The sequence below is a fragment of the Mesorhizobium sp. Ca11 genome, from assembly GCF_020165275.1.
In the GTDB taxonomy this organism is placed as follows: Bacteria; Pseudomonadota; Alphaproteobacteria; order Rhizobiales; family Rhizobiaceae; genus Mesorhizobium.
In genome coordinates, this window is record NZ_JAIUHU010000006.1 from 55,892 (window position 1) to 280,691 (window position 224,800).

Consider the following 224,800-nt stretch of genomic DNA (forward strand, 5'->3'; position numbering starts at 1 on the left):
CCGTGCTGATCTATGACGGCCTGTCGGCGATCGAACGCTACGCCGCGCGGCGTATGGGACAGGGGGCGGAGTAGCTGGTTGGTCGGCAATACCCGGCGTCATTTCAATCGATCTAATTCGAAGCCTGCGCCGACACAGCTATTGGCACCATCGTCTTTTGGGCGAAAGCCGGGCAAAAACCGAACAATATCTTGACGTTCCAAGCCCTGTTTCGCATACACCCCAGCCAAGGGGTGGATTCCGCATGCGGCATCCATCTCCGTTCCAACGGCCCAGGGAGGGGTTCTTTTGGGCCATCAATCGAGGAAAATCCGGCAATGACCATCATTACCGCCGTCATCGCCTGCGGCCTGCTGTCAGTTCTGTACGCCATCTGGGCGACACGTTCGGTCCTTGCGTCCGATCAGGGCAATCAGCGCATGCAGGAAATCTCCGCCGCCATCCGCGAAGGCGCCCAGGCTTACCTGGCGCGCCAGTACACGACCATCGCGATCGTCGGGATCGTCGTTCTCCTGCTTGCCTGGTGGCTGCTTTCGATCACCGCCGCCATCGGCTTCCTGATCGGCGCGGTGCTCTCGGGCGCCGCCGGTTTCATCGGCATGCATGTCTCGGTGCGCGCCAATGTGCGAACCGCGCAAGCCGCTTCGAACAGCCTTGCCGCCGGCCTCGACATCGCCTTCAAGTCGGGCGCCATCACCGGCATGCTGGTAGCGGGCCTGGCGCTGCTTGGCGTCTCGATCTACTACTTCATCCTGACCGGCCCGATGGGCCTGCAGCCGAACGACCGCGTCGTCATCGACTCACTCGTCGCCCTCGGCTTCGGCGCCTCGCTGATCTCGATCTTTGCCCGTCTCGGCGGCGGCATCTTCACCAAGGGCGCCGACGTCGGCGGCGATCTCGTCGGCAAGGTCGAGGCCGGTATCCCCGAAGACGATCCGCGCAACCCGGCCACCATCGCCGACAATGTCGGCGACAATGTCGGCGACTGCGCCGGCATGGCCGCCGATCTGTTCGAGACCTATGCGGTGACCGTCGTCGCCACCATGGTGCTCGCCGCCATCTTCTTCGGCGGTACCGCGATGCTGGGGGCCGCGATGCTCTATCCGCTGGCCATCTGCGGCGCCTGCATCCTGACCTCGATCGTCGGCACCTTCTTCGTCAAGCTGGGTTCCAACGGCTCGATCATGGGCGCGCTCTATAAGGGCCTGATCGTCACCGGCCTGCTGTCGATCGTCGGCCTCGCCGCCGCTACATCGGCCACGCTCGGCTGGGGCGAGGTCGGCACGGTCGCCGGCATCGTCATCACCGGCAAGAACCTGTTCATCTGCGGCCTGATCGGCTTGGCTGTGACCGGCTTGATTGTCGTGATCACGGAATACTACACCGGCACCAACAAGCGTCCGGTGAACTCGATCGCTCAGGCGTCGGTGACCGGCCACGGCACCAACGTCATCCAGGGCCTCGCGGTCTCGCTGGAATCGACGGCGCTGCCGGCCATCGTCATCGTCGGCGGCATCATCGCCACCTATCAGCTCGGCGGCCTTTTCGGCACAGCGATCGCGGTCACCACCATGCTCGGGCTGGCCGGCATGATTGTGGCGCTCGACGCTTTCGGCCCGGTCACCGACAATGCCGGCGGCATTGCCGAAATGGCCGGCCTGCCGAAGGAAGTGCGCCACTCGACCGATGCGCTCGACGCCGTCGGCAACACCACCAAGGCCGTGACCAAGGGCTATGCCATCGGCTCGGCCGGCCTCGGCGCGCTGGTGCTGTTCGCCGCCTACTCGAATGATCTCAGGTTCTTTGCCGCCAATGGCGATAAGTACCCCTACTTCCAGGGCATGGGCGAGATCTCGTTCGATCTCTCCAACCCGTATGTCGTCGCCGGCCTCATCTTCGGCGGCCTGATTCCCTATCTGTTCGGCGGTATCGCGATGACCGCGGTCGGTCGCGCCGCCGGCTCGATCGTCGAGGAAGTGCGCAAGCAGTTCCGCGAGGACAAGGGCATCATGGCCGGCACCTCGAAGCCGAACTATGCGCGCGCCGTCGACATCCTGACCAGGGCGGCGATCCGGGAAATGATCATTCCGTCGCTGCTCCCGGTGCTGGCGCCGCTCGTCGTCTATTTCGGCGTGCTCCTGATCTCGGGCTCGAAGGCCTCGGCCTTTGCGGCGCTCGGCGCCTCGCTGCTCGGCGTCATCGTCAACGGTCTCTTCGTTGCCATCTCGATGACCTCCGGCGGCGGCGCCTGGGACAACGCCAAGAAGTCGTTCGAGGACGGATTCACCGACAAGGACGGCGTCAAGCACCTGAAGGGTTCGGAAGCGCACAAGGCCTCGGTCACCGGCGACACCGTCGGCGATCCCTACAAGGACACCGCCGGCCCGGCCGTCAACCCGGCGATCAAGATCACCAACATCGTCGCGCTGCTTCTGCTTGCCGTGCTTGCGCACGGCTGATTGCGGCTATTCCAGGACAAAGCCCGCGGGAGCGATCCCGCGGGCTTTGTGTTTCGGCATGACATCATACATTCCGGGGCACTCAACCGGCTTCCGGCCTTTCGCCGTCACGGCGATAGCGGGCCAGCAACGCGTTGGCGTCTGGTTCTCGTTCGGGCATCGGCGGCAAGCCGCGTGTCCGGCGCAACATGGCAATGAACGCGCCGCGGCGATATTGGCGACGGAAGGACCGCGCCCGCGGATGTATGCCAAACATGGCCAGAAGCCTGCGTTTGAGATAGCGGGAGCGCTTGAGGGGGGCAGGCTCCTCGGCGTTGCCGAGAATCCTGACCCGCAACGCGTCTGGAGCATCCATCGCGTCCATCAGTTCTTCCTGTTCCCGCGCCGTATCTCGCGCGTAGCTGCCTTCGCGCTTGCCCGAATGCAGCATGAGCACGGTTAGATGGGGCATTGTCGCAATCACCGCACCCTTGCGCCAGGCACGGAACAGCCATTCCTGGGAACTCTCGCAAACGCACTGGCTGGCCGGGCGCCATGGCCCAAGCCTTGGCAGCGACGCGCGCCGGATCATTTGCGCGGAACCGAATCCGACAGTGGTAACTGGGTCATAGAAGCCGTCCCGGCCCATCCCGAGGATCATATGCCTGGAGCCTTTGCTCGCGGACGACTCGATGACTGCACCTCGGGCGATCACCACATCGGCACCGGTGGCGTCGATCCAGCCGCACATGGACGCCAGATGGTCGGGAAACCACAGATCGTCATGGTTCAAGATGGCGATGAAGCGGCCGCGGGCCCGGGCAAAGCCGATATTGTTCGGACCCGACTGCTCGCCGAAGTTCACGGGAAGATCGATATAGCAGATGCGGGCGTCTTCGAATGCAGCGACCGTGGCCGCGGTGTCAGGGCGGCACGCGTCGCCGATGACCATGGCCTCCCAGTCCTGCAGGGTCTGACCAATGAGGCTCTTCAGGGCTTGATGCAGCACCGCCGGACGATTGTGCGTCGCTATCACGATCGAGACCAGCGGTTCGATCGGTCCGATTGGCGCGCCTTGACCGGCCTGTTCCACACTACACCAGCTTGTAGGGGATTTGTTCCGTATCGGGCGGCAGGCGCCAATGGTCGGGCGCGTCATAGGCGTAAGCCTTGTCGACGAGGTTGAGCAGCAACGCTGTCTCCGGTCCGAGGGTCACGACACCGTGCCAGACGCCAGGCGGAATGGTAACGATTGCCGGTCGCAGGGCGCCGGCGATCTTGTGCCAGACCGTGCCGAAGCTGGGCGAGGCCTTGCGCCCGTCGAAAAGCGATATCCGCACGCTGCCGGCGCAGCAGAACAGGCGGTCGAGGGTCGCCGCATGTGCGTGCCAGCCCGTCACTGCGCCCGGATACATGGTGCGCTGGAACACTTGCCCGACCGGCGATTGATCGAGAGCCCATTCCTCGCGAAAGATCTCGGTCAGGTAGCCGTTGGAAGTCGCGACGGGTCTGATTTCCTTGAATGTGACGCCCTCGATCGGCGGCGCATCGACGGCAAGCCAGTCCGGCGTCACCGTCTGTTGGTCAGGCGTGCCGGTCGCCATCCAGCCCTGCGGTACGGTACGATCGTTGTTGCTCATATCCAGCCCCCCGGAAATCGCCAAAGCGTCATACGTGGCTATACGGGTATAGGCAAGCGCAGTCGGACGGTCGCCGGCAGGCGACGAAAGGCCGTCGATCGAAGTCTTTCGTTCAGTCAGGTTGCCGTGCGAGCGAACTCAGGGCGTACCGCCGCTACCGCCGCCGGGAATGCCAGGCGCCAGCTTGCTGGCGCCGCTGATGACCTGGCTCAGGAAGTTCTGGTCCTTGCCGCCGGTCGGCGTCGTCCGCGAGATGAAGTCGAAGACCTTGCCGTCCTTGAGACCGTAATTGGCGATCTGGGTGACGCGGCCGTCAGCGCCGAAATAGACTGCCAGCACGTGCTGGTCGATGATGCGCGGGTTGTCGAAGGCGACGTAGCGCTTGCGCGTTTGCGAGATGTAGTAGAAGGCCTCGTTGTCGAAGGTCGCCGTCGTCGACGGCGTGCCCAGCGCCAGAAGCACCTGCTCGCGGCTCGATCCGACCGGCACCGAATCGATTGCCTGCTGGTCGATGACGTAGCCTTTCGTCAGCGTCTCGCTCGGATGGAGATCTCCGAACATCTTGGACGAATTGCAGGCGGAAAGCGCTGACACCATTACCAGCAGCGAAGCCGCGCCCACCGGGGCGGGCGCAAAGAACGACTTGAATTTCAGCGCACCCAACAACAAATCTCCATCACATCCCCGCAACTTGCGCTGGGCCGCAAAACCGGTAAACCAGCTTGCATGCCGATGCAACAAGGCCAAATCAAACAACAGGTCCCCGGGAGACCGCCCTCAATGTTCCAGCGCCTTTTTGGCCGCGAACGCAATGCCAACCGCGCTATCACCGACGCGCTCTACGCACAAATCGTGGCGGCGGCGCGGCAAACGGTGTTTTATTCCGACTGGAATGTGCCGGATACGCCGCTCGGCCGCTTCGAGATGCTGTCGCTGCACATGTATCTCGTCCAGCACCGGCTGCATGGCGAACAAGGCGTTGCCGCCGAGGTCGCGCAAGTGCTGATCGACGAGTTCTTCCTCGATGTCGAGCATTCGCTGCGCGAACTTGGCATTGGCGATGTCGGCGTGCCCAAACGCATGAAGAGGCTGGCAAAGATGTTTTACGGCCGTACGGCTGCCTATGACGAGGCGCTCAAGGAAGACGATCGGGTGGCGCTTGCGGCGGCGCTCGCCCGCAACGTCAGGCCGGACTCCGGCCCCTGGCCGCAGGCGCCGCTGCTGGCGGACTATGTCTGCGAGGCCTCGCACAAGCTTGCCGCCCAGCCGACCGAATCGATCGCTGCCGGCACCGCCGCGTTCCCGGCGGCGGGGGCAGCGTGAAGGAGGCCGGCATGAAAGACGCCGAACTGCGCAGCCCGGTATCCTTCGTCGCCAATGTCGCGCGCCTGCCGCAAAAGGGCTTGCCTGTCCTTGTCGAGGCCGATGAGCGCCAGCGCGAGGCGCTTGCCGCCGACTATGATTTGCTTTCGGTCGAGAGCTATCGCGCCGAACTGCTTGTGGTTCCCTGGAAGCGCAATGGCGTCAAGGTCACCGGTCGCGTCGCGGCCGACATCACGCAAGCCTGCATCGTCACCCTGGATCCGGTCGCGGCGCATATCGACGAGCCCGTCGAGGCGCTGTTTCTGCCCGAGCAGTCGAAGCTTGGGCGCGAAGGTTTCGAAGGCAGCGGCGAGATCGTCCTCGACGCCGACGGACCGGACAGTCCGGAGACATTTTCCGGCGACACCATCGATGTCGGCGGGCTGGCGGAACAGTTTTTCGGTCTGGCTATCGACCCTTATCCGCGCAAGTCGGGAGCCTCGCTCGACGTTGCCGGCGACGATCAGACCGAGGAAAGCGAATTCCAGAAAAAGCTGCGTTCGCTGCTTGGGAAATCCTGAGGGTGGTCCGGATTTTGGAAAAGTTGGTTGTGCGCAGGCACAAAACCGTTATTTTCGCCGAACCTTCGCGAGGCCCCTTACCTCGGCAGGCGTCCGCCGCAAGCCAGGCAAACCGTGAGAAAAGCACTACGTGATCAGGATTTCCATCGATGCCATGGGCGGCGATCACGGACCGAGCGTGGTCATCCCGGCGCTGATGACCGTCGCCATCCGCCGCCCTGACATCCGCTTCGTCGTCTATGGCCGCGAGGACGTGGTGCGCCCAGAGCTCGCCAAGTTCCCGAAACTCGCCGAGATATGCGAGTTCGTCCATTGCGAGATCGCCGTGCGCATGGATGACAAGCCGAGCCAGGCGCTTCGCCACGGCCGCTGGAAGTCGTCGATGTGGAAGGCCGTCGAAGCGGTCAAGAACGGCGGCGCGCAGGCCTGCGTCTCGGCCGGCAACACCGGCGCGCTGATGGCGATGTCGAAATTCTGCCTGCGCACGATGGCCACCATCGACCGCCCGGCGATCGCGGCGCTCTGGCCGACGACACGCGGCGAAAGCGTGGTGCTCGATGTCGGCGCCACCATCGGCGCGGATGCGCACCAGCTTATCGATTTCGCCATTCTGGGTACCGGCATGGCGCGCTCGGTGTTTGGCGTCGAGCGGCCGAGCGTCGGCCTGCTCAATGTCGGCGTCGAGGAGATCAAGGGCCAGGAAGAGGTCAAGGAAGCCGGCCGCATGTTGCGCGAGGCCAACATGGCCTCGATGAATTATCGCGGCTTCGTCGAGGGCGACGATATCGGCAAGGGCACGGTCGACGTGGTGGTCACCGAGGGCTTCGCCGGCAACATCGCGCTCAAGACCGCCGAGGGCACTGCAAGGCAGATCGCCGGCTATCTGCGCGCCGCCATGAGCCGCACGCTCATGGCCAAGATCGGCTACGTCTTCGCCAAGGGCGCCTTCGACAGGCTGCGCGAGAAAATGGATGTCGGTCGCTCCAATGGTGGCGTCTTCCTGGGGTTGAACGGCATCGTCGTGAAGAGCCATGGCGGCGCCGATTCGGACGGATTCGCGGCCGCCATCGAGCTCGGCTACGATATGGTACGCAACAATCTGCTTGACCGGATCGAGGCCGACCTCGATCTGTTCCATGCGCGCAACCCGACCGCGCAGGCAAACAGGAAGTCCGGCGTCGCCGACGCCGAGGAATAGGAAAGAGCCTTGATCAGATCAGTCGTGCGCGGCAACGGTGCCGCGCTGCCCCGCCGCATCATGAAGAATGCCGACTTCGAAGGCATGGTCGAGACCTCCGACGAGTGGATCGTCCAGCGCACCGGCATTCGCCAGCGCCACGTCGCCGCCGACGACGAGACGACTGCCTCGCTTGGCGAGGATGCGGCGCGGGCCGCGCTCGACAGCGCCGGCATGACGCCCGCCGATATCGATCTCATCATCCTGGCGACCTCGACGCCCAACAACACGTTCCCGGCGACGGCTGTCGAAATCCAGAACCGGCTCGGCATGCATCACGGCTTTGCCTTCGACATGCAGGCCGTGTGCTCTGGCTTCGTTTACGCCGTTGCCACTGCCGATCTCTATATCCGCGGCGGCCTGGCCAAACGCGTCCTGGTGATCGGCTCAGAGACATTCTCGCGCATCCTCGACTGGAGCGACCGCTCGACCTGTGTGCTGTTCGGCGACGGCGCCGGCGCGCTGGTTCTCGAAGCGGAAGACGGAGCCGGCGCGATCACCGATCGCGGCGTGCTGGCCGCAAGTCTGCGCTCCGACGGCGTGCACAAGGACAAGCTCTTCGTCGACGGGGGTCCTTCGACCACGGGAACGGTCGGCCATCTGAGGATGGAAGGCCGTGAAGTGTTCAAGCATGCCGTCGGCATGATCACCGACGTCATCGAAGCGACCTTCAGCGAGGCCGGCATAACGGCCGAGGACCTCGACTGGTTCGTGCCGCATCAGGCCAATAAACGGATTATTGACGCTTCCGCCAAGAAGCTCGGGATTGCCGAGCAGAAAGTGGTGGTCACCGTCGATTTACACGGTAACACCTCGGCTGCTTCGGTGCCGCTCGCTTTGTCGGTGGCCGTCGCCGACGGTCGCATCAAGAAGGGCGACCTGGTTCTTCTCGAGGCGATGGGTGGAGGCTTCACCTGGGGCGCGGTGTTGCTCCGCTGGTAAGTGCCGAACTCGCCGGTTCGGTCCTTGACCTTGCCGGATCAATTACTTAGGCTCAGCCTTTGCCTGTATCGATTTACGTTTTTGCGAGCAGATGGGACGGTCGCATGGGGGGAAAGACACTTACGCGTGCCGACCTTGCTGAAGCCGTTTACCGGAAGGTTGGTTTGTCGCGAACGGAATCGGCGGAACTCGTCGAGGCTGTGCTGGACGAAATCTGCGAAGCCATCGTTCGCGGTGAGACGGTCAAGCTGTCGTCCTTCGCCACCTTCCATGTCCGCTCCAAGAACGAGCGCATCGGCCGCAATCCCAAGACGGGCGAGGAAGTGCCGATCTTGCCGCGCCGGGTGATGACGTTCAAGTCCTCGAACGTGCTCAAGAACCGGATCCTGCGTTCGCATCAGAACAGCAAGGGCAAGGGCGGCAAGTAGTTTGCTGGCGAATGCGGTTGAAAACCGCCGGCGGTTTTGAAGCTGGGCTTGAATATCGTTTCATAAATCGCTGAAATAAGGCGCGATTCGGCACCATGCCAGGATCGTGGTCCAGTGTGGAGGATTGGCCCATGGACAAAAGCCCCGATGCTTTCCGCACCATCAGCGAAGTCGCGGAAGATCTTGACCTGCCGCAGCACGTGCTGCGTTTCTGGGAGACCCGCTTCACCCAGATCAAGCCGATGAAGCGTGGCGGCGGCCGGCGCTACTACCGGCCGCAAGACGTCGAGCTCATCAAGGGCATCCGGCATATGCTCTACGATCAGGGCTATACGATCAAAGGCGTGCAGAAGCTGTTGCGCGAGAACGGCAACCATTTCCTGGTCGCCATCGGCAATGGCGACATGGCCGCGGTGGAGGCCATCGCCCAGCGCCGCCAGGCCGAGCAGGTGCCGCTGACGGCGGCCGCGCAGCCGCGCGGCGAAGAGGACGCGCTGGTCGGCCAGCCGAAGGTGAAGCCCAGCCGCCGTTTCTTCGGCTTGGGCAAGAGCGACGACGAAGGTCCGGTTCAACCCGACACGTCGAAATTGTCGCGTGACAATCGCGCCTTGCTACAGGAGGCGCTGTTCGACTTGCTGGAATGCAAGCGCCTGCTCGACCAGGTTCGTTGAACGGTCATCTTCGACTTGACGGTGCTCGGTCGGTCGGCCGGAACGGGCTCTTCGTCCGTGCGTTAGGCCTTCTCGAAGAGAAGGACAACAAGCATGGCATCGTTTTCGACCCTCTCCGACGTTGATATCGACAAGCAGGTCGCGGCACTTTCGCGACAACTGCACGACCTGAAGAAGGTTTTGGCCAGGCGCGGCGACGCCTATTACGAGGATGGCCGCGAGGCGGCGTCCGACTATTATTCGCAACTTGCCGATCGCCTCCACGAGGCGCTTCCGACAATAAGGCGCAGCGGCAGGGCGATCGAGCGCACGGCGCGCGATCATCCGGCGACGGCCGCCGCCGTCGGGCTGGTCGTGGTCGGACTGCTTGCCGGCCTTTTGATCGGCCGGCGCTGATCGATCGAGGGGATATAAACAGAAATGGCTGCCGTTCTCGACGGCCGCCATTTCCGTGCCGCTACAGGTGATCAGTTCGCAAGCTTGAGCCGCGTCTTCGGGTCGACCTTCATGACCTGGCTGCACTTGCCGTAGACGGTGCCGTTCTTGTCGGTGGCATCAGTATAGGTGCCTTTGCAATCCAGCTGCAGCACCAGGCAAGAACCATGGCCTTTACAGACCGCGCCGCCGTCGCCGGTCGGATGCGTGCCCGCAAAGCCGGAGCCGAGACCGAGCCGAAAGCCGAGACGACGAGAGCCGCGGCCAGGGTGATACGCTTGAAGTTGGTCATTTGAGCATTTCCTTCCATTGGTTTTGGGATCGCCGTCCTGGCGTCCCGTTGGGTTGAGGAGCACCTCGCGGTGCCCATGACCGCTTGGTGCTGCGGCCAATGGAAAGGTTCATATGATGCGCGAGTTTTTTCATTTGACCGGCGATATCGGCGAATTGGGAAAGCCGGGCGCGGCTCTCCTCGGCGCGCGCCACGCATCCGGCGCGCGGCACCCGACACGGAGGCGGCTCACTCCGCGATGCCGCCGCCTCAGATAGGCCGAGTGTTCAAGCGGCCAAAGCTGTTCGAGCTGCTCGCTGCCTCCTCACATCGGCGGCGCGATGCCGTGATTCCCGACAACGACCCGGTTCGCGACCAGCTTGCCGTCGCCGCCACGCTCGGCATTGACGAACACTGCGATGCCCGGCGTGAGATCTGCCGGCGTGGCGGTGGCGAATGTCACGATCGGTGTCGTCTGCGGGATAGCGATCTGCTTCTTCTGGCCGTTGTCATAGGTGAGCGTGACGGTGCGGCCGTCGATCTCGCTGACATCGGCGACAGTGCCGTTGGTCATGCGGCTGTTGGGCCGCAGATCCCAGTCGCGATCGCCTTCTCCGGTACCCTTCAGAGCAGCCGGAAAGATCACGACTTCCAGCGCGCCGCTGCCGCCGTCGGCCTTGGAAATCGAGGCGATGCCAAGAAAGTCGCCCTGCTTGATATCGGCTGCCGACGCCTTGGCAACGCCCGAAATCTTCCATCCGTTGGCGAGCGTGATCGCATTGGTTTTGCCATCGCGATCCTTCACCGTCAGCGTCGACCCGGCAACGCCGACGACAGTGCCTCGAACACGTATGGCATCCGCGGCCCACGCTTGCGTCGCGCCGATGACGCTTGAGACTGTGCCGAGCACAATTGCGACCGATTTCAAATTCATGGCATCCGATCCTTCCGAGAAACGCCCGGCGTCGGTCTGTCTGCCGCCGGCGACGGCAAGCTAACGAATCGAGACGTCGAAAATGCCGGCGGATCCGGCCGCGGACCTTCAAAAGAACTTGATTGAGCGCTGCGCGACCTTACATGTACGCAGCCCGAGGCATCAGCCGAAACGCAGCTTCACGAACGCGTGACGCCGCATGGGTGCTCTTGGCAAATCATTTGTTAACGAGCATTCTCCCGCCCGTCTCAGGCAACACCACATTTCATCCGACCCTGTTTCATCTCAAGGAGTTGCCATGCCCAACACCGTACGAAACGCTGTTTCCAACGACATTATTGCCGCGTCCGGCCTCAACCCGTTCAAAGCCGCGCGCGAAACCAGGGGATACACGATCGAGGAACTCTCTTTGACCTGCGGCCTCGCCGTGGGCGAGATCGTCGACATCGAGGACGGCAAGGATGCCGACCCCGCCAAGCTTCGGCGCATCGCTTCCGCCCTGCAGGTGCCGGAAGAGGAATTGATCAGAGTGCCGGCCGCCGAGAACCGGCCCACGCAGCAATAGGATGCAAGCAAGCGTCCATGTGAAAGCCCGCCAAGGCATGCCTGGCGGGCTTTTTGATGCATGTCGCCCAACTATGCGCTGCGGTTTTGGGGAAACGGCATGCGTCAAGACAAGGATGCGCAACGCACGGCCGTGGCTCTTGTCAATGACCGCGCCGCCATGCGATTCGCCAGCCGGTGTTCGACAGGTCTGACGAGGGGTCGCCATGAGTTTGGAATCGGTTCGCGCCTTTTTTGCCGAGCATGCGCCCGATATCGAAGTCATCGTCACCGAGGCAAGTTCGGCCACCGTCGCGCTTGCCGCCGAAGCCCATGGCGTCATGCCGGCGCAGATCGCCAAGACGATCTGCCTGCGCGTGGGCGACGAGGCCATGCTGGTCGTGACCAGCGGCATCGCCAGGCTCGACAACCGCAAATTCAAGGACAGCATGGGCGGCAAGCCGCGCATGCTGGGCGGCGAGGAGGTGCTGGCAATCACCAGCCATCCGCCTGGCGGCGTCTGCCCGTTCGGCCTGCCGTCGCCGCTACCCGTCTATTGCGATCTGTCGCTCAAGGCCTTCGACGAAGTCGTTCCCGCAGCCGGCGCCACCAATGCCGCGGTGCGCATCACACCGCAGCGCATGGCCTATCTGGTCGGCGCCGTATGGGTCGACGTTTGCCAGTAGCAATTGCCGCCTAGATATCCCGTCATGGTTCGTCGCGGGCCGTAGCGCGGCTTTGACCGACATTCGGCGCGGCCCGCTCGCTCCATTTGTTTTGGTATAGGCATCCGCGCCTTTCGCCGTCGCGCGTCAACCGACTCGAAAAGCGTCGAGGATGGTCAAAGATTTGGACATTAGTCTTGACAGAAATACAGATGTTCAATACCCGTCAAGCGATCAAACAGCATGCGATGTGGGAGGAATAAGCGGCATGGCTTCCAATATTTCGTTGACGGGCCTTGCCCGTGACCTCGAGGAGCGCGCCAAGTCCGGCAAGCCCATTCGCATCGGCCTGATCGGCTCGGGCGAAATGGGCACCGACATCGTCACCCGCGTCGCCCACATGTCCGGCATCGAGATCGGCGCCATTTCCGAACTTAACCTGCCGGCCGCCGGCAAGGCCGTCGATATCGCCTTCCAGGAAACCGGCCATGCGCGCGAGGTTTCGAGCGCATCGGCCATGACGTCGGCCATGGAGGCCGGCAAGATCGCCGTCACCAACGATTCCAGCCTCGTCATCGGCAACGACCTCATCGACGTCGTCATCGATGCGACCGGCGTTCCGGCCGTCGGCGCCGAGATCGGCCTGCGCGCCATGGAGCATGGCAAGCATCTGGTGATGATGAATGTCGAGGCCGACGTCACCATAGGCGCCTATCTCAAGAGCGAAGCCGACCGCCTCGGCGTCACCTACTCGCTGGGCGCCGGCGACGAGCCGTCTTCATGCATGGAGCTGATCGAGTTCGTCTCCGCCATGGGCCACCCGATCGTTGCCGCCGGCAAGGGCAAGAACAATCCGCTCAACATCGACGCCACGCCTCCGGACTATGAGGAGGAGGCGAAGCGCCGGCACATGAACGTGCGCATGCTGGTCGAATTCGTCGACGGTTCGAAGACCATGGTCGAGATGGCGGCGATCGCCAATGCGACCGGGCTGGTGCCCGACAAGCCCGGCATGCACGGTCCGGCGGCGACGCTCGGCGAATTGTCGAAGGTGCTGGTGCCCGAGAAGGACGGCGGCGTGCTGTCGAAGGTTGGCGTCGTCGACTATTCGATCGGCAAGGGTGTGGCGCCCGGCGTCTTCGTCGTCGCCGACATGTCGCATCCGCGCATCTCGGAGCGCATGGAAGACCTGAAGATGGGCAAGGGTCCGTATTTCACCTTCCATCGTCCCTATCACCTCACCTCGCTGGAAGTGCCGCTTACCTGCGCCCGTGTCGTGCTTTATGGCAAGGCCGACATGGTTCCGCTGGCCAAGCCCGTGGCCGAAGTCTGCGCCGTTGCCAAGAAGGATCTGAAGCCCGGCGACAAGCTCGATGCCATCGGCGAATATTGCTACCGCGCCTGGATCATGACGGCTCCGGAAGCCCATGCGGCGCGCGCCGTTCCCTGCGGCCTGCTGCAGGGCGGCTCCGTGACTGCACCCATCAAGAAGGGCGAGCTCATCACCTATGCCAACGCGGCGCCCGCGCCGGGCTCGAAGATCGCCGAGCTGCGTGCCCGCCAGGACAAGCTCGTTTACGGCGCCGTGGAGGCGTGATCATGGCTGGAGCCAGCAAAGCCGCCGTCGTGGATAGCCGGGCCAACCTGCCTTTCGTCTATCGCCAGTACAGTCCGGAGCAGCTGAGGGAGGTGCTTCACAAGATGTACCTCATCCGCCGCTTCGAAGAGGGCGCGGAAGAGTGCTACACGCGAGGCCTCATCCACGGCACCATGCACCTGTCGATCGGCCAGGAAGCCAGCGCCATGGGCATCTGCATGCCGCTCGCTGCGGACGATCAGATCACCTCGACGCATCGCGGCCATGGCCATTGCATCGCCAAGGGCGCCGAAGTCAGCCGCATGTTCGCGGAGTTCTTCGGCAAGACCACCGGCTACTGCAAGGGCCGCGGCGGCTCCATGCATATCGCCGATGTCGCCAAGGGCAATCTCGGTGCCAACGGCATCGTTGCCGGCGGCATCCCGATTGCGGTGGGCGCCGCGCTCTCGTCCAAGATGATGAAGACCGGCAAGGTCGTGGTTTCCTTCTTCGGCGACGGCGCCAACAATGAGGGCGCCTTCCACGAGGCGCTGAACATGGCGGCGGTCTGGAAGCTGCCGGTGATCTTCGTGTGCGAGAACAACGGCTACGGCATGTCGACCTCGACGGCGCGCTCGACAGCGGTCAAGAACATCGCCGAGCGCGCGGCCGCCTATTCGATGCCGGGCGTCATCGTCAACGGCAATATCTTCTCCGAGGTCGCCGAGGCGTCCTTCAAGGCCGTGGAGCGGGCGCGGGCCGGCGAGGGGCCGACGCTGATCGAATCCAAGACCTACCGTCATCGCGGCCATTCCAAGAGCGACCGCAACCGTTACCGCACCAAGGAAGAGATCGAGGATTGGATGGCGAACCGCGATCCGATCACGCTCTTCGAGACGGAACTCCGCGATTTCGGCTTCATCGACGACCAGGGCATCCAGACGATCCGCGACGTGGTCGCCAACGAGATCGCCGACGGCATCGAGTTTGCCAAGGCGAGCCCGACGCCGGAGATCGCCACCTTGCAGAATTATGTTTACACGGAGCAAGCGTGATGGATGCCACGCTGCGTGAACTGAGCTACGCCCAGGCGATCCAGGAAGCCATGGCGATCGCCATGGACATGGACGAACGTGTCTTCCTGATGGGCGAGGATATCGGTGTCTATGGCGGCGCCTTCCAGGTGACCGGCGACCTCGTCGAGCGCTACGGCACCGAGCGGGTTATAGACACGCCGATCTCCGAACTGGGCGGCGCCGGCGTCGCGGTGGGCGCGGCCGTCACCGGCATGCGGCCGATCTTCGAATTCCAGTTCTCGGATTTCGCCACGCTCGGCATGGAGCAGATCGTCAACCAGGCGGCCAAGATGCGCTTCATGCTCGGCGGCGAGGTTTCGGTTCCCGTGGTGATGCGTTTCCCGGCGGGCTCGGGCACGGGTGCCGCCGCGCAGCACAGCCAGAGCTTAGAGGCCTGGCTCGGCCATGTGCCCGGCCTCAAGGTCATCCAGCCGGCGACGCCGCACGACGCCAAGGGCATGCTGCTTGCCGCGGTCGCCGATCCGGACCCGGTCATGATCTTCGAGCACAAGCTGCTCTACAAGATGAAGGGCCATGTGCCGGAAGGCCACTACACCGTGCCGATCGGCAAGGCCGAGATCCGCCGCGAAGGCCGCGACCTCACCATCGTCGCTACATCGATCATGGTGCAGAAGGCGCTCGACGCCGCGGCTGTGCTTGAAGGCGAGGGCATCGACATCGAAGTGGTCGATCTGCGCACGATCCGCCCGATCGACAGGCGGACCGTGATCGACAGCGTGAAGAAGACCTCGCGGTTGCTCTGCGTCTACGAAGCGGTGAAAACGCTCGGCATCGGCGCGGAAGTGAGCGCGCTCGTCGCCGAAAGCGAGGCGTTCGACTATCTCGATGCGCCGATCGTGCGCCTTGGCGGCGCCGAGACGCCGATCCCCTACAATCCGGATCTGGAAAAGGCGACGGTGCCGCAAGTTCCCGACATCATCGCCGCCGCGCGCGACCTCGTGAAAGGGGTCCGCTGAGCGATGCCGACCGAAGTCATTCTTCCCAAGGTCGACATGGACATGGCGACCGGACAGATCTCGCGCTGGTTCGCCGAGGAGGGCTCGCACGTCAAGAAAGGCGACGTGCTTTTCGAAATCGAGACCGACAAGGCAGCGATGGAGATCGATGCGCCGGCCAGCGGCACGCTGCGCAACGTCACCGGCAAGGAGCGCGTCGACATTCCGGTCGGCGAGCCCGTCGCCTGGATTTACGCCGATGACGAGGTCTATGAATCAGGAACGACGCCGCAGAACAGGGCGCCAATCTCCCCCCTAGTGGGGGAGATGTCGGCGAAGCCGGCAGAGGGGGGCGCTGTCCCGCCAACGTCTCGTTCCTTCGCGCCCCCCTCTACCCTGCCGGGCATCCCCCCCACGGGGGGGGAGATCGGCCAATCGCAAGGCGAGCGCGCAACGCCGCTGGCGCGCCGCTTGGCTCGCGAAGCCGGTCTTAAGATAGCCGAAATACAAGGCAGCGGTCCGCGCGGCCGCGTCGTGCGCGCCGACGTCGAAGCCGCAGTCGCCGCGAAAGCCGCGGCCACCCCTGGTCAGCCAGCCACCGAGATTCCGGTCGAAATCCCGTCCGCTCCGGCCGCAGCCAAGCCGATCTCGGACGACCAGGTGCTGAAGCTGTTCGCCGAAGGCTCCTGCGAGCTCGTGCCGCATGACAATATGCGCAAGACCATCGCGCGTCGCCTGGTCGAAGCGAAGTCCACCATCCCGCATTTCTATTTGACGCTCGATTGCGAGCTCGATGCGCTGCTTGCGCTGCGCACGCAGCTCAATGCCGCAGCCCCGATGCGGAAGACCGAGAAGGGCGAGGCGCCAGCCTACAAGCTCTCGGTCAACGACATGGTGATCAAGACCATGGCGATGGCGCTGATGGCGGTGCCGGATGCCAACGCCTCCTGGACGGAGAACGCCATGGTCAAGCACAAGCACGCCGATATCGGCGTCGCCGTGTCGATTCCCGGCGGCCTGATCACGCCGATCATCCGGCATGCCGACGAAAAGACGCTGTCGGTCATCTCCAACGAGATGAAGGACCTGGCCAGCCGCGCCAGGAGCCGCAAGCTGAAGCCGGAAGAATATCAGGGCGGCACGACGGCGGTATCCAATCTCGGCATGTTCGGCGTCAAGGACTTTGCCGCCGTCATCAACCCGCCGCATGCGACGATCCTGGCAATCGGCGCCGGCGAGGAGCGGGCGGTGGTCAAGAAGGGCGAGATCAAGATAGCCACCGTGATGTCGGTGACCTTGTCGACCGATCACCGCGCCGTCGACGGCGCGCTTGGCGCGGAACTCCTCGGCGCCTTCAAGCGCTTGATCGAAAACCCGATGGGCATGCTGGTGTAAGCCAATCCCTGCAGGGCCTTGATCCGGCTTGCTTACGCCACAGGCCCTCCGATCACCGACTTGTCAGGCCGGCAGCTACCGCAAATCCCTGCCGGCGCTTGAAGCCGCCGTCATTTCGTTCCACATCGGGCGCAATGAACGGCAAGATGCGGGAATGGTTTCGGAATTGGCGGTGGGCCCTGGCCGCATCGCTATTCCTGCATGCCTTGATCGCAGCATTCTTGTTCTTTGGTCTGCCGAGACCCGATCAACAGCCGGATCACCAGGAACAGCCGGTCAATGTCGCGATCGTGCCGCCGCCCGAGCAGCCCAAGCCGAAGCCCGCTCCAAAGCCGCCGGAGCCGAAGCCTGAAAAGAAGGCTGAAAAGCCGCCCGAGCAAGCCGTGCAAAAGCCACCGCCGCAGCCGCCGAAACCCGACGACATTCCGGTTCTGAAGCGCGTTTTCCAATATGGCGAGAAGGATACCGGCCCGGAGAAATCTCCCGACGGCGGCAGCGCGCCGGCCAACGCCCCGTCGCCGCCCAAGGATGAACCCGCGAAGCCGCCCGTCTCATCGCAACCCGCGCCCAACCAGCCGGCTCCGCCTGCAACGCCCGAGCAGCAGGCGGACACCAACGAGGCTCAAGAGAAGCCGGTAACCACCGCGCCGGACGAAAAACCCGCGCAAAGCGAGGAGAAGCAGGCAACCGAGGACACTGACAAACAGCAGCCGCAAACCGCCGAAAAGCAAGCTGCCGAAACGCCAAAGCCGTTGACGGCCGAGGCCGGCGACAAGCCTGCGCCAGCCGAAAAGGCAAAGCCCAAGCCTTCCAAAGCTATGAAGTTCAAATCCGCAAGAGCTTTGAGAGCGCCAAGGGGAAACCCGGGAAGCTCAAGCCCCGCCGACAGCGAGGTCGCGGGATCGCCGATCTATTCCGGCCTTCCGGGCGTCAGAAAGCTTTACTCGCCAGGTGCGACCGGCAACGCGTTTGCCACAAGCTCGATGGAGAACGTGCCGCGCGATCAGCGCGTTGCCAATCTTTGCGCCAATGTTCTGAACCAGGAATTGCAGAGTGCCGATTACTCGCCCAAATGGCTGCCGACCATTCCCCTGAAGCAGGGCAATGTTCTTAACCCTCCGCAGGCTGCCTTCAGCACGACAACCCAGTGGTATGATCTGAGCTTCCGCTGCGAGGTCGACGCCGATGCAACGAGGGTCCTGTCCTTCAACTTCCGCGTGGGGGGATTGGTCCCGCCTGGGGAGTGGACGCGGCGTCGCTTCCCAAGTCTCCGCTAGTTCAGGCCGGGACACCAAGCCCGGCCAACTGCCGGCTGACGTCGTGCCAGTCGGCGCAGACGAAATCCGCGCCTGCGGCCTTCAGCCGGGCGCCGTGCTCGGGATAGGTATGCCCGCCGCCGGTATAGCCGATCGCGATCATGCCGGCCGCAACCGCGCCCTGGACGCCAAAAGGCGAATCTTCGACCACGATGCAGTCGGCGGGTTTCGCGCCCATTTTCTCGGCGGCGTAGAGGAAGATGTCGGGCGCCGGCTTGCCGTTCTTGACCATCGAGGAGGAAAAGATCGCCTCGCCAAAGAAGCGCGACAGTCCGGTCACCGACAGGCTGTGGTTGATGCGTTCGACCGAAGATGACGAGGCGACGCAGCGGTCGCCGGCAAGCGCGCTCAGGAACGGCAGGATCCCCGGTGTCGGCTTCAGCTCCTCCGAAAAGAGCAGCTTGGTCTCGGCCCAGATGTCGCCGTCGGCGGTGGGCGGGAACTGATGGCCGGTCAGTTCCTTGATTTTGACGATGATGTCGGCCTGCTTCATGCCGATGCATTGCGCGATGATGCCGCCATGGACGCCGGGCATGCCATGCTTCTCGTAGACGCGCTCATAGGCCTTGGCGGCCAGCGGTTCGCTGTCGACGAGAACGCCGTCGCAATCGAAAATCAGTCTAGGTTGCGCCACGCGCTTCTCCCGGCCTCTGTGCCAATAAGCACATCGCTATCGATAAAAAGTCAGATGTTCAATAGTGAGGCGGATGCATCTCCTGCGCATCAAAGCTGACGCAGCGCCTCGCTGGCCGGCGTGGATCCAAGCGCGCGCTGCATAGCCTGGCGCGACTGCGCACGATCGGGTGTGATCCAGTTGGGCTCGGCGCCGAGGAAGCGGTCGAGGAAGGCCACGGCATAGGCGGGCATTTCCGTCGCGTTCTCACGGTAGGACCACCAAGTGCGCAGGTCGTCGGCGCATTTGTCGATGCTGGGCGCCGTGCCGAACTCCTGCTCGTGCACAGCCAGAATCGCCGACACGCAGTAGTTGGTATAGAGAAATCCCTCCGGCCAGAAGCGCACGATTTCCGCCGTGCCAGCATTGGCTTCGGTCTCGATCATTTCGGTGAGTCCTGAGATCTCCCGCGCCGGCGCCTGCCGGATCAGCTCGCGCAGCACCAGCCCGGCGGCGAACACGATGAAGTCCGCGCGGTCGACAGCTGCGAATCGCTTCTGCGCTTCCATGACGTCGATCCAGTCGAGAAAGGCGCGTGTCAGCTTGGCCTCGTCGATCTCGAAACGAACGCCGAACGTTTCCGACACCACCTTCGCGCTGCTGCGGAATGTGGCGCGAAACCAGCGCAGCTGCCGCAGCCGGTGACGAAGGTCCGGCATAAGCGCCAGTTCGTGCCTGAAAGGCAGATCCATGTCTCTGATCCCGTTTGACGACAGGCTAGCACAGGCGCTGCCGTTGCCGAAATCGGTCAGCCGCCTGTGGAGCGTTACGGCGGCTAATATAATACATGTTGACATTCTAGGAAACAAATGTTCTCACTTTCGGGTCATCTCGCCTCCGTCCAATATGTGCCGGAGGAAGAGAATCGGGAGGAAACCGAAATGGCGATCTGGCAGTGGGCACTGCTTCTGCTGTTTGTTGTCTGGGCGCTGCAATCACTGGGCGTCTGGCTGCAGATGCGGCATTATGCGGACGTCTTCAAAGGCGTCACCGGAGAGTTCAAGGACGGCTTTGTCGGAGCCGGCAATTTCCGCGGCCGGCTCGCCAAGGGCACCATCGCGCTCGTCGTCGTGACGCCGGACCTCATCGTGCGCCGCATGATGGTCATGAGCGGCCGTTCGGTGCTCACCAAGTTCAAGCGACATGAAGAATTCGAGGGGATTCCCCTCGATCGACTCCGGTCCAACCCTGCGATCATGGGGGAGGGGGAACCCGGTGTGGCCGAGGCCGTGAAACGGGCGATCGAGCAGATCGACCGCGCACGGTCGGAGCCGGGGAAGAAGCCGGGCCTGTCCGGTTTGAACGTAGCAAGGGCTTAAGCGACGCCGGCAGCCGGCTGGGAATGACCGGCGGGGGTCATAAGGAGGAGAAATGTCTGTAATTTCGTTATTGGCGCAGCATGCCGATCTGGCGGTGCACAACCTGCATATCGCAGGCACCATGGTCTCGGATGCTGCCTGGCACGGCAAGCTCGGCGTCGAGCATGCTACCGACCATCTCGTGGTCCTGGCGCAGGCGACGACCGACAATGCGCCCGTCACCGCCGATCAGCTCAAGGAACAGCTGAAGAATGTGCAGCAGGAAGAGCAGCTCGGCTGGCTGACCGCCATCGGCAAATATTTCATCGGCATCTTCCAGAAGGGCGGCGAAGTGTTCGCCGGCTTCGTCACCGGCATCATCCCGACGCTGGTCGTGCTGATGACCGCCTTCTACGCCATCACCGAACTGGTCGGCGAGGAGCGCGTCCACGGCCTGGCGCGCGGCGCCGGCCGTATCGCGCTGACCCGCTACACCGTGCTGCCGGTCCTGTCGGTGTTCTTCCTCACCAACCCGATGGCCTACACTTTCGGCTCCTTCCTCGAAGAAAAGCACAAGCCTGCCTTCTACGACGCGGCGGTGTCCTACGTGCATCCGCCACTCGGCCTGTTCCCGCATATCAACCCCGGCGAATATTTCGTCTGGGGCGGCATGCTGGTCGCGCTGCTCGATCTCGAGAAGCGGGGCGTCATCGCCAACGGCTATCACGTCAAGGTGGCCATCTGGTACGCCATCGTCGGCCTCGTCGTCATCCTGCTCAAGGGCATCCTGACCGAACGCATCACGGCCATCATGGCACGCCGCCAGGGCGTCGAGCTCTAAGGGCGGGAGGACACCATGGCCAAGACATACAAGGCAGTAAAGATCTCGAGGGGCTCCACCGGGTGGGGCGGGCCTCTGGTCATCGAGCCGACCGAACAGCGCAACAAGGTCGTGTCGGTAACCGGCGGCGGCATTCATCCGGTGGCGCAGCTTATCGCCGATATGACTGGCGCCGAAGCGGTCGACGGCTTCAAGTCGCCGCCGATCGAAAGCGAGATGGCGGTCGTCGTCGTCGACTGCGGCGGCACCGCGCGCTGCGGCGTCTATCCGCGCAAGCGTATCCCGACCGTCAACCTGACGCCGGTCGGCCAGGCGGGTCCGCTCGCCCAGTTCATCACGGAAGACATCTACGTTTCGGGCGTGAAGCCGGCCAACGTCACAATGGCGGACGGATCCGAGGCGGTCACCACTGCGGGGGGAGCAGCATCGATGAGTTCAAGCAACAACACCACTGCCAGGGCGGCCGAGCCGCTGCCGAGCGAAGGCGGGCTTATCGGCCTGATCAGCTCGATCGGCCGCGTCATGGGCCGTGTCGTCGGCATCTTCTTCAACTCCGGCCGCCGCACCATCGATCAGGTTATCCGCAACGTGCTGCCCTTCATGGCCTTCGTGACCATGCTGATCGGCCTGATCCTCTACACCGGCATCGGCGACGTGCTGGCACAGCCGATGGGACCCTTGGCCAACAACATCGTCGGCCTGCTGGTCATCTCGGCCATCTGCGGCCTGCCGTTCCTGTCGCCCATCCTTGGCCCAGGCGCGGTCATCGCCCAGGTCATCGGCGTCGCCATCATCGGGCCGCAGATCGCCAACGGCACCATCTCGCCCGCAATGGCTTTGCCGGCGTTGTTTGCCTACAACACCCAAGTGGGCTGCGACTTCGTTCCCGTCGGTCTGGCGCTCGGTGAAGCCAAGCCGAAGACGATCGAGATCGGCGTGCCGGCGGTGCTCATCAGCCGCCAGATCATGGGCCCGGTCTCCGTGCTGATCGCATGGATCGTCTCCCTGATCGTGTTCTAAAAACGCGTAACAACGAGGTTCGCCATATGTCGGTTCTTCTCAAGACACGGGTCACTGCTGTCGGACCCGAAGTGGCGGACCTCGCCGAAGGCGGCGTGGTCATCCTGTTCGCGGATGGCTCGCCTCCTGAACTCGCCGAAGTCTCGGTGCTGCACTTGGCAGAGCAGGGGCCTAGTGACGACGCGCCGCAAAAGGGCGCGTCGATCACGCTCGGACCGGTTTCGGCGACGATAACGGCGGTCGGCTCCACGGCCTGGAGCAAGGTCCGGGAAATGGGTCATGTCGTGATCTCCTTCAACGGAGCATCCGAGGCCGAAAGGCCGGGCGAGGTTTGCGCATCCGAGGTCGACACCGGGGCGCTCGTGGCGGCGCTGACGCCAGGCGCTGTCATCACCATCGCCGCCTGATAATATCCGCGCTGTCTGTCGACGGCGCCCAAGCCTAGAGTAATTGCCATGGAACGCTCGACCATCGTCAGAGTGCACGAAGGTTTGCACGCCCGTCCCGCCACGCGGTTCGTGAAGCTTGCGAAGGGTTTCGAATCCGACGTAGAGCTGGTCAAGGACGGCAAGGCGGTCAGCGCCAAGAGCTCGGTCAAGCTGATGCTCCTGGCTGTCAAGGAGAACCAGGAAGTCACCGTGCGCGCCAACGGCGCCGACGCGATCGAGGCGATTGAGGCGCTGATCGGCTATCTTGAGAACCCGCGCGCCGGCCTCGACGACGAGGGCGAGGCGGGTGATGAGGGCTCGCAAGCCGCAGCCCCGGCGCCCGCTCGTGAGGCCGCGCAGCCTTCTGCCGCAGCGGTGGATGGAACCCCGAAACTTCAAGGCGTCGCCGCAAGCGAGGGCGTGGCGATCGGGCCGGCCTTTGCCCATTTCCCGCCGGAGATCGAGGGACCGGGCAGACGCCTGCCGGCCGATGAGATCGACGGCGAGCTCGAGCGCTTCCGCGGCGCCGTCGCCAGCGTCCAGGCGCGCATGGACCGCACGCTTGCCGAGAACAATCTCTCCGCTGGCGACCGCGGCATCGTCGCCGCTTTGCGCGACATCGCCGCCGACGACAGCCTGACCGGCGAGGCGGAGAAGCTGATCAAGGAAGGCGATGACGCGGTGTCCGCCGTCATCGGCGCGGCGGCCACCATTGCCGCCGATTTCGGCGCGGTCGACGACCACTATCTCAACGCCCGGGCCGACGACGTCCATGCCGTCGGCAGGCAGATCTGCCTGGCGCTGCTCGGCCAGGACGAAGTCAGCCTGGAAACCATCCCGCAGGGCGCGATCCTGATTGCCGACGACATCGGCGCCTGGGATCTGGCGCGCGCGCCGCTGAAGCGCATCGGCGGCGTGGTCTGCGGCCATGGCGGCGCCACCTCGCACATTGCCATCATCGCCCGCTCGCACGGCATCCCGGCGGTGCTCGGTCTGGGCGACAAGGTCAACGAGCTGCGAACCGCCAAAGAGGTTGCGATCGACGGCAGTGCCGGGCATGTGATCGTCGACCCTGACGAGACCGCGCAGGCTGACTTCACCCGGCGCGTCGAGGCTGCCGCGCAGGAGCGCGCCGGGCTGAAAGTGTTCAAAGGCGTGACGCCGACGCGCGCCGACGGCACGGTGATCGAGGTCGCGGCCAATATCGGCTCGCTGGAGGAGATCGAGACGGCGCAGGAAGCAGGTGCCATGGGGGTCGGCCTGTTCCGAACCGAACTGCTCTTCATGCGCCACATGCATCTGCCGTCGGAAGAGATGCAGGCCGAAACCTACAGCGCGCTGGCCAAGGCCTTCGCGCCGCATCCGGTCATCGTGCGCACGCTCGACATCGGCGGCGACAAGCCGATCGCCGGCATCGAATTTCCGGACGAGGAGAATCCCTTCCTCGGCTGGCGCGGCATCCGCATGTGCCTGGACCGCCCCGACATCTTCAAGAAGCAGCTGCGGGCGCTGTTGCGCGCCGCCGTCCACGGTAACATCAAGGTGATGCTGCCGATGGTCTCGGAGATCGCGGAGGTCACGCGCACGCGCGCGCTGGTCGACGAATGCGCGGCTGAATTGAAGGCCGAAGGCGTGCCGCATGCGAGCTTCGACCTCGGCGTGATGATCGAGACGCCAGCCGCCGTGCTGATCGCGCCGGCACTGGCGAAGGAGGTGGCGTTCTTTTCGATCGGCACCAACGACCTGACCCAGTACATCATGGCCGCCGACCGTCTCAATCCGACGGTCGCCAAGCTCAACGACGTCACCAATCCGGCCGTGATGTCGGCGATCGAGCTGACGGCGAAGGCGGGTGTCGCCGCCGGCATCATGGTGGGCATGTGCGGCGAGGCTGCCGGCCGTCCGGACCTGATCCCCACCTTCATCGGGATGGGCCTGACCGAGCTCAGCATGAGCCCGGCCTCGATCCAGCGCGCCAAGAAGACGATCGCGGCCATGGCGGCCGAGCGATAGCGGATGATTCGCGGCGGTTACGTCAGATGCGCGAGCAGGGTGGCGAATATGGGTGTCAGTTCCTGGACGGCATTGGCTTGGACGCAAGCCTGCCGGATGCGATCCTCCCGCACTTGGGCCGCCAGCACTGCGATCTCGAGAATGTCGGGCTCGGGCGTGCCGCCGTCTGCCTTGGTCGCCAGTCCGCAGGCAAGCACCACGGGCGCGAGGCACCTGATGTCGAGTGATCGGTCGCTGGCTATCGCCGGGCCTGGACCGGTCTCGCCAGACTGAACCGGGCGGTGGTTGAGGCATTCGACGAGGAGAGCCGCGCAGGCCGCCGCGACCTGGTCCGTCGATGCCGCGTCCGTCGTCGCGCCGGTCAGGAGGTCCGCGTAGCGCTTGCGCATTGCGACATGCACGGCGGAAAAGCTCGCCTCGTGGACGCGCGGATTGTCGATTCCGTAGCCGGCAAGGACCGTGCGGGTCAGATAATACATGTCGCGCCTGAACTGACGCTCGCCGCCGATCTGCCGGTCTTCATCGCCGTGCGGGAAATAGATCCGCAGGCTTTTGACGGTCGTGCCGTCGACCTTGAGCGGTCGGGAATGCGGTACGAAGGATTCGGCGATCGTCAGCGCCTCGTCGACGGCGCTCGCGGCATGGCCGAGCAGGCTACGGCCCGGGAAAGGAGGCAAATTGCCGGCGAGATCGTGCGCGGGGTCGCCGGCGCTGTCGTGGCGGTTCTGGCGGATGGCGTCGCGCAGCTCCCGAAGCCGGTCCTTCAGGTTGGCGCGGACGTCTTCCGAAATTTGTCGCAGCATCGCCAATTGCCTCGAAATGCTGAAGCCGGTCACGGCTTTGGGCGTCAGCCGCCCTCTCTAGATTGTTCGTCTCGCTTGGTAGATCAATAGGCGATATTTAACCAGCATGCAGAATCGGCGAGGTGTCACCGCCGGGGTTGGAGGGGAAATTGGGCAGGCGACGGCAGGGCGAACCAGAAAACGGCAGGGCGGCGGCCGAGGCATCCGAGCAGGTCGTCAGCGAAAGCCGGACTGACCGCCTCAGGATCCGCGCCGCCTGGATGTATTTCGTCGAACAGATGACGCAAAACGAGATCGCCGACGTGCTGGGCGTCGGCCGCGTTACCATCGTGCGCATGCTGGCGGAGGCGAGGGCGCGCAACGAGGTGAAGATCACCATCGAGAGCGAGCTCCTGGAGATCGTGCGGCTGGAGCGCGCGCTGGAGCGGACCTTTGGCCTGCAGCAGGCGCTGGTGGCGCCGCTCACCGATCCCAATGCCGACCCGATCCCGGCAATCGCCGCCAAGACCGGCATGTTCCTGTCCGACGCGATGAAATCCGGCATGCGGGTCGGCGTCGGCTGGGGCGTGACGCTGTTCAACACCTTGCCCTTCATCAGCGCCAAATCGCTAACCGATTTCAGCGTGATTTCGCTGCTTGGCGGCGTCGGCGTCGCGCGCCGGGTCAACCCGGCCGAGTTCGCCTGGCGCTTCGCCCAGATCTTCCAGGGTGACGGCTATCTGATGCCGACGCCTGCGGTCGTGGACAGCGTCGAGACAAAAATCGCGCTGGTCGAGCGCTGCGGCCTGCAGGAGATTTTTGAGATGGCCGATGCGCTCGACGCCGTGCTGCTCAGCGTCGGCGGGATCGCTTCGGCCACCACCTTCTCGCGCGGCGGCTTCCTGAAGGAAGCGGACCGCGAGGCGCTGCTTGCGCGCGGCGCCGTCGGCGATCTCCTGTTCCATTTCTATGACCGCAATGGCGATCTGGTCGACCATCCCGTCAACAGCCATGTGATGTCGGTGGATGTCGACCGCCTGCGCAAGGCGCCGATCCGCATCCTCACCTCCGGCGGCGCGGAAAAGACCGAGGCGCTGCTCGGCGCCATGAACCTGATTGCGCCGACCATCCTGATCACCGACGAGGAAAGCGCGCGCCGCATGCTCACGGCGCATGGCGCTTGAATCATGCGACGGAAGGGCTCGCTCGCTGCGGAATTGAGGAGCGCAGGTGCTTGCGGGCAGGTTCCTCCACCAGAATGAAAACGACGACCGAGATAACGACCAGCAAAGGCTGGTACAAAAGACTTCCGACCCAATCCCATTCTCCGGTGAACAGCACCGGAATCCACTTTCGCACCGGGATTTGCAGGATGTAGAGGGCATAGCTTGCATTGCCCAGCAGCACGAGCGGCTTGTACGACAGCACGCGTTGGGTCTTGCCGTCATTCACGGCGCATGTCGCAATCAGCGCGACAAAGCCGATCGCCGCGAAACCCCCTGTCGTCACCATGCGTGTCGCGACAAGCGTGGCAACCGTGAACGCCATGGCCAGAATGGCTGCCCGGTCGCTGCGGAAGCGATCGAACGCGCCGGCCCTAAACAGCAGAGCGCAAATGATGCCGGTCATGAATTCGGGCAGCCTCAGCAGCGGGAGAGGCACCAGCTTCATCCAGCCGAACGCAAGGTAGCCGGTCGGTCCGAGACCCGGCAGACACATAACTACGAAAATCAGCACCAAAGCTGCCAGGCTGATCCACAGGACTCCGGTCGTAAGCCTTGAAAGGACGGGAAGCAATAACGGGAACACAAGATAGAAAAAGAACTCGATCGAGAGTGTCCAACCCGGAGGATTCCAGAAGAATCCGAGCATTGTCGTTGGTGCGCCCCAGGCCTGAACAAGGCCAAGTGTCGCCACGGATGCAAGCGGGTGATCCAAAGGCATGCTTGTCAGCGGCAGAGCCACAATAAGGGCAAGGAGATAGATTGGATAAATTCTGGAAAACCTCGCTAAGGCGAACTGACGGACCTCGTACCAGTCAGACATCTTGTCGAAGTAGGAATGGGTTAGGATGAAGCCGGACAGCAGGAAGAAGAACGAGACGCCCAGATAGCCGTTCTGCACAAAATTGGCGATCGGGGGCGGCGCTCCGTCAATGTCTGCCGAATGGAAGGCAAGCACATAGAGAGCGGCGAAAAATCGCAAGCTGGTCAGCTGTGTGAGGCTCGATCCCGCTGAAGAAGGCTTCGGTTTCATACAGAGTGCCGTTGCTGTAAGCGCGAAGCGGTGCTCAGAACTGTCGATACTGCTTCGAATCCTATACGCCGAGCCGCATTAACAAATCCGTTAACGCTCCACGCCGGTGTCAGCGCCCGGCGCCATGGGGAGAACGGAGGCGCTGCTCGGCGCCATGCACGTCACTGCGTCGACGATTCTGATCGCCGATGAAGAAGCGCACCGCATGCCCCACTGGCGGACGGACAACGATCTTCTTGTTCTTCGGCCTCCTGGCCAGATAGATCTTCCGCTCGCGTGACAGCCCCCAAGCTTCTGCCGATAAGTCGCGGAACTACTCTAAAATCAACGAGAAGCTGTTTTTGGACCAAACGGTTGCCCAAGGAGCGGAAGCCTTCGGCTCAACCTAAGAACTTGGGGGGAAGTTCTCTTTCAAATGGTCGGAGTGGCCGGATTCGAACCGACGACCCCTTGACCCCCAGTCAAGTGCGCTACCGGGCTGCGCTACACTCCGGACCGGGTGGCGATGTATCGTGATAAGGCGGTGCGGGTCAACCGAATTCGGTGCCTATCGCGCAGGTGAAATTGCAGGCAGGGATGCAGACCTCGCCAGCCGCAATTCCCGCTGGTGCCGGTACTCCAGCGCGATCGCGCCCCAGACCAGACCCATCAGCAGGTAGAGATGACGCCAGTGGTCGATGTCGATGAAGGTGCCCAGCCCGATATTGCCGAGATAGGCGACATAGGCGCAAAGCAGATAGGGCTGCCACGGCCGGTCGCGCAGAAGGATGCGGAAGCCGGCGCCGATCGTCCATAGCGTCAGCGTCAGGAATGAGACGAAGCCGAGCCAGCCATAATCCATCAGCGCCTTCAGCCAGATGTCGTGCGTGTCCTCGCCATAGATCGTGCCGAAGACCAGTGGGCCGATGCCGAACGGGTGCTCCATCGCCAGCTGGAAGCCGATCGAATAGCGGGCGAAGCGGCCGAGCCGCGCCGAATCGTAGCTCTGCTCAAGCTGCGCGCGCTGCGTGAACATGTCCGACACGCCAGGCAACTGCAGGATGACGATGAGGGCGATGACCAGCAGCGCCGCGGCCGCGATCGTCATCACCACCACGCGAAGCTTGAACTTGCCACTGGCGCTCTGCAGGAATAGGCAGGCGGTGAGCAGCACCGCCGACACGGCGAACATGCCCCAGGCGCCGCGCGAGAACGAGAAGAAGATGCCGGCGGTGATGATGAGCAGCGGCACCGCCAGAAACGGCATCCGCGACACCGGGCCGGTCAAGAGCAGATAGAGCAGATAGGTGCCCGGCAGCACCAGGAACGGCCCGAACACGTTCGGATCCTGGAAGGCACCGGCGGCGCGGTCGTATTTGGTGAACATTTCCGCGCCCGGAAAGGCATGAAAGTAACCGGCGATGCCGAGCAGCGACGTCGCCACCGCCGACAAGACATAGGCGATGAAGATCAGCCGGTAGAGGCTCGGCTGGACCGAGGTCACCGAGGCGAAGAACACCGCGCTGAAGGCCAAAAACAGCGAAACGGCGAGATAGAGCGGCGTGTTGGCCAGGTCGGCCATCTGCGTCATGGCGATCATGCCGCCGATATTCATCGCCACCAGAAGCACCAGCAGGGGCACGATCGCGCGCGAAATTCGAAGGCCGAACAGCGCCCAGACCGCGATCAGCCCTGCCATGTAGATTTCATAGGGCGCCGGCTCGCTGATGACGAAGCCGGAAAGCAGGATGCCGACGCCGATCGCAGCCGATGCGATCAGCGAGATCAGCTTGGCGTTAACCGCCTGCGGCGGCAATTCACTGGCGATGGCGCTCAATAGGCGTTTTCCGTGTTGAGCAGGCGGATCGGCGTCAGGAACAGGATGCGCAGGTCGAACAGCATCGACCAGTTCTCGATGTAATAGAGGTCGTATTCGGTGCGCATGCGGATCTTTTCGTTGGTGTCCATCTCGCCGCGCCATCCGTTGATCTGCGCCCAGCCGGTGACGCCGGGCTTGACCTTGTGGCGGGCGAAGTAGCCGTCCACCACCTCGTTGTAGAGAAGGTTGTGCGACTGCGCGGCGATGGCATGCGGGCGCGGCCCGACCAGCGACAGTGAGCCGAACAGCGAGTTGAAGAACTGCGGCAGCTCGTCGATCGAGGTCTTGCGGATGAAGCGGCCGACGCGGGTGACGCGCGGATCGTTCTTGGTCACCGTCTGCTTGGCGGTCGGATCGGAGCGGTCGGTGAACATCGAACGGAACTTGTAGACCTCGATGATCTCGTTATTGAAGCCGTGCCGCTTCTGCTTGAACAGCACGGGGCCCTTGCTGTCGAGCTTGATGGCGATCGCGGTGACGAGCATCACCGGCGAGAAGACGATGATCCCGATGAGTGAAAAGACGATGTCGAAGGCGCGCTTGGCGACCGAATCCCAGTCGTTGATCGGCTTGTCGAAGATATCGAGCATCGGCACCGAGCCGATATAGGAATAGGCGCGCGGCCGGAACTGCAGCGCGTTGGAATGTGCCGAAAGCCGGATATCGACCGGCAGCACCCAGAGTTTCTTCAGAAGCTGCAAGACGCGCGATTCGGCGGTCAGCGGCAACGACACGATCAGCATGTCGATGCGCGCGATGCGGGCGAATTCGATGAGCTCGGAGATGGTGCCGAGCTTCGGATAGCCGGCGACGATCGGCGGCGAGCGCTTGTCGTTGCGGTCGTCGAAGATGCCGCAGATGCGGATGTCGTTGTAGGGCTGCTTCTCGACCGAGCGGATCAGCTGCTCGGCCGCCTTGCCGCCGCCGACGATGAGTGCGCGGCGCTCCATGCGGCCGTCGCGCGCCCAGCGCCGGATGAGGCTGGACATCACGAGTCTCAGGCCGAAGATCAGCGCGAAGCCGGCTACGAACCAGGTGCCGAACAACAGGCGCGAATAGTCTTCCGACGCCTTGATGGCGAAGGCGGTGAGCGCCATCAGCGCGAAGCTGCCGGCCCAGACCAGCAGCACGCGGCCGAAATTCGCGAGGGGGCGCATCAGCGCCGCAATCTGGTAGCAATCGGTCACGTCGAGCAGCACCACGGCCAGGAACGACGTAGCCGCGATCGCCAACGGATACTGCCAGGCCAGATAGCTGAAGAAGCCGACATAGTAGAAATAGACGCCGAGCCCAGACAGGAACAGCATCGCGAACTCGACCATGCGCAGCACGCCGCTGACCATGATCGGCGACATGGTATCACGCCGGTATTGCGAAGCGACCTGGCGCGCCACATCGTTGATGCCGCCAGGCTTTTCGCCATCGGCGGGAGCATCGTAGTTGCGCACCGCATCCATGGAAAAGCGGTGCGCGGGGTCGATCTCATTCATGGGAACTGTCCGCGAGCTTCGCGCAACTGCATAGCAAAAGAGAGCTAAGAAAGCCTTGAAACAACCGGTGGTTTTGGAGTTGTTGCGGCCCGCGGCCTATTTGTTCAGTGCCGCGAAATAGGCCTTCTCGATATCGGCGGCCATGACATCCGCACCGAATCGGGCCTTCAGCTCATCGGCTTGCGGCATCAGTTTTCGATAGCCGTCAAAATCGCTGAGCGCCGTCCCCATTTTGGCGGCGAGCTGGGATGCGTCGGGGCGGATCAGGGCAGGGGAGCCTTCGCCGAAGATTTCCGGAATGCCGCCGACCGCGGTCGCGATCATCGGCATGCCGCCGGCTAAAGCCTCGAGCACGATATAGGGCATCGCCTCCGCGCGGGACGGCACGACGATCATCTCGGCCTGCGCGAAAGCATCTCTTGCCGGCATGGGCGGCAGGAATCGGACGTGGCTTTTCAGGCCGAGTCGCTCCACTTGCGCGTGGTAGCGCGGCAGGTCGTCGCCGTCGCCGACCATCACGGCGCTTAAGGGGCGTCCGAGCTCGTCGCCGGCCATAGCCAGCGCATCGATGAAGATATCCGGGCCCTTCAGGTCGCGCATCATGCCGATGTACAGAAAATCGGCGGCATTCGCCGCCGCCGTCACCGGTTCGAATTCGGTGGCGCGCAGGCCGTTATAGACAAGCGTGTTGGGTATGGGCGGCTCGCCGACCTTGCGGCGATAGGTGTTGCGCTCGTAGTCGGAAACGAACAGCAGGCAATCGGTGAAGCGCGCCATGAAGCGCTCCAGGCCGAAGAACAGCTTTCCCATCGCCGTCGTTTCGTCATAGTGGAGGGAGCCGCCATGCGGCGAATAGAGGCGGGCAACGCGAAACCTTGATACCCGCAACAGTGAGCCGAACAGCCGGGCATAGGCGCCACCCTTGGCGCCGTGCCCATGCAGCACGTCCGGCCGCAATTCCTGGATGATTCGATAGGTGCGCCAGGCCGAGGCGAGGTCGCCCGGCCCGACATGACGCTGCATCGGCGTGCGATGGATGCCGAGCGCGAGGCTGTCCTTCATCGCCTCGAACAAGCGCTCCTCATAGTCGCCGCCGGTGGTCGAGTCGCAGACGATTCCCACCGCATGGCCGGCGGCGACCTGCGCCTCGGTCAGGTCGCGCACGTGCCGGAAGATTCCTCCGACAGGTGAGCGAAAGCAGTGCACGATCCTGAGGTTCACCGCCACGACGGTTTTTCAGAACAGCCGTTCGCGGACGTAGACGGTGTCGCCGGGCAGGAGTGGATCGGATGTCAGCACCCGCCCGGTCATCACCTTGCCGTTGATATCGCGGGTGATGTCGACGCTCTCCTGATTGGCGCGCGGCGTGAAGCCGCCGGCAATGGCGACCGCCTTTTGCACGGTGAGTCCCGGCACGTAGGAATACTGCCCGGCAGCGCCCACTTCGCCCATGACGAAGATCGGCCGGTAGCGGTCGATTTCGACCGAAACGTCGGGATCGCGCAGATAGCCTTGGCGCAGCTTGTCGGCGATCGCCTTTTCCAACTGCTGCGCGGTGTGGCCGCGCGCCGGCACCGCGCCGACCAGCGGAAAGGACAGATAGCCGGACTGGTCGACGCTGTAGGTGTTGGTCAACCCGTCCTGCTCGAACACCGTGACACGGACGCGGTCGCCGGCGCCGAGTCGGTAGGGCTGATCGAGCACTTCATGAAAGGCGGCGGGTGTCGGGCGGTAGCTCGAGCAGCCGGTGAGCAGCGACAGGGCAAGCAAAGCGCGAAAGAGGGAAGCAGTGCTTTTCATGACCGGCCAGGAACCTTCATCGCTCTTGCCGCAAGCCGCGGCACAACCCCAGGAAAGTGCGACCGTTATCATCCTGTTAGGGTTAATGGGCGGTAAAGGAGCGCGGTCCGGGAGAGCGGAGATCGGTAAAAAGCCCAATTGTTCTATTGCTTTCGAGCAATCTTCTTTGAGTGCCCTCTAATAAGCATTCATTCTGATCTTAACGGGTGAGTTACCATAGTTCTTTACGGTCCAGCTTCGACTCAAAGCTCGGAGCAGGATGCATGTCCGTTCAGTCAGCGGCCGCAGACGTCGATGTCGATCTGAGACAGCTCTTCGCCAGCCTGGCGAGGAACTGGCTGCGCATTGTTTTTGTCACGCTTTTGGTCACCGGGCTGGCCTTCGCCTTCGCCTGGCTCGCGACGCCCTATTATAAGGCGACAGCCAAGCTGGAGATCGGCTCGCGCGAATCGGAATACACGCGGCCACCGGGCACCAACGACGACGATAAGCCGATTCTCGACGAGCAGGGCGTGGCCACCCAGGTCCAGATCATTTCCTCGCCCGACATCCTCAAGCAGGTGGCGACCAAGCTCAACCTGGACAAGTTGCCGGAGTTCGACGAAACGCTGAAAATGTCGTCGCTCGGGCGTGTGCTTGTGCTCGTCGGCTTGAAAAGCGATCCCTTCGATATCCCGCCGGACGAGCGTGTGCTGAACGCCATGCACGACAAGCTCAATGTTTACGCCGTTGAAAAGACGCGCGCGATCGCGATCGAGTTCGCCTCGAAGGATCCCAAGCTTGCCGCAGCGGTCGCGAATGGCATTGCCGAGGCCTATATCGCCTCGAAGAGTGACGCCAAGCTCGAATCGAACGCCGCCGCGACCAACTTTCTGGCGCCGGAAATCGCCGATCTGCAGAATCGCGTGAGGGATGCCGAGGCCAAGGTCGCCGCGTTCCGCGCCCAGTCCGACCTGCTGATGGGCGGCAACAATTCGGTGCTTCCGACTCAGCAGCTCTCTGAGCTGTCGAGCGAATTGTCGCGTGTGCGCGCCAGCCGCGCCGCCGCCGAGGCGAGTGCCGAGAGCGTGCGCCGGGCGCTGCGGAATGGCGGTTCGCTGGATAGCGTGCCGGAGGTCCTGTCTTCCGAGTTGATCCAGCGCCTGCGCGAGCGCCAAGTGGAGCTGCGGGCCAATATCGCCGATCTTTCCACAACCCTGCTGGACAACCATCCGCGCATCCGGGCGCTGAAGTCGCAGCTTGCCGACCTCGACGGCCAGATTCGCAACGAGGCGCAAAAGATCATCCGGGGGTTGTCGGCTCAGGCTCAGACGGCGAAGGCCCGCGAGGATCAGCTGATCGCGGACGTCAACACCTTGAAGGCCGCGTCAGCGCGCGCTGGCGAGCAGCAGGTGCAGCTGGATGCCTTGCAGCGCGACGCGAACGTTCAGCGCCAACAGCTTGAATCCTATATGGCCAGTTACAATGCGGTAGCCTCGCGCAAGGATCGCAGATACTCGCCTGTGGCGGCGAGCCTGATCGCGCAGGCCCAAGTGCCGTCGCAACCTTATTTTCCGAAGATCGGGCCGATCACCGGGGCCGCCGCGGCCGCTTCGCTGCTGCTGATGGCGATCGGCACGCTGCTTGGCGAGCTGTTCTCGGGCCGTGCCATGCGTCCGGCCGCCGGCGCCCGTTTCACCGATATCGAGCAGGTGGCGATGCCCGCTGCGCGCACCGAGCCGGTTGTAGCCGAAATCGAGGACGACCACAGTTCTTTCGCATCCTATGAGACGTCCACGGCCAGCGAGCGACGTCCGGAGAGACAGCCGCCGATCGCGCAGAATGAGACATTTGAAGCCGACACCGTTGCGGCAGAGCAACCAATGCCCGAGCCGGAACCCAAGCCGGGTCCGTCCAGGCTCGGCGAGATAGATGTCGACAGGGCTGCCGAGAAGCTGATCGGTTCCGGCGCCGCGCGCGCGATCTTCGTATCGCCGGAAGGCGACGAGGCGGCCGCCTCCGCCGTGCTCGTGGCGCGTGAAGTATCCGACGCCGGCCTGCGCGTGCTGCTGCTTGACCTCACAGCATCGGGCGCGGCGTCGCGGCCGATGCTGGACTCGAGCCTGTTCCCGGGCATCACCAATCTGCTCGCTTCCGAAGCGCAGTTCAGCGACGTCATCCACCCCGATCTTTATTCGGATGCGCATGTCATTCCGGTCGGCACCGCCGACCCCGTCCGCGCGATGCGCGCCGCCGATCGGCTGCCGATCATCATGCAGTCGCTGACCACGGCCTACGATCTCGTCGTGGTCGAATGCGGCCCGGCCGACGCGCAAGGCATCGGCCGCCTGGTCGGTGACGGCACCGAAGTCTTCCTGTCCATGCTGGAGGCCGACGACCAGGTGACGCAGGCCGCGGTCAAGCTGATCGAGAACGGCTATCCCAACCTGACACTGGTCACACCGGTCGGCCATGAACCGGGAGACCCATCGCCCCGACGCCGGTCGGCCGCATAAGACCGGAGGCCGGCACCGCGACGAATGGGACACGGCTCAGCCCCGAGGCAATTCTTAGCTACAAGGGCGAACCGCGGCATTTCTCGGCGACTCCTGCACTTTACATCGGTGGCGAGGCACCTAGTTTTGATGCTTCGCGCTGCGCATTTTTCGTGCGTGGATGATCGAGAGCGGAACCGTGAACCCTAGGCCGGCCCCCGCCGCAGCCTTCCGGCTGGAATTGCGTCAAAGACAAAGAGACAGCGCGGCTCGCCGTTTCCGTGAAACGGTGCAACCGCTCCAGAACTGAACGCCTGCCGCAGGGTCGCGGTCAAGGGCGCGTTCGGAAAGGCATTCTCGCGTGGCCTGAAGGGGCAGCGGAATCGCGATTGTCACGGCGCGCGATCGGTCAGAGCGTTGGCCCCTTCCTGCCCGGCGCAGTGCGCGCAGCAATAGATGACATCGCCCTGCTCGACGCCATGTCCCATGATCCGCACCCTGCAGTGAGGGCAGGTCGGCGCAAGCTTTTGGACCGCGCACTCGAAGCTGTCGAACGTGTAGGTTTGCCCGCCCAGGCTCACAAGAAATGCCTTGTCATAGTCGTTGCCGCACTGGTCGCACTTAGCCATGGCCATTCTCCTTCTGGGTGCGAAAACCTCCCGGCGCTCGATAGGTTCCGTTGAGTCACTCAGGTCCCGCTTGCGCGCATCGCGCCGGGAACACGACGGCGATTGTGCGACTCTGACCAGGCCTAGCTGTCGTCTTCGGCCGCGACAGGCGCCGCCTGTCCGGCAGCCTTGCGGCGCAGCATCTTGGTCAGCTTCCAGACCGTCGGGTTGTTCTTGATGAAGGCCTTGGCGCGCGCGCCTTGCCGCAGCCCTGCCGCCAGCACCCGGCCCTTCAGCGTCAGCGGCGCAAGCACCTCGAAATGCTGGACCTCGATGTCGCACCAGAGCCGCTTGTAAGGCTCGTCGCCGACTGAGAAGTCATACACATCGAAGCCAAGCTCGCAGGCTTCCTGGATGTTGTCGAAGAACAGGAAGTCGCCCGGGCTGGCGGACGAGAGATCGTCCTCGGCGATGGCGCCGAACTCGCAGATCAGCCGCTTGCCGGACCGGCTGGAGCCGGTCACCGCGCGCAGTTTGCCCGCCACATCCAAGCCGTGCAGCAGGAAGGGCGGCTTTTCCTCGGCCAGCGCATCGGCGAACAGCGCCCGGAAAAAGTCGCGTACTTGCCTGTCGCCGAAGACATTGGCGATGCCCATCTTGGCGAAACGCGCTTCCTTCATCTCGAAGAAGGCATCGAGCAGCCTGTCGACCTCCTCGCGGGTGCGGGCCTCGATGCGGCGGAAGGTGCCGACCGCCTCGAACTTGCGCGTCTGCGAGCGGTGCTTCTTGCGCTTGCGCTTGCCGCTCGCGCGCGACAGCAGCGCGTCGAACCCGCCGCCGAGATCGACCGCAAGCGCGAGGTTCGGACTTGGAAAGCCGGGCAGCGCGGTCAGCGGGTTGGCGACGCCGTCGAGGTCTGGCAGCAGCCTTTCAAGCGAGATCAGGTCGATATCCGGCCGCGCCCGCCCGATTGCCTTGAACATCGAGCGGATCGCCTGGCCTTCGATAGAAGGCAGGAAACGCGGGTCGGCGGCGGCGAAATTACCGTTGGCGTGGCGCCCGCCGGCGAAACGGGCAACCTTGAACGGGCCGCGCCCCACGATCTCCAGGGCCAGCGACAGCGCCGGGCGGCCATCACAGGACAGCGTCGCGACAACCATGTCGCCACCGGTCGCGGCCGCCCAGTTGCTCACCCAAAATGCGCTTTGCGCCGGCGCGAACAGCGCCGAGGCGCAGAATTGAACATAGTCGGCAACACCGGTGCCGCCGCTTGCGGTCGCAATCCACCGGTCCCGGTCGGCTCGCACCGGGCGCGCGGAAGCCTCGTTGGCCGCGACCCGATTGCCATCAAATGACGCGGTGGCGTCAACCATCCCTCAATCCTTAAGACGTATTGGTTGCAACCTGGGGTTCGCATAGGCGAATGTCTTGCTTGAATAAGCCTAGGCGCAAAAGGTGAAGGAATGATCGACGGGGGCGATGCAATCCGGAAGCTGGCGCTGAACCTTGCCCGCTACTCCGGCCTTGCTCCTCTGGCGCGGCCGTTTGTCGGCGGCATCGGCGCTATCCTGATGCTGCACCGCGTCACCGCGACACCGGAGAAGCCGAACAGCGTCAATCGGCATCTGAACATCGCTCCCACTTTCCTCGACAAGCTGATCTCGGACATGAAGGGGCGTGGCTATGCCTTTGTTTCCCTTGATGAGGCGATCGAACGCATCAAGACGGGCGGGAAAGGCGGCCAGTTCGCCACGATCACGGCCGACGACGCCTATCGCGACAACATGACCGAGGCGCTTCCGATCCTGGAAAAACACGGCGCGCCGATCGCCATCTACGTCGCCCCCGGCCTGATCGACGGCGCCGTCGATCTCTGGTGGGACGTGATCGAGGACATCGTCGACACCAGCTCGCGCCTGACGCTGACGATGGGGGGCAAGTCGACGGCGATCGATTGCTCGACACAAGGCCGAAAGATCCAGGCCGTCGCGCGGCTGAACGCCTGGCTGACCTTGGAAGTCCCCGAGGAGGAGCAGGGCGCAGCGCTGCGCGAGCTCGCCCGTTCGACTGGGTTCAAAATCGGCTCGGGCCGCCCATGCACCTTGATGAACTGGGATGAGCTTCGCATCATGGCCGCGCACCCGTTGGTGACCATCGGTGCGCACACCGTCAATCATCGGAACTTGAAGCGGCTGTCCGAGGCCGATGCGCGCCATGAGATCGGCGACGTCCGCCGCGTCCTCGCGGAAAAACTCGGCGAGGAGCCGCGTCATCTAGCTTACCCTTATGGCTATGCCAGCGCCGTCAGCTGCCGCGAGGTGGGCTTTGCCCGTGACGCAGGCTATGCCTCGGCGGTGACCACGCGGCATGGTGTGCTGCGCGCCGAGCATGCCGGCTTCCTGCACGCGCTGCCGCGCATCTCCGTCAATGGCCGCTATCAAAGCCTTGCGCATATCCGCACGATGCTGTCCGGCATCACGACGCCGCTCGCCAATGCAGGCAAGATGGTCGTTACGGTCTAGGCCTGCTTCACGCTTGCCTGACGCCGGCAAGGTTCATCCCTTCGGGCGCGGCTCGATGATCAGCCATTTGATGATGGCCATGGCCGGCAGAACCCAGAGAAAGCCGCTGAGCAGGAAGAACAGGAGATGCGCCGTGGGCCCGTATTCGGCGAGCCTGGTGACCGCGACGGCGGAGGCGATCAGCGCGTAGATGACGACCAGCGCCACCAGCAATATGGTTCCGATCAGCTTTTTCAGGCGAATGGGCATGTCGCGGTTCCGTTGACCCGCCCCGCTTAGGCCGAATGACAAGAGCGCGCAACCGTCGCGACCCGGCGCGACGGCGTGCCGCGCTGTCCAGTCTTGCCAGTTGAGCGGCCTTGGTCCACCAATCTCGCGTTTCAACCGCCGGGAATGCGAAATGGCTGCCATCACCGCCACAGCCCCCTATGCCACACGCGACCGCGACCTGCACAACCGCGCTTTGGTGCGCGGCTGGCTCTACGTCGTGCTGCTCGTGCTGGTCGCGCTGGTGCTGGTCGGCGGTTCCACTCGTCTCACCGGCTCGGGTCTGTCGATCACTGAGTGGCAGCCGATACACGGCGTCATCCCGCCGCTCAACGACGCCGAATGGCAGGAAGAGTTCCAGCGCTACCAGCAGATCCCGCAATATGCCGAGATCAACAAGGGCATGATCGTCGAGGATTTCAAATCGATCTTCTGGTGGGAGTGGGCGCACCGCATCCTGGCGCGCGGCGTCGGGGTGGTCTTTGCCTTGCCGCTGCTGTTCTTCTGGGCGACGCGCCGCATCGAACGAGGCCTTGGGTCGAAGCTGGTCGGCATCCTTCTGCTTGGTGTACTGCAAGGCGGCATCGGCTGGTGGATGGTGGCTTCGGGCCTGGTCGACCGCGTCTCGGTCAGCCAATACAGGCTGGCGACGCATCTGACGCTTGCCGCGCTGATCTTCACGGCGACAATGGTGGTGGCGCGAGGCTTGGCGCCGCATTCGGAGCCCGCCGCCGACCGGTCGACGCAGCGGCTCGCCGGCTTCATAGTGCTTTTGGCGCTGATCCAGATCTATCTCGGCGGGCTGGTCGCGGGGCTGCATGCGGGCCTTTCCTACAACACATGGCCGCTTATGGATGGAAAGGTGATCCCCTCCGATCTGCTTCTTCTGAAGCCGGCCTGGCTGAACTTCTTTGAAAACCCGAAGACGGTGCAGTTCGTCCACCGAGTGGGCGCTTATACGATCTTTGTCGTGGCGCTCTGGCATATGATCGCGACGTGGCGACGCCAGCCTGGCACCACCCATGCCCGCCGGGCCACGCTTCTGTTCGCGCTGGTGGTCGTCCAGGCCTCGATCGGCATCGGCACGCTAATGATGCAGGTGCCGCTGCACATGGCATTGACGCATCAGACGATCGCGCTTGTGTTGCTTGGCTTCGCTGCCGCGCATTGGCGCGGCACCAAGGGCGCCTATCCGCTGCCGACCGATATACGCGTCAGAGGCTGAGGCGAACCTTGCGGATCGCCTCGGCGGTAGCAAGCTCCAGGTTCACGACCGCTCAGTGCTTGATGCCGAGCATCAGGTCGAGGTTCTGCACCGCGGCGCCCGACGCGCCCTTGCCGAGATTGTCGTAGACGGCCATCAGCAGTGCTTGCGCCCTCTCATCATTGGCGAAGACGTAGACCTTCATCCGGTTGGTGCCGTTATAGATCTCCGGATCGATCTCCGGCATGCGCTCCATATGGGTGTAGGGCGCGACCTCGACCACGCCGCCATCGATCGACGCATAATGGTCGGCAATCGCCGCGTGAAGCTCGGCGCCAGTCGGCACGCGGTCGAGACCGCCGAGTTGCAGCGGCACCACGGTGATCATGCCTTGCGCGAAATTGCCCACCGCCGGCTGCATGATCGGGTCGTGCGACAGCTTTGCATAGGTGCGGAGCTCCGGCACATGCTTGTGCTGCAGCGTCAGCCCGTAGGGTAGGAACTCGGGCGCGTCCTCGCCCTTGCCGACATAGTCCTCGATCATCGGGCGGCCGCCGCCGGAATAGCCGGAAATGCCGTTGACGGTGACCGGGAAGTCGGCAGGCAGCAGGCCCGCCGCAACCAGTGGCCGCAGCGTCGCGATCGGCCCCTGCGGCCAGCAGCCCGGATTGGCTATGCGTTTCGCGCTGCCGATCCTCTTCGCCTGGTCCTTGTCCATTTCGGCGAAGCCATACTCCCACCCCTCGGCCACGCGATGCGCGGTCGAGGCGTCGATCACCTTGGTCGTATCGTTCGTAATCAGCGACACGCTTTCCTTGGCCGCCGCATCCGGCAGGCAAAGGATCGCGACATCCGCCGCGTTGAGCATCTCGGCGCGGGCGGCAGTCTCCTTGCGGCGTTCCGTCGGGATGGAGATGATCTCCAGGTCGTCACGGTCGGCCAGCAGCGCCCTGATCTGCAGGCCTGTCGTGCCGTGTTCGCCGTCAATGAAGATTTTCGGTTTCATCCCTTGCCAAATTCCTCGCGATTCCAATGTCATATGCCGTAGGCGTGATTTGCCGCGGCATGATTGCCGTTGCTCAGTTCGTCGAGCCGCGCCTTTCGCTCTGCCAGCAGACCGAGATAATGCATGGCGATGATCGATCCGGCGATCGCCGTTATATCGGCATGATCGTAGGCCGGCGCAACCTCCACGATGTCGGCGCCGACGATGTCGATCTGGCCGAGTTGGCGCAGTGTCGACAGCATCTTGGCCGAGGAGGGGCCGCCTGCCACCGGCGTGCCGGTGCCCGGCGCGAAGGCCGGGTCGAGACAGTCGATGTCAAAGGTGAGATAGGTCTTCTTGCCACCGGTGCGCTCGACGATCGCATAGGCGATATCGGAGGCGCGCATCTCCTCGACCTCATGGCCGTAGAGGATCTTGATGCCGAACGTGTCGGGCGCATGCGTGCGGATGCCGACCTGGATCGAGCGATCTGGGTCGATGATCCCCTCCTTCACCGCGCGGGCGACGAAGGAGCCGTGATCGATGCGCTTGCCGTCGTCGGGCCAGGTGTCCTGGTGCGCGTCGAACTGCACGAGCGCCAGCGGCCCGTGGACGGCGGCATGCGCCTTTAGCAGCGGCCAAGTGACGAAATGGTCGCCGCCCAGCGTCAAAAGGAACGCGCCTGATTTCAGGATCTTGGCCGCCTCGCGCTCGATCGTGCCGGGAGTTTTCTGGTGATTGCCGCTGTCGAGCAGGCAATCGCCATAGTCCACCACCGAAAGGTGCTCGAAGAGGTCGCGCGAGAATGGATATTGCGGATCGTTGTCGAGGATCGCCGAGGCGCGGCGGATCGCCTGCGGCCCGAAGCGAGCGCCGGGCCGGTTGGTGACGGCGGCGTCGAAGGGAATGCCCCACACGACCGCGTCCGCGCCCTTCACGTCCTTCGTATATTTGCGCCGCATGAACGACAGCGCGCCGGCATAGGTCGGCTCGAACGACGCGCCCGTCTTGGAGCGGGCGGTGAAGGCGTGGTCGATCTCATTGTTCGCCATTAGGAATCCTCGGTTTCGTCGGGGCAGCCACAACTACAGAACCGGCACGCAACATGCCAGTCACAGCTTGCGGAAACGAAGCGGCGCTCGGCGAGTGCCACGGCAACACAGGATCTGTATCATTATGGCTGAGACTGCCTTGCTCAATCTTGCATCCGCGCCCGCCGCGACCCGTGTCGGCACGACGGCCGGAGAGCGTTTCCTGGTGCTGGATTCCTGGCGCGGTATCTGCGCGCTGCTGGTGGCGCTGTTCCATTTCCCGACCACCTCGATAGTGTCGCAGAGCGCCTTTGTCGGCGGCTCCTATCTGTTCGTCGATTTCTTCTTCGTGCTCTCCGGCTTCGTCATTGCCAGCGCCTATGGCGGGCGGCTCGCTGGGCAGGACGACCTTGCACGGTTCGCGCTCGTGCGTTTCGGCCGCATCTATCCGTTGCATCTCCTGATGCTCGCCGCCTTCGCCGGCTTCGAGGCGCTGCGGCTCTTGCTGCCGGCGCTTCACGGAACGGGCCCGGCGCCCTTCACCGCAGGCTTCGACCTGAAGAGCCTGGTCGCCAACCTTTTCCTTCTGCAGGGCATGGGCGTTGAGGATCATCTGAGCTGGAACGCGCCGAGCTGGAGCATCTCGGCCGAGTTCTTCACCTATCTGCTTTTCGCCGCCGTAGTCTTCACCGCCGGCCAGCGCGCCTGGATATGGCTCGTCGCCGCAGCCGTGACGGCGCCGCTTTTCCTGCTCGCGGTCTCGACGCGTCATATGGACGTGTCCTTCGATTTCGGCTTCATTCGCTGTCTTTACGGCTTCTCGCTCGGCGCGCTGCTTGCCTGGTTTCAGCACGATTCCATTGCAGAGGCGCGACAGGCGCTGAGCGGCGGGGCAGGGCGCCTCGCCTGGACGGTGCCCGAGCTGGCGATGATCGTCGTGATCGCGCTGTTCGTTTCGGTGGCGGGAACGAATGACGCCGGCATTGCCGCGCCGATCGTCTTCGCGCTGGCGCTTTATCTCTTTGCCCATGAGGGCGGGTGGGTCAGCTTGGCCTTGCGCAGCCGGCCGATGCTGCTGCTCGGCTCGCTCTCCTATTCGATCTACATGGTCCACATCTTCGTCCAGGCCCGCGTGATCAATGTCGGCGGCCTGATCGAACGCAAGCTCGGGCTCGGCATAGTCGGCGACCTGATGCTGCGCGGTGACCATGCGACCGGCTTCGGCCCCGGCTCGCCCTGGATCGGCTTCGCGGCTTTGGCCGCGATGTTGATCGCCGTCATTGCCGCGTCGTGGTTCACATGGCGCTTCGTCGAAATGCCGGCACTGGCCTGGTTCCGCCGCATTTCCAAGCGGATCTGATCCAAAAACTAGCCGGCTTCGTTCACTGCGCTGTCATGGGCATCGCCTAACCGGGTCCCAACCCGGAACGGAGCGATTCCCCGATGCGAACACTCTGGCTGAGCCTTGCCTTTTCCGCCGCCCTTGCCACCGTTGCGGGGCAAAGCTTAGCCGGTGAAAGCCGCGCCAGCCAGATCCTCGCCCGCTTCGAGCATGCCAACCAGTGGCGTGACCATGTGATGATCGCCGCGCATCGCGCCGGCAGCATGCAGGCCGGCAAGACGCTTTATGCCGAGAATTCGCTGGCCGCGGTCGAGGGCTCGATCGCGATCGGCGCCGAGATCGTCGAGGTCGACGTCCGGCGCGCGAAAGACGGCGAATTCGTCATCATGCATGACAGCTGGCTCGACCGCACGACCACGTGCAAGGGCGAGGTGGTGAAATACACGCTGGCCGAGCTTAAGAAATGCCGTTTGGTCGTCGAGGGCACGGGCACCGTCACCAAAGAGACCGTGTCGACACTGCGCGAGATGCTGCTGACGACCAGGGACAGGATCCTGATCAACCTCGACAACAAGCTGGAGGTGACCGACCTGCCTGGCATGGTCGCGGAGGCGCGCGATCTCGGCATGGCCGATCAGGTGATCGTCAAGGAGAATCTCTGGAACCGGCAGCGCATCGATGCCGCGAGCGCGGCACTTACCCAGGCCGGCGGCGGCTTCCAGTTCATGCCGATCCTTGCCGACGACGCCGTGCATGATGCAGTTTTCGCCAGCGAGGTCGACAAGGCCTTCGCGCCGCGCGCCATCGAATTGATCACTTGGCGCAACGGCGCCGAGACGCTGACGTCGACCGGCGGGCCGCTGTTCAGCACCCGCATGCGGGCAGAAGCGGCGCGGGGCGACTGGCACCTCTGGGCCGACACCTACGCCGTCGTCAACAAGCCCGGCGGCTTCCTCGCCGGCGGCCGTGGCGACGAGCTTGCCGTCGCCGCCAGCCTGCCGCGCGAAGCCTGGGGTTTCTGGGTCGACCGCGGCGCCACCATCATCCAGACCGACGAGCCGAAGGCGGCAATCGCGTGGCTGACGGCCAATGGTTATCGCGTGCCTTACACGACGGACATCAAGCAAGCCGAGCCGGCGCATACGGCGAGCATTAATTAGAGGCGGCGCGGATACAGCCAATCTCCCCCCTTGTGGGGGAGATGGCCGGCAGGGCAGAGGGGGGCGCTGTCCCGCCGGCGTAACGGTGCTTGGGTTCCTCGCCCCCGCCAAAGGTGGGGGAGAGGTGTCCGCGAAGCGGACGGAGAGGGAGCCTTCGTAGGGCGCTCCCCTCTCCGTCTCGGCTTCGCCGAGCCACCTCTCCCCACATTCGTGGGGCGAGGAACCTTGATCCTGCAGCGCCGCGTTCCTTCACGCCCCCTCTGGCCTGCCGGCCATCTCCCCCACAAGGGGGGAGATCAGCTAATCGTCCATCACGCCGCTTTCGCCACGCCCTCCAGCTCCCGCAGCACCGCCCCCGACAGCTCGAGCTCTGCCGCCGCCAGATTCTCGCGCAGATGCTCGGCCGACGACGTGCCCGGGATAAGCAGGATGTTGGGCGAGCGCTGCAGCAGCCATGCCAGCGCAACCTGCATCGGCGTCGCACCGAGCCGTTCCGCGACGTCCGAGAGCGTCGACGACTGCAGCGGGCTGAAGCCGCCGAGCGGGAAGAACGGCACATAGGCGATACCGTCGCGCGCGAGCTCATCGATCAGCGCGTCGTCGTCCCTGTGCGCGAGATTGTACTGGTTCTGCACGCAGACGATGTCGCAGATCTTGCGGCCTTCCGCGATCTGCGCGCGGGTGACGTTGCTCAAGCCGATATGGCGCACGAGGCCCTTGCGCTGAAGCTCGGCAAGCTTGGTGACCTGCGCTTCGATGGAGCCCTCCGCTGGACCGTGCACACCGAACATGATGCGCAGATTGACGACGTCCATCACCTCGAGGCCAAGGTTGCGAAGATTATCGTGCACGGCCTGTTCGAGCTCATCAGCTGTAAAAGCCGGCAGCCAGGAGGCGTCTTCCCCACGACGGGCGCCGATCTTGGTGACGATGGTGAGGTTGTCGGGGTAGGGCGCCAACGCCTCGCGGATCAGCTTGTTGGTGACATAAGGCCCGTAGTAGTCGCTGGTGTCGATATGGTTCACACCTTGCGACACCGCTTCGCGCAGCACGGCAATCGCCGCGTCATGGTCTTTCGGCGGGCCGAACACGCCTTTGCCCGCAAGCTGCATGGCGCCATAGCCGAGGCGATGCACCGAGCGGTCGCCGAGTTTATAAGTACCGGATTTGTCTACACTGGACATTGTTGCTCTCCTTCGCTGTCGTCGAGGGAGATAAGGGATGGCTGCTGTCCTGATAACCGGGTATAACCGGCACGACCTGTGCGGAAATAAGAACAATGGCGGCTGATCTCAACGATCTCCAAGCATTCATGGCCGTCGCTCGCGCCGGCGGCTTTCGCGAAGCGGCCCGCGTGACTGCAGGCAGCGCCTCAGTGCTCAGCGAAGCCGTCCGCCGTCTGGAAACCCAGCTTGGTGTGCGGCTCTTCAATCGCACCACGCGCAGTGTTGCACTGACCGAGGCAGGCGCCAGCCTGCTGGCGCGTCTTGGCCCCGCGCTGGGTGAGGTGCAGGCCGCGCTCGACGTCGTGAACGGTTTTCGTGACCGACCTGCCGGCACCTTGCGCCTCAACGTGCCGATAAGTGCGTCGCGGCTGGTGCTGCCGAAGATTGTTCCGGGATTTCTCGCTGCATATCCGGCCATCCGGCTGGAGGTGATCGCGGAGGAGAACTTTGTCGACCTGCTGGCGGCCGGCTGCGATGCGGGCATCCGCTATGACGAACGGCTGGAGCAGGACATGATCGCCGTGCCGATCGGGCCGCGCACTCAGCGCTTCACGACCTCCGCCGCGCCGGCCTATCTCGATCGGCACGGTCGGCCGCAGCATCCGCGTGACCTGCTTGGCCATGCCTGCGTGCGCGGCCGCTTCCCGAGCGGGGTCATGACGCCATGGGAGTTCGAGCGCCACGGCGAGGTGGTGCGGGTCGATACCACGGGGCCATTGGTCGTCAGCATCGGCGGCGGCGTCGATCTCGCCATCGATGCGGCGATCGCCGGCGTCGGCATTCTTTGGCTCTTCGAGGACTGGGTACGCCCATATTTCGACAGCGGCGTCCTGGAACCTGTGCTGGAGCCATGGTGGCAAAGCTTCTCGGGGCCGTTTCTCTACTATCCCGGGCGGCGGCTAGTGCCGGCGCCGCTGCGCGCCTTCATCGACTACCTAAAGACACCGGCCGGGCACTGGTGACGAAAAAAGGCCGCCCGGAGGCGGCCTTTTCGAAATGCTTGGACTCGCGGCGCTTAGCGCTTCGAGAACTTGCCCCCAAGCGCTCCTTAGCGCTTGGAAAACTGGAAAGAGCGGCGGGCCTTCGCCTTGCCGTACTTCTTGCGCTCGACCACGCGGCTGTCGCGGGTCAGGAAGCCGCCCTTCTTCAGCACCGAGCGCAGGCCCGGCTCGTAGTAGGTCAGCGCCTTGGAGATGCCGTGGCGCACCGCACCCGCCTGGCCGGAGAGGCCGCCGCCGATGACGGTGGCGACGATGTCGTACTGGCCGGCGCGGTTGGCCGCGACGATCGGCTGGTTGAGGATCATCTGCAGCACCGGACGCGCGAAATAGCTCGCGAATTCCTTGTCGTTGACGGTGATCTTGCCGGAGCCCGGCTTCACCCAGACGCGCGCGATGGCGTTCTTGCGCTTGCCGGTGGCATAGGCGCGGCCCGACTTGTCGAGCTTCTGGACATGCACGGGCGCGGCCGGCTGCGCGGCGACTGTGCCGAGTTCTGCGAGCGAGGAAAGCTCAGCCATTACGAGGCCCTCTTGTTCTTGGAGTTCAGCTTGGCCACGTCGAGCGTGACGGGCTGCTGGGCGGTGTGCGGATGCTCGGCGCCGGCATAGACGCGGAGATTCTTCATCTGGCGGCGGCCAAGCGGGCCGCGCGGGATCATGCGCTCGACGGCCTTCTCGACGACACGCTCGGGGAAACGGCCCTCGAGCAGCTGGCGCGCGGTGCGCTCCTTGATGCCGCCGGGGTGGCCGGTGTGCCAGTAATAGACCTTGTCGGTATATTTCTTGCCGGTGAACACCACCTTGTCGGCATTGATGACGATGACATTGTCGCCGTCATCGACATGCGGGGTGAAGGTGGGCTTGTGCTTGCCGCGCAGATGGTTGGCGATGACAGTGGCCAGACGACCGACGACGAGACCTTCGGCGTCGATCAGCACCCACTTCTTCACCACATCCGCAGGCTTCTGCGAAAAGGTAGCCATGTTTTGCTCTCAGGTTTGACCTTTCCCGTCCGGGAGGGACAGAGAAGGCGTTTCTTGTTGCTTAGATTGACGGGATGACCGGAGCCGCTCCGCCAATAACAAAACGGCGGCCTTTGCGGGCCGCTGCTTCGGGTCGGCTTATAGGCGAGGGTGTTTGGCGCGTCAAGCGTCGGTTGCGGTGTATGGTCGCGAAAAGCCCCTTAAATTCAATGACTAACATTAGTGGTATTATTTTACCTCATGCCTCTATGTCAAAATAGCTCTCTTTCGTTCACCGCCGCCCGGTCACGGCGGCAAGGAGAAGCTTGACGCCGATCGCGATCATCAAGGCTCCTGCCAGCCTTTCTTGCCAAACGACGAACGTGCCTCGGCGCCCCAGCCAGCCGCCAACCGCGCCGGAGGTCAACGCGACGGCGCTGAGGACAACCAGTCCCATCACCTTCATGGTCGTACCGAGAATGATGAACTGCAGTGCAGGCGAACCGACCCAGGGATGAACGAATTGCGGCAGCACCGCCAGCATGAAAGCGAGCGTCGTCGGATTGGTGAGATTGCAGATCACGCCTTGCCGGAAAGCGGCTGGGATACTGCTCGTCTCGGCAAAGGTAGACGCACCGCCACCTTTGCCCGACCGACGGGCCAATAGGAATTTGATCCCGATGGCGATCAGATAGATGGCGCCGACGATCTGAAGGAAGCTGTAAAGAGATGGGGAGGATGTGATCAGCGAGGCAAGCCCCATTGCCAGTAATGGAATCTGGACGACGCCGGCCGATACGCAGCCCGCTGCAGTCGCCAGGGCGTGGCGCCAGCCTTGCCCGACGCCGCGGCTGATCACCAGCATCATGTCCGGACCGACACCAGAAAGCTGATAGGCGAGCACGGCGCCGACGAAGGCAAGGTAGGTCGTAACATCGGGCATGCCGCAGAACGAACCTATCGACTGGGAGTTCCGGCAAGACGTCAGGCCGGCTTGTCGCTTATTCGCTTCCTCGGGATCGAATAGGTGCCGGTGGCATGCGCGACAGTGTGTCCGTCCGGGCCCGCGACAATATCGATATCGAACACCATCAGGCTCTTGCCAAGCTTCAGGATACGGCAATGGCCGTCGATCGGACCGGCTTCGGCCTTGCGCATGAAATTGATGTCGAGGTTGACCGTCACCGAAAGCGCGTCCGGGCCGGCATGGCTGAGCACGCAGACATAGCCGCCGATGTCGGCCAGCGTGAACAGCGCCGGACCGGATACCGTGCCGCCGGGGCGCAGATGCCGCTCGTCGGCATTCAGCCGCACTGTGCAGCCGCCCGGAAAAACGTCGATCGCCTCATAGGAGGTGAAATTGTCGTTGAGCTGCGGATAGACGCTTGCCATTAGTGCATTGACTTCCGCCGCGTTGAGCATTGGCTTCAGATCGCTTTGGGCGGGCATGGCGACGTCCTATATGAATGAGCAGCTCCGGGCGGTGCGCCTGGACCAAACGGTGCGACGGAGAAAACACGTCTCGCGGCTGTTCTTCAACCGGCAGCGTGCTAGTTCTGTTGCTCCATAAGCATGAGGTTTTTTGAAAGTGGCCGAAGTCGTCGCCATCAAGCCCGCCGTCGCCGACGGTCCTGTTCTTGTCAGCCAGGACAAGGGCATCCTGCGCCTCACGCTTGCCAGCCCGCCGGCCAATGCGCTCTCGCTGGCGACGATGGCGGCGCTGCAGGCCGAATTCGATCGCGTTAAGACCGACAGATCCGTGCGCGTCATCATCCTGGCGGCGTCGGGAAAAGTGTTCTGTGCCGGCCATGACCTCAAGGAAATGACGGCGCACCGCGCCGAACCGGATCGGGGCAAGGCCTTCTTCGAAACGACCTTCGCGGCTTGCGCGAACCTGATGCAGACGATCGTGCGCCACCCGAAGCCGGTGATCGCTGAGATCGACGGCCTCGCCACCGCCGCCGGCCTGCAACTGGTCGCCAGCTGCGACCTTGCCATCGCCTCGCATGAGGCGAGTTTCTGCACGCCTGGCGTCAATATCGGCCTGTTCTGCTCGACGCCGATGGTGGCGCTGTCGCGCAACGTCTCACGCAAGCAGGCGATGGAAATGCTGCTCACCGGCGAGACGATCGACGCGGCGACCGCCAAGGAGTTCGGGCTCATCAACCGCATCGTGCCGCGCGAATATCTGATTCAGGTTGTCAACAAATACGCGCAAACCATTGCATCCAAATCCTCTTTGGTGATCAAAACCGGCAAGGAGGCTTTCTATGCCCAGGCCGAAATGGGGTTGGCCGACGCTTATGCCCATACCGGCCGCGTGATGGTGGAAAACATGCTGGCGCGCGACGCCGAGGAAGGCATCGGTGCCTTCATCGGCAAGCGCAAGCCCGAATGGACCGACGAATAGTTCTTCCGCATGCCCGGCTTTTCTATCGCTGAACACGCCCGCACGCGCGCTCTACGCCTCTCTCGGCTTCAACCGCGAACTCTATCGCTACCATTACCGCAGGAAGACCATCGCAGCATGAATCACGATAGCTACGACAACGCCTACATCGCCGGCATCCTGAATTCGGTGAAGACGATCGCCATGGTCGGCGCTTCGCCCAACGATGTGCGGCCCAGCTATTTCGTGCTGAAATATCTTTTAGCCAAGGGCTTTTGGGTGCTCCCGATCAATCCCGGTCATGCCGGCAAGCAGATCCTCGGACAGACGGTCTATGCGAGCCTCGAAGATCTGCCGCATCCGGTCGACATGGTCGATATTTTTCGAGGCTCGGCGGCCGTGCCTGGCGTCGTCGACCAGGTGCTGCAGCTCGACCCGCTGCCCAAGGTCGTCTGGATGCAACTTGGCGTGCGTAACGACGAGGCCGCGGCCCGCGCCGAAGCTGTCGGCATCAAGGTGGTGATGAACCGCTGCCCGAAGATCGAATACGGCAAGCTATCCGGCGAGATCGGCTGGACCGGCGTCAACTCCGGCGTGCTGTCGTCGAAAAAACCCCTGATGCGCCAGGGATTTCAGAGCTTTGGCGTAAGACAGAAATAAGCATGCGGTAGTTCGCGCAAAATTATTCCGGGACGAAACGGATTTTCCCGGGCGTTCGTCGCAGATCGCGCCCCGAACGGTATTTTCTTCTTTGCATTCCCCGCCGCGCTTCGCCAAGAATGCCCGGCGATTTTCGAACGTTAGGAGAGGGATTTCGATGACCCGTACGCCTGGTTTCAGCACTTTAGCCGTTCATGCAGGCGCAAAACCCGACCCGGCGACCGGCGCCCGCGCCACGCCGATCTACCAGACCACTTCCTTTGTCTTCGACGACGCCGACCATGCCGCCTCGCTGTTCGGGCTGAAGGCCTTCGGCAACATCTACACGCGCATCATGAATCCGACCCAGGCGGTTCTCGAGGAACGCGTCGCGGCGCTCGAAGGCGGCACTGCGGCACTTGCCGTCGCCTCGGGCCACGCCGCGCAGGTCATCGTCTTCCACAATCTGATGCAGCCGGGCGACAACTTCGTCGCCGCCAACAAGCTTTATGGCGGCTCGATCAATCAGTTCGGCCATGCCTTCAAGAACTTCGGCTGGGAAGTTCGCTGGGCAGAAGCAAACGATCCGGCGACCTTCGAGAGCCAGATCGACGACAGGACCAAGGCGATCTTCATCGAAAGCCTTGCCAACCCTGGCGGCGTCTTCGTCGACATCGAGAAGATCGGCGACATTGCCCGCAAGCACGGCCTGCCGCTGATCGTCGACAACACGCTGGCCTCGCCCTATCTGGTCCGGCCGATCGAGCACGGCGCCGACATCGTCGTGCACTCGCTGACCAAGTTCATCGGCGGCCACGGCAATTCGATCGGCGGCGTCATCGTCGATGGCGGCACCTTCGACTGGTCGAAGTCCGGCAAATACCCGATGCTGTCGGAGCCGCGCCCTGAATATGGCGGCCTCGTCCTGCACGAGACTTTCGGCAACTTCGCCTTCGCGATTGCCGCCCGCGTGCTTGGTCTGCGCGACATCGGCCCGGCGATCTCGCCCTTCAACGCCTTCCTGATCCTGACCGGCCTGGAAACGCTGCCGCTGCGCATGCAGCGTCATTGCGACAATGCCGCGAGCGTTGCCGGCTGGCTGTCGAGCCATCCGAAGGTAGCCTGGGTGAACTATCCCGGCCTTCCAGGCGACAAGAACAACGCGCTGCAGAAGAAATATTCGCCGCAGGGCGCAGGCGCGGTGTTCACCTTCGGCCTCAAGGGCGGCTACGAGGCCGGCATCAAATTCGTCGAAGCGCTCGAACTGTTCTCGCACCTCGCCAATGTCGGCGACACCAAATCGCTGGTCATTCATCCGGCCTCGACCACGCACCGCCAGCTTTCCGACGAGCAGAAGGTCAAGGCCGGCGCCGGACCTGACACCGTCCGCCTTTCGGTCGGCATCGAGGACGTCAACGACATCGTCGCCGATCTCGAGCAGGCACTCGGCAAGGTCTGATATGTCGGCCTTTCTTGCGGTCAACACCGATGCGGTCGAACCGGAGGCCGGCGCGCCGCCGCCGGACCGGGTGATTTCGGGTGATCCCAAATTCCGCACCTGGAATGTCGAGGAGGGCGACGGCGGCCTCTGTGCCGGCGTCTGGGAAGCGACGCCGGGCAAATGGCGCATCGTCTACGACGAATGGGAGTTCTGCCACATCCTGTCCGGCGTCTCGGTGATCGCCGAGGATGGCGGCGAGGCGCGCACCGTGCGGGCCGGCGACAGTTTCGTGCTAAGGCCAGGGTTCAAGGGCACATGGGAAGTGCTCGAGACGACGCGCAAGGAATACGTGATCCGGCTTTGAATGCTTCCAGCAATCAAAGCAGCCGATCGACATCGCCGTCGGAAAAGCCGTATTTGCTCATGATCTCCCGGTGCCATGCACTTCCGAGCAGATCGCCGAGACATTGATCGACGCGCCGGCGCAGCGCATCGTTGCCCTTGGCGAGGGCGAAAGCGCCTGCCGCAGGCTGCTGTTCAAAGGCCGGGATGTCGATGACAGCAAGCGGTACGCCAGTCCGTCCGTTGACATAGCCGCGATGCGCCATGGCGACGCTGGCATACGCGTCGGCATGGCCTGCCGCAACGGCTTCGGCTGCTTCGGCCTGCGTGGCGAATATCCTGATCCGCTGGGGCGGAACGCCGTTCTGCAGCGCGGTCTGGTGCTGGATCTGACCCGATATGATTGCGAGCACGGCGGAAGGATGTTGGGCGACGGAGCGATAGCCGTTCAGCTCCAGCGGATTGCCCTTGGCGACCATCAACCCGTCCGGCAGTGACCAGATCGGCCGCGTGAAGTCCACGAGCTTGCTGCGCTCCTCGGAGATGAACAGGCCGGTCGTCATGTCCCAGCGGCCGTCCACCAAACCGGGGAGCAGTTCGGCGAATTCCGCCTCGATCGGCGAGAAGTTCTCCAGGTCGAGCATCTGGCAAACTTTCTCGGCGAGCACCGCGTCGCAACCGCCGAGCTTGCCCGCGGCATCGGTGAAGCAGAAGGGCGGCTCTTGCAGGAAGGCGAATCTCATTTCTGAATTCCGAATGACAATTTCAGCTGTTCGAGTCGCATCGTCCGCCGGTCAAAAGGTGACGGCGACCCGTTCCAGCCCGTGAAAATGGTAAGTGTCGCGAAAGCGCGGTGTCTCCGCTAAGCGTAAGTTGGGCAGCCGATCGAACAGCGTCTTCAGCGACACCTGCAGCTCCAGCCTGGCCAGCGGCGCGCCGATGCAGAAATGGATGCCGGCGCCGAAGGAAACATTCTTCTGGTCCGTGCGGGCCGGATTGAAGGTGTCGGGCTCGGCAAAGGCAAGCGGATCGTGGTTCGCCATGCCGAGCAGCAGCGCGACCATCTCTCCAGGTTTGACCAAAATGCCCGGCGAAACTTCTATCTCTTCATAGGCGTAGCGCAGGAACATATGCAGCGGCGGGTCGCATCGCAGGCATTCCTCGACCGTCGCGACATTCGCCTCCGGTGTCGCAAAGAAGCGGCGCGGATCGCCGCCTTGCGCGAGGATCGAGCGCACCGCATTGCCGGTCTGGTGCACGGTCGCTTCATGGCCGGCATTGAGAAGCAGGATCGCTGAGGAAACCAGCTCGTCTTCCGAAAGCTTCTGACCGTTGTCCTGGGCTTCGATGAGCAGCGACAGCAGGTCGTCGCCGGGTTTCTTGCGCCGCTCCGCAATATAGCCCCGCAGGAAGTCGGAAAAATCGCGCGCGGCGTGGTTCGCCGTCTCCTCGGTCTCGCGCGTGCGGCCATGCATGTACATGGCGACCATCCGATGCGACCAGTCGAGCAGTTGCGGCCCCATCTCCACCGGTACGCCGAGCATTTCCGCAATGATGGTGATCGGCAAAGGCGAGGCGTAGGCGGGCAGAAGGTCGATGCCGCTTGGCTCGAAGCGGTCGACCAGCTCGTTGGCCAAAACCTCGATGCGTGGCCTGAGCCGCTCGACCTGACGTGAGACGAAGGCGCGATTGACCAGCGTTCTGAGCCGCGTATGCACCGGCGGCTCGAGCTCCAGCAGGGAATTGGCCTCGATCGCGTCGAAGGCGACGAGATGCGAGCGGTCGTCGCCGACGCCCCGGCTGTCGGGAATCCCCGCCGGATTCTGGCGGCCGAAACGGCGGTCGCGCAGCAGACGGTTGACGTCATCGAAGCCGCCAAAGCACCAGAACCCGTAGTCTTCCCAGAAAAACGCGTTGGCAGTGCCGTGCAGGAAGGCGTAGGCTTCATAAGGGTTCTGCACGAAGGCTGGTTCGTGCGGATCGAGATTCAGGCGGCGGCTGGCGAGATCAAACGCGAGATACGAAGGCATTAAATCGGTCATGCCCGACCATTAGCGCGCCTTGTCAGCCCGATGCCAGACCGTATTTTGGCGCCCGTGAAATCGAACCGTTGAGCCAGATTGCGGGTTTGAAGCGCTGGCCATGCACCGAAATGATGTCGTTGGATATTCGGCTAGCCGCCAGCGTCAGTGGCCCGTCTTCAAGATGCTCGCGACCTTGGCTGCAATCGCTGCGTCGAGCGCCGGCCAGTTCGCGAGCAGCTCGCGCGGAAAGCGATAGGTGAGGCTGAGATCGTCGCCGACCTGGGTGTCGCGCTCGCAGGGCGCCAGCGATTCCTCGGCACTCGGGCCGCTCAGGCAGCGGGCGACGAACGGATCCTTGCCGGGACGCTCGGCGACAGCCAACACTTCGTTGAGATAACCTGATTTTTCGCTGAAGGCGTAAACCGTCGTGCCGCCAGGGCCGGGCGTCCCCGGCTTTTCGATCAGAGCGCTGTAGATGGGCGCGAAACGGCCGCTCATGTCGCGCGACATCATTCGCGGCTCGAACGACAGGAAGATGATTTTCCTGGTCGTCGCATGGTTGAAGTCGTCGCGCGCGGCCGTGCTGTAGCCGTCCATCTCGGGATAGCGCAGATAGAGGTCGAGCCGCGAGGCGATGCCGTCGCGCCTCGCCTGGTCGAAGCGGATGAAGTTTGCCGGCACGTTGATCAGATTGTTGCCCATGACGATCCGGCGCACCGTCGTGTCATCGGTATAGCCGGCCATGGCGATCGATCGTCCAAGCCATTTGCCGCCGACGCTGATGGCAATCGAAAGCAGCGCCAGCGCCGCGAAGATATAAAAGACCCGCTTCATCAAGGTCGAGTTGACGACCTCGAAGTCAGCGCTCTTGGCAATATTTGCCCCTCTCATTTGCTCTTCCCCGATCCGCCCACCTGTCCTTCGGCGGCACAGCTTGCGCGGCATGGCCCTTGCAGCGCAGTGGCACGACTGTGCGTTTTCATGGTAAACGGTTGGTAAACATGGATCCCGTTGTGCTTGTTCTCTACGCTTTCGCGGTTGGTCTCACGGCTTGCGGGCTGGCCGGATCGGCCATGGAATTGCTGGCCGGCCGACGCCTGGCCTTTGCCGAGCCTTATGTTTCGCCGGTCCATATCCTGCGTTCGCTTGCGGCAACGGCCTGCGCCGGGCCGTTCATGCTCACCAACGAGGCCTTGGCCGCCCGCCGCGAGGGTCGCATCGGCACGATGGCGCTGTTGTCCTGCGGCTGCACGGCCATTGCCTGGGCGCTGGCGCTCGGCATCGTGCTCATCGCCATTGCATCCTGGGCGACGGAAAACTTAGGGTCTTTCGAATTCGCTGGTTGAGACGATTCGGGGACGAACAATGCCGGTCTATGCGATCGATGGAAAAGCGCCTGAGTTCGAGGACGCCGATACGAACTGGATCGCGCCGGACGCCACGCTGATCGGCAATATCATGATCGGCCGCAATGCCGGCTTCTGGTTCGGCGTCGCCATCCGCGGCGATGGCGAACCGATCATCATCGGCGCCGATACCAATGTGCAGGAACACACGATCATGCACACCGATCCCGGCTTTCCGCTGACCATCGGCCAAGGCTGCACGATCGGCCACCGCGCTCTGCTGCATGGCTGCACGATCGGCGACAACAGCCTGATCGGCATGGGCGCCATCGTGCTGAACGGCGCCAGGATCGGCAACAACTCGCTGGTCGGCGCCGGCGCCCTTGTGACCGAAAACAAGGTTTTTCCGGACAATTCGCTGATCGTCGGCTCGCCCGCCAAGGTGATAAGGACGCTGGACGAAGCGGCGATCGAGCGGCTGCGCGTCTCGGCGGCCCACTATGTGGCCAATGCCAAACGCTTCAAGGCCAAGCTCAAGACAGTGTGACGGCGGCGGGCGGCAACTCCGCCTGTCTTCATCCGCGGCGGCTGTTCATCGCTTCACGCAACAGAAGGGCGCCCGCTTCGAAGCCGGCCTGCTCGGCGCCTTCCAGGGCCGTCTCATAGTCGTCGATGCGGGTCCTCAGCGAAGCGTCCGCGCCTGACAGGAGCAGCAGACGGATCGCCTCGGCGTCGCGCCGGGACACAGCGTAGTGCAGGGCGGTCCAGTCGTTCACGCCCCGCATATCCGGGTCGGCGCCATGCGCGAGCAGGATATGGATGACGTCCAACCGGTCCGGCCGTTCCGTCGACAGCGCGGCAATGATCGATGGAAACCCCGCCGGGTCTTCATAATTCGGGTTTGTGCCGGCATCGAGAAGCGCGGTGATGAACGCGGCCGGGCTCCAGTAGATCGCGTATTCCAGCGGGTGGCCAAGTCCGAGCTCGGACGGCATCCGCTCGTCGAACCAGCGCGGTGAACCGCCGAGCGCAACACCCAGGGCCGCGAAGTCTCCGGCCTTGAACGCGTCGTCTATGGCCTTGAACAACAGGTGGCGGGTGCCGCGATCCTCGGGGATTTCTAGCATTGGCTTCATCCGCAACGAACGAGCCATACTGCTCCCATCCGCCTCGGCGGGGAAGGGCGTGCCGACCATGGCGCTTCGGCAGCGCAGCGCCGATTGGTTGCAGCCGGCGGGCGGCGACCGAAATGGCGGAGCCGGCCCCGGGGACAGGGGCCGGCTCCTAAAACCCGGTCGTTGGGGACGGGGAGGGTGGGGACTCGACCGGGCTTTCTTCCTGGGCGCGCCGCCGCGTCACGGCGACGTACCCGATCGCTTTGGCGCCTTAGCGGACGCTGGCGACCGCGTCGTCGCGGCCGTCGTTGATCGTCACCCAAACGCCCGAATTCTCCGTCGATTGACGCTTGAGGTAGGTGTAGACGGTGTCGTTCCAGGCGAGCACTTTCGGCTCGAGATTGTCGAGGATGAATTCGCCGAGGCTGGTGCGCACCGTCAGCACCGCATGGCCGTCGCCGTTCGGCTGGCGCACCACCGTCATCAGCAGATTGCCGGCCGGCACGCCCACGGCCATCAGCTCACGGCGCTTCTCCAGCGCGTAATCCTCGCAGTCGCCATAACCTTTGTCGGGATAGGCCCAGTATTCCTCGACACCGTAGATCTCCATGTCGGTGCGCGGCTTGACGCGGGTGTTGACCGAATTGTTGACGTTGACCATCGTCGCCCACAGCTTGCGCGTCAGCTCGACCGGCGAACCCTTCGGCGTCCGTTCATTGCATTCGACGGGAATGCGCTGGCAGAAATCGTAGTGACCGACCGGCTGGGTGGTGCGGCCACCCGTATGCATGAAAGCCGGTCCTGCGCTTGCCGTACCCCAGGCGGAAAGCTGCATCGCCATTGCCAAGAGCAACAGCTTGCCCCTCGTCATTTTCATTGTTGTAGTCTCCCCGTTTGAGGAGACTGTGCCACGTTGGGATTTATTTGACGCAAAAACCCGAAGTAGACATTGAGTAAAACGCCAGTAGAATAAACATAAAATTTGAACTACCGCGATTTCGGATTATTCAGATTTCGCCGGCTCGCGTGAGATCTAGATAGCGCTGGCGACCCGCGTCCGACCCGCCAAAATCAGGCAACAAAAAACCGGCCGCTACCGGCCGGCTCGCTTCGCGCTTGCGGTGCGGGTTTGCGTCAGGACCGCGGCGCGTTGAATTCCTGATCCAGAGTTTCCGGCCGCTGGATGACGGCGAATTCTATGGCGACGCCGTCCTCGAAATGGCGCACGATCTGGCCGCGCATCGTGCCTAACGTGACCTGGACGCCGATTGCCGGCTTGACATCGATCTCGATGGCGGCACCGGAGAGCGACAGGTCGATGATGCGGCACTGATACTGGCGCCCATCCGTGAGCTGGAGGACGCTCATCGGATTGCGCGGCGCCACGCGTTCGTGGCGGCGGTCCTCGGGCAGGTCGAGTTCATGCTTGTTGGCAAGCCAGGTGAGCTGCGCGGCAAGCTTGTCCTTCTTGCGCTCCGAGGCGATGACGGTCATGGCGAACCCGTCCTGCGACGTACGCGTCACGATGCCTTCGACACGACCGATATGGTCGATATAGGCGATAACCTTCTCGCCCGGCATGCCGATCCGGTCCGTGCGCAACGCAACGTTGCCGGGCGACATATCGATCACCTGGCAAGGATGCTCGGTGCGGTCTTCCAGCATGAAACGTCCGTAGATTTTGACGCGGACACGCTGGAAGTTGCGCCGCTCAGCTCGTGACGGCGCATATTCTACCGCCGCTGACCTCATGACTGCCTACACCCGGTTGGCATTCCGCGCGACGATGCGAGGAATTTCGCCCGAAAAGCTACAGCAAAGCAGGTTAACAAACGGGAAAAGTCGGCCGCAAAAGCCTGGGCCTGGAACACGCGCAGCGCTGAAAAATCTAGCGAGAGCGGCGGGAAACCTCACACGGCGGGGCTCACTCGTGACGCCCGCCGTCGAGGACGACGAGATGGCGGATGCGACGCACGCGGCCGAGCGCCGAAATGGTCTCCGGAGCATCGAATTCGGTCGGAACGAGCGAGGGGACGTCGATGGCCGGACGGTTCTTCAGGAACATCGGCTCCTTCTCGGGGTCTATCACCCGAATCGAATCGATGAGCGCGTCGGCGAGCGGGTCGGCACCAAGCCAGAACGGCTTGTCGGCGGTGCTGATGATGCCCAGGCAGCGCGGGTTCTCGGCGCCGCCGTCCAACGGCAGCGCCAAGAGCTCGAATTTGTTGGAGCGGCCGTTCCGGCTGAATCCCTCATAGGTCATGAGCAGAACCGACTTCTGATCGAAAACGCCCTGCATGAGCCGCGACACCAACCGTTGATCCTTCTCGCGCCAGAGCGAAGGGAAGGAGAAGCCCTTGAGCTCCCGGCCATAATAGGCGCAGAGCCTCGTGCCGGCCAGCCGGAACACCGCCTCGCCGCGCGTATCGCGCTCGAGGATGAAGGTGTCGGCCAGAAGCGACTTGATGTCCGCCGGCTCCACCTCCGATCGCTTCGGGGCAAGGCGGCCATCACGCAGCTGGTTCCAATATTGGAACAGCGCGATCGATCCTTTTTCGTTCATGTCCATCCTGCTCCGCACAACCTGTCTTTTGATGTCCCATCGGCGAACAGACAGGGCGCCCTCCGATGACCTTCATGCGGTGCGGAGCAGGATGCGTGCCAGTATCGTTAACGTTTGTTCACGCCTCGGGATCGTTAAGGTTAACAAACGGTTTACATTGTGTGCCGCCGAGGCCTGTGGCACATCAAAACCACTCCAAAACGGTCGTTTCAGCAGCGATCGGCAGCACTTCAGTCACGAGTTTATGGGGAGCAGGGGGCTCGACCGGCCGTTCAGGGGGACACCTGAACGGCCTTCTTTTTGATTCGGCCCTTGCTCTGATTCGCCTTTTTCTGCGCGGGCGCTGTGGCGATTAGCCGTTTGTGATTCCAAAGCGCGTGATCTACATGCTCGTCGAAAACGCCGAGTCCCGAACCTGCAAGGGTGCATGAGCGAGCCCGTAAACCCCACCGAAAACAAACCGTTGCCGGACGAGGCGCTCGAGCCGCGGCGGCGCGAACCTGTATTCAACCTGCCGCCGGTGGTGCTTGCCGTGATCGGCATTTGCGCGGTCGTCTATCTGCTGCAGCAATATGTGCTGAACGAAACGCAGCAAATGACGCTGCTCTATGACGGCGCCTTCATTCCGGTGCTGTACACCGGCCAATACGGCTTCGACTGGTTCTTGTTCACGCGCCCGTTCACCTATGCGTTCATGCATGGGGGCGTCGCCCATATCGCCATCAACATGATCTGGCTTGCAGCCTTCGGCTCGCCGCTCGCCAATCGTCTTGGCGCGCTACGTTTCGCAATGTTCTACGCTGTGACCGGACTGGCCTCGGTCGCTCTGTTCTGGGCACTGCATCCCTATGGCGAGATGCCGCTCGTCGGCGCATCGGGCGCGATCTCCGGGATGATGGGCGCGGCCGCGCGCTACGGCTTCCGCGTCGACCGTTCGTCGGGCCGGGGTGCCTTCGCCGGCGAGCCGCTGCCGGTCGCATCGGTGTTGCGTTCGCGCGGCGTCATGACCTTTCTTGGCGTTTGGATGGTGATCAATCTGGCCACGGGCCTGCTCGGCTTCGCGCCGGGCATCGACGGCCAGATCGCCTGGGAAGCCCATATTGGCGGCTTCGTCGCCGGCTTTTTCGGACTGCGTTTCTTCGACCGTCCACTGGCTGCCGCCTAGAGCATGATCCCGAGAAGCGGGAACCGGTTTCGGAGAAGATCATACTCCAACAAGAGATAGATCAGGATGGTGATTCAACGAGACGCCATCCTGATCTACTCCTTAGGCGCACTTGAAATGCAACCAATCACGGCGCACGATGTTGCCCAAGCACCCAGTGTCTTCCTAAGGGCGCCGGGAGCGTCAAAGGCAGTGGAGGACGCCATGACGGTTAAGGCAATTCTTGAGAGCAAGGGCCATGACGTGTTCACGCTCGGGCCCAATGAAAAACTCAGCGAGGCCATTCGCATGCTGGCCGAGCACAGGATCGGCGCGCTCGTCATCACCAATGGCGACCGCAAGATCGTCGGCATTCTCTCTGAGCGCGATATCGTCAGGGTCGTGGCCAAGGAGGGCGCCGCCGCGCTCGACATCGCCGTGCGCTCGGCGATGACGCCGAAGGTCAAGATCTGCAACGAAAACCACACCGTCAACGAGGTGATGGAGATCATGACGCGCGGCCGCTTCCGCCATCTGCCGGTGGAGAAAAACGGGCTGCTCGACGGCATCGTCTCCATCGGCGACGTGGTCAAGCGCCGCATCGAGGATGTCGAGCGCGAAGCCGAAGAGATCAGGGCCTACATCGCCACGGCCTGAAGCAAACGGAAAGGTGCCGCCGGCGTTTCGGCCGGCGGCATTGGACATTAGCGATTGTCGAGTTCGGCGCGCACGAGCTCGAGCCCGCGTCGTGTCATGCGGTAAGGACCGCCGTTCGTCGAGGAAACCGCTTCTTGCGCCTCAATTTCCGAAAGAGTTCCAGGTCGAAGCCCGGATAGCGCCAGCCATCGCGGGTCAGGCACAGGACCGAGGCGATCTTCCTGCTTTCGTTCTTTTCGATTTCAATGCGCCGCCCTGCGCGAGCAGGTGCAGGATGCGCTGCTCGTTACGCGAAATGTCCATTGGAGAAGTCCCGGGAAAAACAACAAAAGCCGCCGCTGCGAGACATCGCGGCACGGGGTTTCAGGTTTTCTGCCTGCCTCGCTTAGGAGGTCAGGGCTTCACCGGGACTGAGCGTAAGTGGACATCCACTCTCCATTGGAATGGGGTATCCTATAAGCGAACGTGGCGGAAAAGGCCAGCGTGCGGGCTTTGCGCTTGTCTCGCAGGGCGGTTTGGACTAGCGAAGTTGCGCACCCAAAATGTGCATTAATGCATCTCAATGAGTACATTAATTGCAACTCCGAGAATTCAAAGTCTGCAGGCCTCCATGAGCATCATCGACACCCGCACCCCCGACGCAAAACGCCTGATCCCTGGCGCCACCGGCGACTGGGAGATCATCATCGGGCTCGAAGTGCATGCGCAAGTGATCTCGGAGGCAAAACTCTTTTCCGGCGCCTCGACGTCGTTCGGCGGGGCGCCCAATGCCAATGTTAGCCTTGTCGACGCAGCGATGCCGGGCATGCTGCCGGTCATCAACGAGGAATGCGTCAAGCAGGCGATCCGTACAGGGCTCGGCCTGAAGGCCGCGATCAATCATAAATCGGTCTTCGACCGGAAGAACTATTTCTATCCGGACCTGCCGCAGGGCTACCAGATCTCGCAGTTCAAGCAGCCGATCGTCGGCGAGGGCAAGGTGATCGTCTCCGTCGGGCCCAACCGCCAGGGCGAGTTCGAGGATATCGAGGTGGGCATCGAGCGCCTGCATCTGGAACAGGATGCCGGCAAGTCGATGCATGACCAGCATGCGACCATGTCCTATGTCGACCTCAACCGCTCCGGCGTGGCGCTGATGGAGATCGTCTCCAAGCCCGACATCCGCTCGGCCGACGAGGCCAAGGCATATGTGACGAAGCTGCGCACCATCATGCGCTATCTCGGCACATGCGACGGCAACATGGACGAAGGTTCGCTGCGCGCCGACGTCAACGTCTCGGTGCGCCGCCCGGGCGGCGCATTCGGCACACGCTGCGAAATCAAGAACGTCAACTCGATCCGCTTCATCGGCCAGGCGATCGAATCCGAGGCGCGCCGGCAGATCGCTATCCTCGAGGATGGCGGCAAGATCGACCAGGAGACCCGCCTGTTCGACCCGGTCAAGGGCGAGACGCGCTCGTTGCGCTCCAAGGAGGAGGCGCATGACTATCGCTATTTCCCGGATCCCGATCTTCTGCCGCTGGAATTCGACCAGGCCTATGTCGATGCGTTGGCGCAACACCTGCCGGAACTGCCCGACGACAAGAAGGCGCGGCTGATTTCGTCGCTGGGCCTGTCGACCTATGACGCCTCGGTGCTGGTGTCGGAAAAGCCGATTGCCGACTATTTCGAGAAGGTGGCATCCGGCCGCGACGGCAAGCTCGCCGCCAACTGGGTCATCAACGACCTGCTCGGCGCTCTCAACAAAGCCGGCAAAGACATTGAAAATGCTCCGCTTTCGCCAGAGCAGCTCGGCGCCGTCATCGACCTGATCAAGGAAGGCACCATCTCCGGCAAGATCGCCAAGGACCTGTTCGAGATCGTCTGGAACGAGGGCGGCGATCCGCGCCAGCTCGTCGAGAGCCGCGGCATGAAGCAGGTCACCGACACCGGCGCCATCGAGAAGGCCGTCGACGAGGTGATCGCCGCCAACCCCGACAAGGCCGAGCAGGCGCGCGCCAAGCCGACCATGGCCGGCTGGTTCGTCGGCCAGGTGATGAAGGCGACCGGCGGCAAGGCCAACCCGCAGGCGGTCAACGACCTCGTCAAGGCCAAGCTCGGCATCGAGGGCTAGCGATGTTCGTGCGGACGGCCAGCGAACGCGATCTCGCAGCCGTCCGTGCGTTGCTGGTCGAGACTTGGCATGCCACTTACGACGCCGTCTATGGCACCAAGCGGGTAACTGAAATCACGGATGACTGGCATTCGATCGCCTCGCTCAAGGCGCGGCTGGCGCGGCCGAATTCCGAGTTCCTGGTGGCTGACGACGGCAAGCGGCTCGGCGGCATGGCGTTCGCTGCCGCCACCACCGACCCGAAGATCGTTCTTTTGAACCAGCTTTACGTCCATCCGGCCTGCCAACGGCAGGGGATTGGCCAGTCGCTGCTCGATGAAGTTGAAGCCAGTTTTCCGGAGATGCATACGCTGCGCCTCGAGGTCGAGGAAGCAAATGCCGCGGCGATCGCCTTCTACGAGGCGAACGGGTTTCGCGCGACAGGCAGAACCGCCGATTGCGGCGGCAATTCGGGACTGCCCGCCCTCATCATGGAGAAGCGGCTCCGCTAGATCGGCAGCGAGCCCCCATTCATCGCGCGGTTTTGATTTGATCGCGCCGATCCGCGTGGTCAAGGCTGCGCATCGCCGGTGTCCCGCTCTCCCACTAGCCAGAGGCGTCGCCGGCAAATGGGGGATTGCCATGCCGAGCTTGCCTGAACTGATGCCGACCGAGGTGTCGGACGAGACTTTTGGCGGCGTGACCTATCACGTCGCCGGAGAACTGGTGCCGGTGCTGTCGGTCGATGTGACCAACATGCCGGTTTATTTCGAGCACCATATCCTGCTCTGGAAGAACACCGCCATCACCATCGGCCTGAAATCGCTGAAGGGCGCGCTGAAGCGCATGATCGCCGGCATGCAGATATTCGTCACCGAGGCGTCGGGGCCGGGCATCATCGCCTTCAGCCGCGACGGACCGGGCCATATCGTGCCGATCCATCTTCGGCGCGGCGAGGAGATCCAGGTGCGCGAGCACCAGTTCCTCGCCGCGACCGCCAGCGTCGACTACACTTTCGAGCGCGTGCGCGGACTGGGAACGATGCTGTTTGGCCAGAGCGGCTTCTTCATCGACCGCTTCCGCGGCGAGACAGGCGACGGCATCGTCTGGCTGCACGGTTACGGCAATGTCTTCGAGAAGGTGCTGGCGCCCGGCGAGACCATCGACATCGAGCCGGGCGGCTGGCTGTTCAAGGACGCATCGGTAAAGATGGATACAAGGATCGACCGGCTTTCCAGCGGCTTCTTCGGCGCCGCCATGAATTTCGTCGTCAATCGCTTCACCGGGCCAGGCCGCGTCGGCATCCAGTCGATGTATCTGCATATGCCGTCGGAAGAGTAGGCGGCGAGCCTGATCGAACGAAAGTCCGATCAGGCGGAGGGAATTTCCACATTGTCGATCAGGCGTGTCGTGCCGAGCCAGGCGGCCGCCAGCAGGCGGCCGTCGCGGTCTTTCCGCCAGGAGCTGAGCGTCGCGGCTTCGCGCGCGGCGACATAGTCAACCTTCTGGAAGCCCGCGGAGACGAGGGACTTCGCTGCGGCATCGGTGGCGCCGGTTTCATCCGCGCCGCCCGCAAGCGCCGCCGCGGTGCGGCGCAGGATCACGTTGAGCTCGCGTGCTATGCCGAGCTCGGCCTCGCCGAGATACGCATTGCGCGACGACATGGCGAGGCCATGGACGTCGCGCACCGTCGGCGCGCCGACGATCTCGACCGGCAGGTCGAGGTCGCGGCAGAGCTGCCTGACGACGCAAAGCTGCTGGTAGTCCTTCTCGCCGAACACGGCGCAATCGGGCGCCGCCTGCAGGAAGAGTTTTGCTACCACGGTCGCGACGCCGTCGAAGAAACTCGGCCTGAAGTCGGTTTCCAGGCCGCGAGAGGGGCCGCCCACCGAGATCTTCGTGGCGAAGCCAGCGGGGTACATTTCGTTTACGCCCGGCGTGAAGGCGAGATGCGCACCCGCATCCCGCAGCCGGTCGAGATCGTGCGCCAGCTGGCGTGGGTATTTGTCGAGATCCTCCGTCGGCGCGAACTGGGCCGGGTTGACAAAGATCGAGACGACGCAGCGATCGGCCCGTTCGAGCGCGATCCTGACCAGTGAGATATGGCCGTCATGCAGCGCACCCATGGTCGGCACCATGGCGACCTTCAGGCCGGCCTGTCGCCAGTTCCTGACCTGTGTCCGAAGCGCGGCGACGCTGTCGACGACGATTGGCGCGTTCATGTGTCGTCCTTGCCGGATGCTGTCGTGAAGACGTGGTCGGGGCCAGGAAAGGCACGGCTGCGCACCTCGGCGGCGTAGCGGGCCGCCGCATTCGCGATCATGCTGCGCAAGTCGGCGTATTCCTTGACGAACTTCGGCACGCGGTCGACGGTCATGCCGACCATGTCGTCGATCACCAGGATCTGGCCGTCGCAGTCGGCACTGGCGCCGATGCCGATGGTCGGTATGGAAATGTGACGGGTAAGCTTCGCAGCCACGGCCTCCATCGTGCCCTCGATGACCACCGAGAAGGCGCCGGCTTTTTCCACCGCCTCTGCATCGCGCAAGAGCGCTGCGATATTGTCGTCTGTCCGGCCCTTGATCTTGTAGCCGCCGTCCTTCTCCACCGATTGCGGCTGCAGGCCGATATGACCCATGACCGGTATTCCTTCGGCGACGATCGCCGCGATCTGGGCTGCCATGTCGACGCCGCCCTCGAGCTTCACGGCCTGGCAGCCTGTTTCCCCGACGATGCGCCGCGCCGAAGCGACGGCCTGGGCGGCCGACGTCTCGTAGCTGCCCGCAGGCATGTCGACCACCACGCAGGCCTTGGCCGAGCCGCGCATCACAGCCTGGCCGTGCGCGATCATCATCTCCAGCGAGGCGCCGAGCGTGGTGGCGTGGCCGTGCAGGACCATGGCGACGCTGTCGCCGACCAGCAGCAGGTCGACATGCGGATCGAGCAGGCGGGCGACAGGATAGGTGTAGGCGGTAAGGCAAACGATCGGCACGCCGCCCTTGCGGCGGCGAATGTCTTCGGCGCTGATCCGGCTGTCTGCGGACGGATCCCGGCTCAATCGTCACCTCCTCAAGGCGTGCCCCGAACGGGCGGGCCGAGCTTTAGAAAGACAGGCGGCGCTTGGCAAGCCGCACTGCCGCCGGCAGGACAACTGCATCGACTAATGCATGTCGGCCGGAAGTGTGGAGCGGTTCTGGGACGACGACATGCATCAAGATATGAACGCATGGAGCATTTCCATTCGGGGTGTGGCAAAGCCCTTGCCTTCGCGGTGACGTGACGCCATAAGCAGGGGAAAGGCGCAGCCGCTGCCGCCGCGAGGATTTGGATGAAGACTTTCCTGCTGCAGTTTTTCACCTGGTGGAACAGCCAGACGCTCGGCACCCGCTTCCACACCTGGCGCTTCGGCAAGCGGGTCGGCGAGGACGAAGCCGGCAACGTCTACTATGAAGGCGGCATCGATTCGGAAGGCCGCACCCGCCGCTGGGTAATCTATCGCGACTATTCGGAAGCCTCGAAGATCCCGCCGGGCTGGCATGGTTGGATCCACCACCGCGTCGATACACCTCCATCGAGCGAGAGCTACAAGGCTCGCGAGTGGCAGAAGGAGCATCGGCCGAACCTGACCGGAACGCCCGGCGCCTATCGTCCGCAGGGTTCCATCCTGACCAACCAGCATCGCCCGCAGGTGACCGGCGACTACGACGCCTGGACGCCCGGATCGTAATCCACGTCCCAGACGCCGCTTCGGTCCTTTGTCGCCACAATTGGCGTTTAGCTGCTTGCTGATTGCGCAGCCTCGACTAGCCTTGGGCGTTGAAGAATCACCCGGGCACAACCACCGGTATTTGCATGAGCTCTCCTAAGCAATTCCAGGAAAAGTGCGCAGCGGTTTTCCGTCCTGAATTGCGCCCCAGGATTCCAAGCCACATCTCAAAGGCCCTAATCGCGGCGACGTCCGTTCTGCTTGCCTCGACAGCGGTGTTCGCCGCCGCGCAGGCGCCGGCCGCTGCACCTGCGGCCTCTGACCGCATCACCAATCCGGTGGCCGCGTTCGCCGGCATCGACAAGATCACCGGCCGCATCATCACCTTCGACGTCTATATCGACGAGACCGTTCAGTTCGGCGCTTTGCAGGTGACGCCTCGCGTCTGCTATTCGCGGCCGGACACGGAGCAGCCGAAGACCGATTCCTTCGTCGAGGTCGACGAGATCACGCTCGACCGCAAGATCCGCCGCATCTTCACCGGCTGGATGTTTGCCGAAAGCCCCGGCCTCAACGCCGTTGAGCACGCCGTCTATGACGTCTGGCTCAAGGGCTGCAAGCAGAAGTCGGACGTGCCGCCGCCGACCGCGGCCAAGGCCGACACAGGCAAGCCGAAGACCGAAGCCGCCAAGGCCAGGGCTCCGGCGCAGCCGGCGGACGCCGCCTCCGAACCGACTGATGCGGCGCCGGCACCCGACGACACGACCGACACCAACTGATCTCGGAACCTGCCCGTCTTTGAGCCGTTCCAGATCGGCGACAGGCGAGGAGGATTCTGCGATGACCACCAGATCGATCACGGCCAACAAGCAGGAGCTTCTCGATATCGAGAAGGGCTTTTGGACAGGCGATTCCGCTTACTATGAAGCCAATGCCGATGTGGATTGCCTGGTGGCGTTCCCGCAGATGGCGCAGGCGATGACCAACGCCGATCTCGCAAAGACGGCGGCCAAGCCTAACAGATGGCGCGACCTCGACATTAAGCTGAAGGGCATGGTCGAGCCCGGCAGCGACATCGTCATGCTGACTTACGAGGCGCGCGCGACGCGCGAGAACGGCGAATCCTATGCTGCCCTCGTCAGCACCGGCTATGTCCATCGCGCTGACGGCTGGAAGATGATGTTCCATTCGCAAACGCCGATCGAGGCGGCAGCGCGGGCTCAAGGATAGAAGACGGCCTCGCCCTTCAGCGCCTCGGCGAGCAGCTTCTCATACTGGCCGCGCGGCACGTCGACAGCGCCGAAGCGCTTCAAATGCTCGGTCGTGAACTGCGTGTCGAGCAGCGCGAAGCCGCGCGCCTTCAGCCGCTCGACGAGATGGTAGAGACAGGTCTTCGACGCGTCGGTCTCCCTGGCGAACATGCTTTCGCCGAAGAACACGCGTCCGAGCGAGACGCCATAGAGGCCGCCGACCAGCCGTTCCTCGCGCCATGCTTCGACCGAATGGCAGTGGCCCAAGCGATAGAGCTCGACATAGGCTTCGCGGATCGGCGCATTGATCCAGGTCGAGCGGCGCTCCTCGCGTTTTTCGGCGCAGCCGTCGATCGTCGCCTCGAAATCGAAGTCGTAGCGGATCTCGAACGGATGCTTGCGGATCGTCTTCTTCAGGCTGCGCGGTGTGTGGAATCCGTCCAGCGGAATGATGCCGCGCGTTTCCGGCCGCACCCAGAACACTTCCGGGTCGTTGGCGCTCTCGGCCATCGGGAAGACACCGGAAGCGTAAGCCCGAAGCAGCAGGTCGGTCGGAATGCGATAGCCTGGTGCGTAGGGGCGGGTCATCGCATCCCCGTGCTATTCACCCTTGGCCAGGTATTTTTCCAGCCAGTGGATGTCGTAGTCGCCATTGGCGATGTCGGGATTGCCGACCAGGTCGCGGAACAGCGGCAGCGTCGTCTTGATGCCGTCGACGACGAATTCGTCGAGCGCGCGGCGCAGCCGCATCATGCATTCGACGCGGTTGCGGCCATGCACGATCAGCTTGCCGATCAGGCTGTCGTAATAGGGCGGGATTTTGTAGCCCGAATAGACGCCGGAATCGACGCGGATACCGAGGCCGCCGGGCGTATGGAAATGCGTGATCGTGCCGGGCGAGGGCGTGAAGGTGCGCGGATCCTCGGCGTTGATACGGCACTCGATGGCATGGCCGTTGAACTTGATGTCTTCCTGCTTGACCGACAGCCCGCCGCCCGAGGCGACGCGGATCTGCTCATGCACGAGGTCGATGCCGGTGATCGCTTCGGTCACCGGATGCTCGACCTGAAGACGCGTGTTCATCTCGATGAAATAGAACTCGCCATTCTCGTAGAGGAACTCGATCGTGCCGGCGCCCGAATAGCCGAGATCGGCGATAGCCCTGGCGCAGATGCCGCCGATGCGCGAACGCTCCTCGGCATTGAGCGCGGGGGAATTGGCTTCCTCCCAGACCTTCTGGTGGCGCCGCTGCAGCGAGCAGTCGCGCTCGCCGAAATGCACGCCTCGGCCGGCCCCGTCGCCGAACACCTGCACCTCGATATGGCGCGGCTTCTGCAGATATTTCTCGATGTAGACGGCGTCGTCGCCGAAGGCCGCCCCCGCTTCCGACTTGGCCGTCTGCAAGGCGACTTCGAGGTCCGCCTCGGTGTGCGCCACCTTCATGCCGCGGCCGCCACCGCCGGCGGAGGCCTTGATGATCACCGGATAGCCGATCTCGGCGGCGACGCGCTTGGCTTCCTTCTCTTCGCTGATCGCGCCATCGGACCCAGGCACGACGGGGATGCCGAGACGCTTCGCCGTGCGCTTGGCCTCGATCTTGTCGCCCATGACGCGGATATGGTCGCCTGACGGGCCGATGAAGGTGATGTTGTGGGCCGCTAGGATGTCGGCGAACTTGGCGTTCTCCGACAGGAAGCCGTAGCCCGGATGCACGGCATCGGCGCCGGTGATCTCGCAGGCGGCGACGATCTGGTGGATGTTGAGATAGCTTTCGCGGGACGGCGGTGGGCCGATGCAGACGCTCTCGTCGGCAAGCCGCACATGCATGGCGTCGGAATCCGCGGTCGAGTGGACCACCACCGTCTGGATGCCGAGCTCCTTGCAGGCGCGCAGCACCCGGAGCGCGATTTCGCCGCGATTGGCGATGAGGATTTTCTGGAACATCTCCTGATTGTTCCCGGCTCTACTCAAGAACCACCAGCGGCATTCCGTATTCGACCGGCTGGGCATCCTCGATGAGGATCGCCGTCACCGTGCCGGCACGCGGCGAGGGGATCTGATTCATCGTCTTCATCGCTTCGATGATGAGCAGCGTCTGGCCTTCCTTGACCTTCTGGCCGACCTCGATGAACGCCTTGGCGTCGGGTGAGGGTGCCAGATAGGCGGTGCCGACCATCGGGGAGGGCACTGCGTTCTTGGACATATCGGCGGCCGCGGCTGCCGTTGCTGGCTGAGCCGCGGCGGTCGCAGGAGCCGCGGCGGGCGCCGGCAGCGCCGCTGCAACCGCATGGACGGCCTGCGCCTGGCGCGAGACGCGCACCTTGAGGTCGCCGAGCTCGACCTCGATCTCGGTCAGATTGGTGTCGTTCAGAATGCCCGCCAGATCGCGGATCAGCTGCTGGTCAACACCGTTCTTTTTTATCGACATTTTCGAGCCTTCTGTTTGGGGGTCGGTCACAGGCGTGCCGCCAGTGCCTGCAGCGCGAGCGTGTAGCCGAGCGGCCCGAACCCGCAGATCATGCCGACAGCGACCGGCGCGACCATGGAGACGTGGCGGAAGGGCTCCCGCGCGTGGATGTTGGAAAGATGGACTTCCGCGACGGGCAGCGGTGCTGCGGCGCGGATGGCGTCATGGATGGCGATCGATGTGTGGCTGTAGGCGCCGGGGTTGATGACGATGCCTGCCGCCTTCTCGCTGGCTTCCTGGATCCAGTCGACCAGATCGCCCTCATGGTTGGATTGGCGAAAATCGATCTCGAGCCCGAGCGCGGCGCCGGCCGTCTTGCAGTCCTCGGCGATGGCCGCAAGCGTCTTGCCGCCATAAATCCCCGGCTCGCGCTTGCCGAGCGCATTGAGATTGGGACCGTTGAGGACGAAAATCGTTTTCAATATGCCGACCTTGTTCTGCGCCGACCCCAAGCCGGCGCACTGGGCCTCTATAATGGGCATAGCCGCCCGCGAAAAGAGCGCAAGTGCGTTCTTTCGCTGTCCACAGCGGCCGGCTTTTACACCGCGGGCGCGCCTAGAGCGCGCTTTTTGCCTCTTCGATCTTTTCCGCCAGAACCTGCTGGCCGAGCGCTCCGAAGATCACCTCGTTGCCGACGACATAGGACGGCGTGCCGGTGATCGACAGTTTCGTCGCAAGATCATAGGTGCGCGAGAGCGTTTCGGCGATGCGCGGGTCCTTCATCTTCTCGCGCAGCGCTGCCTCGTCGGCGCCGAGCGAAAGCGCCACTTTGATCGCGGTCGCCTCGGTGGCGCGACCCTGGCCGCCGAGCAGCGCGGTGTGGAACTCACGATACTTCTCCGGATGCATCAGGTGGAACGCCATGGAGACGACGCTGGCCTTCTGCGAATCCGGGCTGAGGATCGGGAACTCCTTGAGTACGAAGCGCAGGTCCGGATCGGACTTGGTCAGCGCCTGCATGTCCTCGATGGCGCGTTTGCAGAAGCCGCAATTGTAATCGTAGAACTCGACGATCGTGACCTTGCCTTTCGGGTTGCCGACGACGCCGTCGAAGGTCGAGTTGAAGATCTCGTCCTTGGAGTTCTTGATGACGCCGAGTGCGGCGAGCCGCTGCTCTTCCTTCTGCTTGGCCTCGAGCGCGTCCTGCACCTCGAGCAGAACTTCTGGATTCTTCAAGAGATAATCGCGGATGATGCCTTCGACCTCCTTGCGATCGATCTTGGTATCGGCGGAGGCCTTGGTATCGGTGGAAGACGTGACCTGGGCGACTTGCACGGTGTCGGCCCTCGCGGGCTGCGGGTTTCCCGCCATGAAACCGAAAGCCAGCATGCCGAGCGCCACCGCCAGACCGCCGGCGCTGCCAAGCAGGATTGCCTTGTTCATATCGTCGTTCCTTTTGCCGGTTCCGGTCCGCCTTGGTCGCCGCCAGGGCCCGGGAGGTTCATTTGAGTTTGTTCGATGGCGTGTAGTTTATAATATCCTGCGCCCGGACCCAGCGGGGTTCGCCGCGCTTCAATTTCTGTTGAGCGCGCATGGCGAAGATCTTAGCGTTTTTGTAGTCGCCCGCATAATAGTGACCCTCGGCGGTAGCAAGATCGGCAGCCGGAATGTCGCCGAGCTCGCCATATGCCTGCGCCAGAAAACGATAGGCTTCGGAATTCTCCCTGTCCCGCGCGACGCCGTTGTTAAGCTGGGTGACAGCCTTTTTCAGCGAATCGGGCGTGCCGACCGCCATCAGCGACTGGCCGACCGAAACCAGCAGCAGGCCGGAGCGCGCGGGATCGAGGCTGGCCGCCTTGGCATAGGCGTCCGCCGCGTCCTTCGGCTTGTTGACCTTCATCAGGATGTCGCCGCGCAGTTCGTGGAAATAGGGGTTCTTCGGTTGTTCCTTGATCAGCGCCGCCGTTTTGGCGAGCGCCGCGCCCGGATTGCCGTAAAGATAGGTCTGCTGCGCGTCGCCATAGCGCGAGGCGAGGCTGGTCGGGTTCTTGCGCATCAGTCGCGCGACGGCTGCCTGGCCCTGCATATAAGCCGCGATCTTGATGCGCATCATGTCGTGCCGCTGCTGCAGTGCCGGCGAGTCGACAGCGTTGACGAAGGGGCTTTGCTTGACGAGGACTTCGAGGTTGGCGATGCGCTCCTGCGGCATCGGATGGCTGATCCGGTAGGGATCGACCTGGGTGCCGGCGAGCGAGAGCGCGCTCTGGAAGCGGGCGAAGGTCTTCAGCATGCCCATGCCGGACTGGCCGGTGGCGTTCAGATAGGTGATCGCCGAACGGTCGGCGGTGATCTCTTCGGTGCGCTGATAGGCCAGAATCGAGCGCTGCGCCATCTCGCCGCCGCCGGCGGCCACCCCCATGCCGGCGCCGGCAAGACCGCGGCTGTTGGTGGTGGCGCCGGCCACCATGGCGCCGGCGCCGAGCAGCGTGGCGATGATGGCCATGGTCTTGGCGCGGTCGAGCTGGTCGCGCAATTTCTCCTGGTGGCCGCCGGCGATATGGCCGGCCTCGTGCGCGATAACGCCGATGATCTCGTTCGGCGTTTCGGCGGTCACCAGCGCGCCGGTGTTGATGAACAGCCGCCGCCCGGTGACGAAGGCGTTGAAACTCTGGTCGTTGACCAAAACGATGTCGATGCCGTCATTGGCAAGCCCCGCCGCTTTGAAGATCGGCCGGGCATAATCGCGCACCAGCGCCTCGATCTCGGCGTCGCGCACCACCGGCACGCCCTGCGCGAAGGCGCTGACCGAGCTCGATAAAGCAACGGTGGCGGCCAGCAGAATCGTCGCGAAGCCGCGCGCGGTTCGGCTGAGTGAGGTCGCTTTGCCAATTAACGGTCGGGGTCGGCTCAACATAGGTCCACTGGTAGACGAGCGGGCGAAAGATGAAAAGTCGGCGCCGGCAACTTCCTGCGCGCTTGTGATCCCCACATCAATCGGGCATTTGTGCGGCGCTGTCCCGTAACTAGGGCAGTTGGGGCAAGTCTGCTCTGGCTTGCGTCCAGAATTCGCCCAAATAGAGCAGTTGGAAGAGGTCAGATGGTCGTTTCGCTTTCGCGCCGCGGGGAAGTCGAGCCGTTCCACGCCATGGACATCCTGGCCGAAGCCAACCGGCTGAAGGCCACCGGCGTGCCCGTGGTGTCGATGGCGGTCGGCCAGCCGTCAGATCCCGCGCCGGTCGGGGTCCGCGAGGCGGCGGCCGCGGCCCTGCGGCATGGCCGCATCGGCTACACCGACGCTTTGGGCTTGGCCGATCTGCGCAAGGCGATCGCGGGGCATTACGGCGAGCACTACGGTATCGACGTCGCGCCATCGCGCATTGCCGTCACGACCGGCTCGTCTGCCGCCTTCAACCTGGCTTTCCTGGCCATGTTCGATCCGGGCGACCGTGTCGCCATCGCCGCGCCCGGCTATCCTGCCTACCGCAACATCATGGCCGCGCTCGGCATCGAGATCGTCGAGATAGAGCTCGGCTCGGATGCCTACCTGCATGCCGAGCACCTCAAGGCCGCCCATCGCGGGAAACCGCTGAAGGGCGTGCTGTTCGCCAGTCCCGCCAATCCGACCGGCGCGGTGATTCCGGCCGATGAGCTTGCCGCGCTGGTGAAAACCGCCGAGGAGCTCGGCATCGCCGTGATCTCCGACGAAATCTATCACAGGCTGGCCTACGCGGCGCCGGATGTCACCGCCCTGGCGCATGGCGCCGGCGTGACCGCGATCAATTCCTTCTCGAAATACTATTGCATGACCGGCTGGCGGATCGGCTGGATGGTGCTGCCGGAAGAGCTTGTGCGGCCGGTCGAGCGGATCGCCCAGAGCCTCTATATCTCGCCGCCTGAACTGTCGCAGGTCGCGGCGATCGAGGCATTCAAGGCAACGCAGGAACTGGAAAAGGTGAAGGCGCGCTACGCCTGGAACCGCGACCTTTTGATGAAGCGCCTGCCGGAACTCGGCTTTGCGCTCGCCGCACCGATGGACGGCGCCTTCTATGCGTTCTGCGATGTCACGCGCCACACCAACGACAGCATGGCCTTTGCGCGCAAGATGCTGGCCGAGGCGCATGTCGCAGCAACGCCCGGCCGCGATTTCGACCCGCTGCAGGGCCATCGCACCATGCGCTTTTCCTATGCCGGCAGCCATGACGACATGGTCGAGGCGTTAGCGCGCATCGAACGCTGGCTGAAATAACCGCCATGCCGGAACTCGAGCAGGCACTGGCGGAAGTGGCCGCCGAAATGGCGGAGCGCACCGACCGCGGCGAGGTGGCGACCTACATCCCGCAGTTGGGCAAGGTCGATCCGAAGAAATTCGGCATTGCCGCCGTGACCAATGACGGCCGCGTCATCCTGGCCGGCGATGCCGATCAGCCCTTTTCGATCCAGAGCGTCTCGAAAGTCTTCACGCTCACGCTGGCGCTGGGCAAGGTCGGCGATGCGTTATGGCATCGCGTCGGCCGCGAGCCATCCGGCAACCCGTTCAACTCGATCGTCCAGCTCGAGCATGAGAACGGCATCCCGCGCAATCCCTTCATCAATGCCGGCGCCATCGTCGTCTCCGACGTCCTGCTCGCCGGCCATCAGCCGCGCGAGGCGATCGGCGAAATCCTGCGTTTCATCCACTTCCTCGCCGATGACGAGACGATCATCATCGATCGCGAGGTGGCGGCATCCGAGCGCGCCACCGGCCACCGCAACTTTGCCCTGGCCAACTACATGAAATCCTTCGGCAATCTCCATCATGCTCCCGAGCTCGCGCTGGGTGTCTATTTCCACCATTGCGCGGTTGCCATGAGCTGCCGTCAGCTCGCCATGGCCGGCCGGTTTCTAGCCAATGGCGGCAGGAACCCGGCGACCGGGCATTCGGTCGTCTCGGCCGAACGGGCACGCCGCATCGGCGCGCTGATGCTGACCTGCGGCCACTATGACGGTTCCGGCGATTTCGCTTTCCGCGTCGGCATCCCCGGCAAAAGCGGTGTCGGCGGCGGCATTCTCGGCATCGTGCCAGGGGTTGCTTCGCTGGCGGTGTGGTCGCCCGGCCTCAACGAGAACGGCAACTCCAAGCTCGGCTCCATCGCGCTGGAGAAGCTCGCCCGGATGATGAACTGGTCGATCTTCGCGCCGTAAAACAGCAAAGCGCTGGCGGTTTGCCACCCGGAGCTGCGCTGAAAAAGCAGCCGGCGAAAATGAAAAATCCCGCGCCTGATGGGGCGCGGGATTGTTTCAAAAGATCAGCTTAACGATCTGAAAGGTCTAGAAAAAACCCTTGCGCTGCCACCAGCCGGCGCGCTTCGGCTTATCTTCGGCCTTGGCCTCGTCGGAGACGTTCGAAGACACCACGGGAACAACCGGCGCGTCGACTGACTGTGGCTTGCGCCGCGTCGGATGGGCGTTGGTGGCAGGCTCCGCCTCGGTGGCCGCGGGAGCGGCAGCGGCCGGCTCCGGCTCGGGCTGGACAGCCGGGGGCGCGACCTGAGCCTCGGCCACAGGCTCCGATACCGTCTCGGCCGCGGCTTCCTCAGCCACCTTCTTAGCCCTCGAACGGCGGGGCTTCTTCGGCTTTTCGACCGCCTCGGCATCGTCATTAGCCGCGGCGGGAGCAGCAGGTTCCTCGGCAAGAGCGGCCATCGCCGGCTCGCTTACGGCATCCTGGCCTTCAACCGGCTCACTCTTGCTGTCGCCCACGGTTTCGCTGCCAACGGCCTCCGAAGCTTCGTCTTCACGTCGGTTGCGCTTGCCGCCGCGCTTCCCGCGCCGGCGCTTCTTTCCGGAACCGTCGTCGGCAGCGGCCGCTACAGCTTCACCGCCGGCGGTTGCCTCGTCGGCGGCCTCTTGCTTCATATCGTCGTCATCGGTTTCGCCGGCTTCCATCGGCGCCGCCGCGACGTCACCATTGTGGTCGCGGTCGCGATCCCTGCCGCCGCGCCGCCGCCGGCGCTTGCGCCGTTTGCGGTCACGGCCTTCGCCATCCTCGGACCGCTGCTGGTGCTGACCCTGCTGCGCGTGGCGCGGCTGTTCGGGCTGGACCGAGACTTCCTCCTCCGCTTCCTCGACGACGATCTCGTCCTCGGGCTCTTCCGGCTCGACATAGGCCGGCAGGCTGCGCACCTCGACGAAGCCTTCCGGCTTCTCGGCAATGGCGCCGCGGAAGATCGCGTAGTGCTGGGTGCCGAGCGTCTCGTCAGCCTCGATCGTGATGGTCAGGCCGAAGCGGGCTTCGAGCTCCACCAGGTTGGCGCGCTTGTGGTTGAGCACATAGAGCGCGGTCGCCGACGGTGTGCGCACGATGATGTGGCTGCGCGAATCCTTGAGCAGGAATTCTTCGATCGCCCGCACGACCATCAGCGCCACGGAGGAATCGGAGCGTACATGGCCCGTGCCGCCGCAATGCGGGCAAGGCTTCATGGTCGATTCCAGCACGCTGGCGCGGATGCGCTGGCGCGACATTTCCATCAGGCCGAAGTGTGAGATGCGGCCTACCTGGATACGGGCGCGGTCGTTCTTGAGGTGATCCTTCAGCCGCTTCTCGACGGAGCGGTTGTTGCGGTTCTCCTCCATGTCGATGAAGTCGATGACGATCAGGCCGGCAAGGTCGCGCAATCGCAACTGCCGCGCGACTTCCTCTGCCGCTTCCAGATTGGTGTGGAGCGCCGTCTCCTCGATCGAATGCTCCTTGGTGGAGCGGCCGGAGTTGACGTCGATCGCAACCAGCGCCTCGGTCTGGTTGATGATGATGTAGCCGCCGCTCTTCAGCGTCACCTGCGGCTGCAGCATGCGGTCGAGCTGCGCTTCGATGCCGTTGCGCACGAAGATAGGCGTGGTGTCGCGGAATGGCTGAACCACCTTGGCGTGGCTCGGCATCAGCATGCGCATGAAATCCTTGGCCTCGCGGTAGCCGTCTTCGCCGGAGACAAGGATCTCGTCGATGTCCTTGTTGTAGAGGTCGCGCACCGAGCGCTTGATCAGGCTGCCTTCCTCATAGACCAGGGCTGGGGCCGAGGACTGCAGCGTCAGGTTGCGGACGTTTTCCCAAAGCCGCATCAAATATTCGTAGTCGCGCTTGATCTCGGCCTTGGTGCGGCTCTCGCCGGCGGTGCGCAGGATGACGCCCATGCCCTGCGGCACGTCGAGATCGGCCACGACCTCCTTCAGCCGCTTGCGGTCCTGGGCGTTGGTGATCTTGCGCGAGATGCCGCCGCCGCGCGCCGTGTTCGGCATCAGCACCGAATAGCGGCCGGCAAGCGACAGATAGGTGGTGAGCGCCGCGCCCTTGTTGCCGCGCTCTTCCTTGACCACCTGCACCAAAAGGATCTGCCGGCGCTTGATGACTTCCTGGATCTTGTACTGGCGACGCACCGGCTTGCGGCGGTTGCGGATTTCCTCGAGCGCGTCCTCGGCGCCGACCGATTCGACCTCGTGCTCGTCCGAATGCGAGGCCGAGACGTCCTCCAGCATGCCGCGATCATCGTCGCTAACGGCTGCTTCGCCGCTCTGCTGATCCGCCTGCGGCATCGCCTCGGAAATCACGTCGGCATCGATGCTCGCGGCAATCGAAGTAGGACCGCCTTCGGAAGGCTTGCCATTGTCGTCGTCCGCGGCGTCATCTCCGCCAGTCTCGGCGGCGGGTCCTTCAGCCGCTTCCGATACGGCCTCGACGGCCTCGGAGGCGGTTCCGGCATTTTCTGCCGGGGTAGCGGCGGTCTCGCTGGCGGCTTCCTCGCCCTCGGCTACCGCAGCGGCGGTTTCGTCAACGGCTATTGCTTCGGCCGGGCTTTCCTCGTTCTCCGATGAAGCGTGCTTGTGCTCGCCGCGGTCGCGGTTCTTGCCGCCGCGCCGGCGGTTGCGCCGCCCGCCGCGGTCGCGGGCATGCTGCTCTTCGCCGTTCTCGGTCTCCTCGTCGTCTTCGTCCTCGGCCTCCTGCGCCTCGGCGCGCAGCAGAGCCTGACGGTCGGCGACCGGGATCTGGTAATAATCGGGATGAATTTCGCTAAAGGCGAGAAAACCGTGACGGTTGCCGCCATATTCGACAAAGGCTGCCTGGAGGGACGGTTCGACGCGGGTTACGCGGGCGAGATAGATGTTTCCTTTAAGCTGCTTTTTATCCTGGGATTCAAAGTCGAATTCTTCGATGCGGTTACCGCGAACGACAACAACGCGTGTTTCCTCCGGGTGGGAGGCGTCTATCAGCATCTTGTTGGGCATTATTTTGTTTCCTGCCGGCAGCCGACGGCCGCAGCTGGCGTGGCAATGCCCGCCGCTGTGCGCCTGTATCTGTGTGCATGCCGGATAATTGAATGTCCGCCGGCCGCCGCTTGAGCGCAATGGCGGTGCCGCCCGCAGCCATTACGGCGCGGTTTGATGCGGACCTTTCCATGATTGCGCTTGAAGCCATCGGCACCCGGCAGAACCTTTTGAACCAAAGCCCGGGCTAAGCCGGACCAGCTTGTTTGCTCATAAAGAGCCGGCGCGGGACAATCCCGGCCGTTTTCCTCACGCAAGCGATTCCCCCGCCACGAGGGCACGCCTGCGAAAATCGTCGCGACCACCTGAGCCTGGAAGGGTAAAGGAGCCGCCTTTGCATCCAGCCTTTGGCAGGAAACTGCTGAGGCGAGCGGTTCCAGGATTGCAGTGATCCAATGTCGCTTTTATGATTTGGCGGGATGGAAGGCAACCCCGATTTCGGATGCCGGCAAAAAGCGCTTCCCCTGGGGAAGGCGCCTTCATCCCGCTCTATGAAAGGTTTGGTTAACCTTCTCTGAATACCAATCGTTAATCGAGTTGGCGGCCTGACAGGCATTCTGCGAGAAGACCGGGCGCAATGCGTCAAACCGGGAGCGACGGATAAGAGATGGGATCGGCGGGCGCCGCAAACAAGAGAGGTGGGGCCGCCGGGCATCTCCTGCGCGTGACCTGGACTGGCTTGCTGCTGGCGGTCCTGTCCTGTTTCGCCGCCGCCGTGCACGCCGAAACCTTGCTTGGCGCGACCGGCTACAAGATGGCCGGCGACGCCGCCAAGATGCGCATCGTCGTGAATTTCGACCGCGAGCCGGACGTCAAATGGTTCCTGCTGCGCGGTCCCAATCGCCTGATCGTCGATCTGCCGCGCACGCGATTCGCGCTCGACGCCAAGGATGTGAAGCCGCGGGGCCTTGTACGGGCCGTTCGCTACGGCGATCAGGGACATGGCTCGCGCCTGATCCTCACCGGCAAGGGCCCTTTCGTCGTCGACAAGCTCGACGTGCTCAAGAATGACGACGGCAGCGGCTACCGCATTGCCATCGATATGTCGGCTGCCTCCGAGCGGGAGTTCGACGAAGCTCTCGCCAACCAGTCGCTGACGACCGGTTCGACGGTTTCGACCGAAAAGGGCGAACGGGTCGGCACCGGACCGGTCTCGGCGCCCGGCCATCGCTTCACGGTGGTCATCGATCCCGGTCATGGCGGCGTCGATGGTGGCGCAGAAAGCTCCGCCGGCACGGTCGAGAAGGACGTCACGCTCGCTTTTGCCAAGGAACTGCGCGACAAGCTCGCCGCGGTCGGCAAATACGATGTCTACATGACACGGGACAACGACGTGTACCTGGCGCTCGACGAACGCGTGCGCATCGCGCGCCAGCACGAGGCCGATCTTTTGATCTCCGTCCATGCTGATACCATCGCCGTCAAAGGTCTTCGCGGCGCCACGGTCTACACGCTTTCCGACAAGGCTTCCGACCCGGAAGCCCAGGCGCTCGCCGATCGCGAGAACCTGTCCGACCAGTTCGCCGGAATGAAGATCGAGGACGACAACAAGGAAGTTACTGACATTCTGATCGACCTGATCCGCCGTGAGACCCATGGTTTCTCGATGAGCTTCGCCCACACACTGGTCGGTCAGCTGTCGACCAGCGTCGGCATGATCAACAATCCGCAGCGCTCGGCCGGCTTCAGGGTGCTCAAGGCCCCGGACGTGCCGTCCGTCCTGGTCGAGCTCGGCTACCTCTCCAATAACAAGGACGAGGCGCAACTGCTGAACGCCGACTGGCGCGGCAAGGCGGCGCAAAGCATAACCAACGCGGTCGCACTGTTTGCCGCCGCCAAGGCCGGAACCGCGACGGGCGGCTGACCCGCCGGAACTGCCCGCAACCGCCGGGCGCCTGCAACCGCAAGCAGCGTTGCATGACGACAACACCCGGCGTTATTATTCGGCAACCGAGTCCTCAAATTTCGCGCTGCCGTATTTTGTCCACATGGCCGCTACATGGGTTTTTCGATTGCGGATTGGGACCGCCCCGGGAAGCTTGCGCGACTGTCGGCTTCGTTTAGGAAATTCCCGAACCTCGGACTGGAGCGGGCATGATTCGTCTCATCGGCTATTTCTTTGGCATCGGCACGACGCTGGCGCTGCTGGTGGCGGCCGGTCTTGCCATCTATATCAGCCATCTGACCAAGGACCTGCCCGACTACGAGGTTCTGGCCAAATACGAACCGCCGGTGACGACGCGCATCCATGCCTCCGACGGCGCGCTGATGGCTGAATATGCGCGCGAGCGGCGTCTCTATTTGCCGATCCAGGCCATCCCGGACCGCGTCAAGGCCGCCTTCATGTCGGCCGAGGACAAGAACTTCTACAACCATCCCGGCATCGACATCACCGGCCTTGGCCGCGCCATCGTCGTCAACCTGCAGAATTTAGGTTCCGGCCGGCGCCAGGTCGGCGCCTCGACGATCACCCAGCAGGTGGCGAAGAACTTCCTGCTCTCTTCTGATCAGACTTATGAGCGCAAGATCAAGGAGATGATCCTGGCCTTCCGCATCGAGCAGGCCTATTCGAAGGACCGCATCCTCGAGCTCTATCTCAACGAAATCTTCTTCGGCTTTGGCGCCTATGGCGTCGCGGGCGCCGCGCTCACCTATTTCGACAAGTCCGTCAACGAGCTGACAGTCGCGGAAGCCGCTTATCTCGCCTCGTTGCCGAAGGGCCCGAACAACTATCACCCCTTCAAGCACGCCGACCGTGCCCTGGAGCGCCGCAACTGGGTCATCGACCAGATGGTCGAGAATGGCTACGTCACCCGCGAGGAGGGCGACAAGGCCAAGGCCGAACCGCTCGGCGTGACGCCGCGCCGCAACGGTTCCTACCTCTTTGCCGGCGAGTACTTCACCGAGGAAGTCCGCCGCCAGATCATCGCGCGCTACGGTGAGAATGCGCTTTACGAGGGCGGCCTGTCGGTGCGCACCACGCTCGATCCGAATGTCCAGCTTATCGCCCGCAAAGCGATGCAGAACGGCCTGCTCAAATACGACATGCTGCGCGGCTATCGCGGTCCGGTGACGCATATCGACGTCACCGGCGACTGGGGCGTGCCGCTCGGCAACGTGAAGGGTCTCGAGGATGTTCCGGAATGGACGCTGGCCGTCGTCCTCGACAGTTCGGCAACCGGGCTGACCATCGGCATCCAGCCGACGCGGCAGATTTCCGGCGATCTGGTCAAGGAGCGCGTCCAGGGCACCGTCAGCAAGGAGGACATGGGTTTCGCCATGCGCCACTTCGTCAACGGCAAGTCCGTCAGGGCGAAGTCTCCGGCGGAAGTGCTGGAGCCCGGCGACGTGATCTTCGTGCAGAAGAACGACGGCTCCGACAACACCTACATGCTGCGCCAGGTGCCGGAGGTCGAAGGCGGCCTCGTCGCCATGGATCCGCATACCGGCCGCGTGCTAGCCATGGTCGGCGGCTTCTCTTACGCGCAGTCGGAATTCAACCGCGCCACACAGGCGATGCGCCAGCCCGGTTCCTCGTTCAAGCCGATCGTTTATTCGGCGGCGCTCGACAATGGCTACACGCCGGCTTCGGTGATCATGGACGGCCCGATCACCATCCAGAGCGGCAACACCACCTGGACGCCGAAGAACTATGACGGCACGGTCGCGGGCCCGGCCACCTTGCGCTCGGGCATCGAAAAGTCGCGCAATCTGATGACCGTGCGGCTGGCCAACGACATGGGCATGAAGCTGGTCGTGGAATATGCCGAGCGCTTCGGCGTCTACGATCATCTGGCGCCCTATCTGCCGATGGCGCTGGGCTCCGGCGAGACGACCGTCATGCGCATGGTGTCGGCCTATTCGATCATGGCCAATGGCGGCAAATCGATCAAACCTTCGCTGATCGACCGCATTCAGGACCGTTACGGCAAGACGGTGTTCAAGCAGGATGAGCGCGGCTGCGAAGGCTGCAATGCCACCGAGTGGAAGAACCAGACCGAGCCAGAGCTGGTCGATAATTCCGAGCAGGTGCTCGACCCGATGACGGCATACCAGATCACCTCGATGATGGAGGGCGTCGTGCAGCGCGGCACCGGCGCCACCATCGGCGAGCTCGGCCGCCACATCGCCGGCAAGACCGGCACGACCAATGACGAGAAGGACGCCTGGTTCATCGGCTTCACCCCGAACCTCGTTGTCGGCCTCTACATGGGCTATGACACGCCGCGCGGCCTTGGCCACGGCGCCACCGGCGGCGGCTTGGCAGCCCCGATCTTCAAGGATTTCATGCGCGTTGCGCTCGACGGCAAGCCGAACACCGACTTCCAGGTTCCCGACGGCATGAAGCTGATCGCAATCAACCGCAAGACCGGCATGCGTGCCGCCGAAGGCGATCCGAACACCATCATCGAGGCTTTCAAGCCTGGCACCGGTCCGGCTGACAGCTACTGGGTGATCGGCATGGGCGCGGATGGCTCGAACGGTTCGGGCGGAGCGCTGTCGCCGCAAGCCAACCAGGCCATCCAGGACGGCGGCGGCGGTCTCTACTGACCTTGCCGGATTTTCGCAATGGGCCGGCAGGGGGTGCCGGCCCATTTCGCTTTACAGGCAGCGATGCCGTGCCTATGTATCGCGCCTATTCCGAAAAGACCGAAAAGAACAGGACCGAACCAAGAGCCATGCGCGCGGAAACGCTCAACATCGTCGATGAGATCAGGCAGGCGATAACCCTGCTGAGGAGGCATCTTTGACTGGGATCAGGCTGTAAAGCGGCTTGAATACCTGAATTCGCGCGCCGAGGATTCCAGCCTCTGGAATGATCCCATCGAAGCGCAGAAGCTGATGCGGGAGCGCCAGGAGCTCGAGGACGGCATCGCTGCCGTCAAGGGGATGACGCAGGCGCTGGAAGACAATATCGGGCTGATTGAGCTCGGCGAGGAAGAGGGCGACGACGCCATCATCGCGGAAGCGGAGGCGGCGCTGCGTTCGATGCAGGGCGAGGCGAAGGCGCGCCAGGTCGAAACGCTGCTGTCGGGCGAGGCCGACGCCAACGACACCTATCTCGAAATCCATGCCGGCGCCGGCGGCACCGAGAGCCAGGACTGGGCCTCGATGCTCCTGCGCATGTACACGCGCTGGGCCGAGCGCCGCCGCTTTAAGGTCGAGGTGCTGGAAGTCCATGACGGCGAAGAAGCGGGCATCAAGTCCGCCACCGTGATGATCAAGGGCCACAACGCCTATGGCTGGCTTAAGACGGAGTCCGGCGTCCATCGCCTGGTGCGCATTTCGCCTTACGACAGCAACGCGCGGCGCCACACCTCCTTCGCCAGCGTCTGGGTCTATCCGGTTATCGACGACTCGATCGAGATCAATGTTTCCGAATCCGACGTGCGCATCGACACCTATCGTTCCTCGGGTTCGGGCGGCCAGCACGTCAACACCACCGACTCGGCGGTGCGCATCACCCATCTGGCGACCGGCATAGCGGTCGCCTGCCAGGCCGAGCGCTCCCAGCACAAGAACCGCGCCAAGGCTTGGGAAATGCTGCGCTCGCGGCTTTACGAGGAAGAGCTGAAGAAGCGCGAGGCGGTCGCCAACGCCACCGAGGCGTCGAAGAGCGATATCGGCTGGGGCCACCAGATCCGCTCCTACGTGCTGCAGCCCTATCAGCTTGTGAAGGATCTGCGCACCGGCGTCGAAAGCACCTCGCCTTCGAGCGTGCTCGACGGCGACCTCGACGAATTCATGGAAGCCTCGCTCTCGCATCGCATCGAGGGCGGCGCAGGCGAAGCGGTGGCGGACCTCGACTAGTACGCACCCGTTGCAGGAGCGGAGGAAGCCGGTGTCTACGGTACTTGCGGGAAAATGCTTCTGCGGCGCCGTCCACTATGAGGTTGCGGACGAATTCGTTTACGCGGCGAACTGCCATTGCTCGAACTGCCGGCGCACGACGGGCTCCGCGTTCAAGCCGTTCGCCGGTATCGAGCGCGACAAGTTCCGTCTCATCGCGGGCGAGGGCGGGCTGCTGATCTTCGGCGACGAGAGCGGCCACGACGCGCATTGCGGGCGATGCGGCTCGCTCCTCTATTCATTGGTCCGCGACGGCGCCTACGTGCATGTCGCCATGGGCACGTTGGTCGACGAGCCGACGATACGGCCGAGCGCGCACATTTTTGTCGGGTCCAAGGCGAAGTGGTTCACAATCGCCGACGACCTGCCGCAGTATGATGAGCATGTTCCCGACTGACCGTCTGGAACCAGCTTGAGCCGAATCTCGTTGTCGGGCACCAGATCCGCGCGGCTAACCGCTCATTAACCAAGCCGACGCACGATTCTGGATGGCAGAGGTTGGCGTGAAGCGCGGCATTGCCGTTGCAAGCGGATGCTTGCGCCAGCCAGGGAATCAGCCCAGCCTTCGGGCTGGGTAAAAAGCATTTATGGCCGGATGCGGCATATCTGCGACCGACGATCCGGCCACTGGGAAGACACGTTCCGGGAACGGGCAAGCGAAAACGCTTGATGCTCGAAAGGAACGCTTCGATGTCTGCTGCCATATCAAGATCGGCCCAAGCCGTTCGACCGGCTGGCCGACTTTTGTTCTCCCTGTTCGCCGTTGGAGCGATCGCGGCGCTGGCGCCGCCGGCTGCTGCGCACGATGCCCAGCCCACGGCGGCCATGCCGCAAGGCTGGAAATATCCCTTTGCCTGTTGTGCCAACTACGATTGCAAGGAGGTGCCGCAGTCATCGATCAGCGAGCGGCCCGAGGGCTACGTCATAAAGGGTACGGGCGAAGTGGTGGCTTATGCCGACAAGCGGGTCAAGAATTCGCCCGACGGCGAGTACCACTGGTGTGCGCACCAGGCCGGGCTCGACGCCGGCAAGACCATCTGCCTGTTCGTGCCGCCTCCCTCTTACTAGGGCTCTGAACCTGCCGCGGAAGGCGAGGCGCTGGGGCTCGATCCACGGCAGGAGAAGGCTGCCGACTTTGCTGACACACGGTTGTCAGGACGATTTCTTTATGTTGCCTTGCACCGAGCAATTCCAGGAAAAGTGCGTAGCGGTTTTCCGTCCGGAATTGCGTGAATCCAGAGTGCGCAATTCCAGGAAAATTGCGTAGCGGTTTTTCCTCCGGAATTGTGTGAAACTAAGGGCGCGGCGGACAACGGAGAGGTTGAGTCCATGACCATCAGGGGAAGCTGTCACTGCAAGGCGACAACCTTCGAGGTTGCCGAGGCGCCGCGGACGGTGACGCAATGCACATGCTCGTTCTGCTCGAAGCGGGGCTCGTTATGGGCCTATTATGTGCCGTCGCAATTCAAGCTGACGAGCCCGCCGGAGAATGTCTCCTTCTATCGCTGGGGCTCAAAGACGGTGAAGCATGGTTTCTGCGCCATTTGCGGCTGCGGCACCTTCACCGAGACGCCTGATTGGTCGACCGGAGAGCCGGATTTCGACAACCCGAAGATCAGCGTCAATTCGCGCCTGTTCGATGATTTCGATCTGGACAAGGTCGAGGTGGTGGTCATCGACGGCAAGAATTTGTGGTAGAGCCGACACGGGAGCCACCGCCGGACTTTACCGGCGGCATTCCCGTTCCGTTTTTCGCCGCATTTCATGCTACAAGGCTGCGGAAGGGCTGATTTGGCGCGGTCGCAAAGGCCGCGAATTGGAGAGGGACCAATCTTATGAAGAAGACTGTGCTCGTCGCCGTGGCGACGGCTCTATTGGTGAGCGCCTGCACCACCACCGATCCGTATACTGGCGACCAGAAGATCTCCAACACGGCGGCCGGTGCCGGCCTCGGCGCCCTGGCAGGCGCCAGCCTTGGCCTGCTGGCCGGTGGCAACGACCGCCGCAACGCGTTGATCGGCGCCGGCATCGGCGCGCTCGCCGGCGGCGCGATCGGCGCGACGATGGACCAAAACGAGGCCGAGCTTCGCCGTCAATTGCAGGGCACCGGCGTCAGCGTCACCCGCAGCGGCGACCAGATCATCCTCAACATGCCGTCCGACATCACCTTCAATGTCGACCAGGACGCGGTGAAGCCGGGCTTCTATCCGGTGCTGAATTCGGTCGCGCTGGTGCTGAAGAAATTCCGCCAGACCACTGTGGACGTGTTCGGCCACACCGATTCGACCGGCGGCGACGAGCACAATTTCGACCTGTCGCAGCGTCGCGCGCTTGCCGTCGCAAACTACCTGTCCGGCCAGGGCGTCGATCAGCGCCGCTTCGCCGTCACCGGCTTCGGCAAGACCCGCCCGATCGCATCCAATGCGACCGCCGCCGGCCGCGAGCAGAACCGCCGCGTCGAAATCCAGCTGTCGCCGCTCACCTGAGAAAACGGCGCGCAGAGGCGCAATTCCATCAAGACAAACGGCTCCGAAAGGGGCCGTTTTTGTTTGAAATGGCCCAAAGATGGGTTCGAAGGCCTTAGGACATTAGGTTGTTCTAATTAATGCTTTTCCAGAACCAGGGAAAGGACTAACATTCTGCTGTTCCAGAGGGGATGGGGCGGTCAATCGGCCGCGCAATCAACATCTACCGCCCCGGTCTTGCACGGCCAGATCAAGAGAATCTGGGAGGAATGCATGACAAGAACAGCTCGCTTGGGGCGCTGCGGCGTCCTCGTTTTGACATGTCTTATCGGCACATCGTTCGGGCTCGCTTCGGCCCGGGCCGAGGACGCCAACAAGGCCGACATCGAAGCCTTGAAGAAATCGCTGGCCAAGTACGAAGATTACACCGCCGCTGTTCGCGACCTCTATTTGTCGACCGTCGGCTGCATCCACTATGGCGGCGAGAAGATAGACGGCGCTATGTACTATCAGAAGGGCGCGATGGGCATCCATTTCGTCAACGTTCCGAGCGTCGGCAAGCCGCTCGACCCGATGAAGCCGAACGTCCTGATCTACGAGCCGACCAAGAAAGGCTTGAAGCTGGTCGGGGTGGAATGGCTGGTGCCGCTGACGCCGGACACCAAGGAGGTGCCGACGCTGTTCGGGCAGAAATTCATGGGGCCGATGGAAGGCCACTACCCGCTCATTCCGAGGGAGTTCGTCCATTACGACCTGCATGCATGGCTGTTCAGGGACAATCCGAACGGTATGTTCAGCCCAACGAACCCGAACGTGAAATGCAGCAAGGCCGAGTTCCCGATGCTTGAGAAGCCGACCAAGATGATGCCGGGTCCGATGTAGGCATCGCCTTTGGCTGAATTGTTCCAGGCGAAGTCAAAAACGAAACGGCCCCGTGTGGGGCCGTTTTCAATTCAGGCTACGCTGATCGGCTTCAGACCTTCGCGACGATCCGCATGAAGGCCGGCACGTCGTCGCCGAAGCCGACGGTTGCGTCGTCTTCTTCCTGACGATGGCGGCCGGGGCGGTCGCGCTGCGGACGGGCGTCGCCGCGCTGCTCGTGGCGGCTGCCAGGGCCCTTGCGCTCGTTCTCGGAACGGATCGCGTCCTTGCGGGCGCGGCGCTCGGCGATGTCGGCCACTTCGGCGACGGGCTGTTCCTCACGCGCGGCATCGGACGTCTCGTCGCGCTTGGCGTGACGGTCCTTCTTGCGCTCGCCCCGATCCTTGCGGTCCTCGTCCTTGCGGCCGGCGCGACGCGGGGCGCCGCGGCCGCGGCGCGGCTGCTCCTCGCCCTCGCTCTCGGTCACGGTCGACAGGTCGCCGTCATGCCACTCGATCTTGGTGCCGATCAGCCTCTCGATGGCGTCGACATATTTGGTGTCGGAGCGGGTAGCGATGGTGAAGGACTTGCCGGCGCGTCCGGCGCGGCCGGTGCGGCCGATGCGGTGGACGTAATCCTCGGCGTGGATGGGCACGTCATAATTGAAGACATGGCTGACATCGGGAATGTCGAGACCGCGCGCTGCGACGTCCGAGGCAACGAGGTAGCGCAGCTTGCCGTCGCGGAAATTGGCGAGCATCTGCATGCGGGCGCGCTGGTCCATGTCGCCATGCAGCGCGCCGGCATCGAAATCATGCTTCAACAGCGAGCGGAACAGCTCCGACACCTCGACCTTGCGGTTGCAGAAGATGATGGCGTTCTTCAGATCGGCGTCTTCGGCCTTGATCAGGTCGCGCAGCGTCTCGCGCTTTTCCCAGGGTTTTGAGCCGGACTTGACCAGCCGCTGCGTGATGCTGGTCGCCGTGGAGGCGGCCTTCGAAACCTCGACGCGCACCGGCGCGTGCAGGAACTTCTCGGTGAGCTTGGTGATCTCCGGCGGCATCGTCGCCGAGAAGAACAGCGTCTGACGCGTGAACGGGATCATCTCGCAGATGCGCTCGATATCGGGAATGAAGCCCATGTCGAGCATGCGGTCGGCCTCGTCGATGACGAGGATCTCGACGCCGTTGAGCAGAAGCTTGCCGCGCTCGCGGTGGTCGAGCAGGCGGCCGGGCGTCGCGATCAGCACGTCGGCGCCGCGCTCGAGCTTCTTGTCCTGTTCGTCGAAGGAGACGCCTCCGATCAGCAGCGCGATATTGAGCTTGTGGTTCTTGCCGTATTTGATGAAGTTTTCCTCGACCTGCGCGGCGAGCTCACGGGTCGGTTCGAGGATCAGCGTGCGCGGCATCCGGGCGCGCGCCCGGCCCTTTTCCAGGCGCGTCAGCATCGGCAGCACGAAGGAAGCGGTCTTGCCGGTGCCGGTCTGGGCGATACCCAGCACGTCCTTGCCGAGCAGCGCATGCGGGATGGCGCCGGCCTGGATCGGCGTCGGCGTGGTGTAGCCGGCATCGGTGACCGCGGAGAGAACCTTCGGCGACAAGCCGAGGTCTGAGAATGTCAACGCTTCTTGAGCGATCGTGGTGTCTGAGGACAAGTGTTTGTTGTCTTTGTTGGTTGGGAAAATCGCGACACAGTAGCCGCGGCAGGCGCCGCGCGCCTGCAAGATCGGTGTTGCAGTTAGGCGCAAGCCCTCGATTTGTCAACAGAAACGGACCGAAATACAGCGATTGTGAAGCCGTAACCTTAATCGCGATGCTTAAAGCGCGTCGCGCTGAAACGGTTTGAGGCTCCGCGCTTTATATCTTTGCTTGATCACGCCGTATGCCCAAAACCGCTGCGCGCTTTTGGGCGACACGCATTGATCGAAACAATATCCTTGCGCCGGCTCAGTAGCGGAACTGCTCGGCAAGGATACGCTCGTTCCAGGAATGGTTCGGATCGAACAGCAAAGTTGCCGTCGCCGTCGGCGATTCCCGCACGGTGACGGAGGCCACTGCCTTGACCTCGGTATGATCGGCCGCGGCATTCACCGGGCGCTTTTCGGCTTCCAGGATGTCGAAGCGCACGGTCGCCTTGTTGGACAGCAGCGCCCCGCGCCAGCGGCGCGGCCGGAAAGGACTGACCGGCGTCAGCGCCAGAAGCGGCGCATCGAGCGGCAGGATCGGCCCATGCGCCGACAGATTGTAGGCAGTGGAACCGGCGGGCGTCGCGATCATCACGCCGTCGCAGTTCAGCTCCTCCAGCCGCACCTGGCCGTCGACGGTGATGCGGATCTTCGCCGTCTGATAGGATTGGCGCCACAGCGCCACCTCGTTGATCGCCGGCGCCGAAATCGTTTCGCCGTCATGCGTCACAGCGACCATTTCCAGCGGCCGGATCGTCTCGGAGACCGCGTTGGCGATGCGTTCCTCGAGGCCGCCGGCGCGATATTCGTTCATCAGGAAGCCGATGGTGCCACGGTTCATGCCGTAGACCTTCTTGCCCGTGCTCATCGTCTCGCGCAGCGTCTGCAGAAGAAAGCCGTCGCCGCCGAGCGCGATGATGATCTCGGCATCCGCGACAGGCACCTGTCCATAGCGCGCGGACAGGCTTTCCAACGCCGCGCGGGCGTCGTCGGTGTCGGAAGAAACGAAGGCGAAACGGCTGGCGGCTTTGCTCATGGCTCCCGGAGGGCGACCGTCTGCGGGGCCGCGCCGGCGACGGCGTAGCATGCGGCGCCCACGTCTGTGAAGGGCGCTGCGCCGGCCGGGGGGCACACCCGACAATCGCGCTTCGTGACAGCCGCGACATGAATGTGATGGCTGCTATGGTTAAGGCGAAGCTTAAACACTCGTAAAGCCGGATCGATCATGTTAGCCGACAGTGGATGGGTTGGCGGGGGCTAGCCAGTCGAGAGACCTGTCTATTGCCGGTAACGCGTCTGATCATAGTCTTCCTGATGATGGGAAGTTTCGCGCTGATGTTCGCCGAGCTGGTGCGTCATTCCGAAGAGATGAGCCAGCGGCCGCAGCCGACAGCTTCCCGCTGCGGCGACGCCACGGGAACACTTTGCCCGCAAAGGGCGCTGTAGGCTTCGCTTCCCTGATCGCTCAGCCGCTCTGCAAGTGGCACCCGGCCTTGCGTTTGCCCGCGACATACTCATCGATGAGTTGCCGGTAGCGCACCTTGCCGAAGCTCGGGAAATGGCCGCCATGCACGACCGAGACGTTGAGCTCGCGCATGGAAAGCAGGGTCCCGACATAGTCATCGATGTCGGAGTGATAGACGTCGTCGATCAGCGGCCCGTCATAAACGATGTCGCCGGACAGCAGGATGCCGGTCTTTCTCTCATAAAGCGCGATCCCGCCGGGCGAGTGTCCAGGTGTGTGGATGACCTCGAAGGCGCGGTCGCCGAGGTCGATCACGTCGCCATGCTCGAGCAGCCGGCCCGCCGGCGCGGGCAGGATGCGGTAGCGCGCCGTATCCCAGCCCACCGGCGCGCCGTCGAACATCTCCTCATTGGCGTAGCGGTCCGCCACCGTCCATTCGTTGCGTGGATCGGCAAGGATTGCCGCTTCGGCGGAGTGCACGCAGCGGTCCGGGAATTCGTGATGGCAGCCGATATGGTCGAAATGCGTGTGGCTGGCGACGCAGGTAAGCTTGTGCTCGCTCACCAGCGGCACATGGCGTTTCAGGCTGAAATGGCCAAGGCCGGTGTCGAACAACAGGTCGCGGTCGCGCCCGCGCACATGCCAGATGTTGCAGCGGAAGAACGGTTTTATCCACGGCTCATGGATGAGCGTGATATCGTTGCCCATGCGGATGGTTTCGTACCAGTCCGGCGCCTCGATGACCGGAAGCATGCCCATGGATCAGTCCGCCAATAAGATGATGTCTTGAGCCTGGCATGAAACCGGGATCGTGTCGCCTGCCTGAATGGCAGCGGAAGCGGGCGCCTTCGCGATAAATTGCAGCGCAGGATCCAGCTCCGAGGCGGCCAGCACGCGCTTGAAACTGCCCTGGAAGACGACATCGCCGACCTTGGCCGTCCCCAGCGTGACGTCGCTCTTCGCTTCGTCGAGAACCAGGTGCTCGGGTCGGATGGCGAGCGCGACCGTGGCGCCGGCAGGCGATGCACCGGGCATTGAAATCGGCCCGACCGCCGTCATGGCCGTGACGATCCCGTTCTTCGCTTCAGTGACGGTGCCGGCAAGGATCGTGCTCTCGCCCATGAAGGTGGCGGAAAAGCGCGTCGCCGGCCGCGCATAGACCCGCTCGGGCGGGCCTTCGTCCTCGATACGGCCGTCATTCATCACCACGCAATGGTCGGCCAGCGCCATTGCTTCCTCCTGGTCGTGGGTGACGTGGATAAAGGCGGTGCCGACGCGCTTCTGGATTGCTTTCAGCTCGTCCTGCATCTGCCGGCGCAATTTGAGATCCAGCGCACCGAGCGGCTCGTCGAGCAAAAGCACCGCCGGCTCGATGACCAGCGCGCGGGCCAGCGCTACACGCTGCCGCTGGCCGCCGGAGAGCTGATGCGGCTTCTTGCCGAAGGCGGCCGCCAGCCCGACGAGGGCAAGCGCATCGCGCGCCCTGGCCGCCCGGGTCGCGCCGTCTACGCCTTGCATGCGCAGCCCGAAGCCGACATTACCGCCGACGCTCATATGCGGAAACAGCGCGTAGTCCTGGAAGACGGTGGTCGTCGGGCGCTTCGCCGGCGGCACCGCGGTGCAATCCACACCACGGATGAACACCTTGCCCTCGCTGGGCCTGACGAAGCCGCCAAGGATCGAAAGCAGCGTCGTCTTGCCGGAACCGGATGGTCCGAGCAGGATCGTGTAGCTGCCGGGCTCGATCGCCAGCGAGACGTTCTTCAGCACCGATAGCTGGCCGAAGCGATGCGAGACATTGCGGATATCGACCAAGGGCGCGCTCATGCCGGCTTTCTCCGCAACAGCGTCAGCTCGAAAAACACCACTAGGACGATGGAGACAGCAAAGACCAGCGAGCCGACGGCATTGGTCTTGGGGTTGAGGCCGGAGCGCAGCAGGTTCCAGATCTCCACCGGCAGCGTCGTTTCGAAACGGGTGAGCAGGAAGGAGATGACGAACTCGTCCCAGGAGAAGGTCATCGACAGGAAGAAGCCAGCGAAGATCGCCGGCGCCATCACCGGCACGGTGATCATGAGCAGCACCTTCCACTCGGCGGCGCCGAGGTCGCGCGCGGCGCGTTCGATATTGATCTGGTGGTCGCCCATCTGGCTGTAGATGATGGCAAAGCAGAGCGGCAGGTTGATCACGACATGGCCGATGCCGGCCGCGAGCAGCGATTTCGGCACACCGGCCCAGTTGAACAGCACCAGCAGGCCCATGCCGATGATGAGATAGCTGACGGTCAGCGGCAGTGTGATCAGGCCGCGCAGGATGGCCGAGCCCGGCAGCACGAAGCGGGCGAAACCCCAGGCTGAGAGGAAGCCGAGCGTGACGGAGGCAAGCGAGGAGAGCACCGCCACAAGCAGCGAGTTGAGGAGCGCCGAGGTCAGCCTCGCATCCGACAGCACCGCCTGATACCAGCGCAGCGACGGGCCGGTGAAGGGCGGGATCGGGAAAGACGTGGCCTGCAGCGAGAAAAGCACCAGCACGATCACCGGCAGGAAGATGAAGCCGTATATCGCGATGGCGTAGACCCAGGCGGCGAGGCGGATGGCGGCGAGGCGGATGGCGGCGCGCATGGTCAGGCCCGCTCGATCTTCAGCCAGCGGGCGCAGGCTAGATAGGCGATGGTCACCACAGCCATCAGAATGATCGACAGCGCCGAAGCCAACGGGAAGTCGCCGCGGCGGCCGATCTGCATCATTACGAGCTGCGGCATGACCAGCTCGTTGTTGCCGCCGAGGATCTGCGGCGTGATGTAGTCGCCGATGCAGAGCACGAAGGTGAGGAAGGCGCCCACCATGATGCCGGGCAAGGTCAGCGGCAGCACGACATGCAGGAAGGTGCGTACCGGCCCGGCGCCGAGATCGGCGGCAGCCTTGCGGTAGCTCGGGCTGAGCTGTTTCAGATTGGCGAAGATCGTCAGCGTCAACAACATGACGAAGAAATGCACGAAGCCGGTGACGGTCGCGAAACGCGTGTTGGCAAGCTGGAGCGGCTCGCCGATCAGGCCGATGCCGGTAAGCGCCCGGTTGATGACGCCATTCTGCGCCAGCACCAGCAGCCAGGAATAGGAGCGCACGACATAGGAGGTCCAGAACGGCAGCACCGCCAGCATCAGCGCCAGCCGTTGCCAGCGTTCCGGCACTTGCTCCGCGAGAATCCAGGCAAAGGGATAGGCAAGCAGGATCGAGATGACGGTGACGATCGCCGTTACCTCCAGCGAGTTCACCATCGCCCGCCAGTAGGACGGATCGGTGAAGAACTGGCTGTAATTGGCCAGAGTGAAGCCGCCGCCTTCATGCGCCGTCAGGCTGGAAAACCCCATGGCGATGAAGGGCAGCACGAAGAAAGCACATGTCCATGCCAGCGCCGGCGTGACCAGCGCCCAGGGCAGGGCACGCGACTTGTTTCCCACTGATGTCATCGGCCGGTTTACTGCGCCTGCAGCATCTCGGTCCACATATCCTGCATCTTCTTGTCGAGATCGGCGTTCGGCGCCGGATAAGCCTGGGCGCGGGCGAGGAAGCCGGGCTGCTCGTCGAAGCGCAGGATCTTCTTCTGATCATCAGTCAGCGCCGCCTTCTTGTTCGAAGGCATGCCCCAGTAGCAGGAAGAGGTGGCAAGCCGCGCCTGGCCCTCGGGGCTCAGGATATATTGGATGAATTTCAGCGCCATGTCCTTGTTCTTGGAATCCTTGAACATGGCGAGCGACTGCGACCAGAGCACAGCACCTTCCTTCGGGATCGAGAAGTCGAGCGCCGGATTCTCCTTGGCAAGGCCGGCCGTCACCCATTCGCCGCCGCCGACCAATATGTCCACCTCGCCGGTGGCAAGAGCAGTCTGGCTGGCCGTGACCTCGCCGACCAGCTTGGCATTGGCCTTCATCTTGAGCAGCTCGGCTTTGAGGGCAGGCAGGTCGGCCTCGGTGAGGTCGGCCGTCTTCTTGCCGATGGCCAGAGCGGCCATGCCGATCACCGGCAGGTAATAGTCGTAGATCGCGACCTTGCCCTTGTATTTGTCGCTGGTGAGCGAGGCCAGCGACTGCATGTCGGCCGGGTCGACCTTGGTCTTGTTGAAGCCGATCGTGTTGTAGCCGAACTTTTCGGTGATGCCGTAGCGTTTGCCGTCGACGATGGTCGACTTGTCCATCGTCACTTCCGGGAAGAGGTCGGCGAAGGGCAGCTTGCCTTCGGGCAGCGGCTCGAACAGGCCTTTCTCGACTCCGCGCGGCACGTCGATGCTATCGATCACCATCACGTCCCAGTCGCCCGGTTGCGACTGGTCGACGATGGCCAGCCCCGCGCCTGTGCCTTCGAATTCCTTGACGTTGACCTTAACGTTGTTGGCTTCCTCGAAGGGCCGCAGCAGCGCCGGATCGGAATGATCGCACCAGATCAGCGCATTGAGATCGGCCGCGTGGGCGCCTCCGGCCGCGAGGAGCAGCGCCGCAGCCGCGCAAGCGGCTGAAAGATGAGACTTCAGGGTGGAAAGCGGATTCCGAATGTTGACGGTCATCGAGTGTTCTCCCTGCCTTGCTGGCTTGTTGGAAGAAAAGTTGAACCAATTCTAAAATTGAGTCAATTATGATTTTGTGGCAGAGAGGCCGATATGAGCGGATTGCGCGAACGGCAGAAGGCGGACCGGCACAGGCGCATCATCGATGCGGCGACCGAGTTGTTCCGCGAGGCCGGCTACGAAGGCGCCAAGATCGAGGCGATCGCAGCGCAGGCCGAAGTCTCGATCGGCACGATCTATAACTACTACCAGAACAAGGGCGACATTCTCGGCGCCATCGTGTCTATGGAAGTGAATGAGGTGCTGAATGCCGGGCGAGGGGTGGTGGCCAGTCCGCCCGCCAATGTCGGCGACGCGTTGGACACGCTGATCGGCATCTATATCGAGCACTCGCTGAACTATCTCAGCAAGGAGATGTGGCGCCAGGCGATGGCGATCTCGACGCAACTGCCCGACAGCCCCTTCGGCCAGGCCTACACCGCCCTCGACCGGGAACTGACCAGGCAGATCAGCGCGCTGATAGTCCGCCTGCAGGAGATCGGGCTTGTGCGCTCGGACATAGACGGGCCGGCGGTGGGCGAGCTGATCTTCAACAACATGAACATGATGTTCATCGAGTTCGTCAAACGCGACGAGGCGAAGATACCGGAGCTGCGCGCTGCGATACGAAGGCAGAATAGGGTGCTGGTGGCGGCGATTGGGGTGTGAAGCGAAATCGCTGCCGCCGAAGCGCCCCTAACGGTTGATCAGCCACAGGATCGCCGAGACCGCAACGCTGATCAGTATTCCCGTGGTGATGGGAACATAGAGCCTGAAATGCTCGCGCTCGATCACGATATCGCCTGGTAGCCGGCCAAGGCCGATCCGGCCCACCCAAGGCCATAGCAGACCTACGGCAACCAAACAGAGACCAACGATGATCAGGGTTCGCGACATGCTTCCCCGCGTCTGCGTCACGCCACTAGCGATCATAACCGGCGTGCTCAGCCGCGTGCGCTCGCGAACAGCGTTTGTTCGAAGGGCATTGCGGGCGTCTCCGCTACAGGATGGTGCCCCCGGCAGGGATCGAACCCGCGACCTTCGGTTTACAAAACCGCTGCTCTACCAGCTGAGCTACAAGGGCACGGCGCTCCGGTAGCACATTTCGTGCGCCAGTAAAGACAAAACTCCGTTTCGGGTTCCTAATGGACCGCGTGGCTTGGTCGGCATGCTGAAAAGCGCTGCGCCGCTTCCTACATCTTTGTCGGGTGCAATCGCATCGAACGGGTGCCGCATGATCAGATTCGTCATCATCCTGCCGCTCATCGTCGTGACCTGGCTTTTGCTGGTGAAGGTCATCAGCGATCTGAAGAAGGCAAACATCGACTGGACCGGCGTCGCCACATTCATCGGCTTCATCGTGCTGGCCTTCTGGCTGAGGCATGTCACGGGGATGGGGTGAAAGAGAGCGAGTAGCGAATAGTGAATAGCGAATAGGGATTTGCATTCAGCATATCCCCGCTTTCCCTACTCGCTATTCGCTACTCCCTGTTCGCTCAGTCCCGGCGAAAAAAATCGCGAAAATATTTCGAACCTTTTTCCGGGCCGCAGCGACAGACGATCAAGAGGCGGATGGTTCGCCTCTCCACCGAAACAGGAGATCGTCATGTTCAAGCGCACCATCGTTTCCGGCCTCATCGCCACCACCGTCGCCGCCGGCTCGCTCGTCGGCACCGTCCAGCCCTCGGCCGCCCACGACCATCATCACCGCCGCGAGCTCGGCATCGGCATCGCCGCCGGCGTCGGCGGTTTCGTTCTCGGCAGCCTGCTTGCCCAGCAGCAGCCCCGCAGCGTCTATGTCGAAGACGACGGCTACGACTCGATCCACGTCCGCCGCTGCTATGCCCGCTACGCCAGCTACGACGAGCGCACCGACACCTATATGAGCTACGACGGCCCGCGTTATTGCAGGCTCTAGGAGGGAGCTGAACAAACGGCTGGAAAGAGGGGCTGCCCGCAGCCCCTTTTCTTGCGTTGAGCATCCGCCTGATTGGCTTGATGTGAAGCGAACGACATTTCGGCCTCCAGCAATTCAGGAATTGGGCTTCAGCTCCGGCATTGACAATCCCGCCGCCTTGCAGGCGCCGATGACCGAAACGTCATTTATCGCAACCAGTTCAAAGCTGTTTCCGGCATGGGGATAGATCTTGCCGATGAATGGCTCGCTGCCGCCGGGAGAGCCCTTGTCGTCGACATAGCCGCACGCCACCACTTCGTGGCGGCCGTTCAAACTGCGTTCTCCGGCGAGCATGGTTCCGAACCTGGCAGCGATGGGGTTCTTCAAATGCTGGCGGACGCCGGCGGTGATTATCTCCTCCAGGGCCAGCGAAATCGGAATAGGATCGACGCGTTGATTGCCGCTGGGCGAGGGCGGCGGCGCTGTCGCCGCCACGCATCCGCAAAGGGAAGCGGCGGATAGGAGGTAAAGTGTTTTCCGCATCCGTGCCCTTTGGCATGCATTCCGACGACGCGGCAAGACCGGTCAAGTCCGGCGTCCGTCCTGGTATGGCCGGCCTGCCTTGCTGAGCAACCAACGATGTACAGCGATTTTGCAAGCGTTTAGTCTGGCTTTGACGGCAATCGAGGGGAGGGTCGCTTGAACAATCAGGATCCTAGGGAAGAACGGGTCGAACCGGTTTTCCGCAACGGCACCATCACCATCGTCGGCATCCTGCTGGCGTTCTCGCTAGGCTTCATCACCCATTGGGCGGCCAACCCGATCCCATGGCAGACCTACCATCTGATTGCCGTCCTGCCGATCCTGGTCGGCATTGCGCTGCAGATCCGGGCGCTGGCCATTCTGCTCGACATCAAATCCTTGCAGCGAAGCATTCATGACCGCGCCAGTCGGATATTCCTCGCCGGCCTCATTTTCGCGGCCTGTGGCGTCGCGCTGGCCATCCTGCTCGATTTCTTCGACATATCGGCAAAGAGCGCATTGCCGGGCGCGTCTTAGTTAGAGCAATTCCAGGAAAAGTGTGTGCGGTTTTCCGTTCGGAATTGCGTAAAAACAAAGAGCTAGAGCGGTTCGCCGTTTCCATGAAACGGTGAAACGCTCTAGTAGGCTTTCACGCCGCCGATCATCTTCGTCACCTCGACCGCGGCGTCGCGCACCAGCGGACCGATCTCGGCCAGCCGCTCAGGCGTGACCCGCACCGTCGGTCCGGACACCGAAACGCCGCCGAGCGGCTCGCCGAACTCGTTGAAAATGGCGGCGGCCACGCAGCGCATGCCGGGGTGGCGCTCCTCGTCGTCGACCGACCAGCCGCGATGCTTGATAACGGCCAGATCATGGGCCAGCGCCGAAATATCGGAAAGCGTCTTGTCCGTGTAGCGCTGCAGGCCCGCCTTGCGCAAGATGGCGGCGACCCGTTCGGGCTCGAGATGCGCCAGCACCGCCTTGCCGATGCCGGAAGCATGGAACGGGCTGCGCGTGCCCGGCCGGAAAAAGGCGCGGATCGCCTGGTGCGTCTCGACCTGGCTGACGAAGACGACGCAATCGTCCTCGGCGACGCCGAGATTGGCGGTCTCGCCGGTCTTTTCCATCAATTCCTGCATGACGATGCGGGCACGGTCGACGAGCTTGCGGCGACGCAGGAAGGCAGCGCCCATGCGGTAGGTCTCCACGCCGACCGACCAGAGCTGGTCGGTCGTATCGAACTCGACCATGCCGTGGTTTTCCAGCGTCGTCAGCATGCGATAGGCTGTCGAGGCGGCAATGCCGCTTTGCGCCGCGATCTCGCTGAGCGACAGCCCGCTAGCCTCGGCGACGATGGCCAGGATCCGCAGCGCCCGGTCGAGCGACTGCACCGAGGCCGCTTCGGACGGGCCGTTGAAGGCGCGGGGCCGGCCGCGCTGGCGTTTTTCCGTCGTTTCCATACCGGCCATTCTCGCCGATTTGACGACGCATGCAATGAAAAAGTTTTTCAGTAGTGGCCTGGAGCGATTTTTTGGAAAAGGAAAAGTGAAGTGAAATCAGCCAATAACAGCGGTTTTCTAGAAATGAAAAAATATTCTGAAAAAATTGAAAAATCGAACGCACACTGGCATTCTCAAGCCAACCAACGAAATGGAGGCTTGCCATGGCCAGGATGCGCGCTGTCGACGCTGCGGTTCTCGTTCTCGAAAAGGAAGGCATCACCAATGCCTTCGGCGTGCCGGGCGCGGCGATCAACCCGCTCTATTCGGCGCTGAAGGCGCGCGGCACCATCCGCCATGTGCTGGCGCGCCATGTCGAAGGCGCCTCGCACATGGCCGAAGGTTATACGCGGGCCAAGGCCGGCAATATCGGGCTCTGCATCGGCACTTCCGGTCCGGCCGGCACCGACATGATCACCGGCCTCTATTCGGCCTCGGCGGATTCGATTCCGATCTTATGCATAACTGGTCAAGCTCCACGCGCGCGCCTCAACAAGGAGGATTTCCAGGCCGTCGACATCGCCTCGATCGCAGCACCGGTCGCCAAATGGGCCGTCACTGTCATGGAGCCCTATCTGGTGCCGATGACGCTGCAGAAGGCCTTCCATCTGATGCGCTCCTCGCGGCCCGGGCCGGTTCTGGTCGACCTGCCGGTCGACGTGCAGCTTGCCGAGATCGAATTCGACATCGATGCCTATGAGCCGCTCGCCCCCTTCAAGCCGGCGATAACGCGTGCCCAGGCCGAGAAGGCGCTGGCGATGCTCAACGAGGCTGAAAAGCCGCTGATCGTCGCCGGCGGCGGCATCATCAACGCCGACGCTTCCGATCTCTTGATCGAGTTCGCGGAAGTCACCGGCGTGCCGGTTATTCCGACCTTGATGGGCTGGGGCGCGATCCCCGACGACCACCGGCTGATGGCCGGCATGTGCGGCCTGCAGACGTCGCACCGCTACGGCAATGCGACGATGCTTGAGGCGGACTTCGTCTTCGGCATCGGCAACCGCTGGGCCAACCGCCACACCGGCTCGGTCGACGTCTACACCAAGGGGAAAAAATTCATTCATGTCGACATCGAGCCGACGCAGATCGGCCGTGTCTTCGCGCCGGATCTAGGCCTCGTCTCGGATGCGGGCGCCGCGCTGAAGATCCTGCTCGACGTCGCCACCGAATGGCGCTCGGCCGGCAAGCTGCGCGACTGGTCGGGCTGGGCGAAGGAGTGCCAGCAGCGCAAGAAGACGATGAAGCGCAAGACGCATTTCGAGCAGGTGCCGCTGAAGCCGCAGCGCGTCTATGAAGAGATGAACAAGGCGTTTGCCCGCGACACCACCTATGTCACCACGATCGGCCTGTCGCAGATCGCCGGCGCGCAGTTCCTGCATGTCTACAAGCCGCGCAACTGGATCAATTGCGGCCAGGCCGGCCCGCTCGGCTGGACACTGCCGGCGGCACTCGGCGTGCGCGCCGCGGATCCGGATCGCGACATCGTCGCGCTTTCCGGCGACTATGATTTCCAGTTCATGATCGAGGAGCTGGCCGTCGGTGCCCAGCACAAGCTGCCTTACATCCACGTCGTCGTGAACAACGCCTATCTCGGCCTCATACGCCAGGCGCAGCGCGGCTTCTCGATGGATTATGAAGTGAGCCTCGCCTTCGAGAACGTCAACCGTGCCGGCGATCCGGAGGCGGGCTACGGCGTCGACCATGTCGCGGTGGCCGAGGCGATGGGCTGCAAGGCGGTCCGCGTGACGAAGCCCGAGGAATTCGCCGGCGCCTTCAAGGAGGCGCAGCGGCTGATCAAGGAGCACCAGGTTCCGGTCGTTCTCGAATTCATCCTCGAGCGCGTCACCAACATTTCCATGGGCACGGAAATCGACAAGGTCACCGAATTCGAGGAGCTTGCCGAGCGCAATGAGGACGCGCCGACAGCCATCATGATGTTGGATTGAGTTCAGGCGGACCAAGGAGAAAAAGAATGCCGCGTTTTTCAGCCAATCTCTCGATGCTCTTCGGCGAGCACGAGTTCCTCGATCGTTTCGATGCCGCCGCCCGCGTCGGCTTCAAGGGCGTCGAATATATCGGCCCGTATGAGCATGCCCCGGATGTCGTGGCGGCGCGACTGAAGAAGAACGGCCTGACACAGGTTCTGTTCAATCTGCCGGCCGGCGACTGGGCGAAGGGCGAACGCGGGATTGCCGTGCTGCCGGATCGGGTGCCGGAATTCCGGCAGGGCGTCGCCAAGGCGATCAGCTATGCGCATGCGCTGGGCTGCGAACAGATCAACTGTCTCGCCGGCATCGCGCCGCAGGGCGCCGACCGCACGGTGCTGGAAGACGTCTTTGCCGAAAACCTCGCCTTCGCGGCCGAGAAGCTGGAGCAGGCCGGCATCAGGCTCTTGATCGAGCCGATCAACACCCGTGATATCCCCGGCTTCTTCCTGAATTACTCAGACCAGGCTCTAGCGCTGATCGACCGCATCGGCTCAAAGAACCTGTTCCTGCAATACGACATCTATCACATGCAGATCATGGAGGGGGATCTCGCCCGTACAATCGAAGCCAACCTCGGCCGCATCGCGCATATTCAGCTTGCGGACAATCCCGGCCGTCATGAGCCGGGGACGGGCGAGATCAACTATCCCTTCCTCTACGACCACATCGACCGCCTCGGCTATTCCGGCTGGATCGGCGCCGAATACAAGCCGAAGGCCGGCACCGAGGCGGGGCTCGGCTGGTTCCGCGAATTCGCCGGGCAGGGGAGCGCGGCGGCTTAAGAACCTGCGGCGAAGCTGCCAATCTCCCCACCTGTGGGGGAGATGGCCGGCAGGCCAGAGGGGGGCGCGAAGGAACGCGACCTCGACAATTACGACGGAGAACAACATGGACACCATCGGCTTCATCGGCCTCGGCATCATGGGCGCGCCGATGGCGGGCCATCTTCTCGCTGCCGGCTACACGGTCGTCGCCAGCGACCATCGCTCCAAGCCGCCCGCCGATCTCGTCGCCAAGGGTCTGAAGACTGTTTCCGGCCACGACGCTGTTGCGGGGGCTGCCGACATCATCATCACCATGGTGCCCGACACGCCCCAAGTCGCCGCCGTTCTCTTCGGCGAGAACGGCGTCGCCTCCGGCTTGACCGAGGGCAAGCTCGTCATCGACATGAGCTCGATCTCGCCGATCGCCACCAAGGAATTTGCCAAGAAGATCAACGATCTCGGCTGCGACTATCTCGACGCGCCGGTGTCGGGCGGCGAGGTCGGCGCCAAGGCGGCCTCGCTCACCATTATGGTCGGCGGTGAGGAGAAGTCGTTCGAACGCGCCAGGCCGGTGTTCGAGAAGATCGGCAAGAATATCACGCTGGTCGGCCCGAACGGGGTCGGCCAGACCACCAAGGTCGCCAACCAGATCGTCGTGGCGCTGACCATCGAAGCCGTCGGCGAAGCGCTGGTCTTCGCCTCGAAGGCCGGCGCCGATCCGGCCAAGGTCAGACAGGCGCTGATGGGCGGGCTCGCCGCCTCGCGCATCCTCGAAGTGCATGGCGAGCGCATGATCAAACGCACCTTCGCGCCCGGTTTCCGCATCGAGCTGCACCAGAAGGACCTCAACCTGGCGCTGGAAGGCGCCAAGGCGCTCGGTGTGTCGCTGCCCAACACCTCGACCACGCAGCAGCTCTTCAATTCCTGCGCCGCCAATGGCGGCGCCAAGGAGGATCACTCCGCGCTGGTCAGGGCGCTGGAGCGGATGGCGGGGCATGAAGTGGCGAAGGAGCGAATAGCGAGTAGGGAGTAGCGAATAGGGGGTGCGGGGCCGAAGGATCGTGTCCCGAATATTCGCTATTCGCTATTCGCTACTCCCTACTCGCTATGAATTTCCTCGCCGCATAAAGGCTCACCGCCGCCGCGTTCGAAACGTTGAGTGAGTGGATCGCGCCTGGCATGTCCAGGCGGGCGAGCGTCGTCACCGTCTCGCGGGTTTTCTGGCGCAGGCCCTTGCCTTCCGCGCCCAGCACCAGCGCGATCCTCTCGCCGGCGAAGGTTTTCTCCAGTTCGGCCGGCCCTTCCGAATCGAGCCCGATGGTTTGGAAACCGGCCTCATGCAGCTGTCCCAGCGCATCGGCGAGGTTCTTCACCTCGATCTGGTCGATATGCTCGAGCGCGCCGGAAGCGGATTTCGCCAGCACGCCCGATTCCTGCGGGCTGTGACGGGCAGCCGTGATCAGCGCGCCGGCGCCGAAGGCAACCGCGGAGCGCAGAATGGCGCCGACATTGTGCGGGTCCGTCACCTGGTCGAGCACCAGCACCAGCCTGGTGTCGCCAAGCGCGTCGAGACGCTTCGGCTTGAGCGGCTCGGCCTCGATCAGCACGCCCTGATGCACGGCGTCCGATCCGGTGATCCTGTCGATGTCCTTCGGTTCGACCAGCTCGGCCTTGAAGGGCAGGGCGGCAAGGTCGGGAATCGAAAGCCGCTCGGCGGCGTTGCGCGTCACCAGCATCGTCCTGATCTTGCGCCGCGGATTGTCGAGCGCGGCCCGCACCGTATGTAGGCCGTAAAGCCGCACCAGCCCGTCGGCGGCAGCCTCGCCCGGCGGCACCGGCTGGCGCGGCCGGAATGCCGGCGCGCCGCCTGCCTTCTGGTCGCGATGCGCGCGCCTTAGCTTGGCGTAGTGGGTGTCCTTGCGCGAGCCGGACTTGTTGCTTTTATCGTCGCTCATGACGGCCTCTATAGCCGTCCCGTCCGGCTAAGGATATGGGCTGGACAAATGAATGCCGAACATCCTCGAAAAACCCTGGCCGCGCCGGTTGACACCCACCGGCCTTGCCGCCATAAGGCGCTTCGCTGATTTCGGAGAAGATCTTACTCGGGCTCCGGATCGGCGGAAATGCCTCGTTGCATGGCTCCGGCGGCAGACTGGAGAGGTGCCCGAGTGGTTAAAGGGGACGGACTGTAAATCCGTTGGCTTAGCCTACGTTGGTTCGAATCCAACCCTCTCCACCACTGCCGGCCCGGAAGCCCTGAAACGAAAAGTCTCGGACCGAAAATGCGTGGCGCTTTTCGGATGAATCCGGTACCTCAGTGCAAGGCGCGGGTATAGCTCAGTGGTAGAGCAGCAGCCTTCCAAGCTGAATATGCGGGTTCGATTCCCGCTACCCGCTCCAGATTTCTTCCCGAGAATCCTCAAATGAAACGCCGCGCGCCGTGGCACGCGGCGCGCTAGCAGGCCACTTCCCTAGCTGTTGAAGGCTGAAACGACCTGATGGTGCTGCGGGATTTGGCCGTTCGGCGTCAGCTTGTCGACGATGCCGGGCAGCGCCGTGGAGAGCTGCTGCAGCAATTCCTGCTCGCTCATCCCGGTGCGCTGCGCGATCTCGCGGATCACCGAGGGCCCGAGCGCCGAGCCGAGATCACCCGGGTTGATCGGTTGGTTCTGGCCGGTACCGACCCAGGAGTCGGCGACATTGCCGTGGCCAGCGTTCTTGAGCTTGTCGAGCAGGCCGCCGAGACCGCCGAGCAGGCCGCCATCGGCGGACACGTCGGTTCCCGCAGGCGTCGGCGCCGGCGCTTGCGGCGCGGCCGCCTCTTCGCTTCTGCCGCTCAGCATCTTGCCGACCAAAAGCGCGCCGAGCGCGATCATCAGGGGTTTGGTGATGTTGCCGCCCGGAACGGCATTGTCGAAAAGGCCCATAATGGATCTCCTTGTCCAGCCAAGTCCGCCCGGCCCCAGAATGGCGCAAACAGGCGGAATTTCAAGCTGACTTGAGCTTTTGACAATCATGTGACCATGATGGCGCGGCGGGGGAATTTTGGAGGGAATTATGGGCATCATCAGCTGGATCATTCTCGGCCTTATCGCCGGGTTCATCGGCAGCAAGATCGTCAACAAGACAGGCCAGGGCATGATCATGGATATCGTGCTCGGCATTGTCGGCGCCATCGTTGGCGGGTTGATCTTCAGCGCCTTTGGCTCGTCGGGTGTCACCGGTCTCAACATCTGGAGCCTGATCGTGGCCGTGATCGGCTCGATCGTCGTGCTTTGGGCCTATCACCAGATTTCCGGCAAGCGCACGCTGTAGAAGGCCAGGGATCAGCCAGTAGGCTGCTGGAGGTCGGCCCGGTCGGGTCGACCCAGGCTGGAGGCGCGCCATCAGGCGACCATGGCCAGCCGGCGTTTTCTTTCGTCGAGCGAGACGATGGCGAGACCGCTGGCTAGCACCAGCAGGATGCCGCAGACCGCGAGCGCGTTAGGAAATTGTCCGAACACCAGCAGGCCCGAAATGACCGCCCAGACGGTGAAGCAGTAATAGAAGGGCGCGACCGCGCTTGTCGGCCCGACCCGGTAGGCCATGAAGATGAAGAAATGGCCGAAGATCAGGAACAGGCCGGCGCCGGCGATCAGGAGCAGATGATGTCCTTCGGGCATCACCCATTGTTCGGAGACAAGGTGCGCCGCGCCTGAACCGGCCAGCACCACCACGACCGCGGAGATGGCGACGATCATGCCCGGCACTTCGGCGCCCACCTTGCGCCCGGCAAGGTCGCGCACCGCCGCGAAGGCGGCGTTGCCGAGCGCCAGCAGCGCATAAACCGAAATGCCCTGCATCGTCGGCTGCGCCACCATGAGCGCCCCGACAAAGCCAAGGCCGATCAGCGCCATGCGCGTGGCGCCGATCTTTTCGCCGAACAGCATCGAGGAGCCGACCAGCACGATGAGCGGCGTGACTTGCCCGAGCGCGGTGGAATCCGCGATCTGCATGTTGGCTAAAGCGACGACGTAACACAGGATCGCCAGCAGCTCGAACAAGTTGCGGCGCAGCACCTTGCGCTCGAAGAGCAGCGGGATCTGCCTGGCATAGCCCAGCATCAGAAGCAGCGGCACGCCCCACAGCGTGGCGGCAGCACCCCGCAGCAGGAGAACTTCATAAGGCGGCAATCCGACGGTGGCGAGCTTCATCATCGTGTCGTTGACGAGGTAGGACCCCGTCGAGACGATCATGAACAGCGGGCCGCGGATATTGGATGGAATGAACTGCATCCGGCGAACAAGATCAGAGCGGCGTCGTGGCGGCAATGGGCCAGGCCGGAGCCTTTGATTTTACACGCGGCAGCCCTATATCCGCGCCATATCCCACCGAAATCGACCATTGGTTCGGGTCGAGCAAGAATCCGCTCAGCCACAAGGTACTTGTGTTTTTCAGCCGTTGTCGCTAATCGCCCCGCATTCGACTGAACTGAAGGTCAAGGCCGTCCAAGGAAAGAGACTATGGCAAAAGGTAAATTCGAGCGCACCAAGCCGCATGTGAACATTGGCACGATCGGTCACGTCGATCATGGCAAGACGTCGCTGACGGCGGCGATCACGAAGTATTTTGGCGAATACAAGCGCTATGACCAGATTGACGCGGCACCGGAAGAGAAGGCGCGCGGCATCACGATCTCGACGGCGCATGTCGAGTATGAGACGGCCAACCGTCACTATGCCCATGTCGACTGCCCCGGCCACGCCGACTATGTGAAGAACATGATCACGGGTGCGGCGCAGATGGACGGCGCGATCCTGGTGGTTTCGGCCGCCGACGGCCCGATGCCGCAGACCCGCGAGCACATCCTGCTTGCCCGCCAGGTCGGCGTGCCCTCGATCGTGGTGTTCCTGAACAAGGTCGACCAGGTCGACGACGCCGAGCTGCTGGAGCTGGTCGAGCTCGAGGTTCGCGAGCTTCTGTCGAAGAACGAGTTCCCCGGCGACGACATTCCGATCGTCAAGGGTTCGGCGCTGGCTGCGTTGGAAGATTCCAACAAGACCATCGGCGAGGACGCCATTCGCGAGCTGATGGCGCAGGTCGACGCCTATATCCCGACGCCGGTTCGTCCGCTGGACAAGCCGTTCCTGATGCCGATCGAGGACGTGTTCTCGATCTCGGGCCGCGGCACGGTTGTGACCGGCCGCGTCGAGCGCGGCGTGGTCAAGGTCGGCGAGGAGCTGGAGATCGTCGGCATCCGTCCGACCACCAAGACGACCTGCACGGGCGTTGAGATGTTCCGCAAGCTGCTCGACCAGGGTCAGGCCGGCGACAACATCGGCGCGCTGCTGCGCGGCGTCGACCGTGAAGGCGTGGAGCGCGGCCAGGTTCTGGCCAAGCCCGGCACGGTCAAGCCGCACAAGAAGTTCGTGGCCGAAGCCTACATCCTGACCAAGGACGAGGGCGGCCGTCACACGCCGTTCTTCACCAACTACCGTCCGCAGTTCTACTTCCGCACGACGGACGTGACGGGCATCGTGACGCTGCCGGCCGGCACCGAGATGGTGATGCCCGGCGACAACATCACCGTCGACGTCGAGCTGATCGTGCCGATCGCGATGGAAGAGAAGCTGCGCTTCGCCATCCGTGAAGGCGGCCGCACCGTCGGTGCCGGCATCGTCGTCACCATCAAGGAATAATCGATCCGGCCACTGCCGGTTCGACAAGGAAAGGGCGGTCTTCGGGCCGCCCTTTTGTTTGAAGCAGTGCTGCCAAGCCCTTTTCAATTCTGTTGCAACCACCGGCGCCGCAACTAGTATGGTTGCACCGAGGGGCTTGCCAGACGTGGTTTCCACATTCCGTTCAAAGACCATGCGGTGTTGGCGCGGGCTGCTTCGGCTGGGATTGGCCGCCGCGATGGGGCTGGCCGCCTTCGGCGCCGGCGCAAAGGAAGAGCCGCCGGACTACGGTCCGACCATGCGCTTCGTCGTGGTGCGCAGCAGCGCGCCGGGCTGCGAGCCGAACTGCCCGGAATGGATTTCTGCCGAAGGCACGATCGAGGCCGGCACGCCGGCGCTACTGAAACGCCTGCTGAAGACGCTCGGCGGGCGGCAATTGCCCATCGTCGTCAATTCTCCCGGCGGCAATGTCGATGCCGCGCTGCAGCTTGGCCGCATGGTCCGCAAGAACAAGCTCGATATCGCGGTCGGCATCACGGAATTTTCCGGCTGCTCGCCGGGGACGAAAAATTGCCGGGACAATGACGGCAAGGGTCAGCCCTATTCCGGCGTCGCTTACGACAGCGGCGCGATGTGCAATTCGGCCTGTCCGCTGATGTTTGCCGGCGGCATCCACCGCGTCGTCGGCGAATGGGCCTATCTCGGCGTCCATCAGATCACCACCACCTACCAGCGCGAAAAACTGCTCTACCGCACCACCTACCGGGTTGTGAACGGCAAGAAGAAGATCATCGGCACCAAGATCGTCAGCCGCAAGAATGCCGGCAGCTACAAGACCTATGAGATGAGCAAGGCGATCGAGAAGCGGCTGTCGGCCTATTTGAAGGAGATGGGCGTCGAGCAGGGCGTGCTGGGCGTGATGAAGGCCACACCTGCCAGCGACATCAGGCAGATCGAGCCCGATGACATGCTGGAGATGAAGCTCGTGACCAGCCTCGATTCGCTCGATCTGCTGACGGAGAGAACCATTTGCCAGCGCCATCCGGCACCGGCGAATTGTCGCGAGATTCCCGCGAACGGCGCGCCCGTCGCGGTCGCGGCAGTAGAGGCCGGACCTTCTTATACAGCGCCGGCGCCGCCGCCGACACCGCAAGCCCACGAACAGCAGATGCGTTTCGTTCTTGTTCGCGGCAGCAACCCGCTATGCAATCCCGATTGTCCGGAATGGATTTCGGCGGAAGGCACGATCGCCGCAGATACGGCCGACAAGCTGCGCCAGCTGCTCGATACAATCCGTGAGCGCCGGTTGCCGGTCGTAATCAACTCGCCGGGTGGAGATGTGCAGGCTGCGCTCGCCGCGGGCAGGCTGATCCGCGAGCACGGCTTGGATATCGCGGTCGCCCGAACGGATTTTCTCGACTGCGATCCGGGCGCCGTGGGGTGCGTCGCGGCCGACGGTCTCCATGCCGGGCTCACCATAGATGCCGGCGCCGAATGCGACGCCGCCTGCGCGGTGATGGTCGCCGGCGGCGTCCGGCGCCTCGTTGGCGACGGTGCGCGCTTCCTCGTGCATTCCATGGGCATGGAAGACAAGGTCAGGGCCTATCTCGACGAGATGGCGGTCGGCTCGGGCTTTTTCGCCGCCATGCAGTCGGCCGAATATGCAAAGCACAGGGAACTCAGCCGGGACGAACTGAAGACATTCGGGCTGACGACCGGACCGCAATCGGTGGACGCGCTGACGGGCGCCACCATTTGCAGATCCGCACCCAGGCCGGACAATTGCCGGGCTCTTCCGTCCGCCGATGCCGAGGCGAAGGCGCCGGCGAAGCTGTAGATCAGGATGACGTTTCGGTGAATCGCCATCCTGATCTAACTCTTTGTTGGAGCATGATCTTCTCCGAAAACCGGTTTCCACTTTTTGCATTCGCTGACCTTCGGTTCGGGATCATGCTCTAGCTGCGCACTGGCCATCGAGGCAGGTTGAGCGGGGCAGGGCGCTGCCGCTATCTTGCTGTATGCACAGGGAGGAGCGGCGATGAGCGAGGACATCCCGACTTTGTACGAATGGGCCGGCGGCAGCGAGGCGCTGAACCGGCTGACCCGGACCTTTTATGACAAGGTGGCGGCAGATCCGGTCGTCGGGCCGGTGTTCAGGATGATGTCGCCGGATCACCCGATGCATGTCGCCGCCTTCGTCGGCGAGGTCTTCGGCGGCCCGAAGACCTACAGCGAGAAGCATGGCGGCCATCGCGAGATGGTGATGCATCATCTCGGCAAGCATCTGACCGAGGAGCAGCGCCGCCGCTGGATCAATCTCCTTGCCGACGCGGCGGATGAGGTCGGCCTGCCCGATGACCCCGAGTTCCGCTCGGCCTTCATGGGCTATGTCGAATGGGGATCGCGGCTGGCGAAGATGAACTCGAATCTGGGCGAGACCTGCGATCCCGAGACCGAGCCGATGCCCGCCTGGGGCTGGGGCGTGCCGGGCGGGCCATACAAGCCGCCGGCCGGCAAGTCGTAGGCGCGGGGGTTGTTTGGCGAGCGCGATCGGTCGCCGGCGGTAATGGAATCCAGATTTCCGGCAAAGGGTTTCAAAACCACTGCAGAGTGCTCTTTACAGAGCGCACGGAAGCTTTTAGGAAGCGCCTGCGCCGAACAAGCGCATGCACGGGCATAGCTCAGTTGGTAGAGCGGCGGTCTCCAAAACCGCAGGTCGTAGGTTCGAGCCCTGCTGCCCGTGCCATTCCTTCAAGAGGGCAGGCATCTGGCAACCGCCCTCTCGATCGCCGAAATCAGCCTTTTCTTCCGCGCGTCTGCCGGCCCTTGAGGTCATCTACCTGCCGGCCCGTGTCGCGGGCCTGTGAGTGGCAAAATCGTTGCGCCTTAAGACCAACGATGTAAGGTTTCGTCCTTAGCGCTTGACTGCAACCGCTGTTCTTAGGCCGCCAAGCAGGGATGTAACTCTCCCCTTTCTTGACGCAACGTAGGTGGCGGGTCTTGATAGCCAAGGGCGCAAAGAGCGACACCTCTTTCTGGTGGGAGGACAAAAATACATCCCCTGGTTATCGACGCGAAGCCTCAACCTATTTCGATTGATCTTGCTAACGCCGCAGTTCTCGTCGTGGACATGCAGAATGACTTCGGCTCGCAAGGTGGAATGTTCGACAGAGCCGGAATCGATATCTCCGGTATTCAACGGGCTGTCGGCCCTACGGCCAGAGTAATAGCTGCCGCTCGCGGTTTGAGAGTGCCGGTTATCTATCTGAAGATGGGTTATTGTTCCGACCTCTCGGACCTTGGGACATCGGACGCCCCCAACCGTCTCCGACATCTCCAGATCTTTGGGGTCGGTGAGAGCATCACGGCCCCGGATGGCAGCGAGAGCCGGATTCTGATCCGCGACACCTGGGGAACGGATATTGTTAACGACCTCAAGCCAGAGGCAGGGGATGTGGTCGTCTACAAAACGCGGTTCAGCGGTTTCTACGAGACCGAACTCGATTCGGTTCTGAAAACCGCAGGTATCAAACACCTCATCGTGACAGGATGCACGACCAGCGTGTGCGTGGAATCGACAATTCGGGATGCCTTCTTTAGGGACTACCACTGCATACTGCTGACGGATTGCACCAGCGAGCCCATCGCCTGGGACGCATCAAGGAGCAATCATGAAGCCTCGATCACGCTCGTGCAGATACTCTTCGGATGGACATCGACGTCCGACGATTTCCTGAAGGCGATCGAGGAGCGAGTTCAGGGACGTCTTGAACTAGCCGAATGAGCTGACGAGGCGGCGTATCGCCACGATCCGCGCCTTCTCTTTCGGTAGCCACGTCGTCGACCCGAACCCGTCAAGATCTCCAGCCGACGGACCGGTTCCTCCTCCTGGATTTAAGCTTAATCTCTGAAATCGTCATATGTCGAGACCTTCAAGGCTCCGCAGCGGCCGCTCCGGCGTTGAAAATCGGCGGACGGCTTGCCATATGGCAGGAATTGGGGCATAAGCCCCGTATAGCCGGGACGGGACGACTGGATGGTTCCGAGGCGGCGTTGAGACATAAAGCGGACCCTTGCCACTTGCGTGGATTAAGAATCGGTTTTATGTAGACAAGACAGACACGCGACGCGTGGAGCTGGGAAGCCGGCTTTACGCGTCTGATTTGCGTGGGTGAAATAGCGGCGCTGATTCGCGCCGCATGGAGCCCAGGCGGCACGTCCCGGTCAGCGGGATCATCCAGGAGGCCCGGCCAACGGGTCTCGAAAACAGGCGGCGCATGGCTTCGAAAACCACTAATCCCTTCACCTTTCTCCAGCAGGTTCGCGCGGAGACGGCCAAGGTGACATGGCCTTCGCGGCGCGAAACCATGATCTCGACCGTGATGGTCCTGATATTCGCGGTGATCGCGATGCTGTTCTTCTTCGCTGCCGATATTCTGATGGGCTATGCGATCGAGTGGATCCTGGGTCTCGGGCATTAATTCGGCGGATTACGGAGAGGTCGTGAAATGACTGCGCGGTGGTATATCGTCCACGCCTATTCGAACTTCGAGAAGAAGGTCGCCGAGGACATCGAGAACAAGGCCAAGCAGAAGGGCTTGGCCGGGGACATTGAGCAGATCGTGGTCCCGACCGAGAAGGTTGTCGAGATCCGTCGCGGCCGCAAGGTCGATGCCGAGCGCAAGTTCTTCCCGGGCTACGTGCTCTTGAAGGCAAATCTGACCGACGCCGTGTTCTCGCTGGTCAAGAACACGCCGAAGGTCACCGGCTTCCTGGGCGACTCCAAGCCCGTGCCGATCACCGAGACCGAGGCGCAGCGCATCCTGAACCAGGTCCAGGAAGGCGTCGAGCGGCCGAAGCCTTCGGTCACCTTCGAGATCGGCGAGGCTATTCGCGTTTCGGACGGTCCTTTCGCGTCGTTCAACGGCGTCGTCCAGGAGGTGGATGAGGAGCGGGCTCGCCTCAAGGTGGAAGTTTCGATCTTCGGGCGCGCCGTGCCCGTCGATCTGGAGTTCGGGCAGGTCGAAAAGGGCTGATCCGCATACCCGCGCCCGAAAGGGCGTCGGGATACCGCGCCGTAAGGCGTCGGGTGGCGGCGTGAACAGACGCCGCATGAACGGGTGGGAGGCGAAGGCGGCATAGCCGGCCGTCGGAACCGCACCACCAGACTGCAACCGCCGCGTTTCCCGGGTAACGGGGCCGGCATGAGAAAAGGCAGGAATAGAGATGGCTAAGAAAGTTGCAGGCCAGCTCAAGCTCCAGGTTGCCGCGGGCTCGGCCACGCCGTCGCCCCCGATCGGCCCGGCGCTTGGTCAGCGCGGCATCAACATCATGGAATTCTGCAAGGCGTTCAACGCGCAGACCCAGGAGCTAGAGAAGGGATCGCCGATCCCGGTCGTCATCACCTACTACCAGGACAAGTCGTTCACCTTCGTCATGAAGACGCCGCCGGTGAGCTACTTCCTGAAGAAGGCCGCCAACCTGAAGTCGGGCTCCAAGGAGCCGGGCAAGGTCAAGGCCGGCACGATCAGCCGCGACAAGGTGCGCGCGATCGCCGAGCAGAAGATGAAGGACCTGAACGCAAACGACGTCGAGGCGGCCATGCGCATGGTCGAGGGCTCCGCCCGCTCGATGGGCCTGGAAGTGGTGGGCTAAGATCATGGCAAAGATTGCAAAGCGTGTTGCCAAGAGCCGCGAAGGCATCGATCCGAACAAGGCTTACGGCCTCTCCGAGGCGCTGCAGCTCCTCAAGGACCGGTCCGCGGTGAAGTTCGACGAGACCGTCGAAATCTCGATGAACCTCGGCGTCGATCCGCGCCATGCCGACCAGATGGTCCGCGGCGTGGTCAATCTGCCGAACGGCACCGGCCGCTCGGTGCGCGTCGCCGTGTTTGCGCGTGGCGACAAGGCCGAGGAAGCCAAGGCCGCCGGCGCCGATATCGTCGGCGCCGAGGACCTTGTCGACATCGTCCAGAAGGGCACGATCGATTTCGATCGCTGCATCGCCACGCCGGACATGATGCCGCTGGTCGGTCGTCTGGGTAAGGTTCTCGGCCCGCGCGGCATGATGCCGAACCCGAAGGTCGGCACTGTGACCACCGATGTGGCCGCGGCCGTCAAGGCTTCGAAAGGCGGCGCCGTCGAGTTCCGCGTCGAGAAGGCCGGCATCGTCCAGGCCGGCGTCGGCAAGGTCTCGTTCGACGTCAAGGCGCTGGAAGAAAATGTCCGCGCCTTCGCCGACGCGGTGACCAAGGCCAAGCCCGCGGGCGCCAAGGGCAACTACGTCAAGAAGGTGTCGGTCACCTCGACGATGGGCCCCGGCCTCAAGCTCGACATCGCGACGCTCGCCGCGTCGTAAGTGTCGGCCGATCGGGTAAGGCCGATCGCAAGGGCATGATCCTGAAAAGCGGGAACATGCTCCAGCAAGAAAGAATTCCGGACCGCCGATCCGTCGGCGGCCCGGTACCCGGAAGCCGAAAGGTTTCCGGATATCCTGTCCGAGATTGCAGGCGGCCCAAAAGCCTTAATTCGATTGGGCCTGCATGAGACGGGTGAAGACCCGACAAAGGAGCCAAGCTCCAATGAAAGGTTCGAACCGTGTTTGCCTTTTGTCTGCGCACTATCCGGCGTGCCGGCTGGTGTGGCGAAAGGGGGCAGGATCCTCGAGCGTCGTTCGGGAGATCCGTTACTGGATGGCCCGGCCGGCAAAAGGCAACCGACGCCTGACCTCGTCAATGGGGCAGGGGTCAACTGGAGATAGGCAGTGGACAGAGCGGAAAAACGCGAACTCGTCACGGGCCTGAATGATGCGTTTTCAAGCGCTGGTTCAGTCGTCGTGGCCCACTACGCCGGTATCACCGTCGCGCAAATGAACGACCTTCGGTCGAAGATGCGCGCCGCCGGTGGCACCGTCAAAGTCGCGAAGAACCGTCTCGCCAAGATCGCTCTTCAGGGCACGGACTCCGCATCGATCATCGATCTGTTCAAGGGACAGACGCTGGTCGCTTATTCGGAGGATCCGATTGCGGCGCCGAAGGTCGCGTCCGATTTCGCCAAGGGGAATGACAAGTTGATCATTCTCGGTGGCGCGATGGGTGCGACCTCGCTCGACGCCGACGGTGTGAAGGCACTCGCCACACTACCGTCGCTCGACGAGCTGCGCGCCAAGCTGGTTGGCATGATCGCCACGCCGGCTACCCGGATCGCCCAGATCGTCAATGCGCCCGCGGCTTCGGTCGCGCGTGTCATCGGCGCTTACGCCCGGAAGGACGAGGCGGCATGAGGCCGTTCCTCGCTGTCAACAACACACGTTCGAACCTAGTGAAGGAATACAAAAATGGCTGATCTTGCAAAGATCGTAGACGACCTTTCGAAGCTGACCGTCCTCGAGGCGGCCGAGCTGTCGAAGCTCCTGGAAGAGAAGTGGGGCGTTTCGGCCGCCGCTCCGGTGGCGGTTGCCGCTGCCGGCGGCGCTGGTGCCGCTGCCGCTGCTCCGGCTGAAGAGAAGACGGAATTCGACGTCGTTCTCGCCGATGCCGGCGCCCAGAAGATCAACGTCATCAAGGAAGTCCGCGCCATCACCGGCCTTGGCCTCAAGGAAGCCAAGGACCTGGTCGAAGCGGCTCCGAAGCCGGTCAAGGAAGGCGTTTCCAAGGCCGACGCCGACAAGTTCAAGGCTCAGCTGGAAGCAGCTGGCGCCAAGGTCGAGCTGAAGTAAGCCTGTTAGGCGAGGGCGGACGGTCTCGCGCCGTCCGCCCCCTCCCTTGGACTGAGGGAGGGTTCTGTCACGCGAGGCGTTTGAAAACCTCTTTCCTGAGGGCCGAAAAGCGGCCCTCCGGAAACGGGTTTTCTCCCGTTTTAGCCGGTAGCCGCCAAGCGATTGGCCCAAGAAATTGGCAGGGGCGGCCGGAAAAACAGATAGGGGCAGCCGCCGAGGCAGCCCGTTGGTGCAAGGCGAGCCGCGGCGAGGTTCGTCCCGAGTTTATAGCTAAGGAGCGACGATGGCCCAGACCCAGACTTTCAATGGCCGCAGACGCGTACGCAAGTTCTTCGGAAAGATCCCGGAAGTTGCGGAGATGCCGAACCTCATTGAGGTCCAGAAGGCATCCTATGACCAGTTCCTGATGGTGGACGAGCCCAAGGGCGGCCGTCCGGACGAAGGACTGCAGGCCGTTTTCAAGTCGGTCTTCCCGATCTCCGACTTTTCCGGCTCCTCGATGCTGGAGTTCGTGAAGTACGAGTTCGAGGCACCGAAATTCGACGTTGACGAGTGCCGTCAGCGCGACCTGACCTATGCTGCGCCGCTGAAGGTGACGCTGCGCCTCATCGTGTTCGATATCGACGAGGATACCGGCGCCAAGTCGATCAAGGACATCAAGGAGCAGGACGTCTACATGGGCGACATGCCGCTCATGACGTCGAACGGCACCTTCATCGTCAACGGCACCGAGCGCGTCATCGTCTCGCAGATGCACCGTTCGCCGGGCGTCTTCTTCGACCATGACAAGGGCAAGTCGCACTCGTCGGGCAAGCTTCTGTTTGCCGCGCGTGTCATTCCCTACCGCGGTTCGTGGCTCGACATCGAGTTCGACTCCAAGGATGTCGTGCATGCCCGCATCGACCGCCGCCGCAAGATTCCGGTGACGTCGCTGCTGATGGCGCTCGGCATGGACGGCGAGGAGATCCTGTCGACCTTCTACAACAAGATCACCTATAAGCGCGCCGGCGACCACTGGCGGATTCCGTTCAACGTCGAGCGTTTCCGCGGCCTCAAGGCCGTCGGCGACCTGGTCGACGCCGATACCGGCGAGATCGTGGTCGAGCAAGGCAAGAAGATCACCGCCCGCCAGGCACGTCAGCTCGGCGAGAAGGGTCTCAAGGCCATCAAGGCGACCGACGAGGACCTGCTTGGCAACTACCTTGCCGAGGACATCGTCAACTACGGCACCGGCGAGATATTCCTCGAAGCCGGCGACGAGATCGACGACAAGACGCTGAAGGTGCTGCTCAGCACCGGCGAGGACGAGATCCAGATCCTGGACATCGACCACGTTAATGTCGGCGCCTACATCCGCAACACGCTCAACGTCGACAAGAACGAGAGCCGCCAGGACGCGCTGTTCGACATCTACCGTGTCATGCGCCCGGGCGAGCCGCCGACGCTCGAGACCGCCGAAGCCATGTTCAACTCGCTGTTCTTCGACAGCGAGCGCTACGATCTGTCGGCCGTAGGCCGCGTCAAGATGAACATGCGCCTCGAGCTCAAGGCTGAGGACACCGTGCGCGTCCTGCGCAAGGAAGATATCCTGGCCGTGGTCAAGACGCTGGTCGAGCTGCGTGACGGCAAGGGCGAGATCGACGACATCGACAATCTCGGCAACCGCCGCGTGCGTTCGGTCGGCGAGTTGATGGAGAACCAGTACCGCGTCGGCCTACTGCGCATGGAGCGCGCGATCAAGGAACGCATGTCCTCGATCGAGATCGACACGGTCATGCCGCAGGACCTGATCAACGCCAAGCCGGCGGCCGCCGCCGTGCGTGAGTTCTTCGGTTCCTCGCAGCTGTCGCAGTTCATGGACCAGACCAACCCGCTCTCGGAGATCACCCACAAGCGTCGCCTGTCGGCGCTTGGACCGGGCGGTCTGACCCGCGAGCGCGCCGGCTTCGAGGTGCGTGACGTGCATCCGACGCATTACGGCCGCATCTGCCCGATCGAGACGCCGGAAGGCCCGAATATCGGTCTGATCAACTCTTTGGCCACTTTTGCGCGCGTCAACAAGTACGGCTTCATCGAAAGCCCGTACCGCAAGATCGTGGGCGGCAAGCTGACCAACGAGGTTGTCTACCTGTCGGCGATGGAAGAGGCCAAGCACTATGTCGCGCAGGCCAACGCCGAGCTCGACAAGAACGGCAGTTTTGTCGACGAGTTCGTCATTTGCCGTAATGCCGGCGAAGTGATGATGGCGCCTCGCGAGAACGTCGACCTGATGGACGTCTCGCCGAAGCAGATGGTGTCCGTCGCGGCAGCGCTCATCCCGTTCCTCGAGAACGACGACGCCAACCGCGCGCTGATGGGCTCGAACATGCAGCGTCAGGCCGTGCCGCTGGTGCGCGCTGAAGCGCCGTTCGTCGGCACCGGCATGGAGCCGGTCGTCGCCCGCGACTCGGGCGCTGCCATCGGCGCCCGCCGAGGCGGCGTGGTCGACCAGGTGGATGCCACCCGTATCGTCATCCGCGCCACGGAAGATCTCGATCCCGGCAAGTCCGGCGTCGATATCTACCGGCTGATGAAGTTCCAGCGTTCGAACCAGAACACCTGCATCAACCAGCGTCCGCTGGTGCGCATGGGCGACCGCGTCAACAAGGGCGACATCATTGCCGACGGTCCGTCGACCGAGCTCGGCGATCTGGCGCTCGGCCGCAACGTGCTGGTCGCGTTCATGCCGTGGAACGGCTACAACTACGAGGACTCGATCCTGCTCTCCGAGCGCATCGTGGCCGACGACGTCTTCACCTCGATCCATATCGAGGAGTTCGAGGTCATGGCGCGCGACACCAAGCTCGGGCCGGAGGAAATCACGCGCGACATTCCGAACGTTTCGGAAGAGGCGCTGAAAAACCTCGACGAGGCCGGCATCGTCTATATCGGTGCTGAAGTGCAGCCGGGCGACATCCTGGTCGGCAAGATCACGCCGAAGGGCGAAAGCCCGATGACGCCGGAAGAAAAGCTCCTGCGCGCCATCTTCGGCGAAAAGGCCTCGGACGTTCGCGACACCTCCATGCGCATGCCTCCGGGCACCTTCGGCACGGTCGTCGAAGTGCGCGTCTTCAACCGCCACGGCGTGGAGAAGGACGAGCGCGCGATGGCGATCGAGCGCGAGGAGATCGAGCGTCTGGCCAAGGACCGCGACGACGAACAGGCGATCCTCGACCGCAACGTCTATGCGCGTCTTTCCGACGTGCTGGTCGGCAAGGAGGCGATCGCCGGACCGAAGGGCTTCAAGAAGGGCTCGAAGCTGTCGAAGGACACGCTCGACGAGTATCCGCGTTCGCAGTGGTGGCAGTTCGCCGTGGAGAACGAGAAGCTCCAGGGCGAGCTCGAGGCTCTGCGCGGCCAGTACGACGAGTCCAAGAAGGCGCTCGAGCAGCGCTTCATGGACAAGGTCGAGAAGGTGCAGCGCGGCGACGAAATGCCTCCGGGCGTCATGAAGATGGTCAAGGTCTTCGTGGCGGTGAAGCGCAAGATGCAGCCGGGCGACAAGATGGCCGGCCGTCACGGCAACAAGGGTGTCGTGTCGCGCATCGTTCCGGTCGAGGACATGCCTTTCCTCGAGGACGGAACGCATGCCGATATCGTGCTCAACCCGCTGGGTGTGCCGAGCCGCATGAATGTCGGCCAGATCCTGGAAACGCATCTGGGCTGGGCTTGCGCCGGCATGGGCAGGAAGATCGGCGAGCTGATCGACGCGTACAAGGGTGGCGGCGACATCAAGCCGCTGCGCAAGACGCTGGAAAGCTTCATGCCGGCCAATGACCGCAACGAGCCGATCCGCGAGTATGACGACGAGAGCATCGTTCGCCTGAGCGAGCAGATGCGCCGCGGCGTCTCGATCGCGACACCGGTGTTCGACGGCGCGCATGAGGCCGACATCAACACCATGCTGGAGCAGGCTGGCCTGCACACCAGCGGTCAGTCGCAGCTCTATGACGGCCGCACCGGCGAGCCGTTCGATCGCAAGGTGACGATGGGCTATATCTATATGCTCAAGCTGCATCACCTGGTGGACGACAAGATCCACGCGCGTTCGATCGGTCCGTACTCGCTCGTCACCCAGCAGCCGCTGGGCGGCAAGGCGCAGTTCGGCGGTCAGCGCTTCGGCGAAATGGAAGTCTGGGCGCTCGAAGCCTACGGCGCGGCCTACACGCTGCAGGAAATGCTGACGGTGAAGTCGGACGACGTCGCCGGCCGCACCAAGGTCTACGAGGCGATCGTGCGCGGCGACGACACGTTCGAGGCGGGCATCCCCGAGAGCTTCAACGTTCTCGTCAAGGAAATGCGCTCGCTCGGCCTCAATGTCGAGCTGGAGAACACCCAGGTCGAAGAGACCCCGACGCGTCTGCCCGACGCAGCCGAGTAAGGCATTGGCGCGCCGCGTTCTAAGCGCGGCGCGCCCTGAGCATGATCCCGAAAGGCGGTTACCGGTTTTCGGCCGCGATCATGCTCAACCAAGAAGTCTTCGGCCGGTTCGACCGGCCATTCTGCGGACATTTCGTCCGCGATCGATGCAAGGGGTTATCGAGGACCCCGAAAAGGAGAACGGCATGAACCAAGAGGTCATGAATCTCTTCAATCCGCAGGCGCCTGCGCAGGTGTTCGATTCCATCCGGATCTCGCTTGCCAGCCCAGAGAAGATTCTGTCCTGGTCGTTCGGCGAGATCAAGAAGCCGGAGACCATCAACTACCGCACCTTCAAGCCGGAGCGTGACGGCCTGTTCTGCGCGCGCATTTTTGGTCCGATCAAGGACTATGAGTGCCTGTGCGGCAAGTACAAGCGCATGAAGTACAAGGGCGTCATCTGCGAAAAGTGCGGCGTCGAAGTCACGCTGTCGCGCGTTCGCCGCGAGCGCATGGGCCATATCGAGCTCGCCGCGCCCGTCGCCCATATCTGGTTCCTGAAGTCGCTACCTTCGCGCATCGGCACGCTGCTCGATATGACGCTCAAGGATATCGAGCGCGTGCTCTACTTCGAGAACTACATCGTCACCGAGCCGGGCCTCACCGCGCTGAAGGAGAACCAGCTCCTCAGCGAGGAAGAGTACATGATTGCCGTCGACGAGTACGGCGAGGACTCTTTCACCGCCATGATCGGCGCCGAGGCCATTCATGACCTTCTGGCCGGCATGGACCTGGAGAAGATTGCCGGCGACCTGCGTTCGGAGCTGGCCTCGACCACGTCCGAGCTCAAGCAGAAGAAATACCTGAAGCGGCTCAAGGTCGTCGAGAACTTCATGGAATCCGGCAACCGTCCGGAATGGATGATCATGAAGGTGGTTCCGGTGATCCCGCCGGACCTGCGCCCGCTTGTCCCGCTGGACGGCGGCCGCTTCGCCACGTCGGACCTCAACGACCTCTACCGCCGCGTCATCAACCGCAACAACCGCCTGAAGCGGCTGATCGAGCTGCGCGCGCCCGGCATCATCGTGCGCAACGAAAAGCGCATGCTGCAGGAAGCCGTCGATGCGCTGTTCGACAACGGCCGTCGCGGCCGCGTCATCACCGGCGCCAACAAGCGTCCGCTGAAGTCGCTGTCCGACATGCTGAAGGGCAAGCAGGGCCGGTTCCGCCAGAACCTGCTCGGCAAGCGCGTCGACTATTCCGGCCGCTCGGTCATCGTGACCGGTCCGGAGCTCAAGCTGCATCAGTGCGGCCTGCCGAAGAAGATGGCGCTCGAGCTCTTCAAGCCCTTCATCTACGCCCGCCTCGACGCCAAGGGTTTCTCCTCGACCGTCAAGCAGGCGAAGAAGCTGGTCGAGAAGGAGCGTCCGGAGGTCTGGGACATCCTCGACGAGGTCATCCGCGAGCATCCGGTGCTCTTGAACCGTGCGCCGACGCTGCACCGCCTCGGCATTCAGGCGTTCGAGCCGATCTTGATCGAAGGCAAGGCGATCCAGCTGCATCCGCTGGTCTGCACCGCCTTCAACGCCGACTTCGACGGCGACCAGATGGCGGTCCACGTGCCGCTGTCCCTGGAAGCGCAGCTTGAAGCCCGCGTGCTGATGATGTCGACCAACAACATCCTGCACCCGGCCTCCGGCGCGCCGATCATCGTGCCGTCGCAGGACATGGTTCTCGGTCTCTACTATCTCTCGATCGTCAACCAGAACGAGCCGGGCGAAGGCATGATGTTTGCCGACATGGGCGAGCTCCAGCATGCGCTGGAGACCAAGGCCGTGACGCTGCACGCCAAGATCAAGGGCCGCTTCCGCACCGTCGACGCGGAAGGCAAGGTCGTGTCGAAGATCTACGACACCACGCCTGGCCGCATGATCATCGGCGAGCTTCTGCCGAAGAACGTCAACGTGCCGTATGAGACCGCCAACCAGGAGATGACCAAGAAGAACATCTCCAAGATGATCGACACCGTCTACCGCCACTGCGGTCAGAAGGAGACGGTCATCTTCTGCGACCGCATCATGGCGCTCGGCTTTGCGCACGCCTGCCGTGCCGGCATTTCGTTCGGCAAGGACGACATGCTGATCCCGGACACCAAGCTGAAGCTGGTTTCCGACACCGAGGCTTTGGCCAAGGAATACGAGCAGCAGTACAATGACGGCCTGATCACGCAGGGCGAGAAGTACAACAAGGTCGTCGACGCCTGGGCCAAGTGCTCGGAGAAGGTCGCCGACGAGATGATGGCGCGCATCAAGGCGGTGGAGTTCGAGGACAACGGCCGTCAGAAGCCAATGAACTCGATCTACATGATGTCGCATTCGGGTGCGCGCGGTTCGCCCACCCAGATGCGTCAGCTCGCCGGCATGCGTGGCCTGATGGCCAAGCCCTCGGGTGAAATCATCGAGACGCCGATCATCTCGAACTTCAAGGAAGGCCTCACCGTGCTCGAGTATTTCAACTCGACCCACGGCGCCCGCAAGGGTCTGGCCGACACCGCCTTGAAGACGGCGAACTCGGGTTACCTCACCCGCCGCCTGGTCGACGTGGCGCAGGACTGCATCGTCAACTCCGTGGATTGCGGCACCGACAAGGGCCTCACCATGCAGCCGATCGTCGATGCCGGTCAGATCGTTGCCTCGGTCGGCCAGCGCGTGCTGGGCCGCACTTCGCTCGACGACATCAATCATCCGGTCACCGGCGACCTGCTGGTCAAGGCCGGAACATTGATGGACGAGCGCGATGTGGAGCAGATCGAGAAGGCCGGCGTGCAGTCGGTCCGCATCCGTTCGGCGCTGACCTGCGAGGTCAGGACCGGTGTGTGCGCGGTCTGCTACGGTCGCGACCTGGCCCGCGGTACCCCCGTCAACCAGGGCGAGGCCGTCGGAGTCATCGCGGCGCAGTCGATCGGCGAGCCGGGCACCCAGCTCACCATGCGTACCTTCCACATGGGCGGCACGGCGCAGGTGGTGGATTCCTCGTTCCTTGAAGCCTCCTATGAGGGCAAGGTGCAGATCCGCAACCGCAACGTGGTCCGCAACTCGGAAGGCCAGCAGATGGTCATGGGCCGCAACATGGCGGTGCTCATCCTCGATGAGACCGGCAAGGAGCGCGCCACGCACCGCGTCGCCTATGGTTCGCGTATTTTCGTGGACGATGGCGACAAGGTGAAGCGCGGCCAGCGTATCGCCGAGTGGGATCCCTATACCCGCCCGATCCTCACCGAAATCGAGGGCAGGGTGGCGTTCGAGGATCTGGTCGACGGCATCTCCGTGCAGGAAACGGCCGACGAGTCGACCGGCATCACCAAGCGCGAGGTCATCGACTGGCGTTCGACGCCGCGCGGCAACGACCTGAAGCCCGCGATCGCCATCCAGGACGCCAAGGGCAAGGTCGGCAAGCTGTCGAAGGGCGGCGATGCACGCTTCCTGCTCTCGGTCGAGGCCATCCTCTCGGTCGAGCCGGGTGCACATGTGAAGCCTGGCGACGTGCTGGCGCGTATCCCGATGGAAAGCGCCAAGACCAAGGACATCACCGGTGGTCTGCCGCGCGTTGCGGAACTGTTCGAGGCTCGCCGTCCGAAGGATCACGCCATCATCGCCGAGATCGATGGCACGATCCGTTTCGGCCGCGACTACAAGAACAAGCGCCGCATCATCATCGAGCCGCATGACTCGACGCTCGAGCCGGTGGAGTACCTGATCCCGAAGGGCAAGCCGTTCCATCTCCAGGACGGCGACGTCATCGAGAAGGGCGACTACATCCTCGACGGCAATCCGGCGCCGCACGACATCCTGGCGATCAAGGGCGTGGAGGCGCTTGCCTCCTATCTCGTCAACGAGATCCAGGAGGTCTACCGTCTGCAGGGCGTGTCGATCAACGACAAGCACATCGAGGTGATCGTTCGCCAGATGCTGCAGAAGGTCGAGATCACCACGCAGGGCGATTCGACCTACATCCCGGGAGACCACGTCGATGTGATCGAACTGGAGGAGGTCAACGAGCGCCTGATCGAGGACGGCAAGAAGCCGGCCGAAGGTCAGCCGGTGCTGCTTGGCATCACCAAGGCCTCGCTGCAGACGCCGTCCTTCATCTCGGCCGCCTCCTTCCAGGAGACGACCAGGGTGCTCACCGAGGCTGCGGTTGCCGGCAAGACCGACATGCTGCAGGGCCTGAAGGAAAACGTCATCGTAGGCCGTCTGATCCCGGCCGGCACGGGCGGCACGATGAGCCAGATAAGGCGCATCGCCACCTCGCGCGACGAGCTCATCATCGACGAGCGCCGCAAGGCCTCCGGTGTCGAGGTCGCCGAGCCGATGCTGACCGACATGGTCAACGCCGCGCAGTAAGCGCGATGAAATGAGAAAACGAGAAAAGGGGCCCGCGCGGCCCCTTTTCGCATTTTGACTTGATGCAACGAGGAAGAGCTATGAGCAGCAAGACCTGGACGGCTGTCGACGACTACATCGTTTCCTCCCTTTTCGAAGCGGACCCGGTGCTCGATGCCACGCTGGCGGCCAACCGCGACCACGGCCTGCCGGCGATCGACGTCTCGGCCGTGCAGGGCAAACTGCTGTCGCTGCTGGTGCGTATTCGCGGCGCCAAGAAGGTGCTGGAGGTCGGCACGCTTGGCGGCTACTCGACCATCTGGATGGCAAGGGGATTGCCGGCGGACGGCAAGGTGGTGACGCTGGAGCTTGATCCGCACCACGCCAAGGTCGCGCGTTCGAACTTCGAACGGGCAGGGGTTTCAGACAAGATCGACCTGCGCATCGGCCCGGCGCTGCAGTCGCTTGCCGCGCTGGCAGGCGAAGATACCGGTCCGTTCGACTTGATCTTCATCGACGCCGACAAGCCGAACAACCCGAATTATCTCGACTGGGCGATGAAACTCTCGCGCTCAGGCACGGTCATCGTCTGCGACAATGTCATCCGTGACGGCGCGGTCGTGAAAAAGAACAGCGGCGACGCCAATGTCGAAGGCGCTCGCGCCGCTTTTTCGTTCATCGGCGGCGAGAAGCGGCTGGACGGCACCGCCATCCAGACCGTCGGCGCCAAGGGCTATGACGGATTTGCCATCGCGATCGTGGACTAAGGCAACGGCCAGCGCCGCTATTTGGTACAGTTGACCTGAAGTCTGTGTGTGGTCCACTCTCTTAGGCCGCACGTTTTGGTCGAAGAGAGCAGCGATGGCAACCTTCTATAGTCACCAAGAATTGTGGCCGTTGCGTTCTAAGTCGAATGGCAAAACCGGATATATTGACCGCAATGGCGATTGGGCCATCAAACCCACGTTTGAAATGGCCACCCGTTTCCATGGCGGCAGGGCCGCTGCACGTTTGACCGATCGATGGGGAGTTCTCAACAGGCGAGGCGATTGGCTGGTTGCGCCGCCGGGAACCACCCACCTTCGAACATACGGAGAAGGCCCGACACGTGCGCAGGTAGATCAAAAATGGGGCCTTATGAGCGACGATGGAAACTGGATCGTTGAGCCACAGTTTTCATTCATGTCATGGTTTTCGTCCGGCCTTTGCACCGTCGTTTTTGATGGAAAGTACGGCTGCATCAATTTCGCTGGGGGCTGGGTCATTCCGCCCATCTACGCAATGAGCGGAGGGTTCTATGGCGGCCTAGCAGTCGCGAAACTTCCAGGCGGCCTGTTTGGCTGCCTGGATACCAACGGAAGCTGGGCTGTTCCGCCCACTTTCAGACAGCTTTCCAGATATGATCCTTCAAGCGGCCTTGCAGTTGCTGGTGTCATGACTGATGCCCGAGGGTATCTCGAAGGCTATATCGACCTGAATGCGCAATGGGCTATCGAGCCAAGGTTTCATTGCGCAGATCATTTCTCCGACGGATTTGCTTGCGTACAACGAGGCGACCCCGGCGATGACATCACCCTCAAACACGAAAGATGGGGATTTATCGACCGTACGGGCGCTTGGACCATAGAGCCGAGTTTTCAAGGTGGCCGCCAGTGCTCAGAAGGAGTGGCTCCGGTCGAATATCAAGACCGATTTGGCTTCTTGGATATGCAGGGCAAGTGGGTGTTTGAGCCAATGTTGGACGTTGCGTGGCCGATGTTCAATGGTCTCGCCGAGGCCAATATCAACAATAAGTATGGGTTTCTCGATCGCTCGATGAATTGGGCCGTCAAACCAATCTACGACAAAACTGAAGACTTCGGAGACCTAATACGCGTTGAATTCGGAGGCGACGAAATGTACATCGATCGACTTGGCCGCAAACTGGATGGCTCTGCAGGCTGATGATATTCCTTTTATTGACTTAGTCGAAAAACGCCTCGACCACGTTGCGCTTGCCGAGCATGAAAGCGTCGGCGACGTGTTGCAGCGGCGCGAGGTCGACATCCGAAGTGCCTGCGCGAACAATCTCGGCGAAGCGCTTGTAAAGCATCGGGTATTCGGCTTCCGGCTCGTCATGGATCATGCGCCCGTCGACGGCGAGCTTCGCGCCGCCGCCGGACAGCACCATTCTGCCCTTGTCGGTCTCGGCGACGATGTCCCAGCTTTGCGGGCCGGTCTGCAGCCAGTCGAGCTCCATCGTCACCGGCAAGCCGGTCGACGTGCGGAAGGCGACATGCGCCGCGACCGGTGCTGCGCGGTTCTCGGGAAAATCGAGCACGGCCGAGGTGATGAACATCGCAGGCAAGATGTGTGTGGCGATCGACAGCGCGTTGATGCCGGGATCGAACACGCCGAAGCCGCCCGGCTCCCAGATCCATTCCTGATTCGGATGCCAGCGCCGCACGTCTTCCTTCCAGTTGATGGCGGCCGAAGTCAGTCTGGCCGAGGCAAGGAAAGCGCGCGCGGCCTCCACCGCCGGCGCGTAGCGCGAATGCCAGCTGGCAAAGAGCGAGACGCCGTTCCTTTCGGCAAGCGCCTTGAGGTGCTCGACCTCGCTGACCGTGGCGCCCGGCGGCTTTTCGAGGAACACGTGCTTCCTCGCTTCCAGCGCGGTGCGCGCGGCGTCGTAACGGAACTGCGGCGGCATGCAGAGCGAGACCGCCTCGAGGCTGGGCTCGGACCCCAGCATCGCTTCGATGCTGGGATAGTTCGCAATGCCGTCCACCTTGCCGTGGCGGCTGGCCGCCGCTGTCAGTTGATATTTGCCGTCCTTGGCGACCGCCGGCAGGTGCTGGTCGCGGACGATCTTTCCCACGCCGACGATGCCGAGCTTGATGGGATTGCTGGTCATGGGAACTCCAAGGAATGAAAGAGTGTGTCTAGGCAGGGCAGGTTTGTCCGGCAAGTCTGGCAAATATGACGCTGGCCGCGCTTTTCAGATCGGCTCTTCAAAGGTGACGATCGAAACCTCGCCCTCCAATGCGCCCTGATAGGCCGACAGATGCGGCTCGTCGTCGGGCTCGCCCTCCATGTCGCCGATCTGGTCGAGCTCGGCCTCGGCGTAACCTTCGGCGGCAAGCGATTCGAGCGCGCGGCGCACGGCAGAATCATCGTCGGGCGCCACAAGCATCACATGAACGCCTTCCGGCTTGCCGCCTTTCTTCTTCCAGACCCGTCCGGTGATGATCGTGACCGGCCGTTCTTCATTGTCGTTCACGGGCTGATTCCTCGTTTTCCCCGAGATTGTCCGATGCAAGCCGCCTTTTGGCACGAAGCCGGGCCACAGGACAGCGCAAAGCCGGTCACTTTCTTCCCCGCTCTTGAAAAAAGACGCAAGAAAATTACATGCGTTTTCCGCATGGCTGCCCAGCCTCGCGTTGGGCGCAATATTTGCCCCGCCGGGGTTGACGGACCCTGGGGTTGCGAGTAGAAGCCGCGACGTCAGAACCGATGTGAGGCTCTCCTGTCCGAAGCGACACGCTTTGGAGTTTGCCTCAAACAGGGTTCGTTTTACGAGCGAAAAGACATTTCCGGCGCGCATGAAGCGGCTTCCGCTTCCTCTGCAATTTGTTCGGGCAGGACCGCGAGACGCGGTGTGTTGCCCGAATTTGCGTATGGAAATGACGCTTTGAGCGGCCCCCTGACAGGGCAGACACGGAATTGAGAGACAAGAGGGTTTAATGCCTACCGTCAACCAGCTGATCCGCAAGCCGCGCCTGGCGCCGGTGAAGCGCAACAAGGTCCCGGCCATGCAGCAGAACCCGCAGAAGCGGGGCGTCTGCACGCGCGTCTACACCACGACGCCGAAGAAGCCGAACTCGGCGCTTCGCAAGGTGGCCAAGATTCGCCTGACCAACGGTTTTGAAGTGATCGGCTACATCCCCGGCGAAGGTCACAACCTGCAGGAACACTCGGTGGTCATGATCCGCGGCGGTCGCGTCAAGGATCTGCCGGGCGTCCGCTATCACATCATCCGCGGCGTGCTCGACACGCAGGGTGTGAAGAACCGCAAGCAGCGTCGTTCGAAATACGGCGCCAAGCGTCCGAAGTAAGGGTTTCCCATGTCCCGTCGTCACAGTGCAGAAAAGCGTGAGATCAATCCGGACCCCAAGTTCGGCGATCTGATCGTCACCAAGTTCATGAACGCCGTCATGTATGACGGCAAGAAGTCGGTTGCCGAGACCATCGTCTACGGCGCGCTGGACCAGGTCCAGGCCAAGACCAAGCAGGAGCCGGTCACCGTCTTCCATCAGGCGCTCGACAATGTCGCGCCGCATGTGGAAGTGCGCTCGCGTCGTGTCGGCGGCGCCACCTATCAGGTTCCGGTCGATGTGCGTCCCGAGCGTCGTCAGGCGCTGGCCATCCGCTGGCTGATCGCCGCCGCGCGCAACCGCAACGAGACCACCATGGTCGACCGCCTCTCGGGCGAGCTGATGGACGCGGCCAACAACCGCGGCACGGCCGTCAAGAAGCGTGAAGACACCCACAAGATGGCGGAAGCCAACCGCGCCTTCGCGCACTACCGCTGGTAAAGCGCGAACGAGACTGAGAGGCACCTCCCATGGCCCGCGAATACAAAATCGAAGACTACCGCAATTTCGGTATCATGGCGCATATCGACGCCGGCAAGACGACGACGACCGAGCGCGTCCTCTATTATACGGGCAAGTCGCACAAGATCGGCGAAGTCCATGACGGCGCTGCCACCATGGACTGGATGGAGCAGGAGCAGGAACGCGGCATCACCATCACCTCGGCCGCGACCACGACCTTCTGGAAGGGTCGCGACGGCAAGATGCGCCGCTTCAACATCATCGACACCCCCGGACACGTCGACTTCACCATCGAAGTCGAGCGTTCGCTGCGCGTGCTCGACGGTGCCATCGCGCTGCTCGACGCCAACGCCGGCGTGGAGCCGCAGACCGAGACCGTGTGGCGCCAGGCCGACAAGTACCACGTGCCGCGCATGATCTTCTGCAACAAGATGGACAAGATCGGCGCCGACTTCTACCGCTCCGAGGAAATGATCGGTTCGCGCCTCGGCGCGCAGGCCGTCGTCATGCAGCTGCCGATCGGCGCCGAGACCGAGTTCAAGGGCGTCGTCGACCTCGTCGAGATGAACGCGCTCGTCTGGCGTGACGAGACCCTGGGCGCTGCCTGGGACGTCGTTGAGATCCCGGCCGACCTCAAGGACAAGGCCGAGCAGTACCGCGAGAAGATGATCGAAGCCGCCGTCGAGATGGACGAGACCGCGCTCGAGAATTACCTCGAAGGCAAGATGCCGTCGAATGACGAGATCCGCGCGCTGATCCGCAAGGGCACCATCGCGGTCAAGTTCTTCCCGATGTTCTGCGGTTCGGCCTTCAAGAACAAGGGCGTGCAGCCGCTGCTCGACGCCGTCGTCGAATACCTGCCGTCGCCGATCGACGTGCCGGCCATCAAGGGCGTCGATGCCAAGACCGACGCCGAGATCGAGCGTCATGCCGACGACAACGAGCCGCTGTCTATGCTGGCGTTCAAGATCATGAACGACCCGTTCGTCGGCTCGCTGACCTTTGCCCGCATCTATTCGGGCAAGCTCACCAAGGGCACCTCGCTCGACAACACGGTGAAGGGCAAGAAGGAGCGCATCGGCCGCATGCTGCAGATGCATGCGAATTCGCGCGCCGACATCGAGGAAGCCTATGCCGGCGACATCGTCGCTCTGGCTGGCCTCAAGGACACGACCACCGGCGATACGCTCTGCGATCCGCTGCATCCGGTCATCCTGGAGCGCATGGAATTCCCCGATCCGGTCATCCAGATCGCCATCGAGCCGAAGACCAAGAACGACCAGGAAAAGATGGGCCTCGCGCTGCATCGCCTGGCGGCTGAGGATCCGTCCTTCCGCGTCAAGACCGACGAGGAAAGCGGCCAGACCATCATCGCCGGCATGGGCGAGCTGCATCTCGACATCATCGTCGACCGCATGCGCCGCGAGTTCAAGGTCGAAGCCAATGTCGGCGCCCCGCAGGTGGCCTATCGCGAGACGATCACCCGCACGCACGAGCAGGATTACACGCACAAGAAGCAGACCGGCGGTACCGGCCAGTTCGCCCGCGTCAAGATCATCTTCGAGCCGAACACCGAGAGCGAAGAGTTCGTGTTCGAGTCCAAGATCGTCGGCGGTGCGGTTCCGAAGGAATACATCCCGGGCGTCGAGAAGGGCATCAACAGCGTCATGGGTTCCGGACCGTTCGCCGGCTTCCCGATGATCGGTGTCAAGGCCACGTTGGTCGATGGCGCCTTCCACGACGTCGACTCCTCGGTGTTGGCGTTCGAAATCGCCTCCCGCGCCTGCTTCAAGGAAGCCGCTCCGCGCCTCGGCGTGCAGCTTCTGGAGCCGATCATGAAGGTCGAGGTCGTGACGCCGGAAGATTACGTCGGCGGCGTCATCGGCGATCTCAACGGCCGTCGTGGCCAGATCCAGGGTCAGGAAGCGCGCGGCGTTGCCGTCGTCATCAATGCGATGGTGCCTTTGGCCAACATGTTCAAATACGTCGACAATCTGCGTTCGATGTCGCAGGGCCGCGCCCAGTACACGATGCAGTTCGATCACTACGAGCCGGTTCCGACCGCGGTCGCCCAGGAAGTTCAGAAGAAATACGCGTAACTCGAGCGGGTTGCACGAGACCTTAATTCAAGGCCCGCACGGGCAAGCAGGATTGGAGAGATCACATGGCAAAAGGTAAATTCGAGCGCACCAAGCCGCATGTGAACATTGGCACGATCGGTCACGTCGATCATGGCAAGACGTCGCTGACGGCGGCGATCACGAAGTATTTTGGCGAATACAAGCGCTATGACCAGATTGACGCGGCACCTGAAGAGAAGGCGCGCGGCATCACGATCTCGACGGCGCATGTCGAGTATGAGACGGCCAACCGTCACTATGCCCATGTCGACTGCCCCGGCCACGCCGACTATGTGAAGAACATGATCACGGGTGCGGCGCAGATGGACGGCGCGATCCTGGTGGTTTCGGCCGCCGACGGCCCGATGCCGCAGACCCGCGAGCACATCCTGCTTGCCCGCCAGGTCGGCGTTCCTTCGATCGTCGTGTTCCTGAACAAGGTCGACCAGGTCGACGACGCCGAGCTGCTGGAGCTGGTCGAGCTCGAGGTTCGCGAGCTTCTGTCGAAGAACGAGTTCCCCGGCGACGACATTCCGATCGTCAAGGGTTCGGCGCTGGCTGCGTTGGAAGATTCCAACAAGACCATCGGCGAGGACGCCATCCGCGAGCTGATGGCGCAGGTCGACGCCTATATCCCGACGCCGGTTCGTCCGCTGGACAAGCCGTTCCTGATGCCGATCGAGGACGTGTTCTCGATCTCGGGCCGCGGCACGGTTGTGACCGGCCGCGTCGAGCGCGGCGTGGTCAAGGTCGGCGAGGAGCTGGAGATCGTCGGCATCCGTCCGACCACCAAGACGACCTGCACGGGCGTTGAGATGTTCCGCAAGCTGCTCGACCAGGGCCAGGCCGGCGACAACATCGGCGCGCTGCTGCGCGGCGTCGACCGTGAAGGCGTGGAGCGCGGCCAGGTTCTGGCCAAGCCCGGCACGGTCAAGCCGCACAAGAAGTTCGTGGCCGAAGCCTACATCCTGACCAAGGACGAGGGCGGCCGTCACACGCCGTTCTTCACCAACTACCGTCCGCAGTTCTACTTCCGCACGACGGACGTGACGGGCATCGTGACGCTGCCGGCCGGCACCGAGATGGTGATGCCCGGCGACAACATCACCGTCGACGTCGAGCTGATCGTGCCGATCGCGATGGAAGAGAAGCTGCGCTTCGCCATCCGCGAAGGCGGCCGCACCGTCGGTGCCGGCATCGTCGTCACCATCAAAGAGTAATTTGGACTGAAACCGATCTGTCGCGGGCGCGGGAGCTGCCCGCGCCGCGCCAGAACAAGGAATTGACGCATGAACGGACAGAATATCCGCATCCGCCTTAAGGCGTTTGACCACCGGGTGCTCGACGCCTCGACGCGCGAAATCGTGTCGACCGCCAAGCGCACCGGCGCCAACGTCCGCGGCCCAATCCCGCTGCCGACGCGGATCGAAAAATTCACGGTCAACCGGTCGCCCCACGTCGACAAGAAGAGCCGCGAACAGTTCGAGATGCGCACGCACAAGCGGCTGCTCGACATCGTCGATCCGACCCCGCAGACGGTCGATGCTTTGATGAAGCTCGATCTGGCCGCCGGTGTCGACGTCGAGATCAAGCTCTAAGGGAATGAGAGAGCGGTAAGGGGCGGTGCCCCTGGCCCGGAACTCTAAAGGAATTGAACCGATGCGTTCAGGTGTGATTGCAAAGAAGGTGGGAATGACCCGCATCTATAACGATGCCGGCGAACACGTTCCCGTCACCGTTCTCCAGATGGAGAACTGCCAGGTCGTGGCCCAGCGCACGCAGGAGAAGAACGGCTACACCGCCGTCCAACTCGGCGTTGGCCTTGCCAAGGTGAAGAACACGTCGAAGGCGATGCGCGGCCATTTCGCCGCCGCTTCCGTCGAGCCGAAGGCCAAGGTCGCCGAGTTTCGCGTCTCCGCCGACAACATGATCGACGTCGGCGCCGAGCTGACCGTCGAGCATTTCGTCGCCGGCCAGAAGGTGGACGTCACCGGCACCTCGACCGGTAAGGGTTTTCAGGGCGTGATCAAGCGGCACCACATGGGCGGTGGCCGCGCCACGCACGGTAACTCGGTCTCGCACCGCACGCACGGCTCGACCGGCCAGCGCCAGGACCCCGGCAAGGTGTTCAAGGGCAAGAAGATGGCCGGCCACATGGGCGACACCCGCGTCACCACGCAGAATGTCGAGGTCGTTTCGACCGACGCCGATCGCGGCCTGATCCTGATCCGCGGCGCGGTTCCCGGCGTCAAGGGCGCCTGGATCCTGGTTCGCGACGCCGCCAAGGTTGCGCTGCCGGCCAATGCGCCGAAGCCGGCCGCGATCCGCGCCGCTGCCGCCAAGAACGAAGCCCCGGCCACTGAGGGAGCCGAATAATGGATCTCAAGATCACAACGCTGGGCGGCAAGGACGCCGGCAAGGTGGAACTCTCCGAGGAGATTTTCGGCCTTGACCCGCGCGAGGACATCCTGCAGCGCGTCGTGCGCTGGCAGCTCGCCAAGAAGCAGCAGGGCACGCACAAGGCCAAGGGCCGCGCCGAAATCGCGCGCACCGGCGCCAAGATGTACAAGCAGAAGGGTACGGGCCGCGCCCGTCACCACTCGGCCCGCGCTCCGCAGTTCCGCGGCGGCGGCAAGGCACACGGCCCGGTCGTTCGCAGCCATGAGCACGAGCTGCCGAAGAAGGTCCGTGCGCTTGGCCTCAAGCACGCTCTCTCGGCCAAGGCCAAGAGCGCTTCGCTGATCATCGTCGACGAGCTGAAGCTCACCGAAGCCAAGACCAAGGCGCTGGTGGCGAATTTCGAGACGCTGGGGCTGACCAACGCCCTGGTCATCGGTGGCGCCGAGCTTGACCAGAACTTCAAGCTGGCCGCGACCAACATTCCGAACATCGACGTGCTGCCCATCCAGGGCATCAATGTCTACGACATTCTGCGCCGCGGCACGCTGGTCCTTTCAAAGGCCGCCGTCGAGGCTCTCGAGGAGCGCTTTAAATGACCGACCTCCGTCACTACGACGTGATCGTCTCGCCGGCGATCACCGAAAAGTCGACCATGGCTTCCGAGCAGAACCAGGTCGTCTTCAACGTCGCCAAGAAGGCGTCGAAGCCGGAAATCAAGGCTGCCGTGGAGGCTCTCTTCGGCGTCAAGGTGACGGCTGTGAACACGCTCGTCCGCAAGGGCAAGATCAAGCGCTTCCGCGGCACCGTTGGCCGCCAGGGCGACGTCAAGAAGGCGGTTGTGACGCTGGCCGACGGCCAGTCGATCGACGTCGCGACGGGTCTCTGAGCAAGGCCGCGAGGACAGGACAATGGCACTTAAGAAATTCAACCCGGTAACGCCGAGCACCCGCCAGCTGGTCATCGTCGACCGCTCGGGCCTCTACAAGGGCAAGCCCATCAAGGGCCTGACCGAAGGCCTGACCAAGTCGGGCGGCCGCAACAACTACGGCCGCATCACGGCCCGCTTCATCGGTGGCGGCCACAAGCGTTCGTACCGCATCATCGACTTCAAGCGTAAGAAATACGACGTCGTCGGCACGGTCGAGCGTATCGAATACGATCCGAACCGCACCGCCTTCATCGCACTGATCAAGTATGACGACGGCGAGCTGTCCTACATCCTGGCCCCGCAGCGTCTTGCTGCCGGCGACAAGATCGTGGCCGGCGAAGCGGTCGACGTGAAGCCGGGCAACGCGATGCCGCTGGCCTCGATGCCGGTCGGCACGATCGTCCACAACATCGAGCTGAAGCCGGGCAAGGGCGGTCAGGTCGCCCGTTCGGCTGGCGGTTACGCCCAGCTCGTTGGCCGCGACCAGGGCATGGCGATCCTGCGCCTCAACTCGGGCGAGCAGCGTGTCGTGCACGGCTCTTGCATGGCCACCGTCGGTGCCGTGTCGAACCCCGACCACGGCAACATCAACGACGGCAAGGCCGGTCGCACCGTGTGGCGCGGCAAGCGCCCGCACAATCGCGGCGTGGCCATGAACCCGGTCGACCATCCGCATGGCGGCGGCGAAGGCCGCACCTCGGGTGGCCGTCATCCGGTTTCGCCTTGGGGCAAGCCGACCAAGGGTAAGAAGACGCGGTCCAACAAGGCGACCGACAAGTTCATCCTGCGCTCGCGTCATCAGCGCAAGAGCTAAGAAGAGGTAACGCCAAGTGACTCGTTCGATTTGGAAAGGCCCCTTTATCGATGGCTACCTTCTCAAGAAGGTGGACAAGGTTCGTGAAGGTGGTCGCAATGAGGTGATCAAGATGTGGAGCCGTCGCTCCACCATCCTGCCGCAGTTCGTCGGCTTCACCTTCGGTGTCTACAACGGCCAGAAGCACGTTCCCGTCTCGGTGAACGAGGACATGGTCGGCCACAAGTTCGGTGAATTCGCTCCGACCCGGACCTATTACGGTCACGGCGCGGATAAGAAGGCGAAGAGGAAATAATCATGGGCAAGGCCAAAGCTCCGCGCAGGCTTGCTGATAACGAGGCGCGTGCCGTTCTGCGCACGATCCGCATCAGCCCGCAGAAGCTCAACCTGGTTGCCGCGCTGATCCGCGGCAAGAAGGTCGCGACAGCGCTTTCCGACCTCGAATTCTCGGCCAAGCGGATTTCCGGCACGGTCAAGAAGACGCTGGAGTCGGCGATCGCCAATGCGGAAAACAATCACGACCTCGACGTCGACGCTCTGATCGTGGCGGAAGCCTATGTCGGCAAGTCGATCGTCATGAAGCGTTTCCACGCTCGTGGCCGCGGCCGCGCCAGCCGTATCGAAAAGCCGTTCTCGCACCTCACGATCGTCGTTCGTGAAGTCGAGGAAAAAGGGGAGGCCGCATAATGGGCCAGAAAGTCAATCCGATCGGGCTGCGTCTCGGCATCAACCGTACCTGGGATTCGCGCTGGTTCGCGAACACGGGCGAATACGGCCAGCTGCTGCACGAAGATCTCAAGATCCGCAAGTATCTCGAGAAGGAACTCAAGCAGGCCGCGATTTCGAAAGTCGTGATCGAGCGCCCGCACAAGAAGTGCCGCGTCACCATCCACGCCGCGCGTCCGGGCCTCATCATCGGCAAGAAGGGCGCCGACATCGAGAAGCTTCGCAAGAAGCTGACCGAGATGACGAAGTCCGAAACGCACCTCAACATCGTTGAAGTGCGCAAGCCGGAAATCGACGCCACGCTGGTCGCCCAGTCGATCGCCCAGCAGCTCGAGCGCCGCATCGCGTTCCGCCGCGCCATGAAGCGTGCCGTTCAGTCGGCCATGCGTCTCGGCGCCGAAGGCATCCGCATCAACTGCTCCGGCCGTCTCGGCGGCGCCGAGATCGCGCGCATGGAGTGGTACCGCGAAGGCCGCGTGCCGCTGCATACGCTGCGCGCCGACGTCGACTACGGCACGGCCGAGGCGAACACGGCCTACGGCATCTGCGGCGTCAAGGTGTGGGTGTTCAAGGGCGAGATCCTCGAGCATGACCCGATGGCTTCCGAGCGCCGTGCAACCGAAGGCGATGCCGCGCATGGCGGCGGCGGTGCTGGCGGTGAGCGCGAACGCGGCCGCCGTCGCGAGAACGCCTGAGACATTTGAGAATTTGGAGTTAGAACGATGCTGCAGCCAAAGCGCACAAAGTTCCGCAAGCAGTTCAAGGGCCGTATCCACGGTGCCGCCAAGGGCGGCACCAATCTGGATTTCGGCGGTTTCGGGCTGAAGGCGCTTGAGCCGAACCGCGTCACCGCGCGCGAGATCGAGGCGGCCCGCCGCGCGATCACCCGCGAGATGAAGCGCGCCGGCCGCGTCTGGATCCGGGTGTTCCCGGACCTGCCGGTCACCTCGAAGCCGACCGAAGTCCGCATGGGTAAGGGCAAGGGCGCCGTCGACTACTGGGCGGCGCGCGTCAAGCCCGGCCGTATCATGTTCGAGATCGACGGCGTCAGCGAGGAGACCGCTCGTGAAGCGCTGCGTCTCGGCGCCGCCAAGCTCTCGGTCAAGACGCGCTTCGTGCAGCGCATCGCAGAATAAGGACAGGCGATCATGAAAGCCGAAGACATCCGGACCAAGACCCAGGATCAGCTGACCGACGACCTGGCCGCTCTCAAGAAGGAGCAGTTCAACCTGCGCTTCCAGAAGGCCACCGGCCAGCTCGAAAAGACCGCGCGCGTGAAGCAGGTCCGCAAGGACATCGCGCGCATCAAGACCATCGCCGCGGAAAAAGCCGCGGCCAAGAAGGGTTAAGACCATGCCAAAGCGCATCCTGCAGGGCACCGTCGTCAGCGACAAGAACGAGAAGACGGTCGTGGTCAAGGTCGAGCGTCGCTTCACGCATCCCGTGATGAAGAAGACCGTGCGCATGACCAAGAAGTACAAGGCGCACGACGAGAACAACGCCCACAAGGTCGGCGACCAGGTGTTCATCCAGGAATCGAAGCCGATTTCCAAGGACAAGCGCTGGGTTGTCGTCTCTTCGGATCAGGCTTGATCCGGGCGAACGAACCGAATTTTGGACAGACCGGGGAGGGGTGAAGAACCCGTCCCGTTAGAAAAGAAGAAGGCGGCCAGTCATGATTCAGATGCAAACAAACCTCGACGTCGCGGATAATTCCGGCGCCCGTCGTGTCATGTGCATCAAGGTGCTGGGCGGCTCGAAGCGGAAATATGCCTCCGTCGGCGACATCATCGTGGTGTCGATCAAGGAAGCCATTCCGCGCGGCCGCGTTAAGAAGGGCGATGTGATGAAGGCGGTCGTGGTTCGCACGGCCAAGGACATCCGCCGCCCGGACGGCAGCGTGATCCGTTTCGACAAGAACGCGGCCGTTCTCGTCGACAATAAGAAAGAGCCGATCGGCACCCGTATCTTCGGACCGGTTCCGCGCGAATTGCGCGCCAAGAACCACATGAAGATCATCTCGCTCGCGCCTGAAGTGCTGTAAGGAGCCGGACCAATGCAAAAGATCAAAAAAGGCGACAAGGTCGTCGTGCTTGCCGGCAAGGACAAGGGCCGTTCGGGCGAAGTCCTGTCGGTGCAGCCGAAGGAAGACACCGCGGTCGTCCGCGGCGTGAACCTCATTCGCCGTCACCAGAAGCAGACCCAGTCGCAAGAGGCCGGGATCATCACCAAGGAAGCGCCGATCCACCTGTCGAATATCGCGCTGGCCGACCCCAAGGACGGCAAGCCGACCCGCGTCGGCTTCACCATCCAGAAGGATGGCAAGAAGGTGCGCGTCGCCAAGCGTTCGGGAGAAGTCATCAATGGCTAAGGCTGAAACCAAGCAGGCAACTGCCAAGAACGAGCCGCGCCTCAAGAAGGTCTACAACGAGACCATCCGCAAGGCGATGCAGGAGCAGTTCGGCTACGACAATGACATGCAGGTTCCGCGCATCGACAAGATCGTGCTGAACATGGGTGTCGGCGAAGCAACCGCAGACTCCAAGAAGCCCTCGGTCGCGGCCGAGGATCTCGCGCTGATAGCCGGCCAGAAGGCCGTCGTCACCCGCGCCCGCAACTCGATTGCCGGCTTCAAGGTGCGCGAGAACATGCCGATCGGCGCCAAGGTCACGCTGCGTAAGGAACGCATGTACGAGTTCCTCGACCGCCTCGTGAACATCGCGCTGCCGCGCGTTCGCGACTTCCGCGGACTGAACCCGAAGAGCTTTGACGGCCGTGGCAACTACGCCATGGGCATCAAGGAACACATCGTGTTCCCGGAGATCAACTACGACAAGGTTGATCAGGTCTGGGGCATGGACGTCATCGTTTGTACGACGGCGAAGACGGACGACGAGGCAAGAGCGCTGCTCAAGGCCTTCAACTTCCCCTTCCGCCAGTAACGGCAGCGAAAAAGGAAACATCTGAAATGGCAAAGACCAGCTCAGTCGAGAAGAACAACCGGCGCCGCAAGCTCGCCGACCAGTACGCCGCCAAGCGCACGGCGCTCAAGGCCATCATCATGGATCAGTCCAAGCCGATGGAAGAGCGTTTCCGCGCCCAGTTGAAGCTTTCGGCGCTGCCGCGCAACTCGGCCAAGATCCGCATCCGCAATCGCTGCGAGGTGACGGGCCGTCCGCGCGCCTACTATCGCAAGCTGAAGCTTTCGCGTATCGCGCTTCGCGATCTGGGCAATACCGGCCAGATCCCGGGCCTCGTCAAGTCGAGCTGGTAAGGAGACACTGAGATGTCATTGAGCGATCCTCTCGGCGATATGCTGACCCGCATCCGCAACGCCTATGGCCGCAAGAAGTCGAGCGTTTCGACCCCGGCCTCGCGTCTGCGTGCCCGCGTCCTCGAAGTGCTGAAGTCGGAAGGCTATATCCGCGACTACAGCCAGACGGACTTCGAAAACGGCAAGTCGGAAATCGAGATCGAGCTGAAATATTTCGACGGCGCCCCGGTTGTGCGCGAGATCGAGCGCGTCTCGAAGCCTGGCCGTCGCGTCTATGTCTCGGCCAAGTCGATCCCGCACGTCGCCAACGGCCTGGGCATCGCCATCCTTTCGACGCCGAAGGGCGTCATGGCCGACCATGAAGCGCGCGAGCAGAATGTCGGCGGCGAAATCCTCTGCCAGATCTTCTGATCGGCCAAGAGATTGATGAATGGGCTTCGGTTCTCGGGATCGCGCCCGGGAACTGGAACCTGAAACGAAAGAAGTGACGAGGACAACAAAATGTCTCGTATCGGAAAGAAACCCGTTTCGCTGCCGCAAGGCGTGACCGCGTCCGTCAACGGCCAGACCGTGACGGCGAAGGGCCCCAAGGGCGAGCTGAAGTTCGTGGTGAACGACGAAGTGCTGGTGAAGATGGAGAACAACGAGATCTCCGTCGAGCCGCGCGACCAGACCAAGACCGCCCGCTCGAAGTGGGGCATGTCGCGCACGCAGATCGTCAACATCCTGCAGGGCGTGAAGGACGGCTTCGAGAAGAAGCTCGAGATCACCGGCGTCGGCTATCGCGCGGCGTTGCAGGGCAAGAACCTGCAGCTGGCGCTCGGCTTCAGCCACGACGTGGTCTATCAGACGCCGCAGGGCATCACCATCACGGTGCCGAAGCCGACCGAAATCACGGTCTCCGGCATCGACAAGCAACAGGTCGGCCAGGTCGCAGCCGAGATCCGCGAATATCGCGGTCCCGAGCCCTATAAGGGCAAGGGCGTGCGCTATGCCGACGAGCGCATCGTGCGCAAGGAAGGCAAGAAGAAGTAATAGGCCTGGCCCCGAGAAGTTGCAGACTTTTCGAAAAGGGCCAAGCCGCAGAAGTGTAACGCCGCGGGGAGCGGCCGCGGGAGGCTTGGCCTACCGCACAGGGTTGCCCCCGTTTTCTGAAGGCAAGGAACTGACATTATGGCAAGCCCCAAAGAAACCATCCAGCGCCGCGCGCAGCGCGTGCGCCGCCAGCTGAAGAAGGTCGCCGGCGAGCGTCCGAGGCTTTCGGTGCACCGCACCTCGAAGAACATCTACGTCCAGGTGATCGACGACGCCAACGGCCACACGCTGGCCGCCGCCTCGACGCTGGAGAAGGACCTCAAGGGTTCGCTCAAGACCGGCGCCGACACCGCAGCCGCGGCCGCTGTCGGCAAGCTGATCGCCGAGCGTGCCGCCAAGGCCGGCGTCAAGGAAGTCGTCTTCGACCGCGGCCCGTACATCTATCACGGCCGCGTCAAGGCGCTGGCCGAGGCTGCCCGCGAAGGCGGTCTCAGCTTCTGATTTTTCGCCGCTGACGACCCAAAGGCGGCGTCAGTAATTAGCAACCCGTGCTTCCGGAAAAGAACAAGGAACAGGATATGGCACAGGAACGTAGAGAAGGCGGCCGCGGCCGCGAGCGCGAAGAGCGTGACGACGGCATGGTGGACAAGCTCGTCCACATCAACCGCGTCGCCAAGGTGGTGAAGGGCGGCCGTCGTTTCGGTTTTGCCGCTCTCGTCGTCGTCGGCGACCAGAAGGGCCGCGTCGGCTTCGGCCACGGCAAAGCACGCGAAGTGCCGGAGGCGATCCGCAAGGCGACCGAATCGGCCAAGCGCGACATGATCTTCGTGCCGCTGCGCTCGGGCCGCACGCTGCATCATGACGTCGAGGGCCGCTGGGGCGCCGGACGCGTTCTGCTGCGCGCCGCCAAGCAGGGTACCGGCATCATCGCCGGCGGTCCGATGCGCGCCGTCTTCGAGACGCTCGGCATGCATGACGTGGTCGCCAAGTCGATGGGTTCGTCGAACCCCTACAACATGGTTCGCGCCACCTTCGACGCGCTGAAGAGCCAGATGCATCCGAAGGATGTGGCTGCCGCGCGCGGCATCAAGTACTCGACCCTTCAGGCCCGCCGCGGCACCGCCGTTGCGGCTGAAGAATAGTCGACGCTGACCAGGGATTTCGACCATGGCCAAGAAAGCTACCAAGACCATCACCGTCGAGCAGATCGGCTCCCCGATCCGCCGGCCGAAGGAGCAGCGCGCGACGCTGGTCGGCCTCGGCCTGAACAAGATGCACAAGCGGCGCACGCTGGAAGATACTCCTTCGGTGCGCGGCATGATCGCCGCCGTCCAGCACCTCGTCCGCGTCGTGGACGAGGCCTGAACGGAAGGGCAGGAGAAGAAACATGAAACTCAACGATCTGCGTGACAAGGACGGCGCGACGCACTCCAAGAAGCGTCTCGGCCGCGGCATCGGTTCCGGCTCGGGCAAGACCGCCGGTCGCGGCGTCAAGGGCCAGAAGGCCCGCTCTGGCGTTGCCATCAACGGCTTCGAGGGTGGCCAGATGCCGCTCTACCGGCGCCTGCCGAAGCGTGGCTTCAACAACATCTTCGCCAAGAGCTTCACGGTCGTGTCGCTGGCCCGCATCCAGGCTGCTGTCGACGCCAAGAAGCTCGACGCCAAGGCGACCGTGACGGCCGAGGCCCTGGTTGCCGCCGGCGTCATCCGCCGCGCCAAGGACGGCGTGCGCGTGCTCTCCGATGGCGAACTCAAGGCCAAGCTCTCCTTCGACGTCGCCGGCGCCTCCAAGGCCGCGATCGAGAAGATCGAGAAGGCCGGCGGTTCGGTGAAGCTGCCGGAAGCGGCCGCCGCCGAGTAACGGCGATTTGAAGCGCGGCCGACCGGGATGACTTCGCATATTCCGTCGAACCGCGCTTTGACCGGATGAATTGGGCGGCCGCGTCAACGCGGCCGCTTGCATGTTTACGGTCCCGAGCTTATCTCGTGAGCTTCGGTGACACGCGCCGCCTGAGCTGCGGCATCGAGCGCGACGTAGAAATCAAAGAAGTAGAGCATGATGTCGTCCGAAAACCGCTCCACATTTTTCGGCATCGTGCTCTAGCGGAGAATCAGGCATGGCCTCGGCTGCTGAACAACTAGCCTCCAATCTGAATTTCGCGGCCTTCGCCAAGGCCGAGGATCTCAAGAAGCGCATCTGGTTCACCATCGGCGCGCTGCTCGTCTACCGCCTCGGCACTTATATCCCGCTTCCCGGCATCAACCCCGATGCTTTCGCCCAGGCCTTCTCCTCGCAGAGCAAGGGCGTGCTCGGCATGTTCAACATGTTCGCCGGCGGCGCCGTGCAGCGCATGGCGATCTTCGCGCTGGGCATCATGCCCTACATCTCCGCCTCCATCATCATGCAGCTGATGACCTCGGTCATCCCGTCGCTGGAAACGCTGAAGAAGGAAGGCGAGCAGGGCCGCAAGATCATCAACCAGTACACGCGCTACGGCACCGTGCTCCTGGCGCTGATCCAGGCCTACGGCATTTCGATCGGCCTCGAGGGCGGCAACGGCATCGTCAACGATCCCGGCATGTTCTTCCGCATCTCGACGGTCGTCACGCTCGTCGGCGGCACCATGTTCCTGATGTGGCTCGGCGAGCAGATCACCGCGCGCGGCATCGGCAACGGCATTTCGCTGATCATCTTCTCCGGCATCGTCGCGGGCCTGCCGCGCGCGATCTCCGGCACGCTGGAACTCGGCCGTACCGGCGCGCTGTCGACGGGCCTCATCCTCGCGATCATCGTGCTGGCCATCATCGTCATTGCGCTCATCGTCTTCTTCGAACGCGCGCAGCGGCGCCTGCTCATCCAGTATCCGAAGCGCCAGGTCGGCAATCGCATGTTCCAGGGCGATACCTCGCATTTGCCGCTGAAGCTCAACACCTCCGGCGTCATCCCGCCGATCTTCGCGTCCTCGCTGCTGCTTCTGCCGGCCACCGTGGCGGGCTTCTCGCAGGCGACCAACCTGCCGGCCTGGGCAAGCACGATCCTCGCCTCGCTCGGCCACGGCCAGCCGCTCTACATGATCTTCTATGCGGGCATGATCGTCTTCTTCGCCTTCTTCTACACGGCGATCGTCTTCAATCCGAAGGACACGGCCGACCAGCTCAAGAAGCACTCCGGCTTCATCCCGGGCTATCGGCCGGGCGAGCGCACCGCCGACTATATCGACTATGTTCTGACGCGCATTACCGTCATCGGCGCCATTTACCTGGTGCTGGTCTGTCTGCTGCCGGAGTTCCTGATTTCGGCGACTGGCGTACCTTTCTACCTCGGTGGCACATCGCTTCTGATCGTGGTCAGTGTCACGCTCGATACGGTGGCGCAGATTCAGGGTCACCTGATCGCGCACCAGTATGAGGGCCTGATCAAGAAGTCGAAGTTGCGCGGGGGGAAGAGGAGCAGATGAGGCTGATTTTGCTTGGGCCGCCAGGAGCGGGCAAGGGGACACAAGCACAAAGACTGGTTGAAAAACACGGCATCCCCCAGCTCTCGACGGGTGACATGCTGCGTGCCGCCGTCCAGGCCGGAACCGAGGTCGGCAAGCGTGCCAAGGCGGTGATGGATGCCGGTGAGCTGGTCTCGGATGCGATCGTCAACGCCATCGTCGCCGAGCGTATCGATCAGCCGGATTGCGCCAAGGGATTCATCCTCGACGGCTATCCGCGCACGCTGGTCCAGGCCGACGCGGTCGAGGCCATGCTTGCCGAACGCGGCATAGCGCTCGACACCGTCATAGAGCTCGTCGTCGACGATAAGGCGCTGGTTGGCCGAATCGTCAAACGCGCCGAAGAGGCCAAGGCCGCCGGCCAGCCGGTGCGCAAGGACGACAACCCGGAGGTGTTCGAGGAACGCCTGCGCGAATACTACAAGAAGACGGCGCCGCTGACCGGCTACTACTACGCCAAGGGCAAGCTCAAGACCGTCGACGGCATGGCCAGTATCGATGCCGTGACCGCTGAGATCGGCAAGGTGCTCGCGGCCGCGGTGAAGTAGGCCGGGCCGACAACTAAAGATAGCGCTTGGCGACAATTAACGATTGCGCTTGACTGGAGTGGGCCGTTGGGGTATGGCGGCCCGTCTTCCTATCAGGCATGGACTTTGCTTGCCCTTGCGGGCAAGGCATCCGCTTTGAACCAGGAAACTCCCGCAAGGGCCGGCCTCCACCGGACGCGGGGCAACTTCGACAGCGCCGGCTCGTCCGGCCCAAATGGAGAAAGAGAAGAAAATGGCTCGTATAGCCGGCGTCAACATTCCGACCAACAAGCGCGTCGTCATCGCGCTTCAGTACATTCACGGCATCGGCAAGAAGTTTGCCCAGGAGATCGTCGACAAGGTCGGCATCCCGGCGGACCGCCGCGTCAACCAGCTGACCGACGCGGAAGTGCTGCAGATTCGCGAGACGATCGACCGCGACTACCAGGTCGAAGGCGACCTGCGCCGCGAAGTCTCGATGAACATCAAGCGGCTCATGGACCTCGGCTGCTACCGCGGTCTACGTCACCGTCGCTCGCTGCCGGTCCGCGGCCAGCGCACGCATACTAACGCCCGCACCCGCAAGGGTCCGGCCAAGGCGATCGCCGGCAAGAAGAAGTAATTGAGCGAATAGCGAGTAGCGGTTAGCGAGTAGGGGACCCTATTCGGTATTCCCTACTCACTACTCGCTTTTCCAAGGTGGAGCCGCTGGCATTACGGCGGTGTAGAGATCAACTGAAAGGAATACCATGGCCAAGGAAGCCGCTCGTGTTCGCCGTCGCGAACGCAAGAACATTTCGTCGGGCGTTGCCCACGTCAATTCGACCTTCAACAACACCATGATCACCATCACCGACGCGCAGGGCAATTCGATCGCCTGGTCGTCGGCCGGAGCCCAGGGTTTCAAGGGTTCGCGCAAGTCGACCCCGTTCGCAGCGCAGATGGCTGCCGAGGACGTCGCCAAGAAGGCGCAGGAACACGGCATGCGCATGCTCGAGGTCGAGGTCTGCGGACCCGGCTCCGGTCGTGAATCGGCGCTCCGCGCGCTGCAGGCGGCGGGCTTCACCATCACCTCGATCCGTGACGTGACGCCGATCCCGCACAATGGCTGCCGCCCGCGCAAGAAGCGCCGCGTCTGATTTTTAAACGCCGCGCGAACGCCAAGGCGTTCCTCCGCGGTTTTCCGTGTCGCCCGCCACGATTGGATGGTGGCGGGGCAAAGGAAGGAAAACTTTTATGATCCAGAAAAACTGGCAGGAACTGATCAAGCCGAACAAGATCGAGTTCTCGTCGAAGAAGAAGACGCTGACCACGCTGGTGGCCGAGCCGCTCGAACGCGGCTTTGGCCTGACGCTGGGCAACGCGCTGCGGCGTGTGCTTCTGTCTTCGCTGCGCGGCGCGGCTGTCACCGCCGTGCAGATCGACGGCGTGCTGCACGAATTCTCGTCCATCGCCGGCGTGCGCGAGGACGTGACCGACATCGTGCTCAACATCAAGGAAATCGCCATCCGCATGGAAGGCGATGGCCCCAAGCGCATGGTCGTGCGCAAGCAGGGCCCGGGCGCCGTGCTCGCCGGCGACATCCAGACGGTCGGCGACGTCGAGATCCTCAACCCCGACCACGTGATCTGCACGCTGGACGAGGGCGCCGAGATCCGCATGGAGTTCACCGTCGACACCGGCAAGGGCTATGTGCCGGCCGAGCGCAACCGCGCCGAGGACGCGCCGATCGGGCTGATCCCGGTCGACAGCCTCTATTCGCCGGTCAAGAAGGTCTCCTACAAGGTCGAGAACACCCGCGAGGGCCAGGTTCTCGACTATGACAAGCTGACCATGACGATCGAGACCAACGGCTCGATTTCGGGCGAGGACGCGGTCGCTTTCGCCGCTCGCATCCTGCAGGACCAGCTTGGCCTGTTCGTCAACTTCGACGAGCCGCAGAAGGAAGTCGCCACCGAGGCCGTCACCGAGCTCGCCTTCAACCCGGCGCTGCTCAAGAAGGTCGACGAGCTCGAGCTTTCGGTGCGTTCGGCCAACTGCCTGAAGAACGACAACATCGTCTATATCGGCGACCTGATCCAGAAGACCGAAGCCGAGATGCTGCGCACCCCGAACTTCGGCCGCAAGTCGCTGAACGAGATCAAGGAAGTGCTGGCGGCCATGGGCCTCCATCTCGGCATGGAAGTGCCGGACTGGCCGCCGGAAAACATCGAAGACCTCGCCAAGCGTTACGAAGACCAATATTGAGCATGAATTCCAAGGATCGGCGGCGAGAGCCGCTCGATCCGACGGTCATGCGGAAAACCATCAGAGGCCGTGGCCTCTTGAACAACTGAAGAAGGAAAAGAGCCATGCGCCACGGTTTCAAAGGCCGTCGTTTCGCCCGCAGCATCAGCCACCGCAAGTCGATGTTCGCCAATCTCGCCGTGTCGCTGATCGAGCACGAGCAGATCGTCACCACCTTGCCGAAGGCGAAGGACCTGCGTCCGATCGTCGAGAAGCTGGTGACGCTCGGCAAGCGCGGCGACCTGCACGCCCGCCGCCAGGTGATCGCGCAGATCGGCAATGAAGGCGTCGTCAAGCGACTGTTCGAGACCATCGCCCCGCGCTACGCCACCCGCAATGGCGGCTATCTGCGCATCATGAAGGCGGGCTTCCGCAAGGGCGACAACGCCGCGATGGCGGTGATCGAATTCGTCGATCGCGATACCTCGGCCAAGGGCGCCGCCGACCGCGCCCGCATAGAGGCTGAGGGCGCCAACGAGGAAGCCGCGGCCGCCTGAGGTCGCTGTTTCGTCAATGACTTCGAGGGGCCTACGGGCCCCTTTTGCATTTGGAGCAGGTTTGAGCGGGTGAGCGGAATTTCACGCCCAGGCTCAAGCTTTTGCGCGACAAGTGTCGCATTTGTGTGCATTAGCCTTTCATTCTGCACATTCGTCGAGACAATGGCGCCCTATCTGGAGGGATTCGAGAATGCACCTCAAACGACTGTTTCTTGTTGCCGCGCTGGCGGTCTTCGCCGCGGCACCGGCCGCAAGACAGGCTTTTGCCGAGGACGCCGCCAAGCCGGCCGATCCGGGCCTCTCCGACGTGCTGACCGATCTGTTGCATGGCGTCGAAGGCGAGAACGGCACGTCCGGCCCCGACAAGCGCGTGCCGTTCGGCCGCGAGGAGGTGCAGCTCTCCTTCGCGCCGCTGGTCAAGCAGACGGCGCCGGCCGTCGTGAATGTCTATGCCTCGCAGACCGCAAAGGTGACGTCACCTTTCGAAGGCGATCCCTTCTTCGAGGAGTTCTTCGGCCGTGCCCAGCCGCGCGCCCAGTCCTCGCTGGGTTCCGGCGTGCTGGTCGATCCGAGCGGCGTGATCGTCACCAACTTCCACGTCATCAAAGATGCTGACGAGGTGAAGGTCGCGACCGCCGACGGGCGCGAGTTCACCTCAAAGGTCATGCTCAAGGACGAGACACTCGATCTCGCGGTGCTCAAGATCTCGGCCGACAAGCCGTTTCCGGTGATTGCCATCGGCGATTCCGACGCGCTTGAGGTCGGCGACCTTGTGCTCGCCATCGGCAATCCGTTCGGTGTCGGCCAGACCACCACCAGCGGCATTGTCTCGGCGCTCGCCCGCAGCCATATCGGCGTTTCGGATTCGGGCTATTTCATCCAGACCGATGCCGCCATCAATCCCGGAAACTCCGGCGGCGCCCTGATCAACATGGGCGGCCAGCTGGTCGGCATCAACACGGCCATCTACAGCCGCAGCGGCGGTTCGATCGGCATCGGCTTCGCCATTCCTTCGAACATGGTGCGCGCCTTCGCCGACGCCGCCAAGGCCGGGCTCGACTTCTTCGAGCGTCCCTATATCGGAGCGGAATTCGAACTGGTGACGCCGCAGATCGCAGAGTCGCTCGGCATGGAGAAACCCACCGGCGCATTGGTGTCGTCCGTGGACGCCACCGGGCCTGCTGGCAAGGCCGGCCTGAAGCCTGGCGACGTCATCCTGTCGCTCAACAACACGCCGGTCGAAAGCATCGAGGCGCTCGACTACCGCATGGCGACGCTGTCGATCGGCACCAAGGCGACCTTCGCCGTGCTGAGCAAGGGGCAGCAGGCGACGTTGGAGATTCCGCTGGAGCGCGCGCCGGAAGGCGCCAAGCCTAGCGAGGTCACCTTGCGTGGCCGCAGTCCCTTTTCCGGCGCCAAGGTGGCGGAACTGTCACCCAGGCTTGCCCAGCGGCTTGGCCTTCGCACCGATCTCAAGGGCGTCACCGTCATCGATATCAGCCGCGATTCGCCGGCCGCCGATTTCGGTTTCCAGCCGGGCGACATCGTGCGCGAGGTGAACGGCACCACCATCGAGACCGCGGCGACACTGGCGCAGGTTGCCCAGCAGGACACGCGCTGGTGGCGCTTTACCGTCGAGCGCGGCGGGCAGATACTGCGCCAGGTGTTGCGTTATTGAGGCGATCTGCCCATTTAGAGCATGATCATGATCCCGAACCGAAGGCCGGCGTAGCAAGAAGTGGGAGCCGGCGTTCGGATAAGATGGTGCTCGCAAAAGAGCGGAATCGCGTTTCAACCAAAAGACTTGCATGGCAGATCTGTTCAGTTCCGATGAGCCGGAGAAGGCGCCGCCCGGGCGGCCGCTGGCCGATCGGTTGCGCCCAAAAAACCTCGGCGAGGTCGTCGGGCAGGAGCATCTGACCGGCCCTGACGGCGCGCTGACCAGGTTGATCGATTCGGGTTCGCTCGGCTCGATGATTTTCTGGGGTCCGCCCGGCACCGGCAAGACGACGGTGGCGCGGCTGCTCGCCGGCGAGACCAATCTCGCCTTCGAGCAGATCTCTGCTGTGTTTTCCGGTGTCGCGGATCTCAAGAAAGTGTTCGAGGCGGCCAAGCTCAGGCGCTCCAATGGCCGCCAGACGCTGCTCTTCGTCGACGAGATCCATCGCTTCAACCGCGCCCAGCAGGACGGGTTTTTGCCGGTGATGGAAGACGGCACCGTAGTGCTGGTCGGCGCCACGACGGAGAACCCGTCCTTCGAATTGAATGCCGCGCTTTTGTCCCGCGCGCGCGTGCTGGTGTTCCGTTCGCTGGGTGAGGACAGCATCGCCAAGCTTCTGGCCCGGGCGGAAGAAACAGAGGGCAGGGCGCTGCCGCTCGACGAAGAAGCGCGCGCCATGCTGATCCGCATGGCGGATGGCGACGGCCGCGCCTCGCTGACGCTGGCTGAGGAAGTCTGGCGCGCCGCCAAGAAAGGCGAGGTGTTCGGGCCAGAAGGCCTGCAGCGCGTCATCCAGCGCCGTGCGCCCATCTACGACAAGGGCCAGGACGGCCATTACAATCTGATCTCGGCGCTACACAAATCGGTGCGCGGCTCCGATCCGGATGCCGCGCTTTATTACCTCGCCCGCATGTTCGATGCCGGCGAGGATCCGCTCTATCTCGGCCGCCGGCTCGTGCGCATGGCGGTGGAGGATATCGGACTCGCCGACCCACAGGCGCTTGTCGTGGCCAATGCGGCCAAGGACGCCTATGACTATCTAGGCTCGCCAGAGGGCGAGCTCGCCTTTGCCCAGGCCGCCGTTTATCTCGCCACGGCGCCGAAATCGAACGCGGTCTACACTGCCTTCAAGGCCGCGACCGCGGCAGCCAAGGAGTTCGGCTCGCTGCTGCCGCCCAAGCACATCCTCAACGCGCCGACCAAGCTGATGAAGCAGGAGGATTACGGCGCCGGCTATCGCTACGACCATGACGAGCCGGAGGCGTTTTCAGGCCAGGACTATTTTCCGGAGAAGATGGGCCGGCGCACTTTCTACGATCCGCCGGAACGCGGTTTCGAGCGCGATATCCGCAAGCGGCTGGAATACTGGGCGAAGCTGCGAAGCGAACGGAACAGCTGAGTTACGCGGCCCGGCGGTCGGCACGCTTCGACGCGAAGCCGCGTTGTGGTGGACCACACTGCTGCGGCATTGTGCCGGGAAACAAAAAATCCTATCAAGACGCACGGCTGGCGGGGGTCGCCGTGATGTTGTCCCATGGAACAGGATCGCGCCCCGCGCGAATGACAATGACAAAGCAAACCGTCAAGACGCTCCGCAAGGCCGCCATCGCCGTTGTAGTTCTTGCGCTCGCCTTCTACTTCATCCCGATCCTGACCACCATCTGGGTCGTCTGCGGCCTGATCGATGTCATGCGCAACGACCAGAAGAACCAGAACCTGTTCGAGCGCTACTTCCTCGGCAACGGCCTGTTCACCTGGCTGTTGTCGCCGTTCAACCTGATCGTCGACCTTCTCAGCTACCGCAACCCCGGCGTCTGGAAGCCCGAGCAGTTCCCCGAGGACTATCAGCGCGAGATCAACGAGGTGCTGGGCGTCTTCAAGGCGCGCAAGGAGGAGATCATCGCTGATATCGATGCCAATTTCGGCGCCGGCCGCCGCGGCATGTATGTCTACCAGTGGTACGGCAAGCACAAGATCGACAACGTCCCCGAATTCAACAAGGACTACAAATACATCAAGACGATCGCGGTATCCGTTTTCAGCAAGCGCGAATCGACGTCCTGGCATTTCGGTCCGCTCCGGCTCAGCCTGCGCATCCTCTACAATCTGATACCGGTCAAGGCCGAGATCTTTGTCCAGTGCGGCAGCAAGAAGAACTACTGGTACGACAATCCGCTGTTCATCTTCGACGACACCCTGTTCCACCGCTCGGTCAACGAATATGACGGCCGCCGCTACTGCGTCTTCGTCGATATCATCCGGCCGTCTCCGTTTCCCAGGCTGATCGCGGGCCTTCTCGCCATCGTCTCCGTCAGCGTGGAGCGCATCAATTCGGTCTTCTACAAGAACTGGAAGATGATCGGCTCATCCAAGCCGAAGGCGGCCGCCAACTGACCACGGCGGAACCTCGCCTCAATCGGCCTTAAACCAACGTCCAATGGCGCGGACGAACCGCGACCTTTAGGACTCCAGCGCGGCTCCAGGACACGCGTAGCGATTTTTCGTCGGGAATTGCGCAAGATCAAATACGCGTTCCGGCCGGCGTTCTATCGAAAGCTGACCCGCAACTGGCGTCGGAAATGTTCTAGCGGGCATGGTGGCGGAGCGGCAGGAGGTTCCGCTCACCGGGAGGATTAGGTTGATCGGACGGCAACCAGCCGTGCACGCGGACCAGGTCCAGGCCTCGGTCGCCAAGAGCGACGCAGCCCATTCGGCGGTCGTCGCTTCGTGGCGGCGGTCCCTCCAATTGCACGGCCTGGACCCCGCAGCACGCACGGCGCCGCGGCGACTGACCGAAGGCGAGCTCAGGCTCACGAGACAGCGCATGGAGCGGTTGATCCGCGCGGCCGAACCCAGCCTCAATCGGCTCTATCTCGCCGTGGGCGGCGTCGGCTGCTGCGTCATGCTGGCGGATCGCGACGGCATCCCGGTGGAGCGACGGGGCGCTGTCGCGGACGACGAGACATTCGATGAATGGGGCCTGTGGACCGGCACCGTCTGGAGCGAGGACAGCGAAGGCACCAACGGCATCGGCACCTGCATCGCCGACCAGCGCGCTCTGACCATCCACCGCGATCAGCATTTCTTCTCCCGCAACACGCTGCTGAGCTGCACCACGGCTCCGGTCTATGACCATGAAGGCAATCTGGCGGCGGCGCTCGATGTCTCGTCCTGCCGGTCAGACCTGACCGAGGGCTTTGTACAGCTCATCGCGGTCGCGGTCGGCGACGCCGCGCGCCGGATCGAAGCGGAAAATTTCCGCATGGTGTTTTCGGATGCCCGCATCTTGCTCGCACCCGTCACCGAGCGCAGCGCCGGTGCGCTGATAGCGGTCGATTCGGATGATCTTGTGATCGGCGCGACGCGCTCTGCCCGTCTTGGTCTCGGCATAACGCGGGAAGCGCTGGCGAGAGGACTGCTTGCCACCGATATTCTCGGCGACTGCGCAAAGACCGCTGAGGATTTGGACGATGCCGAGCGTGGTGTGGTTCAGCGGGCGCTGGCGCGCGCCGGCGGCAACGTCTCGGCCGCCGCGCAGAACCTCGGCATCTCCCGCGCCACCCTGCATCGCAAGCTCGCCCGCTTCGACATTCGCCGCCCGCATTGATTGCAGACCGGACTGTCGCAGTTCTGCGACAGTCGGGCGCCACGATCATCCAGCCCCGGGCTGACAAGCCAACGCCGATCCGCAACCCTTCCTCCCATAGCGCCGCATCCCGCGGCGTGCTCATCGGGAGGCAGTGATGAACAAGGTGGAATTCTCGCGCACGGCCAAGGTTCCTTTCGCCAAGCGCTACGACAACTTTATCGGCGGCAAGTGGGCGGCGCCGCTCTCCGGCAGATATTTCGACAATATCTCGCCGGTCACCGGCCGGCCGCTTTGCGAAATTGCCCGGTCGGACGCAAATGACATCGAGGCCGCGCTCGACACGGCCCACAAGGCCAAGGACGCCTGGGGCAACACCAGCCCCGCGGCCCGCGCGCTGATCCTCAACCGCATCGCTGATCGCATGGAAGACAATCTCGACCTGCTGGCGCTCGCCGAGACCTGGGACAATGGCAAGCCGATCCGCGAGACGACCGCCGCCGACCTGCCTCTGGCCATCGACCATTTCCGCTATTTCGCCGGCGTGCTGCGCAGCCAGGAAGGCTCGATCTCCGAAATCGACCACGACACCGTCGCCTACCACTTCCATGAGCCGCTCGGTGTCGTCGGCCAGATCATTCCGTGGAACTTCCCGCTGCTGATGGCGGTGTGGAAGCTGGCGCCGGCGCTCGCCGCCGGCAATTGCGTGGTGCTGAAGCCCGCCGAGCAGACACCCGCCACGATCATGTTGTGGGCCGACCTCATCGGTGACCTCTTGCCAGAAGGCGTGCTCAACATCGTCAACGGCTTCGGCCTTGAGGCCGGCAAGCCGCTCGCCTCGTCGAACCGCATCGCCAAGATCGCTTTCACCGGCGAGACGACCACCGGCCGCCTGATCTCGCAATATGCCAGCCAAAACCTCATTCCGGTGACGCTCGAGCTTGGCGGCAAGTCGCCCAACATCTTCTTCCAGGATGTGACGGCGGAAGACGACGATTTCTTCGACAAGGCGATCGAGGGCTTCGTCATGTTCGCGCTCAACCAGGGCGAGGTCTGCACGTGCCCCAGCCGCGCGCTGGTGCATGAGAAGATCTACGACAAGTTCATCGAGCGCGCGCTGAAGCGTGTCGAGGCGATCGTCCAGGGCGATCCGCTCGATCCCGCCACCATGATCGGCGCGCAGGCCTCGAGCGAGCAGCTGGAAAAGATCCTTTCCTACTTCGACATCGGCTGCCAGGAAGGCGCCGAAGTTCTGACCGGTGGAGAGCAGAACCATCTGCCGGGCGATCTCGCCGGCGGCTACTACATCAAGCCGACCGTGTTCAAGGGCAACAACAAGATGCGCATCTTCCAGGAGGAGATCTTTGGACCCGTCGTGTCCGTGACGACCTTCAAGGACGATGACGAGGCGCTGTCGATCGCCAACGACACTCTCTACGGCCTCGGCGCCGGCATCTGGAGCCGCGACGCGAACCGCTGCTACCGCTTCGGCCGCGCCATCCAGGCCGGGCGTGTCTGGACCAACTGCTATCACGCCTATCCGGCGCATGCCGCCTTCGGCGGCTACAAGCAGTCCGGCATCGGCCGCGAGACGCACAAGATGATGCTCGACCACTATCAGCAGACCAAGAACATGCTGGTCAGCTACAGCCCGAAGAAGCTCGGCTTCTTCTGATCCTCCCAGGGCGAAGAGGAGGGCGCGGCCCACCCGCGTCCTCCCGTCAGTCGAGGAGGATTTGATGGACAAGCCTTCATTGGGCAAGGTGTCGGCCACGCCGGAGGCCGAGGCGCTGCTTGCCGAGATCATCGCCGATCACGGCCCGGTTCTGTTCCATCAGTCCGGCGGCTGCTGCGACGGCTCCTCGCCGATGTGCTACCCGCGTGGCGAGTTCATGATCGGCGACAATGACGTGAAATTGGGCGAAATCGGCGATACGCCGGTCTATATCAGTGCCTCGCAATATGAGGCGTGGAAGCACACCGATCTCATCATCGATGTGGTGAAGGGCAGGGGCGGGATGTTCTCGCTCGACAATGGCCGCGAGAAGCGCTTTCTGACGCGCTCGACGGTCTGCGCGGTGCTTACGCCTTCAGGCGATTGATCAGACGACGTTTGGGGTAATTATCGCGCTTTGTTGGGCCTTTGGCTCGCAACCTGTCCGCCTTAGTGCTATGGCGCCGCTTTCGAATGGAAAAGCAAAGTCATGGCGGGTGTTGAACAGATCACGGTTGAGGCCGGCGAGGCGGGCATGCGGCTCGACCGCTGGTTCAAGGTCCATTATCCGGGCCTCGGCTTCGGCCATCTGCAGAAGTTGCTTCGGTCGGGGCAAATCCGCGTCGATGGCGGCCGGGTGAAGGCCGACACGCGTGTGGAGCCCGGCCAGTCTGTCCGCGTTCCGCCGCTCGATGTCGATAAGAAGGGCGATGCGCCGCTCACCGGCCACTCGATCCGCAACCAGGGCGATGCCGACGTGCTCGCCAAGATGCTTCTGCATGAGGACCCGAAAGTCTTCGTCTTCAACAAGCCGGCGGGGCTCGCCGTGCAGGGCGGCTCCGGCGTCACCCGCAATGTCGACGACATGCTGGAGGCCTGGCGCAACAAGAAGGGCGAGAAGCCACGCCTCGTCCACCGCCTCGACCGTGACACGTCCGGCGTGCTGGTGGTTGCCCGCACCCGTCTTGCGGCGATGAAGCTTTCGGAAGCGTTCCGCGCGCGCGAGACCAAGAAAACCTACTGGGCGCTTGTCAAGGGCGTGCCGCCCAAGCGCGAGGACAAGATCTCGACCTGGCTCATCAAGGAGCCCACGGAAGATGGCGACCGCGTGCGCGTAGCCGCGCATGGCGAGAAGGGCGCCGACCACGCCGTCTCCTACTACCGTGTCATCGAGCAGGCGGCGCAGACGATGACCTGGCTGGAGATGGAGCCCTATACCGGCCGCACGCACCAGCTTCGCGTTCACGCCGCCTACATAGGTTGCCCGATCATCGGCGATCCCAAATATTTCGAGGCCGATACCAACTGGGATTTCCCGGGCGGCATTCAAAACCGCCTGCACCTGCATGCGCGCCGCATCATCATCCCGCATCCGGACCACGGCGTCATCGACGTCACGGCGCCGATGCCGCCGCATATGCGCCAGAGCTGGAACCTGATCGGCTTCGACGACCAGAGCGCGGAAGACTGACTTGGCTGTCGCCCCCGCATTGGACAGACGCGATGCAGTCGATATGGCCGCAGCCGCCATTTTGGTCGGGCTGACCTTTTCCTGGGGGCTGAACTATGTCGCCGCCAAGGTGTCATACTCCGGCTACGACCCTGTCTTCGTCTCGATCGCACGTTCGCTCATCGGGGGAGCCTGCGTGTTCGCCTGGTGCCGGCTGCGCGGCATCAAGCTCTTCGAAGCGGATCGGACGCTGGCCGCCGGTATCGTCGTCGGCGTGCTCTTCGGCGTCGAGTTCCTGTGTCTCTATATCGGCCTCGAATACACGACCGTTGCCCGCAACACGCTCTTGGTCAACACCATGCCGTTCTGGGTGCTGATCGGCGGCCATTTCCTGCTTGGCGAGCGCATCAATGCGCGCAAGCTCGGTGGCCTTGTTCTCGCCTTCTGCGGCCTGGCGGCGGTCTTCTCCGACGGCATCACTGCCGGCAGCGGCGCGACACTGACCGGCGATCTGCTCAGTCTCGGCTCGGGCATTCTCTGGGCGGCGACCAGCATTGTCATCAAACGATCGAGGCTGGTCGACACGCGCGCGGAGAAACTGCTGCTCTATCAGCTGGCCGGCGCGGCCGTCGTTGGTATCCTGGTGATGCCTTTCGCCGGCCCACCCATTCGAGCGCTTGCCGTCCTGCCGACACTGGCGCTGCTGTTCCAGTCTTTCTATATCGTCGCCTTCACCTATGTGTTGTGGTTCTGGCTGCTCACGCGCTATCCGGCGGCCGGCTTGTCGAGCTTCGCCTTTCTGTCGCCGGTGTTCGGCGTCCTGTGCGGCGCGGTGCTGTTGGGCGAGCTGCCGACGACCAGGATTTTCCTGGCGCTCGGCCTGATTGCCGCCGGGCTGATCATCGTCAATCGCCCGGCGCGCAGACAGCCCACACCATAGATCAGCTCGCGGAAGGGCAAGCTGCCCTATCTCTTTGTGTTGGCGCGATTGTGGACGCAAAACCGCTTCACAATTTTCCTCAAATTGCTTTAAGGAGTTCGGCATGCGCGACATCCTCGAAGACCTCGAAGCCGGCAAGCTGCTTTCGGATCCCGATCCTGTGCGTCGCGCCCAGATCCAGATGAAGACGCCGCTGCCGAAACGTTTCTACCAGGCTGTTTCGGTGGTTCCTGTCGAGAATGGCTTTGCCGTTCATCTCGACGGACGGCCGGTGCGCACGCCTGGCAAGGCTGTGATGGTGCTGCCGACCGAAAAGGCTGCAGCACTTGTGGCCGCTGAATTCAGCGCGCAAGGCGAAGTCATCGATCCCGTGACGATGCCGGTCATGCGGCTGGTGAACACCGCCATCGACGGCGTCGCCTCCGATCCGCAGGCGGTGCTGGAGGATATCCTGCGCTTCGCCTCGTCCGATCTTCTTTGCTACCGCGCCGACGGCCCGCAAGGCCTGGTCGATCGCCAGAACAAGCATTGGGACCCGGTGCTGGACTGGGCGCGCGGCCATCTCGGCGCACGCTTCAACCTTGCCGAAGGCGTTATCCACGTCGAGCAGCCGCGCGAGACAATCGCGGTCCTCGGCGCGCATCTTGGCCAGCGCTCGGAGCCGATGCGGCTGGCCGCCATCCATGTCATGACCGCGCTGACCGGCTCGGCGCTGCTCGCGCTCGCTGTCGACTTCGGTGAGCTCGACGGCGAGGAAGCCTGGGCGGCCGGCCATGTCGACGAGGATTGGCAGATCGAGCATTGGGGCCAGGATGCGGAGGCCTTGGCGCGCCGCTTGGCGCGCAAGCGCGACATGATGGCGGCGGTGAGCCTGCTCGAGGCTCGGCAAGGCTAAAGTAACTTCAGGAACGCCGCACAACGCGGGTTCCGTTCAGAATACCGCTTGGCCACTGACAGCTATCCGGCAACCGATCCTATGCTATTTATTCGCCGCGCAATCGGGGGGCGGCAATGTCAGACTTTCGGAATGCGGTAACCTCAATGCCGGGCAGGGAGCGCCTGGCCAAAGCGCCCCATGGCGCAAAAGTTGTGATCCATGCCACTGCCGCCGAGACGAACGGCGCATTCGGGATGTGGGAAACTTTCACCCCGCCCGGGAAAGGCCCGGCCCCTCACACTCACACCCGAGAGACCGAGGTTTTTCGGGTGATACGCGGGATCTATCGTTTCCAATGTGGTGACGAGGAATTCGATGCCCCTCCAGGCGCCGTCGTTGTTTTGCCTCCTCACGTGCGTCACAGTTGGCGAAACATTGGCGACGAGCCCGGGCAGATGTTTGCGATAGTGACGCCGGGTGGCTTCGAGCAACTCTTTATGGAGATAGAGGCCTCTGGCGCCGACGCGCCCGACGAGATCGCATTGATTGAAGCACGCCTTGGGATAATCAACGACGAGACGGTGGCGATCAATCGCTGACGCTTGGCCATGCATCTTGAGAAACGCTTCCTTTCCAAGAAGACACATTCGATCGGCGATATTTGCGGCCCGGTGCCGGAAATGATCCGCTCCAAGTGCTGCACTCAGCTTTCGCAGCGCACCTAATACCAAAGTCATAATCCCATCGTCGCGGTGCCTTTCGCCCGCCCTTTCTGTCATTTTTCCTTCGTTGGCTGCGTTTTTGAGTCCGCGTTCGCAGGAGCGCGGACGGTGGCGCGCAGCCATCGAGGACAGACGGGATCTCACGGGAGGATATATCAATGGCAATGGCTTCGACCGCCGGCGGAACCAGCCGCGGCATGACGCGGGAGGAGAAGAAGGTCATCTTCGCCTCCTCGCTCGGTACCGTTTTCGAGTGGTATGATTTCTATCTCTACGGCTCGCTGGCCGCCTTCATCGGCTCGACCTTCTTCAGCCCGGCGATTCCCGAAGCGACGCGCAACATCTTCGCGCTGCTGGCCTTTGCCGCCGGCTTCCTTGTGCGTCCGTTCGGCGCGCTCGTGTTTGGCCGCATCGGCGATCTCGTCGGCCGCAAATACACCTTCCTCGTCACTATGACGATCATGGGCCTGTCCACCTTCCTGGTGGGCCTGCTGCCCGGCTATGCCAGTTGGGGCATCGCGGCGCCCGTGATCCTGATCGGGCTGCGCATGCTGCAGGGCCTTGCGCTTGGCGGCGAGTATGGCGGTGCCGCGACCTACGTCGCCGAACACGCGCCGGACGACCGACGCGGCTACTACACGTCCTGGATCCAGACCACGGCGACGCTCGGCCTGTTCCTGTCGCTGATCGTCATCCTGATCGTCCAGGGCTCGCTCAGCAAGGAGACCTACGCCAGTTGGGGTTGGCGCATCCCCTTCATCGTCTCGTTCCTGCTGCTCGCCATCTCGATCTGGATCCGGCTGTCGCTTTCGGAGTCGCCGACCTTCCAGCGCATGAAGGAGGAAGGTAAGGGCTCCAAGGCGCCGTTAACGGAAGCTTTCGGTCAGTGGAAGAACGCCAAGATCGCCCTTCTGGCGCTGCTCGGCCTTACCGCCGGCCAGGCCGTGATCTGGTACAACGGGCAGTTCTACGCCCTGTTCTTCCTGCAGAACGTGCTGAAGGTCGACGCATGGTCGGTCAACGTCATGATCGCTATCGCGCTGGCCGTCGGCTCGATCTTCTTCGTCGTGTTCGGCTGGCTGTCGGACAAGATCGGCCGTAAGCCCATCATCATGGCAGGCCTTGCGTTGGGCCTCGTCTGCACCTTCCCGCTGTTCAAGGCTCTGACCTGGGCCGCCAATCCGGCTCTGGCCACCGCGCAGCAGAACACCCGCGCGACGGTGACGGCGGCGCCCGGCGACTGCAAGTTCCAGTTCAATCCTGTCGGCACGGCGAAGTTCACGACATCCTGTGATATCGCGACGTCGTTCCTGACCAAGAACTCGGTGCCTTACGACGTCGTTGCGACGGCGGCGCCCGGCACGGCGGCCACGGTCAAGATCGGCAACGAGACGGTGGCGTCCTATGATGCCGTTGCCGCTGGCGATCAGGCCAAAGCCAAGGAGGCGGCCTTCCAGAAAGCGGTGAACATGTCGCTGCGGGACGGCGGCTATCCGCTGAAGCGCGCAGCTGCCAAGGTGCCGGATCAAAAGCTCGACGCCTTCATCGCGGCCAATCCCGAACTCAAGCTCGATGCTGCGGCCATCCGCGGCGGCGAAAAGGCGACGGTTCCGGCCGACAAGGCGATCGCCGACAAGCTGCTGACCAAGGAGGAGGCGGCGGGTGCGCCCGAAGTCACCGTCTACAACATCCCGGGCGGCGGTCCGTTCGCCATGACTGCCGATCCGGCAGCCATCAACTGGCCGCTCACGATCGGCATCCTGTTCATCCTGGTGCTGTTCGTGACCATGGTCTATGGGCCGATCGCGGCCATCCTGGTCGAGATGTTCCCGACCCGCATTCGCTACACCGGCATGTCGCTGCCCTACCACATCGGCAATGGCTGGTTCGGCGGTCTGCTGCCGGCAACGGTGTTCGCGCTCAGCGCCTACAAGGGCGATATCTACTACGGTCTTTGGTACCCGGTTATCATCGCGGCAATGTCGCTTATCATCGGCATGATCTTCGTCAGGGATACGCTCGGCACAGACCTCCACGCCAAGGAATGACCTCGGTCATCCCGCTCAAACAGAAGGCCCGGCGTGAGCGATCACGCCGGGCTTTTTTCATGCCCAATTGGAAGAAAGCGGACAGCTCAGCTCCTGCGCTGCTGGTTCTCTTCCTCGATCGCCGCTTCGTGGTACCAGCCGTCGAAGTCGGCGTGCTCGCCGCGAAGTGCCGCAAGTTCTGCCGCGAATTTGGCCTTGGCGCCTAAATTTGAGGCAGACTTGCGTGCTGCGAGCGGGAACAGCAGGACTTTTGCCGACGGCCGCGATGGCGTGACTTGCATTGCCGATCTCCTCGCCTTTTCAGGAGCGACCGATTCACCTTCCCATCAAAATATGCCCTGCGACTCCTTTAGGCAATATGCTTACAAAAAGATCAGCAAATGCCTATTTTGTAAGCAAAAACGGCGCCTGAACGATCCAGTCGCATTGCTGAGACGGCTCAACAAAATCAACGCGTTGCCATGACCATTTTGCCGCACCCCGCGAAGGCCGAGTGGCATACGAATTGCTTTTTGACCGTCGGCAGGCCGGCTCGAGCCGGCCGAGCGTCGCCACCATTTGGCGGTGATCAAGCAACGAGAGGCTCTAGAATGACCAAATACAAGCTCGAGTATATCTGGCTGGACGGCTACACACCGGTCCCCAATTTGCGCGGCAAGACCCAGATCAAGGAATTCGCCGAGTTCCCGACGCTCGAGCAGCTGCCGCTATGGGGCTTCGATGGTTCCTCCACGAACCAGGCCGAGGGCCGCAGCTCCGATTGCGTGCTGAAGCCGGTCGCGCTTTATCCAGACCCGGCCCGCACCAACGGTATTCTGGTCATGTGCGAAGTGATGATGCCCGATGGCGTCACCCCGCATGAATCCAACAGCCGCGCGACCATCCTCGACGACGAGGATGCCTGGTTCGGCTTCGAGCAGGAATATTTCTTCTACAAGGACGGCCGTCCGCTTGGCTTCCCCGAGAGCGGCTACCCGGCCCCGCAGGGTCCGTATTACACCGGCGTTGGCTACAAGAACGTCGGCGATGTCGCCCGCCAGATCGTCGAGGAACATCTCGACCTTTGCCTCGCCGCCGGCATCAACCATGAAGGCATCAACGCCGAAGTGGCCAAGGGCCAGTGGGAATTCCAGATTTTCGGCAAGGGCTCCAAGAAGGCCGCCGACCAGATCTGGATGGCGCGCTATCTGCTGCTGCGTCTGACCGAAAAATACGGCATCGACATCGAGTTCCACTGCAAGCCGCTCGGCGACACCGACTGGAACGGCTCGGGCATGCACTGCAACTTCTCGACCAAGTACATGCGTGAAGTCGGCGGCAAGGCCTATTTCGAGGCGCTGATGGCGCAGTTCGACAAGAACCTGATGGATCATATCGCGGTCTACGGCCCGGACAACGACAAGCGCCTGACCGGCAAGCACGAAACCGCGCCGTGGAACAAGTTCTCCTACGGTGTCGCCGACCGCGGCGCTTCGATCCGCGTGCCGCACTCCTTCGTCAAGAACGACTACAAGGGCTACCTGGAAGATCGTCGCCCGAACTCGCAGGGCGACCCCTACCAGATCGCCTCGCAGGTGCTGAAGACGATCTCGCAGGTTTCGACCGCCGCGGTTTCGGCCGCCGCCTGATTCCTCGCTTGCCAGGGCGCAGGCCCCTGGCGCGATGGGCACGCTAGAAAAGCCCCAGCGGAAACCCGCTGGGGCTTTTTGCATGGGAGAGCCGGCAATACAGGCCAGTCTGCCGCCACCGTCAGGCGGCAATCACGCACGCGATTTGAGCGCTGCCACTACGTCTTGGCGTGGGGCAGGGCGCGGCGTGCGGTTCCCGTCGCGGTTGACCAGGGCGAGGAAGATGTTGCCGGAGAAATGCGAGCAGCCGGCGGTGCCGGTGCGCGAGCCCGGCCGGCACGCGCCGCGCCGGCTCGAAAGCCCGTCTTCTGAAATGAAAAGCCCTTGGAAGGGAGTGCCTTCCAAGGGCGGAATTTCCATCCGATCAGAAGCTTAGACTGAATAATACATGTCGTACTCGACCGGGTGCGGGGTCATTTCGAAGCGCATGACCTCGGCCATCTTGAGCTCGATATAGCTGTCGATCTGATCGTCGTCGAAGACGCCGCCGGCTTTCAGGAAGCCGCGGTCCTTGTCGAGGTTCTGCAGGGCTTCGCGCAGCGAGCCGCAGACGGTCGGGATCTTCTTCAGCTCCTTCGGCGGCAGGTCGTAGAGATCCTTGTCCATCGGCTGTCCGGGGTGGATCTTGTTCTTGATGCCATCGAGGCCGGCCATCAACATGGCGGCGAAACCGAGATAGGGGTTCGCGCCCGGATCGGGGAAGCGGACCTCGACGCGCTTCGACTTCGGCGAGTTGCCGAACGGAATGCGGCAGGAAGCCGAGCGGTTGCGCGCCGAATAGGCGAGCAGCACCGGCGCCTCATAGCCCGGCACCAGACGCTTGTAGGAGTTGGTCAGCGGGTTGGTGAAGGCGTTAATCGCCTTGGCGTGCTTGATGATGCCGCCGATGTAATAGAGGCAGCTCTCCGACAGGCCGGCATATTCGTTGCCGGCGAAGGTCGGCTTGCCGCCCTTCCAGATCGACTGGTGGACGTGCATGCCCGAGCCATTGTCGCCGAACACCGGCTTCGGCATGAAGGTGGCTGTCTTCCCGTAGGCGTTGGCGACCTGGTGCACGACATACTTGTAGATCAGCATCTTGTCGGCGTTGCGCACCAGCGTGTCGAACTTGATGCCGAGCTCGTGCTGCGCGGCGGCGACCTCGTGGTGGTGCTTTTCGACGCGCACACCCATTTCGGCGAGCACGGTCAGCATCTCGGAACGCATGTCCTGGCAGGAATCGATCGGCGGCACCGGGAAATAGCCGCCCTTGATGCGCGGACGGTGGCCGAGATTGCCGGTCTCGTAGTCGGTGTCGTCGTTGGAGGGCAGTTCGGTCGAGTCGAGACGGAAGCCGGTGTTGTAGGGATCGGCCTTGTACTTGACGTCGTCGAACACGAAGAACTCGGCCTCGGGACCGACATAGATGGTGTCGCCGATGCCTTCCGCCTTCATGTAGGCCTCGGCCTTCTTGGCGGTGCCGCGCGGATCGCGGTTATAAGCCTCGCCCGAAATCGGATCGAGGATGTCGCACAGGATGACCATGGTCGACTGGGCAAAGAACGGATCCATATGGACGGTATCGGTGTCCGGCATCAGCACCATGTCGGACTCGTTGATTGCCTTCCAGCCGGCGATCGAGGAGCCGTCGAACATGACGCCGTCGGCGAACATGTCTTCCTCCACCTCGACGACATCCATCGTCACATGCTGCAGCTTGCCCCGCGGATCGGTGAAGCGCAGGTCGACGAATTTCACGTCGTTGTCCTTGATCTGCTTCATGATGTCTTTGGCTGTCGTCATGTCATTTCTTCCCTGTGTGATGACGTCCGGAAATGGATTGTAGGTTTTGGTCAGATGGCGTCGATGCCGGTCTCGCCCGTGCGGATGCGCACGACTTCCTCTATGTTGGAGACGAAGATTTTTCCATCGCCGATGCGGCCGGTCTGCGCCGCCTTGCGGATGGCCTCGATTGCGCCTTCGACAGCCTCGTCGCCGAGCACCACCTCGATCTTCACCTTGGGGAGGAAATCGACGACATATTCGGCGCCGCGATAGAGCTCGGTATGGCCCTTCTGACGGCCGAAACCCTTGGCTTCGGTGACGGTGATGCCTTGCAGTCCGGCCTCCTGAAGCGCTTCCTTCACTTCGTCCAGCTTGAATGGCTTGATGATCGCTTCGATCTTTTTCATGTAAAAAGTGGCCTCCACTGCCAAGAAGACGGGTTGTGTGCCCCGCTTGCGCCTTCATCAAGCACGAAGCGTGCCAATCCTGAGGAGAGCAGACGGTGAGGGGCGTTTTCGCGCCCATGCCGCGTCCGGATGCAAATTCGCGTCACCGGCTGCATCGGATGCGTCATGGACGCCCAAACCGTATACATCGCTCCTCCTCGCGCCTGCGCAAAAAATGGGCAGACAGCGCAATTTGCAGGCTGAACCCCTCCCGGATGCGACCGCATTTGCAAGACAAGGCGCGGTCACTGGTTTGCTTCGAACCGAAAACTGGACAATGCTTGATCGCATGGAGATCGGCAATCCCATGCGCAATGAACTTCTATCGCCGGCCGAAATGGCCGAGGCCGACAGGCTGACAATAGCGGCCGGACCGCTCGACGGCTATCGCTTGATGCTACGCGCGGGCGAGGCGGTCGCGGCCGTCGTGCTGGCGCGCTATCCTGGCTCGAAGAAGGTGCACGTGCTGTGCGGCCCGGGCAACAATGGCGGCGACGGCTACGTCGTGGCGCGGCTGCTGGCCGCGGCCGGCGTCGATGTGGCTCTGTGGGCGTCGGGCGAACCGAAGGCAGGCAGCGACGCCGCGCTCGCGGCGGCTGATTGCGCTCTGGAGCGGCACCCGCTTTCAGCTTTCACCGCGGAAGCTGGATCGCTGGTTGTCGACGCCATCTATGGTGCGGGCCTGTCGAAGCCTCTCGCCGGCGACGCCAGAGGCGCGGTCGACACCGCGACGGGCATGAACCTGCCGGTTGTCGCGATCGACCTGCCTTCGGGCGTTTCAGGCGAAAGCGGCGAAATCCTCGGTTCGGCATTTGGCGCGGCTCTCACGGTGACCTTCGCACGAAAGAAGCCTGGGCATCTGCTGCTGCCTGGCCGCGAGCGATGCGGCGAGATCGTGTTGGCCGACATCGGCATTCGTGACGAGATCATCGACGAGGTCGCGCCGCGGGCCTTTGAGAATCGCCCCGGGCTCTGGATCGCAAGCTTTCCCGCGCCCGCCCTCGACACGCACAAATACAAGCGCGGCCATACCAGCGTCTTTTCGGGCGGACCATCGGCGACCGGCGCGGCGCGGCTGTCGGCGCTTGCGGCCGCCAGAAGCGGAGCAGGGGCCGTCACCGTGCTCTCGCCCGCCAACGCCATGCAGATCAACGCGGCGCATCTGACCTCGATCATGCTGCGCAAGGTCGACGCGATCGAGGACGTGCATGATCTTATCGGCGATCGCCGGCCGTCCGCCTTCGTCCTCGGCCCAGGCTTCGGCATCGGTGACAAGGCGCGCGATTTCGCGCTCGCCGTGCTCGCCAAAAACCGGCAGGACGGCGGCGTTGAGGGCCTCGTGCTCGACGCCGACGGCATCACCTCTTTCCGCAATGCGGCCTCGACGCTGTTCGAGGCAGCCGCCAGACCGGACGCGCCGGCGTTGATCATGACGCCGCATGAGGGTGAGTTCGGCAGGTTGTTTGCGGACATTGCCGGCAACAAGGCCTTGTCGAAGCTGGCCAAGGCATGCGAAGCCGCGCAGCGCGCCAACGCCGTGATCGTCTACAAGGGCGCCGACAGCGTGATCGCCTCGCCGGAGGGCCGCGCCGCGATCAACAGCAACGGCGCGCCATGGCTCGCCACCGCCGGTTCGGGCGACGTGCTGGCGGGCATCATTGCCGGGCTTCTGGCGCAAGGCATGCCGGCCTTCGAAGCGGCTTGCGCGGCAGTCTGGATCCATGCCGAAGCCGGCAGCCGCTTTGGGCCGGGTTTGATTGCGGAAGACCTGCCTTTGGCCATGGTGCCGGTTCTTCGCGAGCTGGCGCAGAGCGCTGTCCTATGAAGCGGCTGGGGCTGCTTGTTGCCGTCCTGGCCGCTTTCATTGCCCAGCCGGCGCGCGCCGCCGATCATCCGGTTGCCATCATCGACGACCCACGCGTGCTCGCCGCACTAGATGCCGGGGGATATGGCTTCGCCGACCTCTTCGGCGTCGACGGCAGCGACGATCTGAAATCCCTCTATGATGAGGCACCAGCCTATCACGCCATCGTCGACACAGTGGCCGGAGATGTCGCCGCGTTGCGCACCGAGATGAAGGCCGGCGGCCGCTCTCTCTACGAAGTGACCGACGGCAATGTCGGCCGCATCATCGACATGCGCTGGCTGAAGACGAACGCGGCGCGCTTCCGCCTTGTCGGCGTCGTCAACCGGCTCGACCGACGCGATTTCGCAACGCTTGGCAACGAGACGAGCTGCGGCGAGGTGCGGTTCATCTATCGCCTGGCCTACAGCTTCAGGAAGAACGGCAAGCAACTGGCCTCGCGCCTGCCGTTCAACTTCAGCGCCATATACCGCGTCGCTCAAGATGCCGACGGCGGCTGTGTGGGCGCTGCCGGCCGCTGGACGCCGCAGCTCGACGAAACGGTCGATGCCGGCTGGCTGACCGGCGGGCCGCTCGAAAAGGCCTCGCTGTCCTTCAAGCAACTCGAGCTCAACGCGCAGGTGGTGCGCTTTCCTTCCGGCCAGGAAACCGAGTTCGGCGGGCAGGCCGCTTACCTGATGCGCATCTTCAGCATCGATGGTTCGAGGGTCGGCGAAAAACCGCTGGAAAATACGCCGGACACAGCCCGGCTTGCCGAGGACGCCGATCTGAAAGCGCGGCTTGCCGACTATGTCCGCGCCAATGCCGCGGCGGTCGATCTCGGCGTCTACGAAATCCCAGACGAATTCCTCGCCCGAAAAGTCGTCTCCTGGTCGACCTTCGGCAGTGCAAGACAAGCCAATCATCCGTTCACGCCGCTGTTCGACCCAAAGGAGTTCGCCGGGCTCGACTATTCGAAGTTTACCTTGGCGCGCACGCCGGACGCTTTGATCGAGCGGCTCGACAACGGTGCCTGCCAGGGTTGCCATCAGGCGGGCTCGACCGCCGGCTTCCATTTCATCGGTCTCGACGACGCCACGACCTCGCCGCTCAACCGTATCGAAGTCGGCATCTCGCCGCATCTCCATGCCGAGATTGCGCGCCGCGAGGCGTGGCTCAAGGCGACGGCTGAAGCCAGGGAGCCCAATCGTTTTCGTCCGCTCTCCTTCGCACCGCCCGCCGCCTGGAAGGATGCGGGCGAGCCCGCCTATGCGCCGGCCGAAACGGCAATGCCATGCCTGATGCCGGATGACGCAAGCCGCTTCGGCGGCACCTGGCAATGCGGCGCCGGCACGGTCTGCACGCCGATCGCCACCGCTTCGGGGGTGAGAACCAAACTGGCGCAATGCCTGCTGCCGAAAGACAGTCCCGCGATGTTTTCCGGCCATCCTTGCCTGACCGGCTCGATCGAGAGTAACAGCGCCCAGCCGTTCAACGATCGCTACAAGATCACCGGCCAATTCGCCGCTTTTGCGCCGGCGATCTCGCGCACTGCCTATACCTGCCGGCCGCCGAAGATCGGCGTTCCGGGAGGCTTCGCGTATCGCGCCTGCGATGACAAGGATCGCGCCTTCTCCGCTTTTAAGCCCGGCAAGCCGATGCCGAGCGAGATCTGCGGCTTGGTTGGCGGCAAGAAGTTCGACACCTGCGTGGCCACCAACAATTTCGACCAGTGTCTCGGCGGCTCGGTCAACCGCGGCAACCGCCCAGCCTGCTCGGCTGACCATTTCTGCCGCGAGGATTATATGTGCCAGTCGCTGCCGCCGGACACACCGGGCGCCGCCAGGGTCAAGGGCATCGGCTTCTGCTCGCCGACCTATTTCATCTTCCAGATGCGCATCGACAATCACGCCACGCCTTGGGCGACCACGGCGCGCGCGAGCATGGGCGCGGGTTTCGGGGCGGCAGCCGAGGAATAGGTCAGGTGAATTGCGGCGCGTGTTTTCGGATCGCCGCCGCAAGCGCCTCGCGAACCCTGTCCTCGGACACCGCGCGCGTGTTCTCCACCCAGCCTGGCGTCGAAATCGGCGGCTCGAGAAAAATCACCTGTTCGTTCACCGGACCGTGCATATAGGCTCGGTTCAAACCGTATATGAGCACACAAGGGCCGCCCAGCGCCCCAGCAGCGTGGGAGATGCCGCCATCGACTCCGAGAAAAATGGTCGAGGCCGCGATCTGGCACATGGCTTCTGCAATATCGGGCGTCGAGGTAAAATCGAGCGCCTCGGGCAAACAAGCCCTGATTTCCGCCGCAGCCTGCCGCTCGCGCGGCCCGCCGATCAGCCAGACCGACCAGCCGCGGGCAACATGGTCGCGCGCGATCGAGACGAAGCGCTCCATCGGCCATGAGCGCTTGTTGGCAAAGTCGGATGTGTAGAGGGCAATCGCCGGCTTCGCAGGGTCGATCCCGTTGCGGCGACGCCAACCGGCAAGCTCTTCGGCGGAAACAACCAGCTGCGGAGCCGGCAATGGTCCGTCCTCGGCAGGCCTTTTGCCGAGACGCGCGATTGCGCAAACCTGGTCTGCCACCCGCGTCTTGCGCGGGCCGAATGCAAGCATCGATTTCAGCCAACCGGCGGGCAGCCGGTTGACGATGCCGAACTGGAACTCGCGCGGATAGCCGATGCGCTCCGGTATTCCGGCCAGCCATGGCACCAGGCAAGCCTTGGTGCTGCTGGTGAGCATATAGGCCGCCTGGTAATTCTCCCGGCGGATTTCGCGTGCCAGACCAGCCCGCTCTTTCAGCCCTGGCTTCCAGTGCTTCTCGGCTATCCAGGCCTTGCGAACATGCGGCATCAGCCGCGCCAGCGGCGCGGCGACCCTTGAAGTGATGATGTCGATCGGCTGCCCCGGGAATCTCTCGGCGATGATCCGGATGGCCGAGTGGCAGCGGATGAAATCACCGATCGCCGGCAGGCAGAAGATCAGGATGGGGCGCAATGCGCGATACTCTTTCGATCCGGAACGGTCAGCGCTGCTAAGAAACACCTGCGTGATGTCTCACGGAAGCGCTTCGCCATCAAGAATACGGCGGTAGAGCTCGATATAGGCTTTTGCGGCCTTTTCGATCGGGAACCGGTCTGCCGCGGATTCGCGGCATCTTTGCGCCGGCAAACCGTCGATTTCACCGAAACCGCGCGCGAACTCCTCATCCGTGTCGAAGAAACGGCCGGTATCGGCATCGACGGTTTCGGGCAGCGCGCCGCGTGCCGTGGTCAAGACCGGCGTGCCGCACAGCATGGATTCGACCGGCGCGTTGCCGAAAGGCTCCTCCCAGGAAATCGGATTCAGAAAGGCTTTGGTCTCGCCCAGCAATCGCACCTTCGGTTCACCATCGACCATGCCGTGATAGCGGAAGCGCGGCGACAGGCTCTTGAAGAACACGCCCTCGCGTCGCGTCTTGCTGCGGCCAAGCAGCTTCCAGCGCGAGCCGCCGGCGATATCGAGCTTGAAATCGTACTTTTTCGCCAGGTCCACCGCCCGATTGAGGCCCTTTCCGGCCCGCGCGATGGCCGCCATGAAGAATAGATGGTCGTTCTTCGTCGCTGCCAGGCGATAGGCATCCACCGGAAAGCCGTTGTAGACGAAGGTCTTGCGCCCATGCAGCTCGGCATGGCGGGCGCTAATGAAGCTCCAGTTCGGCTGCGGCCTGGGGTAATCCGGCAAATGGCCGCGCTCGGTATTGAGCGTCGGGAAGGGAACTTCGACCTTCCAGGCATGGAGATGGACGATGTCGGTATTCTTGGGAACAGCCGCGCGGCACTCGTCATTGGTCACCGCGTGGCGGACCTCGCACATCGGATGCGACGATCCCGGGCCGGCGATCAATGTCACCTGATGCCCCATCTTGACCATTTCCGTAGTCAGCCATTCGACCTGCCGCTGGATGCCGCCATAGCCTTTGCACGGAATAAGGCCCTGGGCCGCAAGTGTTATTCGCATTTCGTATCCGCGCTCATGTTAGCGGTTGTCCCTTCGGCTGGCGGGAGGTCTTTCACAAAGGAATGTTGTCGTGCTTCTTCCAGGGGTTCTGCATGTCCTTGTTGCGCAGCATGCGCAACGCCCGCGCGACGCGGCGCCGGGTCGAGTGGGGCATGATCACCTCGTCGACATAGCCGCGTTCGGCGGCGACGAAGGGCGACAGGAAGCGGTCCTCGTAAGTCTTTGTATGGGCAGCGATTTTCTCCGGATCGCCGATATCCTTGCGATAGATGATCTCGACCGCGCCCCTGGCGCCCATCACCGCGATCTGCGCCGTCGGCCAGGCATAGTTCATGTCGCCGCGCAAATGCTTTGAAGCCATCACGTCATAGGCGCCGCCATAGGCCTTGCGGGTGATGACGGTGATCTTCGGCACGGTTGCCTCGGCATAGGCGAAGAGCAGCTTGGCGCCATGCTTGATCAGCCCGCCATATTCCTGCGCGGTGCCCGGCAGGAAGCCCGGCACGTCGACGAAGGTGACGATCGGAATGGAAAAACAGTCACAGAAGCGCACGAAGCGCGCCGCCTTGCGGCTTGCGTCGGAATCGAGCACGCCGGCCAGCACCATCGGCTGGTTGGCGACAAACCCCACCGTGCGGCCCTCGACCCGGCCGAAACCGGTGACGATGTTCTTGGCAAAGCTCTGCTGGATCTCGAAGAAATCGCCTTCATCGGCGACCTTCAGGATCAGTTCCTTGATGTCGTAGGGCTTGTTGGCGTTGTCGGGGATCAGCCTGTCGAGCGACAGGTCGTGGTCCGTCACCGACTGATAGCATTCGATCTCGGGGATTTCGGCCGTATTGGATGCAGGCAGGAGATCGACCAGCCGGCGCATCTGCAAGAGCGCCTCGACATCGTTGTCATAGGCGCCGTCGGCGATGGAGGATTTGGTGGTGTGGACGGACGCGCCGCCGAGGCTTTCGGCGGTCACCGTCTCGTTGGTCACGGTCTTCACCACGTCCGGTCCGGTGACGAACATGTAGGAGGTGTCGCGCACCATGAAGATGAAATCGGTCATGGCGGGCGAATAGACGTCGCCGCCAGCGCAGGGACCCATGATCAACGAAATCTGCGGGATGACGCCGGAGGCCAGCACATTGCGCTGGAAGATCTCGGCATAACCGCCGAGCGCCGCCACGCCTTCCTGGATGCGCGCGCCGCCGGCGTCATAGAGGCCGATGATCGGCGCGCGGTTGCGCAGCGCCATCTCCTGGACCTTGATGACCTTTTCGGCATGCGCCTCCGACAGCGAGCCGCCGAACACGGTGAAATCCTTGGCGAAGATGTAGACCGGGCGTCCGTTGACGGTGCCCCAGCCAGTGACGACGCCGTCGCCGGCGATCTTGGTCTTCTCCATGCCGAAATCGGTCGAGCGGTGCTCGACATACATGTCGAACTCCTCGAACGAGCCCTCGTCGAGGAACACTTCGATACGCTCGCGGGCGGTGAGCTTGCCCTTCCTGTGCTGCGCCTCGATGCGGTCCTTGCCGCCGCCCAAGCGGGCTATCTCGCGGCGACGCTCGAGTTCCTTCAGCACGTCCTTCATCGCTCGGTCCCCAAAAAAGGATAAGTGATTTGTGGTAATGGCGAGCGCCGGGCAGCGCAAGCGCTCCGTTTTCATCGGCCTCTCGCGACTTGCGCAAACCGGCAATGAGCGATCTTGGCGGCAAGCGGCAGAATTTGACGCGGATGGGGACCCGGTTGAAGATACGGATCATTGAAGGCCCGTTGTCCATACCAATCCACACGACCATCAATAGGCATTGAATTTGACTAGGCCAGAGCGGCAATGAATGACGAAATAAGACAAGAAGAATATGCCTCAATATTCGAAACTATCCGTAGAAATCCGACGGGAAATCTCCGATTCGCATATACGTGGATCACACTGGTCTCAGACGCTCCTTCGTTTGCTCAAGAGATACTAAAAAAAGTCAACAGAAACTCTGTCGTATCGAAAGAGGAATTCCTTCTTCTGAAAGAACATGTCCTGCAAATTATCAGTGTCCGCGCGATAGCTGACGATGACTCCGTCTTGGTCGATTTTGATGGAGAATAGACAGATACAGGCTTAAGCAACGTGCTGCTGGGGCCGGTCGACATTTGAAGGCATCCAGGCTTCCTCGTTGTTCTGGCTTTGCTGCGTTGCAACATGCCCCTTGCATTTCAGGCCGGACTCGGCCATATGCGGCGGTATAGGCGCTTGGGCCGGTATGTCCGGCTTTCTCCACGAATGAGACTGGTTGCGTCTGTTTTCCCTCTTTCAAATCGGCCTCGGTCGATCGGCAAGACGGCGAAAAAGCCCCGGGGCATGAAGTCCGCGGGCACGACAGCGCAGCCGCGCGGACGTTTCCCGTCCGCCGCCTTGTCGTTTCCTGATGAATGTTTCGACGGCAGGTTGCGCCCTGCCGCCATTTGACGTTTGCGGCGATTGCGCCGCTTGAAAGAAGATAGATTTGACCAACGAAAACACTCTCCCCAGCAACGACGCTGGGGAACTCTCCGGTTTCGCAGCCCTTGGCATCGGCGGCGCGCTGCTGAAGGCCACGCTTGCCGCGGGCTTCACCGACCCGAAGCCCATCCAGGTGCAGGCGATCCCGCCGCAGCTCGAAGGCCGCGACATCTTCGGCATCGCCCAGACCGGCTCCGGCAAGACGGCGGCCTTCGCGCTGCCGATCCTGTCGAAGATCATCGGCCTCGGCACCAAGCGCCGGCCGAAGACGGCGCGCGCGCTGATCCTGGCGCCGACGCGCGAGCTTGCCGTTCAGATCGAGGACACCATCAAGCTGCTTGCCAAGGGCGCGCATATCTCGACCGCGCTGGTGCTCGGCGGCGTCTCGCGCTTCAGCCAGGTGAAGAAGATCGCGCCTGGCGTCGATATCCTGATCGCCACGCCCGGACGGCTGACCGACCTTGTGCGTGAAGGCGACCTCATCCTTGCCGACACCAAATGGCTCGTCCTCGACGAGGGCGACCGTATGCTCGATATGGGCTTCATCAACGACGTCAAGCGCATCGCCAAGGCGACCGCGCCGGATCGCCAGACGGCGCTGTTCTCGGCCACCATGCCGAACGAGATCGCCGAGCTCGCCAAGGGCCTGTTGAAGGATGCGGTCCGCATCGAGGTCTCGCCGCAGAGCACGACGGCGGCCGAGATCGTGCAGAGCGTGGTGCTTGCCCGCACCAAGCAGAAGCGCCAGGTACTGTCCAAAATGCTGGCCGACGAGGCGATGCGCACGGTGATCGTGTTCTCACGCACCAAGCACGGTGCCGACCGCGTCACCAAGGACCTTGTGCGCGACGGTTTCGAAGCCGCCGTCATCCACGGCAACAAGTCGCAGAACGCCCGCCAGAAGGCGCTCAACGATTTCCGCGAGGGCGCGGTCCGCATCCTGGTCGCCACCGATATCGCGGCGCGCGGCATCGACGTGCCTGGCATCAGCCATGTCGTGAATTTCGATCTGCCGGACGAAGCGGAAAGCTATGTCCACCGTATCGGCCGCACCGGCCGCAACGGCAGGGACGGTATTGCGATCACGCTGTGCGATCCTTCGGAAAACGCCAAGCTGCGGCAGGTCGAGCGCATCATCCGCATGAAGCTGCCGGTCGTTGCCGACCATCTCGGCAGCCCGGATCCGCAGCGCGACCCCAAGGAAAAGGCCGAGCGCCATTTCGAGCCGGCCAATGACCGCGAGCATCATGGCGGCCGTCGTGATGGCCGCCGCCCCAGCAATGGCGGTGGCAAGAAGCACTTTGCCGGCAAGCCCAGTGGCGAGCGCGGACCGAAACCGCAGGGCGAACGCCCGGCGGCCGCCCAGCCGAATGGCCAGCGCAAGCCTGACGGCTTCAAGCGCTTCAAGGGCAACAACAAGCGCCGCTTCGGCGGCAAACGCCCGGCGAACCGGGCTGCTTGAGCCCATCAAACCCGATCGAGAAACGGCCGGAGCCATGCTCCGGCCGTTTTCGTTTCACTGGCGTGCCTGCTGCTGCATCAGCGCCTTCATCCACACCACGATACGCTGGGTTAGAAAACCCGTGGTCTGCGGCGACAGCACATCGCCGGCGATGACATGATGGTCCGGATCGCCGGTGTCGTCGACCGGCACCAGTTCGTGCGGACCGCCCCACCGCCCGGCGATCTCACGCGTCCGGTCCGACCGCACCACCTTGTCGGAATCCGAGAAGATGAAGAGGGCAGGGATTTTCGCCTTCTCGACCGGGGCCTCATAGGCGAGATTGGTGAGCGCCGCCATCGGCAGCACCGCCTTCATGGGATATTTGGTGGTCCAGAATTTCTCGTGCAGCGCGTTGCGCGCGGGAAAACTGCGCTCCTTGCCGCCGACAAGCTCGGCGATCTGCCGGCCCCAGGGCATGGTGAGAACCTCGGCGCCGGAGGCCTTAACGCCGAAATTCGGCGATATGAATGCGATAGCAGCGACGCCGTCAGATGCTCCAGGCCGGGTTGCGGCCCATGCCGCCAGCGAGCCGCCGGTCGAGGTCCCGATGACGATCACCTTGTCACCGATGGCACGGCCGATGGCCAAAGCCTCCTCATAGTCGTTGACCCAGGCATTGACGCTGCCTTGCGCCATGGCCCCGCCGTCCTGGCCGTGGCCGGTCAGGCGCGTGTAGAAGAGGTTGGCGTCCAGCTCATCCGCAATGTCGTCCGGCAAGGGGCGGACCTCGCCCTTCGAGGCGGAAAAGCCATGGATATAGACGATGGCCAAGGGCGTCTTGGCATGGACCAACGGGTTCGCCCAGATGATCTCCTTGTCGAGGCCATCGCGGATGTTGGACACGGCAGCCTCTTCGCGCGCCAGATAGGCCTGCGGATCGTCGCCGATCGCCGACGGATTGAACCGGATTGTGGTGTCGACCGGCACGCGTGGACCGAGGAAGAAAACGGCTATCAGGACGACTGCAAGGCCAAGCACCGCCAGCACGATCCGCCGCCCCATTACAATCTCCAAGCAATGATTCTCAACCTATGGCCGTACCCGCCGGCAGGCAATCGCCGTTTCGCCGGTTTATGCCGCCTTGTCGCGGGATGGGTTCTTGTCGCCAGGCAGCCTGCGATCGAAATGCAATGGCCGTCCCCACCAGTGGGTGGTGAGCCCGATGACGAAGCGGCCGACCGGCCGCGGCAGCAGGCCGAGCACCTTCAACGGCAAGCTTATGTGGTACGGGAAGGTGACTTCGAAGCCGCCCTTCCGGATGCCGCGAGCCATGCGGCGCGACGCGCGATGCACAGGCATGAGGCCCGGCATCGGCAGCTTGTTCTTTTCCGTCAGCGGCGTGTCGATGAATCCCGGATTGATGACCTGGACACGGATGTTCATCTTGTCGAAGTCGTATTTCAGCGACTCCGCCAGGATGTTGATCGCGGCCTTGGTGCCGCCATAGGCCGCCGTGGTCGGCCAGCCCGAATAAGCGGTGACCGATCCCACCAGAACGATATGGCCGCGTCCGCGCACGCGCATATGCTCGACGACAGGCACCACGCCGTTGACGATGCCGAAATAGTTCACGGCAAAGGAGCGGTGGAAATCGCGCACAACCAGATTCTCGCCGGGGGTGGCGATGTAGTTGCCGGCGTTGAAGACGGCAAGCACGATGGGGCCCATCTGCTCCTCGATTGCGGCGGCCGTACGCGCCATGCCCAGCTCGTCGGTGACGTCGCAGGGAAAGGATTTCACATGTCCGGACATTTGCGCCGTTTCGACGACCAGCGTGTCAGCCGGATCTTCGGGCAGAGAGGTCACCGCGACGGCATAGCCTTGATTGGCAAGATCCTTGGCCAACGCGCGGCCAAGCCCGCTGCTGCCGCCCGTGATCCAGGCGACACCGTCCTTCGGATTGGCCCGGTAGAGTGTCATGCGATGTCCTGCGAATGTTCGGGCTTGCTGTAGCGGCGAAGAAATCGAATGAAAAGAGCGCTTTTGCGCTTGGCATTGAAATGATCGCAAGCATTGCAGCGTCCAGAATGCGACTGGACCAGACAAAATCTTACCTTGAAACCGAGGCGTCCGGTTTTTAGGGTCTCGCCGCACACATAAAGGAATCCCGCATGCCCCGTTCTGTGATCGAAGCGATCGGCAACACGCCCCTGATCCGGCTCAATAAGGCTTCGGAAGCGACCGGCTGTGAGATCCTCGGCAAGGCCGAGTTCATGAATCCGGGGCAATCGGTAAAGGATCGGGCCGGCCTGTTCATCATCCGCGATGCCGAGCAGCGCGGCCTGCTCAAGCCCGGGGGGCTGATCGTCGAAGGCACTGCCGGCAACACCGGCATCGGTTTGACGTTGGTCGCCAAGGCGCTTGGCTACCGCACCGTCATCGTCATCCCCGACACGCAGAGCCAGGAAAAGAAGGACACGATCAAGATCCTGGGCGCGGAGCTGATCGAAGTGCCGGCGGTGCCCTACAAAAACGCCAACAATTACATAAAACTGTCCGGCCGCCTTGCCGAGCAACTGGCGCGCTCGGAGCCGAACGGCGCGATCTGGGCCAACCAGTTCGACAATGTCGCCAACCGCAACGGCCATGTCCGCACGACAGCCCAGGAGATATGGGCCCAGACCGGCGGCAAGATCGATGGCTTCGTCTCGGCCGTCGGCTCCGGCGGCACGCTTGCGGGTGTCGCGCTCGGGCTCAAGGGCAAGAGCAAGGACGTCAAGATCGCGCTCGCCGACCCGCTCGGCGCCGCGCTCTACAGTTTCTACACCAGCGGCGAGTTGAAATCCGACGGCAACTCGATCACCGAGGGCATCGGGCAAGGCCGCATCACCGCCAATCTCGAAGGCTTCGCGCCGGACTTCTCCTATCAGATCCCGGACGAGGAAGCGTTGCCCATCATCTTCGACCTGATCCAGGAAGAGGGGCTCTGCGTCGGCGGCTCGACCGGCATCAACATCGCCGGAGCCGTCCGGCTGGCGCGCGAGCTCGGACCAGGCCACACCATCGTGACGATCCTTGCCGACTACGGCACGCGCTACCAGGCCAAGCTCTTCAATCCGGAGTTCCTGCGCGGCAAGAACCTTCCGGTGCCAGGCTGGATGGAAGAAAAAGCCGACATTTCAGTGCCGTTCGAAAAGGTGGCATGATGGCGTACAAAACCGAGGCGCGGTTTCGCGACGACGCCTATCAGAAGACGGCGGAGGCCGAGGTGGTCGCGATCAACGATCGTGGCGGCATCCTTCTCGATCGGACAGTCTTTTATGCAACGTCCGGTGGGCAGCCGGGCGACACCGGGATATTTGAGCGCGCCGATGGCGGCCGCATCGCGATCGCCGCCACCATCACCGGCGAGACCAAGGACGAGATCGTCCATGTGCCGGCGCCGGAGCAGGCGCTGCCCGCGGTCGGCGAAAAGCTGAAGCTCCTGATCGACTGGGAGCGGCGGCACCTCCTGATGCGCATGCACTCCGCCTGTCACCTGCTGACTGTCGTTTGCCCTTTCCCAATCACCGGGGCAGCGGTCGCAGAGGACGACAGCCGCGTCGACTTCGACATTCCGGACGCCGGCTTCACCAAGGAGGATGTGACGGCGAGGCTGATGGAGCTGGTGCGCGCCGACCATCCGATCTTCACCCGGCTGATCACCGACGAGGAACTCGCCGCCAATCCCGGCCTGGTCAAATCGAAGAACGTCCGCCCACCGGTCGGCACCGGCAAGATCCGCCTGGTCTGCATCGGCGAGAGCGGCTCGATCGACAGCCAGCCATGCGGCGGAACGCATGTGAGGTCGACCGGCGAGATTGGCGAGATTCATATCGGCAAAATCGAGAAGAAAGGCCGCGAGAACCGGCGCTTCCGCATTCGATTCGGACCGACGCCGGCGAACTGACGTTAAAGCTAGGCGGGGCAGGAGAATAAAATGGCGCAGGACAGTCCCTTCATCGTCGACGCCGATTGGCTGGAAAAGCGACTTGGCGAGCCGGGTCTCACCATCATCGACGCTTCGTGGTATCTGCCGGCGCAAAAGCGCGACGCCCGCGCCGAATACGATGCCGCTCATATTCCGGGTGCTCGCTTCCTCGACCAGGATGCGGTGTCCGATCCGGATTCGAAACTGCCACACACATTGGCATCGCCGCAGCACTTCGCCCAATATGTTGGCGCCATGGGCGTTTCGGCTGACGACACCATCGTCGTCTATGACGGGCCCGGCCTGTTCTCGGCACCGCGCGCCTGGTGGATGTTCCGCGTCATGGGCGTGTTCCAGGTCTACATCCTGAACGGCGGCATCGATCGCTGGAAGGCCGAGGGGCGACCTGTGACGGCCGAGCCGACAAAAATCGCGCCGAGTGTCTTTTATGCCGATTTCGATGCCGGACGTGTTGTCGGCCTCGACGAGATGCGCAGGATCGTCGGCAGCCATGAGAGCCAGATCGCCGACGCGCGCTCGGCCGGCCGCTTTGCCGGAACCGATCCGGAGCCGCGTCCGGGCGTCCGTTCGGGCCATATGCCGGGTGCGCGTAATGTTCCGGTCACGGCGCTAGCCGAGAATGGCGAGCTGCTGCCCAAGGACCGTCTGCGCAAGGTGATCGAGGATGCCGGCATCGACCTGTCGAAACCGGTCGTGACGTCCTGCGGCTCGGGCATCACGGCTGCGGCGATCACGCTGGCGCTCGAGACGCTCGGCCACACCGACAACCGGCTTTACGATGGATCCTGGGCTGAGTGGGGCAGTCTCAGCGACACACCGGTGGTGACGGGGAAAGAATGATGGAAAACGGCGCGCTGCAAGATATCGAAGTCACGGTCACTTTCCTGGAGATGCATGCGGCGCCGGCGGTTTCACCGCCGATCCCCTACAATCGCCAGATCGCGCTGCTGATGACGAAAGATATCCCGCTCCATTTCTACCGCTATCTGATGGATCGCGTCGGGCGCAAATGGCATTGGGTCAACGTGCTGAGGCTAAGCGACGAGGAGCTTGCCGCCGGCTTGCACCGCGAGGACCGCGACATCCGCGTGCTCTATCTCGACGGCGCTCCCGCCGGCTTCTTCGACCTGAAGCCGCATCTGCCTGACGAGGTGGAGCTCGCCTATTTCGGCATGATGGAGCATGCGCATGGTCAAGGCATCGGTCGCTGGTTCCTCGGCGCCGCCATCTCGGCGGCCTGGGCATATGGGCCAAGGCGCGTCACCGTGCAGACCTGCACGCTCGACCATCCGGCGGCTCTTCCGCTTTATCAGAAGCTGGGCTTCACGCCGGTGGCGCAGAAGAGAGAGGTCGTGCATCCGCTGAGCTTCGCCGAGCGGTCGGCCAGCGTCATGCGAGACTAGAGCAATTCCAGGACTGGTGAGAACGGTTCCGCCAGTCAGGAATCGGGTGGGAGGCATTGTCGCCAAGGCATAATTTCCGAACATCGACACGGAGATTTCGCCATGAGCATCCAGTTCAAAGCCTTGCCGACCGAAGCCGTGCGCGCTCTGCAGCGGGGAGGGCCCGATGCCTACGGCCGCACCCCGGAGCACCGCATCTCCGACGGTGACGGCGTGCCATGCAGGCATTGCCTCAGGAACGTCGCCGAGGGTGACGGCTATCTGATCGTTGCCTACCGCCCGTTTCCAGAACTGCAGCCCTATGCAGAAACCGGCCCGATCTTCCTGCATGCCCAGGAATGCGAGCGCGCAGCCGAAGGGGATGCGCTGCCGGAGATGCTCGAAAGCAGCGACTATATCGTCAGGGGTTACGGCAGGGACGATCGCATCGTTTATGGCAGCGGCGCCGTCACGCCGACCGGCGAGATTGCCGCCCGCGCGCGGACGCTGTTTGGGCGCGACGACATCGCCTACATCCATGTCCGCTCGGCCCGAAACAATTGCTATCAATGCCGCATCGAGCGGGCATGACCAAAAAAGAAGCCCGCCGATGGTCGGGCGGGCCGTTGGAGGGTCTGACAGAAGCTGTCGGGCCAGTGCCGTCCGGGCCAGGACTTGCCCGACCCGGCAAGCAGCTCAGACCGCCAGTAACGGTCCGTCTCTAGGCAGCTTTCTCGTCGAGCGAATGTGAAGCATTTCACACAAGGCCGCATAATGGCGGAAGAACGAAAAGAAGCGCATTTTTAAGACCGTCGTATTCTCGTCGTACTACTGCGCTAAAACGCAGTGGTTGCGATGTGTCGACCGCGGATGGACCGGCGGCAGATCGCGACAGTCGAGGAAGCGGGGCTTTTTGCTCCGCTTTTTTGTTGACCGGATTTTTCGACGGAGGCGCAGTTTCCGCGCAAGAAAAAGCCCGCCGGAATGACCCGGCGGGCGACTGAAGGAAATCGTTGCGAATTATCAGGCGGCAAGGACCGCCTTCGGTTCGACCATTTCGTAGCCGAGCGCCTCAGCGACGGCGCGGTTGGTGATCTTGCCCTTATGAACATTGAGGCCGTTGCGCAAATGGTGGTCGTCGACCAGCGCCTTGAGGCCCTTGTCGGCGAGCTGTAGGCCAAAGTGCAGCGTCGCGTTGTTGAGCGCGTGCGCCGAAGTGACCGGCACGGCGCCGGGCATGTTTGCGACGCAATAGTGGATCACGCCGTCGACCTCATAGGTCGGATCGGCGTGCGTCGTGGCATGCGAGGTCTCGAAGCAACCGCCCTGGTCGATCGCGACGTCGACCAGCACCGAGCCCTTCTTCATGCCGGAAAGCATTTCGCGGGTGACGAGCTTGGGCGCGGCGGCGCCCGGGATCAGCACGGCGCCGATGACGACGTCGGCCGAGAAGCATTCTTCCTCCAGCGCTTCGACGGTCGAGTAGCGTGTGTGGACGCGACCGCCAAAAATGTCGTCGAGCTGGCGCAGGCGCGGGATCGAACGGTCGATAATGGTGACGTCGGCGCCGAGGCCGGCCGCCATCTTGGCCGCGTGCAGGCCGACGACGCCGCCGCCGAGCACCGTGACCTTGCCGGGCAGCACGCCGGGCACACCGCCGAGCAGCACGCCGCGGCCGCCATTGGCCTTCTGCAGCGCAGTCGCGCCGGCCTGGATCGACAGACGGCCGGCGACTTCCGACATGGGCGCGAGCAGCGGCAGGCCGCCGCGGTCGTCGGTCACGGTCTCATAGGCGATCGCGGTGACGCCCGAGCCAAGAAGACCCTTGGTCTGCTCCGGATCCGGAGCCAGATGAAGATAGGTGTAGAGGATTTGGCCGTCGCGCAGCTGGACCCATTCGTTTGGCTGCGGTTCCTTGACCTTAACGATCATGTCGGACTTGGCGAACACGTCGGCGGCCGTCTTGGCGATAGTGGCGCCGGCGGCGCGATAGGCGTTGTCGTCGGCGCCGATGCCGGCGCCAGCACCGGTCTCGACCAGCACTTCATGGCCATGCGCGACATATTCGCGGACCGAGCCCGGCGTCAGGCCGACGCGATATTCATGGTTCTTGATTTCCTTGGGGCAGCCGACACGCATCTTTCTTCTCCCTGTCCGCGCCCTTCAGGGGGCGCTCTCACTGTCGCTCGTGCATGTCACCGGGTCGAAAATGCGGAGGGTGGACACGCAGTAACCGCAGTCAACCACGAATCGCTCCGTATGTGTTTGCGAATGCACTTGCGGCAACGGTCGCTCTTCGATAATCGTTGCGCAAAACGACTGGAAATTCGCAGGAACCACGAAAAATGCAGCTCGACAGGATTGATATCGCCATTCTGGAGACTTTGCAGAAGGATGGCCGGATCCCAAATGCGGCGCTTGCCGAGAAGGTAGGCCTTTCCCAATCGGCCTGTTCGCGCCGGCTCGACAATCTGGAGAAGTCCGGAACCATCCGCGGGTATCACGCGCGGCTGTCCAATTCCGCGCTCGGCCACCAGATGACGGCGATCGTGCACATATCGCTGTCGGGGCAATTCGAAAAGACGCTGTCGGATTTCGAGGCGGCGATCAAGCGCTGCCCGAACGTGCTCTCCTGCCATCTGATGTCGGGCGAATACGACTACATCCTGCGCATCGCGGCGAAGGATCTCGTCGACTATGAGCGCATCCACAAGGAATGGCTGTCGGCCATGCCGCACGTGACCAAGATCAACTCGTCCTTCGCGCTGCGCGAGATCGTCGATCGCACGGCGGTCGGGCTGCGGCCTGAGATGGCTTAAACCGCTGCGGCTTCGGTCACCACAGTCGTCATTGGGATATCGTGCGGCTGCGGGTAGATGGTCGGGATGCGCTGCAATTCGTAGCCGACGCCGATCACCAGCGGCCTGAACGGCATTGCGGCAAGCGTGCGATCGTAAAAGCCGCCGCCATAACCCAGCCGATAGTTGCCTGGATCGATGCCGACGATCGGCGAGATCACGATGTCGGGAAGCACCGGGTCGCCCTCGGCCGGGATCGGAATGTTCCACACGCCCTTTTCCAGCCGGTCGCCCTGTTTGTAGGCGCGAAACACCAGCGGCTGCCCCTTCTCGATGACGACGGGCAGCGCGGTGCGCCCACCGCGCTCGTTGATCGAGGCCATCCAGCCACGCAGATCCGGCTCGCCGCGAAACGGCCAGTAGAGGCTGACCATCCGGCCGGCTATGTCGCCGATCAGCGCGTCGAGGCCTTCCGCGATGCGTGCCGACATCGCGGCGCGCGCATCGGCTGAAACGGCGAGGCGCCCGGTGATGAGCCGCTCACGCTCGGCCTTGCGCCATCGCCGAACATCCGTCCAGTCGGAGAGCGGCTCCCGGTATTCCGGGTCGAGTTCGTGCATGAAGCAGGGCGGTGAGGCGTATTGGGCCTGGCCTTCGTCGTCGTGTTGGTCAGCCATGCTTGGCTCCTGTCGTTTTGTTTCACGCTATACTCGCACCTGTGCGACCGCATGTGCATTCACGACGCCGCACGACGACTCCCGGGCATGACCGTTGCCATGCGCAATATTGTTGCAGTGCACAAAAAATACTTACATCATCGGTAGGATTGCACTTTGGCGAGGTGGAATGAAATGAGCGAAACCGAGCATAAAGTCGTTGTCGTCGGCGCCGGCTTCGGCGGTCTCGAACTCACGCGCGCGCTGGCGGGAGCTCCCGTGCGCATCACCATGATCGACAAGCGCAACCACCATCTCTTCCAACCGCTGCTTTACCAGGTGGCGACGACGTCGCTGGCGACCTCGGAAGTCGCCTGGCCCATCCGCCATCTTCTGCGCAGGCGCAAGGACGTGACAACGCTTCTCGGCAATGTCACCGGCGTCGACCGCGCCGGCAAGCGCGTGCTGCTCGAGGACGGCGGCTCGATCCCCTATGACACGCTGGTGCTCGCCACCGGCGCTGGCCACGCCTATTTCGGCCATGACGAATGGGAGCCGTTCGCGCCGGGTCTGAAGACGCTTGAGGATGCCACGACGATCCGGCGCCGTATCCTGCTCGCTTTCGAGCAGGCCGAGCGCGAAACCGATCCGGCCAAGCGCCAGGCACTGCTGACTCTGGCCATCGTCGGCGGCGGGCCGACCGGTGTCGAGCTTGCCGGTACCATTGTCGAGCTCGCGCACGACACGTTGCGCGGCGAGTTTCGCAACATCGACCCAGGCCAGGCGCGCGTCGTGCTGATCGAAGCCGGCGACCGAATCCTGGCCAATTTCGCGCCGCAGCTTTCCGACTATGCCCGCAAGGCGCTGGAACGGCTGGGCGTCACCATCGAGCTCGGGCGTCCGGTCACGCACCTCGATGCCGAGGGAGTCGTCTTCGGCGACACGCGCTTGCCGGCAAGGACGATCATCTGGGCGGCTGGCGTTGCCGCTTCGCCGGCGGCCGAATGGCTGGGAGCGCCGGCCGACCGGGCGGGCAGGGTAATCGTCGAACCAGACCTCACCGTGCCGGGCAGTCCCGACATTTTCGTCATCGGCGACACCGCGCATGTGCTGCGGCCGGATGGGAAGCCGGTGCCGGGTGTGGCGCCCTCTGCCAAGCAGGAGGGCAAGCATGTTGCCGCGACGATCAAGGCGCGGCTCGCCGGCGACACGGCGATCCGTCCTTTCCAATACCGTCATGACGGCGATCTGGCGACGATCGGCAAGCGCGCCGCGGCAATCGATTTCGGCTGGATCAAGCTCACCGGCTGGCTCGCCTGGTGGCTCTGGGGCATAGCGCACATCTATTTCCTGATCGATTTCCGCAATCGCCTGGCGGTCTCGCTTAGCTGGCTATGGATATACTTTACAGGCCAGCGCAGCGCGCGCCTGATCACGCAGGGCGACGACGACAAAAGCTGATTCCCAGGCCGCCGCCTGCGGCAGCGGAGATGCTTGATGGCCGATCGCGGTTTCATTCCGTCGCCTCAAGAGGGTGGCTTCGCACTCTGCGGCCAGGCCCTCTTGCGCAGGCGCCGTTGGCCGAAAGCGCCAGGCAAAAAGCGGTTAACTGGAACGACTGCCGTCGCTCCCCCCTCTGGTTCAGGCCGTCCGCATGGGATAGTTTTAGCCATGCGTTATGTGATCGTCATCGCCTCCATCACCTTCTTCCTGTTCTGGGACGGACTCTACAATCGCGGCCACTACCTCGATGTGACCGTGCGGGAAGTGTCGCGCATCGTGCGCTATGTTACCGGGTAAGGTCTCGCCGGTTTCGCATCGCGGGCGCGACATCGTTGCCGGTTGACGCCTGGGCATTGCTCCCACAAAAACGCCGCTGAAGCGAAGACCAGGGAGGCTGGCTTGATCCGGCACATCGTTTTCTTCAGCGCGCGGCGCAAGGAAGATGTCGAGACTGTGCGCTCAGGCCTGCTGGCGCTCGGCAAGATTCCGCACTCGAAGCATTTCGAGGTGACGCTCAACACCAAGGTCGATCAGTTCTCCAATGCGATCGATGTCGTCGTCTATGCCGAGTTCGAGGACGAGGCGGCGCTTGCCGCTTACAAGGCGCATCCGATCTATGCGGATACAACCAGCAAGGTGAAGCCGCTGCGCGAACTGCGCTATTCGGCCGATGTCGTGGCCGCTGCCTGAAGCGGCAGAGCACGGTCCGTCGGGCCGCCGCTCTTGAACAGCCGGCCGGAATGAGGCACACCGCGCCGGCATGACCAGAAACTCCGCCCATCCGCTTGACCATCTCGTGCTGCCGACACCGAGCCTCGATGCCGTCCGGTCGCGTCTGACCTCGCTCGGCTTTGTCGTCGCGCCCACAGGCATCCACCCGTTCGGCACTGAGAATGCCTGCGTCTTTTTCGCCGACGGCACCTATCTCGAGCCGTTGGCGGTAGGAGATGCGCAGGCGACGGAACAGGCGATTGCGGCCGGCAATGTCTTCGTAGCGCGCGACCGCCTTTATCGCGAACGACTGGGCGATGAAGGTTTTTCCGCCGTCGTGCTTGGAACCGGCAATGCCGATGCCGACCATATGCGTTTTGTCGAAGCCGGTCTGTCGGCCGGCGATACGCTGCGTTTCTCGCGCGCGTTCACAGATGCGAACGGAAAGAGCGACACGGCATCCTTCAAGCTGGCCTTCGCGGTCGGCAAGGGAGCGACGGACGCCTTCCTCTTCGCCTGCGAGCGCGTGAACCCGCCGAAGATCGATCGCACGGCGTTGCAGGCCCATGCCAATGGCGTGACCGGCATCGTCGAGGTGATCGCCGTGAGCGATGTGCCTTCCGCACAGATCGCATTGATCTCGATCGCCGCCGGGTCGGAGGCAGACGGCGACATGGTGCGGTTGCCGAATACAATCTTGAGCGTGGTCACGCCCGAGAGCTACGCGCAGCGCTTCGGCCTGGCGGCCGAAGCCTCATCGCATTTACGGTTTGAGGCGGTTGTTTTCTCGATCCGCGACAAAGCTACAGCGGCGCACGCGCTTGCGGCCGGGGCCATCGATCACAACATGAGCGGCACTGACATCGTCGTTCCACCGGCGCGCGGGCAGGGCGCCGCCTTCATCTTCCGGGAGATCCCATGAGCAAGCCCCTGGCGCCCAATTCATCGGTAACCGTCGGCAAGGTCGTCTTCGCCAACAATGCGCCGCTGTCGCTGATCGCCGGCCCGTGCCAGCTTGAATCGCGCCAGCACGCTTTCGACATGGCCGGCGCGCTGAAGGAACTGACGGAACGGCTGGGAATCGGCCTCGTCTACAAGACCAGTTACGACAAGGCCAACCGCACCTCGCTGTCGGCGACCCGCGGCGCGGGACTCGATGCGGCGATGCCGATCTTCGACGATCTGCGCAAGGAGTTTGGCCTTCCTGTGCTGACTGACGTCCACAACGAGGAGCAATGCGCGATCGTAGCACCCCATGTCGATGTCCTGCAGATCCCCGCCTTCCTGTCGCGCCAGACTGACATGCTGGTCGCCGCCGCCAGGACCGGCAAGGTCATCAACGTGAAGAAGGGGCAGTTCCTCGCGCCGTGGGACATGAAGAACGTCGTCGCCAAGATCACCGGCTCCGGCAACCCGAATGTGCTCACCACCGAGCGCGGCGTCTCGTTCGGCTACAACACGCTGGTCTCGGACATGCGCGCTCTGCCGGTCATGGCCGAGATCGGCGCCCCGGTGATCTTCGATGCCACCCATTCCGTGCAGCAGCCGGGCGGGCAGGGCGGCTCCTCCGGCGGCGAACGGCGCTTTGTCGCGACGCTCGCGCGCGCGGCCGTTGCCGTCGGTGTCGCCGGCGTCTTCATCGAAACCCATCAGGACCCGGACAATTCGATGTCTTCGGATGGCCCCAACATGGTGCCTCTCAAGGACATGCCGGCGTTGCTGGAAAAGCTCATGGCCTTTGATCGGATTGCCAAGGGCCACTGATTGCAGCGGCGGACCTCGATCCGGCGCCGGCTTGTGGTGAGCGGGGGCTGCCTCACCGACAGCCGAGCAAATCATCGGGAACCTTAGCGCGCTCCTCTCATTGTCGGTGCAGGCATTCAACGAGAGGAGCACCATCATGACTACTCCGTCCGGGCATACCGAAGCCATTGCCGCCTCGCGCGTCATCGGCACGTCGGTCTATAACACCGAAGGCAAGAGCATCGGCAGCATCGAGGACGTGATGCTCGACAAGATGTCGAATGGCATTATGTTCGCCGTGATCGGCTTCGGCGGCTTTCTCGGTATGGGCGAGAAATACCACGCCGTTCCGTGGGCGACGCTCGACTATGACGAGGACAGAGGCGGCTACGTCGTGCCGTTCACCAAGGAACAGCTTCAGGCCGCGCCCGCCTATTCGATCGACGAGCTGACCGGCGCCGACGGCGAAGCCGCCCGCGATGCTTCATTCCAGTATTACCATGTGAAGCCCTATTGGCATTGATCGCAGATCGGCAAGCTGGGAATCGAAAGGCCCCCGACACAAAGCCGGGGGCCTTTGACGTTTAGCTACTCCGCCGCGTTGAGAGTCGATAGCTCCACCGAGCTCTGCTGGGGTTTCTGATCGTCGCATGATGTCAGGAACGCTGCCGCGATCAGGAACAAACTCACGATACCGCTCAACTGGGACATGGCGAAACTCCTCCTGTTTCGCCCCGCGCGAACGCGACCATAGATGAGATGGTCACACAGCGCGCATGACTTATGATGACAGAAAATTGCGGTTCGTGAATCACGCCCGCGGCAATAAATGCGGGCCCGCCGATTGCCTTTTGCTCTGCTTTGGCTAAGAGGGGCGCGACGCTTCAATCGATCAATCGGGGACATCGCAAATGACCGCCATCATCGACATTGTCGGGCGTGAAATCCTGGACAGCCGTGGCAATCCGACCGTCGAGGTCGACGTGGTGCTGGAGGACGGCTCCATGGGCCGCGCTGCTGTGCCGTCGGGCGCATCGACCGGCGCGCACGAGGCGGTCGAAGTCCGGGACGGCGGGCCGCGCTATCTCGGCAAGGGCGTGCAGCGCGCCGTCGAAGCGGTGAACGGCGAGCTGTTCGAGGCGATCGGCGGCATGGAAGCCGAGAACCAGATCCATATCGACCAGACGATGATCGAGCTCGACGGCACGCCGAACAAGAGCCGCCTCGGCGCCAACGCCATCCTGGGCGTATCGCTGGCGGTCGCCAAGGCCGCGGCCGAGGCCGCCGGCCTGCCGCTCTACCGCTATGTCGGCGGCACCAAGGCGCACATCTTGCCGGTGCCGATGATGAACATCATCAACGGCGGCGCGCATGCCGACAACCCGATCGACTTCCAGGAGTTCATGATCCTGCCTATCGGCGCGCCGACCCTGCGCGACGGCGTGCGCTGGGGCTCGGAGATTTTCCACACGCTCAGGAAGAAGCTGAAGGACGCCGGCCACAACACCAATGTCGGCGACGAGGGCGGCTTCGCCCCCAACCTGAAGAGCGCGCCTTCGGCGCTCGATTTCATCATGGAATCGATCGAGAAGGCAGGCTTCAAGCCGGGCGAGGATGTCGCGCTCGGCCTCGATTGCGCGGCGACCGAGTTCTTCAAGGACGGCAATTACGTCTATGAGGGCGAGAAGAAGACCCGCGATCCGAAGGCGCAGGCCAAGTACCTTGCCAAACTCGCTGCCGACTATCCGATCATCACCATCGAGGACGGCCTTGCCGAGGACGATTGGGAAGGCTGGAAGATCCTGACCGACCTGATCGGCAAGAAGACCCAGCTCGTCGGCGACGACCTCTTCGTCACCAACACGGCGCGGCTGCGCGACGGTATCCGCATGGGCGTCGCCAATTCGATCCTGGTCAAGGTCAACCAGATCGGCTCGCTGACCGAGACGCTTGACGCCGTCGAGACCGCGCACAAGGCCGGCTACACCGCCGTCATGTCGCATCGCTCGGGCGAGACCGAGGATTCGACCATCGCCGACCTCGCCGTCGCCACCAATTGCGGGCAGATCAAGACCGGCTCCCTGTCGCGTTCGGACCGCATGGCCAAATACAACCAGCTCATCCGCATCGAGGAAGAGCTCGGCAAGCAAGCACGCTACGCAGGCAAGTCCGTGGTCAAGGGCTGATCCAGCCTGTTCGGACAGTCTGGAAAGGGCGGATCATTCCCGCCCTTTTTCGTTCCGGCGATCCTCGATAAGGGTCGTCCGTAACCGTCCATTAAGCACAATCGGGCGAAATACGATTCATGGCCGCTTGCGTTCGCGGCCGCGAGGGTTCGGGTCATGTGGACACGTCAGCACAAGCAGAGAAACACCGGCAGGTTGATCATCCCCTCGCTTTGCGTGCTCTTCCTGGCCTATTTCGGCTTCCATGCCTATCACGGCGAATTCGGCATCTATTCCAAATATCGGCTGCAGGCCCGTGCGGTTGAATTGCAGGCCCAGCTTGACGCCGTGAAGGCGCGCCGGATCGACTTCGAGCGCCGTGTCCAGCTGATGCATGAGGGTACGCTGGAGAAGGATATGCTTGACGAGCAGGCCCGAAAGGCGCTCAATCTGTCCCATCCGGACGAAATCACCATTATGTTGCCTGCCTCGACGAAATAACCAAATTTCGGTTAATCGCCTTTATTTTCAATGATTCTAATCGCTTAGATGCATGCCAGTCATGCGTTTTTCAGCATGGCGCAATGCATCCTTGCATGTTAGCTTTCCGCTATCGGTGGGGAGACGATCGATCTCCCTGAATGTCCGCGAAGAGACGCCAACAGGGAGTGACGCATGGCCACCGCCGCCAAAAAAGCGCCCGCAAAATCCAGATCCGACAAGCAGCCCAATCTGTCAGCGCCCAAACCGGCGGATTTCACCAAAGAAGAAGAGCTTTCCGCCTACCGGCACATGCTTTTGATCCGCCGCTTCGAGGAGAAGGCGGGCCAGCTCTACGGAATGGGCTTCATCGGCGGCTTCTGCCACCTCTATATCGGCCAGGAGGCCGTCGTCACCGGCATGAAGATGGCGCTGGTCGAAGGCGACCAGATGATCACCGCCTATCGCGACCATGGCCACATGCTGGCGATGGAGCTGTCGCCGCGCGGCGTCATGGCCGAGCTCACCGGCCGCCGTGGCGGTCTTTCGAAGGGCAAGGGCGGCTCGATGCACATGTTCTCCAAGGAGAAGCATTTCTATGGCGGCCACGGCATTGTCGGCGCGCAGGTGTCGCTCGGCACCGGTCTCGCCTTCGCCAACCGCTACCGCGACAACAAGAATGTCTCGCTGACCTATTTCGGCGATGGCGCCGCCAACCAGGGCCAGGTCTATGAAAGCTTCAACATGGCCTCGCTGTGGAAGCTGCCGGTGATCTACATTATCGAGAACAACCGCTACGCCATGGGCACGTCCGTGTCGCGCTCGTCGGCCGAGACCGACTTCTCGCATCGCGGCGCTTCCTTCAAGATTCCCGGCATCCAGGTCGACGGCATGGACGTCCGCGCCGTGAAGTCGGCGGCCGATCTCGCGACCGAATGGTGCCGTGCCGGCAACGGTCCGCTCATCCTCGAGATGCAGACCTACCGCTATAGAGGCCATTCGATGTCCGACCCGGCGAAATACCGCTCCAAGGAGGAGGTGCAGAAGATGCGCTCCGAGCATGACCCGATCGAGCAGGTCCGGGTGCGGCTGCTCGACAAGAAGTGGGCAAGCGAGGACGAGCTCAAGGCCATCGACAAGGAAGTCCGCGACATCGTCGCCGACGCCGCCGAATTCGCCCAGAACGACGCCGAGCCGGATCCGTCCGAGCTCTGGACCGACATCGTACTCTAGGAGAGGGCAAGGACATGCCGATCGAAATTCTCATGCCCGCGCTCTCGCCGACGATGGAAGAGGGCAATCTTTCCAAATGGCTGAAGAACGAAGGCGACAAGGTCGTCGCCGGTGACGTCATCGCCGAGATCGAGACCGACAAGGCGACGATGGAGGTCGAAGCTGTCGACGAAGGCACGCTGGCCAAGATCGTGGTTCCCGCCGGCAGCGAAGGCGTCAAGGTCAACGCGGTCATCGCCGTGCTTGCCGTCGACGGCGAGGACGTCGACAAGGCCGGCGAGGGCATCGGCGAAGAAGAGCCCGCCAAGGCTGAAAAAGCCGCGCCGGCCCCGGCGCAAGCTTCGGCCAAAAGCGAGGCGTCCGCCGCTGTCGCCGCCGCGCCGAAGGCGGAGATCGCCGCCGATCCGGATATTCCTGCCGGCACCGAGATGGTTTCCACCACGGTGCGCGAAGCGCTGCGTGACGCCATGGCCGAGGAGATGCGCCGCGACGGCGATGTCTTCGTCATGGGCGAGGAAGTCGCCGAGTACCAAGGCGCCTACAAAATCACGCAGGGCCTGCTGCAGGAATTCGGGCCGAGGCGCGTCGTCGACACGCCGATCACCGAGCATGGCTTTGCCGGCGTCGGCGTCGGCGCCGCGATGGCGGGGCTGAAGCCGATCGTCGAGTTCATGACCTTCAACTTCGCCATGCAGGCGATCGACCAGATCATCAACTCGGCCGCCAAAACGCTCTATATGTCCGGCGGCCAGATGGGCGCGCCGATCGTGTTCCGCGGTCCCAACGGTGCGGCTGCCCGCGTCGCCGCGCAGCACTCGCAATGCTATGCCGCCTGGTACAGCCATATCCCCGGCCTGAAGGTGGTGATGCCCTATACGGCCGCCGACGCCAAGGGCCTGCTCAAGGCCGCGATCCGCGACCCGAACCCGGTCATCTTCCTGGAGAACGAGATCCTCTACGGCCATTCCTTCGACGTGCCGAAGCTCGACGACTTCGTGCTGCCGATCGGCAAGGCGCGTATCCACAAGCAGGGCAAGGACGTCACCCTCGTCTCCTTCGGCATCGGCATGACCTATGCGCTCAAGGCGGAAGCCGAGTTGCGCGGCATGGGCATCGACGCCGAGATCATCGATTTGAGAACCATCCGCCCGCTCGACTTCGACACGATCATCGCCTCGGTGAAGAAGACCAACCGTCTCGTGGTGGTGGAAGAAGGTTTTCCGCAGAACTCGGTCGGCGATCACATCGCCAACCAGGTCTCGCAGCGCGCCTTCGATTTCCTCGATGCGCCGGTGATCACCATTGCCGGCAAGGACGTTCCCATGCCTTACGCGGCGAACCTCGAGAAGCTGGCGCTGCCCAACGTCGGCGAAGTCGTCGAGGCCGTCAAAGCCGTCACTTATCGCTGAGCCGGTCGGGAGGACATCATGCCAATCAACATCACCATGCCGGCGCTCTCCCCGACCATGGAAGAGGGCAATCTGTCAAAATGGCTGGTCAAGGAAGGCGATAAGGTTTCGCCGGGTGACGTGATCGCCGAGATCGAGACCGACAAGGCGACGATGGAGGTCGAAGCCGTCGATGAAGGCACAGTCGCCAAGCTGGTGGTTCCGGCCGGCACCGAAGGCGTCAAGGTCAACGCGCTGATCGCCATCCTGGCCGGTGAAGGCGAGGATGCCGCGGCCGCTGCCAAGAGCGGCGGCGGCGCCGCGCCCAAGGCCGAAGCGCCGAAAGCTGATGCCCAGAAGGCCGAGCCGCCCAAGGAAGCCCCCAAGCCGGCAGAAGCCGCGGCGGCGCCCCCGCCGGCGAAGGCCGAGCCTGCTCCCGTCGCCAACGGCCACGCCGCAGGCGATCGCGTCTTCGCATCGCCGCTGGCCCGCCGCATCGCCAAGGATGCCGGCGTCGACGTGACCGCGCTGACCGGTTCCGGCCCGCATGGCCGCGTGGTGAAGGTCGACGTCGAGGCGGCGATCGCTTCCGGCGGCGCTCCGGCTGCGAAGGCGCCCGCCGGCACCCCGTCCGCTCCGGCCGCAGCCAAGCCGATGTCGGACGACCAGGTGCTGAAGCTGTTCGCCGAAGGCTCCTACGAGCTCGTGCCGCATGACAACATGCGCAAGACCATCGCGCGTCGCCTGGTCGAGGCGAAGTCCACCATTCCACATTTCTATTTGACGCTGGACTGCGAGCTCGACGCGCTGCTTGCGCTGCGCACGCAGCTCAATGCCGCAGCCCCGATGCGGAAGACCGAGAAGGGCGAGGTTCCGGCCTACAAGCTCTCGGTCAACGACATGGTCATCAAGGCCATGGCGATGGCGCTGATGGCGGTGCCGGATGCCAACGCCTCCTGGACCGACAGCGCCATGGTCAAGCACAAGCACGCCGATGTCGGCGTTGCCGTGTCGATCCCCGGCGGCCTGATCACGCCGATCATCCGGCATGCAGACGAAAAGACGCTGTCGGTCATCTCCAACGAGATGAAGGACCTGGCCAGCCGCGCCAGGAGCCGCAAGCTGAAGCCGGAAGAATATCAGGGCGGCACGACGGCGGTGTCCAATCTCGGCATGTTCGGCGTCAAGGACTTCGCCGCCGTCATCAACCCGCCGCATGCGACGATCCTGGCGGTCGGCGCAGGCGAGGAGCGGGCGGTGGTCAAGAAGGGCGAGATCAAGATTGCGACCGTTATGTCGGTGACGCTCTCGACCGACCACCGCGCCGTCGACGGCGCGCTCGGCGCGGAACTGCTTGGCGCCTTCAAGCGCATGATCGAAAACCCGATGGGCATGCTGGTGTAAGAAGGGAAAAGGCGGTGCGGAAATTCGTCACCAGCCTTTTCACCCTGATTATTTTTAATCCCGACGGCGAGCTCTTCGCATGCTGGCGCGTTAGGCGCTCGCAGCCAGCTTTCGGCAAGGGTGGGGCAATCGCATGAAGACAATTCTCTGTTATGGCGACTCGCTGACCTGGGGCTATGACGCCGCCAATCTCGGTCGCCATGCGCTAGAGGACCGCTGGCCGAGCGTGCTTGGGGCTGAACTCGGCAACGATGTCGAAGTCATCGCCGAAGGCCTCAACGGCCGCACCACCGCCTTCGACGACCATCTGGCCGGCGCCGATCGCAATGGCGCCCGCATTCTGCCGACGATCCTGACCAGCCATGCGCCGCTCGATCTCGTTATCGTCATGCTCGGCTCCAACGACATGAAGCCTTGGATTCACGGCAATCCGGTCGCAGCCAAGCAAGGCGTGCAGCGGCTGATCGATATCGTGCGCGGCCATGACTATCCGTTCGACTGGCCGGCGCCGCAGATCCTCGTTGTCGCGCCGCCTGTCGTGACACGCACCGACAATGCCGAATTCAAAGAAATGTTCGCCGGCGGTGACGACGCCTCCAAGCGACTTGCGGCCCAATATTCGGCGCTGGCCGACGAGGCCGGCTGCGGCTTCTTCGACGCCGGCACGGTCGCAACCACCACGCCGCTCGACGGCGTCCATCTCGATGCCGAGAACACGCGAAACATCGGCAAGGCTCTGGCGCCGCTCGTGCGCGTCATGCTCTCGCTCTAACCCTCAGAAAGATCAGGGAGAAAACCCGTGGCTGAATCCTACGACGTCATCATCATCGGCTCAGGCCCCGGCGGCTATGTCACGGCGGTGCGTTCCGCCCAGCTCGGCTTCAAGACGGCGATCGTCGAGCGCGAGCATCTTGGCGGCATCTGCCTGAATTGGGGCTGCATTCCGACCAAGGCGCTGCTGCGCTCGGCCGAGATCATGCATTATTCGGATCATCTGAAGGATTACGGGCTGAAGCTTGAAGGCGGTAAAATCGTCCCCGACACCGCTGCCGTGGTCGACCGCTCGCGAAAAGTCTCGCTCAGGCTGAACACCGGCGTCGGCTTCCTGATGAAAAAGAACAAGGTCGACGTCATCTGGGGCGAGGCGAAGCTTTCCAAAGCCCCAGCCGGTGACAAACCGGGCGAGGTCGTCGTTTCGAAGACGGCGAAGAAGGCGATGGAGCCGCAGCCGCCGGTGCCGAAAGGCGTCAAGGGCGAGGGCACCTACACGGCCAAGCACATCATCCTGGCGACGGGCGCCAGGCCGCGCGCGCTGCCCGGCATCGAGCCGGACGGCAAGCTGATCTGGACCTATTTCGAGGCCATGGTGCCAAAGGAAATGCCGAAATCGCTGCTGGTGATGGGCTCGGGCGCCATCGGCATCGAATTCGCCTCCTTCTACCGCACCATGGGCGCCGACGTGACGGTGGTCGAGCTGCTGCCGGCGGTGATACCGGTCGAGGACGCCGAAGTCTCGAAATTCGCGCAGAAACAGTTCGAGAAGCAGGGCATGAAGATACTCCTCGAGGCCAAGGTGACCAAGGTTGAAAAGGGCGCCAATTCGGTCACCGCGCATGTCGAGATGAAGGACGGCAAGGTCGAGAAGATCACCACCGATCGCATGATCTCGGCCGTCGGCGTGCAGGGCAACATCGAGAATCTCGGCCTTGAAGCGCTTGGCGTGAAGACGGATCGCGGCTGCGTGGTCGTCGACGGCTACGGCAAGACCAATGTGCCCGGCATCTACGCGATCGGCGACGTCGCTGGCCCGCCCATGCTCGCCCACAAGGCCGAGCATGAAGGCGTTGTCTGCGTCGAGAAGATAGCCAATTTCCCGGGCGTGCACCCCATCGACAAGCTGAAGATCCCCGGCTGCACCTATTGCAGCCCGCAGGTCGCGTCCGTCGGCCTGACCGAAGCGAAGGCCAAGGCGGACGGCAAGGACATCCGCGTCGGCCGCTTCCCGTTCAGCGCCAACGGCAAGGCCATCGCGCTCGGCGAGGATCAGGGCTTCGTCAAGACCATTTTTGACAAGAAGACCGGCCAGCTGCTCGGCGCGCACATGGTCGGCGCCGAGGTGACCGAGCTCATCCAGGGTTTTGTCGTGGCGATGAACCTGGAGACCACCGAGGAAGAGCTGATGCACACGATCTTCCCGCATCCGACACTGTCGGAGATGATGAAGGAGAGCGTGCTCGACGCCTATGGCCGCGTCTTGAACGCCTGATGGGTCACCAATCGGTGATAAGTCACCAATCGGTGATCGATGGCCAATCCGTGCTAACGTGGTCGGGTGAGACTCACACGCGGCAGCCGGAGAAAGCTGACGGCAAGGCGGTTCGTATCCGGATGCATTTTCACCTGATCGAGGAGGAATTGGCACATGCATATGAATGGCGTCGGCTGGATCGCAGCCATCATCGTCGGCGGCTTGGCGGGTTGGCTGGCCGAGATGGTCATGAAGAGCAACACCGGTATCTTCATGAACATCATCATGGGGATCGTCGGTGCCATAGTGCTGAACGCGATCCTGCAGGCTCTCAACATCCAGTCGTTCGGCGTCGGCTGGGTCGCCTATCTGATCACCGGCTTCATCGGCGCCTGCCTGCTGATCTTCGTCGGACGGCTCGTGCGTCGCTGACCCAAAGCCACCGTTATGCGAAAATGGCCGTGGCGGCACGCGCTGCCGCGGCCTTTTTCTTTGTCCCGAAAAGTCCTAGATGACGCAAGACAGGCGGCTGGCGAAATCGCGGCCGCAAAGGGTTTGAGATGGTCACAGTCGTAGACACGATCGCCAACCGGCCGCGCCCGCGGCATCCCGAGAAGGCGCACCGGCCCGACCAGGAGGTGCTGCGCAAGCCCGACTGGATCCGCGTCAAGGCGCCGGTTTCCAAGGGCTATGCCGAAACGCGCGAGATCGTGAAGTCGCACCAGCTGGTGACGGTGTGCGAGGAGGCCGGCTGCCCCAATATCGGCGAATGCTGGGATAAGAAGCACGCCACCTTCATGATCATGGGCGAGATCTGCACGCGCGCCTGCGCCTTCTGCAATGTCGCGACCGGCATTCCGACCGCGCTCGATCCGGATGAGCCGGCGCGCGTGGCGCATGCCGTCAAGCAGATGGGATTGAGCCACGTCGTCATCACCTCCGTCGACCGCGACGATCTTGCCGACGGCGGCGCGCAGCACTTCGCCGATGTCATCCGCGCCATCCGCAAGGCAACGCCTTCGACGACGATCGAGATCCTGACGCCCGACTTCCTGCGCAAGGACGGCGCGCTGGAGATCGTCGTTGCGGCCAAGCCCGATGTCTTCAACCACAATCTCGAAACCGTGCCGTCGAACTACCTGACGGTTCGCCCCGGCGCGCGTTATTTCCATTCGATCCGGCTTTTGCAACGGGTCAAGGAACTCGACCCGTCGATCTTCACCAAATCCGGCATCATGGTCGGCCTCGGCGAGGAGCGGAACGAGGTGCTGCAGTTGATGGACGATCTGCGTTCGGCCAATGTCGACTTCATGACCATCGGCCAGTATCTGCAGCCTTCCAAGAAGCACCATCCGGTGATCCGCTTTATCCCGCCGGACGAGTTCAAGTCCTATGAGACGATCGGCAAGACGAAGGGTTTTCTCCTCATGGCGTCGAGCCCGCTGACCCGCTCCTCGCACCATGCCGGCGAGGATTTCGCCAGGCTGCGCGCGGCGCGCGAGGCGCAGCTCGCGAAGGCCAGCTGACCTTCAATGCCGAAATTCGAGGCGACACGCCGCGTCGCGCATACGCCCGACGAGATGTTCGCGCTGGTGGCGGACATCGAGGCCTACCCGCAATTCCTGCCGCTCTGCGAATCGCTCACCGTACGCTCGCGCAAGGAGCGTGACGGCCGCACTATCCTGGTTGCCGACATGAGCATCGGCTACAAGGCGATCCGCGAGACTTTCACGACCCAGGTGCTGCTAAAGCCCGACGAGAAAGCGATCGACGTCAAATACATAGACGGCCCGTTCAAATATCTCAGCAACATCTGGCGCTTCGACCCCGCGGCCAGCGGCTGCGAGGTGCATTTCTTCATCGACTACGAATTCAAGAGCCGCATACTCGGCGCCGTGATGGGCACGATGTTCGACCGTGCCTTCCGCATGTTCTCGGAAGCCTTCGAGAAACGGGCAAACGTGATTTACGGTCCAAAGCCCGCCTAACGTTCGCCGAGCGCGCGCAAGCCGAGTTGCAGCGCATGCCGCACCGTCTCGTGCCGGATGAATTCGCGGCCCTTGTGGCCGAACAACTGCCGCTCAGCGATTACCGGTTGTCCGGCAAGCGCTATCCCGAACCAGACAAGGCCGACCGGCTTGTCGGCCGAGCCGCCGCTGGGGCCGGCAATGCCGGTGACGGCGAGCGACAGGCTCGCTAGCGAGTGCGTCAGCGCCCCCGCCGCCATCTCCAGCACCGTCTCGCGCGAGACCGCGCCATGTGCGTCGAGCGTGGCGGCGGAGACGCCGAGCATCTCCATCTTGGCTTCGTTGGAATAAGTGACAAAGCCGCGATCGACCACGGCGGAAGACCCGGCGATATCGGTGAGCGCCGCGATGATCAGGCCGCCGGTGCAGCTTTCGGCCGTCGCCAGCATAACACCGCGCTGCTGGCAGGCCTGGAGCAGCGCATTTGCGAGTTCGGCGTTGCTCATGCCGGCACCTCGCCCGGATAGACGACACTGGCGGTGGCGATCGCGGCGATACCTTCGCCGCGCCCGACGAAGCCGAGCTTCTCGTTGGTTGTCGCCTTGATCGAAATGCGCTCGGGCGCGATGCCGAGCATGGCTGCGAGCGCTTGCGTCATCGCCGCGCGATGCGGCCCGACGCGCGGCGCCTCGCAGATCAGCGTGATGTCGGCATTGGCGATACGGCCGCCGCGCTCGCGCACCAGCTTCGCCGCGTGCTCGACGAATATCTTCGAGGCAGCACCCTTCCATTGCGGATCGGACGGTGGGAAATGCGTGCCGATATCGCCGGCGCCGCAGGTGGCGAGCAACGCATCGGTCAGCGCATGCAGCCCGACATCGGCGTCCGAATGCCCGGAGAGTTTGCGATCATAGGGAATGGAGACGCCGCAGAGCGTTACATGGTCGCCGGGCTCGAACGCGTGCACGTCATAGCCGTTGCCGGTGCGAATATCCGGGAAGCGCTGCTGCGCGCTCGAAAGCCGCTGGTCGGCCAATGCGATGTCCCTTGCCCAGGTGAGTTTGACATTGTCCGGCGATCCGGGAACGATCTTGACCGGTATCTGTGCCCATTCGGCGATCGCCGCGTCGTCGGTGAATTCCGTCTTGCCCAGATGATGCGCCTTCTCATGCGCCGCGAGCAGCGGCCAGAACGGAAAGCCCTGCGGCGTCTGCGCGGCATGAAGGCCGGCTCTCGACACCGTCTCGTCGATCATGCCGGCGGCCGATTCCCGCTTCAGCGTGTCGGCGACAGGCAGCGCCGGCAACGCGCCCTGGCGCTCGCCGATGGCTTCGATGGTGCGGTCGATCAGCCCGGCGTCGACGAAGGGTCGCACGGCGTCATGCACCAGCACTTTTGCCGGTGCCTGGTCCCTCAGCGCCAGGAGGCCGAGCCGGACGGACGCCTGGCGCGAAGGGCCGCCGATCACGGCGACAAGACGGTCGCCATGCGCTTCGGCCGCGCGTTGGAAGAGTTCGGCATCGTCGGCATGGATGGCCACGACCACGGGACCGATCATCGGATGGGAGAGGAAGATATCCAGCGTATGCGCGATAACGGCACGGCCGCCGATGCGCTGATATTGCTTCGGACCGTCCGCCTGTCCGGCGCGCGCGCCACGGCCGGCGGCAACGATCACCACCCCGATCCCGCCGTTCAGGCCTGTCGCTTGCTTTTCACTTGCCTCGCTCATTCCGATCGGTCCTAGTCGGGGTGATGGCCGAAGGCCAGCTTTTTCCAAAATGCGCCTTAATGTGACGTCATTGCGCGTTGCACAATGCCACACTTCTGGCTAGAGAATGTGCAACGATCGAACATGCTTGGTTTTTGTGCATGGCTGAACTGACCAAATTGGCATCGCCTCTTGATGTCGGCGGCGTGAAAATCCGTAATCGGGTTTTCCTGGCGCCGATGTCGGGCATCACCGACGAGCCGTTCCGGCAGCGCGCGCACGCGCATGGCGCGGGATTGGTCGTTTCGGAAATGGTGGCGAGCGGCGAACTGGCCAAGGGCAGGGCAGGCTGCGACCTTCGCATCCGTCATTCCGGTCTGCCGGTGCATATGGTGCAGCTTGCCGGCCGCGAGGCCGCGCACATGGCTGAGGGCGCGCGAATCGCGACGGGCGAGGGCGCCGATATCATCGACATCAATATGGGCTGCCCGGCGAAGAAGGTGACCGGCGGCTATGCCGGCTCGGCGCTGATGCGCGACCTCGACCATGCGCTGTCGCTAATCGAGGCGGTGGTCGGCGCCGTTTCGGTGCCGGTGACCGTCAAAATGCGGCTCGGCTGGGACGAAAGCGCGCTCAACGCGCCGATGCTGGCGCGCCGCGCCGAACAGGCCGGCGTCAGCATGGTGACCGTGCATGGCCGCACGCGCTGCCAGTTCTATCAGGGCAAGGCCGACTGGCGCGCCATCGCCCGCGTCAAGCAAGCCGTCTCGATCCCGGTCGTGGCCAATGGCGATGTCGGCTCGCCGGAAGAGGCGGCGACAATCCTCGAACAGTCCGGCGCCGACGCGGTGATGATCGGTCGCGCGCATTACGGCGCGCCGTGGATTGCAGGAAGCATCGCCTCAATTGCCGGTGGTGTATCTGCGCCCGGCATTCCGCACGCGCCGCAGGCGCTCGCCGAATACGTCACCTTGCATTACGAGGACATGCTCTCGCTCTACGGCATAGAAAGCGGGCTGCGTCAGGCGCGCAAGCATCTCGGCTGGTATCTCGACCGTCACGCTGCCGATGTCTCAGCCGAGCAGCGCAAAGCCATTCTCACGTCCTTCAAGCCGGGTGAAGTCGTGGCCGAATTGTGCCGTGTCTTCGCCGATGGCGCGCACCCGGACAGCCTGCGGAGCGCGGCATGAAGGCGGACGTGCCACAGCAGGCCGATATGGCGGATGCCGCCAATATCGTGCTCAACACCATCCGCCGCCCGGTGATCATGGTCGATCCCGACGGCTTCATCACATTCGCCAACGCCGATGCCGAGGACTTCTTCCGCTCCAGCGCGAATATGCTCGCGCGCAACACGCTCTCCAAGCTGGTGCCCTTCGGCAGCCCGTTGCTGACGCTGGTCGACCAAGTGCGCGAACGCCGCGCGCCGGTCAACGAATACCGCGTCGACGTCTCGTCGCCGCGCCTCGGCATCGAAAAGATGGTCGATCTCTACGTCGCGCCGGTGCCGGAATTTCCGGGCTCGGTCGTCGTCATGTTCCAGGAACGCTCGATGGCCGACAAGATCGACCGCCAGATGACGCATCGCGGTGCGGCGCGCTCCGTCACCGGTCTTGCCGCGATGCTGGCGCATGAGATTAAGAACCCGCTCTCCGGCATTCGCGGCGCCGCCCAGTTGCTCGAGCTTTCCGCCTCCGATGAAGACCGCGCGCTGACCCGCCTGATCACCGACGAGACCGACCGCATCGTCTCGCTGGTCGACCGCATGGAAGTGTTCTCCGATGAGCGGCCGATCGAACGCTATCCGGTCAACATCCATGTCGTGCTCGACCATGTGAAGGCGATTGCCAAGAACGGTTTTGCAAGACGGATCAAGATCTTGGAGGAATATGATCCATCATTGCCTCCGGTCTTCGCCAACCGCGATCAACTGATCCAGGTCTTCCTCAACCTGGTCAAGAACGCCGCCGAGGCGATCGGCGCCGACCCGCAAGGCGAGATCGCGCTGTCGACGGCCTTCCGCCCAGGTATCCGCGTCTCGGTACCCGGAACGCAGGACCGGGTGTCGTTGCCGCTGGAATTCTGCGTGCATGACAACGGTCCAGGCGTTTCCGAGGACATCCTGCCGATCCTGTTCGATCCGTTCATCACCACCAAGCCGAACGGCTCCGGACTTGGCCTTGCGCTGGTCGCCAAGATCGTCGGCGAGCATGGCGGCATCATCGAATGCGATTCGACGCCGCGCGGGACGACGTTTCGCATCCTGCTTCCAGCCTGGAAGGAGGCCGCACCAAGCGCCGGCGATGAAGCTGAAGGAGACCGCACATGACCGCTCGCGGCAATATTCTCGTCGCCGATGACGATGCGGCCATCCGCACCGTGCTCAACCAGGCGCTGTCACGCGTCGGCCACGAGGTGCGCGTGACCTCCAATGCCTCGACGCTGTGGCGTTGGGTTGCGGCGGGCGAGGGCGATCTCGTCATCACCGACGTGGTGATGCCCGACGAAAACGCCTTCGACATGCTGCCGCGCATCAAGAAGGCGCGGCCCGAGCTGCCGGTCATCGTCATGAGCGCCCAGAACACGTTCATGACCGCCATCCGCGCCTCCGAGACCGGCGCCTACGAATATCTGCCGAAGCCGTTCGACCTGACGGAGCTGCTCAACATCGTCAGCCGGGCGCTGGCCGAGCCGAAGCGGCCGAAGCTCGATGGCCGCGCAGAAGACCAGCCGGAGACGATGCCGCTGGTCGGCCGATCCGCCGCCATGCAGGACATCTACCGCATGCTGGCGCGCATGATGCAGACCGACCTCACGGTCATGATCAGCGGCGAGTCCGGCACCGGCAAGGAGCTGGTGGCGCGCGCGCTGCACGAATATGGCCGCCGTCGCGGCGGCCCGTTCGTGGCCATCAACATGGCGGCGATCCCGCGCGACCTGATCGAATCGGAATTGTTCGGCCACGAGAAGGGCGCCTTCACCGGGGCACAGAACCGCTCCAGCGGCCGGTTCGAACAGGCCGAGGGCGGCACGCTGTTCCTCGACGAGATCGGCGACATGCCGATGGAAGCGCAGACCCGGCTGCTGCGCGTGCTGCAGCAGGGCGAATACACCACTGTCGGCGGCCGCACGCCGATCAAGACCGACGTCCGTATCGTCGCGGCCACAAACAAGGACCTGCGCACGCTCATCAACCAGGGCCTGTTCCGCGAGGACCTGTTCTATCGTCTCAACGTCGTGCCGCTCAGGCTGCCGGCGCTGCGCGAGCGTTCCGAGGACATTCCCGACCTGGTGCGGCATTTCTTCAAGCAGGGCGCCAGCGAGGGCCTGCAGACCAAGCGCATATCCTCCGGCGGCATCGAGCTTATGAAACGCTATCCCTGGCCCGGCAATGTGCGCGAGCTTGAAAACCTGGTGCGCCGACTGGCCGCCCTCTACTCGCAGGACGAGATTTCATCGGAAATCATAGAATCGGAGCTGAAAACCGGCGAAAGGCCGGTAGTGCCGGACGGCGGCGCGCTCATCCCTGACGATCTGTCGATCGGCCAGGCGGTCGAGCATTTCCTGCAGCGCTACTTCGCCTCCTTCGCCGGCGAATTGCCGCCGGCCGGGCTCTACCAGCGCATTCTTGCCGAGGTCGAGTATCCGCTGGTGCTGGCTTCGATGACGGCGACGCGCGGCAACCAGATCAAGGCGGCGGAGCTTTTGGGGCTCAACCGCAACACGCTGCGCAAGAAGATCCGCGAGCTCGGCGTCAACGTCTACAAATCAGCCAGGCAGCCGTAACGTCACCTCGTCCCGTCGGTGAATTTTGTCTGGGAAAGATTATCTTCCCGGCCACACTTGTTGCATAATCGCCACAATGCGTTGCATACATCCGACGCGATGACCGACTCTGTACCGCGACATGGCAGCTGAGGCTCCGACCCTGACCCAACCGCTTTTCAACCAGACCGGCACGCGTGACGGGCGACGGTTGCTGGCGTTGCCCGGCGTGGTCGCCATTGCCGGCGCGGTGATCACGGCGGCCATATCGTTTGCGATCCTGGTCGGCGCAACGCCGATCGCGCCGACCGCTGACGCGACCTGGGCCCTGATTGCGGCCAATGCCGTCTTTGTGCTGTTCCTCATCGCCTTGATCGCCCGCGAGGTGCGTCGCATCGTTCTGGCACGGCGCCACGGCAGGGCTGCCTCGCGGCTGCATGTGCGCATCGTCGCCATGTTCGCACTGGTTGCCGCCATTCCGGCCATCATGGTGGCGATCATCGCCTCGATCACGCTCGACATCGGCCTCGACCGCTGGTTCGAAATCCGCACCAAGACGATCGTCAACTCGTCGCTGTCGATCGCCGACGCCTATGTGCAGGAGAACGCGCGTAACCTGCAGGGCACGACATTGTCGATGGCATACGATCTCGATGCCTCGCGCACGCTTTACGGTCTCGACAAGGGCGGTTTCCTCGATCTGTTGAACAAGGAGGCCGTCGGGCGCGGCCTGGCGCATGCGGCCCTTATCAAGCCGGACGGCTCGTTCGTCATGAACGCCAAGACCGACGCCGACTTCCCCATGCCCGAGCCGCCCCCGGGCGCTGTCGACACCGCGGCCGAGGGCAAGCCGGTGCTGATAGAACCGCGCACCCGCAACATCATGGGCGCCATTATCAAGCTGCGCGAGATCGAAGGGCTTTACCTCTACACGATCCGGCTGGTTGATCCCGACGTGATCAAGGCGCGCCAGATCGTCAGGGGCAACACCGACGAATACCGTAATCTGCAGGACAATCGCCGGACCTCGCAGGTCGCCTTCGCGTTGCCTTATCTGTCGCTCACGCTGATCATCACACTTTCGGCGATCTGGACCGGCATCGCGGTCGCCGACCGGATCGTGCGGCCGATCCGCCAGCTGATCGGCGCCGCCGACGAGGTGGCGACCGGCAATCTCGACGTTGCCGTTCCAGTGCGCCAGTCCGATGGCGACGTCGCCTCGCTCGGCGAGACCTTCAACAACATGATCCTGGAGCTCAAGTCGCAACGCAACGAGCTGCTCTCGGCCAAGGATCTGATCGACGAGCGCCGGCGTTTCTCCGAGGCGGTGCTTGCCGGCGTCACTGCCGGCGTCATCGGCGTCGACCCCTACGGCATCATCACCATCGTCAATCGCTCGGCCGAGACCATGCTGACGATTTCGGCGAATGCGACGCTCGGCCAGAACCTTTCGACAGTCCTGCCGCTTGTCGGTCGCGTGTTCGAGATCGGGCGGCAGTCCGGCAAGCCGGTCTATCGCGAGCAGGTGACCTTCTTCCGCACCGGTCTGGAGCGCACCTTCAATGTCCAGGTCACAGTCGAATCCGGCGACGACGGCGAGGAAGAGAAATCCTATGTGGTGACGGTCGACGACATCACCGATCTCGTCCAGGCGCAGCGTTCGTCGGCCTGGGCCGATGTGGCGCGGCGCATCGCGCATGAGATCAAAAACCCGCTGACGCCGATCCAGCTTTCGGCCGAGCGCATCAGGCGCCGCTACGGCAAGGTCATCACCGAGGACCGCGAGGTCTTCGACCAGTGCACCGACACCATCATCCGCCAGGTCGAGGACATCGGCCGCATGGTCGATGAATTCTCGGCCTTCGCCCGCATGCCGAAGCCGGAGATGAAGGCGATCGACCTTCGTGAGTCGTTGCGCGAGGCGTCCTTCCTGGTCGAGGTCAGCCGCTCGGACATTGCCTTCCAGCGCGACTTCGGCAGCGAGCCGTTGAAAGGCACTTTCGACAGCCGCCTGATGGCTCAGGCCTTCGGCAACGTCATCAAGAACGCGGCCGAGGCGATCGACGGACTTGATGCGCAGGACCGTTCGGGCGGCACAATCCGGATTCAGGCTGGACGGCAAGATGGCGCCATACGAATCGACGTTATCGATAACGGCAAGGGGCTGCCGCGCGAGAATCGTCAAAGGCTTCTCGAGCCCTATATGACGACGCGCGAGAAGGGCACCGGGCTTGGCCTCGCTATCGTCAAAAAGATCGTGGAGGACCATGGCGGCCGTCTCGAATTGCACGACGCGCCAGCGGATTTTCATGGCGGCCGGGGCGCGATGATCTCGATCATCCTGCCCCCGGCCACGATCGTAGCCGCGCCGCCACGCGGTGAAGGTCGAAGCGAACACGAACGAGAAACTGAAAAGGTCGGTAATGGCGTCTGACATTCTCATCGTCGATGACGAGGAAGACATCCGCGAACTTGTCGCCGGTATATTGAGCGACGAGGGTCACGAAACCCGCACGGCCCATGATGCCGACAGCGCGCTTGCGGCGATTGCCGATCGCGCGCCGCGGCTGATTTTCCTCGATATCTGGCTGCAGGGCTCGCGCCTCGATGGCCTGGCGCTGCTCGACGAGATCAAGACCATGCATCCGAACATGCCGGTGGTCATGATCTCCGGCCACGGCAACATCGAAACGGCGGTGTCGGCCATCCGGCGCGGCGCGTATGATTTCATCGAGAAGCCGTTCAAGGCCGATCGCCTCATCCTGATCGCCGAGCGCGCCCTGGAAACGTCCAAGCTGCGGCGCGAGGTCTCCGACCTCAAGCAGCGCAGCGGCGAGACTTTCGACCTGATCGGCATGTCGTCGGCGATGAGCCAGCTGCGGCAGACCATCGAGCGCGTCGCGCCGACCAACAGCCGCGTCATGATCATCGGCCCCTCCGGCTCAGGCAAGGAGCTGACGGCGCGCGCCATCCACACGCTGTCGTCTCGCAAGTCCGGTCCGTTCGTCACGCTGAGCGCGGCCACCATCACGCCCGAGCGCATGGAGATCGAGCTGTTCGGTACCGAATCGAACGGCACCGAGCGCAAGGTCGGCGCGCTGGAGGAGGCGCATCGCGGCATCCTCTACATCGACGAAGTCGCCGATATGCCGCGCGAAACGCAAAACAAGATCCTGCGCGTGCTGGTCGAGCAGCAATTCGAGCGGGTAGGCGGCACCAAGCGCGTCAAGGTCGATGTCCGCATCATTTCCTCGACCTCGCAGAACCTCGAAGCGATGATCGCCGACGGCCGCTTCCGCGAGGATCTTTACCATCGCCTGGCGGTGGTTCCGGTCATAGTGCCGGGGCTCGCTGAGCGGCGCGAGGACATTCCCTACCTCGTCGACAACTTCATGAAGCAGATCGCGCGCCAGGCCGGCATAAGGCCGCGCCGCATCGGCGACGATGCGCTGGCCGTGCTGCAGGCGCACAACTGGCCGGGCAACGTTCGCCAATTGCGCAACAATGTCGAGCGGCTGATGATCCTGGCGCGTGGCGAAGACGCCGATGCGCCGATCACCGCTGACCTTCTGCCGTCCGAGATCGGCGACGTCATGCCGCGTACGCCCAACCAGTCGGACCAGCACATCATGGCGCTGCCGCTGCGCGAGGCCCGCGAGCAATTCGAGAAGGATTATCTGATCGCCCAGATCAACCGCTTCGGCGGCAATATCTCGAAGACCGCCGAGTTCATCGGCATGGAACGATCGGCACTCCACCGCAAGCTGAAGTCGCTGGGTGTGTAGCGAGCCCTTGGCCCACGCGATTGTTCATTACGGCAGGGGCGGAATCGCCTAAGAAAGCCGGACATTTTCCTGAGGATGCCCATGCCGCGCATTGCCTATGTCAACGGCCGCTATGTCGTCCATGCTCAAGCCAGCGTCCATATCGAGGATCGCGGCTACCAATTCGCGGACGGCGTCTATGAGGTCTGCGAGGTGGCGCGCGGCCATATCGTCGACATGCCGCGCCATCTTGCCAGGCTCAAGCGCTCGCTGAAGGAACTGTCCATCGCCTGGCCGGTCTCGGAAAGCGTCCTGCCGATGCTGTTGCGCGAAGTGGTCAATCGCAACGGCGTGGTCGACGGCCTTGTCTATGTGCAGGTGACCCGCGGCGTCGCCAGCCGCGAGTTCGTGTTTCCGCCCGCGGGCACAAGGCCTTCCCTGGTCATAACCGCCAGGAAAGCCGATCCGGCCGCGAGCGCGAAGCGGGTGGAGACCGGCATTAAGGTGATCACCGTCCCGGAGAATCGCTGGGACCGCGTCGACATCAAGAGTACTGGCCTCTTGCCCAATGTGCTCGCCAAGCAGAAGGCCAAGGAAGCCGGCGCGCAGGAAGCGTGGTTCGTCGACACCGACGGCAACGTCAAGGAAGGCGGCTCGTCCAACGCCTGGATCGTCACCCGGGAAGGCGTCCTCGTGACCCGGCCGGCCGAGCACGGCATCCTGCGCGGCATCACCCGCACGACGCTTTTCGATGTCGCCGCCAAGCTTGGCCTCAAGATCGAGGAACGCGGTTTTTCGGTCGCCGAAGCCAAGGCCGCAAGGGAAGCATTCATCAGTTCGGCGACCACAATCGCCATGCCGGTGGTCGAAATCGACGGGGCGCCGATCGCAAATGGCCATCCCGGTTCGATGACACTTTCGTTGCGGCAGGCCTTTTTTCACGTTGCGGAAAAAAGTCCAGCCTGATAACCGCACAACTGGAAGTAACCTCAACTATCTCATTCTGCTTGCCATTGTGTCGGCAAGAGGGGGTTTGCGCGCTTGACAGGTGCCTCGTAATTTGGCGCATTGGCCCGTAAACCGAAGGGGATCGGCGAAAGACAAGAAAAATGGCGGAACGATCGCAAAACCTTCAGGACCTGTTCCTGAATTCAGTTCGCAAGAGCAAAAATCCACTTACCATCTTCCTCATCAACGGTGTGAAGCTGACTGGCGTCGTCACTTCGTTCGACAATTTTTGTGTGTTGTTGCGGCGCGACGGGCACTCCCAGCTCGTCTACAAGCACGCTATTTCCACGATCATGCCGAGCCAGCCGGTTCAGATGTTCGATGGCGAGGAAAGCCAGGGCGCCTGATTGGCACGTGATAAGGACGCGGACCGCAGCGTTCGCGGAAAACAAGGACATCAACTCGGGCCGGAATCCAAGGATCCGACCCGCGCAGTGGTCATTGTGCCGGTGCTTACCCGCCAGCCGCGCGACGATGAGTCGAGCCGTCCGCGCCTGAGCCGTTCGGCGGATGCACGCCACGACGAAGCGGTCGGACTTGCCAGCGCCATCGACCTCAACCCGGTTCACACCGCGGTGGTGACGGTTGCCGATCCGCGGCCGGCCACGCTGCTCGGCAGCGGCAAGGTGGCCGAGTTCGCGGATATCGTGAAGGAGCGCAAGGCGGAGCTGGTCATCGTCGACCATCCGCTGACGCCGGTGCAGCAACGCAATCTCGAAAAAGAACTGAACGCCAAGGTGCTCGACCGCACCGGGCTCATTCTCGAGATCTTCGGCGAGCGGGCGCGCACCAAGGAAGGCACGCTGCAGGTCGAGCTTGCGCATCTTAACTACCAGAAGGGTCGTCTGGTGCGAAGCTGGACCCACCTCGAGCGGCAGCGCGGCGGCGCCGGCTTCCTCGGCGGTCCGGGCGAAACCCAGATCGAATCCGACAGGCGCATCCTGCAGGACAAGATCACCAAGCTGAAGCACGAGCTGGAGACGGTTCGGCGCACGCGCGACCTGCACCGCGCCAAGCGCAAGAAGGTGCCGTTCCCGGTCGTGGCGATCGTCGGCTACACCAATGCCGGCAAGTCGACGCTGTTCAACCGGCTGACCGGGGCAGGGGTGCTGGCCGAGGACATGCTGTTCGCGACGCTCGACCCCACCTTGCGGCGCGTGCGGCTGCCGCACGGCACACCGGTTATCCTGTCGGACACGGTGGGCTTTATTTCCGACCTGCCGACGCATCTGGTGGCCGCCTTCCGGGCGACGCTGGAAGAAGTCGTCGAGGCGGATCTGGTGCTGCATCTGCGCGACATCTCCGATCCGGACACCGCCGCCCAGGCCGAGGACGTCGAACGCATCCTCGGCGATCTCGGCGTCGACGCTGCCGATGCGAACCGCGTGATCGAGGTCTGGAACAAGGTCGACCTGCTTGACGAAGGCAATCGCGAGCGCCTGCTTGCCGAGAGCGCCAGCGGCAAGGCGCCGCCGATCGCGATATCGGCCGTCACCGGCGAAGGAATCGACGCGCTGAAAGCGCTCATCGAGACGCGCGTGTCGGGCGAGCTGGAAAAGATGACGGTGACATTGAGCCCTGCCCAGCTTGGCCAGGTCGACTGGCTCTACCGCAACGGCGACGTCGTTTCGCGCACCGACAATGAAGACGGCAGCGTCACGCTCTCGCTGACAGCCACGCACAGCGCCAGGCAAGAGATAGAGAACCGCCTGCATCGCAGGAGCGGCAGCTAACCGGCTGTTTATTTGGTGCTTTTGGCCTGCTGCCAGAGCGCTTCCATCTCGTCGAGCGTTGCCTTCTCGAGCGACTTGCCCGCGGCCTCCAGAGCCTGTTCGACATAGTGGAATCGCGAACGGAACTTTTCGTTGGTGCCGCTGAGCGCGGCTTCGGAATCGAGCTTGAGGTGGCGGCCGAGATTGACGATAGCAAACAGCATGTCGCCGAACTCGTCCTTGATAGGTACGGCGTCACCGGTGGCGAGCGCCTCGCGCAATTCGCCGATCTCTTCCTCTATCTTGTCGAGGATGGGAGCTGCCTCGCTCCAGTCGAAGCCGACGCGTGCCGCCTTTTCCTGCAGTTTCAGGGCACGCGTCAGGGCAGGGAGCGCTACCGGCACGCTGTCGAGATAGCCCTTGCCGTGATCCTCCGGGTCGAGACCACGGGCGATGCGGGCATCGCGCTTCTCGGTTTTTTCAACCGCCTTGATCTTCTCCCACATGCCCTTGGCCATGCCGGCGCTGCGCGCCTTCTCGTCGCCGAAGACGTGCGGATGGCGGCGGATCATCTTGGTGGTGATGGCCTCGACGACATCGCCGAAAGCGAACTCGCCGATCTCCTCAGCCATCTGCGCGTGATAGACGACCTGCAGCAGCAGATCGCCCAGTTCCTCGCGCAGATCGTCGAGATCACCGCGCGCGATCGCATCGGCCACTTCATAGGCTTCCTCGATCGTGTAGGGCGCGATGGTAGCGAAATTCTGCTCGACATCCCAAGGGCAGCCGGTCTTCGGCGCCCGCAGCGCCGCCATGATCTCGATCAGCCGGGAAATGTCCTTGGAGGGCTTCATGATTTGAGCCTATCCCGCGGTCAGCGTCCGACCAATCCTGGCCGGACACCGAAGCGAGTTGTCCACAGCCTCAGTCGAGCACCGAGACGATCGCCTTGGCGAGATCGTCCATGCCGTCCTCCGGCAGGCCGGCCACGTTGATGCGACTGTCGCCAACCATATAGACGGCATGGTCGGCGCGCAGGCGTTCGACCTGCGCCTCGGTCAGCCCAAGTCTCGAAAACATGCCGCGATGGCTGGCGACGAAATCGAAGCGGTCGGAGTTGGACTGCCGGCGCAACGCCTCGGCGAAAGCGACGCGCAGCCTGAGCATGCGCAGCCGCATCTCCTCAAGCTCCGTCTCCCAGTCCTTTTTCAGGCCGGCGTCTTCGAGCACCATGCGCACCGCTGCCGCACCGTGATCCGGCGGCATCGAATAAAGCGCGCGCGCCGCGGCCAGCATCTGGCTCATCGCCACATCCGCCGGGGCGCCGTCCTTGGCCATGATCATCGCCGCGCCCACGCGGTCGCGATAGACGGCAAAATTCTTCGAGCAGCTCGAGGCGACAACCATATCCGGCACCTTGTCGGCCAGCAGCCGCAGGCCGGCGGCATCGGCGTCGAGGCCCTCGCCAAAGCCCTGATAGGCGATGTCGACGAAAGGCATGAGGCCGCGATCCAGCAGGACATCGGCGACCTTGGCCCACTGCGCGATATCGAGGTTCGCACCGGTCGGGTTGTGGCAGCAGCCATGCAGCAGCACGACGTCGCCGCTGTTGGCAACTTTCAGCGCCGCCAGCATCTCGTCGAAGCGGACTGCGCCCGATGCGGCATCGAAATAGGGATAGTCGCGAACTTGCAGACCAGCGGCGCGCATCACCGGCAGATGGTTCGGCCAGGTCGGATCGGACAGCCAAACCGTCGCGCCGGGGCGCGTGCGTTGCACGAGCTCGGCCACCAGCCTGAGCGCGCCCGATCCGCCCGGCGCCTGTGCCGTGCGGATGCGCGAATGGTCGGCCTTCTCGCCAAAGGCGAGCTTGATCATGGCGGCGTTGAAGCCGGTGTCGCCGGCAAGGCCGAGATAGGTTTTGGTGTCCTGGCTCGCCAGCAGCCGCTTCTCGGCCTCGCGCACCGCGCGCATCACCGGCGTCTTGCCGTCGATATCCTTGTAGACGCCGACGCCGAGGTCGACTTTGCCGGGCCGTGGGTCGTTGCGATAGAGGCCGATCAAGGCAAGGATCTTGTCGGCGGGCGCGGGCTGCAGGGTCTCGAACATCGAAAAGGACTCCAATGGCGGCGGAGTGATACGCAAATCGATCCTGTCGCGCCAGCGGTTTCCGCTGTGGCGGCGACACGAAAAGAAATGCCGGGCAGGGGATTAAAACCCCTACATGCTCCGTAAACAGGGCATGAAACGGTCGATGGCACGCTTCGATATCGTCGGGCAGTTGGGTTCGCTGCGGCGCTATGCGCGCTCGCTGACGCGCGACAGCACTGAGGCCGAGGATCTCGTCCATGACGCTCTGGTGCGCGCCTATGAGCGGCGCGCGACCTTTCGGTCAAGCGGCAATCTGCGCGCCTGGCTCTTGGCGATCGTGCATAACATCTTCATCGACCGCGTGCGCTCGCGCCGCTCCGAGGCGGCGCGCATCGAACAGGCGGGCCTTGTTGCCGACCAGAGCGTGCCAGCGTCGCAGGACCATTCGGTTCGCCTGTCGCAGGTCCGGGAAGCGTTTCTTTCGCTGCCGGAGGAACAGCGCTCCGCGCTGCACCTCGTCGCCATCGAAGGGCTTTCCTATCAGGAGGCCGCCGAAGTCATCGGCGTGCCGCTCGGAACGCTGATGTCGCGCATCGGCCGCGCGCGTGCCGCGTTGCGCGAGATGGAAGAGGGCGCGGCGCCGAAAGCCAGGCCTCATCTCAGGATCGTGGGAGACGATCAATGACTGCTATTGTCGACCCCGTGACCGATGCCGATCTCGACGCCTATGTCGACGATCAACTGGATGTCGCCCGCCGCATCGAGGTCGAGGCGCACCTCGCCGCGCGCCCGGAAGTGGCGGCGCGCGTGATGTCCGATCTGAGGACGCGCGACGAGCTGCGCGTCGCGCTTGCCGGCCCTGTCGGCAGGGCGCGTCCGGCCACGACAGAAGCGGCGCGCCGGCTGGAAAGAGGCCTTGCCAGGGGACGCATGCTTGCCGTTCTGCAGCGGGCGGCGGCCGCGGCCGTGCTGGTCGCGGCAGGCTGGCTGGCCAACGGCGCCTTCGGCCCGATCGCCGTGACCAAGGTGGTCGCCTCGACGCAGCCGCCGGCCTATGTCGAGGATGCGGTCCGGGCGCACAGGACGACCTTGGTGCGCGAGACGATGCCGTCGCAGCAAGAGGCCCCGGGCTACGATCCCGACGAGATTCGCGCCGCCACCGCGATCGTCATGCCGTCGCTGCCCGACGACTGGAAGATTCGCGACGTCCAGGTCTATCCCTCGCAATTCGGGCCGAGCGTCGAGGTGGCAGTCGACACCAAGGACCTCGGTCTTGTCTCGTTGTTCGCCATCAGGCCGGGCAGGTTCGATGTGGTGAAGCCGACGATCGCGCCCTCCGACGACATCTCAACCGCGTATTTCCAGATCGGCGAGGTCGCCTATGCGGTGGTCGGACGCGGCGACGCCGGCAGCCTCGACCGTGCCGCCGAGAAACTCGCCAGAACTCTCTACTGAAAACAAACCCTCTACCGAGAACCAAGGAGAAACCGAATGAACAGCCCCAATCTGGGATACCGAATGGGCACCGGCGTCCAGGCCGGAGCCGTCTATGATGAGGGCCTGCGCAAGCACATGCTGCGCGTCTACAATTATATGGGCCTCGGCCTCGTCGTTACCGGCCTCGTCGCCTTCTTCGTGGCCTCGACGCCGGCGCTTTATGTACCGATCTTCTCCAGCCCGCTGAAATGGGTGGTGATGCTGGCGCCGCTCGCCTTCGTCATGCTGTTCTCGTTCAGGATGCAGACCATGTCGGCCGCGAGCGCGCAGGCGATGTTCTGGGCCTTCTGCGCGGTCATGGGCCTGTCGCTCGCCTCGGTGTTCCTCGTCTTCACGTCGACCAGCATCGCGCGCACCTTCTTCATCGCCGCCACGATGTTCGGCGCCACCAGCCTTTACGGCTACACCACCAGGCGCGACCTGACGCAGTTCTCGTCCTTCCTGATCATGGGCCTGATAGGCGTGGTGATCGCCAGCCTGGTCAACCTGTTCCTCGGCTCGACCGCGCTGCAGTTCGCCATCTCGGTGATCGGCATCGCCGTGTTCATTGGCCTGACCGCCTGGGACACGCAGACGATCAAGGAGCAATATGCCGAGAATTTCGATGCGGAATCGCAGCAGAAGCTTGCCGTCTTCGGCGCCTTCTCGCTCTATCTGAACTTCATCAACATCTTCCAGCTGCTGCTGAATTTCACCGGCGAGCGCGAATAGGCCGGACCGCAGCAGGCAACACTGCTGACCTCGCCACGGCCGGAGGGAAACCTCCGGCCACTTTTTTGTCGACTGCGCACCAAGCGTTGACGACCAAGGGGCGATCTGCCTGCCGCGCTTGAGTTCACGCGCGGCCTTTTGCTAGCCTGCCGGCCAAACCTGCCAGCCGCGAGGATGCAATGGACCAGCTGACGCTTCACGCTGACGGCATTTCGGCGACCATCGTCGGGCAGGGGGCCGAACTGGTCTCGCTGCGCGATGGCGAAGGCACCGAGCTTCTGTGGCAGGCAGGCCCCGCCTGGCGTCGTCATTCGCCCGTGCTGTTCCCAATCGTCGGCCGGCTCAAAGGCGATCAGCTGCGGCATCGCGGCCAAACCTATCCGATGACGCAGCACGGCTTTGCCCGCGACCGGCGCTTTGCCTGGGCGGAGCAGGGGCCGGCCTCCTGCACATTGGTCCTGACGGACGACGCCGAGACGCGAACGCACTATCCCTTCGCCTTTCGTCTCGCCATCAGCTACGAGCTGAAACCACGGCAACTCGGCGTGACCTTCGAGATCGCCAATACCGGCGACGAGCCTCTGCCGGCCTCGATCGGCGCGCATCCGGCGTTCAACTGGCCGCTGCTCCCGGAACTGCCGAAGGAAGCCTATCGGGTGACCTTCGCCGAAAACGAGCCGGCGCCGATCCGCCGCCTGAAGGACGGCCTGTTGTTGCCGGCGCCGCAGCCGACGCCCATCGAGGGCAGGACGCTGCCGCTATCCGAAAGACTGTTCGACGACGACGCCGTCATCCTCGACAAGCCGGTGAGCGAGAGCGTGCGCTACGCCGCCGACCGCGGGCCGGCGATCGGGATGTCGTGGCAGGGAATGAACGCGCTGGGCGTCTGGTCCAAGCCTGGCGGCGCACCCTTCCTGTGCATCGAGCCCTGGCACGGCATCGCCAGCCCCATCAATTTCGACGGCGAATTCGCCGACAAGCCGGGCGTCATGCTGATCGAGCCGGCCGGCCGGCGCGTGCTGAGTTACCGGATCGGCCTCAGCCGGGAACCGTAGGGCATGGCATACGCCATCAAGACCCAGATCCAGGACCCAGCGGCGGAGAGATTCGTGTTCGCCGCCCAGAAAACCATGTATGGCGGCAAGCGCATCGCCGAGGGCGACGTCATCTACCTGTTCGCCAGCGAGAACGAAGGCGGGCGAGGGCTTGTGGCGCGCGGCGTCGTGACATCCTCCGAGGCCACCCCCAGGAGTCCGGATCTCGAACGGCAGACGCCGCGCGTCAACGTTGCCGTCCGCCGCACCGCCTTGGCGACGAGACATCTGGGCCGCAATGAGCTCAAGCGCTTCAAGGATTGGAAGGACGGCCGGCCCGAGACCGAGCTCAATTTCAAATTCTACCGCCAGGCGACCAACAAGATCGTCGGCATCTCGGACGTGACGGCGGCGTTTCTGAACTGCTTTTTCTAGACCATCCGATCGGATCTCAGCCGGTCTGCCGGACAATGGCGCCGATCGCGTTGACAACAAGACGCGACGCGGTGATGGCCGACAGACCGTCAATGTCAGCGGGAGGATAGAGCTCGACAAGGTCGAATCCCGCAATCCTCGCCCGCTTGCCGAGGCCTGCGATCAGGTCGATCGGCTGCGTGTAGCTGAGGCCGCCAGGCGTGCGCGCGGCCACGCCCGGCATGATCGATGGATCGAGGCTGTCGCAGTCAAGGGTGACGACGACGCGCGCGCCTTCCGGAATATGCCGCAAAGCGGCTTCGACGCCCTGGGCGTGAACCTCGCGAGCCGTGACGAAGCGGCTGCCGTAGCGCCGCGCCGCTTCAATTTCGCCGATGCGTGCGCTGCCGACACTGCGCAGGCCGACCTGCACCATGCCGGCGACATGCGCCATCTCGCTCGCCCGCCGCATCGGGCTCGAATAGCCGTAGCGTTCGCCATGCACCTCGTCGCGCCAATCGATATGGGCGTCGATCTGCAGGATCCAGATTGGCCCGTGATCGGCAAAGCCGGCGAGGAAGGGAATGACGACGGAATCGTCGCCGCCAAGCAGGATCGGCACCGCCGGCAGTACCAGCACCTCGCGCGTCTTCGCCTCGATACGGGCCCGGTTGCCGGCATTGTCATGCATGGTGGTCAAGACATCGCCGGCATCGACGCAGCAGACCGGTCCGCCATCGAACAGCGGGCCGCCGAGGTCGAAATCCCAGTGCTCCGTCAGCGGAATGTCATCCTGGCTTGCAGCTCGGATGGCGTCAGCGGCCGAGGCATGGCCGCTGCTGTTCTGACCGCGATAGGTGCTTCCATGACCCGCCCCGAAGATCACGGCTCGCGGCACGCGCCCGTCGGCGAGGCGATCGGGAAAGCCGAGAAAGGAAGGCGAAGCGGTCATTTTCTGGATGCTTTCTTTGTTGCGCCGCGGCGCTATGGCAGCTTGGGGCAGGGTAATTGCTTCGGCCTGGAGTTTTGCGGCGCTTCGCGGAACATCAAGCCACGCACCAAATCAATCTCTTTCAGCGGATCGCCGCCGTCGATGAAAAGCCTGCCATGCGGCTGCAGCGCCGCCTTGATCCGCGTCAGGGCCGCACGGTGGGCCTCGGGGTGACGCCCGTCGAGCGCGCCGACCCGCATGGCGAAGGCGATGTCAAAAAGAGCCTCGTCAGCACTCAATGCGAAATCTTCGATTGCCGCATGCCTGAAATCAAGGCAGCCCCAAGCCATCTCATCAGCCGATCGCGCCCGCGCCAATCGGATTGCCTTCTCCGAGCGGTCGATGGCCAGAATGAAGCCGCCGTCGATGCGGCGAGCGACATCGCGAGCGGCAACGCCGGGACCGCATCCGATCTCCAGGACGCGAAGTCCCGGCTTCAATGGAAGCGCTTCGACGAAGGCGGATATCCGATCTGAGATTCCGGCAGCCATGAAAATAAATTATCCAACCTGGCCTGCGCCAGGCAAGCGAGAGACGACGCCGAGCGGAAATGGACTGACAGGGCAGCGGCCAGAACTTTGATGCCGGACAATGTAGTCCTCAGGGTCGGCCGCGTTCTGGTCGGCCAGACCTCAAGGACTGTTCTATTGCCGTTTCAGGAAGTCGACCATCAACGACGCAGCTTGGTTGGCATGCGTTTCCAGCAGGAAATGAGGCCCGTCGAGAATGTGTGCTTCCATCCTCGGCAGGGCCTGCATCCATGACAGCGTCTCTGCCAGGTCGAAGAACGCGTCATGCCGGCCCCACAGCATCAGGGCGCGAGGCTGTCTGTGCTGCAGATAGTCGGCAATCGCGTCGAAGCGAGCGACGTAGTTGCCATAGTCCGCAATGAGCGCGCGCTGCGTCTCCATGCCTCCGGGGCGCTGCATCACGCGCCAGTCTTCCTCCCAGTTCTCGTGCGGAATTTGTGCGGCCACATCGTCGGGAACACCTGCCACATACTGGTCTCGCGTGCCCTCGAAGGTCAGATGCGCGGTGGCTTTCGCTTCATTGTCTGGGTTCGGATTGGCCCAAAAGTCCTGTGTCGCCTTCCAGGATGGCCCCATTCCGCTCCGATGCGCGTTGGCGTTCTGGATGATCAAGCCCAACACCGCGTCGGGAGCCCGCATGGCTATCCGCAGCCCGACCGGCGCGCCAAAGTCATGAAGGTAGATGTAGCGGGGGCCGACCGAGAGGTGGCTGAGCAACTCCGAGATCGCATCGGCAAAACCATCGAAGGACGGCTCGGGCAGAGCATCGGACATGCCGAACCCAGGCATGTCGGGAGCAACCACATAAGCCACCTTCGACAATGCGGGAATGACGCGGCGAAAGGTCCTGGAGGAACTCGGAAAACCGTGAAGAAGCAGAAGAGCCGGTTTGGAGCGCTCTCCAGCCGCGAGGAAAGACAATTCCGTGCAGCTTGCCAACTCAATCCGTGAATGCATGCAAAGGTCCTCAAACCGCTCACCAGGCCAACGCGAGGTTCGGCGGTTGAGTTCCGAGCACTTGCTGCCGCAATGAGGGACGAATTCTGTGCGTACCCGTCAATGCGCAACAGCTCCGTGCGGCTGGCGAGCAGGGCTGTGTGACATCGCTTTCGACATCTCCGTGGCCATATAGGAAAGTCGCATAAGATAGATTATGGAACTGAGGCGTGGCGGGCACGTCCAGGAATTGCTGCGGCTTTCGCTGCCGGCAACAAACGCCGCGGCAGCGCTTCGACTTCGAGATCGCTGCAGAAGGTTCAACAGACAAACTGCGGCGCCGACTGAACAGCTTTCGCTACCGCTCTGACTCGTAAGGAATTTCGATCGCCATGCCGTCATAGGCCGGCACGACATGCTCCGGCGTCTCGGCCATCACAATAGCGTAGTCGAGCGGCACATGCATATGGGTCAGCACGGCGTTCCTCGGCGTCAGCTTTTCGATCCACTCCAGCGCCTGGCCAAGCGACAGATGACTGGGATGGGTGTTGTACTGCAGCGCGTCGATCACCAGCGTGTCGAGGCCGCGCAAACGCTCAATGGTGGCGTCCGGAAAGCCGCTGATATCAGGGCAATAGGCAAGCCCGCCGATGCGGAAGCCGAGCGAGATGATGTCGCCATGGAACTGCGGCAGCGGCTCGAGGGTGAGGGGACCCCCCTCGCCTTCGATCACGACCGGCCTGGCGTGATCGATGATGTGCGCCTTGACGATCGGCGGATAGGAACTGCCTGGCGGCGTCTCGAAGCAATAGCCGAACGCCTGGCGCAGCCGCAGCATGGTCGGCTCGTCGGCATGGATGTCGATACGATGGCGTTGCTCGAGCACATAGCCGCGCAGATCGTCGATGCCGTGGATGTGGTCGGCATGCGGATGCGTGTAGACGACTGCATCGATGCGCTTGACGGAGGCCAGCAGCATCTGCTCGCGGAAATCCGGCCCGGTGTCGATGACGACCGTGGTGCGCGCGCCGTTGGCAGCAATCCGCTCGACCAGGGCGGCCGTACGCATGCGCCGGTTCTTCGGGTTCTTGGGGTCGCAATTGCCCCAATCACCGGTGATGCGCGGCGTGCCGGGCGATGAGCCGCAGCCAAGAACGGTAAAGCGCAGCCGGTCGCTCATGCCTCAGCCCGCAGCCGTTTCGGGACGCGGCATTTTGGTGAACAGCCTGAAGAAGTTCCCGGTGGTAATATCGGCGATCTCGGCCTCGCTGACGCCGATGGTCTCGGCGAGCACCTTGGCCGTGTTCGCCACATAGGCCGGCTCGTTGCGTTTGCCGCGATGCGGGACCGGCGCAAGGTAGGGCGCGTCGGTCTCGACCAGCAACCGGTGGCGCGGCACATCGGCGGCGATGGCGCGCAGTTCGGCGGAGTTCTTGAAGGTTAGAATGCCGGAGAAGGAGACATAGCCGCCCAGCGTCACGCCGACTTCGGCCAGCCTGCGTCCGGACGAAAAACAGTGCAGGATAAAGGGGAAGGCGCCCTTCCCTGTTTCGTCCTCGAGGATCGACGCCATGTCGTCGTCGGCATCGCGTGCATGGATGACCAGCGGCAGGCCGGTGCGGCGCGCGGCCGCGATATGGGTGCGAAAGCCTTGCGCCTGCGCATCGCGCGGCGCCTTGTCATAGTAATAATCGAGCCCGGCCTCGCCGATCGCCACCACCTTGGGATGGCCGGAAAGCCGCACCAGCTCGTCAGTGGTGACGTCGAGCTCTTCCGCCGCATTGTGCGGATGGGTGCCGACCGAGCAATAGACCTCATTGAAAGATTCAGCAATTTCAAGGACCTGCTGAAATCGCTTAACCCGCGTCGAGATCGTCACCATGCGGCCGATTCCGGCGGCGAGAGCGCGGGCGACGACAGCCGTCCGCTCCTCGGCGAAGTCCGGGAAGTCGAGATGGCAATGGCTGTCGACCAGCATCAGCTATTGCCATCCTGCTCGACATAGCGCGGAAATACGCCCTCCGGCGCCGGCAAGGCAGTGCCTGGCTCCAGCGCGTGGTTGGCATGGACGTGCTCGAAAGCGCGGCTGTCAGCGGGCACGGCCAACAGGTCGAGCAGCTTGGCCGCCGATCCGGGAATGAAAGGCTGGCAAAGCAGCGTCACCCGGCGCACCAGCTCGGCCGTCGTCCACAGCACGGTTTCCATGCGCTCCGGATTGGTCTTGCGCAGCGCCCACGGCTCCTGAGAGGCGAAATAGCGGTCGGCTTCGGCAACAACGCCGAAGATCGCCGCCAGCGCCAGATGGATGCCCTGCTCCGCCATCGCCCGACGAGAAACGGCCAGCGCTTCGACCGCCTCGTCGAGGATCGCCGTGTCGGCCTCGGTAAGGTCGCCGCGCGCCGGCACCTTGCCGCCGCAGTTCTTGGCAATCATCGACAGCGAGCGCTGCGCCAGATTGCCGAGGCCGTTGGCAAGATCGGCATTGGTGCGGTTGACGATCGCCTCATGGCTGTAATTGCCGTCCTGGCCGAACGGCACCTCGCGCAGGAAGAAATAGCGCACCTGGTCGACACCGTAGTGCTCGACCATGGTGAACGGGTCGATGACGTTGCCGACCGACTTCGACATCTTCTCGCCCCGGTTGAACAGGAAGCCATGGCCGAAGACGCGCTTCGGCAACGGGATTCCCGCCGACATCAGGAAGGCCGGCCAATAGACGGCGTGGAAGCGCACGATGTCCTTGCCGATGATGTGCGCATCGGCAGGCCAAAACCGCCATTTCTCATCGTTTTCATTGGGATAGCCGACGCCGGTGATGTAATTGGTCAAGGCGTCGACCCATACATACATCACGTGCTTTTCGTCGCCCGGCACCGGCACGCCCCAGTCGAAAGTGGTGCGCGAGACCGACAGATCCTTCAGCCCCGATTTGACGAAGCTCATCACTTCGTTGCGGCGCTCGGCCGGACCGATGAAATCGGGCTGGCTCTCGTAAAGCGCAATCAGCCTGTCCTGGTAGGCCGACAGCCGGAAGAAATAGCTTTCTTCCTCGACCCATTCCACCGGCGTTCCCTGCGGCCCGTAGCGGACATTGTCGGGGCGAACCTCGGTCTCCTCCTCGCCGTAATAGGCCTCGTCGCGCACCGAATACCAACCGGCATAGCCGCCCTTGTAGATGTCGCCATTGGCGGCCATCGCCTTCCAGATCGCTTGCGAGGACGCGTAATGCCGCTCCTCGGTGGTGCGGATGAAATCGTCGTTGGAAGCGTTGAGCGCGGTGGCCATGCGCCTGAACTCGGCCGAGTTGCGGTCGGCGAGCTCGCGCGCCGTGATGCCTTCCTTGCGCGCCGTCTGCAGCATTTTGATGCCGTGCTCGTCGGTGCCGGTCAGGAAGAAGACATCCTTGCCGTCCAGCCGCTGGAAGCGGGCAAGCGCGTCGGTGGCAATCAGCTCATAGGCATGGCCGATATGCGGCTTGCCGTTTGGGTAGGAGATCGCGGTCGTGATGTAGAATGTGTTGCGTGACATGAATGAACCGTCATGAATATCTGAATGTGAGTTGTGGCGGTGGATATCGTATCGGAACGTCGATTGCCATCCCGAGGCCAATGCATGCCGCCCAAAACTGGGCCAACGGCATGCATCGAACGAGCCGTCACATTCGCATCGCAGAATTCAGGCGGTCGATCATGGTCAGGGCGTGCTGCTTCTTGTCGAGGTTGTAGGTCTCAGCCTCAGATATCGTGTTCAGCGCCTCGTGCCAAGCCTCGGACAGGGTTTTGGCCCGGGCGAGATCGCCGGCAAGCGCGGCGTCGCTGGCGGCGGTCGAAAGCAGGTCGAGCGCGCGACGGTTGAAGATGTCGAACTGGATTGCCTGATCGCGTCCCGCCACGGCTTCGGCAAGGCGATGGGCGCCGGCAATGTCGGGCTTCCTGGCCGCCACCAGCGTGTCGAGCGCGCCGGCGATCTCCAGCCCGCCATATTGGGTGAGCAGGATCGCGTTGCGGGCGCTGCCCCCTGCCCGCTCGGCGAGCGCCGCGCGCGCGCCCGGATCGTCCGGCGGCGGCGGCTCGACATTTTCCAGCACCGCCATCAGTTCGTCGGCGGCCAAAGGCGCCAGCCGCACCATCTGGCAGCGCGAGCGGATCGTCGGCAACAGGCTGCCCGGCGCATGCACCACCAGAATGAACAGGGTGCGCGCCGGCGGCTCTTCGAGATTCTTGAGCAAGGCATTTGCGGCGTTGGTGTTCATGTCGTCGGCCGGATCGACGATGACGACGCGGTAGCTGCCGTCATGCGAGGTCATCGACAGGAAGCGGCTGACCTTGCGGATCTCGTCGACGGTCAGCACCGTCTTGAAGCTCTTGGTCTTGTCATTGGCCGGACGGGTGAGGTGCAGCACCGAAGGATGCGCGCCGGTGGCGATCTGGCGAAACAGCGAGGAGGCCGGATCGGGAACGGCAAGCGTGTCGGGCGCCGTCTTGAAATCCGGATATCTCAGAAGATGATGCGCCATGTGGAACGCCAGCGTCGCCTTGCCGATGCCTTGGGGCCCGGCGAAAATCAGCGCATGCGGCAGCTTGCCGGTGCGGTAGGCGCTGGCAAGCATCCCTGCCGCCGTCGCGTGGCCGATCAGCCGCGGCGTTTCGGCGGGCTCGGGCACGCCGTCCAGCGTGTCGTGCTGTTCGGGGGCGATGCGTTCGAAGATCATGCCGGCGCCGTCTCAATCCTTTGCGCCGGCATCCGCTCTTCCAGCGCTGCGAAGACGGCGGCGGTGACGACGTTCTCCACCGTATCGGGATCGGCGGAGGCGTCGATGACGACGCAGCGCTCCGGTTCGGCCGCGGCGATGGCCAGGAAAGCCTCGCGCCGCCGCCGGTGGATGGCCAAAGTCTCCTTCTCGAAGCGATCGGCGGCGTCATCGGCGCCGCGCCGCGCGGCGGCCCGTTTCAGGCCTTCAGCGGGATCGATGTCGAAGATCAGCGTCATGTCGGGCATCATGCCGTTGATGGCCACCGCCTCCAGCGCCTTCATGAAATCGGCATCGAGCCCGCCGGTGACGCCCTGGTAGACGCGAGAGGAATCGATGAAACGGTCGCACAGCACGATCGAGCCGCGCTCGACCGCCGGCCGGATGACCTGCTCGACATGGTCGGAGCGCGCGGCGGCGAACAGGATCGCCTCCATCTTCGGGCCGAACGGCTCGGCCGCCCCGGACAGAAGCACATGCCTTACGGCTTCGGCGCCGGGCGATCCACCCGGTTCGCGGCTGACCAGGACCTCGTATTTCTTGGCGCGCATGCGCCGCGCCAGCCGCTCGATCTGCGTCGACTTGCCTGCTCCTTCGCCGCCCTCGAAGGTGATGAAAAATCCGCTCGCCAATCGAGACTGCCTTTGCCCGTGCTGGCCGCTGTCATAGCTCCCGTCCGACAAAAGGTCCACGAACTTGCCCGATCACAAATGTTTCTGCCGCAGCCAGCCGACAGCGAGTTCCTTGGCCGCGTCCAACGCGCGCTGCGGCAGCGTACCCACCTTCACCGATTCTGCGGCATAGAGCGGCGTCTGCTGGCTCAGCGTCTCGCCTATCCAAACGCGCAATTCCCCGACCGGTTGCCCCTCCTCGACCGGTGCCGACACCGGACCCTGGTAGACGATCCTGGCGGTCAGCTTGTCGCGGTTGGCTATCGGCAGAAAGATGTCCACGGGGCCTTTGGCTTTCAAGGCCAGGCCGGACTTGGCGCCGCCGAAAACCTGTGCTTCTCCGACCACCTCGTCCTTGGCGAAGATCTCGGTCTTCTGGAATGACCGCGAGCCCCATTCGAGCAGCTTGCGCGCCTCTTCGGAGCGCTCGCGGTCATTGGCCAATCCGCTGAGCGCGGCGATCACACGCGTGCCGTTGTGACTGACGGTGCCGACCAGGCCGAAGCCCGCCTGCTCGCTGGCACCTGCCACGAAGCCATCGGCCTCGATGCCCATGGCGATCAGCGGATTGCGGTTCCTCTGCGAGATCTTATTCCAGGTGAAGTCCGGCTGGCCGTAATAGTGGAAGAACTCCGGATAGTCGCGCCACAGATGCAGCGCCAGCATGGTCAGCTCCCGCACCGTCGTCTGCTGCCCGTCGGCCGGCAGGCCGGTCGAATTGACGAAGGTCGATTTCGAGAGGCCGAGCTGGCGGGCGCGATCGGTCATCTGCGCGGCGAAATTCGCTTCCGAGCCCGCCATTCCCTCGGCGAGCACGATACAGCCGTCATTGGCGGCCTGCACGGTGACGCCCTGGATCAAATCCTCGACGCGGACCTCGGATTTGAGCTTGGCGAACATGGTCGAGGTTCCGGACGGCGCGCCGCCGGTGCGCCAGGCGTTTTCGCTCACGACGAAAGTGTCGTCGAGCGTGATCCGCTTCGACTTGATGGCGTTGAAGACCATTTCCATCGTCATCAGCTTAGCCATAGAAGCCGGCGGGATCGGCTTGTCGGGGTCCTTGGCGAAGAGCACGGTGCCGGTGTCGGCATCGATCATGAACGCCTGCGCCGCCTTGGTCTCGAAGAGCTGCGCGCTCGCCGGGGCGGCGCAAAGCAACACCAGCGCCAATCCCAGAAGGCTGGCGAAAGGCAGAAAAATGCGGAACTGCATGAAATGTCGACCCGATCTGAGCAACCCGGAAAGCGCAGAGCCGCTCCAGAATGCGCAAAGACTACCCCACGGCCAAGCTATCAGGGTTTTTCCGGCCGGATCAACGGGCAGCGCGAATTTGATCAGTTACGCACAACAAGCGCGTCCGGCGCGCCA

General features: G+C 63.2%; 234 protein-coding genes, 5 tRNA genes and 1 pseudogene (2 of these 240 cut by a window edge). 159 read left to right on the top strand and 81 right to left on the bottom strand.

What is annotated here, in order from left to right:
• Nucleotides 1–74: the end of an ABC transporter permease gene (locus tag LB538_RS12435; RefSeq protein ID WP_224530674.1), read on the top strand. It extends 676 nt beyond the left edge of the window; 74 of the gene's 750 nt are visible here — the last part of the coding sequence; its start codon lies beyond the left edge, outside the window; it ends in the stop codon at nt 72–74.
• A gap of 243 nt (nt 75–317) precedes the next feature.
• A complete protein-coding gene (locus LB538_RS12440; protein ID WP_224530671.1) occupies nt 318–2,459 on the top strand; it encodes a sodium-translocating pyrophosphatase in 2,142 nt (713 codons plus the stop codon).
• Nucleotides 2,460–2,541: 82 nt separating this feature from the next.
• On the opposite strand, the gene LB538_RS12445 is transcribed toward LB538_RS12440, so the two are convergent.
• The 3 genes from LB538_RS12445 to LB538_RS12455 form a co-directional block, all read right to left on the bottom strand.
• Nucleotides 2,542–3,531, bottom strand: coding sequence for a glycosyltransferase family 2 protein (locus LB538_RS12445; RefSeq protein ID WP_224530668.1), 990 nt, complete (start codon nt 3,529–3,531; stop codon nt 2,542–2,544).
• 1 nt (nt 3,532) lies between these two features.
• A complete protein-coding gene (locus LB538_RS12450) occupies nt 3,533–4,078 on the bottom strand; it encodes a dTDP-4-dehydrorhamnose 3,5-epimerase family protein (RefSeq protein WP_224530664.1) in 546 nt (181 codons plus the stop codon).
• Between the two features lie 138 nt (nt 4,079–4,216).
• A complete protein-coding gene (locus tag LB538_RS12455) occupies nt 4,217–4,741 on the bottom strand; it encodes an outer membrane protein assembly factor BamE (protein WP_095767674.1) in 525 nt (174 codons plus the stop codon).
• 117 nt (nt 4,742–4,858) lie between these two features.
• On the opposite strand from LB538_RS12455, the gene LB538_RS12460 reads away from it, so the two are divergent.
• The 7 genes from LB538_RS12460 (at nt 4,859) to LB538_RS12490 (ending at nt 9,635) form a co-directional block, all read left to right on the top strand.
• Nucleotides 4,859–5,401 carry a ubiquinol-cytochrome C chaperone family protein gene (locus LB538_RS12460; protein ID WP_224530660.1) on the top strand — a complete coding sequence of 181 codons (543 nt, stop codon included), beginning with the start codon at nt 4,859–4,861 and terminating at the stop codon, nt 5,399–5,401.
• Between the two features lie 11 nt (nt 5,402–5,412).
• Entirely contained in the window at nt 5,413–5,961 is a 549-nt protein-coding gene (locus tag LB538_RS12465) for a YceD family protein (protein ID WP_224530657.1), read from the top strand.
• A gap of 130 nt (nt 5,962–6,091) precedes the next feature.
• Nucleotides 6,092–7,159 (top strand): phosphate acyltransferase PlsX, encoded by a 1,068-nt coding sequence (plsX, locus tag LB538_RS12470; RefSeq protein ID WP_095767672.1) that lies wholly within the window; start codon nt 6,092–6,094, stop codon nt 7,157–7,159.
• Nucleotides 7,160–7,168: 9 nt separating this feature from the next.
• On the top strand, nt 7,169–8,140 hold the full coding sequence (locus LB538_RS12475) for a beta-ketoacyl-ACP synthase III (RefSeq protein ID WP_095767671.1): 972 nt from the start codon (nt 7,169–7,171) through the stop codon (nt 8,138–8,140).
• A 104-nt stretch (nt 8,141–8,244) separates the two neighbouring features.
• Nucleotides 8,245–8,568: an integration host factor subunit alpha gene (locus LB538_RS12480; RefSeq protein WP_040983242.1), complete on the top strand. Its 324-nt coding sequence runs from the start codon at nt 8,245–8,247 to the stop codon at nt 8,566–8,568.
• Nucleotides 8,569–8,699: 131 nt separating this feature from the next.
• Nucleotides 8,700–9,239, top strand: coding sequence for a MerR family transcriptional regulator (locus tag LB538_RS12485; protein WP_224530655.1), 540 nt, complete (start codon nt 8,700–8,702; stop codon nt 9,237–9,239).
• 93 nt (nt 9,240–9,332) lie between these two features.
• Complete coding sequence (locus LB538_RS12490; protein WP_224530651.1) at nt 9,333–9,635, top strand: hypothetical protein; 303 nt, start codon at nt 9,333–9,335, stop codon at nt 9,633–9,635.
• Between the two features lie 71 nt (nt 9,636–9,706).
• Here LB538_RS12490 and LB538_RS12495 read toward each other — a convergent pair whose 3' ends face one another.
• Both LB538_RS12495 and LB538_RS12500 read right to left on the bottom strand, forming a co-directional pair.
• The gene (locus LB538_RS12495) at nt 9,707–10,066 is read right to left on the bottom strand and encodes a hypothetical protein (protein WP_224530646.1); all 360 of its coding nucleotides are present in this window, start codon (nt 10,064–10,066) and stop codon (nt 9,707–9,709) included.
• 204 nt (nt 10,067–10,270) lie between these two features.
• A complete protein-coding gene (locus LB538_RS12500) occupies nt 10,271–10,879 on the bottom strand; it encodes a hypothetical protein (RefSeq protein ID WP_224530643.1) in 609 nt (202 codons plus the stop codon).
• 298 nt (nt 10,880–11,177) lie between these two features.
• Here LB538_RS12500 and LB538_RS12505 point away from each other — a divergent pair, with 298 nt between their 5' ends.
• The 7 genes from LB538_RS12505 (at nt 11,178) to LB538_RS12535 (ending at nt 18,367) form a co-directional block, all read left to right on the top strand.
• Entirely contained in the window at nt 11,178–11,444 is a 267-nt protein-coding gene (locus LB538_RS12505) for a helix-turn-helix domain-containing protein (RefSeq protein ID WP_095767666.1), read from the top strand.
• Nucleotides 11,445–11,649: 205 nt separating this feature from the next.
• Nucleotides 11,650–12,108, top strand: coding sequence for a YbaK/EbsC family protein (locus LB538_RS12510; protein ID WP_224530640.1), 459 nt, complete (start codon nt 11,650–11,652; stop codon nt 12,106–12,108).
• Between the two features lie 247 nt (nt 12,109–12,355).
• Entirely contained in the window at nt 12,356–13,684 is a 1,329-nt protein-coding gene (locus LB538_RS12515) for an NAD(P)H-dependent oxidoreductase (protein WP_224530637.1), read from the top strand.
• 2 nt (nt 13,685–13,686) lie between these two features.
• On the top strand, nt 13,687–14,718 hold the full coding sequence (locus tag LB538_RS12520) for a thiamine pyrophosphate-dependent dehydrogenase E1 component subunit alpha (protein ID WP_224530634.1): 1,032 nt from the start codon (nt 13,687–13,689) through the stop codon (nt 14,716–14,718).
• Complete coding sequence (locus LB538_RS12525; protein ID WP_224530631.1) at nt 14,718–15,716, top strand: alpha-ketoacid dehydrogenase subunit beta; 999 nt, start codon at nt 14,718–14,720, stop codon at nt 15,714–15,716. The genes LB538_RS12520 and LB538_RS12525 overlap by 1 nt, the downstream gene beginning before the upstream one ends.
• Before the next feature lie 3 nt (nt 15,717–15,719).
• Nucleotides 15,720–17,090, top strand: coding sequence for a pyruvate dehydrogenase complex dihydrolipoamide acetyltransferase (locus LB538_RS12530; protein ID WP_224530628.1), 1,371 nt, complete (start codon nt 15,720–15,722; stop codon nt 17,088–17,090).
• 134 nt (nt 17,091–17,224) lie between these two features.
• Nucleotides 17,225–18,367 (top strand): DUF930 domain-containing protein, encoded by a 1,143-nt coding sequence (locus tag LB538_RS12535; protein ID WP_224530624.1) that lies wholly within the window; start codon nt 17,225–17,227, stop codon nt 18,365–18,367.
• Between the two features lies 1 nt (nt 18,368).
• On the opposite strand, the gene LB538_RS12540 is transcribed toward LB538_RS12535, so the two are convergent.
• Nucleotides 18,369–19,040, bottom strand: coding sequence for an HAD family hydrolase (locus tag LB538_RS12540; protein WP_095767659.1), 672 nt, complete (start codon nt 19,038–19,040; stop codon nt 18,369–18,371).
• A gap of 89 nt (nt 19,041–19,129) precedes the next feature.
• Nucleotides 19,130–19,771, bottom strand: a complete 642-nt coding sequence (locus LB538_RS12545; protein ID WP_224530619.1) for a hypothetical protein — start codon at nt 19,769–19,771, stop codon at nt 19,130–19,132.
• Between the two features lie 189 nt (nt 19,772–19,960).
• On the opposite strand from LB538_RS12545, the gene LB538_RS12550 reads away from it, so the two are divergent.
• From LB538_RS12550 to ptsP, 5 genes are read left to right on the top strand one after another with little or no spacing between them, the layout of a single operon-like run.
• The gene (locus LB538_RS12550) at nt 19,961–20,398 is read left to right on the top strand and encodes a transcriptional regulator GutM (protein ID WP_095767894.1); all 438 of its coding nucleotides are present in this window, start codon (nt 19,961–19,963) and stop codon (nt 20,396–20,398) included.
• Between the two features lie 52 nt (nt 20,399–20,450).
• Entirely contained in the window at nt 20,451–21,218 is a 768-nt protein-coding gene (locus tag LB538_RS12555; RefSeq protein WP_224530617.1) for a PTS glucitol/sorbitol transporter subunit IIC, read from the top strand.
• 15 nt (nt 21,219–21,233) lie between these two features.
• Nucleotides 21,234–22,238: a PTS glucitol/sorbitol transporter subunit IIB gene (locus tag LB538_RS12560; RefSeq protein ID WP_224530614.1), complete on the top strand. Its 1,005-nt coding sequence runs from the start codon at nt 21,234–21,236 to the stop codon at nt 22,236–22,238.
• 26 nt (nt 22,239–22,264) lie between these two features.
• Nucleotides 22,265–22,645, top strand: a complete 381-nt coding sequence (locus tag LB538_RS12565; protein WP_224530611.1) for a PTS glucitol/sorbitol transporter subunit IIA — start codon at nt 22,265–22,267, stop codon at nt 22,643–22,645.
• A gap of 48 nt (nt 22,646–22,693) precedes the next feature.
• Nucleotides 22,694–24,679, top strand: a complete 1,986-nt coding sequence (gene ptsP, locus LB538_RS12570; protein WP_224530609.1) for a phosphoenolpyruvate--protein phosphotransferase — start codon at nt 22,694–22,696, stop codon at nt 24,677–24,679.
• Between the two features lie 17 nt (nt 24,680–24,696).
• Here ptsP and LB538_RS12575 read toward each other — a convergent pair whose 3' ends face one another.
• A complete protein-coding gene (locus LB538_RS12575; protein WP_224530605.1) occupies nt 24,697–25,482 on the bottom strand; it encodes a hypothetical protein in 786 nt (261 codons plus the stop codon).
• Nucleotides 25,483–25,631: 149 nt separating this feature from the next.
• Here LB538_RS12575 and LB538_RS12580 point away from each other — a divergent pair, with 149 nt between their 5' ends.
• Nucleotides 25,632–26,645 (top strand): sugar-binding transcriptional regulator, encoded by a 1,014-nt coding sequence (locus tag LB538_RS12580; RefSeq protein WP_224530602.1) that lies wholly within the window; start codon nt 25,632–25,634, stop codon nt 26,643–26,645.
• A 1-nt stretch (nt 26,646) separates the two neighbouring features.
• Here LB538_RS12580 and LB538_RS12585 read toward each other — a convergent pair whose 3' ends face one another.
• The 6 genes from LB538_RS12585 to LB538_RS12610 all read right to left on the bottom strand — a co-directional run bounded on the left by LB538_RS12585 (nt 26,647) and on the right by LB538_RS12610 (nt 32,865).
• A complete protein-coding gene (locus LB538_RS12585; protein ID WP_224530599.1) occupies nt 26,647–27,717 on the bottom strand; it encodes an acyltransferase family protein in 1,071 nt (356 codons plus the stop codon).
• 416 nt (nt 27,718–28,133) lie between these two features.
• A tRNA-Pro gene (locus tag LB538_RS12590) sits at nt 28,134–28,210 on the bottom strand.
• 54 nt (nt 28,211–28,264) lie between these two features.
• Nucleotides 28,265–29,533, bottom strand: a complete 1,269-nt coding sequence (locus LB538_RS12595) for an O-antigen ligase family protein (RefSeq protein WP_224530596.1) — start codon at nt 29,531–29,533, stop codon at nt 28,265–28,267.
• Nucleotides 29,530–31,065, bottom strand: a complete 1,536-nt coding sequence (locus LB538_RS12600) for an undecaprenyl-phosphate glucose phosphotransferase (RefSeq protein WP_140842742.1) — start codon at nt 31,063–31,065, stop codon at nt 29,530–29,532. Before LB538_RS12600 ends, LB538_RS12595 begins: the two co-directional genes overlap by 4 nt.
• Before the next feature lie 96 nt (nt 31,066–31,161).
• Entirely contained in the window at nt 31,162–32,292 is a 1,131-nt protein-coding gene (locus LB538_RS12605; RefSeq protein ID WP_224530592.1) for a glycosyltransferase family 4 protein, read from the bottom strand.
• A gap of 9 nt (nt 32,293–32,301) precedes the next feature.
• The gene (locus LB538_RS12610; protein WP_095767646.1) at nt 32,302–32,865 is read right to left on the bottom strand and encodes a polysaccharide biosynthesis/export family protein; all 564 of its coding nucleotides are present in this window, start codon (nt 32,863–32,865) and stop codon (nt 32,302–32,304) included.
• 263 nt (nt 32,866–33,128) lie between these two features.
• Here LB538_RS12610 and LB538_RS12615 point away from each other — a divergent pair, with 263 nt between their 5' ends.
• The gene (locus LB538_RS12615) at nt 33,129–35,360 is read left to right on the top strand and encodes a GumC family protein (RefSeq protein WP_224530588.1); all 2,232 of its coding nucleotides are present in this window, start codon (nt 33,129–33,131) and stop codon (nt 35,358–35,360) included.
• A gap of 371 nt (nt 35,361–35,731) precedes the next feature.
• Here LB538_RS12615 and LB538_RS12620 read toward each other — a convergent pair whose 3' ends face one another.
• Nucleotides 35,732–35,968 carry a hypothetical protein gene (locus tag LB538_RS12620; protein WP_073989633.1) on the bottom strand — a complete coding sequence of 79 codons (237 nt, stop codon included), beginning with the start codon at nt 35,966–35,968 and terminating at the stop codon, nt 35,732–35,734.
• Nucleotides 35,969–36,090: 122 nt separating this feature from the next.
• Nucleotides 36,091–37,320: a GNAT family N-acetyltransferase gene (locus LB538_RS12625; RefSeq protein ID WP_224530585.1), complete on the bottom strand. Its 1,230-nt coding sequence runs from the start codon at nt 37,318–37,320 to the stop codon at nt 36,091–36,093.
• Between the two features lie 90 nt (nt 37,321–37,410).
• Between LB538_RS12625 and LB538_RS12630 the strand changes: the two genes are divergently transcribed.
• Nucleotides 37,411–38,469 (top strand): polysaccharide deacetylase family protein, encoded by a 1,059-nt coding sequence (locus tag LB538_RS12630; RefSeq protein WP_224530582.1) that lies wholly within the window; start codon nt 37,411–37,413, stop codon nt 38,467–38,469.
• A 33-nt stretch (nt 38,470–38,502) separates the two neighbouring features.
• Here the strand turns inward: LB538_RS12630 and LB538_RS12635 are convergent, their stop codons facing one another.
• Entirely contained in the window at nt 38,503–38,718 is a 216-nt protein-coding gene (locus tag LB538_RS12635; protein WP_040999884.1) for a DUF2842 domain-containing protein, read from the bottom strand.
• A gap of 151 nt (nt 38,719–38,869) precedes the next feature.
• Here LB538_RS12635 and LB538_RS12640 point away from each other — a divergent pair, with 151 nt between their 5' ends.
• Nucleotides 38,870–39,961 carry a COX15/CtaA family protein gene (locus LB538_RS12640; RefSeq protein WP_224530579.1) on the top strand — a complete coding sequence of 364 codons (1,092 nt, stop codon included), beginning with the start codon at nt 38,870–38,872 and terminating at the stop codon, nt 39,959–39,961.
• 52 nt (nt 39,962–40,013) lie between these two features.
• Here the strand turns inward: LB538_RS12640 and argC are convergent, their stop codons facing one another.
• Nucleotides 40,014–40,946 (bottom strand): N-acetyl-gamma-glutamyl-phosphate reductase, encoded by a 933-nt coding sequence (gene argC / locus LB538_RS12645; RefSeq protein WP_095767641.1) that lies wholly within the window; start codon nt 40,944–40,946, stop codon nt 40,014–40,016.
• 29 nt (nt 40,947–40,975) lie between these two features.
• The gene (speB, locus tag LB538_RS12650; protein WP_140842756.1) at nt 40,976–41,977 is read right to left on the bottom strand and encodes an agmatinase; all 1,002 of its coding nucleotides are present in this window, start codon (nt 41,975–41,977) and stop codon (nt 40,976–40,978) included.
• A gap of 124 nt (nt 41,978–42,101) precedes the next feature.
• On the opposite strand from speB, the gene LB538_RS12655 reads away from it, so the two are divergent.
• A complete protein-coding gene (locus tag LB538_RS12655) occupies nt 42,102–43,316 on the top strand; it encodes an acyltransferase family protein (protein WP_224530576.1) in 1,215 nt (404 codons plus the stop codon).
• A gap of 83 nt (nt 43,317–43,399) precedes the next feature.
• A complete protein-coding gene (locus LB538_RS12660) occupies nt 43,400–44,458 on the top strand; it encodes a glycerophosphodiester phosphodiesterase family protein (RefSeq protein ID WP_224530573.1) in 1,059 nt (352 codons plus the stop codon).
• Nucleotides 44,459–44,769: 311 nt separating this feature from the next.
• Here the strand turns inward: LB538_RS12660 and LB538_RS12665 are convergent, their stop codons facing one another.
• Nucleotides 44,770–45,642, bottom strand: coding sequence for an aldo/keto reductase family oxidoreductase (locus LB538_RS12665; protein WP_224530572.1), 873 nt, complete (start codon nt 45,640–45,642; stop codon nt 44,770–44,772).
• Nucleotides 45,643–45,737: 95 nt separating this feature from the next.
• Here LB538_RS12665 and LB538_RS12670 point away from each other — a divergent pair, with 95 nt between their 5' ends.
• Nucleotides 45,738–46,646: a LysR family transcriptional regulator gene (locus LB538_RS12670; protein WP_224530571.1), complete on the top strand. Its 909-nt coding sequence runs from the start codon at nt 45,738–45,740 to the stop codon at nt 46,644–46,646.
• An 86-nt stretch (nt 46,647–46,732) separates the two neighbouring features.
• Here the strand turns inward: LB538_RS12670 and rpsI are convergent, their stop codons facing one another.
• The 4 genes from rpsI to LB538_RS12690 form a co-directional block, all read right to left on the bottom strand.
• Entirely contained in the window at nt 46,733–47,203 is a 471-nt protein-coding gene (rpsI, locus tag LB538_RS12675) for a 30S ribosomal protein S9 (RefSeq protein WP_040983171.1), read from the bottom strand.
• On the bottom strand, nt 47,203–47,667 hold the full coding sequence (gene rplM / locus LB538_RS12680; RefSeq protein WP_040983169.1) for a 50S ribosomal protein L13: 465 nt from the start codon (nt 47,665–47,667) through the stop codon (nt 47,203–47,205). Before rplM ends, rpsI begins: the two co-directional genes overlap by 1 nt.
• A 271-nt stretch (nt 47,668–47,938) precedes the next feature.
• A complete protein-coding gene (locus LB538_RS12685) occupies nt 47,939–48,514 on the bottom strand; it encodes a LysE family translocator (RefSeq protein WP_224530570.1) in 576 nt (191 codons plus the stop codon).
• Between the two features lie 116 nt (nt 48,515–48,630).
• Nucleotides 48,631–49,095, bottom strand: coding sequence for a PaaI family thioesterase (locus LB538_RS12690; RefSeq protein WP_095767634.1), 465 nt, complete (start codon nt 49,093–49,095; stop codon nt 48,631–48,633).
• 139 nt (nt 49,096–49,234) lie between these two features.
• Here LB538_RS12690 and LB538_RS12695 point away from each other — a divergent pair, with 139 nt between their 5' ends.
• The 4 genes from LB538_RS12695 to LB538_RS12710 all read left to right on the top strand — a co-directional run bounded on the left by LB538_RS12695 (nt 49,235) and on the right by LB538_RS12710 (nt 52,479).
• Nucleotides 49,235–50,056 (top strand): enoyl-CoA hydratase, encoded by an 822-nt coding sequence (locus LB538_RS12695; protein WP_224530569.1) that lies wholly within the window; start codon nt 49,235–49,237, stop codon nt 50,054–50,056.
• 117 nt (nt 50,057–50,173) lie between these two features.
• The gene (locus LB538_RS12700; RefSeq protein WP_224530568.1) at nt 50,174–50,695 is read left to right on the top strand and encodes a CoA-binding protein; all 522 of its coding nucleotides are present in this window, start codon (nt 50,174–50,176) and stop codon (nt 50,693–50,695) included.
• Nucleotides 50,696–50,852: 157 nt separating this feature from the next.
• Complete coding sequence (locus LB538_RS12705; RefSeq protein WP_224530566.1) at nt 50,853–52,133, top strand: O-acetylhomoserine aminocarboxypropyltransferase; 1,281 nt, start codon at nt 50,853–50,855, stop codon at nt 52,131–52,133.
• A 1-nt stretch (nt 52,134) separates the two neighbouring features.
• Complete coding sequence (locus LB538_RS12710) at nt 52,135–52,479, top strand: cupin domain-containing protein (RefSeq protein ID WP_224530564.1); 345 nt, start codon at nt 52,135–52,137, stop codon at nt 52,477–52,479.
• 13 nt (nt 52,480–52,492) lie between these two features.
• Here LB538_RS12710 and LB538_RS12715 read toward each other — a convergent pair whose 3' ends face one another.
• The 3 genes from LB538_RS12715 to LB538_RS12725 all read right to left on the bottom strand — a co-directional run bounded on the left by LB538_RS12715 (nt 52,493) and on the right by LB538_RS12725 (nt 55,372).
• Nucleotides 52,493–53,200 (bottom strand): transporter substrate-binding domain-containing protein, encoded by a 708-nt coding sequence (locus tag LB538_RS12715; protein WP_224530560.1) that lies wholly within the window; start codon nt 53,198–53,200, stop codon nt 52,493–52,495.
• Nucleotides 53,201–53,251: 51 nt separating this feature from the next.
• Nucleotides 53,252–54,499 carry a cytochrome P450 gene (locus LB538_RS12720; RefSeq protein WP_224530558.1) on the bottom strand — a complete coding sequence of 416 codons (1,248 nt, stop codon included), beginning with the start codon at nt 54,497–54,499 and terminating at the stop codon, nt 53,252–53,254.
• A gap of 144 nt (nt 54,500–54,643) precedes the next feature.
• A complete protein-coding gene (locus LB538_RS12725) occupies nt 54,644–55,372 on the bottom strand; it encodes a hypothetical protein (protein ID WP_224530556.1) in 729 nt (242 codons plus the stop codon).
• A 110-nt stretch (nt 55,373–55,482) separates the two neighbouring features.
• Between LB538_RS12725 and LB538_RS12730 the strand changes: the two genes are divergently transcribed.
• Nucleotides 55,483–55,827, top strand: coding sequence for a DUF6949 family protein (locus LB538_RS12730; RefSeq protein ID WP_140842782.1), 345 nt, complete (start codon nt 55,483–55,485; stop codon nt 55,825–55,827).
• Between the two features lie 19 nt (nt 55,828–55,846).
• On the top strand, nt 55,847–56,374 hold the full coding sequence (locus LB538_RS12735) for a gamma carbonic anhydrase family protein (RefSeq protein ID WP_224530553.1): 528 nt from the start codon (nt 55,847–55,849) through the stop codon (nt 56,372–56,374).
• 28 nt (nt 56,375–56,402) lie between these two features.
• On the opposite strand, the gene LB538_RS12740 is transcribed toward LB538_RS12735, so the two are convergent.
• The 4 genes from LB538_RS12740 to LB538_RS12755 all read right to left on the bottom strand — a co-directional run bounded on the left by LB538_RS12740 (nt 56,403) and on the right by LB538_RS12755 (nt 59,505).
• Nucleotides 56,403–57,023, bottom strand: a complete 621-nt coding sequence (locus LB538_RS12740; RefSeq protein WP_411909010.1) for an ankyrin repeat domain-containing protein — start codon at nt 57,021–57,023, stop codon at nt 56,403–56,405.
• 190 nt (nt 57,024–57,213) lie between these two features.
• On the bottom strand, nt 57,214–57,819 hold the full coding sequence (locus LB538_RS12745) for a transglutaminase-like cysteine peptidase (RefSeq protein ID WP_140842791.1): 606 nt from the start codon (nt 57,817–57,819) through the stop codon (nt 57,214–57,216).
• A gap of 257 nt (nt 57,820–58,076) precedes the next feature.
• On the bottom strand, nt 58,077–58,694 hold the full coding sequence (locus tag LB538_RS12750) for a PilZ domain-containing protein (RefSeq protein WP_095767620.1): 618 nt from the start codon (nt 58,692–58,694) through the stop codon (nt 58,077–58,079).
• 172 nt (nt 58,695–58,866) lie between these two features.
• Nucleotides 58,867–59,505 (bottom strand): PAS domain-containing protein, encoded by a 639-nt coding sequence (locus LB538_RS12755; RefSeq protein WP_224532340.1) that lies wholly within the window; start codon nt 59,503–59,505, stop codon nt 58,867–58,869.
• A gap of 427 nt (nt 59,506–59,932) precedes the next feature.
• On the opposite strand from LB538_RS12755, the gene LB538_RS12760 reads away from it, so the two are divergent.
• Nucleotides 59,933–60,670, top strand: a complete 738-nt coding sequence (locus LB538_RS12760) for a rhomboid family intramembrane serine protease (RefSeq protein WP_224532341.1) — start codon at nt 59,933–59,935, stop codon at nt 60,668–60,670.
• A 204-nt stretch (nt 60,671–60,874) separates the two neighbouring features.
• Entirely contained in the window at nt 60,875–61,306 is a 432-nt protein-coding gene (locus tag LB538_RS12765) for a CBS domain-containing protein (protein WP_040983461.1), read from the top strand.
• Between the two features lie 47 nt (nt 61,307–61,353).
• Here the strand turns inward: LB538_RS12765 and LB538_RS12770 are convergent.
• Nucleotides 61,354–61,609, bottom strand: a pseudogene (locus tag LB538_RS12770) (YjhX family toxin).
• 307 nt (nt 61,610–61,916) lie between these two features.
• On the opposite strand from LB538_RS12770, the gene gatB reads away from it, so the two are divergent.
• From gatB to LB538_RS12785, 3 genes are all read left to right on the top strand, one after another.
• On the top strand, nt 61,917–63,419 hold the full coding sequence (gene gatB, locus LB538_RS12775) for an Asp-tRNA(Asn)/Glu-tRNA(Gln) amidotransferase subunit GatB (protein ID WP_224532342.1): 1,503 nt from the start codon (nt 61,917–61,919) through the stop codon (nt 63,417–63,419).
• 2 nt (nt 63,420–63,421) lie between these two features.
• Nucleotides 63,422–63,910, top strand: a complete 489-nt coding sequence (locus tag LB538_RS12780; protein WP_224532343.1) for a GNAT family N-acetyltransferase — start codon at nt 63,422–63,424, stop codon at nt 63,908–63,910.
• Between the two features lie 130 nt (nt 63,911–64,040).
• Nucleotides 64,041–64,739, top strand: a complete 699-nt coding sequence (locus LB538_RS12785; protein ID WP_140541352.1) for an AIM24 family protein — start codon at nt 64,041–64,043, stop codon at nt 64,737–64,739.
• A 29-nt stretch (nt 64,740–64,768) separates the two neighbouring features.
• Here LB538_RS12785 and panC read toward each other — a convergent pair whose 3' ends face one another.
• Together panC and panB are read right to left on the bottom strand one after the other, a co-directional pair.
• A complete protein-coding gene (gene panC, locus LB538_RS12790; RefSeq protein ID WP_224532344.1) occupies nt 64,769–65,620 on the bottom strand; it encodes a pantoate--beta-alanine ligase in 852 nt (283 codons plus the stop codon).
• Nucleotides 65,617–66,456: a 3-methyl-2-oxobutanoate hydroxymethyltransferase gene (gene panB, locus LB538_RS12795; protein WP_095767614.1), complete on the bottom strand. Its 840-nt coding sequence runs from the start codon at nt 66,454–66,456 to the stop codon at nt 65,617–65,619. The genes panC and panB overlap by 4 nt, the downstream gene beginning before the upstream one ends.
• 270 nt (nt 66,457–66,726) lie before the next feature.
• Between panB and LB538_RS12800 the strand changes: the two genes are divergently transcribed.
• The 3 genes from LB538_RS12800 (at nt 66,727) to LB538_RS12810 (ending at nt 68,334) form a co-directional block, all read left to right on the top strand.
• Nucleotides 66,727–67,125 carry an NADH:ubiquinone oxidoreductase subunit NDUFA12 gene (locus LB538_RS12800; protein WP_140678429.1) on the top strand — a complete coding sequence of 133 codons (399 nt, stop codon included), beginning with the start codon at nt 66,727–66,729 and terminating at the stop codon, nt 67,123–67,125.
• A 254-nt stretch (nt 67,126–67,379) separates the two neighbouring features.
• Nucleotides 67,380–67,883, top strand: coding sequence for a DUF2155 domain-containing protein (locus LB538_RS12805; protein ID WP_411909011.1), 504 nt, complete (start codon nt 67,380–67,382; stop codon nt 67,881–67,883).
• 61 nt (nt 67,884–67,944) lie between these two features.
• The gene (locus tag LB538_RS12810; protein WP_095767611.1) at nt 67,945–68,334 is read left to right on the top strand and encodes a hypothetical protein; all 390 of its coding nucleotides are present in this window, start codon (nt 67,945–67,947) and stop codon (nt 68,332–68,334) included.
• Here the strand turns inward: LB538_RS12810 and aat are convergent.
• The 6 genes from aat to LB538_RS12840 form a co-directional block, all read right to left on the bottom strand.
• Entirely contained in the window at nt 68,325–68,942 is a 618-nt protein-coding gene (gene aat, locus LB538_RS12815) for a leucyl/phenylalanyl-tRNA--protein transferase (RefSeq protein ID WP_095767610.1), read from the bottom strand. The genes LB538_RS12810 and aat overlap by 10 nt on opposite strands.
• A gap of 12 nt (nt 68,943–68,954) precedes the next feature.
• Nucleotides 68,955–70,298, bottom strand: coding sequence for an acetyl-CoA carboxylase biotin carboxylase subunit (accC, locus tag LB538_RS12820; protein WP_224532345.1), 1,344 nt, complete (start codon nt 70,296–70,298; stop codon nt 68,955–68,957).
• Between the two features lie 19 nt (nt 70,299–70,317).
• Nucleotides 70,318–70,782: an acetyl-CoA carboxylase biotin carboxyl carrier protein gene (gene accB / locus LB538_RS12825; protein WP_095767608.1), complete on the bottom strand. Its 465-nt coding sequence runs from the start codon at nt 70,780–70,782 to the stop codon at nt 70,318–70,320.
• 26 nt (nt 70,783–70,808) lie between these two features.
• Entirely contained in the window at nt 70,809–71,243 is a 435-nt protein-coding gene (gene aroQ, locus LB538_RS12830) for a type II 3-dehydroquinate dehydratase (protein WP_224532346.1), read from the bottom strand.
• A gap of 133 nt (nt 71,244–71,376) precedes the next feature.
• The gene (locus tag LB538_RS12835) at nt 71,377–72,204 is read right to left on the bottom strand and encodes a DsbA family protein (RefSeq protein WP_140842817.1); all 828 of its coding nucleotides are present in this window, start codon (nt 72,202–72,204) and stop codon (nt 71,377–71,379) included.
• Nucleotides 72,205–72,262: 58 nt separating this feature from the next.
• Nucleotides 72,263–73,675, bottom strand: a complete 1,413-nt coding sequence (locus LB538_RS12840; protein ID WP_224532347.1) for a M48 family metalloprotease — start codon at nt 73,673–73,675, stop codon at nt 72,263–72,265.
• Nucleotides 73,676–73,858: 183 nt separating this feature from the next.
• Here LB538_RS12840 and LB538_RS12845 point away from each other — a divergent pair, with 183 nt between their 5' ends.
• Together LB538_RS12845 and LB538_RS12850 are read left to right on the top strand one after the other, a co-directional pair.
• Entirely contained in the window at nt 73,859–75,007 is a 1,149-nt protein-coding gene (locus LB538_RS12845) for a pyridoxal phosphate-dependent aminotransferase (protein ID WP_224532348.1), read from the top strand.
• Nucleotides 75,008–75,012: 5 nt separating this feature from the next.
• Nucleotides 75,013–75,942: a glutaminase gene (locus LB538_RS12850; protein ID WP_224532349.1), complete on the top strand. Its 930-nt coding sequence runs from the start codon at nt 75,013–75,015 to the stop codon at nt 75,940–75,942.
• Nucleotides 75,943–76,068: 126 nt separating this feature from the next.
• Here the strand turns inward: LB538_RS12850 and LB538_RS12855 are convergent, their stop codons facing one another.
• A complete protein-coding gene (locus LB538_RS12855) occupies nt 76,069–79,017 on the bottom strand; it encodes a ribonuclease E/G (RefSeq protein ID WP_224532350.1) in 2,949 nt (982 codons plus the stop codon).
• Nucleotides 79,018–79,109: 92 nt separating this feature from the next.
• On the opposite strand from LB538_RS12855, the gene LB538_RS12860 reads away from it, so the two are divergent.
• The 9 genes from LB538_RS12860 (at nt 79,110) to LB538_RS12900 (ending at nt 88,253) form a co-directional block, all read left to right on the top strand.
• Nucleotides 79,110–79,247 carry a hypothetical protein gene (locus LB538_RS12860; protein ID WP_176477023.1) on the top strand — a complete coding sequence of 46 codons (138 nt, stop codon included), beginning with the start codon at nt 79,110–79,112 and terminating at the stop codon, nt 79,245–79,247.
• A gap of 416 nt (nt 79,248–79,663) precedes the next feature.
• A complete protein-coding gene (locus tag LB538_RS12865; RefSeq protein ID WP_263482462.1) occupies nt 79,664–80,920 on the top strand; it encodes an N-acetylmuramoyl-L-alanine amidase in 1,257 nt (418 codons plus the stop codon).
• A 230-nt stretch (nt 80,921–81,150) separates the two neighbouring features.
• Nucleotides 81,151–83,607 (top strand): penicillin-binding protein 1A, encoded by a 2,457-nt coding sequence (locus tag LB538_RS12870; RefSeq protein ID WP_140842825.1) that lies wholly within the window; start codon nt 81,151–81,153, stop codon nt 83,605–83,607.
• Nucleotides 83,608–83,735: 128 nt separating this feature from the next.
• Nucleotides 83,736–84,867 (top strand): peptide chain release factor 2 gene (gene prfB, locus LB538_RS12875; protein ID WP_141245365.1). Its coding sequence is split into 2 segments (ribosomal slippage): nt 83,736–83,801 and nt 83,803–84,867, totalling 1,131 coding nucleotides; the frame shifts between segments, so codons are not numbered across the junction.
• Nucleotides 84,868–84,898: 31 nt separating this feature from the next.
• Entirely contained in the window at nt 84,899–85,303 is a 405-nt protein-coding gene (locus tag LB538_RS12880; protein ID WP_224532352.1) for a GFA family protein, read from the top strand.
• A gap of 293 nt (nt 85,304–85,596) precedes the next feature.
• Nucleotides 85,597–85,974 carry a hypothetical protein gene (locus LB538_RS12885; RefSeq protein ID WP_095767886.1) on the top strand — a complete coding sequence of 126 codons (378 nt, stop codon included), beginning with the start codon at nt 85,597–85,599 and terminating at the stop codon, nt 85,972–85,974.
• Between the two features lie 261 nt (nt 85,975–86,235).
• On the top strand, nt 86,236–86,604 hold the full coding sequence (locus LB538_RS12890; protein WP_095767598.1) for a GFA family protein: 369 nt from the start codon (nt 86,236–86,238) through the stop codon (nt 86,602–86,604).
• Between the two features lie 137 nt (nt 86,605–86,741).
• The gene (locus LB538_RS12895) at nt 86,742–87,392 is read left to right on the top strand and encodes an OmpA family protein (RefSeq protein ID WP_027170410.1); all 651 of its coding nucleotides are present in this window, start codon (nt 86,742–86,744) and stop codon (nt 87,390–87,392) included.
• Nucleotides 87,393–87,644: 252 nt separating this feature from the next.
• Nucleotides 87,645–88,253 carry a hypothetical protein gene (locus LB538_RS12900; protein ID WP_224532353.1) on the top strand — a complete coding sequence of 203 codons (609 nt, stop codon included), beginning with the start codon at nt 87,645–87,647 and terminating at the stop codon, nt 88,251–88,253.
• A gap of 91 nt (nt 88,254–88,344) precedes the next feature.
• Here LB538_RS12900 and LB538_RS12905 read toward each other — a convergent pair whose 3' ends face one another.
• The gene (locus LB538_RS12905) at nt 88,345–89,886 is read right to left on the bottom strand and encodes a DEAD/DEAH box helicase (protein WP_224532354.1); all 1,542 of its coding nucleotides are present in this window, start codon (nt 89,884–89,886) and stop codon (nt 88,345–88,347) included.
• A gap of 292 nt (nt 89,887–90,178) precedes the next feature.
• Nucleotides 90,179–90,952, bottom strand: a complete 774-nt coding sequence (locus LB538_RS12910; RefSeq protein WP_140842832.1) for an NAD kinase — start codon at nt 90,950–90,952, stop codon at nt 90,179–90,181.
• A 245-nt stretch (nt 90,953–91,197) separates the two neighbouring features.
• Between LB538_RS12910 and LB538_RS12915 the strand changes: the two genes are divergently transcribed.
• On the top strand, nt 91,198–91,362 hold the full coding sequence (locus tag LB538_RS12915; protein WP_224532355.1) for a hypothetical protein: 165 nt from the start codon (nt 91,198–91,200) through the stop codon (nt 91,360–91,362).
• A gap of 19 nt (nt 91,363–91,381) precedes the next feature.
• On the opposite strand, the gene LB538_RS12920 is transcribed toward LB538_RS12915, so the two are convergent.
• Genes LB538_RS12920 through LB538_RS12940 form a run of 5 tightly spaced genes read right to left on the bottom strand, consistent with a single transcriptional unit; the run spans nt 91,382 to nt 95,941 of the window.
• Nucleotides 91,382–92,140: an MBL fold metallo-hydrolase gene (locus LB538_RS12920; RefSeq protein ID WP_224532356.1), complete on the bottom strand. Its 759-nt coding sequence runs from the start codon at nt 92,138–92,140 to the stop codon at nt 91,382–91,384.
• Nucleotides 92,141–92,143: 3 nt separating this feature from the next.
• Nucleotides 92,144–93,208 carry an ABC transporter ATP-binding protein gene (locus LB538_RS12925; RefSeq protein WP_224532357.1) on the bottom strand — a complete coding sequence of 355 codons (1,065 nt, stop codon included), beginning with the start codon at nt 93,206–93,208 and terminating at the stop codon, nt 92,144–92,146.
• Nucleotides 93,205–94,002: an ABC transporter permease gene (locus LB538_RS12930; protein WP_224532358.1), complete on the bottom strand. Its 798-nt coding sequence runs from the start codon at nt 94,000–94,002 to the stop codon at nt 93,205–93,207. Before LB538_RS12930 ends, LB538_RS12925 begins: the two co-directional genes overlap by 4 nt.
• A gap of 2 nt (nt 94,003–94,004) precedes the next feature.
• Nucleotides 94,005–94,850: an ABC transporter permease gene (locus LB538_RS12935; RefSeq protein WP_224532359.1), complete on the bottom strand. Its 846-nt coding sequence runs from the start codon at nt 94,848–94,850 to the stop codon at nt 94,005–94,007.
• A gap of 8 nt (nt 94,851–94,858) precedes the next feature.
• A complete protein-coding gene (locus tag LB538_RS12940) occupies nt 94,859–95,941 on the bottom strand; it encodes a spermidine/putrescine ABC transporter substrate-binding protein (protein ID WP_224532360.1) in 1,083 nt (360 codons plus the stop codon).
• Between the two features lie 93 nt (nt 95,942–96,034).
• Between LB538_RS12940 and LB538_RS12945 the strand changes: the two genes are divergently transcribed.
• A complete protein-coding gene (locus LB538_RS12945) occupies nt 96,035–96,649 on the top strand; it encodes a TetR/AcrR family transcriptional regulator (RefSeq protein WP_224532361.1) in 615 nt (204 codons plus the stop codon).
• A 27-nt stretch (nt 96,650–96,676) separates the two neighbouring features.
• Here LB538_RS12945 and LB538_RS12950 read toward each other — a convergent pair whose 3' ends face one another.
• Together LB538_RS12950 and LB538_RS12955 are read right to left on the bottom strand one after the other, a co-directional pair.
• The gene (locus LB538_RS12950; protein ID WP_318011908.1) at nt 96,677–96,913 is read right to left on the bottom strand and encodes a DUF2905 domain-containing protein; all 237 of its coding nucleotides are present in this window, start codon (nt 96,911–96,913) and stop codon (nt 96,677–96,679) included.
• Between the two features lie 75 nt (nt 96,914–96,988).
• Nucleotides 96,989–97,064: transfer RNA gene (locus tag LB538_RS12955), tRNA-Thr, on the bottom strand.
• A gap of 150 nt (nt 97,065–97,214) precedes the next feature.
• Here LB538_RS12955 and LB538_RS12960 point away from each other — a divergent pair.
• The gene (locus tag LB538_RS12960; RefSeq protein WP_140842871.1) at nt 97,215–97,382 is read left to right on the top strand and encodes a hypothetical protein; all 168 of its coding nucleotides are present in this window, start codon (nt 97,215–97,217) and stop codon (nt 97,380–97,382) included.
• A gap of 204 nt (nt 97,383–97,586) precedes the next feature.
• Nucleotides 97,587–97,898, top strand: coding sequence for a BA14K family protein (locus LB538_RS12965; RefSeq protein WP_095767586.1), 312 nt, complete (start codon nt 97,587–97,589; stop codon nt 97,896–97,898).
• Nucleotides 97,899–98,012: 114 nt separating this feature from the next.
• Here LB538_RS12965 and LB538_RS12970 read toward each other — a convergent pair whose 3' ends face one another.
• Entirely contained in the window at nt 98,013–98,372 is a 360-nt protein-coding gene (locus LB538_RS12970) for a hypothetical protein (protein WP_224532363.1), read from the bottom strand.
• Nucleotides 98,373–98,576: 204 nt separating this feature from the next.
• Between LB538_RS12970 and LB538_RS12975 the strand changes: the two genes are divergently transcribed.
• A complete protein-coding gene (locus LB538_RS12975) occupies nt 98,577–98,936 on the top strand; it encodes a hypothetical protein (protein ID WP_140636791.1) in 360 nt (119 codons plus the stop codon).
• A 101-nt stretch (nt 98,937–99,037) separates the two neighbouring features.
• Here the strand turns inward: LB538_RS12975 and bhcR are convergent, their stop codons facing one another.
• Nucleotides 99,038–99,859 carry an HTH-type transcriptional regulator BhcR gene (gene bhcR / locus LB538_RS12980; protein WP_140698754.1) on the bottom strand — a complete coding sequence of 274 codons (822 nt, stop codon included), beginning with the start codon at nt 99,857–99,859 and terminating at the stop codon, nt 99,038–99,040.
• Nucleotides 99,860–100,062: 203 nt separating this feature from the next.
• Here bhcR and gcl point away from each other — a divergent pair, with 203 nt between their 5' ends.
• The 3 genes from gcl to LB538_RS12995 all read left to right on the top strand — a co-directional run bounded on the left by gcl (nt 100,063) and on the right by LB538_RS12995 (nt 103,683).
• A complete protein-coding gene (gene gcl, locus LB538_RS12985; protein WP_224532364.1) occupies nt 100,063–101,844 on the top strand; it encodes a glyoxylate carboligase in 1,782 nt (593 codons plus the stop codon).
• A 26-nt stretch (nt 101,845–101,870) separates the two neighbouring features.
• The gene (otnI, locus tag LB538_RS12990) at nt 101,871–102,668 is read left to right on the top strand and encodes a 2-oxo-tetronate isomerase (protein WP_224532365.1); all 798 of its coding nucleotides are present in this window, start codon (nt 101,871–101,873) and stop codon (nt 102,666–102,668) included.
• A gap of 106 nt (nt 102,669–102,774) precedes the next feature.
• Nucleotides 102,775–103,683, top strand: a complete 909-nt coding sequence (locus LB538_RS12995) for a 2-hydroxy-3-oxopropionate reductase (RefSeq protein WP_263482464.1) — start codon at nt 102,775–102,777, stop codon at nt 103,681–103,683.
• A gap of 58 nt (nt 103,684–103,741) precedes the next feature.
• On the opposite strand, the gene LB538_RS13000 is transcribed toward LB538_RS12995, so the two are convergent.
• Entirely contained in the window at nt 103,742–104,605 is an 864-nt protein-coding gene (locus tag LB538_RS13000) for a TrmH family RNA methyltransferase (RefSeq protein WP_224532366.1), read from the bottom strand.
• A 199-nt stretch (nt 104,606–104,804) separates the two neighbouring features.
• Here LB538_RS13000 and LB538_RS13005 point away from each other — a divergent pair.
• Nucleotides 104,805–104,889, top strand: a tRNA-Tyr gene (locus LB538_RS13005).
• An 87-nt stretch (nt 104,890–104,976) separates the two neighbouring features.
• Nucleotides 104,977–105,050: transfer RNA gene (locus LB538_RS13010), tRNA-Gly, on the top strand.
• Between the two features lie 71 nt (nt 105,051–105,121).
• On the opposite strand, the gene LB538_RS13015 is transcribed toward LB538_RS13010, so the two are convergent.
• The gene (locus tag LB538_RS13015) at nt 105,122–105,577 is read right to left on the bottom strand and encodes a YidB family protein (RefSeq protein ID WP_224532367.1); all 456 of its coding nucleotides are present in this window, start codon (nt 105,575–105,577) and stop codon (nt 105,122–105,124) included.
• Nucleotides 105,578–105,707: 130 nt separating this feature from the next.
• Between LB538_RS13015 and LB538_RS13020 the strand changes: the two genes are divergently transcribed.
• A complete protein-coding gene (locus LB538_RS13020) occupies nt 105,708–105,965 on the top strand; it encodes a GlsB/YeaQ/YmgE family stress response membrane protein (protein ID WP_224532368.1) in 258 nt (85 codons plus the stop codon).
• Between the two features lie 71 nt (nt 105,966–106,036).
• Here LB538_RS13020 and LB538_RS13025 read toward each other — a convergent pair whose 3' ends face one another.
• Nucleotides 106,037–106,924, bottom strand: a complete 888-nt coding sequence (locus tag LB538_RS13025) for a DMT family transporter (protein ID WP_140842891.1) — start codon at nt 106,922–106,924, stop codon at nt 106,037–106,039.
• 228 nt (nt 106,925–107,152) lie between these two features.
• On the opposite strand from LB538_RS13025, the gene tuf (LB538_RS13030) reads away from it, so the two are divergent.
• The 14 genes from tuf (LB538_RS13030) to LB538_RS13100 all read left to right on the top strand — a co-directional run bounded on the left by tuf (LB538_RS13030) (nt 107,153) and on the right by LB538_RS13100 (nt 126,748).
• Nucleotides 107,153–108,328, top strand: a complete 1,176-nt coding sequence (gene tuf / locus LB538_RS13030; protein ID WP_095765516.1) for an elongation factor Tu — start codon at nt 107,153–107,155, stop codon at nt 108,326–108,328.
• Nucleotides 108,329–110,345: 2,017 nt separating this feature from the next.
• Nucleotides 110,346–110,831, top strand: a complete 486-nt coding sequence (locus tag LB538_RS13040; protein WP_224532647.1) for a group II truncated hemoglobin — start codon at nt 110,346–110,348, stop codon at nt 110,829–110,831.
• Between the two features lie 146 nt (nt 110,832–110,977).
• A tRNA-Trp gene (locus tag LB538_RS13045) sits at nt 110,978–111,053 on the top strand.
• Nucleotides 111,054–111,431: 378 nt separating this feature from the next.
• Nucleotides 111,432–112,091 carry a cysteine hydrolase family protein gene (locus tag LB538_RS13050; protein WP_224532653.1) on the top strand — a complete coding sequence of 220 codons (660 nt, stop codon included), beginning with the start codon at nt 111,432–111,434 and terminating at the stop codon, nt 112,089–112,091.
• Nucleotides 112,092–112,584: 493 nt separating this feature from the next.
• Nucleotides 112,585–112,788 carry a preprotein translocase subunit SecE gene (secE, locus tag LB538_RS13055; RefSeq protein ID WP_095765634.1) on the top strand — a complete coding sequence of 68 codons (204 nt, stop codon included), beginning with the start codon at nt 112,585–112,587 and terminating at the stop codon, nt 112,786–112,788.
• A 27-nt stretch (nt 112,789–112,815) separates the two neighbouring features.
• Nucleotides 112,816–113,343, top strand: a complete 528-nt coding sequence (gene nusG, locus LB538_RS13060; RefSeq protein ID WP_095765525.1) for a transcription termination/antitermination protein NusG — start codon at nt 112,816–112,818, stop codon at nt 113,341–113,343.
• Nucleotides 113,344–113,533: 190 nt separating this feature from the next.
• Nucleotides 113,534–113,962 (top strand): 50S ribosomal protein L11, encoded by a 429-nt coding sequence (rplK, locus tag LB538_RS13065; protein ID WP_095765524.1) that lies wholly within the window; start codon nt 113,534–113,536, stop codon nt 113,960–113,962.
• A gap of 4 nt (nt 113,963–113,966) precedes the next feature.
• Nucleotides 113,967–114,665, top strand: coding sequence for a 50S ribosomal protein L1 (rplA, locus tag LB538_RS13070; protein WP_224532654.1), 699 nt, complete (start codon nt 113,967–113,969; stop codon nt 114,663–114,665).
• A gap of 405 nt (nt 114,666–115,070) precedes the next feature.
• The gene (rplJ, locus tag LB538_RS13075; RefSeq protein WP_095765522.1) at nt 115,071–115,589 is read left to right on the top strand and encodes a 50S ribosomal protein L10; all 519 of its coding nucleotides are present in this window, start codon (nt 115,071–115,073) and stop codon (nt 115,587–115,589) included.
• A gap of 54 nt (nt 115,590–115,643) precedes the next feature.
• A complete protein-coding gene (gene rplL, locus LB538_RS13080) occupies nt 115,644–116,024 on the top strand; it encodes a 50S ribosomal protein L7/L12 (protein WP_059189560.1) in 381 nt (126 codons plus the stop codon).
• Between the two features lie 283 nt (nt 116,025–116,307).
• Nucleotides 116,308–120,444: a DNA-directed RNA polymerase subunit beta gene (gene rpoB / locus LB538_RS13085; protein ID WP_095765521.1), complete on the top strand. Its 4,137-nt coding sequence runs from the start codon at nt 116,308–116,310 to the stop codon at nt 120,442–120,444.
• 184 nt (nt 120,445–120,628) lie between these two features.
• On the top strand, nt 120,629–124,825 hold the full coding sequence (rpoC, locus tag LB538_RS13090) for a DNA-directed RNA polymerase subunit beta' (RefSeq protein ID WP_224532656.1): 4,197 nt from the start codon (nt 120,629–120,631) through the stop codon (nt 124,823–124,825).
• Nucleotides 124,826–124,905: 80 nt separating this feature from the next.
• On the top strand, nt 124,906–125,571 hold the full coding sequence (locus LB538_RS13095; RefSeq protein ID WP_224532658.1) for an O-methyltransferase: 666 nt from the start codon (nt 124,906–124,908) through the stop codon (nt 125,569–125,571).
• 94 nt (nt 125,572–125,665) lie between these two features.
• Nucleotides 125,666–126,748, top strand: coding sequence for a WG repeat-containing protein (locus LB538_RS13100; protein ID WP_224532659.1), 1,083 nt, complete (start codon nt 125,666–125,668; stop codon nt 126,746–126,748).
• A 19-nt stretch (nt 126,749–126,767) separates the two neighbouring features.
• On the opposite strand, the gene LB538_RS13105 is transcribed toward LB538_RS13100, so the two are convergent.
• Nucleotides 126,768–127,697: a Gfo/Idh/MocA family protein gene (locus LB538_RS13105; RefSeq protein ID WP_224532661.1), complete on the bottom strand. Its 930-nt coding sequence runs from the start codon at nt 127,695–127,697 to the stop codon at nt 126,768–126,770.
• 84 nt (nt 127,698–127,781) lie between these two features.
• Entirely contained in the window at nt 127,782–128,063 is a 282-nt protein-coding gene (locus tag LB538_RS13110) for a transcriptional regulator (protein WP_095765518.1), read from the bottom strand.
• Nucleotides 128,064–128,526: 463 nt separating this feature from the next.
• Between LB538_RS13110 and rpsL the strand changes: the two genes are divergently transcribed.
• The 42 genes from rpsL (at nt 128,527) to LB538_RS13320 (ending at nt 160,560) form a co-directional block, all read left to right on the top strand.
• Entirely contained in the window at nt 128,527–128,898 is a 372-nt protein-coding gene (gene rpsL / locus LB538_RS13115; protein ID WP_006202128.1) for a 30S ribosomal protein S12, read from the top strand.
• Between the two features lie 9 nt (nt 128,899–128,907).
• The gene (gene rpsG / locus LB538_RS13120; RefSeq protein ID WP_027170372.1) at nt 128,908–129,378 is read left to right on the top strand and encodes a 30S ribosomal protein S7; all 471 of its coding nucleotides are present in this window, start codon (nt 128,908–128,910) and stop codon (nt 129,376–129,378) included.
• A 29-nt stretch (nt 129,379–129,407) separates the two neighbouring features.
• Nucleotides 129,408–131,498, top strand: a complete 2,091-nt coding sequence (gene fusA / locus LB538_RS13125) for an elongation factor G (protein ID WP_095765517.1) — start codon at nt 129,408–129,410, stop codon at nt 131,496–131,498.
• 65 nt (nt 131,499–131,563) lie between these two features.
• Entirely contained in the window at nt 131,564–132,739 is a 1,176-nt protein-coding gene (gene tuf, locus LB538_RS13130; protein ID WP_095765516.1) for an elongation factor Tu, read from the top strand.
• Between the two features lie 69 nt (nt 132,740–132,808).
• A complete protein-coding gene (gene rpsJ / locus LB538_RS13135; protein ID WP_006205468.1) occupies nt 132,809–133,117 on the top strand; it encodes a 30S ribosomal protein S10 in 309 nt (102 codons plus the stop codon).
• Nucleotides 133,118–133,178: 61 nt separating this feature from the next.
• Nucleotides 133,179–133,895, top strand: coding sequence for a 50S ribosomal protein L3 (gene rplC / locus LB538_RS13140; RefSeq protein WP_095765515.1), 717 nt, complete (start codon nt 133,179–133,181; stop codon nt 133,893–133,895).
• A complete protein-coding gene (rplD, locus tag LB538_RS13145) occupies nt 133,895–134,515 on the top strand; it encodes a 50S ribosomal protein L4 (protein ID WP_095765514.1) in 621 nt (206 codons plus the stop codon). Before rplC ends, rplD begins: the two co-directional genes overlap by 1 nt.
• Complete coding sequence (locus LB538_RS13150; RefSeq protein WP_040983033.1) at nt 134,512–134,805, top strand: 50S ribosomal protein L23; 294 nt, start codon at nt 134,512–134,514, stop codon at nt 134,803–134,805. Before rplD ends, LB538_RS13150 begins: the two co-directional genes overlap by 4 nt.
• Before the next feature lie 22 nt (nt 134,806–134,827).
• Nucleotides 134,828–135,661, top strand: a complete 834-nt coding sequence (rplB, locus tag LB538_RS13155) for a 50S ribosomal protein L2 (RefSeq protein ID WP_095765513.1) — start codon at nt 134,828–134,830, stop codon at nt 135,659–135,661.
• Between the two features lie 16 nt (nt 135,662–135,677).
• Nucleotides 135,678–135,956, top strand: a complete 279-nt coding sequence (gene rpsS, locus LB538_RS13160; RefSeq protein WP_006205463.1) for a 30S ribosomal protein S19 — start codon at nt 135,678–135,680, stop codon at nt 135,954–135,956.
• Nucleotides 135,957–135,958: 2 nt separating this feature from the next.
• A complete protein-coding gene (gene rplV, locus LB538_RS13165; RefSeq protein WP_006205462.1) occupies nt 135,959–136,348 on the top strand; it encodes a 50S ribosomal protein L22 in 390 nt (129 codons plus the stop codon).
• Nucleotides 136,348–137,082, top strand: coding sequence for a 30S ribosomal protein S3 (rpsC, locus tag LB538_RS13170; protein WP_095765512.1), 735 nt, complete (start codon nt 136,348–136,350; stop codon nt 137,080–137,082). The genes rplV and rpsC overlap by 1 nt, the downstream gene beginning before the upstream one ends.
• A 27-nt stretch (nt 137,083–137,109) precedes the next feature.
• Nucleotides 137,110–137,523: a 50S ribosomal protein L16 gene (rplP, locus tag LB538_RS13175; RefSeq protein ID WP_095765511.1), complete on the top strand. Its 414-nt coding sequence runs from the start codon at nt 137,110–137,112 to the stop codon at nt 137,521–137,523.
• A 12-nt stretch (nt 137,524–137,535) separates the two neighbouring features.
• On the top strand, nt 137,536–137,736 hold the full coding sequence (gene rpmC / locus LB538_RS13180; protein ID WP_042642190.1) for a 50S ribosomal protein L29: 201 nt from the start codon (nt 137,536–137,538) through the stop codon (nt 137,734–137,736).
• A 4-nt stretch (nt 137,737–137,740) separates the two neighbouring features.
• Nucleotides 137,741–137,980 (top strand): 30S ribosomal protein S17, encoded by a 240-nt coding sequence (rpsQ, locus tag LB538_RS13185; RefSeq protein WP_023675136.1) that lies wholly within the window; start codon nt 137,741–137,743, stop codon nt 137,978–137,980.
• Between the two features lie 82 nt (nt 137,981–138,062).
• Nucleotides 138,063–138,431 carry a 50S ribosomal protein L14 gene (gene rplN, locus LB538_RS13190; protein WP_006205457.1) on the top strand — a complete coding sequence of 123 codons (369 nt, stop codon included), beginning with the start codon at nt 138,063–138,065 and terminating at the stop codon, nt 138,429–138,431.
• A gap of 12 nt (nt 138,432–138,443) precedes the next feature.
• The gene (gene rplX, locus LB538_RS13195; RefSeq protein WP_095765510.1) at nt 138,444–138,758 is read left to right on the top strand and encodes a 50S ribosomal protein L24; all 315 of its coding nucleotides are present in this window, start codon (nt 138,444–138,446) and stop codon (nt 138,756–138,758) included.
• Complete coding sequence (gene rplE, locus LB538_RS13200; protein ID WP_095765509.1) at nt 138,751–139,329, top strand: 50S ribosomal protein L5; 579 nt, start codon at nt 138,751–138,753, stop codon at nt 139,327–139,329. The genes rplX and rplE overlap by 8 nt, the downstream gene beginning before the upstream one ends.
• 26 nt (nt 139,330–139,355) lie before the next feature.
• On the top strand, nt 139,356–139,661 hold the full coding sequence (gene rpsN / locus LB538_RS13205) for a 30S ribosomal protein S14 (RefSeq protein ID WP_042642199.1): 306 nt from the start codon (nt 139,356–139,358) through the stop codon (nt 139,659–139,661).
• Between the two features lie 12 nt (nt 139,662–139,673).
• On the top strand, nt 139,674–140,072 hold the full coding sequence (gene rpsH, locus LB538_RS13210; RefSeq protein WP_066989600.1) for a 30S ribosomal protein S8: 399 nt from the start codon (nt 139,674–139,676) through the stop codon (nt 140,070–140,072).
• Nucleotides 140,073–140,162: 90 nt separating this feature from the next.
• Nucleotides 140,163–140,696, top strand: a complete 534-nt coding sequence (gene rplF / locus LB538_RS13215; RefSeq protein WP_095765508.1) for a 50S ribosomal protein L6 — start codon at nt 140,163–140,165, stop codon at nt 140,694–140,696.
• A gap of 138 nt (nt 140,697–140,834) precedes the next feature.
• Nucleotides 140,835–141,197, top strand: coding sequence for a 50S ribosomal protein L18 (rplR, locus tag LB538_RS13220; protein ID WP_095765507.1), 363 nt, complete (start codon nt 140,835–140,837; stop codon nt 141,195–141,197).
• 77 nt (nt 141,198–141,274) lie between these two features.
• Nucleotides 141,275–141,838, top strand: coding sequence for a 30S ribosomal protein S5 (gene rpsE / locus LB538_RS13225; protein WP_032933400.1), 564 nt, complete (start codon nt 141,275–141,277; stop codon nt 141,836–141,838).
• 25 nt (nt 141,839–141,863) lie between these two features.
• Nucleotides 141,864–142,061: a 50S ribosomal protein L30 gene (rpmD, locus tag LB538_RS13230; protein ID WP_027170355.1), complete on the top strand. Its 198-nt coding sequence runs from the start codon at nt 141,864–141,866 to the stop codon at nt 142,059–142,061.
• 22 nt (nt 142,062–142,083) lie between these two features.
• Nucleotides 142,084–142,557 (top strand): 50S ribosomal protein L15, encoded by a 474-nt coding sequence (gene rplO / locus LB538_RS13235; RefSeq protein WP_095765506.1) that lies wholly within the window; start codon nt 142,084–142,086, stop codon nt 142,555–142,557.
• Nucleotides 142,558–142,813: 256 nt separating this feature from the next.
• Nucleotides 142,814–144,154 carry a preprotein translocase subunit SecY gene (gene secY / locus LB538_RS13240; RefSeq protein WP_140678320.1) on the top strand — a complete coding sequence of 447 codons (1,341 nt, stop codon included), beginning with the start codon at nt 142,814–142,816 and terminating at the stop codon, nt 144,152–144,154.
• Nucleotides 144,151–144,741: an adenylate kinase gene (locus tag LB538_RS13245; RefSeq protein WP_224530043.1), complete on the top strand. Its 591-nt coding sequence runs from the start codon at nt 144,151–144,153 to the stop codon at nt 144,739–144,741. The genes secY and LB538_RS13245 overlap by 4 nt, the downstream gene beginning before the upstream one ends.
• 232 nt (nt 144,742–144,973) lie before the next feature.
• Nucleotides 144,974–145,342 carry a 30S ribosomal protein S13 gene (gene rpsM / locus LB538_RS13250; RefSeq protein ID WP_027170351.1) on the top strand — a complete coding sequence of 123 codons (369 nt, stop codon included), beginning with the start codon at nt 144,974–144,976 and terminating at the stop codon, nt 145,340–145,342.
• A gap of 127 nt (nt 145,343–145,469) precedes the next feature.
• Nucleotides 145,470–145,859, top strand: coding sequence for a 30S ribosomal protein S11 (gene rpsK / locus LB538_RS13255; RefSeq protein ID WP_006205444.1), 390 nt, complete (start codon nt 145,470–145,472; stop codon nt 145,857–145,859).
• 97 nt (nt 145,860–145,956) lie between these two features.
• Nucleotides 145,957–146,967, top strand: coding sequence for a DNA-directed RNA polymerase subunit alpha (locus tag LB538_RS13260; protein WP_027170350.1), 1,011 nt, complete (start codon nt 145,957–145,959; stop codon nt 146,965–146,967).
• A 104-nt stretch (nt 146,968–147,071) separates the two neighbouring features.
• Entirely contained in the window at nt 147,072–147,503 is a 432-nt protein-coding gene (gene rplQ, locus LB538_RS13265) for a 50S ribosomal protein L17 (protein ID WP_140544883.1), read from the top strand.
• A gap of 190 nt (nt 147,504–147,693) precedes the next feature.
• The gene (locus tag LB538_RS13270) at nt 147,694–149,181 is read left to right on the top strand and encodes a DegQ family serine endoprotease (RefSeq protein ID WP_095765502.1); all 1,488 of its coding nucleotides are present in this window, start codon (nt 147,694–147,696) and stop codon (nt 149,179–149,181) included.
• A 130-nt stretch (nt 149,182–149,311) separates the two neighbouring features.
• Nucleotides 149,312–150,622 (top strand): replication-associated recombination protein A, encoded by a 1,311-nt coding sequence (locus tag LB538_RS13275; RefSeq protein WP_224530047.1) that lies wholly within the window; start codon nt 149,312–149,314, stop codon nt 150,620–150,622.
• Nucleotides 150,623–150,789: 167 nt separating this feature from the next.
• Nucleotides 150,790–151,617 (top strand): aspartyl/asparaginyl beta-hydroxylase domain-containing protein, encoded by an 828-nt coding sequence (locus tag LB538_RS13280; RefSeq protein WP_224530049.1) that lies wholly within the window; start codon nt 150,790–150,792, stop codon nt 151,615–151,617.
• A gap of 199 nt (nt 151,618–151,816) precedes the next feature.
• Nucleotides 151,817–152,830: a helix-turn-helix domain-containing protein gene (locus LB538_RS13285; RefSeq protein WP_411909012.1), complete on the top strand. Its 1,014-nt coding sequence runs from the start codon at nt 151,817–151,819 to the stop codon at nt 152,828–152,830.
• A 136-nt stretch (nt 152,831–152,966) separates the two neighbouring features.
• A complete protein-coding gene (adh, locus tag LB538_RS13290; protein ID WP_224530053.1) occupies nt 152,967–154,484 on the top strand; it encodes an aldehyde dehydrogenase in 1,518 nt (505 codons plus the stop codon).
• A 64-nt stretch (nt 154,485–154,548) separates the two neighbouring features.
• Nucleotides 154,549–154,911, top strand: coding sequence for a DUF779 domain-containing protein (locus LB538_RS13295; protein WP_224530056.1), 363 nt, complete (start codon nt 154,549–154,551; stop codon nt 154,909–154,911).
• 102 nt (nt 154,912–155,013) lie between these two features.
• Entirely contained in the window at nt 155,014–155,994 is a 981-nt protein-coding gene (locus tag LB538_RS13300; protein WP_140847581.1) for an RluA family pseudouridine synthase, read from the top strand.
• A 43-nt stretch (nt 155,995–156,037) separates the two neighbouring features.
• Nucleotides 156,038–156,913: a DMT family transporter gene (locus LB538_RS13305; protein ID WP_224530059.1), complete on the top strand. Its 876-nt coding sequence runs from the start codon at nt 156,038–156,040 to the stop codon at nt 156,911–156,913.
• 103 nt (nt 156,914–157,016) lie between these two features.
• A complete protein-coding gene (locus LB538_RS13310) occupies nt 157,017–157,808 on the top strand; it encodes an ATP12 family chaperone protein (RefSeq protein ID WP_224530062.1) in 792 nt (263 codons plus the stop codon).
• A 116-nt stretch (nt 157,809–157,924) separates the two neighbouring features.
• Nucleotides 157,925–158,389: a cupin domain-containing protein gene (locus LB538_RS13315; protein ID WP_224530065.1), complete on the top strand. Its 465-nt coding sequence runs from the start codon at nt 157,925–157,927 to the stop codon at nt 158,387–158,389.
• Nucleotides 158,390–158,670: 281 nt separating this feature from the next.
• Nucleotides 158,671–160,560 (top strand): MFS transporter, encoded by a 1,890-nt coding sequence (locus LB538_RS13320; protein WP_224530067.1) that lies wholly within the window; start codon nt 158,671–158,673, stop codon nt 160,558–160,560.
• An 86-nt stretch (nt 160,561–160,646) separates the two neighbouring features.
• Here LB538_RS13320 and LB538_RS13325 read toward each other — a convergent pair whose 3' ends face one another.
• Nucleotides 160,647–160,841: a DUF2735 domain-containing protein gene (locus LB538_RS13325; protein ID WP_224530070.1), complete on the bottom strand. Its 195-nt coding sequence runs from the start codon at nt 160,839–160,841 to the stop codon at nt 160,647–160,649.
• A 309-nt stretch (nt 160,842–161,150) separates the two neighbouring features.
• Here LB538_RS13325 and LB538_RS13330 point away from each other — a divergent pair, with 309 nt between their 5' ends.
• Entirely contained in the window at nt 161,151–162,188 is a 1,038-nt protein-coding gene (locus LB538_RS13330) for a glutamine synthetase beta-grasp domain-containing protein (RefSeq protein ID WP_095765491.1), read from the top strand.
• Nucleotides 162,189–162,560: 372 nt separating this feature from the next.
• Here LB538_RS13330 and glnA read toward each other — a convergent pair whose 3' ends face one another.
• Together glnA and LB538_RS13340 are read right to left on the bottom strand one after the other, a co-directional pair.
• On the bottom strand, nt 162,561–163,970 hold the full coding sequence (gene glnA, locus LB538_RS13335) for a type I glutamate--ammonia ligase (RefSeq protein ID WP_095765489.1): 1,410 nt from the start codon (nt 163,968–163,970) through the stop codon (nt 162,561–162,563).
• A gap of 50 nt (nt 163,971–164,020) precedes the next feature.
• Nucleotides 164,021–164,359, bottom strand: a complete 339-nt coding sequence (locus LB538_RS13340; RefSeq protein WP_018428041.1) for a P-II family nitrogen regulator — start codon at nt 164,357–164,359, stop codon at nt 164,021–164,023.
• 346 nt (nt 164,360–164,705) lie between these two features.
• Between LB538_RS13340 and LB538_RS13345 the strand changes: the two genes are divergently transcribed.
• Together LB538_RS13345 and LB538_RS13350 are read left to right on the top strand one after the other, a co-directional pair.
• Entirely contained in the window at nt 164,706–166,223 is a 1,518-nt protein-coding gene (locus LB538_RS13345; RefSeq protein ID WP_224530248.1) for an NAD(P)H-hydrate dehydratase, read from the top strand.
• Complete coding sequence (locus tag LB538_RS13350) at nt 166,220–168,220, top strand: hypothetical protein (RefSeq protein ID WP_224530073.1); 2,001 nt, start codon at nt 166,220–166,222, stop codon at nt 168,218–168,220. The genes LB538_RS13345 and LB538_RS13350 overlap by 4 nt, the downstream gene beginning before the upstream one ends.
• Before the next feature lies 1 nt (nt 168,221).
• Here the strand turns inward: LB538_RS13350 and waaF are convergent, their stop codons facing one another.
• Genes waaF through LB538_RS13365 form a run of 3 tightly spaced genes read right to left on the bottom strand, consistent with a single transcriptional unit; the run spans nt 168,222 to nt 171,828 of the window.
• On the bottom strand, nt 168,222–169,241 hold the full coding sequence (waaF, locus tag LB538_RS13355) for a lipopolysaccharide heptosyltransferase II (RefSeq protein ID WP_224530075.1): 1,020 nt from the start codon (nt 169,239–169,241) through the stop codon (nt 168,222–168,224).
• Nucleotides 169,242–169,301: 60 nt separating this feature from the next.
• Nucleotides 169,302–170,243 (bottom strand): glycosyltransferase, encoded by a 942-nt coding sequence (locus tag LB538_RS13360; protein WP_224530076.1) that lies wholly within the window; start codon nt 170,241–170,243, stop codon nt 169,302–169,304.
• A 52-nt stretch (nt 170,244–170,295) separates the two neighbouring features.
• Nucleotides 170,296–171,828 (bottom strand): acyl-CoA carboxylase subunit beta, encoded by a 1,533-nt coding sequence (locus LB538_RS13365; protein ID WP_201409944.1) that lies wholly within the window; start codon nt 171,826–171,828, stop codon nt 170,296–170,298.
• A 910-nt stretch (nt 171,829–172,738) separates the two neighbouring features.
• Between LB538_RS13365 and LB538_RS13370 the strand changes: the two genes are divergently transcribed.
• Nucleotides 172,739–174,196 (top strand): DEAD/DEAH box helicase, encoded by a 1,458-nt coding sequence (locus tag LB538_RS13370; protein WP_224530078.1) that lies wholly within the window; start codon nt 172,739–172,741, stop codon nt 174,194–174,196.
• A 54-nt stretch (nt 174,197–174,250) separates the two neighbouring features.
• Here LB538_RS13370 and LB538_RS13375 read toward each other — a convergent pair whose 3' ends face one another.
• On the bottom strand, nt 174,251–175,240 hold the full coding sequence (locus LB538_RS13375; protein ID WP_224530096.1) for an alpha/beta hydrolase: 990 nt from the start codon (nt 175,238–175,240) through the stop codon (nt 174,251–174,253).
• 69 nt (nt 175,241–175,309) lie between these two features.
• Entirely contained in the window at nt 175,310–176,158 is an 849-nt protein-coding gene (locus LB538_RS13380; RefSeq protein ID WP_224530104.1) for an SDR family NAD(P)-dependent oxidoreductase, read from the bottom strand.
• 191 nt (nt 176,159–176,349) lie between these two features.
• Between LB538_RS13380 and LB538_RS13385 the strand changes: the two genes are divergently transcribed.
• The 5 genes from LB538_RS13385 to LB538_RS13405 all read left to right on the top strand — a co-directional run bounded on the left by LB538_RS13385 (nt 176,350) and on the right by LB538_RS13405 (nt 180,142).
• Nucleotides 176,350–177,384, top strand: a complete 1,035-nt coding sequence (locus LB538_RS13385; RefSeq protein ID WP_224530107.1) for a cysteine synthase A — start codon at nt 176,350–176,352, stop codon at nt 177,382–177,384.
• The gene (locus LB538_RS13390) at nt 177,384–178,127 is read left to right on the top strand and encodes an alanyl-tRNA editing protein (protein WP_224530110.1); all 744 of its coding nucleotides are present in this window, start codon (nt 177,384–177,386) and stop codon (nt 178,125–178,127) included. The genes LB538_RS13385 and LB538_RS13390 overlap by 1 nt, the downstream gene beginning before the upstream one ends.
• A gap of 30 nt (nt 178,128–178,157) precedes the next feature.
• Entirely contained in the window at nt 178,158–179,009 is an 852-nt protein-coding gene (gene sseA, locus LB538_RS13395; RefSeq protein ID WP_224530111.1) for a 3-mercaptopyruvate sulfurtransferase, read from the top strand.
• The gene (locus LB538_RS13400; RefSeq protein ID WP_224530115.1) at nt 179,009–179,572 is read left to right on the top strand and encodes a GNAT family N-acetyltransferase; all 564 of its coding nucleotides are present in this window, start codon (nt 179,009–179,011) and stop codon (nt 179,570–179,572) included. Before sseA ends, LB538_RS13400 begins: the two co-directional genes overlap by 1 nt.
• Nucleotides 179,573–179,674: 102 nt before the next feature.
• Entirely contained in the window at nt 179,675–180,142 is a 468-nt protein-coding gene (locus tag LB538_RS13405; protein WP_224530119.1) for a DUF1203 domain-containing protein, read from the top strand.
• A 432-nt stretch (nt 180,143–180,574) separates the two neighbouring features.
• On the opposite strand, the gene ald is transcribed toward LB538_RS13405, so the two are convergent.
• A complete protein-coding gene (gene ald, locus LB538_RS13410; protein WP_224530123.1) occupies nt 180,575–181,690 on the bottom strand; it encodes an alanine dehydrogenase in 1,116 nt (371 codons plus the stop codon).
• 206 nt (nt 181,691–181,896) lie between these two features.
• On the opposite strand from ald, the gene LB538_RS13415 reads away from it, so the two are divergent.
• The gene (locus tag LB538_RS13415) at nt 181,897–182,370 is read left to right on the top strand and encodes an Lrp/AsnC family transcriptional regulator (RefSeq protein WP_224530126.1); all 474 of its coding nucleotides are present in this window, start codon (nt 181,897–181,899) and stop codon (nt 182,368–182,370) included.
• Here the strand turns inward: LB538_RS13415 and LB538_RS13420 are convergent.
• Nucleotides 182,367–183,026: a 5-formyltetrahydrofolate cyclo-ligase gene (locus tag LB538_RS13420; RefSeq protein WP_224530129.1), complete on the bottom strand. Its 660-nt coding sequence runs from the start codon at nt 183,024–183,026 to the stop codon at nt 182,367–182,369. The two genes, LB538_RS13415 and LB538_RS13420, sit on opposite strands and share 4 nt — an antisense overlap.
• Before the next feature lie 174 nt (nt 183,027–183,200).
• Here LB538_RS13420 and LB538_RS13425 point away from each other — a divergent pair, with 174 nt between their 5' ends.
• The 16 genes from LB538_RS13425 to LB538_RS13495 all read left to right on the top strand — a co-directional run bounded on the left by LB538_RS13425 (nt 183,201) and on the right by LB538_RS13495 (nt 197,868).
• The gene (locus tag LB538_RS13425; RefSeq protein WP_224530131.1) at nt 183,201–184,466 is read left to right on the top strand and encodes an NAD(P)/FAD-dependent oxidoreductase; all 1,266 of its coding nucleotides are present in this window, start codon (nt 183,201–183,203) and stop codon (nt 184,464–184,466) included.
• 210 nt (nt 184,467–184,676) lie between these two features.
• Nucleotides 184,677–184,805 (top strand): hypothetical protein, encoded by a 129-nt coding sequence (locus LB538_RS29165; protein WP_263481783.1) that lies wholly within the window; start codon nt 184,677–184,679, stop codon nt 184,803–184,805.
• Between the two features lie 102 nt (nt 184,806–184,907).
• Nucleotides 184,908–185,198 (top strand): Dabb family protein, encoded by a 291-nt coding sequence (locus LB538_RS13430; protein ID WP_224530134.1) that lies wholly within the window; start codon nt 184,908–184,910, stop codon nt 185,196–185,198.
• A 70-nt stretch (nt 185,199–185,268) separates the two neighbouring features.
• Entirely contained in the window at nt 185,269–186,141 is an 873-nt protein-coding gene (locus LB538_RS13435; RefSeq protein ID WP_224530137.1) for a VOC family protein, read from the top strand.
• Nucleotides 186,138–186,983: a 3-deoxy-8-phosphooctulonate synthase gene (gene kdsA, locus LB538_RS13440; protein ID WP_224530140.1), complete on the top strand. Its 846-nt coding sequence runs from the start codon at nt 186,138–186,140 to the stop codon at nt 186,981–186,983. The genes LB538_RS13435 and kdsA overlap by 4 nt, the downstream gene beginning before the upstream one ends.
• Nucleotides 186,984–187,119: 136 nt before the next feature.
• Nucleotides 187,120–187,485, top strand: coding sequence for a PRC-barrel domain-containing protein (locus LB538_RS13445; protein ID WP_095765629.1), 366 nt, complete (start codon nt 187,120–187,122; stop codon nt 187,483–187,485).
• 388 nt (nt 187,486–187,873) lie between these two features.
• Nucleotides 187,874–189,148 carry a phosphopyruvate hydratase gene (eno, locus tag LB538_RS13450; protein ID WP_140542896.1) on the top strand — a complete coding sequence of 425 codons (1,275 nt, stop codon included), beginning with the start codon at nt 187,874–187,876 and terminating at the stop codon, nt 189,146–189,148.
• Nucleotides 189,149–189,304: 156 nt separating this feature from the next.
• Nucleotides 189,305–189,628 carry an FtsB family cell division protein gene (locus LB538_RS13455; RefSeq protein ID WP_140646243.1) on the top strand — a complete coding sequence of 108 codons (324 nt, stop codon included), beginning with the start codon at nt 189,305–189,307 and terminating at the stop codon, nt 189,626–189,628.
• Nucleotides 189,629–189,802: 174 nt separating this feature from the next.
• Nucleotides 189,803–190,840, top strand: coding sequence for a pyruvate dehydrogenase (acetyl-transferring) E1 component subunit alpha (gene pdhA / locus LB538_RS13460; RefSeq protein ID WP_095765469.1), 1,038 nt, complete (start codon nt 189,803–189,805; stop codon nt 190,838–190,840).
• A 14-nt stretch (nt 190,841–190,854) separates the two neighbouring features.
• Nucleotides 190,855–192,249, top strand: coding sequence for a pyruvate dehydrogenase complex E1 component subunit beta (locus LB538_RS13465; RefSeq protein WP_095765468.1), 1,395 nt, complete (start codon nt 190,855–190,857; stop codon nt 192,247–192,249).
• Nucleotides 192,250–192,267: 18 nt separating this feature from the next.
• The gene (locus tag LB538_RS13470) at nt 192,268–193,632 is read left to right on the top strand and encodes a pyruvate dehydrogenase complex dihydrolipoamide acetyltransferase (protein WP_224530143.1); all 1,365 of its coding nucleotides are present in this window, start codon (nt 192,268–192,270) and stop codon (nt 193,630–193,632) included.
• Nucleotides 193,633–193,765: 133 nt separating this feature from the next.
• A complete protein-coding gene (locus LB538_RS13475; RefSeq protein ID WP_224530145.1) occupies nt 193,766–194,404 on the top strand; it encodes an SGNH/GDSL hydrolase family protein in 639 nt (212 codons plus the stop codon).
• Nucleotides 194,405–194,431: 27 nt separating this feature from the next.
• Entirely contained in the window at nt 194,432–195,898 is a 1,467-nt protein-coding gene (lpdA, locus tag LB538_RS13480) for a dihydrolipoyl dehydrogenase (RefSeq protein ID WP_224530148.1), read from the top strand.
• Nucleotides 195,899–196,054: 156 nt separating this feature from the next.
• Nucleotides 196,055–196,312 carry a GlsB/YeaQ/YmgE family stress response membrane protein gene (locus LB538_RS13485; RefSeq protein WP_095765464.1) on the top strand — a complete coding sequence of 86 codons (258 nt, stop codon included), beginning with the start codon at nt 196,055–196,057 and terminating at the stop codon, nt 196,310–196,312.
• Nucleotides 196,313–196,440: 128 nt separating this feature from the next.
• Entirely contained in the window at nt 196,441–197,406 is a 966-nt protein-coding gene (gene lipA, locus LB538_RS13490) for a lipoyl synthase (RefSeq protein ID WP_224530151.1), read from the top strand.
• 6 nt (nt 197,407–197,412) lie between these two features.
• Nucleotides 197,413–197,868, top strand: coding sequence for a type II toxin-antitoxin system RatA family toxin (locus LB538_RS13495; protein ID WP_224530153.1), 456 nt, complete (start codon nt 197,413–197,415; stop codon nt 197,866–197,868).
• Here LB538_RS13495 and LB538_RS13500 read toward each other — a convergent pair.
• On the bottom strand, nt 197,865–198,353 hold the full coding sequence (locus tag LB538_RS13500; protein WP_224530155.1) for a CinA family protein: 489 nt from the start codon (nt 198,351–198,353) through the stop codon (nt 197,865–197,867). The genes LB538_RS13495 and LB538_RS13500 overlap by 4 nt on opposite strands.
• Nucleotides 198,350–199,579: a bifunctional 2-C-methyl-D-erythritol 4-phosphate cytidylyltransferase/2-C-methyl-D-erythritol 2,4-cyclodiphosphate synthase gene (locus LB538_RS13505; protein WP_224530157.1), complete on the bottom strand. Its 1,230-nt coding sequence runs from the start codon at nt 199,577–199,579 to the stop codon at nt 198,350–198,352. The genes LB538_RS13500 and LB538_RS13505 overlap by 4 nt, the downstream gene beginning before the upstream one ends.
• 140 nt (nt 199,580–199,719) lie before the next feature.
• Here LB538_RS13505 and dusB point away from each other — a divergent pair, with 140 nt between their 5' ends.
• From dusB to hflX, 8 genes are all read left to right on the top strand, one after another.
• Nucleotides 199,720–200,748, top strand: coding sequence for a tRNA dihydrouridine synthase DusB (gene dusB, locus LB538_RS13510; RefSeq protein ID WP_224530165.1), 1,029 nt, complete (start codon nt 199,720–199,722; stop codon nt 200,746–200,748).
• Nucleotides 200,745–201,887, top strand: a complete 1,143-nt coding sequence (locus LB538_RS13515; RefSeq protein WP_140843396.1) for a two-component system sensor histidine kinase NtrB — start codon at nt 200,745–200,747, stop codon at nt 201,885–201,887. Before dusB ends, LB538_RS13515 begins: the two co-directional genes overlap by 4 nt.
• Nucleotides 201,884–203,344, top strand: a complete 1,461-nt coding sequence (gene ntrC / locus LB538_RS13520) for a nitrogen regulation protein NR(I) (RefSeq protein WP_095765457.1) — start codon at nt 201,884–201,886, stop codon at nt 203,342–203,344. The genes LB538_RS13515 and ntrC overlap by 4 nt, the downstream gene beginning before the upstream one ends.
• Before the next feature lie 121 nt (nt 203,345–203,465).
• Complete coding sequence (locus LB538_RS13525; protein ID WP_224530171.1) at nt 203,466–205,757, top strand: sensor histidine kinase NtrY-like; 2,292 nt, start codon at nt 203,466–203,468, stop codon at nt 205,755–205,757.
• Nucleotides 205,747–207,108, top strand: a complete 1,362-nt coding sequence (locus tag LB538_RS13530) for a sigma-54-dependent transcriptional regulator (protein ID WP_095765455.1) — start codon at nt 205,747–205,749, stop codon at nt 207,106–207,108. Before LB538_RS13525 ends, LB538_RS13530 begins: the two co-directional genes overlap by 11 nt.
• Before the next feature lie 81 nt (nt 207,109–207,189).
• Complete coding sequence (locus LB538_RS13535) at nt 207,190–208,053, top strand: D-amino-acid transaminase (RefSeq protein WP_224530173.1); 864 nt, start codon at nt 207,190–207,192, stop codon at nt 208,051–208,053.
• Nucleotides 208,054–208,196: 143 nt separating this feature from the next.
• Nucleotides 208,197–208,442 (top strand): RNA chaperone Hfq, encoded by a 246-nt coding sequence (hfq, locus tag LB538_RS13540; RefSeq protein WP_006202172.1) that lies wholly within the window; start codon nt 208,197–208,199, stop codon nt 208,440–208,442.
• Nucleotides 208,443–209,828, top strand: a complete 1,386-nt coding sequence (hflX, locus tag LB538_RS13545) for a GTPase HflX (protein ID WP_224530175.1) — start codon at nt 208,443–208,445, stop codon at nt 209,826–209,828.
• An 8-nt stretch (nt 209,829–209,836) separates the two neighbouring features.
• On the opposite strand, the gene mazG is transcribed toward hflX, so the two are convergent.
• Together mazG and LB538_RS13555 are read right to left on the bottom strand one after the other, a co-directional pair.
• A complete protein-coding gene (gene mazG, locus LB538_RS13550; RefSeq protein ID WP_224530177.1) occupies nt 209,837–210,661 on the bottom strand; it encodes a nucleoside triphosphate pyrophosphohydrolase in 825 nt (274 codons plus the stop codon).
• Between the two features lie 70 nt (nt 210,662–210,731).
• On the bottom strand, nt 210,732–211,916 hold the full coding sequence (locus tag LB538_RS13555) for an aromatic amino acid transaminase (RefSeq protein ID WP_224530179.1): 1,185 nt from the start codon (nt 211,914–211,916) through the stop codon (nt 210,732–210,734).
• A gap of 133 nt (nt 211,917–212,049) precedes the next feature.
• On the opposite strand from LB538_RS13555, the gene LB538_RS13560 reads away from it, so the two are divergent.
• The 5 genes from LB538_RS13560 (at nt 212,050) to LB538_RS13580 (ending at nt 215,575) form a co-directional block, all read left to right on the top strand.
• On the top strand, nt 212,050–212,583 hold the full coding sequence (locus tag LB538_RS13560) for a sigma-70 family RNA polymerase sigma factor (RefSeq protein WP_411909014.1): 534 nt from the start codon (nt 212,050–212,052) through the stop codon (nt 212,581–212,583).
• Nucleotides 212,580–213,353 carry an anti-sigma factor family protein gene (locus LB538_RS13565; protein ID WP_095765449.1) on the top strand — a complete coding sequence of 258 codons (774 nt, stop codon included), beginning with the start codon at nt 212,580–212,582 and terminating at the stop codon, nt 213,351–213,353. Before LB538_RS13560 ends, LB538_RS13565 begins: the two co-directional genes overlap by 4 nt.
• 36 nt (nt 213,354–213,389) lie before the next feature.
• Nucleotides 213,390–214,106 (top strand): Bax inhibitor-1/YccA family protein, encoded by a 717-nt coding sequence (locus LB538_RS13570; RefSeq protein WP_095765448.1) that lies wholly within the window; start codon nt 213,390–213,392, stop codon nt 214,104–214,106.
• A 179-nt stretch (nt 214,107–214,285) separates the two neighbouring features.
• Complete coding sequence (locus LB538_RS13575) at nt 214,286–215,161, top strand: aldose 1-epimerase family protein (protein WP_224530183.1); 876 nt, start codon at nt 214,286–214,288, stop codon at nt 215,159–215,161.
• 3 nt (nt 215,162–215,164) lie between these two features.
• Nucleotides 215,165–215,575 (top strand): hypothetical protein, encoded by a 411-nt coding sequence (locus tag LB538_RS13580; RefSeq protein ID WP_224530187.1) that lies wholly within the window; start codon nt 215,165–215,167, stop codon nt 215,573–215,575.
• Nucleotides 215,576–215,591: 16 nt separating this feature from the next.
• Here LB538_RS13580 and LB538_RS13585 read toward each other — a convergent pair whose 3' ends face one another.
• The 10 genes from LB538_RS13585 to LB538_RS13630 form a co-directional block, all read right to left on the bottom strand.
• A complete protein-coding gene (locus LB538_RS13585) occupies nt 215,592–216,506 on the bottom strand; it encodes an agmatinase (RefSeq protein ID WP_224530190.1) in 915 nt (304 codons plus the stop codon).
• 32 nt (nt 216,507–216,538) lie between these two features.
• Complete coding sequence (locus LB538_RS13590; protein ID WP_224530192.1) at nt 216,539–217,036, bottom strand: class I SAM-dependent methyltransferase; 498 nt, start codon at nt 217,034–217,036, stop codon at nt 216,539–216,541.
• Between the two features lie 153 nt (nt 217,037–217,189).
• Complete coding sequence (locus LB538_RS13595) at nt 217,190–218,032, bottom strand: alpha/beta fold hydrolase (RefSeq protein ID WP_224530195.1); 843 nt, start codon at nt 218,030–218,032, stop codon at nt 217,190–217,192.
• Nucleotides 218,033–218,369: 337 nt separating this feature from the next.
• Nucleotides 218,370–219,191, bottom strand: coding sequence for an MBL fold metallo-hydrolase (locus LB538_RS13600; protein WP_224530197.1), 822 nt, complete (start codon nt 219,189–219,191; stop codon nt 218,370–218,372).
• Between the two features lie 3 nt (nt 219,192–219,194).
• Nucleotides 219,195–219,989 carry a TatD family hydrolase gene (locus tag LB538_RS13605; RefSeq protein ID WP_224530199.1) on the bottom strand — a complete coding sequence of 265 codons (795 nt, stop codon included), beginning with the start codon at nt 219,987–219,989 and terminating at the stop codon, nt 219,195–219,197.
• On the bottom strand, nt 219,989–221,539 hold the full coding sequence (gene metG, locus LB538_RS13610) for a methionine--tRNA ligase (RefSeq protein ID WP_224530201.1): 1,551 nt from the start codon (nt 221,537–221,539) through the stop codon (nt 219,989–219,991). The genes LB538_RS13605 and metG overlap by 1 nt, the downstream gene beginning before the upstream one ends.
• Nucleotides 221,540–221,666: 127 nt before the next feature.
• A complete protein-coding gene (locus LB538_RS13615) occupies nt 221,667–222,722 on the bottom strand; it encodes a DNA polymerase III subunit delta' (RefSeq protein ID WP_140843365.1) in 1,056 nt (351 codons plus the stop codon).
• Nucleotides 222,719–223,393, bottom strand: coding sequence for a dTMP kinase (gene tmk, locus LB538_RS13620; protein ID WP_140843363.1), 675 nt, complete (start codon nt 223,391–223,393; stop codon nt 222,719–222,721). The genes LB538_RS13615 and tmk overlap by 4 nt, the downstream gene beginning before the upstream one ends.
• Before the next feature lie 72 nt (nt 223,394–223,465).
• Nucleotides 223,466–224,644, bottom strand: a complete 1,179-nt coding sequence (locus LB538_RS13625) for a D-alanyl-D-alanine carboxypeptidase family protein (RefSeq protein ID WP_140843361.1) — start codon at nt 224,642–224,644, stop codon at nt 223,466–223,468.
• A 122-nt stretch (nt 224,645–224,766) separates the two neighbouring features.
• Nucleotides 224,767–224,800, bottom strand: the 3' end of a protein-coding gene (locus tag LB538_RS13630; protein WP_224530204.1) for a septal ring lytic transglycosylase RlpA family protein. It continues 1,229 nt past the right edge of the window; the window shows 34 of its 1,263 coding nt (coding positions 1,230–1,263); the start codon falls outside the window, past its right edge — the gene reads right to left on this strand; it ends in the stop codon at nt 224,767–224,769.

Coding starts and splice junctions, on each gene's coding strand:
- rpsQ (WP_023675136.1), top strand. CDS start 137,741: ATGCCAAAGCGCATCCTGCAGGGCACCGTCGTCAGCGACAAGAACGAG.
- rpsH (WP_066989600.1), top strand. CDS start 139,674: ATGTCATTGAGCGATCCTCTCGGCGATATGCTGACCCGCATCCGCAAC.
- LB538_RS12575 (WP_224530605.1), bottom strand. CDS start 25,482: ATGCTGCGACAAATTTCGGAAGACGTCCGCGCCAACCTGAAGGACCGG.
- LB538_RS13305 (WP_224530059.1), top strand. CDS start 156,038: ATGGCCGCAGCCGCCATTTTGGTCGGGCTGACCTTTTCCTGGGGGCTG.
- rpsM (WP_027170351.1), top strand. CDS start 144,974: ATGGCTCGTATAGCCGGCGTCAACATTCCGACCAACAAGCGCGTCGTC.
- rplP (WP_095765511.1), top strand. CDS start 137,110: ATGCTGCAGCCAAAGCGCACAAAGTTCCGCAAGCAGTTCAAGGGCCGT.
- LB538_RS12850 (WP_224532349.1), top strand. CDS start 75,013: ATGCCGGAACTCGAGCAGGCACTGGCGGAAGTGGCCGCCGAAATGGCG.
- LB538_RS13495 (WP_224530153.1), top strand. CDS start 197,413: ATGCCGAAATTCGAGGCGACACGCCGCGTCGCGCATACGCCCGACGAG.
- ntrC (WP_095765457.1), top strand. CDS start 201,884: ATGACCGCTCGCGGCAATATTCTCGTCGCCGATGACGATGCGGCCATC.
- LB538_RS13380 (WP_224530104.1), bottom strand. CDS start 176,158: ATGACACTCTACCGGGCCAATCCGAAGGACGGTGTCGCCTGGATCACG.
- LB538_RS13465 (WP_095765468.1), top strand. CDS start 190,855: ATGCCGATCGAAATTCTCATGCCCGCGCTCTCGCCGACGATGGAAGAG.
- LB538_RS12685 (WP_224530570.1), bottom strand. CDS start 48,514: ATGATGCTGGTGATCAGCCGCGGCGTCGGGCAAGGCTGGCGCCACGCC.
- LB538_RS12505 (WP_095767666.1), top strand. CDS start 11,178: ATGCCCAACACCGTACGAAACGCTGTTTCCAACGACATTATTGCCGCG.
- LB538_RS13365 (WP_201409944.1), bottom strand. CDS start 171,828: ATGAAGGACGTGCTGAAGGAACTCGAGCGTCGCCGCGAGATAGCCCGC.
- LB538_RS13245 (WP_224530043.1), top strand. CDS start 144,151: ATGAGGCTGATTTTGCTTGGGCCGCCAGGAGCGGGCAAGGGGACACAA.
- LB538_RS12995 (WP_263482464.1), top strand. CDS start 102,775: ATGGACACCATCGGCTTCATCGGCCTCGGCATCATGGGCGCGCCGATG.
- LB538_RS12725 (WP_224530556.1), bottom strand. CDS start 55,372: ATGAGAGGGGCAAATATTGCCAAGAGCGCTGACTTCGAGGTCGTCAAC.
- LB538_RS13420 (WP_224530129.1), bottom strand. CDS start 183,026: ATGGCTGACCAACACGACGACGAAGGCCAGGCCCAATACGCCTCACCG.
- LB538_RS12965 (WP_095767586.1), top strand. CDS start 97,587: ATGTTCAAGCGCACCATCGTTTCCGGCCTCATCGCCACCACCGTCGCC.
- LB538_RS13020 (WP_224532368.1), top strand. CDS start 105,708: ATGGGCATCATCAGCTGGATCATTCTCGGCCTTATCGCCGGGTTCATC.
- LB538_RS13565 (WP_095765449.1), top strand. CDS start 212,580: ATGACTGCTATTGTCGACCCCGTGACCGATGCCGATCTCGACGCCTAT.
- LB538_RS13470 (WP_224530143.1), top strand. CDS start 192,268: ATGCCAATCAACATCACCATGCCGGCGCTCTCCCCGACCATGGAAGAG.
- LB538_RS12545 (WP_224530619.1), bottom strand. CDS start 19,771: ATGGATCTGCCTTTCAGGCACGAACTGGCGCTTATGCCGGACCTTCGT.
- LB538_RS12665 (WP_224530572.1), bottom strand. CDS start 45,642: ATGTCCAGTGTAGACAAATCCGGTACTTATAAACTCGGCGACCGCTCG.
- LB538_RS13375 (WP_224530096.1), bottom strand. CDS start 175,240: ATGGGGCGGCGGATCGTGCTGGCGGTGCTTGGCCTTGCAGTCGTCCTG.
- LB538_RS12910 (WP_140842832.1), bottom strand. CDS start 90,952: ATGAGCAAAGCCGCCAGCCGTTTCGCCTTCGTTTCTTCCGACACCGAC.
- LB538_RS13150 (WP_040983033.1), top strand. CDS start 134,512: ATGACCGACCTCCGTCACTACGACGTGATCGTCTCGCCGGCGATCACC.
- LB538_RS12750 (WP_095767620.1), bottom strand. CDS start 58,694: ATGAGGTCAGCGGCGGTAGAATATGCGCCGTCACGAGCTGAGCGGCGC.
- LB538_RS12525 (WP_224530631.1), top strand. CDS start 14,718: ATGGATGCCACGCTGCGTGAACTGAGCTACGCCCAGGCGATCCAGGAA.
- LB538_RS13315 (WP_224530065.1), top strand. CDS start 157,925: ATGTCAGACTTTCGGAATGCGGTAACCTCAATGCCGGGCAGGGAGCGC.
- LB538_RS13560 (WP_411909014.1), top strand. CDS start 212,050: ATGAAACGGTCGATGGCACGCTTCGATATCGTCGGGCAGTTGGGTTCG.
- LB538_RS12740 (WP_411909010.1), bottom strand. CDS start 57,023: ATGGTCGGCACGCCCTTCCCCGCCGAGGCGGATGGGAGCAGTATGGCT.
- LB538_RS12535 (WP_224530624.1), top strand. CDS start 17,225: ATGAACGGCAAGATGCGGGAATGGTTTCGGAATTGGCGGTGGGCCCTG.
- LB538_RS12925 (WP_224532357.1), bottom strand. CDS start 93,208: ATGAGCGCGCCCTTGGTCGATATCCGCAATGTCTCGCATCGCTTCGGC.
- LB538_RS12950 (WP_318011908.1), bottom strand. CDS start 96,913: ATGATCGCTAGTGGCGTGACGCAGACGCGGGGAAGCATGTCGCGAACC.
- LB538_RS13105 (WP_224532661.1), bottom strand. CDS start 127,697: ATGACCAGCAATCCCATCAAGCTCGGCATCGTCGGCGTGGGAAAGATC.
- LB538_RS12720 (WP_224530558.1), bottom strand. CDS start 54,499: ATGACCGATTTAATGCCTTCGTATCTCGCGTTTGATCTCGCCAGCCGC.
- rplX (WP_095765510.1), top strand. CDS start 138,444: ATGCAAAAGATCAAAAAAGGCGACAAGGTCGTCGTGCTTGCCGGCAAG.
- LB538_RS12800 (WP_140678429.1), top strand. CDS start 66,727: ATGAAGACTTTCCTGCTGCAGTTTTTCACCTGGTGGAACAGCCAGACG.
- eno (WP_140542896.1), top strand. CDS start 187,874: ATGACCGCCATCATCGACATTGTCGGGCGTGAAATCCTGGACAGCCGT.
- LB538_RS12530 (WP_224530628.1), top strand. CDS start 15,720: ATGCCGACCGAAGTCATTCTTCCCAAGGTCGACATGGACATGGCGACC.
- LB538_RS12625 (WP_224530585.1), bottom strand. CDS start 37,320: ATGGTTGACGCCACCGCGTCATTTGATGGCAATCGGGTCGCGGCCAAC.
- LB538_RS12630 (WP_224530582.1), top strand. CDS start 37,411: ATGATCGACGGGGGCGATGCAATCCGGAAGCTGGCGCTGAACCTTGCC.
- panC (WP_224532344.1), bottom strand. CDS start 65,620: ATGAACGCGCCAATCGTCGTCGACAGCGTCGCCGCGCTTCGGACACAG.
- rplB (WP_095765513.1), top strand. CDS start 134,828: ATGGCACTTAAGAAATTCAACCCGGTAACGCCGAGCACCCGCCAGCTG.
- rpsK (WP_006205444.1), top strand. CDS start 145,470: ATGGCCAAGGAAGCCGCTCGTGTTCGCCGTCGCGAACGCAAGAACATT.
- glnA (WP_095765489.1), bottom strand. CDS start 163,970: ATGACGACAGCCAAAGACATCATGAAGCAGATCAAGGACAACGACGTG.
- LB538_RS12520 (WP_224530634.1), top strand. CDS start 13,687: ATGGCTGGAGCCAGCAAAGCCGCCGTCGTGGATAGCCGGGCCAACCTG.
- kdsA (WP_224530140.1), top strand. CDS start 186,138: ATGAGCAAGCCCCTGGCGCCCAATTCATCGGTAACCGTCGGCAAGGTC.
- LB538_RS13000 (WP_224532366.1), bottom strand. CDS start 104,605: ATGAGCGACGATAAAAGCAACAAGTCCGGCTCGCGCAAGGACACCCAC.
- LB538_RS13515 (WP_140843396.1), top strand. CDS start 200,745: ATGAAGGCGGACGTGCCACAGCAGGCCGATATGGCGGATGCCGCCAAT.
- LB538_RS12490 (WP_224530651.1), top strand. CDS start 9,333: ATGGCATCGTTTTCGACCCTCTCCGACGTTGATATCGACAAGCAGGTC.
- LB538_RS13535 (WP_224530173.1), top strand. CDS start 207,190: ATGCCGCGCATTGCCTATGTCAACGGCCGCTATGTCGTCCATGCTCAA.
- sseA (WP_224530111.1), top strand. CDS start 178,158: ATGGCGCAGGACAGTCCCTTCATCGTCGACGCCGATTGGCTGGAAAAG.
- rpsJ (WP_006205468.1), top strand. CDS start 132,809: ATGAACGGACAGAATATCCGCATCCGCCTTAAGGCGTTTGACCACCGG.
- LB538_RS12870 (WP_140842825.1), top strand. CDS start 81,151: ATGATTCGTCTCATCGGCTATTTCTTTGGCATCGGCACGACGCTGGCG.
- LB538_RS13555 (WP_224530179.1), bottom strand. CDS start 211,916: ATGTTCGAGACCCTGCAGCCCGCGCCCGCCGACAAGATCCTTGCCTTG.
- tuf (WP_095765516.1), top strand. CDS start 131,564: ATGGCAAAAGGTAAATTCGAGCGCACCAAGCCGCATGTGAACATTGGC.
- LB538_RS12515 (WP_224530637.1), top strand. CDS start 12,356: ATGGCTTCCAATATTTCGTTGACGGGCCTTGCCCGTGACCTCGAGGAG.
- pdhA (WP_095765469.1), top strand. CDS start 189,803: ATGGCCACCGCCGCCAAAAAAGCGCCCGCAAAATCCAGATCCGACAAG.
- dusB (WP_224530165.1), top strand. CDS start 199,720: ATGGCTGAACTGACCAAATTGGCATCGCCTCTTGATGTCGGCGGCGTG.
- LB538_RS13285 (WP_411909012.1), top strand. CDS start 151,817: ATGGTGGCGGAGCGGCAGGAGGTTCCGCTCACCGGGAGGATTAGGTTG.
- LB538_RS12600 (WP_140842742.1), bottom strand. CDS start 31,065: ATGAATGAGATCGACCCCGCGCACCGCTTTTCCATGGATGCGGTGCGC.
- LB538_RS12845 (WP_224532348.1), top strand. CDS start 73,859: ATGGTCGTTTCGCTTTCGCGCCGCGGGGAAGTCGAGCCGTTCCACGCC.
- rplE (WP_095765509.1), top strand. CDS start 138,751: ATGGCTAAGGCTGAAACCAAGCAGGCAACTGCCAAGAACGAGCCGCGC.
- rpsG (WP_027170372.1), top strand. CDS start 128,908: ATGTCCCGTCGTCACAGTGCAGAAAAGCGTGAGATCAATCCGGACCCC.
- rpmC (WP_042642190.1), top strand. CDS start 137,536: ATGAAAGCCGAAGACATCCGGACCAAGACCCAGGATCAGCTGACCGAC.
- gcl (WP_224532364.1), top strand. CDS start 100,063: ATGGCCAGGATGCGCGCTGTCGACGCTGCGGTTCTCGTTCTCGAAAAG.
- LB538_RS12810 (WP_095767611.1), top strand. CDS start 67,945: ATGACCACCAGATCGATCACGGCCAACAAGCAGGAGCTTCTCGATATC.
- LB538_RS13435 (WP_224530137.1), top strand. CDS start 185,269: ATGACCAGAAACTCCGCCCATCCGCTTGACCATCTCGTGCTGCCGACA.
- LB538_RS12440 (WP_224530671.1), top strand. CDS start 318: ATGACCATCATTACCGCCGTCATCGCCTGCGGCCTGCTGTCAGTTCTG.
- rpoC (WP_224532656.1), top strand. CDS start 120,629: ATGAACCAAGAGGTCATGAATCTCTTCAATCCGCAGGCGCCTGCGCAG.
- rplR (WP_095765507.1), top strand. CDS start 140,835: ATGGCAAGCCCCAAAGAAACCATCCAGCGCCGCGCGCAGCGCGTGCGC.
- LB538_RS12840 (WP_224532347.1), bottom strand. CDS start 73,675: ATGTTGAGCCGACCCCGACCGTTAATTGGCAAAGCGACCTCACTCAGC.
- rplK (WP_095765524.1), top strand. CDS start 113,534: ATGGCTAAGAAAGTTGCAGGCCAGCTCAAGCTCCAGGTTGCCGCGGGC.
- fusA (WP_095765517.1), top strand. CDS start 129,408: ATGGCCCGCGAATACAAAATCGAAGACTACCGCAATTTCGGTATCATG.
- LB538_RS13595 (WP_224530195.1), bottom strand. CDS start 218,032: ATGCATTCACGGATTGAGTTGGCAAGCTGCACGGAATTGTCTTTCCTC.
- rpsL (WP_006202128.1), top strand. CDS start 128,527: ATGCCTACCGTCAACCAGCTGATCCGCAAGCCGCGCCTGGCGCCGGTG.
- accB (WP_095767608.1), bottom strand. CDS start 70,782: ATGTCGATAAAAAAGAACGGTGTTGACCAGCAGCTGATCCGCGATCTG.
- LB538_RS12690 (WP_095767634.1), bottom strand. CDS start 49,095: ATGCCCGCCCAAAGCGATCTGAAGCCAATGCTCAACGCGGCGGAAGTC.
- LB538_RS12500 (WP_224530643.1), bottom strand. CDS start 10,879: ATGAATTTGAAATCGGTCGCAATTGTGCTCGGCACAGTCTCAAGCGTC.
- LB538_RS13505 (WP_224530157.1), bottom strand. CDS start 199,579: ATGAGCGAGGCAAGTGAAAAGCAAGCGACAGGCCTGAACGGCGGGATC.
- LB538_RS13390 (WP_224530110.1), top strand. CDS start 177,384: ATGGCGTACAAAACCGAGGCGCGGTTTCGCGACGACGCCTATCAGAAG.
- LB538_RS12940 (WP_224532360.1), bottom strand. CDS start 95,941: ATGACCGTCAACATTCGGAATCCGCTTTCCACCCTGAAGTCTCATCTT.
- LB538_RS13295 (WP_224530056.1), top strand. CDS start 154,549: ATGGACAAGCCTTCATTGGGCAAGGTGTCGGCCACGCCGGAGGCCGAG.
- LB538_RS13310 (WP_224530062.1), top strand. CDS start 157,017: ATGCGCGACATCCTCGAAGACCTCGAAGCCGGCAAGCTGCTTTCGGAT.
- LB538_RS12465 (WP_224530657.1), top strand. CDS start 5,413: ATGAAAGACGCCGAACTGCGCAGCCCGGTATCCTTCGTCGCCAATGTC.
- LB538_RS13270 (WP_095765502.1), top strand. CDS start 147,694: ATGCACCTCAAACGACTGTTTCTTGTTGCCGCGCTGGCGGTCTTCGCC.
- LB538_RS12710 (WP_224530564.1), top strand. CDS start 52,135: ATGTCGGCCTTTCTTGCGGTCAACACCGATGCGGTCGAACCGGAGGCC.
- LB538_RS13300 (WP_140847581.1), top strand. CDS start 155,014: ATGGCGGGTGTTGAACAGATCACGGTTGAGGCCGGCGAGGCGGGCATG.
- LB538_RS13360 (WP_224530076.1), bottom strand. CDS start 170,243: ATGCGAATAACACTTGCGGCCCAGGGCCTTATTCCGTGCAAAGGCTAT.
- LB538_RS13530 (WP_095765455.1), top strand. CDS start 205,747: ATGGCGTCTGACATTCTCATCGTCGATGACGAGGAAGACATCCGCGAA.
- rplF (WP_095765508.1), top strand. CDS start 140,163: ATGTCTCGTATCGGAAAGAAACCCGTTTCGCTGCCGCAAGGCGTGACC.
- LB538_RS12485 (WP_224530655.1), top strand. CDS start 8,700: ATGGACAAAAGCCCCGATGCTTTCCGCACCATCAGCGAAGTCGCGGAA.
- LB538_RS12735 (WP_224530553.1), top strand. CDS start 55,847: ATGCCGGTCTATGCGATCGATGGAAAAGCGCCTGAGTTCGAGGACGCC.
- rplO (WP_095765506.1), top strand. CDS start 142,084: ATGAAACTCAACGATCTGCGTGACAAGGACGGCGCGACGCACTCCAAG.
- hfq (WP_006202172.1), top strand. CDS start 208,197: ATGGCGGAACGATCGCAAAACCTTCAGGACCTGTTCCTGAATTCAGTT.
- accC (WP_224532345.1), bottom strand. CDS start 70,298: ATGTTCCAGAAAATCCTCATCGCCAATCGCGGCGAAATCGCGCTCCGG.
- LB538_RS12760 (WP_224532341.1), top strand. CDS start 59,933: ATGAGCGAGCCCGTAAACCCCACCGAAAACAAACCGTTGCCGGACGAG.
- LB538_RS12865 (WP_263482462.1), top strand. CDS start 79,664: ATGGGATCGGCGGGCGCCGCAAACAAGAGAGGTGGGGCCGCCGGGCAT.
- LB538_RS12615 (WP_224530588.1), top strand. CDS start 33,129: ATGTCCGTTCAGTCAGCGGCCGCAGACGTCGATGTCGATCTGAGACAG.
- LB538_RS12730 (WP_140842782.1), top strand. CDS start 55,483: ATGGATCCCGTTGTGCTTGTTCTCTACGCTTTCGCGGTTGGTCTCACG.
- rplN (WP_006205457.1), top strand. CDS start 138,063: ATGATTCAGATGCAAACAAACCTCGACGTCGCGGATAATTCCGGCGCC.
- LB538_RS13415 (WP_224530126.1), top strand. CDS start 181,897: ATGCAGCTCGACAGGATTGATATCGCCATTCTGGAGACTTTGCAGAAG.
- LB538_RS13385 (WP_224530107.1), top strand. CDS start 176,350: ATGCCCCGTTCTGTGATCGAAGCGATCGGCAACACGCCCCTGATCCGG.
- secE (WP_095765634.1), top strand. CDS start 112,585: ATGGCTTCGAAAACCACTAATCCCTTCACCTTTCTCCAGCAGGTTCGC.
- LB538_RS12930 (WP_224532358.1), bottom strand. CDS start 94,002: ATGCGCGCCGCCATCCGCCTCGCCGCCATCCGCCTCGCCGCCTGGGTC.
- LB538_RS13350 (WP_224530073.1), top strand. CDS start 166,220: ATGAAGCGGCTGGGGCTGCTTGTTGCCGTCCTGGCCGCTTTCATTGCC.
- LB538_RS12890 (WP_095767598.1), top strand. CDS start 86,236: ATGACCATCAGGGGAAGCTGTCACTGCAAGGCGACAACCTTCGAGGTT.
- LB538_RS12960 (WP_140842871.1), top strand. CDS start 97,215: ATGATCAGATTCGTCATCATCCTGCCGCTCATCGTCGTGACCTGGCTT.
- LB538_RS12755 (WP_224532340.1), bottom strand. CDS start 59,505: ATGAACGAAAAAGGATCGATCGCGCTGTTCCAATATTGGAACCAGCTG.
- argC (WP_095767641.1), bottom strand. CDS start 40,946: ATGAAACCGAAAATCTTCATTGACGGCGAACACGGCACGACAGGCCTG.
- LB538_RS12555 (WP_224530617.1), top strand. CDS start 20,451: ATGTCTGTAATTTCGTTATTGGCGCAGCATGCCGATCTGGCGGTGCAC.
- gatB (WP_224532342.1), top strand. CDS start 61,917: ATGAGCATCATCGACACCCGCACCCCCGACGCAAAACGCCTGATCCCT.
- LB538_RS13345 (WP_224530248.1), top strand. CDS start 164,706: ATGCGCAATGAACTTCTATCGCCGGCCGAAATGGCCGAGGCCGACAGG.
- rplL (WP_059189560.1), top strand. CDS start 115,644: ATGGCTGATCTTGCAAAGATCGTAGACGACCTTTCGAAGCTGACCGTC.
- LB538_RS13320 (WP_224530067.1), top strand. CDS start 158,671: ATGGCAATGGCTTCGACCGCCGGCGGAACCAGCCGCGGCATGACGCGG.
- LB538_RS12635 (WP_040999884.1), bottom strand. CDS start 38,718: ATGCCCATTCGCCTGAAAAAGCTGATCGGAACCATATTGCTGGTGGCG.
- rplV (WP_006205462.1), top strand. CDS start 135,959: ATGGGCAAGGCCAAAGCTCCGCGCAGGCTTGCTGATAACGAGGCGCGT.
- LB538_RS12585 (WP_224530599.1), bottom strand. CDS start 27,717: ATGAAACCGAAGCCTTCTTCAGCGGGATCGAGCCTCACACAGCTGACC.
- LB538_RS12745 (WP_140842791.1), bottom strand. CDS start 57,819: ATGAAAATGACGAGGGGCAAGCTGTTGCTCTTGGCAATGGCGATGCAG.
- LB538_RS12620 (WP_073989633.1), bottom strand. CDS start 35,968: ATGGCTAAGTGCGACCAGTGCGGCAACGACTATGACAAGGCATTTCTT.
- LB538_RS12785 (WP_140541352.1), top strand. CDS start 64,041: ATGCCGAGCTTGCCTGAACTGATGCCGACCGAGGTGTCGGACGAGACT.
- mazG (WP_224530177.1), bottom strand. CDS start 210,661: ATGAAGCCCTCCAAGGACATTTCCCGGCTGATCGAGATCATGGCGGCG.
- nusG (WP_095765525.1), top strand. CDS start 112,816: ATGACTGCGCGGTGGTATATCGTCCACGCCTATTCGAACTTCGAGAAG.
- LB538_RS12900 (WP_224532353.1), top strand. CDS start 87,645: ATGACAAGAACAGCTCGCTTGGGGCGCTGCGGCGTCCTCGTTTTGACA.
- LB538_RS13425 (WP_224530131.1), top strand. CDS start 183,201: ATGAGCGAAACCGAGCATAAAGTCGTTGTCGTCGGCGCCGGCTTCGGC.
- adh (WP_224530053.1), top strand. CDS start 152,967: ATGAACAAGGTGGAATTCTCGCGCACGGCCAAGGTTCCTTTCGCCAAG.
- LB538_RS29165 (WP_263481783.1), top strand. CDS start 184,677: ATGCGTTATGTGATCGTCATCGCCTCCATCACCTTCTTCCTGTTCTGG.
- otnI (WP_224532365.1), top strand. CDS start 101,871: ATGCCGCGTTTTTCAGCCAATCTCTCGATGCTCTTCGGCGAGCACGAG.
- rpsE (WP_032933400.1), top strand. CDS start 141,275: ATGGCACAGGAACGTAGAGAAGGCGGCCGCGGCCGCGAGCGCGAAGAG.
- ald (WP_224530123.1), bottom strand. CDS start 181,690: ATGCGTGTCGGCTGCCCCAAGGAAATCAAGAACCATGAATATCGCGTC.
- LB538_RS13260 (WP_027170350.1), top strand. CDS start 145,957: ATGATCCAGAAAAACTGGCAGGAACTGATCAAGCCGAACAAGATCGAG.
- LB538_RS13575 (WP_224530183.1), top strand. CDS start 214,286: ATGGACCAGCTGACGCTTCACGCTGACGGCATTTCGGCGACCATCGTC.
- rplC (WP_095765515.1), top strand. CDS start 133,179: ATGCGTTCAGGTGTGATTGCAAAGAAGGTGGGAATGACCCGCATCTAT.
- LB538_RS13280 (WP_224530049.1), top strand. CDS start 150,790: ATGACAAAGCAAACCGTCAAGACGCTCCGCAAGGCCGCCATCGCCGTT.
- LB538_RS13015 (WP_224532367.1), bottom strand. CDS start 105,577: ATGGGCCTTTTCGACAATGCCGTTCCGGGCGGCAACATCACCAAACCC.
- LB538_RS13100 (WP_224532659.1), top strand. CDS start 125,666: ATGGCAACCTTCTATAGTCACCAAGAATTGTGGCCGTTGCGTTCTAAG.
- LB538_RS13445 (WP_095765629.1), top strand. CDS start 187,120: ATGACTACTCCGTCCGGGCATACCGAAGCCATTGCCGCCTCGCGCGTC.
- LB538_RS13330 (WP_095765491.1), top strand. CDS start 161,151: ATGACCAAATACAAGCTCGAGTATATCTGGCTGGACGGCTACACACCG.
- LB538_RS12565 (WP_224530611.1), top strand. CDS start 22,265: ATGTCGGTTCTTCTCAAGACACGGGTCACTGCTGTCGGACCCGAAGTG.
- LB538_RS13605 (WP_224530199.1), bottom strand. CDS start 219,989: ATGCTGGTCGACAGCCATTGCCATCTCGACTTCCCGGACTTCGCCGAG.
- LB538_RS13600 (WP_224530197.1), bottom strand. CDS start 219,191: ATGAGCGACCGGCTGCGCTTTACCGTTCTTGGCTGCGGCTCATCGCCC.
- LB538_RS13275 (WP_224530047.1), top strand. CDS start 149,312: ATGGCAGATCTGTTCAGTTCCGATGAGCCGGAGAAGGCGCCGCCCGGG.
- LB538_RS13040 (WP_224532647.1), top strand. CDS start 110,346: ATGAGCGAGGACATCCCGACTTTGTACGAATGGGCCGGCGGCAGCGAG.
- speB (WP_140842756.1), bottom strand. CDS start 41,977: ATGGCGAACAATGAGATCGACCACGCCTTCACCGCCCGCTCCAAGACG.
- ptsP (WP_224530609.1), top strand. CDS start 22,694: ATGGAACGCTCGACCATCGTCAGAGTGCACGAAGGTTTGCACGCCCGT.
- LB538_RS13615 (WP_140843365.1), bottom strand. CDS start 222,722: ATGATCTTCGAACGCATCGCCCCCGAACAGCACGACACGCTGGACGGC.
- rpsN (WP_042642199.1), top strand. CDS start 139,356: ATGGCAAAGACCAGCTCAGTCGAGAAGAACAACCGGCGCCGCAAGCTC.
- LB538_RS12935 (WP_224532359.1), bottom strand. CDS start 94,850: ATGACATCAGTGGGAAACAAGTCGCGTGCCCTGCCCTGGGCGCTGGTC.
- rpoB (WP_095765521.1), top strand. CDS start 116,308: ATGGCCCAGACCCAGACTTTCAATGGCCGCAGACGCGTACGCAAGTTC.
- rpmD (WP_027170355.1), top strand. CDS start 141,864: ATGGCCAAGAAAGCTACCAAGACCATCACCGTCGAGCAGATCGGCTCC.
- LB538_RS13405 (WP_224530119.1), top strand. CDS start 179,675: ATGAGCATCCAGTTCAAAGCCTTGCCGACCGAAGCCGTGCGCGCTCTG.
- LB538_RS13400 (WP_224530115.1), top strand. CDS start 179,009: ATGGAAAACGGCGCGCTGCAAGATATCGAAGTCACGGTCACTTTCCTG.
- LB538_RS12550 (WP_095767894.1), top strand. CDS start 19,961: ATGGCGATCTGGCAGTGGGCACTGCTTCTGCTGTTTGTTGTCTGGGCG.
- LB538_RS13340 (WP_018428041.1), bottom strand. CDS start 164,359: ATGAAAAAGATCGAAGCGATCATCAAGCCATTCAAGCTGGACGAAGTG.
- LB538_RS12460 (WP_224530660.1), top strand. CDS start 4,859: ATGTTCCAGCGCCTTTTTGGCCGCGAACGCAATGCCAACCGCGCTATC.
- LB538_RS12715 (WP_224530560.1), bottom strand. CDS start 53,200: ATGAGATTCGCCTTCCTGCAAGAGCCGCCCTTCTGCTTCACCGATGCC.
- LB538_RS12450 (WP_224530664.1), bottom strand. CDS start 4,078: ATGAGCAACAACGATCGTACCGTACCGCAGGGCTGGATGGCGACCGGC.
- LB538_RS13475 (WP_224530145.1), top strand. CDS start 193,766: ATGAAGACAATTCTCTGTTATGGCGACTCGCTGACCTGGGGCTATGAC.
- LB538_RS13325 (WP_224530070.1), bottom strand. CDS start 160,841: ATGCAAGTCACGCCATCGCGGCCGTCGGCAAAAGTCCTGCTGTTCCCG.
- rplM (WP_040983169.1), bottom strand. CDS start 47,667: ATGGCTACCTTTTCGCAGAAGCCTGCGGATGTGGTGAAGAAGTGGGTG.
- LB538_RS12885 (WP_095767886.1), top strand. CDS start 85,597: ATGTCTGCTGCCATATCAAGATCGGCCCAAGCCGTTCGACCGGCTGGC.
- rpsC (WP_095765512.1), top strand. CDS start 136,348: ATGGGCCAGAAAGTCAATCCGATCGGGCTGCGTCTCGGCATCAACCGT.
- LB538_RS12780 (WP_224532343.1), top strand. CDS start 63,422: ATGTTCGTGCGGACGGCCAGCGAACGCGATCTCGCAGCCGTCCGTGCG.
- LB538_RS12480 (WP_040983242.1), top strand. CDS start 8,245: ATGGGGGGAAAGACACTTACGCGTGCCGACCTTGCTGAAGCCGTTTAC.
- LB538_RS13485 (WP_095765464.1), top strand. CDS start 196,055: ATGCATATGAATGGCGTCGGCTGGATCGCAGCCATCATCGTCGGCGGC.
- LB538_RS12640 (WP_224530579.1), top strand. CDS start 38,870: ATGGCTGCCATCACCGCCACAGCCCCCTATGCCACACGCGACCGCGAC.
- LB538_RS12660 (WP_224530573.1), top strand. CDS start 43,400: ATGCGAACACTCTGGCTGAGCCTTGCCTTTTCCGCCGCCCTTGCCACC.
- LB538_RS12510 (WP_224530640.1), top strand. CDS start 11,650: ATGAGTTTGGAATCGGTTCGCGCCTTTTTTGCCGAGCATGCGCCCGAT.
- aat (WP_095767610.1), bottom strand. CDS start 68,942: ATGACCCGCCCCTACGCACCAGGCTATCGCATTCCGACCGACCTGCTG.
- LB538_RS13625 (WP_140843361.1), bottom strand. CDS start 224,644: ATGCAGTTCCGCATTTTTCTGCCTTTCGCCAGCCTTCTGGGATTGGCG.
- LB538_RS13580 (WP_224530187.1), top strand. CDS start 215,165: ATGGCATACGCCATCAAGACCCAGATCCAGGACCCAGCGGCGGAGAGA.
- LB538_RS12610 (WP_095767646.1), bottom strand. CDS start 32,865: ATGAAAAGCACTGCTTCCCTCTTTCGCGCTTTGCTTGCCCTGTCGCTG.
- LB538_RS12895 (WP_027170410.1), top strand. CDS start 86,742: ATGAAGAAGACTGTGCTCGTCGCCGTGGCGACGGCTCTATTGGTGAGC.
- LB538_RS12700 (WP_224530568.1), top strand. CDS start 50,174: ATGAATCACGATAGCTACGACAACGCCTACATCGCCGGCATCCTGAAT.
- LB538_RS12670 (WP_224530571.1), top strand. CDS start 45,738: ATGGCGGCTGATCTCAACGATCTCCAAGCATTCATGGCCGTCGCTCGC.
- LB538_RS12560 (WP_224530614.1), top strand. CDS start 21,234: ATGGCCAAGACATACAAGGCAGTAAAGATCTCGAGGGGCTCCACCGGG.
- LB538_RS13585 (WP_224530190.1), bottom strand. CDS start 216,506: ATGACCGCTTCGCCTTCCTTTCTCGGCTTTCCCGATCGCCTCGCCGAC.
- rpsI (WP_040983171.1), bottom strand. CDS start 47,203: ATGGCTGAGCTTTCCTCGCTCGCAGAACTCGGCACAGTCGCCGCGCAG.
- LB538_RS12945 (WP_224532361.1), top strand. CDS start 96,035: ATGAGCGGATTGCGCGAACGGCAGAAGGCGGACCGGCACAGGCGCATC.
- secY (WP_140678320.1), top strand. CDS start 142,814: ATGGCCTCGGCTGCTGAACAACTAGCCTCCAATCTGAATTTCGCGGCC.
- rplD (WP_095765514.1), top strand. CDS start 133,895: ATGGATCTCAAGATCACAACGCTGGGCGGCAAGGACGCCGGCAAGGTG.
- metG (WP_224530201.1), bottom strand. CDS start 221,539: ATGTCACGCAACACATTCTACATCACGACCGCGATCTCCTACCCAAAC.
- LB538_RS12855 (WP_224532350.1), bottom strand. CDS start 79,017: ATGCCCAACAAGATGCTGATAGACGCCTCCCACCCGGAGGAAACACGC.
- LB538_RS12765 (WP_040983461.1), top strand. CDS start 60,875: ATGACGGTTAAGGCAATTCTTGAGAGCAAGGGCCATGACGTGTTCACG.
- lipA (WP_224530151.1), top strand. CDS start 196,441: ATGGTCACAGTCGTAGACACGATCGCCAACCGGCCGCGCCCGCGGCAT.
- LB538_RS12860 (WP_176477023.1), top strand. CDS start 79,110: ATGTCCGCCGGCCGCCGCTTGAGCGCAATGGCGGTGCCGCCCGCAGCC.
- rplQ (WP_140544883.1), top strand. CDS start 147,072: ATGCGCCACGGTTTCAAAGGCCGTCGTTTCGCCCGCAGCATCAGCCAC.
- bhcR (WP_140698754.1), bottom strand. CDS start 99,859: ATGGAAACGACGGAAAAACGCCAGCGCGGCCGGCCCCGCGCCTTCAAC.
- tuf (WP_095765516.1), top strand. CDS start 107,153: ATGGCAAAAGGTAAATTCGAGCGCACCAAGCCGCATGTGAACATTGGC.
- LB538_RS13590 (WP_224530192.1), bottom strand. CDS start 217,036: ATGGCTGCCGGAATCTCAGATCGGATATCCGCCTTCGTCGAAGCGCTT.
- LB538_RS12835 (WP_140842817.1), bottom strand. CDS start 72,204: ATGAACAAGGCAATCCTGCTTGGCAGCGCCGGCGGTCTGGCGGTGGCG.
- LB538_RS13570 (WP_095765448.1), top strand. CDS start 213,390: ATGAACAGCCCCAATCTGGGATACCGAATGGGCACCGGCGTCCAGGCC.
- LB538_RS13025 (WP_140842891.1), bottom strand. CDS start 106,924: ATGCAGTTCATTCCATCCAATATCCGCGGCCCGCTGTTCATGATCGTC.
- LB538_RS13095 (WP_224532658.1), top strand. CDS start 124,906: ATGAGCAGCAAGACCTGGACGGCTGTCGACGACTACATCGTTTCCTCC.
- LB538_RS12705 (WP_224530566.1), top strand. CDS start 50,853: ATGACCCGTACGCCTGGTTTCAGCACTTTAGCCGTTCATGCAGGCGCA.
- LB538_RS12920 (WP_224532356.1), bottom strand. CDS start 92,140: ATGGGCATGCTTCCGGTCATCGAGGCGCCGGACTGGTACGAAACCATC.
- LB538_RS13525 (WP_224530171.1), top strand. CDS start 203,466: ATGGCAGCTGAGGCTCCGACCCTGACCCAACCGCTTTTCAACCAGACC.
- LB538_RS12655 (WP_224530576.1), top strand. CDS start 42,102: ATGGCTGAGACTGCCTTGCTCAATCTTGCATCCGCGCCCGCCGCGACC.
- LB538_RS13500 (WP_224530155.1), bottom strand. CDS start 198,353: ATGAGCAACGCCGAACTCGCAAATGCGCTGCTCCAGGCCTGCCAGCAG.
- LB538_RS13455 (WP_140646243.1), top strand. CDS start 189,305: ATGTGGACACGTCAGCACAAGCAGAGAAACACCGGCAGGTTGATCATC.
- rplA (WP_224532654.1), top strand. CDS start 113,967: ATGGCAAAGATTGCAAAGCGTGTTGCCAAGAGCCGCGAAGGCATCGAT.